Below are 230686 nucleotides of genomic sequence, written 5' to 3'. Positions count from 1 at the left end.
CAGTTCATCTCCAGTGGCGAAACCAAGTGGGGTCGTCTGTGCGGCCTGACCATGCTGCTGCCGCACGGTTACGAAGGTCAGGGGCCTGAGCACAGCTCGGCGCGTCTGGAGCGCTATCTGCAACTGTGCGCTGAGCACAACATGCAGGTTTGTGTGCCGACCACCCCGGCCCAGGTCTACCACATGCTGCGCCGCCAGGTGATTCGTCCGCTGCGTAAACCGTTGGTGGTGTTGACGCCCAAGTCCTTGCTGCGTCACAAGCTGGCTATCTCGACGCTGGAAGAACTGGCTGAAGGCTCCTTCCAGACCGTGATCGGCGAAATCGATTCGCTGGATCCGAAGAAGGTCGAGCGCATGGTGCTGTGCAGCGGCAAGGTTTACTACGACCTGCTGGAGAAGCGCCGCGCCGAAGGCCGCGAAGACATCGCCATCGTGCGTATCGAGCAGCTCTATCCGTTCCCGGAAGAGGACCTGACCGAAGCGTTGGCCCCGTACAAGAACCTCAAGCACGTGGTTTGGTGCCAGGAAGAGCCGATGAACCAGGGTGCCTGGTATTGCAGCCAGCACCACATGCGTCGTGTCACCTCTGCGCACAAGAAGACTTTGTTCCTCGAGTACGCCGGTCGTGATGCTTCGGCAGCTCCTGCTTGCGGTTACGCGTCGATGCACGCCGAGCAACAGGAAAAACTCCTGCAGGACGCTTTCACTGTTTAATGCCTTCATCCCTGAGGTCGCATAAGCCACCTCAGGGTTAAACCGAATTTAAGGAAACGCACACAATGGCTATCGAGATCAAAGCCCCAACCTTCCCGGAATCGGTCGCTGATGGCACCGTTGCTACCTGGCACAAGAAGCCGGGCGAAGCGGTCAAGCGCGACGAACTGATCGTCGATATCGAAACCGACAAGGTCGTTATCGAAGTTCTGGCCGAGGCTGACGGCGTACTGGGCGAGATCCACAAGAACGAGGGTGACACTGTCCTCTCCAACGAGCTGCTGGGCACGCTGACCGAAGGTGGCGCTGGCGCTGCTGCTCCGGCTGCTGCACCTGCTGCTGCCCCGGCCCAATCCGCTGCTCCGGCTGCTGCCGCTGGCGACGACGCCATCCTCTCGCCGGCTGCTCGCAAGCTGGCCGAAGAAAATGGCATCGACCCGAACAGCATCGCCGGCACTGGTAAAGGCGGTCGCGTTACCAAGGAAGACGTAGTCGCTGCCGTAGACGCCAAGAAGAATGCTCCGGCTGCTGCTGCCAAGCCTGCCGCTGCTCCGGCTGCCGCCGCTGTCGTGGCGACTGGCGACCGCACCGAGAAGCGCGTGCCGATGACCCGTCTGCGTGCCAAGATCGCCGAGCGTCTGGTCGAGGCTCAGTCCTCCATGGCCATGCTGACTACCTTCAACGAAGTGGACATGACCGAAGTCATGGCCCTGCGTTCGAAGTACAAGGACCTGTTCGAGAAGTCCCATAACGGCGTGCGCCTGGGCTTCATGTCCTTCTTCGTCAAGGCTTGCACCGAGGCGCTCAAGCGCTTCCCGGCGGTCAACGCTTCGATTGATGGCAATGACATCGTTTACCACGGTTATGCCGATGTTGGCGTGGCTGTTTCCAGCGACCGTGGCCTGGTGGTTCCGGTACTGCGCAACGCCGAGCTGATGAGCCTGGCCGAGATCGAAAACGGCATCGCCACCTTCGGTAAGAAGGCGCGTGACGGCAAGCTGTCCATCGAGGAAATGACCGGCGGCACCTTCACCATCACCAATGGTGGTACCTTCGGCTCGATGATGTCGACCCCGATCGTCAACCCGCCGCAAGCGGCCATTCTGGGCATGCACAACATCATTCAGCGCCCGATGGCCATTAACGGCCAAGTCGTGATCCGCCCGATGATGTACCTGGCGCTGTCTTACGATCACCGCCTGATCGATGGTAAGGAAGCCGTGACTTTCCTAGTGACCATCAAGAACCTGCTCGAAGATCCGGCTCGCCTGCTGCTGGACATCTAAAAATCAGCGGTGAGCTGCAATATCGGGGCGGCACAATAAGCATGTCCCGATTCGCAGCTTGCCGTTTGAAGCTTTAAGGCTTAGGAGAAAGTTATGACCCAGAAATTCGACGTGGTAGTCATTGGTGCCGGCCCAGGTGGCTATGTTGCCGCTATCAAAGCAGCGCAACTTGGCCTCAAGACCGCCTGCATCGAGAAGTACCAGGGCAAGGACGGCAAGATCGCGCTCGGCGGTACTTGCCTGAACGTCGGCTGCATTCCGTCCAAGGCGCTGCTGGACAGCTCCTGGAAGTACCACGAGGCGAAGGAAGGTTTCGCTGTTCATGGCATCGAGGCCAAAGGCGTCACTATCGACGTACCGGCCATGGTGGCGCGTAAGAACACCATCATCAAAAACCTCACTGGCGGCGTTTCCGGCCTGTTCAAGGCCAATGGCGTGACCCTGCTCGAAGGCCACGGCAAGCTGCTGGCTGGCAAACAGGTTGAGGTTACTGGTCTCGACGGCAAGACCGAGGTGGTTGAAGCCGCTCACGTGATCATCGCCTCGGGCTCCAAGCCGGTAGAAATCCCGCCGGCCCCGGTTGATCAGGACGTCATCGTCGATTCCACTGGTGCCCTGGAATTTTCCAGCACGCCGAAAAAACTGGGCGTTATCGGCGCAGGCGTAATTGGCCTGGAGCTGGGCTCGGTATGGGCTCGCCTGGGCGCCGAAGTGACCGTGCTGGAAGCCATGGATAAATTCCTTGCCGCTGCCGACGAGCAGATCGCCAAGGAAGCCCAGAAGACCCTGACCAAGCAGGGCCTGGACATCCGCCTGGGTGCTCGCGTTACCGCTACCGAAGTCAAGAAAAAGCAAGTGACTGTCACCTTCACTGACGCCAATGGCGAGCAGAAGATGGTATTCGACAAGCTGATCGTGGCTGTCGGCCGTCGCCCGGTGACCACCGACCTGCTGGCCGCCGACAGTGGCGTGACCATGGACGAGCGTGGCTACATCTACGTCAACGATCAGTGCGAAACCAGCGTGCCGGGCGTTTACGCAATCGGTGACGTGGTTCGTGGCGCCATGCTCGCGCACAAAGCCTCGGAAGAGGGCGTGATGGTCGCCGAGCGCATCGCTGGCCACAAGGCACAGATGAACTACGACCTGATCCCGTCGGTCATCTACACCCACCCGGAAATTGCATGGGTCGGCAAGACCGAGCAGCAACTGAAGGCTGAAGGCATTGCCGTTAACGTCGGTACTTTCCCGTTCGCTGCCAGTGGTCGCGCCATGGCGGCCAACGATACCGGTGGTTTGGTCAAGGTCATCGCTGATGCCAACACCGACCGCGTATTGGGTGTCCACGTGATTGGCCCGAGCGCCGCCGAGCTGGTACAGCAAGGCGCGATCGGCATGGAGTTCGGCACCAGCGCCGAAGATCTGGGCATGATGGTCTTCTCGCACCCGACCCTGTCCGAGGCGTTGCACGAAGCAGCCCTGGCAGTGAATGGCGGCGCCATTCACATCGCCAACCGCAAGAAGCGCTAAGTGTCACAGTGGCCGATAGTTTCGGTCACTTCGAGTTTCGTGCAGGGCCAGTCCGGTAGATGAGGCGTCGCGTAATCGCTTCTTCGCCTAGCTAGCCCTGTAATGCAGAACCACGTCGGGATGCCCGCGTCGAGCTCGACTCGCGGCGGAACGCCCGGCGGACTGCTCAGGCAGTCACAGGTGGCGCGGTATCACAAGTACAGCGCCGAATGCGCAATACCTAAACGAAGACGGTAGACAAGCATGAATCTTCACGAGTATCAGGGTAAGCAGCTGTTCGCTGAATACGGCCTGCCCGTATCCAAGGGCTTCGCGGTAGACACCCCGGAAGAAGCCGCAGAAGCCTGCGAAAAAATCGGTGGCAGCGAGTGGGTTGTCAAGGCTCAGGTCCACGCTGGTGGCCGCGGCAAAGCCGGTGGCGTAAAGCTGGTCAAGAGCAAAGAAGACGCCAAGGCCTTCGCCGCCAACTGGCTGGGCAAGCGTCTGGTAACCTACCAGACTGACGCCAATGGTCAGCCGGTCAGCAAAATCCTGGTCGAATCCTGCACCGACATCGCCAAGGAACTGTACCTGGGCGCAGTCGTAGACCGCTCCAGCCGTCGCATCGTGTTCATGGCTTCCACCGAAGGTGGCGTGGACATCGAGAAAGTGGCTCACGAAACCCCTGAGAAAATCCTCAAGGCGACTGTCGATCCGCTGGTTGGCGCGCAGCCGTACCAAGGTCGCGAGCTGGCTTTCCAGTTGGGCCTGGAAGGTGATCAGATCAAGCAGTTCACCCACATCTTCGTTGGCCTGGCCAAGCTGTTCCAGGACTACGACCTGGCGCTGCTGGAAGTGAACCCGCTGGTGATCAAGGCCGACGGCAACCTGCACTGCCTGGACGCCAAAATCAACATCGACTCCAACGCTATGTACCGTCAGCCCAAGCTGCGCGCCATGCACGACCCGTCCCAGGACGACGCTCGTGAAGCCCATGCGCAGAAGTGGGAGCTGAACTACGTTGCGCTGGAAGGCAACATCGGCTGCATGGTCAACGGCGCTGGCCTGGCCATGGGCACCATGGACATCGTTAACCTGCACGGCGGCAAGCCGGCCAACTTCCTCGACGTTGGCGGCGGTGCGACCAAAGAGCGCGTGACCGAAGCGTTCAAGATCATCCTGTCCGACAGCAACGTCGCTGCCGTTCTGGTGAACATCTTCGGCGGCATCGTTCGTTGCGACATGATTGCCGAAGGCATCATCGGCGCCGTGAAAGAAGTCGGCGTGAAAGTCCCGGTCGTCGTCCGTCTGGAAGGCAACAACGCTGAGCTGGGCGCCAAGGTCCTGGCCGAAAGCGGTCTGAACATCATCGCGGCAACCAGCCTGACCGACGCTGCCCAGCAGGTCGTCAAGGCCGCGGAGGGTAAGTAATGAGCATCCTGATCAATAAAGACACCAAGGTCATCTGCCAGGGCTTCACCGGCTCGCAGGGCACCTTCCACAGCGAACAAGCCATCGCTTACGGCACCAAGATGGTCGGCGGCGTGACTCCGGGCAAGGGTGGCAGCACTCACCTGGGCCTGCCGGTGTTCAACACCGTCAAGGAAGCTGTAGAAGCCACTGGCGCTGAAGCGTCGGTCATCTACGTTCCGGCTCCGTTCTGCAAGGACTCGATCCTGGAAGCAGCCAACGGCGGCATCAAGCTGATCGTCTGCATCACCGAAGGCATTCCGACCATCGACATGCTGGAAGCCAAGGTCAAATGTGACGAGCTGGGCGTACGCCTGATCGGCCCGAACTGCCCGGGCGTGATCACTCCCGGTGAGTGCAAAATCGGCATCATGCCGGGTCACATCCACCTGCCAGGCAAAGTTGGCATCGTGTCTCGTTCGGGCACCCTGACCTATGAAGCCGTGAAGCAGACCACCGACGCCGGTTTCGGCCAGTCTACCTGCGTGGGCATCGGCGGCGACCCCATTCCGGGCTCCAACTTCATCGACATCCTGAAGCTGTTCCAGGAAGACCCGAAAACCGAAGCTATCGTCATGATCGGTGAAATCGGTGGTTCGGCTGAAGAAGAAGCGGCAGCCTTCATCAAGGCTAACGTCACCAAGCCTGTAGTTTCCTACATCGCTGGTGTGACCGCTCCGCCCGGCAAGCGCATGGGCCACGCTGGCGCCATCATTTCCGGCGGCAAAGGCACTGCAGACGAGAAATTCGCTGCCCTGCAAGACGCCGGTGTGAAAACCGTGCGTTCCCTGGCTGATATCGGCAAGGCCCTGGCTGAGCTGACCGGTTGGGAAGCCAAGAACGCCTAAGCGTTCTTAGCGGATCGAGAAAGGCCACCTTCGGGTGGCCTTTCTCGTTTGTGTGTGCATGTCTGATCAATGAGTGAAGCCCGGCGCTTGTAACAGGGAAACTATCAGGCATGCGACAGTCATGTGCGCTGATTCGACAGCATTGCCGACCATTACGCGGAAGTGTTGTGGTTTTGGGTAACATTGTCGGCTAACGCGTCCATGGTGTCACAAGCACTAAGAGGCGCGCTCAGTGGTCTGAGCCAAACGCTCGGACGACGTTTCCCTGACCCTGAAGGAAACCCTCGCGATTTCTTGATTTTCTGCCTGTTGTGGTACTTCCCTTTATGACTCGTTTGCAAGGCTCGGATCTCCTGGCCCTCGGTTTTATGACATTTGCGCTGTTTCTTGGCGCTGGCAATATCATCTTCCCACCTAGCGCGGGTTTGGCTGCAGGGTCGAATCTTCTGCCTGCGGCGTTCGGTTTCCTCCTCACGGGTGTGGGTTTGCCGCTGCTGACAGTGGTGGCGCTGGCTCGCGTTGGTGGTGGTATGGACAACCTGACCGCTCCGCTGGGCAAGGTCGCCGGTACAGCCCTGGCGGTGGCCGTCTACCTGGCTATTGGCCCGCTGTTCGCTACGCCGCGTACGGCTGTGGTTTCCTTCGAAATGGGCATCGCGCCATTTAGCGGCGATGAGCCGCTACCGCTGATGCTCTACACCATTGCCTATTTCGCCGTGGTGCTGTTTCTGTCGCTGAATCCGGGTCGCCTGGTCGACCGCATCGGTAAATTCATCACCCCGGTTCTGTTGGCCGCGCTCCTCGTGCTTGGCGGGGCGGTGCTGTTCGCGCCGGCGGGCGGCCTGGGCGTGGTGCAAGACAGCTATCGCGAGGCGCCGCTGGTGCAGGGTTTCCTGCAGGGTTACCTGACCATGGATACCCTCGGAGCGTTGGTGTTCGGTATCGTCATCGCGAGTGCTATTCGCGAGCGAGGTGTCAGTGACGCCAGGCTGGTGACGCGTTATTCGGTGATTGCAGGGCTTATCGCTGCTACTGGTCTGTCGCTGGTGTATCTGACGCTGTTCTATCTCGGCGCTACTAGCCAGGGTATTGCGGCGGATGCGCAAAATGGAGTGCAGGTACTGACCACTTATGTGCAGCATACCTTTGGCACCATTGGTAGCCTTTTGCTGGCTGTGGTCATCACACTGGCCTGCTTGACCACCGCTGTTGGTTTGCTGACGGCCTGTGGTGAATTCTTCAGCAAACTGTTGCCGGTTTCTTACCGCGTTGTGGTGAGCGTTTTCGGGCTGTTCAGCCTGGTCGTGGCCAATCAGGGGCTAACTCAACTGATCAGCTTTTCCGTTCCTGTGCTGGTTGGCTTGTATCCTCTGGCCATTGTGCTGATTGCCTTGAGCCTGGCCAGTAGCCTCTGGCGCTCGTCGTCGCTGGTGTTTGTACCTGTGATGGCGGTGACGCTGATCTTCGGCGTTGCCGACGGTTTGGCTGCATCTGCCTACAGCGCCATTGTGCCAAGCTGGTTTGCGCAATTGCCCTTGGCCGATCAGAGCCTGGGCTGGTTGGTGCCGGTGTTGATTGCCCTGGCAGTGGTTGCTTTGCTTGATCGTTGTATTGGTGATCGGCAGCCTAAGCCTGCTTGAGTGTCGGGGGCTCACAAGGCTCCGCCAGACCCTGTTCAGCGCCGCGTTTTCGCGGCGTTTTCATTTGTTTTTGTCGAACAAGGACGTCTTTGCTCTGGCTATAATTTGCGCCAGTCCTACAAGGAGTTGGCATGCCCATCAGTAATACGCTTTTGCCTCACCTGCTCGCCGCGCTTTGGTTTGTTCTGTGTTGGGGCGGTTATACCCGCTATGCGTCTTGGAAAGGCCGCTCCACACCGTGCCTGGCGAGCGTTCTGCATCTTTATCGTGAGGATTGGATGCGCCGCATGCTGCTGCGTGAAAACCGCATCGCCGATGCCAATGTAATCGGTAACTTGGAGCGTAACGCCTCATTCTTTGCCTCCAGCACGTTGATCATTTTGGCCGGTATCCTCACGGTGCTGGGGGCTTCTGACCGAGCACTATCGCTATTGGCGGACATTCCGTTCGTGCAACCGGCCAGTCGCGGCTTGTCCGAGATCAAGTTGCTGTGCCTGGGCATTATTTTTGTCTACGCCTTCTTTACCTTCAGTTGGTGCATGCGCCAATACAACTTCGCTGCCGTTTTGGTCGGCTCGGCACCTATGGTGGGCGAGCGCCATGTCACCGAGCAGGAGCGTCGCGCTTTCGCCGAGCGTGCTGCGCGGGTGATTTCCATGGCGGCCAACCAGTTCAACTTCGGGCTGCGGGCTTATTATTTCGGCATGGCGACTTTGGCGTGGTTTATTAACCCCTGGTTCTTCATGCTGGTCACCACGGGTGTCGTATTGGTGTTGTATCGTCGTGAATTCCATTCCGATGTTCTGGAGGTAATGGTCTACACCCCGACACCGGCTGCTGAAGCGAGCAAGGAAAAGATCGAGTGAGTTTGCCGTTCTGGTGCATCTTCATCAGCGCCTTGTTGATCTTCATTGCCAAGGTGCCGGTAGCCAAGGCCATGGCTGAGGAGGGTGGTGGGCGTTATGACAATCACTACCCGCGTAATCAGCAGACGCGTTTGAATGGTTTGGGGGCTCGTGCGCTGGCTGCGCATTTGAACAGCTTCGAAGCCTTCCCATTATTTGCTGTAGGCGTGCTGATGGCTCATGTCACGCAGACCAGCGGTTTTCTGGTCGATGGGTTGGCGCTCACCTTTGTTGTCAGCCGGGTGCTGTACCTGCTGTTCTACTGGTTCGATCTGCACTGGCAGCGCAGTCTGGTATGGAGCGTTGGCTTTGCTTGCAGTATGTTGCTGATGCTGAGCCCGGCGCTTAAATGAAGAAGGCCCGCCTCGCAGACCTTGTGAAAACGTAGCGAGCGAAGGTCAGGCAAGGCAAAAAACGGCGAGAAAGCGCAGTTTACGAGCTGTAAATGAGCATTTTGAGCCGTTTTTTAACGCAGCATGGCCGAGCGCAGTAGTTTTCACACAGTCTGGTCGGGCGGGCCTTTTTGTTTGGGCTGGCAGGCTTACTGGCCGTCAACCGCATCTTTGGCTTTGTCGCCAGCATCTTCGATGGCATCGGCGGTGTCGCTGGCCGCGTCTTCAATCTTCTCGCCTGTAGTGGGCTCTTTGCCCAGGGCTTCATTGGTTTTCTGTTCGATGGCATCGCCAGTGTCTTTGGCTGCATCACCCAGGTTGTCCATAGCTTCGGAGACTGACTCTTTGGCCGACTCCATCTTGTCTTCCGGAGTTTTATCGCAGGCAGCGAGACCCAGAGCAGTGGCAAGTAGCAGGGCATAAGTCAGAGGTTTATTCACGTTAGCACTCCATGTCTGAGAGTTATGAGCGTGGGCCTGAGCCCGTACGCAGTGTTTGGAGGCGCATGAAGGTGATGAAGTTCCCGAGTCGATGCTGTGACGACTGCAGGCGTCATCATGCGAGGCCCTAGCTCGCGTGATTCGGGGAGCGCAATGGCTGCAAGTCACAAGGCGATCTTGTCGTTTTTACCTCACCGACTTTCGCAGAATTGCCGAAAATCATCGACCTATCGATGGATTGGTGGCGCGTTGGTCACTATCGTGACACCTGCTGCGTTGGGCATGCTCTGCGCATGAGCTTATCTTTGATGATAAGCGACTCTGATAAACGACAAGGAACTCGTGGATGGATGCATTGCTGATAATCGGTGGCCTGCTGTTGATGCTGGCGGGTTTGGTCTGGTTGGTGATGCGAGCCTTTTCCACCAGTCTGTTGTGGGGCTGGGGCAGCCTGATTCCGCCTTTCACGCTGTTTTATGTCGTTCGGCACTGGGGGCGGGCGCGGAGTGCCGTCATGCTGTTGGGGCTTGGGGTGATTCCCTTGGTGGTCGGCCTGACCTTGCTGGCCAATAAGGACTCCGAGCGCCTGGCAGCGATATTGCGCCTGGACTGGCTCAAGGCCGAGCAGCAAGCTCCCGCCGAGTTGGCCATGGATTTGCGCGGTGAACTCAACGGCGCTCCTTTCCAGCCTCAACAGGGTGAGCTGATCGACGGGGTACTGAGCCTACGTGAGGGCAGCGATTTTTTCGCCGTGCGTGAGCTCACCATCCGCCTTGTGCACAAGCCCGGTGATGAGGTTCGTGTCGACGTACTGCCGCAGGACAGCGGCAATCTGCCCGAAATTGAGCTGAGCTGGTTGTCGCCAGAGCAGGATTTACCCGAGGCCCGACGTCTGAGCAGGGGGTATACCTTGCACCTGGATCTGCGGCCTGAAGCGCCTAATCGTTTGGTCGGTGACTTCCATCTGGTGCTGCCGCCATATTTCAAGACCAGCCTCAGTGGTCGCGTGGAGTTGTACCGCAATCGTCTGCGCTACCTCGATGGTCGTGTCAATCGCAGTTTCGATTCCACCGACACCATTGCCTATGTGCTTGAGGATTACCTGCAGCGGCGCTTCGCAACTGCGCAGGTCGACTCGCTCAAGTTGCCGGTGTTTCAGTTCGCAGGCGACGAGTTGACGCTGCAGATCGAGGCGCGCATCGATCAGCGTGTTGAGCAATTGCCGGTACGTCTGACCAAACGTGCCGGGCAAGGCTGGACGGTTGAAGGCGATCATTTTGCCGCGCTGCCGAAGCCGAGTGTGACGCTGGCCAAAGATGACAACGCCAACGACGAGCAAGCCACGCCCAGTCGCACCCTGGATCGGCGCGAGCGTTTCAGCCTGGCTCGCCTGCAGCGTAGCCCTGACCAATACCGCAACCTGAACATGCGTCTGAGCCGAACCACTGGCGGTACGGTGGAAGGGCGTTTTGCCGGTCTCGATGCCGACGGCAGCGTGCGCCTCAATCAGCAACTCGGCAGTGGTGGAGGTCAGGCCAGTTTCAGCTTCAAACCAGAAGAGATTGCTCGCCTGCAATTGCTGGAACCTTGAAATCTTTCCAGGCGACCCCATCTGCAGGACATCCGCCGCTCACGCGGCATAGTCCTGCCGATGGAGTTAGAGACCATGAGTGTGGAAACTCAAAAAGAAACCCTGGGCTTCCAGACCGAGGTGAAGCAACTGCTGCACCTGATGATCCATTCCCTGTACTCGAACAAGGAAATCTTCCTGCGCGAGTTGATCTCCAACGCTTCCGATGCGGCTGACAAGCTGCGTTTCGAGGCGCTGGCCAAGCCCGAGCTACTCGAAGGTGGCGCAGAGCTGAAAATTCGCCTGTCCTTCGACAAAGACGCCAAGACCGTCACTCTCGAAGACAACGGCATCGGCATGAGCCGAGATGAGGTTATCGCTCATCTGGGCACCATCGCCAAGTCCGGCACCGCCGATTTCCTCAAGAACCTCTCCGGCGACCAGAAGAAGGATTCGAACCTGATCGGTCAGTTCGGTGTTGGCTTCTATTCGGCCTTCATCGTTGCCGACAAGGTCGAGGTGTTCACCCGTCGCGCCGGCCTGTCCGCTACCGAAGGCGTGCACTGGTCGTCTCAAGGCGAGGGCGAGTTCGATATCGCCACCATCGACAAAGCCGAACGCGGTACGCGCATCGTCCTGCACCTGAAAAGTGGCGAAGAAGAGTTCGCCGATGGCTGGCGTCTGCGCAATGTCGTCAAGAAATACTCCGACCATATCGCTCTGCCTATCGAGCTGCCGAAAGAGCATCACGGCGAAGACAAGCCTGAGCAAACCGAGTGGGAAACCGTCAACCGTGCCAGCGCGCTGTGGACTCGCCCGCGTACCGAGTTGAAGGACGAGGAGTATCAGGAGTTCTACAAGCACATCGGTCATGATTTCGAGAACCCGCTGTCTTGGAGTCACAACAAGGTCGAGGGCAAGCTGGAGTACACCTCGCTGCTCTACGTGCCGGGCCGTGCGCCATTCGACCTGTACCAGCGCGAGGCGCCGAAGGGCCTCAAGCTCTATGTGCAGCGTGTGTTCATCATGGATCAGGCCGACCAGTTCCTGCCGCTGTACCTGCGCTTCATCAAGGGTGTGGTTGATTCCAATGACCTGTCGTTGAACGTCTCGCGTGAAATTCTGCAGTCGGGCCCGGTCATCGATTCGATGAAAACGGCCCTGACCAAGCGCGTACTGGACATGCTGGAGAAGCTGGCCAAGGACAAACCGCAAGACTACACAACCTTCTGGAAAGCCTTTGGCCAAGTGCTCAAGGAAGGCCCGGCAGAAGACTTCGCCAACAAGGAGAAGATTGCCGGTTTGCTGCGTTTTGCATCGACCTCGGGCGAGGGCGACGAGCAGTCTGTGTCGCTGGCCGAATACCTGGCTCGCGCCAAGGAAGGTCAGGACAAGATTTATTACCTCACCGGCGAGAGCTACGCACAGGTCAAGAGCAGCCCGCACCTGGAGGTCTTCCGCAAAAAGGGCATCGAAGTGCTGCTGCTTACCGACCGCATCGATGAGTGGCTGATGAGCTACCTGACCGAGTTCGACGGCAAGCAGTTTGTCGACGTGGCGCGTGGCGACCTGGATCTGGGCAAGCTGGACTCGGAAGAGGACAAGAAGGCCCAGGAAGAAGTCGCCAAAGCCAAAGAAGGGCTGGTCGAGCGTCTCAAGGGTGCGCTGGGTGAGCAAGTCGCTGAAGTGCGTGTATCGCACCGTCTGACTGACTCGCCGGCGATTCTCGCCATCGGCGAGCAGGATCTGGGTTTGCAGATGCGCCAGATCCTCGAAGCCAGCGGGCAGAAGGTGCCGGATTCCAAGCCGATCTTCGAGTTCAATCCAGGCCATCCACTGATCGAGCGCCTGGACGCCGAGCCTGATGAGGAGCGCTTCGCCGACCTGTCGCACATCTTGTTCGACCAGGCCGCGCTAGCCGCCGGTGACAGCCTGAAGGATCCTGCCGCTTACGTGCAGCGCCTGAACAAGCTGCTGGTGGAATTGTCCGCCTAAGCGACTAAGCTCATGAAAAGCCCGCATTAGCGGGCTTTTTTATGGGTGTCGTGGCAATGCACCAATTGACAGGCACCGTTGTGACGGTTGAGATGCTGGCACCTGGCTAGCCTGTTCGTTGGGGTTGTATGTCTATCTTCGAGTTGTTGTTCATCATTGGGGGCGATCCCAGTGTTCTCGTGCTCAGCAGCTACGACCCTGTGCTGGTGTTGCTGTCACTCGCCATTGCCGTTTTCTCGGCGGGCATGGCATTGCAACTGGCGGGTGAGGCGCGCGACAGCAGCCAACCGCTGGCACGGCATATCACCATTCTGACCGGCTCGCTGGCCCTGGGGGGCGGCATCTGGGCCATGCATTTTCTTGGCATGCTGGCGTTCGAGCTCTGTGCCGTCGTGCGTTTCGATCTGGGCGTCACGTTGTTATCGATGGTGCCGAGCCTGGCTGCTTCCTGGGTTGCGCTGAGCCTTTTGGCGCGGCGTGATCTGAGCTTGATGCAGTTGTGCACCGGGGGTGTGCTAGTCGGTGCCGGTATCGGTGCCATGCACTACAGCGGCATGCAGGCTATGCAGATGGCTCCATTGCTGCGTTATGACCCCTGGATGTTCGCCTTGTCGATCATTGTGGCCATTGCCTTGGCAATCCTCGCGCTGTGGGTTCGCTTCGGCCTGCAAGGCCGTTTGCCGGCGCTGTGGGCTTTGCTGATCAGTGCGCTGGTCATGGGGCTGGCAATCAGTGGCATGCACTACACCGGCATGGCTGCTGCGCGCTTCGTCGGTATTGCAGAAAGCGATACGCCGCTGGCGATTGTCGACAGTGGCTACATCGCAGGGGCGATCAGTCTGATGACGGTAGCGCTCACCGTATTCGTTGTCGCGGTCAATACCTTGCTGCGTTATCGCCGCATGAGTCTGCAGCTCAAGGCGAGTGAACAACACCTGCGCTCGATCTTCGATACCGCTCTGGATGGCATTGTCACCCTTGACTATCAGGGCGTCGTGCGTTCGGCTAATCGTGCTGTCACGCGCCTGTTCGGTTGGGATCCTGAAACACTGGTGGGGATGCATATGAGTGCTCTGGTGCCTCGGCGTTTGGCTGGTGACATCGAAGGATTGCTCGCCGATTACCTGCGTACCGGGCAACTGGCCATGAGCAATGGCGAGCGGGAGCTGATCTGTCTGACCCGCGACGGAGAAGAGAAACCGGTGCGGATCAGTGTTGGGATTGCTCAGGCCGATGGCCGCCCGATTTTCGTCGTTTTCGTGGCTGATATCAGCGAGCGGCAGAGCATGGAGAAGGCACTGCGCGAGAGTGAACAGCAATATCGCTCGTTGATTGGCAATATTCCGGGCGTCTCTTTTCGCTGCTTGCTTGATCACGACTGGACGATGCTGTTCATCAGCGACGCGGTGCAGACGCTAACCGGTTGGAGCGCCGAAGATTTCATTAGCCGCCGCCGCTCTATCGCTGACCTTTATCACCCTGACGATTACCAACCGGTTGCCGACCAGGTGGTTGCCGCTATCGAGCAGGGGCGCAATTACACGGTCGAGTATCGCCTGTTCGACCGAGATGGCCGTGAACACTGGGTCTGGGAGAGTGGCAGTGCCGTTTGCGACGAGGGTGGCATTCCCAAGTGGATCGATGGCGTACTGCTCGATCAGAGCGAAACCAAGCGGCGCAACGCCGAGTACGAAGGCAAGGTCACGGCGATCAGCAAGGCCATGGCCCTGATCGAGTTCGACCTGGGCGGCAATATTCTGGATATCAACGAAAATGCCCTGGCGCTGTTCGGCTACTCGCGTGACGAGGTGGTCGGGCATCACCATGCGATGTTCTGTGACCCGGCGCAGGTGGCCAGCGATGAATACCGGCAAAGTTGGGAAGAACTGCGCGCCGGGCATTTCCGTACGGGGGAATACCGTCGTATCGGTAAGGACGGGCGCGAAGTATGGATTCAGGCGAGTTACAACCCGATTCTCGATACCGACGGCAAGCCCTTCAAGGTGGTCAAATTGGCCACCGACCTGACACTGCGGCGTGTGATGGAGCAGGAGCTGCGAGCCGCAAGGGATCGTGCCGAGGCCGCCGCAGCGGCGCGCAGCAGCTTTCTGGCCAACATGAGCCATGAAATTCGCACACCGATGAACGCCATCATCGGCTTCACCGAATTGCTGCTCGATACGCCGCTGTCTAGCGAGCAGTACCGCCACCTGAGTACCGTGCAGCACTCGTCACGATCGCTGTTGGGGCTGCTCAATGGCATCCTCGACACGGCCAAGCTTGATCGCGGAGCGATCGAACTGGAGCACCTGGATTTCTCCCTGCGAGAGTTATGCGAGCAGGTCTGTGCCAGTCAGCGGCTGGCCGCGCAGAGCAAGGGGCTGAGTTTGTATCTGGAGTACCCGTCGGATGTCGACGAGTATTTCTGTGGCGACCAATTGCGTTTGCAACAGGTGCTCAGCAACCTGCTTGGCAATGCCGTCAAGTTCACCTTGCATGGCGAAGTGCGTTTACGGGTTTCCGGCAAGGCTGGTGCCATGCGCTTGGCCGTGATCGATACCGGTATCGGGATCGCGAGCGACCGTCTGGACAAGATTTTCGAGCCCTTTGCACAGGCCGATGCCTCCATGAGCCGACGTTTCGGCGGTACGGGGCTGGGCACGACGATTTCGCGCCAGTTGGTCGAGTTGATGGGCGGGCGCCTGCGGGTTGAAAGCCGCCTCGGCGAAGGCAGTTGTTTCAGTGTCGAGCTGCCCCTGCAGGCTGGTGAGCATATCGCGCCGCAGCCGGTTATCGCGTTGCCGAGCCTGGGATCATTGAACATTCTGGCCGCCGATGATGTGCCGCAGAATCTGGAACTGCTGGAAATCAACATGCAGCGCCTGGGCCATCGCGTGCGTGGGGTTACGGATGGTGAGCGGGCGCTTGCTGCATTCGCCGAGGAAAGCTTTGACCTGATCCTGATGGATGTGCAGATGCCCGGTATCGATGGCCTGGAGGCGTCGCGCCGCATTCGTGCCCTGGAGGCCGCCGAGGGTCGTGCCCCGGTGCCGATCATCGCCCTGACCGCCAGCGTACTCGACCAGGACCGACAGGCCGCGCTGGATGCCGGTATGAATGCCTTTGCCTCCAAACCCTTGGAGCTCAACACGCTGCTTTGGGAAATCGCGCGTTTGCGTGGGTTAACGGACATACCTGGCGCGGTGGCTGGCAGCGTACGTGCCGAAGGTTTGTTCGATTGGGTGCAAGGCAGTCGTCTGTGGGGCGGGCCGCTGCGCATGGCCGAGGCCATCGGCACCTTCATTCATGAACAGCGCGATCTGGTTCGGAGCCTGAGCCAACTGGTCAGTGCTCGCGACTGGGCGGCTGGGCGTGCTCAGGCGCATCGCCTGCATGGCGCCGCTGGCAACTTGGCATTGACCAGTCTCAGCGCCCTGGGGCAGTCACTGCAACAGGCGTTCGAAGCACAGGACGAGAATCGCCTGAGAGAGCTGCTAGGTCGGCTCGAACAGACGTTACAGGCGGTGGCCGAGGTGGTACCGCTGATGCCGCACAAGAGCGCCGTTGTGCCGACGCTCGCCCCCAGTGCCGTGCGAGAGGCATGCCTGCAATTACGGGCTGCACTGCAACGCGGCAGCCTGGACGACGAAGCGATGGCTTTGCTCGAACAGTCTGGGGTGGATAGGGGCGCATTATTGACCATTCGCCAGTCGCTCGATGACTTCGACTTCGACCAGGCACTCGATGCATTGGATCAGCTATTGCTGCACATACAGGGTGAGGAAACCCAGACCACATGACTCAAGCCAATGAGGCGCGACCACTGCTGTTGCTGGTCGACGACGAACCCACCAATCTTCAGGTTCTGCGCCATATCCTGCAGGATGACTACCGCTTGCTATTTGCCAAGGAGGGCGCACGTGCCCTGGAAATGGCGGCGCGTGAACGGCCTGATCTGATCTTGCTCGATGTGATGATGCCGGGGATGACCGGCTACGAGGTCTGCCAGACGCTCAAGGCCAACCCGCTTTTGGCGTCGATTCCGGTGATATTCGTCACCGCCCTGAGTAACGTGGATGACGAGGCTCGCGGTTTTGAAGTGGGCGCGGTGGACTACATCACCAAACCCGTGAGCCCGCCGATTGTCAGAGCTCGGGTGCGTACGCACCTGTCGCTTGTACGCCTCGACGAGTTGAAGCAGACGCGTCTGGAAATCGTCCAGCGGCTGGGTATGGCCGCCGAATACAAGGACAACGAAACCGGGTTGCATGTCATCCGCATGAGCCATTTTTCCAAGGTGCTGGCCCTGGCCGCAGGCTTCAGCGAGAGCGCTGCTGAGGAACTGCTCAATGCTGCGCCTATGCATGATGTGGGCAAAATCGGCATACCCGATGCGGTACTGCGCAAACCCGGCAAACTCGATGATCAGGAGTGGCAGGTGATGCGCCAGCATGTGGAAATCGGTGCACGCATTATTGGTGAGCATAGCGGTGGCTTGCTGCGTACCGCGCAGCGCATTGCGCTGTCGCACCATGAAAAGTGGGATGGCAGCGGTTATCCCAATGGTTTGACGGGTGAAGATATCCCCCTGGAGGGGCGGATTGTCGCGATTGCCGATGTATTCGATGCGCTGACCAGTGTGCGCCCGTACAAGCAGGCCTGGCCGGTGGAGCAAGCGGTCGACTTCCTGCGTGAGCAGAGTGGCCGACACTTCGACCCGCGCCTAGTCGAGCTGTTTATCGACTGCCTGCCGCAAATCCTGGAGATCAAGGAACGCTGGGCCGAACACACTGCCTGAGTCTTTGCTCAACAGTTGCTCAGCGGCTCGTCGCTCACCCATTCATGACTGAGGAAGCTTACCCATGCAGAAGAAAACCCTGGCTCCGCTCCTGTGCGCCACCTTTGCTGGTTTGGCTGAGGCTGCCGTTGTGGCCAAGCCTGTGCCTTATGAAATCGACGGCCAAGCCTTCGAGGGCGTACTGGTCTATGACGACTCGGTCACGACGCCACGCCCAGGCCTGCTGGCCGTGCCCAACTGGATGGGCGTCAACGAGGATACGGTGAAGAAGGCCGCGCGCGCCGCGGGTGACAAGTACGTGGTGTTTCTCGCCGATATGTACGGCAAGTCCATTCGCCCGAGCAATGCCGAGCAAGCCAAAGTGGCTGCCACAGCGGTGCGCAGCGATCGCGCTTTGATGCGCAAGCGTGCTCAGGCGGCGGTCGAGGTGCTCAAGGCACAGAGCCGCGAGGTGGCACTGGATGTCAGCAAGCTCGGCGCCATCGGTTTCTGTTTTGGTGGCGGCACCGTATTGGAGCTGGCCCGTTCGGGGGCGCCGCTGAAAGGCTTCGTCTCCTTCCATGGCAATCTGGACACCCCCAATCCCGCCGATGCCAAGAACATCAAGGCGCCGGTACTGGTGCTGCATGGTGCGGATGACCCGGCGGTGCCGCAGGCGCAGGTCGATGGCTTCATCGCCGAGATGAAGGCGGCCAAGACCGATTGGCAATTAGTGAGCTATGGCGGTGCGGTGCACTCGTTCACCAACCCCAAGGCCAACGTACCGGGGAGCAATGAATACCACCCGGTCGTGGCTGCGCGCGCGTTCAAGGCGATGAACAATCTGTTCGATGAAGTCTTCGCCGAGCAGTGACGGCTCGTTCGATCACGCATTGAAGGCAAGGCTACGCCCATTGGCGCAGCCTTTTTCAGCTTACTTGGTTGGCAGTACGGCGATATCGATGATGCCGTCGGGCAGGCCTGCCACGTCACCTAGCGTTGTAGGTTTACCACTGGCTAGATCCAGTTGGTGCAGAGTTTTGCCGGTCAGTACATAGGCTGTGTTGCCGCCTTGACCGTCGCTGAGGATATCCAGAGAGGCCGCCTGGAGGCCATCGGCGACCTTGCCGACCAGTTGCTGCACACCGTCGTTTGGCGGGTTCTGCAGCATCAGGCTGCTGCTGGCTTGGTCGAAGGTGTACAGCGCCGTGGCTTTCGTTCCTGCGTATGAATTGGTGTAAGCACCGGCGACGATCTGCGGTTGCTTACCGGCATGCGGGCCGTCTGCCGCATAGGCAAGCTTGCCGTCCACGGCGGCTTCACCGGTTTCGACATTGACCCGCAGGTTGGTGCCATCCGGGCTCATCAGGCGCAGACGGTCGGCGACTGGGTTGAAGTCGACCACGGCCTGGCCGCTGCCAGGGAGCGCGGTTTTCAGCATGCTGGCGGCGCTCGCCTTACCGCTGGCGGCATCCAGCGTGTAGAGCTGATCAGTGCCGCCGAGTGCGTAAAGCTGACCATTGGCCGGGCGTACGTCCAGGCCGCGCAGACCGCTGGCGCCGCTGACGGCCATGCTACCGGTGACCTTGAGGCTGGTGACATCCACTTTGAACAGCTTGCCATCAGCGCTTAGGGCGAGCAGTTCGGTCGCGCTGGCAACGCCTGCGCTCAGGGTCAGCAGGCTGGCGGTGCAGAGGGTAGTGATGCGTTTCATGGTTGTGTTCCTCATGGAAGGTTTCAGCATCGAGACGAAGCCGTAAGCTCGACTTCGCAGGTGCCTCGACGAAACACCTGTGAGCAATACCCGCGAGGAAGTGGGTTGGATGTCGACGGATGAAAATATTTTTTGAAGTGCTTTGAGCGGGGAGCGCTGCCGACCACAGGGGCGGCAGCCTGCTCAGTTGACGCTGGCCAGTACCGCGCGCCCAATGTATTGAACTGGCCCGCTGGGGCGGTTGTAGGGTGAACCGCCGGCTGGCTCCAGGGTCAGCTCGAACAACTGACCGGCTTGCACCGCGCCGATCTGCTCGGCGGGCAGACGCAGCGGCTGGCCAGCTTCGACCAAGCCCAACGAGCGCGGGCCATCGGCTGGGTTGATCAATGTCCAGAACTGTAAGGTGCGGCCTTCAGGTATCTGGTCGGCAATCAGCGGATCGAGCAGCAAGGCGCCATCGCTGCTGATCTGGATGACCCAGCCTGGCTTGGCCGCTTCGCCCGGTTGCTGCAGCACCACGGTGTAGCGCTCGGTGGTGATTTGCGGTGTACGCAGCAGTGGCAGCAGCACGGCGACCAGCAGCGCCAAGGCCAGTGCGGCGGTGCTCAGGCGCCAGGTCAGCAGGCTGTTCCACCAGCCGCTGAGCACCTTGGCGCTTGGCGCATCGTCCAGGCCCAGGCTCTGGCGGATACGTGCCCAGGTTGCGGGTGAGGGCGTTTGTGCCGGTAAGCGGTCACTCAGGTCGAGGAAATGCCGCTCCCAGTCCAGCGCCATGCGGGCAGCGTCCTGATCCTCTTCGATCAAGCGGCGTACTTCGGCTGCCTCTGGCTCGTCGAGCAGGCCTAACAGGTATTCGCCGATCAGGGCGCGGCGTTCTTCGGGATCATGCGGAATCATGCTTGCAGACACTCCTGCAGCGCGCGCAGGCCGGCGCGGATACGGCCTTTGATGGTGCCCAATGGTGTGCTCAGGCGGCTGGCGATCTGTTCGTGGGTCAGGCCGCGATAGAACGCCAGCAGAATCGGGTGACGACGTGGCCGCTCCAGGCGTTGCAGGCAATGGCGCAATAGCCGCTGTTGCGACTGCTGCAGGGCCTGGGCTTCGGCCTGCGGTGTTTCATCGAGCACGCGCTCGATGAAGTCATCGTCCACATCCACATGGCGAACGCCGCTGCGCAGGGCGTTGAGCACGCGGTAGCGCAGGATGCTATGCACCCAGGCGCGACCGCTGCCCAGCTCGCGCTGGTAGCGTGCAGCGTGCTGCCAAATGCGTACGAAAGCATCGTGCAGGCAGTCCTCGGCGATATCGCGGCGGCCCAACATGCTGATGGCCAGGCCGAGCATTGGCCCGGCCTCTTGCCGATAGAGCGCTTGAAAGGCGCGCTCATCACCACGCGCGCAGGCTTGCAGAGTGCTTTCGTAATCGAAGTCGCTAGCCGTCATGGGTCATCCGTTGGCCTGAGACACCTTATGCAACCTATACCCGCGAGCCCAGGCTTTGGATCACGGCGTTGCAAGAAAAATCGTCCGCACGCAGCAAGGCATCAGCGTGGCAGTTCGATCCGTGTGGTTTCACCCGCAACGTGCGGCCAGTCGCCGACGGCCCAGCGTTGGCGCGCTTGGTCGATCAACTCCGGGGTGCTGGCGACGAAATTCCAGTTCATTCGCCGTGGGCCGATGGGTTCGCCGCCGATCAGGGCCAGGCGGCACCCGCCACAGGCGCTGAGCAGTGGCGTCTCACCGGCTGGAATCACCGCCATGGCCTGAGCCGGTAGGGGTTCACCGTCCAACTCGGCCTCGCCTTCGATCAGATAGAGCGCGCGTTCGCTGTATTCGGCCGGGATCAGCAGGCTGGCGCCAGCGGCCAGTTGCAGGTCGGCGTAGAGCGTTGGTGAGCGCACCGGTACGGGCGATTGCAGGCAGAAGCCGCTGCCCGCGATCAGGGTGATGCGAACTCCCATGGTTTCGCTGCTGGGCAATGTGTGTGCCGGGTGATGGCTGTAAGCGGGCTCGCAGCCTTCCTCGGCTTGCGGCAGCGCCAGCCAGACTTGCAAGCCATGCAGGCGCTTGTCCTGCGTCCACTGCTCAGGCGGTGTGCGCTCGACATGCGCAACACCGCGCCCGGCGGTCATCCAACTGACGTCGCCGGGGGCAACCAACTGATCCGAACCGAGGCTGTCTTTGTGCTGCAACTGGCCTTCGAACAGGTAAGTCAGGGTGGACAGGCCGATATGCGGGTGCTGGGCGATGTCCATGCCACTACCAGCCGGGTAGGCCTGCGCCAGCATATGGTCGAAGAACACGAAGGGGCCAATGCTGCGAAAACGTGCCGAGGGCAGTGGGCGCAGAATCGGCTGGCCGACGATGTCTTCGGCGCGTGCGCGGATCAGTTGCAGCTCGCTCATGCCGACGTCTCGCCAAGGCGGGTTTGCACCTGGACATCGGTACTGGTCATCAGCTTGTGAATCGGGCATTTGTCGGCAATACGCAGCAGTTGCTGGCGCTGCGCGTCATCCAGCGGGCCTTGCAGGTCGAGGGTGACGATCAGGCGATAGTTACCTTCGCGCTCCTCGCTGTCGTCACGTTCGACGCTGACATCGACGCCTTCGAGCGGCAGGCCTTTCTGATGTGCGTAAAGCAACAGGGTCATGGCCTTGCAAGTGCCGAGCGAGGCATCGAACAAGTCATGAGGATCTGGCCCCGCGTTATCACCGCCCAGTGCAGCGGACACATCGCCAAGGAGGCGATGTTCACCAATTTGAATCTGCTGCTGCAGCCCCTTGCTGTTATGAATGCGGATCATGAGATTCTCGGATATGGCCGACGGATATTCAGCAGCCTAGCCCAGCCATTGATCTGCGCACCAGTGTTGCATGTGCTATGTCCGCTTTGGCTGGTGAACGATGAGATGATCGCTGACGTGGCAGAACTTGCCTGTCAGGTGCGCGGTCTATGCTGCTCGTACCGTCAGGAGGACTCGCTTTGCTCAATTATCGAAGGATGCCGCTGGCGCTGGTTTTTTCCACGCTGCTGGCTGGCGCTGCCGAAGCGCGTGAATATCGCTACAGCGATGCCCATTTGCATTACGTCGACTTTTTTCAGGAAAGCGCCGGCATGGATGAGTTGCTGGAGAAAATGGCGGAAAACAACGTCGATCACGTGATGTTCTCGGGTATCCCGGTGGCCAAGAAATGGGATGAAGATGAGCCCAAACGGCCACGCTATTACGCCGGGGACGATGCCAGCGCCTACTGGTACAGCGCAACCGATGTGTTTATCGCGGACGCTTACAAGCGCTTGCCTGCCGAACAGCGGCGACGCTTTCACCCGTTTCTCTCGGGCTTTAACCCCAATGACAAGAACGCCGACGCGCATATTCGCCGTATGCTGGAGCTCGATCCAGGCTTGTGGCAGGGCATTGGAGAGATATTCACCCGCCACGACGACCTCACCGCGCTGATACATGGCAGTGCACCACGGGCCGACAACGAAGCGCTGACACGGGTGTATCACCTGGCGGCCGAATACGACCTGCCGGTGATGCTGCATTCCAACATCACCTCGCAACGCGAGCGTAACCCGCTGTATCTCTCGGAGATTGAGACGCCGCTGCGTAACCACCCGCATGTGCGCTTCATCTGGGCCCATGCAGGCACCAGTGCGGAAATCCACCGGCACCAGAAGAAACTCGATTTTCTCCTGCCGACTCTGGAGCGCATGCTTGGCCAGTACCCGAACCTGTACATCGACCTGTCATGGACCATGCTGCGGCCTTATTTGCTGGATGCCGACGGCAAGCCTGACGAGGACTGGGTGCACCTGGTCAGCAGCTACCCAGAGCGCTTTATGATCGGTTCGGACGTGGTCGGGCGCTTTGGCAGTCTGGGCGAATACATGCAAGGCTTCGACCGCTTCCTCGACGCCCTGCCCGAGGACGTGGCGCACAAAGTGGCGCGCGACAACTTCCTCGCCGTACTGCCGCGCAAGGTGCAGGCCGAGCTGCCGCAGTAGAAGCTGCCGACCGTTGTTTGGTTAATGCTGAAAATCACGTCGACCAGCTCGCGGGATTTGCGTTCATGTCGCGGGTAGCGACATGTGCGTCCATCGTGTTCTCGAAATGCGCTTTTGGCGACGGGTCAGAGCATGGCCCGGCGCACGGTGAGCCGTGTTTGGCTGTGGCTGGCTCAATGCGGCATCGATCTGGCGCCGGGTATTACCATGTAGTTCATCAATCTGTCATTTACACGTCATAGGCTCGCGCTCATCTCAACGAGGAGCGCGTCATGCAGCACATTCGAATGACTCTGATGGCTGGTCTGTTTGCTGGCACTGCCCTGGCCCAGGCCGAAGTGCGTGTCGAAGGGCCGGTGGAATACGGCGTCTTCAGTAGCCAGTATCAGAACTTCCAGCCCGGTGAGCGCGTGCTCGCGCGCAGCAATCAGGACATCCAGAGCACCACGCAGATTCCCGCCAAGCTCGGCACCAAGTTCGGTATGCGCTACAGCTTGGCGGGCAAGCGTGAGGGGGATACGCCGCTGACGCTGCTGTACCTGACACCAGGCGTTACCACCCCGGACGGCAAGCGCCACGACAAGTTCGAGGTGGTGCAGAAGTTGGTGCCGGGTGCTGCGCAGGATGTGATGGCGTTCGAGTTCACCGAAAACCATGAGGTGGTGCCTGGCGAGTGGCATTTCATCGTTTATCAAGGTGACCGCAAGCTGGCTGAACAGCGCTTCGAGGTGCGCTGATCAAAGCAGGATCAGCGCCCAGGTAAGGCCGACCATTAGCAGTGCCAGCAGTTGTGCGGCGCTGCCCATGTCCTTGGCTTGCTTGGACAGTGGGTGCAGGCTCAGTGAGATGCGATCGACCACCGCTTCGATGGCCGAGTTGAGCAGTTCCACTGCGAGTGCCAGCAAGGGGGTCAGCATCAACAACGCCCGTTCGATGCGAGTGACGTCCAGCAGGCAGGCGATAGGCAATAGCGTCAGGTTCAGCCACAACAGTTGGCGGAAGGCCGCTTCGCCCTGGTAGGCGGCGCGTAGCCCGGCCAGCGAGTAGCCGGTGGCATTGAGGATGCGTGTTGCCCCCCCTTTGCTTTTGAGCGACAGCGCGTCCAGATCCGGTGTCTCGCTCATGGTTGCAGCACTCCCCATGGGTTGTGCAGGGCGTGTTGGTAGGCTTGCAGCAGGTGGTGCATGTCGCTCTCCGGCATGTTGCCTCGGTGGCGTTGCAACTGGCTGAGGTCGTGCTGCGATGCCTGCTGGGTGCGCCAGCGGCGACGACTCTTCTCCAGATCCAGTAAGGCGATTTCGATATCGCCCGCGCTCTGTGCGCGAACGAAAATGTGCTTGGCGTAGCAGCAGCCATGCTGCCAACCGCCCAGGTGCATGCGCGCCAGGGTTATGGCCAGGTGGTTCAGCATGGCTTGTGTGTGTGCCTGGGGCATCGTTTGGGCGTACCACTGTTCCAGGCTGATGAAGCCTTGCAGGGCTTCGGTCACCAGCAAGGCTTGCCATTGCCCGGCTTCGCGGCGGGCGGCGCAGTAGACGATATTCGGTGTACGAATACCCAGGCGTGCCAGGCCGCGATAGGCCTCCAGTTCACGCAAGATGGTGGGGCGGCCAAGAGGATGACGCCACGAGCGGTGGGTGTGCCCGCTCTGACGCTTGCAATACAGCGGCGGGCGCTTGTCATCCCAGCTTTGTAGCAGGCGTACGCCGCTCTCACCGCCGCGTCGCTGGTTGGCTTCTTCGACCCATTCGCCGGGGCTGTGCCACCAGCGTTCGAATTCGGTCGAGGGCAGGGCGGCAAGGGCTTTTTCGCTGAGGATACCCATGCTCAGGCCTCCTTCTTGCGCAGCACGTAGGTGCGCCACATGGCATAGCCAGGCAGGAAATCCAGGTGGCCGATGATGTCGAAGCCCGCTTGATGAAATTCCTGCTCGATCACTGCGCGCGGTATCACGAAGCGATTCTGGTTTTGCGTGTCGCGGCCTTCGGCGGCGCGGCGTGCTTCCAGGCGTTGGCGCTTCCAGGCTTTGTAGTTGCCGTCGACCCACAGCGACAGGACGACCGTGTCGCGGCTGACGCGGTGAAATTCACGCAGGATGGCCAGGCGATGTTCGCTCGACTCGATGTGGTGCAGCAGACGGATGCAGAAGATGCAGTCCACCGCGTTATCGCCCAAGTCGATATCGAAAGCTGAGGTGCGGAAGCTGTTGACCCGCGCGACCACTTCGGCAGGCTGCGCGTAGCGGGCGGTGGCGATCATGTCGGCAGAGTTGTCGGCGGCGAAGATCACGCGGTTCGGCTGCTCGCAGAGCATGGGCCAAAAACGCCCGGCGCCGCAGGGCAGGTCGAGTACCAGGTTGGGCTGCTCGGCCATCTTCAGGGCATTGCGCGCCACCTGGATGTCACGCCAGTGCGAGAGGCGCCTGGTTAGGCCATCCTGATGCTTGTGTAGGTACTGCTGGGCGTGGTCGCGGTCGTACTTGCGGGAAAAATCCAGCTCGATGAGGTTTGGCCTGGGCATGGCGAACGTCCTGCAATGGATGTGTTCGCCAGCCTAGGGAGTAAGGCATCAAGGTCACGTCAAAGGGGTGTGAAAATTTCGTCAAGACGCGGCGCCCAGTTCGACGCGAAAGCACGTACCGCCGCTCTCTGGGCTGTGCAGGCTGACATTCCAGCCTTGTTTGGCGCAGATTCTCTTGACCAATGACAGCCCCAGGCCAAGCCCCTCGCCACGGGCCTGGGGGCCGCGTACGAAAGGTTGGAAAATGTGTTCGTGCTGCTCGGCGGGAATCCCCGCGCCACTGTCTTCGATGCGAAACGCGCCGTGCTCAAGGACCAGACGCACACTGCCGCGCTCGGTGTAATGCAGCGCATTGCGCAGCAGGTTGGCCATCACCGTGGCGAGAAAGGTGGCGTTGTAGTGACCTGTATCCTGGTCTTCGACAAGCATCTGGAAGTCCAAGCCCTTTTCTTGCATCAGCGTGCCCCAGCGGCCAGCCTGCTCTTCGGCGATGCTGGCCAGCGTGCGGTTACCGATGAACACTGCTTCGTTGCTCTTGTCGCGCGCCAGTTGCAGGAAGGTCTGCACCAGCTCGCGCATTTCTTCGCTGGCTCGGGCGATACGGGCTAGTTGTTCTTTCTCGCGCGGCGCGAGTGGCGCCTCGGCGAGTAGTTCGCAGGAGGAGGCAATGATCATCAGAGGCGTGCGTAACTCATGGCTGACATCGCTGGTGAACAAGCGCTCACGCTCTAGCGACTGGCGCACCTGGCCGAGGGTGCTGTCGAAGGCCGCCGCCAATTGGCCGATCTCGTCGTCCGGGTAGTCCGGTGCCAGGGGCGGCGCCAGTGGGTGTAGCTGGTCGCGGTGGCGCACCTGCTGCGCCAGGCGGGTGATCGGGGCCATGACCTTGCGGGCGGTGATCAGCCCCAGGCCCCAGGCCGCCAGCACGGTGAGCAGAAAACCTGCCAGCACCACATTGAACAGGGCATTCTCGCGGGCTTCAAACTCTTCTTGTTCCTGCACCAGCATGTAGGTCTGGCCGCTGATCTCCCGTACATAGACGTAGTAAGCCTGATCCCCGCTGACCACTTCGTTGAAGCCGTCTTGCAGCCCCTTGTACTCGCCAGGAATGGCGTATTCGGTGCGGTCTGAGGAGAAGAAGCGGGTGCTGCTGTCCAGACGTGGCGCGCGGCCTTGGCTGATGTCTTCTCTGAGGGTTTCATCCAGCTCGCGGCTCATCTCCTGTGACACCAGGTGTTCTTCGATGAAGTGCACCACGGCGACGATACTCAGGGAAAACAGGCCGCTGACCACCACGGTCATCAGCACGAAGGCGATCAGGATGCGCCGCTCGAAAGGTTGTTTAGCCAGCATGTTCGGCCTCTGCCAGGCGGTAACCGACGCCGTGAATGGTATGCAGCAAAGGCGTCGGGAACGGTTTGTCGAGCACCTGGCGCAACTGGTGAACATGGCTGCGCAGGCTGTCGCTGTCCGGGCAATCGTCGCCCCACAGCGCTTCCTCCAGCGCCTCGCGGCGCACGACGGCCGGGCTGCGTTGCATGAGGATGGCCAGCAGCTTGAGGCCCAGCGGATTGAGCTTGAGCGCTTGGCCGGCGCGGCTGACGTGCAGGGTGTCGAGGTCGTAAATCAGGTCGGCGATCTGCAACTGGCGTTTGCGACTGCCACGACTGCGCCGCAGGATCGCCTCGATGCGCGCCACCAGTTCGGACAGGGCGAAGGGCTTGATCAGGTAGTCATCGGCGCCGGCGTTCAGGCCTTGCAGGCGATCATCGAGGGCGTCGCGAGCGGTGAGCATGAGGATCGGCACCTCGCTGCGGCCGTCCTCACGCAGGCGCTTGCACACCTGATAACCGTCGATACCCGGCAGCATGATGTCCAGCACGATCAGGTCGTAATGGCCGGTGCTGGCCAGATGTAGGCCGCTTAGGCCGTCCTGGGCGCAGTCCACGGTGAAGCCCTTGAGCTGCAGGTAGTCGAGCACGTTGGCGAGGATGTCTCGATTGTCTTCGATGACCAGAATACGCATTGGCGGTGAGCCCCGGATTTGACGATTTTTTCACACGGCTTTGACGAAGGCCTCACGACGCGGGGAGCAGACTCCGGCTCGTTCATCCTTGAAGGATCATACGATGCCTCGGCTCCAATACGCGCAACTTCGTTATCTATCGATCATTCTGCTGGTTTGGCTGGCGGTTTTCTTCCTCACGCGCAGTGTGCTGCTGATCAGTCACTTGAGTGATGCGGGAATCACACCAGCCAACCTGCTCGGTCTGTACGGTGTCGGCCTGGTTTATGACCTGAGCTTTCTGCTCTATGCCGCCGCTCCCATGACGTTTTACTTACTGCTGTGCCCCGCCTGGCTGTGGCAGCGGCGTTGGCACCAGCGGTTACTGCTCGGTGTGGCTGCCGTGAGCATCTTCGTGATGCTCTTTACCGCTGTGGCGGAGTGGCTGTTCTGGGATGAGTTCGGCGTGCGCTTCAACTTCATCGCCGTGGATTACCTGGTGTACTCCAAGGAGGTGGTGGACAACATCCTTGAGTCCTATCCGATTTATCCGCTGCTGGCGTTGTTGGCGGCTCTGGCGATTGGCCTCACTTTCGCCCTGCGCCGCGTTCTACGCGCTGCGTTGCAGGCGCCGCGTTTGCCATTCAAGCGCGCAGTCGTTGGCGTCGGGATGCTGGCTGTGCTGCTTGCTTTGTGCCTGAGCCTGGTTGGCCAGGACGCACCGCGCGGGCTCGGTGGCAATACCTATCAGCGCGAGCTGGCGAGCAACGGGCCGTATCAGTTCTTCGCCGCCTTCCGTAACAACGAGCTGGATTATCGGCAGTTTTACGCGACCCTGCCGGATCAGGCCGTGGCCAGCCTGCTGCGCGAGGAAGTGGCCGAGCCCAACGCGCGCTTCAGCGGCCGTGATCCGCAGGATATCCGCCGGGTCATCGACAATCCGGGCAAGCCCAAGCCGCTCAACGTGGTGCTGGTGACCATCGAAAGCCTCAGTGCCAAATACCTGGGCAGCTTCGGTGATACTCGCGCTCTGACGCCGAACCTCGATGAGCTGCGCAAGCACAGTCTGGTGTTCACCCACTTCTATGCTACCGGCACCCGCACTGACCGTGGCTTGGAGGCTATCACCCTGTCCATGCCGCCAACGCCGGGGCGCTCCATCGTCAAACGTATTGGCCGTGAAGCGGGTTACGCCAGCCTGGGCCAGCAGTTGGGCGCCAAGGGCTATGACAGCGTGTTCATCTACGGCGGGCGCGGTTACTTCGACAATATGAACGCCTTTTTCGGTGGCAATGGTTATCGCATCGTCGACCAGAGCAGCGTCGCTGACGCCGACATGAGCTTTCAGAACGCCTGGGGCATGGCTGACGAGGATCTCTACCGTCAGGCGCTGAAAGTGGCGGATGCCGATAATGCCGACGGCAAGCGCTTCTTCCTGCAATTGATGACCACCTCCAACCATCGTCCCTACACCTATCCTGATGGCCGTATCGACATCAAATCGGGTGATGGGCGCGAGGGGGCAGTCAAATACACCGACTATGCCATCGGCCAGTTCCTTGCCGAGGCGCGCAAAAAGCCCTGGTTCGACGACACCTTGTTCGTCTTCGTTGCCGACCACACCGCCGGCAGCGCCGGGCGCGAAGACCTGCCGGTGGCCAACTACCACATTCCGCTGTTCATCTATTCGCCCAAGCACGTCAAACCGGTCGAATACGCTGACGTGGCCAGCCAGATCGACGTCGCTCCGACGCTGATGGGGCTGCTGAATCTGGACTACGTGTCGACCTTCTTTGGCCGCAACGTGCTGCGTGAGGATCATGCGCCGGGGCGTGCACTGCTGGGTAATTACCAGTACCTGGGGCTGTTCGATGGTCATGACCTGGCGATTCTCAGCCCACGTCAGGGCATGCGCCGCCACGAGGATGCCCTGGGGCGTAGCCGCGAGGCGCGGGTGGGCAATGACGACCCGCTGATGCGTCGCGATATCGCCTACTACCAAGGCGCTAGCCATGCCTTTGGCAAACGCCTGATCGCCTGGCATCCAGACGAACAAACCGATCAACGCATGAGCCTGCGCTGAGGAGCCGAAGATGACATCACGTGATTTCAACTTCCGTCTCGGCCTGGGCATCCCCTTGCTGTTGATGGCCTTGATGCTGGTGGTTGACCCGAGCCCTGTGGATTTTGCCCTGGCGCATCTGTTCTACCTGCCGGGAGAGGGGTTCATTGGGCGCCACAGCTTTTGGCTGGAAGACATCCTGCATGATCGCGCCAAACAGGCCGTCATCGTTGTGGGCGTGCTGGCCATTGCAGGTTTTCTTCTCAGCCTGCTGCCGACGCGCATGCGTCAGTGGCGCCGCCCGCTGGGTTACCTGGTGCTGGCGTTGGGGCTTTCCACCTCGGTGGTCACGCCGCTGAAAACGCTGACCGGCATGCATTGCCCCTGGAGCTTGAGCGAATTCGGTGGCCAGGAGCAGTTCACCCCTTTGCTGGCTGAGCGTGCGCCCACCGCTAATCCGGGGCGCTGTTGGCCGGGTGGGCATGCCTCGGCTGGCTTCTCGCTGATTGCATTGTTTTTCGTTCTGCGTGACCGCAAGCCACGCGCGGCACGCATCGCTCTGGTATGCGCGCTCGGCCTGGGCGCGGTGTTCTCGCTAGGGCGTATGGCGCAGGGCGCGCATTTTCTATCACACAACCTATGGACGCTGCTGATCGACTGGGTCATCTGCCTGGCGACTTACCGTTTGGTGCTCTATCGCGCGAGCGCCGCCCAGGCGCAGCAGGGGCAATTGGCATGGGGAGAGCAGGGCCAATGAACAGTTTGATGCAGTTACTGCGCCTAACGATTGCGGCGACGGTTTTCCTCGGTGCTCTGTTGGCGCTGCCCTTGAGCATGGCCTTGGGCGCCACTAATCCCAGTGCGCCTGAATTGGAGGTGCGCCCGCAGAGCTGGGCGCAGCCACTGAACAAACACATCAACCTTTACCGCATGGCGCCTGGCCTCTACCGCAGCGCTATGCCCAAATCGCAGGACTGGCCTCAGTTGGAGACTCTGGGGGTTACTACGGTGATCAACTTCTATCAGCAGGACGATGGGCAATGGCTGCGTGATCCACGAGTGCGGCAGATTCATCTACCGCTGCATACCGACCGTATCGACGACGCCGATGTCATCGAGGTCATGCGCAGTATCCGTCAGGCGCAGGCTCAGGGCCCGGTACTGATTCACTGCAAGCATGGGCAGAATCGCACTGGGCTGATCGCGGCCATGTACCGGGTGATCTATCAGGACTGGAGCAAAGAACAAGCCCTGGCTGAAATGCGTGGCGGCGGTTTTGGTGGTGAGGCACGCATGGGCGATGCCGAGCGCTACCTGCGCAATGCTGACATCGGTGCCTTGCGTATCGCCTTGGAGAGCGGCGCTTGCAGTACCAGTCCTTGGGCTTTGTGCCAACTCAAGGCCATGCTCTCCGACTGGGGCGACGGTGCCTGAAAATGAGTGCTGCGCAGAGGCTGTTGATGGGCGTGTTGCTGGCCACTGTTGTGGGCTGCCAGAGTTTGCGCCAGAGCATGCTGGCTGCTGATTATCCGCCCGCATTCGTCGATGGTTTTGAGGCCGGTTGTAACAGCGGGCGGGCGGCAGCGGGCCCGTTGGGCGGATTCGAGAAGGCGGTTACCCGTTATCAGGCAGAGCCTCTATATGCACAAGGCTGGGACGACGGCTTTCGCCAGTGTGAACAGGCTCAGCATGTCGACCAATGGCAGGTGCGGCGCGATGACGACAGGCGTGACCGCGAGTGGCGCCATCATGTCGATCAGGCCATGGCCAAGGCGTTGAATCGTTGATGTCTTGCCTGGGGGCGTCTAAGGAGTATCTGCGTTTGATGACGCTCCCGTGGCTGCATCAGCGCCAGTATTTTGCGCTGTATTGCTAGAGGCTATTGACGTTTCGTGCACGGCCGCGACGGCGCCTGTTTTTGCGTGGAGCTAGGCGCGAGACGCGACGTTTGGTCGTCCCATTGAGTCATTGTTGGGGATTTGGCAGGGGAACGATCATGACCTGCCCCCTGCGGTTCGAGCCGAAACGTCAGGGCACTATAAAAGACAACGGCGCCCGTAGGCGCCGTTGTCTTTATTGCCGTAACGCTAGATCACTGACCAGCCCAGCGCTTGAGCACCAGAGTGGCGTTGGTGCCACCGAAGCCGAAGCTGTTGCTCATCACGGTGTCGATTTTTGCGTTCTCTTCGGTCTTGCGCACGATCGGCAAGTCGGCCACTTCTGGGTCGAGCTCGTCAATATTGGCTGAGCCGGCGATGAAGTTGTTTTCCAGCATCAGCATGCAGTAGATCGCTTCCTGTACGCCAGCAGCGCCCAGACTGTGACCGGAGAGGCTCTTGGTGGAGCTGATCTTCGGTGCCTTGCCAGCGAATACCTCGCGCACACCGCGCATTTCCGCGACATCACCAACCGGGGTCGAGGTGCCGTGGGTGTTGAGGTAGTCGATCGGGGTGTCGACAGTGGCCAGGGCTTGCTGCATGCAGCGCACCGCACCTTCACCGCTCGGTGCGACCATGTCGTAACCGTCGCTGGTGGCACCGTAGCCGACGATTTCAGCGTAGATCTTGGCGCCACGGGCCAGAGCGTGTTCCAGCTCTTCGACCACGACCATGCCGCCGCCGCCAGCAATGACGAAACCGTCACGCTTGGCGTCGTAAGCACGCGAGGCCTTCTCCGGGGTTTCGTTGTACTGGGTGGAGAGGGCGCCCATGGCGTCGAACAGGCAGCTCTGGCTCCAGTGCTCCTCTTCACCGCCGCCAGCGAAGACGATGTCCTGCTTGCCCAGTTGGATCTGCTCCATGGCCTGGCCGATGCAATGCGCGCTGGTGGCGCAGGCCGAGGAAATGGAGAAGTTCACGCCCTTGATCTGGAACGGCGTGGCCAGGCAGGCGGAAACGGTGCTGCCCATGGTGCGGGTGACGCGGTATGGGCCGATGCGCTTAACGCCTTTCTCGCGCAGGGTGTCGATGGCTTCCATCTGGTTGAAGGTGGAAGCGCCGCCACTGCCTGCGATCAGGCCGGTACGCGGGTTGGAAACCTGCTCCGGGGTCAGGCCAGAATCCTTGATCGCCTGTTCCATGGACAGGTAGGCAAAAGCGGCAGCATCACCCATGAAGCGCATGATCTTGCGGTCGATCAGCTCTTCCAGGTTCAGATTGACCGAGCCGGAGACATGGCTGCGCAGACCCATTTCAGCGTAGGCCGGGTTGAAGCGGATACCTGATTTGCTTTCGCGCAGGTTGTTGGCCACGGTTTCTTTGTCATTGCCCAGGCAGGAAACGATGCCCAGACCGGTAATCACGACACGACGCATGTGCAAGTCCTTCAGAAACTGTCGGTAGAGGTGAACAGGCCGACACGCAGGCCTTCGGCACTGTAGATCTCGCGGCCATCGACGGCGACGCTGCCGTCGGCGATGCCGAGGATCAGCGAGCGGTTGATGGTGCGTTTGATATGAATGTTGTAGGTGACTTTCTTGGCGGTCGGCAGAACCTGACCGAAGAATTTGACTTCACCGCTGCCCAGAGCACGACCTTTGCCAGGGTTGCCTTGCCAGCCTAGGTAAAAGCCGACCAACTGCCACATGGCGTCGAGGCCCAGGCAGCCTGGCATGACCGGGTCGCCTTCGAAGTGGCAGGCGAAGAACCACAGATCCGGGTTGATATCGAGCTCAGCGACAATTTCGCCCTTACCGTACTTGCCGCCGGTTTCACTGATATGAACGATGCGATCGATCATCAGCATGTTCGGGGCGGGCAGTTGCGCGTTCCCTGGGCCGAACAGTTCGCCGCGGCTGCAAGCGAGCAGATCTTCCTGGGAATAGGCGTTTGGTTTTGTCATGCGAGCTCCTCAATTGTCCCCATGCTTCTAAGGCTGGGCGAATCGTCCTGGCCGGCGGTAACGCTTGGGTGTCTGCCGGTAGCCTAGTCATAGACTGTTGCGCTGTGGTGAAAGTCACAGTGCTGCGAGTACAGTTGTACTGCGTGTGCACGTCACATGCCACAACCGCGCTAACGCAGGGTGTAACCGTACAGGTAGGCACGGTCATCTGCGAGTGTTAAATGGCCTATGCCCGCGATGTTAACCAGCGCTGCAGCAGGCGTTGCAGCTCGGCACGCTTAAAGGGCTTGGCCAGGTAGTCATTCATGCCTGCTGCCAAGCAATTCTCGCGATCACCCTGTAGGGCATTGGCGGTCAAGGCGATGATCGGCAACTGTGCGTGCTGCGGCAACTGACGAATCCGGCGTGTGGCCTCGTAGCCGTCCATTAGCGGTAGCCGACAATCCATGAGAATCAAGGCGTAGTCACTCTGCTCAACCTGTTGCAGGGCTTGTTGGCCGTCACTTACCAATGTCACCTGATAGCCCAGGCTGCGCAGCATGGCTTCTATTACCGTCTGATTGACTGGGTTGTCTTCGACCAGGAGCACGTGTTGGCCATCACCATCGACTAGGTTGTGACCGTCTTGCTCTGTCTGACGTTCCATCTGGGGGCGGAATGGCAGGGGGATTTCCAGGGTGAATACTGAGCCACTGCCCACTTCGCTTTGTGCGTTCAACGTGCCACCCATGCGCTCGGCGAGGGTTCGCGCAATGGGCAGGCCGAGGCCAGTGCCGCCGTAGCGGCGAGAAATTGAATTGTCGGCTTGGGCGAAGGCGTCGAACATGCGCCCAAGTTGCTCGGCGTCAATGCCAATGCCGCTATCGCGCACGGTGCAGGTAAACCAGAGTACCTGGTCGTCCAGCGGCTGCCATGAACTCTGTATTTCGATACCACCCTCTTCAGTGAACTTCAGCGCATTGCCGATCAAGTTGACCAGAATTTGCCGAATTCGCGTGGGGTCGCCACTGACTTCCAAGTGCTCCAGGCCTGCTTGGTGTGACTGCGAGAGCGATAGGCCGTGCTGCTGGGCGCTGTGCTGGAAAACCTGAATCGAGCCTTGCAGCAGTTCCAGCAGGTTGAAGGGGATGCTCTCCAATTCCAGTGCACCGCGCTCAATACGGGAGAAATCGAGAATGTCGTTGATCACCTTGAGTAGGTGCTCGGTGGATTCGGCGGCGAGAGCGGCGTATTCAGCCTGCTCGTCATTGAGTTGGGTGGTTTCCAGCAGTTGCAGCATGCCTAGAACGCCATTCATTGGCGTGCGCAGTTCGTGGCTCATCATGGCCAGAAAGTCGGATTTTGCACGGTTGGCTTGTTCGGACTCCTCGCGCGCCTGGATCAGTTCAGCAATGGCCTGTTGCTGTTCGCGAGCACTGCTGTCCAGCGTGGCTGCAAGGTTATTGATATGACGTGCCAGGTCGGTCAGTTCGTCGTTGCCCCGTGCCCGCAGAGGCTGGCTATAGTCGCCATTTTGAATGCGCTCAAGGGCTTGCCCCATAGCGCTGATGGGTTGAGCAAGGCGCCTGGCCAGGCGTCTTGCCAGCACAAAGGTTAGGAGCAAGGCGAGCAGGGACAGCACCGCAGCCTTTAACAGAATCTCCTGTTGGCGCGCATTGAAGGTGTCGTTGGACATCGCCACGACAACACGCCCCAGGTGACCGCTTCCGAGTTTCTGGTCGTCGGGCTGCAGACGCTGCAAGCGGATAGGTGCCTGGAACACTTCGACATGCCCGGTGGCTTGGTCTTGTGCTTTGGGCCGTTCCAGATAAACCAGAATGTCGTCGTTGTAACCGCGCACCTCGGCGAAACGTACGTCAGGTGTCTCCAGTGTGGCCAGCAGTAGGCGTTCGAGCGCAGGGCGATCGTCATTGAGCACCGCCTGCTCGGTGGCAGGTGCCAGTTGATTGGCGATCAGTTGGCCTGTGTGGTTGATCTCCTGACGCAGATCCTGCAGCCGGGTGAAGGTGAGAAAACTGGTTAGTAGCAGTGTCAATAAAAGGGCGGGGCCGACGCTGATCAGTTGCGTGCGGGTATGAATGTTCCAGCCGCGACGCTGACTCATGGCTGAAGATTCCCAGCGTGAGGGGGGCACGAACGCGTGAGTGCGATGTAAGGGGGCAGAGCACGACCAGCAGGCACGAATCCGTCCTTGGCGAAAAACGTCAAGCGGGCATGTTAACCGACCCGTATAGCTTTGCCAGCGTCCTCTGCTTAGGAGTGGAGGCATTTCTCGTTTATTGCCGGTTGCGCGGTGTGTGCACTGAACTTTTGCCCTGGCCGGTAACTCTCGGCTCCGTATAATGCCTGCATATCGCCAGTCTGGCTGGCCCTATTCGGATGTTTTATGACTGAGTCACTCCCTATCGCCGTACTCGGTGGCGGCAGCTTCGGTACCGCCCTGGCCAACCTGCTTGCAGAGAATGGTCAGCGTGTTCTGCAGTGGATGCGCGATCCCGAGCAGGCCGAGCAAATGCGTAACAATGGTGAGAACCCACGCTATCTCAAGGGCGTGAAGCTGCATCCTGGCATCGAACCGACCAGTGATATGCCCATGGCATTGGCGCGCGCCGAACTGGTACTGGTGGCGCTGCCTTCCAGCGCTCTGCGTGATGCCCTGCAGCCGGTCGCTGCACAGTTGGCAGGCAAGATGCTGATTAGCACGACCAAGGGCATCGAGGCCAAAACCTTCAAGCTGATGAGTCAGATCCTTGAGGACATCGCTCCCGACGCTCGCATTGGTGTGCTGTCCGGGCCGAACCTGGCCAAGGAAGTGGCTGATCACGCGCTGACTGCCACCGTCATCGCCAGTGAGGACGAAGCGCTGTGTTCGTGCGTTCAGGAGGCTCTGCATGGTCGCACGTTCCGTGTCTACGCCAGTGCCGACCGCTTCGGTGTGGAACTGGGCGGCGCGCTGAAAAACGTCTATGCCATCATGTCGGGGATGGCGGCTGCGTTGGGCATGGGGGAGAACACCAAGAGCATGCTGATTACCCGGGCCTTGGCCGAGATGACTCGCTTTGCGGTCAAGCTCGGCGCCAACCCCATGACCTTTATGGGGCTGGCGGGTGTTGGTGATCTGATCGTCACCTGTTCCTCGCCCAAGAGCCGTAATTATCAGGTGGGCTTCGCCTTGGGCGAGGGGCTCAGCCTCGAAGAAGCCGTCGAGCGCTTGGGCGAGGTCGCCGAGGGCGTCAACACGCTGCGCGTACTCAAGGCCCGAGCAGAGGAGCTGGAGGTTTACATGCCCTTGGTCGCAGGCCTGTATGCGATTCTTTTCGAAGGGCGCACCCTGGCTCAAGTCATCGAGCTGCTGATGACGGCTGAGCCGAAAACCGATGTCGATTTCATCCCTACTGCGGGTTTCTAAGGAGAGCACCATATGAGCGACGAAAAACGGGATCTGGAGCGCGAGTCAATTCTACTGCGCATGCTGTGGATGGTGATTTTCGTCATTGTCTGGCAACTGGCCGAGCTGGTGCTGGGCGCTGTGGTGTTGTTGCAATTGGGCTATCGCCTGTTCTACGGGGCGCCGAACGCCAGCCTGCTGGGCTTTGGCGACAGCCTCAGTCAGTACCTGGCGCAGATTGGCCGCTTTGGTACCTTCAACACTGACGAGAAGCCCTGGCCCTTCGCCGATTGGCCGACGCCGCGAGCGCCTGATGGTGAAGCAGCACACAGCGTGCCGCCTGCAGCCCATCCTGCGCGTGATGAGGAGCCCAAGCTGTGACGTTATGGTTGCTGCGTCATGGGCAGGCTGAGGTGCATGCTGCCAGTGATGCACAGCGTGAACTGACCGATTTGGGGCGTCAGGAGGCGCTGCAAAGTGCTGCTCATCTACTTGGCCAGCCGCTGGCTGCAATTATCGTCAGCCCTTATGTGCGTGCTCAGCAAACGGCGCAGGTGGTGCGCGAGCGACTGGGTTTCGACGGCTCGATCATCACGGCGCCCTGGCTGACGCCGAGCAGTGATGTACGCGAGGCGATTCGCCAGCTTGATGCCTATTACGGGCAGAATGTGCTGTTGGTGAGTCACCAGCCGCTGATCGGCGAGTTGGGTGGTTTATTGCTCTACGGTCATCGTCAGCAGCCATTGCCCATGCGTACGGCCAGTTTGGCGCAACTGCAGGGCGAGATGATGGCAGCGGGCTCGCTGCAATTGCTGGCTTTGCATCATCCGCACTGATTGCGCAGGCCGCGCCCTGCAATTTCATCCAAGATCCATACGTTCCATGGCGCTACAGTAGGCGCCATGGAGCAGATCAATCACATCCAAAGCAGCTTGCCCGGCGTTCGCCTGATCGACGCCCAATACCGGCGCTTTGCTTTTCCCCGGCACTTTCACCTCGAATACCACGTCGGCATGTTGGTTCAGGGCCAGCATCGTTACGTGTATGGCGGTGAGCGCCGCCATGTCGGCGCGGGCGATGTCTTGCTGATGGCGCCTGAGGGTATTCATGACGGCGCTTGCCTGGATGGATCTGGCTATCGCATTCGGGTTATGGCGTTTGACCCGCATTGGCTCGATGAAGCCAGTCGCACCCTGACCGAGGGGCGCCAGGGGGCGCCCAGATTGACTACGACCAGTTTGCGCCATCCGCTTTTGCAGCAGCGCTTACAGCATTTTCATGCCGCGATGTTCGAGGGTTCGAGGTTGGCCCAGGAGAGCGCGCTCTGGCAGGCGCTGGCGCAATTGCTGGAGATGGGCTCGACATTGTGTATTCAGGAGCCACAACGCGCCTTTGACGTCCGCACCTGGCAGCAACTGCGCGATTGGCTGGAGAGTCGACTGGACGATCCGCCCTCGCTGGAGGAAATCGCCGCATTCTGCGCGATGAGCCCCTGGCAGGCGCTGCGCCGTTTCCGTCAGCACACGGGGCTGCCGCCGCATCAGTGGCTTACTCAATTGCGCCTGCAACGGGCGCTACCGCTGGTATTGGCGGGCGAGTCGCTGAGTGAGATCGCCCTGCGCCTGGGTTTCTATGATCAAGCGCACTTCTCGCGGTTGTTCCGTCGTACCTACGGGCTGCCGCCGGCGCGCCTGCGTCAAGGCTGATAACGCCTCACCCTTCGTCACACCTTCGGATCTGGAGAACACCATGCAGGAGACTTCCGTCTTGCTGTCGCTCGCTGCCGTCTTCGCGGTGGCCCTTGTCAGCCCTGGCCCGGATGTGGCCTTGGTGGTGCGTACGGCCTTGCATCAGGGGCGGCGCGCCGGTTTGCTCAGTGCGCTGGGCTTGGCTTGCGGCATTCTGCTGCACGGCACGCTGGTGCTCAGCGGCGTGGCCCTTGTGCTTAGCCGTACCGAATGGCTTTTCGATCTGATACAAGTTGCGGGTGCCTTGTATCTGGGCTGGCTGGGGATCGGTGCTGTGCGGGCCTGGCGGCAGGGCAGGGGCGGGAACCTGCGCCTGGATGACGAACTGGCGCCGTCGGCCTTCGGCCCCTGGCTGCGCGGGGTCATGACCAACCTGGGCAATCCCAAGGCGCTGGTGTTCTTCCTGGCACTGCTTAGCAGTTTGGTGCCAGCGGATATGTCGCTGCCGGGCAAGATTGCCTGCGCAGCGCTGCTGTTTGGTCTGAGCCTGTGTTGGTTCAGCGTGCTTGGGCTGCTCCTCAGTCGCCCGTTGATGCGTCAGCACTTGCTGCAGATCGCGCCGACCATCGATGTTGTCTGTGGGGTGGTGTTCTTGTTGGTAGCTGGGAGCATCTTTGTGCGGCTGCTGCTGGCGATCTGACCGGTGTGTCGTCATTGATGGCTGTTACGCTCATTGTCCGCTGATGGGGGCTGCTGGAGAATCGACGGATGTTTTCCTGCCGGAGTCGTGCATGTCGTCGCCGATCTTCTTTGCCCATGCCAACGGCTTCCCTTCGGCCACCTACAGCAAACTCTTTGCTGAGTTGGCGCCGGATTATCGGGTATTGCACCTTGAACAGCATGGCCATGACCCCGCGTTTCCGGTCGATGACAACTGGAACAATCTGGTCGATGAGTTGCTGCATCATTTGCGTGCGCTTGATGAGCCGGTCTGGGGCGTTGGCCATTCGCTCGGTGGCGTGCTGCATTATCACGCCGCACTGCGTTGCCCGGAGTTATATCGCGGCGTGGTGATGCTCGACTCGCCGGTGCTGACGTTTGCCGATCGCCTGGTCATTCGCATGGCCAAGCGCTTTGGGTTGATCGATCGCATCACCCCGGCTGGACGTACCCTCGGGCGGCGTGAGGCGTTTGTCGACCTGGCCGAGGCGCGAGAGTATTTTGCTGGCAAGTCGCTGTTTCGGCGTTTTGATCCTGACTGCCTGGAGGCATACGTGCGTCATGGCCTCAAGCCTGCGGAGCAGGGCCTGCGTCTGCGTTTCGATCCGGCAACCGAAATCAGTATCTACCGTAGCGTGCCGCACACCGCGCCAGGTGCGGTGCGTCAGCTCGTGGTGCCACTGGCCATGGTGCGCGGGCGTGATAGTCGGGTGGTATTGCCGCATCATGCGCGTGCACTGCGGCAACTGCCGCATGCGCAATACCATCAATTGCCGGGCGGGCATATGTTTCCGTTGGAGTTCCCGCAGGACACTGCAGCCCTGCTGCGTAAACTTTTTACAGGTTGGGATCGCACACAGGAGGTTTCTGCATGACAACCCAGGTCGAGGAGGTGCGCCTGCGTTTGCCGCATATCGAGCTGGCGGCGCATTTGTACGGTCCCGAGGATGGTCGCCCGGTCATCGCTTTACACGGCTGGCTGGATAACGCCGCGAGTTTTGCGCGGCTGGCGCCGCGCTTGCAGGGCGTGCGGATAGTCGCCCTGGATTTTGCCGGGCATGGGCACTCCGACCACCGTGCGCCTGGCTCGGACTACGCACTGTGGGCTTACGCCCATGACGTACTGACCGTCGCCGAGCAATTCGGCTGGCAGCGTTTCTCCCTGCTGGGGCATTCCATGGGGGCTATCACGGCCGTGCTATTGGCGGGGGCGATGCCCGAGCGTATCGAGCGACTGGCGCTGATTGACGGTCTCTTACCCTACACCGCCGAGGCTGAGCAGGCACCGAGCAAATTGGGTGAGGCGCTACGCGCCAAGCTGGCGCTGGCGAACAAACGCAAGCCGGTCTATAGCGAGATGGGGCGGGCCGTAAAGGCGCGGATGAAAGGGGTTGGGGCGGTCAGTTACGAAGCCGCACAACTGCTGGCAGCGCGTGGCTTGATGCCGGTGCCTGGTGGTTACACCTGGCGTACCGATGCGCGCCTGACCTTGCCGTCGCCTTTGCGCTTGAGCCAAGCCCAGGCACTGGCTTTCGTACAGGCACTGGCATGCCCGGTGAGCCTGGTGCTGGCCGAGCAGGGCATGCTATTGGCTCAGCCAGCGCTGAGAGAACTGCTGGAAACCCTGCCGTTTACGATTCACCGTTTGCCAGGGGGGCATCATCTACACTTGGATGACGAGGTTGGCGCGCAGCGTGTAGCGGATTGTTTCAATCCATTCCTGGGCTCGCCTTGACTTGCCTGCGCCCCTGGGGAAAGGTGTGGCCGTCTGCCATGGAGGATTGCATGATTACCCCGTTCATTCGCGCCAACTCTCACGCTCATGATGCCTTGAGCCTAGCGCTGCACGACTTGCCGATGTTGGTCCGATGAGGTGCCGCGTGCGCGGGTGCCTGTTTGTGATCGCTGCACTGAGCAGCGCTGCTGTCTTGGCTGCCGATTTGCCCGGCAGTCGTGATCTCGATGTGCTGCCGCGCGTTGCCGCGAGCAATATCGTCGCCTTTCAAGCCAGTGAAGATGCCGAGCGCATTTACCCCCAGGGAGCCGTTCGCCGTATCAGCGGGCGTTTGCGCTATGAGCGCGAGGTGCTGACGCAGGGGCGTTTCCAGGCCGTCACCTATGAACTGCCAGCCACTCACAGTGCCGACCAGGTTTTCACCGAAGCACGGCAGAGCCTGCATGCAGCGGGGGCTGAGTTGCTGTACTGGTGCCAGGGGCGTGACTGTGGTGCGAGCAGCTTGTGGGCCAACTCGGTGTTCGGTAACTCCACACTTTATGGTTCCGATAACCAGCAGGCTTATGCGCTGCTGCGTTTGGCCGAGCCACAGCATGACAGCCTGGTGGCGCTGTACAGCATCACGCGGGGTAATCGCCGTGCCTACCTGCATGCCGAGCAACTCGACGCCAAGGCCCCGCTCGGGAACTTGCTGCCAACCCCTGCGACCCTGCTTCGGCAGTTACGTGAGGACGGTCAACTGCAATTGCCGACCGACGCGCTACCGGATGCGGCTTGGCTTGAGCTTTTGGGGCGCAGCCTCAATCTCGACAGCACGCTGCGCGTCAGTTTGAGCGGCGAGGACGCCGAGACCTGGCGCGAAGGGCTGGTCGCTCAGCGCGTGCGTGAAGCACGACTGGAGCTAGGTGAAGCGGGCGATGGCGCACTGCAGGTTCGCCTGTTGCGCTGAAGTCGGGAAGTTCGCTACAAGCATTGTCCAGAGCGCCCATCTCGGGCGCTTTGTCGTTAATGAGGAGTTTCGCAGCCATGGCCACCAATGATCGGCTGCTGGTACAGATTCTATTGCTGGCGCTGTTTGCCGCCAGCTTGTGGGTGCTTGCGCCGTTCTGGTCGGCGCTGTTCTGGGCGGCGTTATTGGCGTTCGCCAGTTGGCCGCTGATGCGCTGGCTGAGTTTGCGGCTCGGGGGGCGTCTGTCACTCGCGGCGGGTATCCTCACCGGTTGCTGGGTGGTATTGGTGGCCGTGCCGCTGGTTTGGCTGGGCTTCAATCTGGCCGACCACATCAAGGATGCCAACGCACTGGTCAAGGATCTCCAAGTCGATGGTCTGCCGTCGCCACCAGCCTGGCTGGGCAGCCTGCCGTTGATAGGTGGGCGTCTGGTGGAGATATGGACCACCATCGATCAGCAGGGCGCGGCTTTTTTCGATACGTTGCGACCTTACCTCGGGCAGGTGGGTAACTGGCTGCTGGCGCGTAGCGCCCGGATCGGCGGCGGTATGGTCGAGTTGGCGCTGAGCCTGGTGCTGGTGTTTTTCTTCTATCGCGATGGGCCGCGTCTGGCGGTGTTCGTGCATAGCCTGTTGCAGCGCCTGATCGGTGGGCGTGCCGACCATTATCTGGATCTGGTGGCCGGCACGGTGCAGCGTGTGGTCAATGGCGTGATCGGTACTGCGGCGGCGCAGGCGTTGTTGGCGTATATCGGTTTCTTTATCGCGGGCGTGCCTGGAGCGTTGCTGCTGGGGGTGCTGACTTTTGGCTTTAGCCTGATCATGATTCCGCCGTTGATCTGGGGGCCTGCGGTGGCCTGGTTGATATGGCAGGGCGAGATCGGTATGGCGATTTTCCTCGGTATCTGGGGCTTCTTCGTCATCAGCGGGGTGGACAACATCCTCAAACCCTACCTGATCAGTCGCGGCGGTAACCTGCCGCTGGTCGTGGTGTTGCTCGGCGTGCTCGGCGGCATTCTGGCATTCGGTTTCATGGGGCTGTTCCTGGGGCCGACCTTGCTGGCCGTGGCCTACAACCTGCTTACCGACTGGGTGGCAGACAAGGCGCCACCTGTCGACGCAGCGCTCGACAAGCCGCTGCCTGGTGAGGAGTCGCGTGGCTGACTCAGTCGCTGGCTGGCGGGTTTCACCCGCCTTACGGTTACGGTCTAGCTGCGTTCGTGCTCGTACTTGTCCAGCGTCTCGCGGGCGATCTGACGGCCTAGCATGATCAGCTCCGGCGCCTTGTAAAACTCGAAGAAGCGGCACACCCGCTTGGGTACGTTGATCAAAATGTCCGGCGGGTAGCCTGCGATCTTGTACTGCGCCAGTGATGTCTGCATCACTTCGAAGCTCTGGTTGACCAGTTCCAGCAAGGAGGCCGGTCCGCTGAGTTCGGCCACATGCGAGCCGCTGGCCGATTTTGGTGTCGCGTCGTCGGCGTCGTCGTCGCGACTCGGCGCCGCTGCCGGGGCGATGGCATCGGCGCGTTGTTGTTCGTGCGCCAGTAGCAACATGTCATCCTCGTTCTTGCGGCGAAAACTTGGTAGCCGTGAACCCAGGTTGCTCATCAGTTGGTCGATGCGCCCTTTGAGTGCCGCCGGGCGCTCGATGACAGGGAGCTGATAGTGAGCCTGGTTGGTGGCGTTAAGATTCACTGCAACGATCAGGTCGCAGTGGCTGGAAACCACCGGCACGATCGGCAGCGGATTGAGCAAACCGCCATCGACCAGCATGCGCTTGCCCTGAATTACCGGGGTGAACAGGCTGGGAATAGCTGCCGAAGCGCGCATGGCCTGGTGCAGGCAGCCTTCCTGGAACCAGATTTCCTGCTGGTTGGTAAGGTCGGTGGCCACAGCGGTGAAGGGGATCGACAATTGTTCGATATCGATGTCGCCAACGATCTCGTGAATGCGCCCGAAGACGCGTTCGCCACGGATGGCACCGAGGCGGAAGCTGACATCGAGCAGGCGCAGCACATCCAGATAGTCCAGGCTTTCCGTCCACTGGCGGTATTCCTTGAGCTTGCCTGCTGCGAAAATCCCACCGACCACGGCGCCCATCGAGCAACCGGCGATGCAGCCGATCTCGTAGCCGCGCGCCTGTAGTTCCTCTATCACGCCGATATGGGCGTAGCCTCGGGCGCCGCCGGAGCCCAGCACCAGTGCTACTTTCTTGCTCATGCGATGACTCCCTCCAAGTTCTACACTGACCATACCTGCCGTAATGCCATGCGCCAAGGCGGCTTTTGCTAGAATCCGCCGCCAGTCGTCCCTGCGGAGCATGCTCATGAGCGAGCCCATTCGTTTGACCCAGTACAGCCATGGCGCCGGCTGTGGCTGCAAGATTTCCCCCAAAGTGCTGGAAGTGATCCTTGCGGGCAGTGGCGCGCAGAATCTTGATCCGCGTCTGTGGGTCGGCAATGCCTCGCGTGACGATGCAGCGGTCTACGCCATCGATGAGGAGCGTGGTGTGGTATCGACCACCGATTTTTTCATGCCCATTGTCGATGACCCCTTTGACTTCGGGCGCATTGCCGCCACCAACGCCATCAGCGACATCTACGCCATGGGGGGCGATCCATTGATGGCCATTGCCATTCTCGGCTGGCCCGTCAATGTGCTGGCCCCGGAAGTGGCGCGCGAGGTGATTCGCGGTGGCCGCGCCGTGTGTGACGAAGCAGGCATCCCCTTGGCTGGCGGGCATTCGATCGATGCGCCGGAACCGATTTTCGGGCTGGCCGTTACCGGCATGGTGGAAAAGCGTTATATGAAGCGCAATGACACCGCCACGCTTGGCTGCAAGTTGTACCTAACCAAACCACTGGGGATCGGCATTCTCACCACCGCAGAGAAAAAGGCCAAATTGCGTGATGAAGATGTAGGGTTGGCGCGTGACTGGATGTGCACCCTGAACAAGCCCGGCAGTCGTTTCGGCAAGCTCGACGGGGTGCGGGCCATGACCGATGTGACGGGCTTTGGCTTGCTCGGTCACCTGGTGGAAATGGCCGACGGTAGTGGTTTGAGTGCTCGTGTCGAGTTCGCCCGTGTGCCACGTCTGGCCAGTGTCGAGCACTACCTGATGCAAGGCTGTGTGCCGGGCGGTACGTTGCGCAACTTCGACAGCTACGGCGAGCGCATCGCGCCGCTGCCCGAGTTGGCCAAGCTGCTGTTGTGCGACCCGCAAACCAGTGGCGGTTTGCTGATCGCGGTAGAGCCGCAGGGCGAGGCCGAGTTTCTCCGCGTGGCTGCCGAGCTTGGTCTGCAACTAAGCCCCATCGGCGAACTGGCCGAGCGACAGCGTTACGCGGTCGAGGTGTGCTAATGCGCGAGAACTGCACCGATTTTAGCGATCTGTTTCTGCACGACCGGCCCATGATGGATACCCGAGCACCGGTGGAGTTCGTCAAAGGCGCTTTCCCTGGCGTGGTCAATTTGCCGTTGATGACCGATATCGAACGGCAGAAGGTTGGCACCTGTTACAAACAGCAAGGCCAACAGGCAGCCATCGAACTTGGTCATCAATTGGTCAGCGGCATCACCAAGGCTGAGCGCATCGAAGCCTGGGCCGCTTTCGCCAGGGCCAATCCTGACGGCTATCTGTACTGTTTTCGCGGTGGCCTGCGCTCGCAAATCGTCCAGCAGTGGCTCAAAAGCGAGGCTGGCATCGACTATCCGCGTGTTGCCGGTGGTTACAAGGCCATGCGCAACTTCCTGCTGCATACCACTGATCAAGCGGTGCAGGAGTGTGAGTTCGTACTGGTGGGCGGTATGACCGGTACCGGTAAGACCGAGGTGATCAGTCAGCTCGGTAACGCGCTGGATCTGGAGAACCATGCCAATCACCGGGGCTCTAGCTTCGGCAAACACGCCAGCGCGCAACCGGCGCAGATCGATTTTGAGAATGCCCTGGCCATTGATCTGCTCAAGCGCCGCGCCCGTGGTCAGCAGCAGTTCGTGCTGGAAGACGAAGCGCGCCTGATTGGCCGTTGTTCGCTACCTTTGCCACTGTATCAGGGCATGCAGCAGTACCCCTTGGTGTGGCTTGAAGACAGTGTGGAAAATCGCGTAAGCCGCATCTTGCAGGCTTATGTGGTCGATCTGTGCGCCGAGTTTGTCGCACTGCAAGGCGAACAGGCCGGTTTCGAGACATTCGCCGCGCGCTTGCGTGAGAGCCTGGCCAACATTACTCGTCGGCTGGGTGGCGAACGCTACCAACGCCTTGCCGCGATCATGGATCAGGCGCTGGCCGAGCAGGCGCATGACGGTCAGGTCGAGACACATCGTGGCTGGATCGAAGCCTTGCTGGTTGAGTACTACGATCCTATGTATGTGTTCCAGCGCGAGAGCAAGGCCAGTCGTATTGAGTTTGCTGGTGAGCAGGAGGCGGTGGTGGCGTACCTGAGTCAGCGAAACGCTTCGTGAGTCGGGCACTTTCGCCGGGGTGTAGCGTCTTAAAGTGGGCCAAATCCGTAGTCATATCCGTTCGAGGAGTGTGGTCGATGAAACATTGGATCTGTTTGCCGCTGCTGGCGGTCGCACTGACCGGCTGTGCCGGTAAAACCGTTTATCGTGATACCTGTGCCAACCAACTGGATGCGGCCTGGAAGGAACTGAGCATCGCCGAAGCCGAAGGTTTTGCCGGCACAGTGAGCTACTCCAAGGCCCTGTCGCTTTTGACCGCCGCCAAGACGCAGCAGCAGTTCGAGGCCTACGAGGGTTGCACCAGCAAGTCGGAACGTGCACGGTTTTACATCCGTGAATCGCGGGCGGGGCGCTGATGAAGCTTGATTTCTCTGCTTTGAGCCCGCTGGAGGCCTACCGTTGGCTGGCTTCTAGCGTTACCCCGCGTCCTATCGCCTGGGTTTCTACGCGCTCGCCTGAGGGCGTGGCCAATCTCGCTCCGTTTAGTTTTTTTCAAGTCATCAGCGATAACCCGCCAACCCTGCTGATCAACGTCAATACCCGTGATGACGGTAGCCTCAAGGACAGTTTGCGTAATGCTCAGGCCAGCGGTGAGCTGGTGGTGCAATTGGTCAGCTATGCCCAGGTCGAGGCGATGAATGCCAGCGCTGCGGTATTGCCTCCCGAGGTTAGCGAGTTTGCCCAGTGCGCAATCGCGAGTCAGCCATGCGAACTCGTACAGGTGCCGAGGGTGGTTGGGGCGCCAGTGGCTTTCGAGTGCCGCGTGGCGCAAATCCAGCCCTATCCGGCGCAGCGCCCCAACTGCCATCTCATCTTCGCCGAGGTTCTACTGGCGCATATCGATGATGCTGTGCTCAATGAACAGGGGCGTATTGATCCAGAGAAGCTCGACTTGGTCGGGCGCTTGGGCGGCAGCGCCTATTGCCGCACCACCGAGCGGTTCCAATTGCAACGTCCCTGACGGCGGTGTGCTAAAAACGACATCGTTTTAGCTATTAAGGTCAAACTTTTGCCTAATGGCTTGTCGCCAGTAGCTCAAGACTCCTAATGTCAGCCTTTGGCCGTTCAGGGGAGTGGAGGCGATGGCAGCGTCGTTGAGCAGTCGCGTGGCCAGTTTGAGCACTGTCAGCAAGCTGATGCTGGGTTTTGCCCTTGTGCTGGCGCTCACAGCGTTGGTGGCATTGGCGGGGCTGCTGGCGTTACGCGAAGTTAATGCAGGTGCTGAACGCTTGGAGCGCATGAGTGCACTGAGCGATCAGGTGCTGCGTATGCGCGTTATTGAACAGGGCTTCGCGCTGAGTGGCGACAAGCAGCAGGCTGAGCGCCTTGAGCAGCAGGCTGAGCGTATCGTAGAAAACAGCCAGGCTTTGCGCCAAGAGTTGGACGCCGCCAGTGCTGAGGCCTTGGTGCAGTTAGATCCGTTACTGACGCAGTACCGCGCGGTGTTCAAGCACTACGTGGCGCAGACCGATGGCATGCAGCTATCGCTCGATGCTGCAGGCTGGCTGGTGGTGAGCGCTTCGAACAGCCTTGACTTGCTGCAGGAGGGGCTGACCGAAGACGGTATCGATCTGCTCAAGTCGAGCCAGACTCAGCCGGGTGAGCTATCGGTACAGCAGGCCGTGGAGGTGGGCAAGGTTCATCAGCTCTTGCTGAAGGCACTGGAACAGGCACGACAGCGCTTGGAGAACAGTCGCCGCAGTGGCGAGGTCGCCGCGGAGCAGATCGCCGAGGCTGCCCAGGCACAGCAGCTTGCGAGCAGTTTGCGCGATGCCTTGGAAGACCCCGGCTACTCGTCGATTTTGGGCGACGTGGTGGTTAACGTCGATTCCTTCAATGAGCGCCTGAAGGAATATTCCGACCTGCTGCAGCAACAGAAGCAAGATTACCGACAGATGCTGGAAAGCGCCGAGGCCATGCTGGCTCAGCTTGAGCGAGCGCAAAGTATTCAACGCGAAGTGATGCATGGTGAGCAGCGCACCAGCAGTGGGTTGATCGTATTGGTCGCGGCACTGGCCTTGCTGCTGGGCCTATGTGCGGCGCTCCTTATCAGCAAGTTGATCGTGAGTCCCTTGCGACAGGTGATCGCTCAGGCTGAGCGTATTGCCGCGGGCGATCTGAGTGTGCAACTAGACGTGACGCGTAGCGATGAGGTGGGCCAGTTATTGGCGGCGATGCAAGTCATGGCCAGCAACCTGCGCGATATGGTCGGCCGTCTGCAAGGCGGGGTACAGCGTATATCCGCCTCAGCTGAAGCGCTCTCAGCCATCACCGAGCAGACGCGCCAGGGTGTTAACGGGCAGAAATCGGAAACCGACCAGGTCGCCACGGCCATGAGCCAGATGGCGGCTACGGTGCATGAGGTCGCGCGTAACGCCGAGGTGGCGGCCATGGCCACGCGTAATGCCGAGGCGCGTGTAAGCGATGGCAGTGAGGTGGTCGGGCAGACGCGCCTGCGTGTCGATCAACTGGCCAGTGCCATGGAGGCGACGACAGCGAGCATTGCCAGCTTGAGTCAGGATGCACAACGTATTGAGGCGGTGCTCGACGTGATCAAAAGTGTTGCCGAGCAGACCAATCTACTGGCGCTCAATGCTGCGATTGAAGCAGCGCGAGCCGGCGAGCAGGGCCGTGGCTTTGCCGTGGTCGCTGATGAGGTGCGAGCGTTGGCGCGGCGCACACAGCAATCGACCGCCGAGATTGAGGCGCTGATCGTCACGCTGCGCGAGGGCACTCAGCGCGCCGTGCAAGACATGCAGCAAAGCGCCAGCCTGGTGACTCACACCGTGACCGATGCGAACCAGACCGAGAGTGCTTTGAACGCCATTTCCACAGCGGTGGCGCAGATATTCGAGATGAATCAGCAGATCGCCGCTGCCGCCGAGCAACAAACCGCTGTGGCTGAGGAAATCGATCGTAGCGTGACCTCCATTCGTGACATCGCTGATCAGTCGGCGTTAGCGATGGACGAAACGGCGCAGGCCAGTACGCAGCTAGCCGATCTAGGGCGTGAGTTGCAGGGCCTGGCTGGGCAATTCAGGTTCTGAATACAGCGCGCTGCGCGGCTGAAAGAGCGCTGCCATCACAGTTTCGTCAGCAAAGATTACGTGGCGCTTTGCCAGGTTCGCCCAGCCCAGTAGCATCGGTAGTCTGGATCTGGGGAGCCGATGATGCGAACTAAACTCGATGCCTGTCTCGATGCGGTCAACCATGTGCTGCTGGGCAAGGAGGGGCAGGTACGTCTGGCTCTGGCCTGCTTGCTGGCGCGGGGGCATTTGTTGATCGAAGATTTGCCCGGCATGGGCAAAACCACACTCAGCCACGCGCTGGCCCGTGTACTGGGGCTGAGCTTTCAGCGTATCCAGTTCACTTCAGATCTGTTGCCGGGCGATATTCTCGGTACTTCGGTGTTCGACAAGGACAGCGGACAGTTCGTTTTTCATCCAGGGCCGATTTTCGCCGAGCTGATCTTGGCCGATGAGATCAACCGCGCCACCCCGAAAAGTCAGAGTGCTCTGCTCGAAGCCATGGAAGAAGGGCAGGTGACCATCGAGGGCGCCACGCGCCTTTTGCCGGAGCCTTTCTTTGTGATCGCCACTCAGAACCCGGTGAGCAGTGGCGGCACCTATGCGCTGCCCGAGTCGCAGCTCGATCGTTTTCTTATGCGTCTGTCGCTGGGATATCCGGCGCAGGCGGCTGAGCGGGCGCTGCTTCTGGGGGATGCGCGACGTGATCTGCTGCCGCGTCTCGAACCCATACTCGATCATGCCGAACTGGCGCGCCTGCAGGCTGAGGTGCCCAAGGTTCGAGCCAGTGATGCGTTGGTGGACTACGTGCTGCGCCTGGTCGAAGCAACCCGCAGCCAGCCGCAGTTTGCCTGGGGCCTGTCGCCCCGTGCCAGCCTGGCCTTGTTGGCAGCGGCGCGGGCTTGGGCATTGCTGGCCGAGCGCGACTATGTGATCCCCGAGGATGTGCAGGCCGTATTGCCCTCGGTGGCAGGCCATCGTCTGCGCGAGCGCGCCGACCCGACCGGTCACGGCGGTGGTGCCTTGGTGCAGTGGCTGCTGCGTGAGGTTCCGGCGCTCTGATGCTGGCCTCGCTCAAGCCTTATTGGCGCCGCTGGCTGGCCCGGCGCATGCCGGCTGCAGCCAGCGTACGTCTCAATCAGCGGCGCATCTTCATCGTGCCGTCTGGGGTGGGTGTGGCATTCGGCCTGGTGTTGCTCTTGATGCTTTTGGTGGCGATCAACTATCAGAACAGTCTGGCGTATGCGCTGACCTTCCTGCTGGCCGCGATATTCGTGGTGGCCATTTTGCATACCTATCGCAACCTGGCTTCTTTGGTGCTCAAGGCTGGAGGTGGGCGCGCGGTTTTCATGGGGGAGCAGGCCATGTTCCGTGTGCGCCTGGAGAGTCTGGGGCGTGAACACCAGGCTGTGGCGCTGGGCTGGCCGCCGGCGCAATTACAACAGGTCGACGTAGCCGCCAATGGGGTGAGCGAAGTGCAACTGAGCCTGAGCGCCGAGCGGCGTGGCTGGTTGCGGGCACCACGTCTATGCGTTGAGAGCCGTTTCCCGTTGGGGTTGCTGGTTGCCTGGAGCTGGGTCGACTTGGATCAGTCGGTGTTGGTCTATCCGCGTCCGCTTGCCGGTGAGTTACCGCTGGCTGCTGGTGCCAGCGAAGACGAAGAGCAAGGCCTGCAGGCGCGAGGCCAGGGCGCGGACGACTTTCAGGGCTTGCGCGGCTATCAGCCCGGCGATTCCAAGCGGCGCCTGGCATGGAAGGCATACTCGCGTGGCCACGGTTTGCAGGTAAAAGACTTTGCCTCTCTGGCAGGGCGTGATCTGTGGCTGGACTTCGACAGCTTGGTGGGTGATGTCGAAACGCGTTTGTCGCTGCTCAGTCATTGGGTGGTGCAACTTGCCGAACGCCAGCAGCCATTTGGCCTGCGCCTGCCGAGGGTAACGATGGAGCCTGATCAAGGTGACGCGCATCGCGAGGCTTGTTTGCGTGCACTGGCTCTGTTCGGTGAGGTAGCGGCATGAGCGCGGCATTGATTCCGCGCATTGCCCTGATCTGGCTGCTGGTGGCCCAGGTATTGGTGATTCTGCCGCATTTGCTGCATTTGCCGCTCTGGGTGGTCGGGCTGTGGCTGCTGGCTGCCGTTTGGCGTATCCAGATTTTCCGTATGCGCCTGCGCTACCCCGGCGGCTTGGCCAAGGGGGCGCTTTTGCTGGCCGTGCTAGCAGGCATCCTGCTGTCACGCGGTACGCTGATCGGGCTCGATGCCGCCGTGGTGCTGTTGATCAGTACATTCATCCTCAAACTGGTGGAAATGCAGACGCGGCGTGACGCCTTGGTGTTGATCTTTCTCGGCTTCTTCTGTGTGGTCACGGCTTATCTGTTCGATGACGGCATCGTTGCGGCGCTTTATAGCCTGTTGCCGACCTTGGCTCTATTAGCGGCGCTGGTTGGCTTGCAGCAGAGCGCCTTTGCTGCAAGGCCCTGGGCAACACTGCGGCTGGCCGCGAGCCTAATGTTGCAAGCGGTGCCGCTGATGCTGCTGTTGTTCCTGTTCTTTCCCCGGTTGGGGCCGTTGTGGAGCTTGCCTATGCCAAGCGACAAGGGCGTCACCGGGCTTTCCGACAGTATGGAGCCTGCGGAAATTGCCGAGCTCAGCCGCTCGCCTGAGTTGGTGTTTCGGGCCAGTTTTACGGGGGCGATTCCTCCCCGTGAGCAGCTCTACTGGCGTGCGCTTACGTTGGAGCGTTTCGATGGCAGGCGCTGGTCGCAGTCCGGTTATGCAGCTATCCCGCGGGCGCCTGAGTGGCAGCAACGCGGTGAGGCGATCGATTACAGCATCATCATGCAGGCCAGCGGCAAGCCTTGGCTGTTGACCCTCGATGTTGCCGAGGCCGGTGCTGAAAATAGCCGCATGATGAGCGACTTTCGCTGGCAACGTGTGCGCCCGGTCGATCGCCCGTTGCTATACCAGGCACGCTCATGGCCGCAAGCACTGCGTGAGCCGCAGGCCGACGCCGCGATGCTGCGCCGAGCGCTGCAGTTGCCAGCCGAGGGCGACCCGCGCAGTCGCCAATGGGCAGCAGAGCTGCGCCGCGAGTATGCCGATGATCAAGCGCTGGTGACGGCGCTACTGAGCCATTTCAACCGCGAACCCTATGTCTATACCCTGCGCCCACAACCGTTGGGGCGTGACAGCATCGATGAATTTCTCTTCGACACACGCCGCGGCTTTTGTGCTCACTATGCCGGGGCGATGACCTTCGTGCTGCGCGCGGCAGGGGTTCCGGCGCGCGTGGTAACTGGCTATCAAGGCGGTGAGCCGAACCCCGACGGCAACTATGTGCAGGTGCGTCAGTTCGATGCTCATGCCTGGGTCGAGTACTGGGTGCAGGGGCAGGGCTGGCGCAGCGTTGACCCCACCTTTCAAGTCGCGCCGCAGCGTATCGAGCAGGGCCTGGCTGAAGCGCTCGGTGCCGACGAGCGTTTTCTCGATGATCAGCCCTTCTCACCGTTGCGCTACCGTGAACTGGCCTGGCTCAACGAACTGCGTCTGCAATGGGACAGTCTCAACTATGGCTGGCAGCGCTGGGTGCTTGGCTATCAGGGCGAGCAGCAGGTGCAGTTGCTCCAGAGCTGGCTGGGCAACCTTGACTGGCAACGCCTGGCGCTGGCACTGCTGAGCATCGGTGGGCTGCTATTGGGGGCACTGGCACTGTGGCTGCTCAAACCCTGGCAACAGCGGCGTGACCCCATGCAGGCGCTGTTTGGACGCTTCGAGCGCTTGCTCTATCGGCAGGGGTTACGTCGGGCGCCCGGCGAGGGCGCGCGCGCCTTCTCCGAGCGCGCGGCAGGTGCCTTGCCGGAACAGGCTGCGGCGATCCGCCATTTCGCCAACTGTTTCGAACGTCAGCAGTATGCCGAGACGAGCAGCGCACCGGGTGAGCTTCGCGAGGCGCTACGTGCGCTACGTCGAGCCATGCCTTGGCGGGCCGCGCGCAGGCATTTGGGAGAACCGCGATGACAAGTACCGTAGAGCGGGACATTGCTCGCATCCTTAGTGTGCAGGTGCGCCTGTATGCCTGTCGCGAGCGATTGCTGGCGGTGACCGATGATGAGGCTTTGCATGATCTGCGCATTGCATTGCGCCGTTTGCGCAGCATTCTCCGGCCATTACGCGGGTTGCCCGGCGTGGCACTGCTGGAGCAGACGGCGGGTGCCTTGGGGCGACTGAGTGGCCCGGTGCGTGACCGCGAGGTGCTTCTGAACCAATTGCAGCAACTTGGGTATGCGCAGCAGGCCCAGGCGATGGCCGGCATGCGCCAGAGTCACTATCGCGTGATCGCCGAGTCGTCTGAATTACGTGAACTGCTGGCGCTGCTTGACGCCTGGCCTGGCCGCTGGCGTCAGGCTGAGCGAGAGGGGCAGCTCAATGGCCTGAACAAGCGCATCCGGCGCCAACTGCATAAACAGCAAGGGCGATTGGCGCGGGCCCTGCGTGAGCCGCAGCAGGATCGTCATGAGTTGCGGTTGTTGATCAAGCGGGTGCGTTATGGCGCTGAGGCCTATGTTCGACAAAGTGCTATCAATGCTGCTGCGCTGAAGCGTTTGAGGTCGGCGCAGAGCGCTCTGGGTGATTGGCATGATCGCCTGCAATGGCTGGCTCTGGCCGAGAGCGAGCCAGGCTTGCACGCATGTCAGCCACTGTGGCGCGAGGCGCTGGCGGTTAAGGCCGAGCAGGCCGACGTGGCGCTGCTGAGGTTGCTGGGCGATTTCCCGCTGGATGAATAAGCGACATTCTCGCCGAAAATTTGCCCGATATGCCGTGCCAGCCGATGGACCTCTTCATTTAAGATCAGGGGCATTTTTATGAATCGAGGTCGTCATGACGTTCAGTGAGTTGCTTCAAGCAGTGCGTACACAACCCGATGCAGTGGTCATTCCCGCTAGCTGGGCACAGGGACGCGCCGGTTTCGGCGGGTTGGTCGTGGCGCTAGCCTATGAGGCGATGCGTGCTCAAGTGCCTGAAGGACGTCCAGTACGTTCGCTGGCAATTACTTTCGTCGGGCCTGTTGCACCAGAAGCACCGGTAAGCTTTGTGGCTGAGGTCTTGCGTGAGGGTAAGGCGGTCAGTCAGATGGCCTTGCGGGTTTTGCAAGACGGTCAGGTGGTGACATTGGTGCAGGGTAGCTTTGGCGCATCGCGCGCCTCGGTCGTGGATGTCGCGCCGTTGCCTGCGCCGCAGATCGAACCTGCTGAGCGCTGCCAGGAGTTGCCTTACATTCCCAGCGTGACCCCCGAATTTACCCGCCACCTGGCAATACGTTGGGGCATTGGCGGAGTACCTTTCAGCAACACCAAGTCCCGGCAGATGGGGGGGTGGGTACGCCTGCGAGAGGAAACACTGACGCAGCCAGAGGCGCTGAGTGAGGCTCATCTACTGGCTTTGGTCGATGCCTGGCCTCCTGCTGTGCTGCCTCATTTGCAGGCTCCAGCACCGGGTAGTTCGTTGACCTGGACGATCGAGTTTGTGCAGCCTCTGCCAGAGCTGGTGAGTACAGACTGGTGCCTGTACCGCGCAGAGATCGAACATGCGCGTGACGGTTACGGCCATGTCGCCGCCGCGTTGTGGGGGCCAACGGGCGAGTTGATTGCCCTGAGTCGGCAAACAGTCACGGTGTTTGCCTGAGCCCGGCAGCGCGTTCAGGTGTGGCGCCGCAAAACCACGGCTGCGCGCCAACTGAGCAGACTCAAGGCAATGGGCAGCGTACTGAGCGTCCCTATGCCGGTGAGTAGCAAGGCTGCAGCGAGTACCAGAAATAGCCCAGCCAACACCTGCGAAGCGTAGCGCTCTGGTTGGCTCCGGGGTATGTATCTGTCGTGTGTTATGTGCATGTCGCATTCCTCCATAACATGCAGCGAGTCTAGGCCGCTGCGTGTTAATGGACGAATGAGTCCTGCCTATGGCTGGCATAGCCTTTTGGCTTTTAGCGCAGGCGTGCAGGCCTCATGCTGTCAAAGCTTGAGCTGACGAATCGCCTGGTTGAGCTGCCCGGCGAGTTCAGCCAGTTGCTGGCTGGTTGCGGCTGATTCCAGCGTCTGACCGACTGTCTGCTCGGTGACATCGCGAATGCCGACGACCGAGCGGCTCATTTCTTCGGCGACCTGGCTCTGCTGGTTCGCGGCCACGGCAATCTGCGTATTACTGTCGCGCATCAGGGCTACCGCAGCAGTGATGGCCGCCAGTGATTCTCCGGCTTCATGCGCCAGTTGCACGCAGTGATTGGCGTTTTCCGAGCTTTCGCGCATGAACTCCACCGCGTCGCGCGTGCCGCCCTGGAGATTGCCGATCATCTGCGTGATTTCATCGGTGGAATCTTGGACGCGTTTGGCCAGATTGCGAACTTCATCGGCGACCACGGCAAAGCCACGGCCCATTTCGCCCGCACGCGCGGCCTCGATGGCAGCATTGAGCGCCAGCAGGTTGGTTTGCTCGGCAATGCCGTGGATGACGCCAACCACACGGCTGATGTGCTGGCTGTCCTCAGCCAGGCGTTCGATGCTGCCGGCACTCTGACGTACGCCCTGAGATAAAGCGGCAATGGACTGTTCGACGCGTTCGACGACGTTTTGCCCGGCGCGGGCCAAGTGATCGGCATTGAGCGACTGATCGCGGGTAGTGCCGGCATGATCGGCAATATGCTGCACCGTCGCTGACATCTCGTTGATTGCCGTGGCGGCCTGATCGGTCTCGCTCTGCTGGGCGAGCATGCCCTGGCGCACACGAACCATACGATTTGCCAGGCTGCTGGTGCCGCTATCGAGATCGGCGGCGACCTTGCCCACGGTACCCACTACACGTTGATAGCCAGCTTGCATGGCGTTGAAGGCAGCAGACATCTGGCCGACTTCGTCACGGCTGTCGAGCGGCACGCGCAGAGATAGATCGCCGCTGCGTTCGGCTTGCAGCATCACATCCTTGAGCATGTTGAGATGGCTGAGCAGAAAGCGGATGAGCAGTTGCGATGCGCCTAGCAGCAGCAACATCAGCAGCGCCACTGCCATCGCGTAGGCCCCTGCATGCTCGGCGAGCAACTGCAGCAGGCTAGGTACGCGGGCTAGCACCGAGGCTGCATGGCCATCGCGCAGAGTGATGCGCTGTACGCCAATGGCAGGATTCTCGGCGAACCAGTTGTCGTATTCGAGCGGCGCCCAACCAGCGCTCTTGCCTGTACTAGCGGCATCAATCTGGACGTCAGCAAGGCTCGGCAGGGGCGTCTGCTCAGGCCATTGCTGCAGCAAGCGTGCTTGTTGCAAGGCCGCTTGGCGAGCATCTGCCGCGCGTGCCGACTGCTCGGTGTGCAAGGCAAACAGCACCAGCAGCAGGGTGATGGCGAACACGACGGCATTCACCGCCCAGAACTTGTATTTGAGGGAGAGATTGCTGATCCAGGCGCGCATGTTGTCGTCCGTTTCGGTGCGGTCTTTATTGGCTATATGCCAGCATTGTGAGCGCCGCGGCGTGACGAAGTCTTGACGTCAATCAAGACTCTTGTGCGTTGGTCACGCTGATAACAGGTAAGCCGAAAAAGGCGCGGGCGCAGGCCGTCGTCTGCGTCGCCAGTTGCTCAGGTGTCTGGCTGCGGTGCCTGGCGACCTCATGGAGAATTTCCGGCAGAAAGGCCGGCTCATTGCGTCCGTTCTTGGGCTTGGGGCGAAGGCTGCGCGGCAGCAGGAAGGGTGAGTCGGTTTCCAGCATCAGGCGCTTTCCGGGGATGTCTTTGAGCAGAGGATGCAGATGAGTGCCGCGGCGTTCGTCGCAGACCCAGCCGGTGATGCCGATATGCAGATCAAGGTCGAGGTAGGCATAGAGCGCCTGGCGTTCACCGGTGAAGCAGTGTACGACGGCGGCTGGCAGGTGAGCGCGAAAGTCCTGCAGAATTTCCAGTAGGCGCTGACTGGCGCTACGTTCATGAAGGAAAACCGGCATGCGTAGCTCTGCGGCCAGTGCCAGTTGTTCCTCCAGGGCTTTTTCCTGCAGTGGCCTGGGTGAGAAGTCGCGGTCGAAGTCCAACCCGCATTCACCCACGGCGCGTACTTGCGCCTCGCCCAGCAGGGCTTTGAGGGCCGCGCGCGAGGCACTATTCCAACTGCTGGCATCATGTGGGTGAACGCCGGCCGTGCTAAACAGGCGTGAGCCTTCGCTATCGAATTGTCGGCACATTGCCAAGCTGGCTTCACTTTCGGCGACACTGGTGCCCGTCAATACCAACTGACAAACCCCGGCAGCCTGAGCCCGTTCGAGCAAGGCTTCGGCATGCGCTGCAAGGCTGGGGTGGGTGAGATTGACGCCGATATCGATGAGTTGCATGGTGCCACCTGGTCGTTGTCTGCGGCGAGCATAGCAGATGCTCGGCTTTCTCTATAAAAGGCATGAAATACAAAGGCTTGGCGTTTTCCCTAACACGCTGTCGAATAGATGAGGTGGCGCCTGTTCGCGAGCTGTGCGAATCTCCGCAACCCCTTGCGCCTGGCAGCCGGTTTATTGCTGCCAGGTTCGACCTCCCGGAGATCCATATTGCGTCTACTGCTGACCCTGTGCCTGCTGGTGCTGCTGCCGTTTTCGGCAAGCGCGCGCTTGGCCGGGCCGCAGGAGGTTGGTAGTCAGCCAAGTGTTGTGCGCGACTTGCCGGTGATCCGCAGTAGTGGCGAGTTACGCGTGCTGGTGAACCAGAGCCGCAACAGCTCTGGGTCGGTCAAGGGGCAGAGCATTGGTGTGGAATATCACCGTCTGCGTGCCTTCGAGCAGTATCTCAATCGCAATGCCCGTGATGGCCGTAGCCTGACCTTGAAGATCATTCCCAAGGCCAAGGATCAGTTATTGGGCGCTCTGCAGCGCGGCGAGGGCGATCTGGTCGCGCCCGGTGAATTGCTCGACGTGCGAACTGGACATGCGGTTAGTTCCAGCAAGGCCATCCGGCGCGAGGTCGCCCTGGTGTTGGTCTCACGTCAGGGCAATCGACAATATCGCAGTCTCGAACAATTAGCCGGGCGCAGCCTTTCTCTGCCCGCTGGCAGTGCTGTTGGCGATGCCTTGCGGCGAATCAATCAGCAATTGGCTGAGCGTAAGCTGCCACCTATTGTCGTGGAGTGGGTTGATCCCACCCTCGCGGTGGAGGACGTGCTGGAAATGGTTCAGGCCGGCATTTTCGAACGCACCGCGGTGGAGCTGCCAATTGCCGAGCGTTGGGCCAAGGTGATGCCGAAGTTGCGTGTCGACCGTCATCTGGTGTTCGCACGCGACGGTGAAATGAAGTGGTTTGTGCGCCCTGACTCGCCGATGCTGCGTGCCAGCATCGACAAGTTCCTCGACGGCTACCACGCGCCAGCCGATCAGGATGCGACTTTCCGGCGAGTTTATCGGCGTCTGTACAAAGTGCATTCGCCATTCGGGCGTACCGAGCGTCAGCGTTTGGAGAAGGTGCGAGCGGTTTTGCAGCAGCATGCCCAGCAAAATGATCTCGATTGGCTGATGCTTGCCGCGTTGGCCTTTAAGGAGTCCACGCTCAACCCTCGCGCACGTGGTGCCAGTGGCGCTATCGGTCTGATGCAGGTTACCCCGGCGGCGGCGCGCAGTGTCGGGGTGGGCAATATTCAGAATGTCGATGGCAACGTCCAGGCAAGTAGCAAGTACCTGGCCAAGATCCGTCGTGGCTTTTTCAACAGTGCCCAGCTCAATGAGCGCGAGCGTATGGCCTTCGTTCTGGCAGCCTACAATCTGGGCCCGCAACGGGTGCAGAGCATGCGGGCCGAGGCCCGTCGGCGCGGCCTTAATCCCAATCAATGGTTCTTCCAGGTAGAGCGGGTGGCCATGGAACAGATGGGGATGGGTGTGGTGAGTTATGTCAATGCAGTCAACAAGTATTACCTGGCTTATGACCGCGAGCGTTACTTGCTAGAGCCGCAGGGGCGGCGAGCGATGGCTAAATAGACATCTATTTTTTTGATAAAGATTAGCGATATTTTTCGATTTTAGGATCGAAAAATTAGGTTAATCTCTGCGCCATCAACTCAACACATACAAGGAACTCTCGCAATGAACGCTCTGATCAAACGCATTTCCGTCACTCAAGCAGGCTTCGGTATCACTGTTTTGCGCATCGTCGCTGGTATTACCTTCGCGGCTCATGGTTCGCAGAAGCTGTTTGGTTGGTTCGGTGGCTACGGTTTGGCGGGCGTCGCCCAGTGGATGGAGAGCATCGGTCTGGCGCCGGGCTACCTGATGGCGCTGATGGCCGGTAGTGCCGAGTTCTTCGGTGGTTTGGCGCTGATCCTCGGTCTGCTGGTCCGCCCGGCTGCGGCGGTGCTGGCGGTAACCATGCTGGTGGCGATCTTCACTGTGCACTTGGCCAATGGTTTCTTTATGAGCAACAACGGTTATGAGTTTGCCCTGGCGCTGCTGGCCGTGAGTGTGGCACTGCTGATCGAAGGCGCAGGCAAAGCCTCGCTGGATGGCAAGATCGCTCGCTGATCGCGTTCCGTTGCAAGCAAGAAGGCCCGCAATCATTGCGGGCCTTCTTGCGTCTGGGCGTCCCCTGATCAGTCCGCTGCGGCCTGTTCGGCTTTTTTCTCCTGGGCTATGACCTGCTGCGCCAGCTCGATCATCTGTTCGCGCATCCAGCGGTTGGCTGGGTCCTGGTCAGTGCTTTCGTGCCAGTAGAGGTGGGTTTCCAGTGTGGGTACGTCACCGACCGGCAGGTGTACATGGTGTAGATTATGGCGGCGGGCGAAACGCTCCGGCACGGTCATCACCATGTCGGTCTGCTGCATCACACTGCTGGCCATCAGGTAGTGCTGCGAGCGTAGGGCAATCTTGCGCTGAATACCCATCTTGCCTAAGGCCAGATCTACATAGCCCAAGCCACTGCGGCGGCTGGAGATGTGGATGTGGGTCAACGACAGGTATTCGTCCAGGCCGATCTTTTCCTTGGCCAGAGGGTGGCCCTGGCGCATGGCGCAGACGTAGCGGTCGTCGAGCAGTTTGACGTGGCGCACCTGGGGGTCGGTGTTGAGCGGTGCGTCGACGGCAAAGTCCAGGCGGCCAGCGGCCAGTTCTTTGGTGGTCTCGCGGCGTTTGGCCAAAAAACTCTCGATGCACACGCTCGGCGCCAAGCGTCGCAGCCGCTGAAACAGCGGTGGCAGGAGAATCTGCTCGGAGAGGTCGGTCATGCTGATGCGGTAGGTCTTGCCGGCCTGCTGCGGGTTGAAGGTGCGGCTTTCCTGCACGGACACGCGTAGCAATTGCAGGGCATTGCGCACCGGGCCGATGATGTTCTGCGCCATGGGCGTCGGCACCATGCCTTGGGCCGTACGCACGAACAGCGGATCGTTGAAGGTTTCGCGCAGGCGGGCGAGGGCGTTGGATACGGCGGGCTGGGTAATGCCGACGATCTGCCCGGCACGGGTCAGGTTGGCTTCGGTGTAGATGGCGTCGAAGACGATGAAGAGGTTCAGATCCACCTTGCTCAGGTTCATGCCGGAGGTGCTCCAGGGCTATTGTTATGAGTCGATCATATATCGGTTATGAATGTTCATACACGCTGAAAATAGGTTCGATAAATCTTAATCGCTGCTCTAGGATCCTTTCCACATCCCCACACCCCTTGTTGCAAATCGCCTCCTGGAAGGTATGCCTATGAATTTCGCTTACTCCCCTAAGGTTCAAGAACTGCGTGAACGTGTCACTGCATTCATGGAGGCGCATGTTTACCCGGCTGAGGCCGTGTTCGAGCAGCAAGTGGCCGAAGGTGATCGCTGGCAGCCGACTGCGATCATTGAAGAACTCAAGAACAAGGCCAAGGCCGAAGGCCTGTGGAATCTGTTTCTACCGGAGTCCGACTACGGCGCCGGCCTGACCAACACCGAATACGCACCGCTGGCCGAGATCATGGGGCGTTCGCTGATCGGCCCGGAGCCGTTCAACTGCGCCGCGCCGGACACCGGCAACATGGAAGTGCTGGTGCGCTACGGCAACGAGGCACAGAAGCAACAATGGCTGGAGCCGCTATTGGCTGGCGAGATTCGCTCTGCCTTTGCCATGACCGAGCCGGATGTGGCGTCGTCCGACGCCACCAACATGCAGGCCAACGCCCGTCGCGAAGGTGACGAGTGGGTCATCAATGGGCGTAAGTGGTGGACCTCCGGTGCCTGCGACCCGCGCTGCAAGGTGATGATTTTCATGGGCCTGACCAACCCGGATGCGCCACGCCACCAGCAGCACTCGATGATTCTGGTGCCGATGGATGCAGCGGGCGTCACCGTGCTGCGCCCGCTGCCGGTGTTCGGCTATGACGATGCGCCCCATGGTCACGCCGAAGTGCTGTTCGAGAACGTGCGCGTGCCCTACGAGAACGTGCTGCTGGGTGAAGGACGCGGCTTCGAGATCGCCCAGGGCCGCCTCGGGCCGGGCCGTATCCACCACTGCATGCGCTCGATTGGTATGGCCGAACGGGCTCTGGAATTGATGTGCAAACGCGCCGTAGGGCGCACCGCCTTCGGCAAGCCGTTGGCGCGTCTGGGCGGCAATATCGACCACATCGCCAATTCGCGCATGGAGATCAACCAGGCGCGCCTGCTGACGCTCAACGCGGCTTACATGATGGACACGGTGGGCAACAAGATTGCCGCCAGCGAGATTGCCCAGATCAAGGTCGTGGCGCCGAATGTCGCGCTGAAAGTGATCGACCGTGCCATCCAGATACACGGTGGAGCGGGCGTATCCAACGACTTCCCGTTGGCTTACTGGTACGCCATGCAGCGTACTCTGCGCCTGGCTGACGGCCCGGATGAAGTGCACCGCGCCGCTATCGGCAAGTATGAAATCGGTAAGTATGTGCCGCGCGAGATGATGAAGAGCATCCGCTGAGCTGTAACACGATAAGGCCCGCAAATCAGCTTGTGCGAAATGCGGGCCGGGTCATTTATGCGTGTCTTCGCCGGGCTGTCGGGGGGGATTGAGGCGCATATGCAACTGGGCGGCAAAGGTTCGTGCCGCCAGTTCTTCGTGAAAGGTCAGGGTGCGGCGACCAAGGCTGACCTGCCAAATGGCGCTGCCCCGACGCTCTAAGCGCTCTATGCAAACCTCTGACATCGCCACTCCTCACTGGGCTGAGCCAGCAACATGCTGGCCAGAGTACGCCAAGTCAGGGTGGGACGGGAGGCTTATCAGTAGACCCAGACCTCGACGCGGCGATTGCGCAGGCGGCCGCTGTCTTCGCTGTTGGTTGCGACCGGAAGCTCCTCGCCAAGCCCGGTGATATCGCGAAATACCACGCCCTGGCGCGCCAGCTCGCGGCGCACGGCCATGGCGCGCAGTTTGGACAGTAACTCGGCGCGCGCCGGATCGCTCTTGGCATCGCCAAAACCGACCAGCACCACCTTGTCATGCAGCTTGTCATGGCTGCGCAGATAGTCGAGAACACGGCTCAGATCCCGCTGCGCCTTGTTGTCCAGGCTGGCGCTGCCTTCCTGGAAGCGGAAGTTCACCGACAGCCGCTGCGCCTGCTCGGCCAGTTGCCGGTAGTCAGTCGGCATCTGCGGCTGTGGCGTGACCTTGATTGCCTGCACGGTCTGCGCGATGAAACCGTTGTCGGCGACGATCTGCTGCCCGGCGGCGCTGTGCGTGAAGTCGATCAGTGCGCGTACCCAGGGGTTGCTCGATTGCGCCGGGTTATAGAAGAACAGTCGGCGGGCCAGCGGGTAGTCTTCGGCGGCGATCAGTGTGGCGCTGGGCAGCATGGGCTGCGAATCACCCGAGGCTATCGCCACGGCCTTGGCCTGGCGGATGTAGGGCAGGCCGATGAAACCGATGCCGTTCGGGTCGCGGCTGACCTCATCGGACAGCTCGGTGCTGGACTCGAAGCGCTTGGCGCTGGCCGCCAGGCTGTGTCCGTCTGGGCTAAGCACCAGCTCCTTGAACGTGTCATAGGTGCCGGAGTTGTCATCGCGCGCGTAGAGTGTCACGGCGCCCGGGCGCCCGCCCAGTTCGCTCCAGTCGTGAATTTCACCGGCGAACAGGCGCGCCAGTTGCTCGACGTTGAGGCTGCCGATGGGATTGGCAGCGTTGACGATCACGGCCAGGCCGTCGATGGCGATGACTTGCTCGGATTGCGCAGCATGCATGTTGCCCAGTGGCGCCAGCTCACTGGCTTCGGCGGGCTTGATCGGGCGTGACGAGGCGGCCAGATCGGCGCTGCCGTTTTTCAACGCGACGAATCCAGTGCCTGAGCCATGGGCGGCGACTTCGGCAATCACCAGGCGACCATCTGCCTGGCGGGCGAGGATGCGCTGCTCGTTCTCGGCCTTGCCTGCTTCGCTGCGAATATCGCGCAGGCCCTGTGCGGCGAAGAGCGCTTTGATCAGCGCCGGGCCGAGCTGGGCGCCGATGGTGTTGGAGCCCTGGATGCGCAGAACGGGGGCGCCATTCGGCGCAGTAGGCAGGGCGGCGAATACCGAGAGGGGCAGGGCGTAGCAGATAAAGCCCAGGAGCAGCAGCGACAGCGTGCGGCTCCACAGGTCGTAGTCTTGGCTGGACTGGTCGCGCGACATGCGGCGGACACCTTGTAAGATTGGCAATGTCGCGCAGATTAAGTCAGCCAGGTTGCAGGGATGTTACCGCTCGCCGCTCAGTTCAGTTCCAACCAGATCGGTGCATGATCGGAGGGTTTTTCCATGCCGCGCAGTTCGTAATCGATACCTGCCTGCTTGAGCCGCCCTTGCAGGGCCAGGCTGGCGAGGATCACGTCGATACGCAGGCCGCGCTTGGGCTCGTCCTCGAAACCACGGCTGCGGTAGTCGAACCAACTGAAGCGGTCATTCACCTCGGGGTGAAGCTGGCGGAAGCTGTCGATCAGGCCCCAGTTCTTCAGGGTCGCCAGCCACTCGCGTTCTTCCGGCAGGAAGCTGCACTTGCCGGTTTTCAGCCAGCGCAGGCGATTGGGTTCGCCGATGCCGATGTCGCAATCTTGCGGGCTGATATTGATATCGCCCATCACGATCAGTGGCTGTTGTGGATCGAAACGCTCGACCAGCAATTGCTGCAGGTCGGCGTAGAAACGCTGTTTGGCCGGGAATTTCAGCGGGTGGTCGCGGCTTTCGCCTTGGGGGAAGTAGCCGTTCATCACGGTAACGGGGTTGCCCTGGGCGTCGGCGAAGGTGCCGTAGATGAAGCGGCGCTGAGCGTCTTCTGCGTCACCGGGAAACCCTTTGTGCAGGCTCAGCGGCTCCTGGCGTGAGAGCAGGGCAACGCCGTAGTGGCCTTTCTGTCCGTGATAGTGCACGTGGTAGCCGAGCTGACGAATCTCGCTTTCCGGGAACTGCTCGTCGGCCACTTTGGTTTCCTGCAGGCCGATGACATCCGGCTGATGCTTGTCGATCAGCGCCTGCAGTTGGTGAGGTCGGGCGCGTAGGCCATTGATGTTGAAAGAAACAATTTTCATCGGAGGCGATCTTTGCAAGTAAAAGGCGATGCTAGCCGATCCGTGAAGCCTGCGGCCAGCGCCTGGCAGCCGCGCCTCGACACTGCTAGGTTGCCTGCTAAGAGCCCATCGCAGAGGTCAGCCATGTCCGAACAATATGCTGCCGAGGTTCGCATGCTTGATGCCGGTTATTGCCGGGAGGTGCGTTCGCTTCTTTATCAGGCCTACCGTCACGAGCCGACTTTCGCTTATCTGTTCGAGGCGCAGCGCCCCGGCTTCGATCAACGCGTGCGCGCCACGGTGCGCGAATTGGTCAACCAGCACTTTGTCGAGCAACTGCCGGCGATCGGCCTGCTGCTCAATGACCGTCTGATCGGCGCGGCGTTGATCGCGCCGCCACAACGGCGCCTGGATATCACCGAAAGTTGGCGCTGGCGTCTGGGCATGTTGTTCAGCACCGGTGTGCGCTGCACCCAGCGTTACCTCGACTATCACAATGCGGTGCTCACCGCTCTGCCGCCAGGGCCTTACCATGTGCTGCCGCTGATCGGTATTCACCCTGAGTTCCAGGGGCAGCGGCATGGCGAGCAACTGCATGCCGCGTTGCATGCCTGGTGCGCCGAGGATGGCGGCTCGCAGGGCGTGGTGCTCGATACTGGCAATGCCCGCTACCTGGACTTCTATCGGCGCCAGGGATACGAGGAACTGGATGAGTTGGCTATCGGCCCGGTGGTGGAACACATTCTTTTCCATCCCAATGTGCAGTCGTTGGTGGCCGACAAGGGCTGATGCGGTGCGCTCGGGCGCAGCGCTGCAACGTGGTAGCATCGCGCGCCATGAGCATCCATGGACAGGTTCGGCGTGCTCTGTTGCTCCTGTTGTTCAGCACCACAGCCATAGCCGCTGATGGGCTGGAGGTACAGATCACGCCAGCCAATTCGGCCCTGAAGGCCAATATCGAAAGTTATGTCGGCACCCTGCAGGGGCGCGACCGTCAGGCCTTGCGCCGGGTTCGCCGCATTGTCGTGGGTGAGGCACAGCAGGCGGCGCAGGCGCTGGGGTATTACCAGGCGCGTATCCGCAGCCGCGTTGCAGACGGCCAGCCACCTCGGCTGATCCTTGAGGTCGAGCCCGGTGAGCGTGTGCGCTTGCGCAAGGTCGACATCCGTATCGAAGGCCCGGCCAGTGAACTGGCGGCGTTTCGCGTACCGACCAGCAAGCGCCTGCAACCGGGCGCCACGCTGCACCATGGCCGTTATGAAGATGCCAAGCGGCTGATTCAGAACCAGGCTGCGCGCTATGGTTTCTTTGATGGCAAGTTCACCCGCCAGCATCTTTCCATCGACCCTGCCGCGGGTGTCGCCGATATCGAGTTGGTCTACCAGAGCGGCCCGCGTTATCGCCTGGGCGATATCGCGTTCACCGGCGACTTCCCATTCGATGACGAGCTGCTGCGGCGCATGGTGCCGTTCAAGGCCGACACGCCCTATGACTCCGAGCTGATCGCCGAGCTGTACCAGGCGCTGCAGTCCAGCGGCTACTTCGAGTCGGTGCGGGTCGATGCCATGCCCTCCCAAGCCGAGCAGTTGCGCATTCCGGTCAGCGTCGCCTTGCAGGCCCGCGAGCCGCGCACCTTGGGCCTGGGGCTGGGCTTTTCCACGGATGTTGGGCCGCGTTTGCGCGGTAGCTGGACGCGCCACTGGCGCAACCCGCAGGGGCACAGCTATGGCGTGGAGATGGAGCTGTCGGCGCCACGGCAGAATGTCGGCCTGTGGTACGACATACCTGGCGATCCACCGTTGACCGACAAGCTGCGCATTGCCGGTGGCTATCAATACGAAGAGTTGGCCAGTAACGACAGCCTCAGCCGCCTGCTCACCTTCGGCCCGGAATGGCACAGCCAGCGCCCAGGCGGCTGGCAACGGGTGCTGTCGGTGAAGGCGCAGCGCGAGGAATATCGTTTGGGCGACGATGCCGGTCTGAGCACGTTGCTGATGCCGGGGGTGAGCTATTCCCTGTTACACAGCGATAACCGGCTCGACCCGAATCAGGGCTATCGCCTGCAGTTCGACCTGGCCGGTGCCGCCGATGGCGTGTTCTCCGATGCCAATGTGGTGCACGGCAACGTCATGCTCAAGGGCCTGACCACCGTATTCGACAACCACCGCTTGCTGGCTCGCGTGCAGTTCGGCGGCACCGAAACCAATGGTTTCTCGGCGGTGCCACCGTCACTGCGCTTCTTTGCCGGTGGTGATCAGAGCGTGCGTGGCTACGATTACCAAAGCCTGTCACCGGAGAACGACCGTGGCGACAAGATCGGCGGCCGCTATCTGTTCGCTGCCAGTGCCGAATACCAGTACAGCTTCACCGATAAATGGCGCCTGGCGACCTTTATCGATCAGGGCAATGCCTTCAATTCGCTGGAATTTCCCACGCTGAAAACGGGTGTCGGCTTCGGCATCCGTTGGGTCTCGCCCGTCGGCCCGCTGCGCCTGGATCTGGCTCACGCGTTGGATGATGACGGCGGCATTCGTCTGCATTTCTCCATGGGGCCGGAGCTGTGAAGCGCTGGTTGAAATACTCGCTCGGCGGCCTGTTGGCCGTGCTGCTGGTGTTGGCTGTGGCGCTTGGAGCATTGCTCGGCAGCGCGGCTGGCAGTCGCTGGTTGCTGGCGCACGTGCCTGGGCTTCAGGTGCAAGGTTTCGACGGGCGCCTGGGCGGCACCTGGCAGGCCGATGAACTGCTCTGGCAACAGGACGGAATACGGCTTGAACTGCACGATCTGGACATGGCTTGGTCGCCGCTGTGCCTGCTGCGCCTGACCCTGTGCCTAGACCGTCTGCATGTGGCGCGAGCCTCGGTGGATTGGCCGACTGCCGCGTCGGCTGACAACGGCGCTGTGCATTTGCCGGATATTGCCCTGCCGCTGCGCGTGCAACTGGGGGATATCCGCCTCGCGGAACTGCGACTGGCCGGGCAGGCGCCGCTCAGCGATCTAAGCCTGGTCGCCAATTGGGACGAAGGTGGTGTGCACCTGCAGCGCCTGACCGCGCAGCGCGATGACTTCAGCCTGGAACTCAGCGGTGAGCTGGCCCCCAGTGCCGGCTGGCCGCTGACGCTGAGCGGGCGCGCCCAGTTACCCGCTGTCGATGGCCAGCCCTGGGCCCTGGCGTTGCAGGTCGAAGGCGAGCTGCAGCGCAGCCTGAAGGTGCGAGCCGACAGTAGCGGCTATCTCAAGGCGAGCCTGGTCGGTCAGGTGCAGGCGCTGGCTGAGCATCTACCGGCCCAATTGCACCTGAGCAGCGAGGCTTTCAGTGCCAGCGCCGATTTGCCATCTGGGTTGCAACTGCAGGCGCTGGATCTGCGCGTTCAGGGTGATCTTGCCGCCGGTTACACGGTCGAGGGCAGCGCCAGCTTGCCCGCCGAACAGGCGCCCATGAGCGTGCGGTTGACGGGGCGTGTCAACGCACAGGGCGCGGATATCGAGACGCTGCGCGTCCAGGCCGATGAACAGCAGTATCTGCAGGTGCAGGGCAAATTGGACTGGCAGCAGGCGTTTGCCGTCGACGCTACGCTGGCCTGGCAGGACTTGCCCTGGCAGCGCCTGTATCCGCGGGACGAGCCGTTGCCGGTGAGCCTGCAGCAGGCGCAGGCCGAGTTGAGTTACAGCGCGGGTAATTACCTGGGTAATTTCTCCGCGCAGTTGCGGGGCCCGGCCGGTGCCTTCAGCCTGAGTGCGCCATTTAGCGGCGATCTGCAACAGGTGGCGCTGCCACAGTTGCAGCTCGTAGCCGGTCAGGGCCGCGCCGAGGGGGTGGTCAAACTGGGTTTTGCCCAGGGCATCGATTGGTCGGCGATGCTGCAACTGAGTGAGCTGGACCCCGGTTACTGGCTGGCGCAGATGCCGGGCAATCTGGCAGGCCCGCTCAACACCTCGGGACATTTCGCGGCAGGCAAACTGCGCGCGCAGGCCGACGTTGACCTGAATGGCCGCCTGCGTGGCCAGCCTGCGCAGTTGCTGCTCAAAGGTGCTGGCGCCGAGCAGCAGTGGCAACTGCAACGCCTTTTGCTGTGCCTGGGTGACAACCGTATCAGTGGCCAGGGGGAAGTGGATCAGCGTCTGCAGGGGCAGCTTGAGCTGGCCTTGCCGCGCCTGGGGCAAGTGTGGCCGGGCCTGCAAGGGCAACTGCAGGGGCAATTGAGCCTGGGCGGCACACTGCAGGCGCCACAGGGCCAGGTGCAACTGACAGGCGAACGCCTGGCCTTGGGCGATCCCAGCCTGCGCCGTCTGCAACTACAGGCCAACTTGGATGCTCGCCAGCACGCGCAAGTGGCCTTCAACCTGCGCGGCATCCGCCTGGGTGACACCTTGCTCGGGCGTCTTGAGGGCCAGGGGCAGGGCGATCTACAGCGCCAGTCTCTGCAACTCGACCTGCAAGGGCCGCGCATGCATCTGCAACTGGCTGCCGACGGCAGCTTGAGCGAGCAGGGCGCCTGGCGCGGACGTATCGCCAGCGGGTGGCTGCGCAGCGGCGGGCAGGACTGGCAACTGCAACAGTCGGCCAGCCTGGAACGCCTGGCTAGCGGGCGCCTGACCCTGGGCGCGCATTGCTGGCGCGCCGGTGTCGCCAGCCTGTGTGGTGGCGAGCAGCGCCTGGCGCCGCAGCCGAGTCTGGACTGGACGCTGGGGAACTTCCCGCTGGCCAGCCTGCAGCCGTGGCTGCCGGAGGATTTTGCCTGGCAAGGGCAGCTCAATGGCCAACTCAAGGTTGAATTGCCCGACAGCGGCCCGAACGGGCGCATTCGCCTCGACGCCGGAGTCGGCACCTTGCGGATTCGTCAGGTGGAGCGCGACGAGTGGCTGGACTTCCCCTACGAGGCGCTGAGCCTTGAGGCGCTGCTGCAACCTCAGCATGTCGATACCCGGCTAAATCTGCGCAGCGCGAGCCTCGGTGAGCTGGCGCTCGATGCCCGTATCGATCCACGTCCGGCGAGCAAATCGCTGACGGGCGAGTTTCATCTCAGCGGTTTCGATCTGGCCGTGTTGCGCCCCTTCGTGCCCATGGCCGAGCGCCTGCAAGGCCGCTTATTGGGCAGCGGCAAGCTTGGCGGGCACCTGCTGGCACCGCAGATCAATGGTCAACTGCGCCTGGAAAATGGCGAGATGTCCGGCAGCGAGTTGCCGGTCAGCCTGGAGGATCTACAAGTGCAGGCGCTGATTGCCGGTGAGCGTATGCAGCTCGATGGCACCTGGCGCAGTGGCGAGGCTGGGCGTGGCAATGTGCAGGGCGACGTGAGCTGGCAAGATGGCGTGAGTGCTGATCTGGCGCTGCACGGCCAGCGCTTGCCTCTGACCGTGGAGCCCTACGCGAAAATGGAGGTGGAGCCGGATTTGCGCCTGCAGTTGCGCCAACAGCATCTGGCCGTCAGCGGCAAGGTCGGCGTTCCACGTGGTGACATTCGCGTACGCGAGCTGCCAGCCTCGACGGTCAGGGTTTCCAGCGATGCTCAGGTACTTGGCCAGGCGCCGAGCAGCGCTGAGCCTGCGTTGGGTATCGCCATGGATGTGGATGTCGAGGTCGGCCAGGACAAACTGACTTTCAACGGCTTCGGTCTCAATGCCGATCTACGTGGGCGTGTGCATATCGCCGATGACCTCGATACGCGCGGCGAGCTGGAGCTGGTCAATGGCCGTTACCGTGCCTACGGCCAACGCCTGAACATTCGTCGCGCGCGTCTGTTGTTTGCCGGGCCAATCGATCAGCCGTTCCTCGATGTCGAGGCTATTCGCCGGGTCGACAACGTCGTGGCCGGTTTGCGCCTTGCCGGTAATGCCGAGCAGCCCAGTACCACGATCTTTTCCGAACCCGCCATGGGCCAGGAGCAGGCGCTGTCCTACCTGGTGCTGGGGCGGCCCATGGGGCAGAGCAGCGGCGACAACAATATGCTGGGGCAAGCTGCGTTGGCGCTGGGCCTGGCCGGAAGCTCATCGCTGACCTCCAGCCTGGCCAGCAACCTCGGCATTCAGGATTTTCAGCTCGACACCGAGGGCAGCGGCGCCAGCACCAGCGTGGTGGCCAGCGGCAACATCACCGACCGCCTCAGCTTGCGCTATGGCGTGGGCGTATTCGAGCCGGCCAATACCATCGCGCTGCGCTACGCGCTGACGCGCAAGCTCTACCTGGAGGCCGCCAGCGGTTTGGCCAGCTCGCTGGATCTGTTCTACAGGCGCGATTTCTAAATCCCTACACGGCCTACGGTGTATCGGTCGCGCTTCTGCGCTAGGCTGGCGCGACTACCGGGTCGTGACCTGCTATTGTCCGCCGCAAGACGGCCATGCAGCACGGCCCTTCAACACCCCTCCAGCAAAAGGAAAAGTCTCCATGGCGCAAGTCACCCTCAAAGGCAACCCCGTTCAAGTCGAAGGCCAACTGCCGCAGGCAGGCCAACAAGCCCCGGCGTTCAGCCTGGTTGGCGGCGACCTGAGCGATGTCACCCTGGCTAGCCTGGCGGGCAAGCGCAAGGTGTTGAACATCTTCCCGAGCGTGGACACTCCGACCTGCGCCACTTCCGTGCGCAAGTTCAATGCTGAAGCCAGCCAACTGGCCAACACTGTCGTGCTGTGCATCTCTGCCGACCTGCCGTTCGCTCAGGCGCGCTTCTGCGGTGCCGAAGGCCTGGACAGCGTAGTTAACCTGTCCACCCTGCGTGGTGCCGAGTTCCTCAAGGACTACGGTGTGGCCATCGCCAGCGGCCCGCTGACCGGCCTGGCCGCGCGTGCTGTGGTGGTGCTCGATGAGCAAGACAACGTGCTGCACAGCGAACTGGTGGCTGAGATCGCCAACGAGCCGGATTACGCGCCCGCTCTGGCTGCCCTGAAGTAAGCCTCGCCAAACCTCGGAAACGGCCTGCCTTGCAGGCCGTTTTCGTTTGTACCTCAAACAGTTAGTAACGTAAGCGCTGCGTAAAAAGCGGGTAAATAGGCTTTGCTTGCCTTGGCGCTGTGCTTATCGTTGCGACTTCCGCCTGTATCGACCCTGTGACCATGCCCGATATCCGTTCTTCTTCATTTTCGCGCAGCCTTCCCCGTCAGTGGCTGATTGGCCTTGTCTTGCTCGCCGTGCTGGCGTTGTTGCTCTGGTGGTTCTGGCCGAGCGCAGCGACGTCGCAGCAGATGGGGCGTGGCCCTTTTGGCGACATGGGGCCGGTGCCGGTGCGTTTGGCCACGGTGGAGCAGGGTGACTTCGCCATCACGCTCAAGGCGTTGGGTACGGTGACGGCTTACAACACGGTCAACGTGCGCTCGCGGGTCGATGGCGAGTTGGTCAAGGTGTTGTTCCAAGAGGGGCAGCAGGTCAAGGCCGGTGATTTGCTCGCGGTAATCGACCCACGCCCGTATCAAGTGGCCTTGCAGCAGGCTCAGGGCGCGCTGCAGGAAAACCAGGCGCAGTTGCAGAATGCCGAGCTGGATCTGGCCCGTTACAAAGGGCTATACGCCCAGGACAGCATCGCCAAGCAAACCCTCGATACCCAGCAGGCGCTGGTCAATCAGTACCGTGGCAGTCTGCAGCGCAACCAGGCCGATGTCGCCACGGCCAAGCTGAATCTCGATTTCACCCAGATTCGCGCACCTATCGCCGGGCGGCTTGGCTTGCGTCAGTTGGATGTCGGTAACCTGGTCAGCAGCGGCGATACCACGCCGCTGGTGGTGATTACCCAGGCCGATCCGATTTCGGTGATTTTCACCATTGCCGAAGGCGACCTGCCTGCGGTGTTGCAACGCCGCCGTACGGGCGCCAGCCTGGCCGTAGAGGCCTGGGACCGTGGGGAAATCCTCAAGCTGGCCACCGGTACGCTGGAAAGCCTGGACAACCAGATCGACACCACCACCGGCACGGTGAGACTCAAGGCGCGCTTCGACAACGCCGAGCAGATGCTCTTCCCCAACCAGTTCGTCAACGTGCGCCTGCGCGTGGATAACCGGGCAGACGCGACCATCGTGCCGTCGGCTGCGGTGCAGTTCGGCAATCAGGGCACGTTCGTCTACGTGGTCGATACCCAGAACACCGTGAGCATCAGGCCGCTGAGCATTGTCGCCAGCGATGCCGAGCGTAGTCTGGTCGGCAGTGGCGTCGAGCCGGGTGAACGGGTGGTGCTGGAGGGCACAGACCGCTTGCGCGACGGCGGCAAGGTGCAGGTGATCGAGCGCAGCACCTTACCGGCTGACGAAGACAGCTCGGCGCCGTCCGACGCGAACACTAATGCTCAGCACCGTCCGCTGCGCAACGACGCATGAATATCTCCCGCCCCTTTATCCTGAGACCGGTCGCGACCACGCTGTTGATGGTGGCGATTTTTCTCGGCGGCTTGATCGCCTATCGCCTGCTGCCGGTATCGGCGTTGCCGGAGGTGGATTACCCCACCATCCGCGTGCTGACGCTCTATCCCGGTGCCAGCCCGGATGTGATGACCAGCGCCGTGACCGCACCGCTGGAACGTCAGTTCGGCCAGATGGCCGGGCTCAAGCAGATGTCCTCTACCAGCTCTGGCGGCGCTTCGGTCATCACCTTGCGCTTCAATCTGGATGTTTCCCTTGCGGTAGCCGAGCAGGAAGTACAAGCGGCGATCAATGCCGCGAGCAATCTGCTGCCCAATGATTTGCCGGCACCACCGGTCTACAACAAGGTCAACCCGGCCGATACGCCGGTGCTGACCCTGGCGGTGACGTCCAAGGCCTTGCCGCTGCCCGAGGTCAACGACCTGGTCGATACCCGCCTGGCGCAAAAACTCGCGCAAACCAGTGGCGTTGGTCTGGTCACCCTGGCTGGCGGGCAGCGTCCGGCGGTGCGGATACGCGTCAACCCAGAGGCGCTGGCCGCCTACGACCTGAGCCTGGCCGACGTACGCAGCCTGATCACCAGCAGCAACGTCAACCAACCCAAGGGCAACTTCGACGGCCCGACCCGTGTTTCGCAACTCGATGCCAATGACCAGCTCAAGTCGGTGGACGAATACCGCGACTTGATCCTCACCTACCAGAACGGCGCGGCGCTGCGCCTGAAGGACGTCGCGCAGATCGAGGATGGCGCCGAGAACGAGCGTCTGGCGGCCTGGGCCGACCGCAACCAGGCGGTGCTGATCAATGTGCAGCGTCAGCCGGGGGCCAACGTCATCGAGGTGGTCGACCGCATTCAAACGCTGCTTCCGCAACTGACCAGCACCTTGCCCGCCAGCATCGAGGTGCAGGTGCTCACCGACCGCACCCAGACCATCCGCGCTGCCGTGCGCGACGTGCAGCACGAGCTGTTGCTGGCCATCGTCCTGGTGGTGATGGTGACGTTCCTGTTCCTGCGTAAATTGTCGGCCACGCTGATTCCGTCGATCGTGGTGCCGTTGTCGCTGATCGGCACCTTCGCCGTGATGTACCTGGCCGGTTTTACCATCAACAACCTGACGCTGATGGCGCTGACCATTGCCACCGGCTTCGTGGTCGACGATGCCATCGTCATGTTGGAGAACATCGCCCGTCACCTGGAGGAGGGCGAGACGCCGCTCAATGCCGCGCTCAAGGGCGCCAAGCAGATCGGCTTCACCCTGGTGTCGCTGACCCTGTCACTGATCGCCGTGCTGATTCCGCTGCTGTTCATGGCCGATGTGGTCGGGCGATTGTTCCGCGAGTTCGCCATCACCCTGGCGGTGGCCATCCTGATTTCCCTGGTGGTGTCGCTGAGCCTGACGCCGATGATGTGCGCGCGCCTGCTCAAGGTCGAACGGCCCGATGAGGAGGGGCGTTTTCATCAGGCGGCCGGGCGCTTCATCGACGGCATGATCGAGCGCTACGGCGTTGGCCTGCAGTGGGTGCTCAGGCATCAACCGCTGACGCTGCTGGTGGCCGTGGCCACCATGGGGCTGACCGTGGTGCTGTACCTGGCCGTGCCCAAGGGCTTCTTCCCGGTGCAGGACACTGGGGTGATCCAGGGTATTTCCGAGGCGCCGCAGTCGATTTCCTTCAGCGCCATGAGCGAGCGGCAGCAGCGTCTGAGCGAGGTGATCCTGCGTGATCCGGCAGTGGCCAGCCTGTCTTCCTACATCGGCGTCGATGGTGACAACCCGACGCTCAACAGCGGGCGCCTGCTGATCAACCTCAAGCCCCATGCCGAGCGTGACGTCACCGCCAGTGAAGTGATCGAGCGCCTGCGTCCCGAATTGGCCAAGGTGCCGGGTATCGAGCTGTTCATGCAGCCGGTGCAGGATTTGACCATCGAGGATCGCATCAGCCGCACCCAGTTCCAGTTCAGCCTGGAGTCGCCAGATGGCGCTTTGCTGGACACCTGGACGCCACGCCTGGTCGAGGCGCTGCGCCAGCAGCCGCAGCTCACCGATGTGGCCAGCGATCTGCAAAACCGTGGTCTGCAGGTGTACCTGAACATCGACCGTGATGCCGCTGCACGCCTGGGCATCAACGTCGGCGATATCGATGACGCGCTCTATGACGCCTTCGGCCAACGCCAGATCAGCACCATCTACACCCAGTCCAGCCAGTACCGTGTGGTGCTGGAGAGTCGCGACGGTGGGCGCATCGGCCCAGCGGCGCTGCGCCAGATCCATGTCGCTACCGCTGATGGTCAGCAGGTACAGCTATCTTCGCTGGCGCGTATCGATGAGCGCCCGGCCAGCCTCTTGGTCAACCATATCGGTCAGTTCCCGGCGGTAACCCTGTCGTTCAACCTGGCGCCCGGTGTGTCGCTGGGCGAGGCGGTGGCGGTGATCGAACAGGTGCAGCAGGATATCGGCCTGCCCGCTGCTATCAGCAGCGAGTTCCAGGGCGCTGCCGAGGCGTTTCGCGCCTCGTTGTCGTCCACGCTGCTACTGATTCTGGCAGCCATCGTCACCATGTACATCGTGCTCGGCGTGCTTTACGAGAGCTACATCCACCCGGTGACCATCCTCTCCACGCTGCCTTCGGCGGGTGTCGGCGCCTTGCTGGCGCTGCTGCTGACTGGCAATGATCTGGGCCTGATCGCCATTATCGGCATCATCCTGCTCATCGGCATCGTCAAGAAAAACGCCATCATGATGATCGACTTCGCCCTGGAGGCTGAGCGCAATCAGGGTATGACGCCCGAGGCGGCGATCTACCAGGCGGCGCTGCTGCGTTTTCGACCGATCCTGATGACCACCCTGGCCGCGCTGTTCGGCGCCGTACCCTTGATGCTCGCCTCTGGCTCCGGTGCCGAGCTGCGCCAGCCGTTGGGGCTGGTGATGGTTGGCGGCCTGCTGGTCAGCCAGGTGCTGACGCTGTTCACCACGCCGGTGATTTACCTGTACTTCGATCGCCTGTCGCGCCGTATCAGCGGGCGCAGTGCCGCCGGAGTCGCGGTATGACCCCCCGTCGTAGGAGCGGCTTCAGTCGCGAACAGGTCGCTGCAGGGGTATCGCGGCTGAAGCGGAATGCCGCCCAGCCGCTCCTACAGGGTGGGCGAAGCCTTGAGGCAAAGCGCGCATGAACCTGTCCGCGCCCTTTATCCGCCGACCGGTGGCAACGCTGCTGTTGAGCCTGGCGATCATGCTCCTCGGTGGGGTCAGCTTCGGCCTGTTGCCGGTGGCGCCGTTGCCGCAGATGGACTTTCCCACCATCACCGTGCAGGCCAGCTTGCCCGGCGCCAGTCCGCAGATCATGGCGGCCACTGTGGCCACGCCGCTGGAGCGTTCGCTCGGCGCCATTTCCGGCGTCAGCCAGATGAACAGCCGCAGCAGCCAGGGCAGCACGCGGATCATGATTCAGTTCGATCTGGATAAGGACATCAACACCGCCGCGCGTGAGGTGCAGGCGGCGATCAATGCGGCGCGCGATCTTCTGCCCAGCGGCATGCGAAGCATGCCCAGCTACCGCAAGATCAACCCGTCGCAGGCGCCGATCATGGTGCTGTCGCTGACCAGCCCGACGCTGAACAAGGGCCAACTGTACGACGTGGCTTCGACCATCCTGGCGCAGAAGCTGGCCCAGGTCGGTGGCGTGGGCGAAGTGCAGGTCGGTGGCAGCTCGCTACCTGCGGTGCGAGTAGCGCTGGAACCGCGCCTGCTCGACCACTACGGCATCGCTCTGGACGATGTGCGCGAAGCCATCACCCAGAGCAATGCGCTGCGGCCCAAGGGTGCGGTCGAGGATGCTCAGCGCCATTGGCAGGTGCAGGCCAGCGATCAACTGGCCAAGGCCGCTGACTATGTGCCGATGATCATTCGCTACCAGGATGGTGCCGCCGTGCGCCTGGGCGATGTGGCTACCGTCACTGACGGTGTGGAGGATCGCTACAACAGCGGTTTCTACAACGACAAGGAGTCGGTGCTGCTGGTGATCAACCGCCAGAGCGGGGCGAATATCCTGCAGACCATCGATGACATCCGTGCCGAGTTGCCGGCCTTGCGTGAAGTGATCCCGGCCAGCGTCGAGCTGGAGGTGGCAATGGATCGCTCGCCGGTGATTCGCGCCACTCTGCACGAGGCCGAGCAGACGCTGCTGATTGCCGTGGCCTTGGTGATCCTGGTGGTGCTGGCCTTCCTCGGGCGCTGGCGTGCGGCGTTGATCCCGGCGCTGGCTGTGCCGGTGTCGCTGATCGGCAGCTTTGCCGCCATGTACCTGCTGGACTTTTCGTTGAACAACCTGTCGCTGATGGCGTTGATCATCGCCACCGGTCTGGTGGTCGATGACGCCATCGTGGTGCTGGAGAACATCGCCCGTCACATCCACAACGGCGAAACACCGATGGCGGCAGCGTTCAAGGGCACCCGCGAAGTGGGCTTCACGTTGTTGTCGATGAACCTGTCGCTGGTGGCGGTATTCGTCTCCATCCTGTTCATGGGCGGCATCGTCGAGCGGCTGTTCCGCGAGTTCTCGCTGACGCTGGCGGTATCGATCGTGATTTCCCTGCTGGTGTCGCTGACGCTGACACCGATGCTCTGCGCGCGCTGGCTACGTGCCGAGGATGAAGCAGGCAGCAATGCCTGGCAGCGTTGGGGCGAGCGCGTGCAGGAACGCGTGCTGAGTTTTTACGGTCGCACGCTGGATTGGGCGCTGCGCCATTCGCTGCTGATGCTGCTGAGCCTGCTGGCGACCATTGCGCTGAACGTCTATTTGTTCGTCAGCGTACCCAAGACCTTCATGCCGCAGCAGGACACCGGCCAGTTGATCGGTTTTATTCGGGGCGATGACGGCCTGTCGTTCCAGGTCATGCAGCCGAAGATGGAAGCCTTCCGCAAGGCCGTACTGGCCGACCCCATGGTGCAAAGCGTGGCGGGCTTCATCGGAGGTTCCAGCGGTATCAACAACGCCTTCATGATCGTACGCCTCAAGCCCATCGCCGAACGTGAGCTATCGGCCCAGGAGGTGATCAACCGCCTGCGCAAGGAAGTGCCCAAGGTGCCGGGTGGGCGCATGTTCCTTATGCCTGACCAGGATCTGCAGTTCGGCGGGCGCGAAGGGCGCAGTTCGGAGAACGAGTACCTGCTGCTTTCCGATGATCTCGACGCCTTGCGCCAATGGCTGCCCCGTGTGCGCGAGGCTCTGCGCGCGTTGCCCGAGCTGACCGATATCGACGCCAAGGAAAATGAAGGCGCCCAGCAGATTCGGCTGGTGGTTAACCGTGAAACCGCACAGCGTCTCGGCGTGGACATGAGCATGATCACCGCCGTGCTCAATAACGCCTTCAGCCAGCGCCAGGTGTCGACCATCTATGAGGCGCTCAACCAGTACAACGTGGTCATGGAGATCAACCCGCAGTACGCCCAGTACCCCGAGGCGCTCAATCAGATCCAGGTGGTCACCGCCGACGGTGCGCGCGTACCGCTGTCGACCTTCGCTCACTGGGAGCGCAGCCTGGAAGAGGATCGCGTGCAGCACCAGGGCCAGTTTGCCGCTGAGAGCATCGGCTTCTCCCTGGCCGAAGACGTTAGCCTGGATCAAGCCAGCCTGGCTATCGACCGCGCGGTAGCCAGGCTCAATCTGCCCACGCAGGTGCAAGGCATGATGGGGGGGACTAGCGCTGCCTTCCAGCAGACCCAGGACAACCAGCCGCTGATGATTCTGCTGGCGCTGGTGGTGGTCTATATCGTTCTGGGTGTGCTCTATGAAAGTTACGTGCATCCGCTGACCATCCTTTCCACGTTGCCTTCGGCGGGAGTTGGCGCCTTATTGGCGCTGGAGCTGGTGGGCATGGAGTTCAGTCTGATTTCGCTGTTGGGGCTGTTCTTGCTTATCGGCATCGTCAAGAAGAACGCCATCCTGATGGTCGACCTGGCGTTGCAGCTTGAACGCGGTGAGCGCCTGAGCCCGCAGGAGTCGATTCGCCAGGCCTGCCTGTTGCGCTTCAGGCCGATCCTGATGACCACGCTGGCGGCGATTCTCGGCGCGCTGCCGTTGATGCTGGGCAGCGCCGAGGGCTCGGAAATGCGCCAACCGCTGGGCGTGACCATCGTTGGTGGCCTGCTGCTCAGCCAACTGCTGACCCTCTACACCACCCCGGTGATCTACCTCTATTTCGATCGCTTGCGGCACCGCGTCAATCGTTGGCGTGGCGTGCGCAGCGATGCTTCGCTGGAAAATCCGCTATGAAACCCGCCGCATCCATAGGCGCGAGCTCTGCTCGCGAAGCTGTTAATTGCACCCTGCTCGCGAACAGGGCGCGCTCCTACACCTTGATCATGCTGCTTGGCGTGCTTACCGGCTGCGCCCTTGGCCCGGACTACCAGCGCCCGGAATTGGCAGTGCCCGTGCAGTTCAAGCAAGTCGAAGGCTGGACGCCCGCCAGCCCTGCCGATGCTCTGGAGCGTGGTGCCTGGTGGGAGCTGTATGGTGATGCCGAACTCAATGCACTGGTCGAACGCCTGCAACTGTCCAACCAGAACCTGGCCGCATCCGAGGCCCAGTACCGGCAGGCGCGGGCGTTGGTGCGTGGTGCGCGGGCGAGTTTCATGCCGACGCTGTCCGGCAGCACCGGCGTGACACGCAGCGGGCAGGGCGGTGGTAGCACTTCCGGTAGCAATCTGAATGGTTCAGGGGTTTCCAAAAGCTATGACCTGAGCCTGAGTGCGGCTTGGGAGCTGGATCTGTGGGGGAGGCTGCGGCGCAACCTGGAAGCCAATCAGGCCAGCTACGAGGCCAGCGCTGCCGATCTGGCCGCGCTGAGTCTGAGCCTGCAGAGCGAGCTGGTGCAGAACTACCTGCAATTGCGCGTGCTCGATGAACAGAAGCGTCTGCTCGATGCCACGGTTGCAGCCTATGCACGCTCGCTACGGCTGACCGAAAACCAGTACAACGCGGGCATCGTGCCGCGATCCGATGTCACTCAGGCGCTGACTCAACTTAGAAGTACCGAGGCGCAAGCCATCGATCTGAACTGGCAGCGCGCCCAGCTCGAACACGCTATCGCCGTGCTGGTCGGGGTTAGCCCGACTGAGCTGAGCATCGCCACACGCGACCGTTTGCCGATGCTGCCAACGCTACCAGTGATGTTGCCCTCGCAACTGCTCGAACGTCGGCCTGATGTCGCTGCCGCCGAGCGTCGGGTCATGGCCGCCAACGCGCAGATAGGTGTGGCCGAGGCCGCGTGGTTCCCGGATCTGAGCATCAGCGCTAGCGGTGGTTATCGCGGCAGCAGCTTTGCCGACTGGATCGATGCGCCCAACCGCTTCTGGTCACTCGGCCCGCAACTGGCCCTGACCCTGTTCGATGGTGGTGCGCGCAGCGCCGAGTTGCAGCGCACCGAGGCGGTGTACGAGCAGACCGTGGCACAGTATCGCCAGGCGGTGCTGGATAGCTTGCGTGAAGTCGAGGATTACCTGGTGCAGTTGCGCGTGCTGGAGCAGGAGAGCGGCGTGCAGCAACAGGCGCTGGAGGCTGCACGCGAGTCGCTACGACTGATCGAGAACCAGTACCAGGCCGGTACCGTCGACTACAGCAGCGTGGTCAACGTGCAGGCCACAGCGCTGAACAACGAGCGCACCAATTTGACGCTACTGGGCAACCGTCTGCTGGCCAGCGTGCAATTGATTGCCGCTTTGGGCGGTGGCTGGCAGATCGAGCAGTTGCAGGACTCAGCGGCTGAGTGACAGTCGGCATGGTGAAAGTCGCCATGCCGACCTCGTGGTTATTCGCGGTGCTTGCGGTTGACCGTCTGCGCTGCCTTGAGCACGTCCTTGCCGATTTGCTCCTCGAACTGCGCCCAGACCGGTTGCATGGCGTCGCGCCAAGCCTGGCGCTGTTCTGGCGTCAGGCTGATGATCTGGCTGCGCCCGGAATCGATGATGTGCTGGCGATCCGCCTGGTTATCAGCCTCGGCCTGCTTGTTCACCGCGTAGGTCACCTCGTCGATGATGCCTTCCAACTCCGTGCGGATGTGGTGCGGAATGCTGTACCAGAAGCGCGAATTGCTCACCAGCATGTAGTCCAGCACGCCGTGATTGGTTTCGCTGATAAAGGGCTGCACTTCATGCAGCTTCTTACTGTAGATGTTTGACCACGGGTTCTCGGCGCCCTGCACCTGACCGCTCTTCAGTGCGTTGAATACCTCTGAGAAGGGCAACTTCTGAGTGCTTGCACCGACTTGACTGAACTGCGCCTCCAGCACCGTTGACGGCTGGATACGGAAACTCAAGCCCTTGGCATCGCCAGGCACGCGCAACGCGCGGGTAGCCGAGAGCTGCTTCATGCCGTTGTGCCAATAACCGAGACCGACGATGTTATGGTCTTCCATCGAGCGCAGCAGTTGGCGGCCTTTGGCGCGTTTTTGAAAGCGATTTACCGCCTCCAGATCATCGAATAGGAAGGGCAGGTCGAATACCTGCAATTGCTTGGTGTACTGCTCGAATTTGGCCAGCGAGGGTGCCAGCATTTGTACGTCGTTATTACGCAGCGCATCGAGCTCGTTGGCATCGCCATAGAGGGTAGCGCTGGGATAGACCTCAACCTTGACCTTGCCTTCAAGACGTTGCTCGACCAACTGCTTGAACAGCAGAGCGCCTTGGCCCTTGGGCGTATTGTCGGCGACCACGTGGGAAAACTTGATCACGATGGGTTCATCAGCGTGCGCGCTGAGGGCGGCGCAGAAAGTTAAGCCCAGCGTGCAAAAAAACAGAGCACGGACGGATTTGAGCATGAATGCTTCCTTTTTCTTATCGCGTTGTGAGCATCTGTCACGGTGGCGCTATGCCTTGGTCGATACGGCTTTCGTAGGCTTCCGTGAGGGTGCGCCATTGTGGGGAATTTCCGCGTGCGCGTGGCTCTGGCTCAACAAGGGATGTGACAGGATTCACGGCATGCAATGGCTGATGGCCATTTTTACGAAGTGTAGCAGCAGAAAAAAATTGAGCCGTACGTGCTCTGGCATGGGTTCTAGACAGCATTAGTAGGGCATTGAAAATGCTACTTTGCCTACATGTTCCAACGGCCTGTTAGGAGGTGAGTGATGGGATGGTCTGCTCAGCAATATTCGTTATTCGAGCGCCAACGAACCCGGCCAGTGTGCGACCTATTGGCAGCGGTGCCGAGCGATGGAATCGAATGTGCTGTGGATTTGGGTTGCGGGCCTGGCAACTCCACTGAGGTATTGCACAGGCATGTACCAGGCGCGCAGGTTAGCGCTATCGATAGCAGCGAAGACATGCTGCGCGCTGCGCGTCAGAGGCTGCCACAAGTGAGCTTCCAACTGGCCGATATCCAGCACTGGCAGGCGGATGCGGTACCGCAACTGATCCTGGCCAACGCTTCGCTGCAATGGTTGCCGGATCACGCCCAGTTATACCCGAAACTGCTCGCGCAACTGGCTCCCGGTGGCTGGTTGGCGATCCAGACGCCGGACAATCTGCAGGAGCCAGCGCACCGCCTGGCCCGTGAAGTGGCGGCCAATGGGCCGTGGTCGGCGTGTATCGGTGAGGTGCGTCATAACCCGAGGTACAACGCGCAAACCTATTACGACATCCTCAGCTCTCATGCTGGCGAACTGGATATCTGGCGTACCACCTACTTCCATGTACTGGACAATGCCGCCGCAATCGTGGAGTGGTTCAAGTCCACGGCCTTATTGCCGTTCCTACAGCCGCTGGATGCTGAACAGCAGGCCGCTTTTCTCGCGAATTACCAGAAGTTAGTCGCCGATGCCTACCCGCCACAAGCCGATGGCCGTGTGCTGCTGCCATTCCCCCGACTTTTCATCGTGGCGCGGCGTTAGGCCGCTTACGCTTGATGATGCGCCTGCGCTGGGAATTTTTTACTCAAAACTGCGCATGCCAGATCTCTTTTGGGCGTAATCGACCACTGCTATATCTGCCCTTGGCAGGTCTTCATCGCTCGGTTTCGCAGCGGTGCGGGTTGGTGGTGCGAAGGCATGGGGCATTTGCACTAAGCTGGGGCGCTTCTGGCTGATTACTCAGGTGTTTAACGGAAACTAAGCTCAGAGCCAGATAAATCGAGGGTTCGGCGGCTTTTCGCGTTTTCGTTTTAGCTGCAGCGGGAAAGTCTTTCAAAAAAATACGCTCTTTTATCGTCATGCTCCTGACTTTTTCGTTCTGCCTTTGCGTTTTTTGACTGGCATAAGCCTTGCTGTCTCAGGTGGCCAACCTAAAACCATCAGGAGCACTCCATGTCGCAGAAGATTTACAGAAAAGGTTTTCTGGCCTTAGCGGTTAGTGCCGCAATGGGCTCATCTTCCCTGGCTCTGGCCGATGTCGTGATCGGTGTCGCCGGCCCGCATACTGGCGCCAATGCCTCGTATGGCGAGCAATACTGGCGCGGTGCGACCCAGGCCGCCGAGGACATCAACGCCGCTGGTGGCATCAACGGCGAGAAGATCACCCTGGTCAAGGCCGATGACGCCTGTGAACCGAAGCAGGCTGTAGCTGTGGCCAACCGCCTGGTGGATTCGGACAAGGCGGTGGGTGTGGTCGGCCACTTCTGCTCGTCCTCGACCATGCCGGCGTCGGAGGTGTACGACGAAGCAGGCATCATCGCCATCACCCCCGGCTCGACCAACCCGCAGATTACCGAGCGCGGCCTGACCGGCATGTTCCGCATGTGCGGGCGTGACGATCAGCAGGGCATCGTTGCGGGTGATTACCTGGTCGACAAGCTCAAGGCGAAGAAGGTCGCGGTGATCCACGACAAGGACACCTACGGCCAGGGGCTGGCCGATGCGACCAAGGCGCAACTGGCCAAGCGTGGCATCGAGCCGGTGCTGTACGAAGGCCTGACCCGTGGCGAGAAGGACTTCAACGCGCTGGTGACCAAGATTCGCGCGGCTGGTGCCGACGTCGTCTACTTCGGCGGCTGCCACCCGGAAGCCGGCCCACTGGTACGGCAGATGCGTGAGCAGGGCGTCAACGCTACCTTCGTTTCCGGCGACTGCGTGGTGACCGATGAGCTGGTGACCACCGCTGGTGGCCCGCAATACACCAAGGGTGTGCTGATGACCTTCGGCGCCGATCCGCGGCAGATCCCGGAAGGCAAGGCGGTGATCGAGAAGTTCCGCGCCAACGGCTTCGAGCCGGAAGGCTACACCCTGTATTCCTACGCGTCGGTACAGACCCTGGCGGCGGCCTTCAATGCGGTGGGCAGCACCGATGGTGCCAAGGCCAGCGAATGGCTGAAGGGCCACAGCGTGGACACCGTGATGGGCAAGAAAGCCTTTACCGAGAAGGGCGACCTGCAAGTCTCCGACTACGTGATGTACGAGTGGGACGACAAGGGCAAGTATCACCAACTGCCCTGATCCAGCCTGCGCACACCGGCCATGTCGGCCAGTGTGCGCCTCTCTCCGGCATCCCCGGCTGTGCCGGGTCGATGCTCGTATTCCCATGCCTGTGAGAGTTTCTTCATGGACGGCATCTTTCTGCAGCAATTGATCAATGGCGTGACGCTGGGTTCGGTCTATGGCTTGATCGCCATTGGCTACACCATGGTTTACGGCATCATCGGCATGATCAACTTCGCCCATGGCGACGTGTACATGATCAGCGCCTACCTGGCCGCCATCGGCCTGGCCGTGCTGGCCTTCTTTGGTGTCGACTCATTCCCCTTTCTGATTCTCGGCACGCTGGTGTTCAGCATCGTCATTACCGGCGTTTATGGCTGGACCATCGAGCGCATCGCCTACAAGCCGCTGCGCAATTCGACGCGCCTCGCGCCGCTGATCAGCGCCATCGGCATGTCGTTGATCCTGCAGAACTTCGTCCAGCTCAGCCAGGGCGCGCGGCAGCAGGGCGTGCCGACCTTGCTCGATGGGGTAATCAAGTTCCACATCGGCGAAGGCTATGTGCAACTGACCTACACCAAGCTGTTCATCATCGTCGCCTCGCTGATCGGCATGGCGATCCTGCATTACGTGATCCAGCACACCAAGCTTGGCCGCATGTGCCGCGCGACTCAGCAGGATCGCAAGATGGCCTCGATCCTCGGCATCAACACCGACCGGGTGATTTCCTACGTGTTCGTCATCGGCGCGTCGATGGCGGCGTTGGCCGGAGTGCTGATCACCATGAATTACGGCACCTTCGATTTCTATGCCGGCTTCATCATCGGCATCAAGGCCTTCACCGCGGCCGTGCTCGGCGGTATCGGCTCGCTGCCTGGGGCGATGCTCGGCGGGCTGATTCTCGGGGTGTCCGAGGCGCAGTTCGCGGGCATGGTCAACTCCGACTACAAGGACGTGTTCAGCTTCTCGCTGCTGGTTCTGGTGCTGATCTTTCGCCCGCAGGGGCTGCTCGGCAAACCGCAAGTGACCAAGGTGTAACGGCATGACAGAGACATTCGACTTCAAGGCGGTGCTGCGTGACACCGCGCTGGCCGGTCTGCTCGCGCTGCTGGTGTTCGGCCCCATCGTCGGCATCGTGCTCGACGGCTATGACTTCAATCTGCAGCCGCAGCGTGTGGCGCTGCTGGTGGCCATCGTCATGGCCGGGCGTTTTTTGCTCAGCGCCTTCGGCCAGACGGCCAGGGGGCGCAAGTGGTTCGCCGTGTTTCGCCGCAACGACGGCGGCGTGCATGTCTTGCCGGCCGATCACAAATCCAGCCTGCGCTTCATCCTGCCGCTGATCATCGTGCTGGCGATCGCCTTCCCGTTCCTGGCCAGCAAGTACTGGCTGACGGTGGTGATCCTCTGCCTGATCTATGTACTGTTGGGTCTGGGCCTGAATATCGTGGTCGGCCTGGCCGGGCTGCTCGATCTGGGTTATGTCGGTTTCTACGCCATCGGTGCCTATGGCTTGGCGCTGGGATATCAGTACCTGGATCTGGGCTTCTGGAGCATGTTGCCGATTGCGGCGGTGATGGCGGCGCTGGCCGGGGCGATTCTGGGCTTTCCAGTGTTGCGTATGCACGGCGACTATCTGGCCATCGTCACCCTCGGGTTTGGCGAGATCATCCGTCTGGTGCTGAATAACTGGATGGAGTTCACCAACGGCCCCAACGGTGTTTCCGCACCGGGGATCACCTTCTTCGGCATCGAGTTTGGCCGTCGCGCCAAGGACGGTGGCACGCCTCTGCACGAGTTGCTGGGCATCAGTTACAACCCCAGCATGTCGATGATCGTGGTCTACAGCGTACTGTTTCTGGTAGTGCTGGCCGTGCTCTATATCAAGCACCGGCTGACGCGCATGCCGATTGGCCGGGCCTGGGAGGCGCTGCGCGAAGATGAAATCGCCTGCCGTGCGATGGGCCTGAACCATGTGATGGTAAAACTCTCGGCGTTCATGATTGGCGCCTCCACTGCCGGCATTGCCGGGGTGTTCTTCGCCACTTACCAGGGCTTCATCAACCCGGCGTCGTTCAACTTTCTTGAGTCGATTCTGGTGCTGGCCATCGTCGTGCTCGGCGGGCTTGGGTCTACCCTCGGCGTGGTCATTTCGGCCTTCACCATGACGTTATTGTTCGAGTTGCTGCGCGAGTTCGGTGACGTTCGCATGCTGGTGTTCGGTGTGCTGATGGTGCTGATGATGATTTGGCGCCCACGGGGCCTCGTGCGCGTTAGCCGAACCGGCTACGCGATTCGCAAGGGAGTGGCGCCATGAAGCAGAGCGAACTGATCCTCGCGGTCGACAGCCTGATGATGCATTTCGGTGGCATCAAGGCGCTCAACGATGTGAATTTCAGCATCAAGCGCCACTCAATTTCGGCGCTGATCGGCCCCAACGGTGCGGGAAAGACCACGGTATTCAACTGCCTGACCGGCTTCTACTCGGCCAGTGGTGGCAGCATCAAGCTCAACGCGCAAAACACCACGACCAATGTGATTCAGGTACTGGGCGAGCCGTTTGCTCCCGAAGACTTCGTGCAGCCACGCTCGTTGGCCAGGCGCCTGTGGTACAAGCTGTTCGGCGGCACCCACCTGGTCAACCGCGCCGGGCTGGCGCGCACCTTCCAGAACATTCGTTTGTTCAAGGAAATGTCGGTGGTGGAGAACCTGCTGGTGGCCCAGCACATGTCCTCCAACCGCAACATGCTGGCGGGGATTCTCAACACCCCCGGCTTTCGTCGCCGCGAATCGAAGCTGCTCGATCATGCCTTCTATTGGTTGGAGGTGGTCGATCTGGTCGATTGCGCCAATCGCCTGGCCGGTGAATTGTCCTATGGCCAGCAGCGCCGTTTGGAAATCGCCCGCGCGATGTGCACGCAGCCCGAACTGATCTGCCTGGATGAACCTGCCGCCGGCCTCAACCCGGCCGAGACTCAGGCGCTGAGCCGAATCATTCGTCGCCTGCGTGATGAGCACCAGATTACCGTGCTGCTGATCGAGCATGACATGGGCATGGTGATGGACATTTCCGACCATATCGTCGTGCTCGAATACGGCAACGTGATCGCTCAGGGCACGCCAGAGCAGATCAAGAACGACCCCAAAGTGATCGCCGCCTACCTCGGCGCGGATGAAGAGGATGTGGCATGAGTTCGCCGTTACTGGAGTTCAAGAATGTCGACGTGCACTACGGGCCGATTCAGGCACTGAAGTCGGTAAGCCTGCACATCGATCAAGGCGAGACGGTGAGCCTGATTGGCGCCAACGGTGCCGGTAAATCCACGCTGCTGATGTCGATTTTCGGTCAGCCGCGCGCCAGCGGCGGGCAGATTCTCTATCAGGGCACCGATATCACCGGTAAGTCGGCGCATTATGTCGCCTCCAATGGCATCGCCCAGTCACCAGAAGGGCGGCGGGTATTCCCGGACATGAGCGTGGAGGAGAACCTGCTGATGGGTACCATTCCTATTGGCATGGGCCATGCTGACGAGGATATCCAGCGCATGTTCGAGCTGTTTCCGCGTCTGAAGGAGCGGCGCAACCAGCGTGCCATGACCATGTCGGGCGGTGAGCAACAGATGCTCGCCATCGCCCGCGCACTGATGAGTCGGCCCAAGCTGCTGTTGCTCGACGAGCCCTCGCTGGGGCTGGCACCCATCGTGGTCAAGCAGATCTTCGCAACCCTGCGCGAACTGGCGCAGACCGGCATGACCATCTTTCTGGTGGAGCAGAACGCCAACCATGCGCTGAAACTGTCGGATCGCGCCTATGTGATGGTTACCGGAGAAATCCGTCTGACCGGCACCGGTGCTGAGCTGCTGGGCAACGAAGAGGTGCGCAACGCCTATCTCGGCGGGCATTGATCAAACCGCAGCCGGTAGCCTGGGTAGAGCGCAGCGAAACCCGGGATTGGCTGACACATATAGCTGTCGCGGCTAAAGCCCCTCCCACACGTCACCATGAATCTGTGTGTGGGGCTTTAGCCGCGCCCCTTAAAAGAAAGCCCCCGCATCTGCGGGGGCTCTTCATTTGCGGGGCTTCGTTTACTGCGCCAGAGCGACCAGCCCGGCCTGCTGTACCAGTTCCAGCAGCGGTTGCGGGTATACGCCAAGGATGAAGGCGAGCAGGGCGACCAGTAGCAGCATGATGCCGCCGGCGCGCTGGCCCCAGTCGAAGGGCGCGTCGTGGCGATGCAGACTCTGCTCACGCATGAACAGGGTCACCATCACCCGCAAGTAATAGAACACGCCGATGGCGCTGCCCAACACCATGGCGCCGAGCAGCCACCACAGTTGCGCCTCGACACCGGCAGCAATCACGTAGAACTTGCCGATAAAGCCAGCAGTCAGCGGAATGCCGGCCAGCGACAGCATCATCACCGTGAGCACGGCGGTCAGGTACGGGCGGCGCCAGAACAGGCCACGGTATTCGTACAGTGCATCGGCGTCGCGACCGCTGTAGGGCGTGGACATCAGGGTAATCACGCCGAAGGCGCCGAGGCTGGTTAGCACGTAGGTAGCCAAGTACACGCCGACGGCTTCCACGGCCAGGCCCTTGCTGGCGATCAGTGCCACCAGTAGGTAGCCGAAGTGGGCGATGGAGGAATAACCCAGCAGGCGTTTGAGGTTGTTCTGCAGCAGGGCCAGCAGGTTGCCGAAGAGGATCGAGGCAATGGCGATCAGGGTCAGCAGCTCGTTCAACCAGCCACCGCTCATGGCCGGCGACACCTGATACAGGCGCAGCAGCACGGCGAACACCGCGACCTTGCTAGCGGTGGCGAGGAAGGCAGCCACTGGCGCCGGGGCGCCTTCATAGACGTCCGGCGTCCATAGGTGGAAGGGCACCAGCGACAGCTTGAAGGCCAGGCCAATGAGCATCATGCCAGTGCCGATCTGTACCAGTTGGCTGCTTTCGCGCATCAGGCTGGCGCCGATGTCGGCGAAGGCCAGGTTGCCGGACTCGGCATACAGCAGCGCCATGCCGAACAACAGGAAGGCCGAACCGGCCGCCGACAACACCATGTACTTGATGCCGGCTTCCAGCGAGCGCTTGTTGAAGAAGGCGTAAGCGATCATGCCGTAGGTCGGCACCGACAGCAGTTCCAGGCCGATGAACAGGCTGGCCAGGTGCTGCGCGCTGACCAGCACCATACCGCCAGCGGCCGAGAGCAGCACCAGCAGGTAAAGCTCCTCGCGGTTGCCGGGGTAGCCCTTGCCCGAGTCGCCGCCGAGATAGGCGTGAATCAAGGTGATGCAGGCCAGACTGGCGACCAGTACCAGCGCCATGTAGTAGCAGGCGAAGGTGTCGATCAACAGCAGCGGGGTGACCTGTTGCGGAGCTACCTCCAGTGCTGGAATCAGCGACAGCAGCGCCAGGTTCAGGCCCACCACCGAGAGAATGAAGGTCACCGTGTGATTGCGCTTGGCAGCGATGGCCAGCATCACCACGACAGCGGTGAGGCTGGTCACCAGCAGCGGCAGCAGGGCGATCAGGTGTTGCAGGGTGAAGTCGACAGCGTGATGTTCCATGAGTCTCTAATCCTTACCCTTACCGGCCCGAGGCGAGTTGATCGAGGGCGCCAGCCATCCACTGTTGCACGCCATGCATGCTGGCAGCGGAGGTATCGAGCACCGGTTGCGGGTAAACGCCAAGCAGAATCAGCAGTGCGCCGAGGCCGAGCACCATGCTCAGTTCGCGGGCTTTCAGGCCGGGTAGCGGCGCTTCTTGCTGTACCGGGCCGAAGTAGGCGCGATGGATCATCGCCAGGGCGTATACCGAGCCGAGCACCAGGCCACAGGCGGCCAGCACCACGACCCAGGGCGCGCCAGCGAAGCTGCCGATCAGGATGAGAAATTCACCGACGAAGTTACCGGTGCCCGGCAACCCCAGCGCGGCGGCGGCGAAGAACAGACTGATGGCTGGCAGCCACGGCATGCGTGCCCAAATTCCGCCCATTTGGCGCAGATCACGGGTGTGCACGCGCTCGTAGAGCTGGCCGCAGAGGATGAACAGCGCGGCGGCGGACAAACCATGCGCGACCATCTGCACCACCGCGCCTTGCAGGGCGATCTGGCTGCCGGAGTAAATGGCGATCAGCACGAAGCCCATGTGCGAGACGCTGGAGTAGGCCACCAGGCGCTTGATGTCGGTCTGCGCGAACGACAGCAGGGCGCCGTAGACGATGGCGAACACGCCGAGCCACTGAGCGATGGGCGCGAACTCCGCCGAAGCGTTGGGGAACAGCGGCAGGGCGAAGCGCAACAGGCCGTAGGCAGCGGTCTTCAGCAGGATGCCAGCCAGGTCTACCGAGCCCGCAGTCGGCGCCTGGGCGTGGGCATCAGGCAGCCAGGAATGTACCGGCACCACCGGGAACTTCACCGCGAAGGCGACGAAGAAACCGAGCATCAGCAGGTATTCGGTGCCCGGTGCCAGCTCGGTCTTCAAAAGGTCGGCGTAGTTGAAGCTGAGCACGCCGGTCTGGTTGAAGTGCACGAACACCAGGGCCAGGATCGACACCAGCATGACTAGGCCGCTGGCCTGGGTGAAGATGAAGAACTTGGTGGCGGCGGTGATGCGAGTGCGACCGTCGCTGCCGCTATGCCCCCAGAGCGCGATGAGAAAATACATCGGCACCAGCATCATTTCCCAGAAGAAGAAGAACAGAAACAGGTCGACAGCGAGGAATACGCCGACCACACCGCCGAGAATCCACATCAGGTTGAGGTGGAAGAAGCCGACGCGGTTCTGGATCTCGTTCCAAGAGCACAGCACCGAGAGCACACCGAGCAGGCCGGTGAGCGTCACCATCAGCACTGACAGACCGTCCATCGCCAGGTGAATAGTGATACCCAGACGCGGGATCCAGTCGATGACGAACTCGTGGGCCCAGCGCAGGCCGCCGTCCGGGGCCGGTGCCAGGGTGAAGTCACCGCTGAGCCACAACCACAGGCTCAGGCCGAACAGCAGGCTCATTGTAATCAGGGCGATCCAGCGCGGCAGGACGTGGCCGAAGCGCTCACCCTGCCAGCACAGCAGGCCGCCGATGAAGGGGATCAGGATTAGCCAGGGCAGAATCATCAGGCTGTTTTCCTTAACTCAAAAAGAGAATGACGGCGAGCACCAGCACGGCACCACCCACGATGGAGGTGGCGTACCAACGCACCTGGCCGGTTTCGCTGCGCACCAGCGCGGCGTTGCCGCCACGGGCGAGCAGCGGAATCAGGCCGATACTGCGGTCGATGGGGTCGTGGCGTAGCAGATGGCAGAGCAGCAGATAAGGGCGCACGAACAGCTTGTCGTACAGCCAGTCGAAGCCCCAGGCGGCAAGCCACCAGGCGCTCAGCAGGCGACCCAGCACGCTCTGCGCTACGGCGCTGGCAACGCGGCGCTTACCGAGGAAGAGCAGGGCGGCGACCACGATGCCGCTGACCGCGATCAAACCCGATAGCAGCTCCAGGCTGTGCTGGGCCTGACCACCGGCATGGCCGACACTTTCCGGCAGCACACCGGCCAGCGGCGGAGTAATCCAGGCGCCGATGAAGGTGGACAGCACGATCAGCACCATCAGCGGCAGGTTGTGGGCAATGCCATGACCGGCGTGCGCCTCGGTCTTCTGCTCGCCGTGGAAGGCAATGAAGATCAGGCGGAAGGTGTAGATCGAGGTCATGAAGGCGCCGACCAGGCCGGCGTAGAGCAAGCCGCTATGACCGCTGGCGAAGGCTTCCCAGAGAATTTCGTCCTTGGAATAGAAACCCACGGTGACCAGCGGCAGCGCAGCCAGAGCGGAACCGCCGACCACGAAGCTGGCATAGGCCAGCGGCAGCTTCTTCCACAGACCACCCATCTTGAAGATGTTCTGCTCGTGGTGGCAGGCGTGAATCACCGCACCAGAGGCGAGGAACAACAGGGCCTTGAAGAAGGCGTGGGTCATCAGGTGGAAGATCGCCGCGTCCCAGGCCTGCACGCCCAAGGCGAGGAACATGTAGCCGATCTGGCTCATGGTCGAGTAGGCGAGGATGCGTTTGATGTCGGTCTGCACCAGCGCGGCGAAACCCGCCAGCACCAGTGTCACGCCGCCAACGATCCCGACCAGTTCGAGAATCTCCGGGGTCAGCAGGAACAGACCGTGGGTGCGGGCGATCAGGTACACGCCAGCAGTCACCATGGTCGCTGCGTGGATCAGCGCCGACACCGGAGTCGGGCCCGCCATGGCGTCGGCCAGCCAGGTTTGCAGCGGCAACTGGGCGGATTTACCCACGGCGCCACCGAGCAGCATCAGCGTGGCCAGCCACAGCCAGGTATCACCCGCCACATATTTCTGCGGTGCCAGTACCATCAGCTCCTGAATGTTCAGGGTGCCGAGGTTGAGGAACAGCAGGAACAGGCCAATCATCAGGAACACGTCGCCGATACGGGTGACGATGAAGGCCTTGAGCGCCGCGTTACCGTTGGGCACGTGCTTGTAGTAGAAGCCGATCAGCAGGTACGAGCACAGACCCACACCTTCCCAGCCGAAGAACAGCACCAGCAGGTTGTCGCCGAGCACCAGCAGCAACATGCTGAAGATGAACAGGTTGGTGTAGGCGAAGAAGCGTGAGTAGCCTTCCTCGCCACGCATGTACCAACTGGCGAACAGGTGGATCAAAAAGCCCACGCCGGTGACCACACCGAGCATGGTGGCCGACAGTCCGTCCAGATGCAGGGTGAAGCTCGGCGCCAGGCCTTCGACGCTCATCCATTGCCACAGCGTCAGGCTGTAGGAGCCGCCAACCGGGACTTCGGTAATGAAACGGGCGATCACGCAAATCGCGCTGGCCGCCGCCAGGCCAATGGAGCCAACACCAATCACGGCGCTGGCGTTTTCCGAGAGACGCCCGCGCGAGAAGGCCAGTAGAAACCAGCCAAGCAGCGGGAAGAATAGAGTCAGGGCTAGAAGGTTCATCCGCGCATCTCGCTGGCAGCGTCGATATCCAGAGTGTTGAAGCGGCGATACAACTGCAGCAGGATCGCCAGGCCGATGCTGGCCTCGGCGGCTGCCAGGGTAATCACCAGAATGAACATCACCTGACCGTCAGCCGCGCCCCAGCGGGCACCGGCTACGACGAAGGCGAGCGCAGCGGCGTTCATCATCACTTCCAGGCTCATCAGGATGAACAGGATGTTGCGCCGCACCATCAGCCCGACCAGGCCGATGCAGAACAGCACGCCGGCCAGGGCCAGGCCGTGTTCGAGTGGGATGCCGGTCATACGGTTGGCTCCTTCGCGTCGTGGCGGCCCAGGTGGTAGGCGGCGACCAGTGCAGCGAGCAGCAGCATGGAGGCCAGTTCCACCGCCAGCAGGTAAGGGCCGAACAGGCTGATACCGACGGCCTTGGCCTCGACCGTGGTGTGGCCGATGTGGGCGTCGCTGGCGTGGTTGAGCAGCACATAGAGCAACTGGCTGAGCAGCAAGGTGCTGAGAATGGCTGGGCCGACCCAGATGCCGGGCGTCAGCCATCTTTGCTCCTGGTCGGCAGCCGCCGGACCGAGGTTGAGCATCATCACCACGAAGACGAACAGCACCATGATGGCGCCGGCGTAGACGATGATTTCCAGCGCGCCGGCAAAGGGCGCACCGAGGGCGAAGAACACCATCGACACCGCCAACAGCGAGACGATGAGGTAGAGCAGGGCATGCACCGGATTGGTGTTGGTGACCACCCCAAACGTCGATGCCACCGCCACACCGGCGGAGAAGTAGAACGCGAATTCCATCAGAAGCTCCTCATTGCACCCCGCTCCCGCTTGCGGGAGAGGGGCTGGGGGAGAGGGTAAGAACGAGTCATGGCAGCAGGCTCTTGACGTTGATCGGCTCGGCCTCGTTCTGCGCGGCGCCCTTGGGCTTGCCGGCGATGGCCATACCGGCAACGCGGTAGAAGTTGTAGTCCGGGTTCTTGCCGGGGCCGCTGATCAGCAGGTCTTCCTTCTCGTACACCAGATCCTGACGCTTGAACTCGCCCATCTCGAAGTCGGGAGTGAGCTGGATCGCGGTGGTCGGGCAGGCTTCCTCGCACAGGCCACAGAAGATGCAGCGCGAGAAGTTGATGCGAAAGAACTCCGGGTACCAGCGCCCGTCATCGGTCTCGGCCTTCTGCAGCGAGATGCAGCCCACCGGGCAGGCCACGGCGCACAGGTTGCAGGCCACGCAGCGTTCTTCGCCGTCGGGGTCGCGGGTCAGGACGATGCGGCCACGGTAGCGCGGCGGCAGGTAGACCGGCTCTTCCGGGTATTGCAGGGTGTCGCGCTTGCGAAAGCCATGGCTGAAGACCATGGCCAGGCTGCGCAATTGGGTGCCGGTACCAACCAGCACGCCCCATATGTATTTGAACATTCTGTGGTTCTCCTTACTGGGCCGTTGCCAGCACGAGGGCGCCGGTCACCAGCAGGTTGATCAAAGTCAGCGGCAAGCAGAACTTCCAACTGAAGGCCATGACCTGGTCATAGCGCGGGCGTGGGATGGACGCGCGCAGCAGAATGAAGATCATGATGAAGAAGGCCGTTTTCAGCGCGAACCAGAAGAACGGGATCTGCGGCAGGATGCCGAACGGGCCGTGCCAGCCACCGAAGAACAGGGTTACCAGCAGCGCCGATACGGTGACGATGGCCACGTATTCGCCAACGAAGAACATGCCCCATTTCATCCCGGCGTATTCGATGTGGTAACCATCGGCCAGCTCCTGCTCGGCTTCCGGCTGGTCGAACGGGTGACGGTGGGTCACGGCCACCGCTGCGATGAAGAAGGTACAGAAGCCGAAGAACTGCGGAATGATGAACCACAGGTTCTGCGCCTGGTAGTCGACGATATCGCGCATGTTGAACGAGCCAACCTGCGCCACCACGCCCATCAGCGCCAGGGCCAGGAACACCTCGTAGGAGATGGTCTGGGCCGAGGCACGCAGGCTGCCGAGCAGGGCGAACTTGTTGTTGCTCGACCAGCCGGCGAACAGCACGGCATAAACCGACAAACCCGCCATGGCGAAGAAGAACAGGATGCCGATGTTCAGATCCGCCACGCCCCAGTTCGGGGTGATGGGGATGATGGCGAAGGCCATCAGCATCGCGGCGAAGGCGATCATCGGCGCCAGGGTGAAGATGAACTTGTCGGCGAACGGCGGCGTCCAGTCCTCTTTGAAGAACATCTTGATCATGTCGGCGGCGATCTGGAACATGCCGAACGGCCCCACACGGTTGGGGCCGTAACGATCCTGCCACCAGCCGAGCAGACGGCGCTCGATGAAGCTCAGCAGCGCGCCGCAAACCACCACCACCAGCAGGATGACGATGGCCTTGAGTACCGCGAGGACAATCTCGATCAGTTCGGGCGTCAGCCAGCTCATTGCGCGGCCTCCTGCAGCAGGGTCACGCTGTCACCGGCGACTGCTGCCGGAATGCCCGGCAAGCCAACCGGCAGGCCGACCAGGCCGATGGCCAGATCATCACGTACTTGCAGCGGCAGGCGCAGTGCCTGACCGTTGACGCGCAGGGCCAGCAGCGCACCGTTGCTCACACCGAGGCGTGCCGCTTCCTCACGGGCCAGGGCCACGTAGGGCTCGGGCATGCGTTCCTGAATAGGCTTGGCGCGCGCGGAGTTTTCCTCGCTGCCGAACAGGTGGTGCAGCGGCGCCACCTGCCAGGTGCCGGCTGCCGGGCTGAACGCGGCGTTGACGGCGAACCAGGGCAGGGCGTTACCGGCGGCTTCGAGCAGGCGCACGCCGGGGTCGCCCGCACGCAGATGACCACCGACTTCGTCCTGAAACTTGTTCCAGGCCTGTGGCGAGTTCCAGCCCGGCGACCAGGCGAACGGGATCTGCTGCCGATCTTCCTTGCTGCCGGCGTAGCCTTCCATGGAGAAGGCAAAGGCGGAATCCTGATCCTGCGGCTGACGCGGCTCGTGCACGCTGATATTGGCGCGCATGGCGGTACGGCCGCTGTAGCGGTGCGGTTCGCGCGCGAGCTTGAGGCCCTTGATGCGGAACGAGGCGCTCGGCGCGGCGTCCTTGATCCCGGCCAGCAGCGGATTGCTGGCGGCGCAGGCTTCGGTGACCTGATCCAGTTGCGTCCAGTCCACGGCCTTGCCCAGCAAAGTGCTGTGCAGCGCATGCAGCCAGCGCCAGCCTTCACGGATTAGAATGCCCGCATCGTAGTAGCTCGGCTCATAGACCTGGAAGAAGCGCTGGGCGCGACCTTCCAGGCTGACCAGAGTGCCGTCGCCTTCGGCGAAGGAGGCGACCGGCAGCAGCAGATGAGCGCGTTCGCTGGTGGCGGTGCGCTGGTGATCGGCGACGATCACCGCTTGCGCGGCGCTAAGTGCAGCATCCACCTTGGCGGCATCGGCGCGGCGGTACAGGTCGTTTTCCAGCACGATTACGGCATCGGCCTGGCCAGCACTCAGGGCATCGAGTGCGGCATCGACGGACTCGCCGCCCAGCAGCGCCAGGCCCAGGCTGTTGGCCTCGGGCACCACCAGGCTCAGCGAGCCGTTCTTCTCGCGATTTTTCAGCGCACTGGCAATATTGGCGGCGGCTTCGATCAGGGCCTTGTCGCCCAGAGAGGCGCCAGACACGACCAGCGGGCGCTTGGCGTTGAGTAGCGCGTCGGCAATGCGCTGTACCAGCGCTTGCGCCTCGGCTTCCAGGCCGTCGACAGCCGGGGCGCTCGGGTCGATGGCGTGGGCCACGGCGAAGCCGATGCGAGCCAGATCCGCAGGTGCGGCGTGCACGCTTTCGGCAGCCACGTCGTCCAGGCGAGTTTCCGTGACGCTGGCGATAAACAGCGGGTGACGAGCGTGCTGGGCGACGTTCTGCACGGCCGCCATGTGCCAGTCCTGAATCCGTGCTCCGGCAGCGATTTCGGTGGCCTTGCCCTTGACCGCTTGACGCAGGGCCAGGGCCATGCGTGCGGCGGTCTGGGTCAGGTCTTCGCCGAGGACGAAGATGGCATCGTGCAGCTCGACGTCGCGCAGGGTCGGCGTTGGCAGCGGGCCGTTTTGCAGGATGTCGCGGATCAGGCGGATATTGGCCAATTCGCCAGCGGCGATACCGCTATAGAAATTGTCGGCACCCACCAGTTCGCGCAGGGTGAAATTGGCTTCCAGGCTGGCGCGCGGCGAGCCAATACCGATCACACGCTTGCCCTTGAGCTGCTCGGCGGCCTTGTCCAGCGCGGCGTCGATGCCGATGGCCTGGCCTGCCAGCAGCGGCTGACGCGGGCGATCTGCGTTGTTGACGTAGCCATAGCCGAAGCGGCCACGGTCACAGAGGAAGTACTGGTTCACCGAGCCGTTGAAACGGTTCTCGATGCGGCGCAGCTCGCCGTAGCGCTCGCCGGGGCTGATGTTGCAGCCGCTGGAGCAACCGTGACAGATGCTAGGGGCGAACTGCATGTCCCACTTGCGGTTGTAACGCTCGGAGTGGGTCTTGTCGGTGAATACGCCGGTCGGGCAGACCTCGACCAGATTGCCGGAGAACTCGCTTTGCAGCGTGCCGTCCTCGACGCGGCCGAAGTACACGTTGTCGTGCGCGCCATAGACGCCCAGGTCGCTGCCGCCCGCGTAGTCCTTGTAGTAGCGCACGCAGCGGTAGCAGGCAATGCAGCGGTTCATCTCGTGGGCGATGAACGGGCCGAGTTCCTGGTTTTGGTGGGTACGCTTGGTAAAGCGATAACGACGGGCGTTATGCCCGGTCATCACCGTCATGTCCTGCAGGTGGCAGTGACCGCCTTCCTCGCACACCGGGCAGTCGTGCGGGTGGTTGGTCATCAGCCATTCGACGACACTGGCGCGAAATGCCTTGGATTCCTCGTCGTCAATGCTGATCCAGGTGTTGTCGGTGGCGGGTGTCATGCAGGACATGACGATACGACCACGGGTGTCGTTCTCGTCGTTGTACTGCTTGACCGCGCACTGGCGGCACGCGCCGACGCTGCCAAGCGCCGGGTGCCAGCAGAAGTAGGGGATATCGAGTCCGAGGGACAGGCAGGCCTGCAGGAGGTTGTCTGCCCCATCGACTTCGAAATCTTTGCCGTCTACGTGGATAGTGGCCATTTCTTTAAGTCTTCGTTTACCCGCTTGCTAAGGCGGCTGGCTAAGGGAATTCGTCTGTTCAGTTCGCAGTCGTCGGTATGCGGGGCGTGGTCGCCGCCTGGGCCACACCGGCCTCGAACTCTTCACGGAAATACTTGATGGCACTGCCCAACGGCTCCACGGCACCTGGCGCATGCGCGCAGAAGGTCTTGCCGGGGCCGAGGAAGTTGACCAGGCCGAGCAGGGTCTGGATGTCTTCGGCGGTGCCTTGCTTGCGTTCCAGGGCGCGGAGAATCTTCACGCTCCACGGCAGGCCGTCGCGACACGGCGTACACCAGCCACAGGACTCGCGGGCGAAGAACTCTTCCATGTTGCGCAGCAGGGAAACCATGTTGATCGAGTCGTCGACCGCCAGCGCCAGGCCGGTGCCCATGCGCGTGCCGACTTTACCGATGCCGCCTGCGTACATCTGCGCCTCGAGATGCTCAGGCAACAGAAAGCCGGTACCGGCGCCGCCAGGCTGCCAGCACTTGAGCCTGTAGCCATCGCGCATGCCGCCGGCATAGTCCTCGAACAGTTCGCGGGCGCTGATGCCGAAAGGCAGCTCCCACAAGCCGGGGTTCTTCACCTTGCCGGAGAAGCCCATCAATTTGGTGCCGTGGTCTTCGCTGCCGGGGAGGGCGAGGCTTTTGTACCAGTCCACGCCCTGGCCAATGATGGCCGGCACGTTGCACAGGGTTTCGACGTTGTTGACGCAGGTGGGCTTGCCCCAGACGCCTACGGCCGCGGGGAAGGGCGGCTTGGCGCGCGGGTTGGCGCGGCGGCCTTCCAGCGAGTTGATCAGCGCGGTTTCTTCGCCGCAGATATAGCGACCGGCGCCGGTGTGCACGAACAGCTCGAAATCGAAGCCGCTGCCGAAGATGTTCTTGCCCAGCAGGCCGGCGGCCTTGGCTTCCTCGATGGCGCGGTTGAGGTTGGCGGCGGCGTCGACGTACTCGCCACGCAGGAAGATGTAGCCGCGATAGGCCTTGAGCGCGCGCGCGGAGATCAGCATGCCTTCCACCAGCAGGTGCGGCAGTTGCTCCATGAGCATGCGGTCTTTCCAGGTGTTGGGCTCCATTTCATCCGCGTTGCACAACAGGTAGCGGATGTTCATGGATTCGTCGGCTGGCATCAGGCCCCACTTCACGCCCGTGGGGAAGCCCGCACCGCCACGGCCCTTGAGGCCGGATTCCTTGACGGTCTGCACGATGTCGGCCTGGGCCATCTCGGTCAGCGCCTTGCGTGCGGCCGCGTAGCCGTTCTTCTGCTGGTATTCCTCCAGCCATACCGGCTGGGCGTCGTCACGCAGGCGCCAGGTCAGCGGATGAGTTTCTTCGCTGCGGGTAATGCGGTTGGCTGGGCCGATGGAGGTCAGGGTCTTCATTTGTAGTCCTCCAGCAGCTTGGCGACGCCGCCCGGTTGCACATCGCCGAAGGTGTCGTCGTCGATCATCAGCGCAGGGGCCTTGTCGCAGTTGCCCAGGCAGCACACCGGCAGCAGGGTGAAGCGCTCATCGCTGGTGGTCTGGCCGAGGCCGATGCCGAGCTGCTTCTGCATCTCACTGACCACCGACTCATGGCCGCCGATATAGCAGGTCATGCTGTCGCACACGCGAATCACGTGACGGCCGACTGGCTGACGGAAGATCTGGCTGTAGAAGGTGGCCACGCCTTCAACATCGCTGGCGGGAATGCCGAGGATCGCGCCAATGGCGTCAGCGGCACCATCCGGCACCCAGCCGCGCTGCTTCTGCACGATCTTCAGCGCCTCGATGCTGGCGGCGCGCGGGTCTTCGTAGTGGTGCATCTCGTGCTCGATGGCCGAGCGCTCGGTTTCGCTGAGGGTGAAACGGTCGGTCTGAATTAGCGTGCTCATGATCAGCGGTCCACGTCGGCCATGACGAAGTCGATACTGCCCAGGTAAGCAATCAGATCCGCCACCATGCTGCCGCGAATCACCGAGGGGATCTGCTGCAGGTGGGCGAAGCTGGGGGTGCGAATCCGGGTACGGTAGCTCATGGTGCTGCCGTCGCTCGTCAGGTAATAGCTGTTGATGCCCTTGGTCGCCTCGATCATCTGGAAGGCTTCGTTGGCCGGCATGACCGGCCCCCAGGAAACCTGCAGGAAGTGGGTGATCAGGGTTTCGATGTGCTGCAGCGTGCGTTCTTTCGGCGGCGGTGTGGTCAGCGGATGGTCCGCCTTATAGGGGCCTTCCGGCATGTTGCGCAGACACTGATCGATGATCTTGATGCTCTGGCGCATCTCCTCGACGCGCACCATGCAGCGGTCATAGGCATCGCCGTTGACGGCCAGCGGCACTTCGAACTCGAAGTGCTCGTAGCCGGAGTAGGGGCGCGCCTTGCGCAGGTCAAAGTCGCAACCAGTGGCGCGCAGACCGGCACCGGTGGTGCCCCATTCCAGCGCTTCCTTGGTGTTGTATTGCGCCACACCGATGGTACGGGCCTTGAGGATGCTGTTCTTCAGCGCGGCCTTCTCGTATTCGTCGAGGCGTTTGGGCAGCCAGTCGACGAATTCCTTGACCAGCTTGTCCCAGCCGCGCGGCAGGTCGTGGGCGACGCCGCCGATACGGTACCAGGCCGGGTGCAGGCGGAAGCCGGTGATGGCCTCGATCACCTTGTAGGCGCGCTGGCGGTCGGTGAAGGTGAAGAACACCGGCGTCATGGCGCCAACGTCCTGGATGTAGGTGCCGAGGAACAGCAGGTGGCTGGTGATGCGGAAGAACTCGGCCATCATCACGCGGATGAAGTCGACACGGGCCGGTACCTTGATGCCGGCCAGCTTCTCCACCGAGAGCACGTAGGGCAGGTTGTTCATCACCCCGCCTAGGTAGTCGATGCGGTCGGTGTAAGGGATGAAGCTGTGCCAGCTCTGCCGCTCGGCCATCTTCTCGGCGCCACGGTGGTGGTAGCCGATCTCCGGCACGCAATCGACGATTTCTTCGCCGTCGAGCTGCAGGATGATGCGGAAGGCGCCGTGGGCGGATGGGTGGTTGGGGCCGAGGTTGAGGAACATGTAGTCCTCGTGCTCGCCGCCGCGTTTCATGCCCCAATCTTCGGGGCGGAAGCGCGCAGCTTCTTCTTCTAGCTGCTGCTTGGCCAGGGTCAGGCTGAACGGATCGAATTCGGTGGCGCGCGCCGGGTAGTCCTTGCGCAGCGGGTGACCTTCCCAGGTCGGCGGCATCATGATGCGGCTCAGGTGTGGGTGGCCGGTGAAGGTGATGCCGTACAGGTCCCAGACTTCGCGCTCGTACCAATTGGCGTTGGGCCAGATGCCGGTGGCGGTGGGCAGGTTGAGGTCGCGCTCGGACAAGGCCACCTTGATCATTACGTCACTATTACGCTCCAGCGACATCAGGTGATAGAAAACCGTGAAGTCGGCATCTGGCAGGCCGCGGCGCTGGGTGCGCAGGCGCTCGTCGACGCCGTGCAGATCGTAAAGCATCACGTAGGGGCGCGGCAGGTTACGCAGGCAGGTGAGCACTTCAATAAGGCGCTCACGAGCGACCCAGAGTACCGGCATGCCGGTGCGGGTCGCTTGCAGGGTGAAACTGTCGTCGCCAAAGCGGGCGCGCAGTTCGGCGACGACGTCCTGGTCGTCAGCCTTATAAGGCGGTATGGACACAACGGTGTCTTGAGTCATGGTCTCGGTCGCTGTCGATCAACGTAGAAAGTGGGCGTGACGCTTGCTCAGGCAAGCACCGGCTCAGACTTCGTCGGGGCTACGCAGGTTGGTAACGGCGATTCGCTGCTCGCGTCGCTGTTCCTTCTGCGAAGGCATTTCGGCACGGTAGATGCCTTGATCGCCTACGACCCAGGATAGCGGGCGGCGCTCCTGGCCGATGGATTCCTGCAGCAGCATCAAGCCTTGCAGGAACGCCTCGGGGCGGGGCGGGCAGCCGGGAATGTAGACGTCCACGGGGAGGAACTTGTCCACGCCCTGAACGACCGAGTAGATGTCGTACATGCCGCCGGAATTGGCGCATGAACCCATGGAGATGACCCACTTGGGCTCCAGCATCTGCTCATAGAGACGCTGGATGACTGGCGCCATCTTGATGAAGCAGGTGCCGGCGATGACCATGAAATCGGCCTGACGCGGTGATGCACGAATGACTTCCGCGCCGAAGCGCGCCACGTCGTGCGGGGCGGTAAAGGCGGTGGTCATTTCCACATAGCAGCAGGACAGGCCGAAGTTGTACGGCCACAAGGAGTTCTTGCGCCCCCAGTTGACCGCGCCGTTAAGCACGTCCGAGAGCTTGCCCATGTAGATGTTCTTGTGAACCTGATCTTCTAGCAGCGGGTCGGAGACGACCTCCCGCTGGCCGATCGGATACGCCTCATTGGGCGCATCCGGGTCGACCCGAGTAAGTTTGTATTGCATCGCCAAAGCCTCATTGTTTTAGCTTCGCCTGTCGTTCACGACGTCCCTGCGGAGCCCAATCGAGCGCGCCGATACGCCAAAGATAGACAAGACCTGCCAACAGAATTGCTATGAAAACTGTAGCTTCGATCAGGCCCGCCCAGCCGCTTTCGCGCACTGAGACTGCCCAAGCGAAGAGATAGAGGGCTTCAACGTCGAAGATCACGAAGAGCATCGCGACCAGATAGAACTTGGCTGACAAGCGCAGACGCGCGCTGCCGGTGGGGAGCATGCCCGACTCGAACGGCTCGTTCTTGCTGCGCCCCCACGCCTTGCTGCCAAGCAGGCTGGAAACGCCGAGCATGAAGGCGATGAGCCCGCATACACCAAGCAGGAAAACAGCGAAAGCCCAGTTCTGGGACATGGTCGTTACCGCATCAGGCATGCCGGTACCCCTTGGGAAAGAGACGGCTTCTATTATTTGTAATGAGGCTGCGCACGAAGCACTAACCCTGAAAAATCCTGAAATCAATTCTATGCCCGGTTAACGGCATAAGTAAATTTCCATTTGAAAAATAAATTTCACGGCACCTCACGCAAGCAAGAGAAGGCGGCATTGATGTCGGTAGTTGCCTCTAACTGCCACTACACAGGCGCTGTATGAACCTATTGGTTCCTAGACTTTGTACGGAAATTACCTGTCGGTGATGCTGAGTTGAAATCGCCCCAGGACAGCCCGGTCAGAATGTCTATTTGCAACACGCAGCCTTGCGCCGCGTGACGAATCTTCGATAACGGCGTTGGTGTTGGTTGCGTCCACCTCAGCGGGTGATCAGGATGGTTAAAGCGCAATGAGCTTCACCTGTTGAGTGGCGTCAAATGGCTCTTTGCATTAATACGCAAGCATGCGGAAGTACAACTTCCGCATGCCTTCATTGAGGGCTCTTGATTGAGCGGATGCAGGAGAAATGAGGCGATAATATGCGCCGTCTAACTTAGCTTGGACGAGGTCGGACATATTGAATGCCGTGACTGTTTTCCAGGCTCTGGACGAAAAGCGCCTGCGCTCGATGATGCTTAGTTAAAACGGGCTGGAGCGTCAGTCCGGGCAAATGCTCATTTACCGTACCTGACCTTCGCTCGACGATTTTTCGTACAAAACCTAGCGATAAAAAAGCCCCGGCAAGCCGGGGCGGATTAGGCAATTGGCCGCTGCGGGTGCGTGGCCCGCAGGGGAGAACCATTCTTAGTGGAACTGGTTCATGGTGTTGTCTTTACCGCTCGCCTTCAGAGCAGCTTCGCCAGCGAAGTACTCTTTATGGTTGTCGCCGATGTCGGAGCCAGCCATGTTCTGGTGCTTGACGCAGGCGATACCCTGACGCAGTTCCTGACGCTGAACACCTTTCACGTAGGCCAGCATGCCCTGGTCGGCGAAGTAGCCTTTGGCCAGATTGTCGGTGGACAGGGCCGCAGTGTGGTAGGTCGGCAGGGTGATCAGGTGGTGGAAGATGCCGGCGTGGGCCGAACCATCGCGCTGGAAGGTACGGATCTTCTCGTCAGCCAGCTTGGCCAGTTCGGTCTCGTCGTACTCCACACTCATCAGTTTGGCGCGGTCGTAGGCCGATACGTCCTTGCCGTCGGCAGCCATGGCGTCGAACACCTGCTGGCGGAAGTTCAGCGTCCAGTTGAAGGACGGGCTGTTGTTGTACACCAGCTTGGCGTTCGGGATGACTTCGCGGATGCGGTCAACCATGGCCTTGATCTGGCCAACGTGCGGCTTCTCGGTTTCGATCCACAGCAAGTCGGCGCCATTTTGCAGGCTGGTGATGCAGTCCAGTACGCAGCGGTCTTCGCCGGTGCCCTTGCGGAACTGGAACAGATTGGACGGCAGGCGCTTGGGACGCAGAAGCTTGCCTTCGCGCTTGATGATCACGTCACCGTTACCCAACTCGCCGGCGGAGATTTCTTCGCAATCGAGGAAGGAGTTGTACAGGTCGCCCAGGTCACCCGGCTCTTTGGTCACGGCGATCTGCTTGGTCAGGCCGGCGCCCAGGGAGTCGGTACGAGCGACGATCACGCCGTTATCGATGCCCAGCTCGAGGAAGGCGTAGCGAACGGCAGCGATCTTGGCGAGGAAGTCGGCGTGAGGAACGGTCACTTTACCGTCCTGGTGGCCGCACTGCTTCTCGTCGGAAACCTGGTTTTCGATCTGGATGCAGCAGGCGCCTGCTTCGATCATGCGCTTGGCCAGTAGGTAGGTGGCCTCCGGGTTGCCGAAACCAGCATCGATGTCAGCGATGATCGGCACGATATGAGTTTCGAAATTATCGACTTGGGCCTGAATTTCGGCGGCCTTGGCGTGGTCGCCAGATTCGCGGGCTGCGTCCAGAGCGGTGAACAGCAGATCCAGTTCGCGGCTGTCAGCCTGACGCAGGAAGGTGTAGAGCTCTTCGATCAGGTCGGAAACAGCGGTTTTCTCGTGCATCGACTGATCCGGCAGCGGGCCGAAGTCAGAACGCAGGGCGGCGACCATCCAGCCGGACAGGTACAGGTACTTCTTGTTGGTGGTCTTGAGATGCTTCTTGATCGAGATTAGCTTCTGTTGGCCGATGAAGCCGTGCCAGCAACCCAGCGACTGGGTGTAGAGGGAGGAGTCGGCGTCGTACTCTTCCATGTCCTTGCGCATGATGTCGGCGGTGTACTGGGCGATTTCCAGACCGGTCTTGAAACGGTTCTGAGCGCGCATACGGGCGACTGACTCAGGGTTGATTGCGCTCCAGCTGCTACCGAATTGCTCTTTCAGCGCAGCCACAGCCTTGATGTCGTTTTGATATGCGGACATGGTCAATCCTTCAGAAATGTGTGGGTTGAGCACCGACTACCCGAGACCATGCGCAAGCGCAGGAATCTGCGGGGCTACCGCTCGACGGCGAGTTGACGGCTGGTGGACGAGGATTGACCAAAAAAGGCGGGGCAGCAGTCTGGCGTGGCAGCCAATGCTGTCGGGCTCGTGGAAACCCTTGGCGTGATGGCAAGCCGGTCGAACTGTCAGGTACATCATGCTTCCCCGTCCCTCAGGACAACTACGTTCCAGTCGTAACCTCGTCATACGGCCTTTTGGGCTGTTGGGACACGGGGCGCCTTGAAGTACTTCTCTGGCGCCTCGGAGATCCTTTTTCAGGACCCCTGGCTAGCGGGAGCGAAGTCATCATGCCTCTGGCAAAAAGCTTCGTCAAACTTTTTGTAGTGAATTTTTTTCGCTACTACATATTCTCAAGGCGACTGCTTGGTCACGTGAAAAGCCTGCTGGCCCGGGCTTTTCGGCGGTTTCAGGTTTTTTCTCGGAATGCACCACATATGACGTACGACTTAAGTAGGGGTCAGTCCAGCGCTTCGACTTTCAGGCGCAAAGACATGTCTTCGCGACCCTGGGTGGTTTGGCGTCTGAGTACGTCACGCCCATTCGAACTGGTCTGCTCGCTGACGCCGCCAAGGCTGATCCATTCGCCGAGGCGACCACTGACACGGGTATCGGTGCTTTGTACGTCGATTACGCCAGGACGTGTATTGTTGACGCGATCTCGCTGGCTGCTGATGGCGACGTGCACCAGTTCGCCGGAAAGCGTCGCTGTCACGTAAAAACCGCGCGTGACATCGCGGTACTGAGTGTCCTGATAGATCTGCCCGTAAGGGCCGGTGCTGGTCGTGGTTAATGGCACGCTTTGGCCAACCTGAATCAACGCTGGATATCCCTCGGTAGCCTGAACTTGCTGACTGCCGCCGCCACGGCTGTCGGTGCTACGGCGAATGATGCGAACTTGATCTCGACCCTCGACTTCGCCGCGCCCAACCTGAACATCGGCGCTGCCTGTACTGAAGGTGCCGTCGACACGATAGCCACGGTCGTTCTGGTAGTTGCTGTCGCTGCTTTCTACCGTGATCAGCAGGCGCCTCGCAGGGGTGTCAAGTTGCTGCAGAAGGACACGAATTTCGCCAATTTTCGCGGGTGGGGCGTTGATGATCAGTTGGTTGCCATAAGCACTGACCCGCCCCTCATTGCCCAGCATGGACTGCACGACGCCAATCAAATCATCAGCGGTGCGGTAATTCAGCGCGATGGCTTCGGTGGCTGCCTGCAGGGGCAGGCATAGGCTGAGCAGTAGAGCGGCAAGCAGCGTGCGCAAGGTCATAGCAAAAAGCTCCGCAAGTCAGGGTCGGTAATGCTGGTTTCCCAGGCCTGATCGAACTGCGCCAAGAGTCGGCGCGCGCGTGCTGGGTCATTGTAGAGAGCGTAGCCACTGTATTGTGCTGGCTCGGGGCGTACCAGCACACCACAGTTGTCTGCGAGCAGAAAAACCTGCTCATCGTGGGAGTAGTCGGGGTTGAGTTTGCGTATCTGCAGGTTGCTGGTTATGCGCCGCGACAAGGCGAGCAGGCGATGCCCCTCTTTGACCGCGCGAGAGATATCGCGCACCAAGATGCGCAAACGCGCTCGTGGACTATCTAGCAGGAGGCGGGCACATGCCTCTTGGACGCTAGCGTTGTGGTATAGCCAGGGCTCGAGATCATCGCTGTAGATGCAAAGGCTGCGTTGAGCTTGCTGTATCAATGCCAGGGCATGGGCGCGCGCCTGCGGCAGTTGATTGAAGCGCTCAAGTAAGCCGTGAGTGCCCAGAACCCAGGGAGCTGGTTCTCCTTGCGCGCTATCCGGCAAGGGTTGTTCCGGGTTGAGGATGGCAAAACGCCCCGGCGACTCGAACTCAAGCGGGGGGAGTTCAGGGCTGTCGAGCGGGGCGTCTTGTTCGTCCATTGCGATCTCTAGTTGCTGGTTCGCACCATGTCCACGTGGGGGATGCCAGCGTCTAGGTATTCCTCGCTGACAATCCGAAAGCCTAGCCTTTCATAGAATGGCGTGGCATGCACTTGGGCTGTCAGCATTTGTTGGCGCAGTCCGCGTTTCTCCGCCTCGGCGATCACCGCTTGCATCAGCTCTTCACCAACCTTCAAGCCGCGCCAGTCCTTGAGAACCGAGACGCGGCCGATGTGGCCGTCTGGTAGCAGGCGAGCGGTGCCGACGGCATAGTCGCCTTCTTCGGCAAGGAAGTGAATCGCCTCGGGGTCTTCTGCATCCCACTCCAATTCTGGCGGCACCGATTGCTCGGCAACGAATACGCTGTCGCGGATACGACGAAGCTCGGCATTGTCTCTATGCCAGTTCGCGACACGGACGGTGATCTCACTCATCGGCAAATCCCAGGCTGCCTTGCTTGACCAGTTCCCACAGCAGGGTACGCCCTTCGTCGTCGGCCAGCCAGGCGCCAAGGTTTTCGATATGCAACGCGTCGGCGCTGCAGATCAGCTTCAGTAGTTCACGCAGGCGAGCCGTGACCAGGCGGCTTTGGCCGCTGGCAAACAGCACCAGATCTTCGCCCACTTCCGACCAGGCCATACGTGCGCTGGGGTTGCGGATGACGATGGCGCCATCTTCCAGAGCGCCGAGGAAGTCCTCTTCCTCGATCTCGATGCCGGCCACCAACTCCGGATACTTGGGCTCGGTCATGAATTGGCCGAACCAGGTCATCAGCAGGCGCTCGTCACTCATGTGCTCGTTGAGCAGGGCCTTGAGGCGCTCCAGGGCATCACGCTGGATTTGGTTGGGATCCTCGCTCGGCTGGATGTCGGCATCGCTGTAACGCTCTTCATCGGGCAGGAACTGGCCGAGGAAATCGGTGAAATGGGTCAATACTTCGGCGGCGCTGGGCGCGCGGAAGCCCACGGAATAGGTCATGCAATCATCCTCGGCAATGCCGTTGTGGGCCAGGCACGGCGGCAGATAGAGCATATCGCCGGGCTCAAGCACCCACTCATCAGTTGGTTCGAATTCGGCCAGGATCTTCAGATCGGCGTGGGGGAGCAGCGGGCTGTCGCAATTGCACATCTGGCCCACTTGCCAGCGGCGATGGCCATGAGCCTGCAGCAGGAATACATCGTAGTTGTCGAAATGCGGGCCTACACCGCCACCGGGCGCGGCGAAGCTGATCATCAGATCATCAATGCGCCATTTGGGGAGAAACTTGAAGTCCTCCAGCAGTTCGGCCACTTCCGGGACGAACTGGTCGACGGCTTGCACCAGCAGCGTCCAGTCACGCTCGGGCAGTTCCTGGAAGGTGTCTTCGTTGAATGGACCGCGCTGCAACTCCCAGGGGCGCTCGCCATGCTCGATCACCAGGCGTGATTCGACTTCTTCTTCCAGCGCCAGGCCTGCCAGTTCGTCCGGGCTGATCGGGCTTTCGAAGTCGGCAACAGCCTGGCGCACCAGCAGCGGCTTCTTCTGCCAGTAGTCGCGCAGGAACTCACGGGCTGTGAGGCCACCCAGCAATTGCAGCGGAGTATCAGGATTCATCAGTAAGCCCTTGAAATAGATAAAAACCTTTAAACAAAAACGCCCGGCTCAGCCGGGCGTTATCGAGGCTGACTACCCTCAGATGCGCTTGGCCTGAGCCACGGCGTTACCGATGTAGCGCGCCGGGGTTAGTTGCTTGAGCTCTTCCTTGGCGGCGGCTGGCATGTCCAGGCCGTCAATGAAAGTTTGCAGCGCTTCGGCGCTGATGCCCTTGCCACGGGTCAACTCCTTGAGCTTCTCGTACGGATTCTCGATAGCGTAGCGGCGCATGACGGTCTGGATCGGCTCGGCGAGCACTTCCCAGCAGGCGTCCAAGTCTTCAGCAATACGTTGAACATTGAGCTCCAACTTGCTGATTCCCTTGAGGCTTGCTTCGTAGGAGATAACGCTGTGAGCGAAGCCGACACCGAGGTTGCGCAGCACGGTGGAGTCAGTCAGGTCACGCTGCCAGCGGGAGATCGGCAGCTTGCTGGCCAGGTGCTGGAAGATCGCATTGGCGATGCCCAGGTTGCCTTCAGAGTTCTCGAAGTCGATCGGATTGACCTTGTGCGGCATGGTCGAGGAGCCGATTTCGCCGGCCACAGTCTTCTGCTTGAAGTAGCCGAGGGAGATGTAGCCCCATACGTCGCGGTCGAAGTCGATCAGGATGGTGTTGAAGCGCGCGATGGCGTCGAACAGCTCGGCGATGTAGTCGTGCGGCTCGATTTGGGTGGTGTAGGGGTTCCAGGAGAGGCCCAGGTCACCTTCGATGAACTGACGGGCGTTGGCCTCCCAGTCGATGCTCGGGTAAGCCGACAGGTGGGCGTTGTAGTTGCCCACGGCGCCGTTGATCTTGCCCAGCAGGGGCACGGCGGCGACCTGAGCGATCTGGCGCTCCAGACGGTAGACGACGTTGGCCAGTTCCTTGCCCAGGGTGGTCGGCGAAGCTGGTTGGCCGTGGGTGCGCGATAGCATCGGCACGTCGGCGAACTTGACCGCCAGCTCGCGGATGGCAGCAGCTATCTGCTTCATCAGCGGCAGCAGAACGCTATCACGGCCTTCGCGCAGCATCAGGGCATGGGACAGGTTGTTGATGTCCTCGCTGGTGCAGGCGAAGTGGATGAACTCGCTGACTTGGTTCAGCTCTGGCAGCTTGGCGGCCTGCTCCTTGAGCAGGTACTCCACGGCCTTGACGTCGTGGTTGGTGGTGCGCTCGATTTCCTTGACGCGCTCGGCATGCTCGACGGCGAAGTTCTCCGCCAGTTCGTTGAGCAGGGCATTGGCTTCGGCGGAGAAGGGCGCTACTTCCGGGATGCCCTCGTGGGCAGCCAGGCGTTGCAGCCAGCGCACTTCGACCAGTACGCGGCTACGGATCAGGCCGTATTCGCTGAAGATGGGGCGCAGGGCGCTGGTTTTGCCGGCGTAGCGGCCGTCGACGGGGGAAACCGCGGTGAGCGAGGAAAGCTGCATGTGGGCGTTCTCGAGCTGTCGGGCTGAAAAGCTATCCGAGGGCCTCTGTGCGTTGTGCCTGCTTCGATGAAGCAGGCGCTCGCGCAGGTGCCTGGACAGCCTCTGACGAAAAGGGCGCACATCATACATGAAAACCGGCGCTTGGCCGCCTATGCCCTGCGTCTTGCGACCGATAACAGACTGGCGGCGAAGATAAGCCCCGCTCCGAGCAGCGACAGGCTGTCTGGCGTCTCGCCCCAGAGCAGCCAGGCGACGATCCCGGCGAAGACAATGGCTAGATAGGCAACGGGGCCGATCAGCCCTGGCGGCGCCAGGCCATAGGCGCGCGACATGATCACCTGGCTGGCGGTGGCCAGTAGGCCGATGCCCAGCAGCCAGCCAAGCTGGTTGGCGTCCAGCGGCTGCCAGCTCCAGGTCAGCGGAATGGCGGAAAACAGTGCGCTGAACAGCGAGAAGTAGAAAACGATACGGGTAGCTGGCTCGCTGTCGCTCATTTCGCGGATGGAAACGAAGGCGAAGGCTGCCAGCAGGCTGGCCGCGAGACCGATCAGTGCTGGGCCTTCGAATAGCGCAGTGCTGGGCTTGGCGACCAGCAGCACGCCGCCCAAACCGATCAGGCTACTGATCAGCATGCGTCGGGTTAGCGGCTCCTTGAGCCAGATATGCGCGATCAGCGGGGTAAACACCGGCGCCGAGTAAGTGAATAGCATGGCGTCGGCCAGCGGCAGGTGGGCGATGGCGTAGAAGAAGCAGTACATCGCCGCCAGGCCGTAGGTGGTGCGCCACAAGTGGGACTTCAGGCGCTTCGTGCGCAGCGGGCGTATACCGCGCACCAGCACCAGCGGCAGAAAGAACAGTACGCCGACCAGATTGCGGAAGAACACTACAGACTCATTGTTGACGCTGGCCGATATTTCGCGAATGCCAACGCCGGTAAAGGCGAACAAGAGCGCCGAGAGCGCCAGCAGCAATGCTCCTTGAAGAGGTTTGACGCTGCGGCTGGTGGGCTCCATGGTCAATGGCGTATCAGCTCGTAGAGCTCTTTGAGCAATTTGCCGCGACTAAACACCAGTTGCCAGCGATGTCCGCCGAGTTGACGCCACAGGCGCGCTGAGCGAATGCCTGCGAGCAGCAGGGCGCGGATCTTCGCCGCATTGTTCGGCTGCTGTAGGAAGCGCATGTCGCCATGCACCTGGATGCGCTGGCGGAAGGTGCTGATGGTGTCTTGGTACAGGCCGCCGCAAGCGGCGATGACGTTGTCGTGCACCAGGCCGAAATGCTCGACCTGCTGCTGGATCTGATCGAGTCGGCTGCCCATGATTTCGAGCATGTCACTGCGCTTGTCCAGTTGGCGTTCCAGGCCAATGAGCGCCAACGAATAACGCAGGGGTTCTCGTTGCAAGGCCGCAGGGTTGCGCTCCAAAGCGCTGATCAGGGCGCGATAGCCTTCGCGCAGATTGAGGTCGTCACCGCCGTACACGTCCAGGGTGCTCTTAGGATCGCGCGCGAGAAGGCTGCCGAGCATGCAGCCTAGTGATGCCTCACTGATCTGGCCTGTGCGAGCGAGCTTGTCTGCTAGAGAGGCCGCCTCAAAAACGGCGCCAAGCGCGACCAGTTGCTCCTGTATCGGGCTCATCGCGCGTCCTCGTACCAGGCCTCTGCATTTTCGATTACCCCACCACCGAGGCATACCTCGCCATCGTAAAACACCACGGACTGGCCGGGTGTAACGGCGCGCTGTGGCTCATCGAACACGGCGCGATAGCCGTTCTCGGTTTTCTCCAGGGTGCAGCGTTGGTCGCTCTGGCGGTAGCGTACCTTGGCGGTTAGGCGGCGCGGGCTGCTTAGGTCTACCGGATTGACCCAGTAGATGTCTGAGGCGAGCAGGGCGCGGGAGAACAACCAAGGATGTTCGTTGCCTTGGCCAACGATCAGCACGTTGCGCGTCAGATCCTTGCGCAGCACGTACCAAGGGTCATCACTGGCATCCTTGAGGCCACCAATGCCGAGGCCTTGGCGCTGGCCGATGGTGTGGTACATCAGGCCATGATGGCGGCCGATGACCTGGCCTTCTGTGGTTTCGATATCCCCGGGCTGCGCCGGCAGGTACTGCTTGAGAAAGTCGCTGAAGCGACGCTCACCGATGAAGCAGATGCCGGTGGAGTCCTTCTTCTTCGCCGTGGCCAGCTCGTATTTCTCGGCAATGGCGCGTACCTGCGGCTTTTCCAGTTCGCCGACCGGGAACAGGGTCTTGGCGATCTGCTCGCCGCCGACGGCATGCAGGAAGTAGCTCTGATCCTTGTTCGGATCCAGGCCCTTGAGCAGTTCGGTGCGACCATCGATATCGCGGCGGCGCACATAGTGGCCGGTGGCAATCAGGTCGGCACCGAGGCTCAGGGCGTAGTCAAGGAAGGCCTTGAACTTGATTTCGCGGTTGCACAGGATGTCCGGGTTCGGCGTACGGCCAGCCTTGTATTCGGCCAGGAAGTGCTCGAACACGTTGTCCCAGTATTCGGCGGCGAAGTTGGCGGTGTGCAGCTTGATGCCGATGCGATCGCATACGGCCTGGGCGTCGGCCAGGTCATCCATGGCGGTGCAGTATTCGGTGCCGTCGTCTTCGTCCCAGTTCTTCATGAACAGGCCTTCGACCTGATAGCCCTGTTCCATCAGCAGCAGGGCGGAAACAGACGAATCGACGCCGCCGGACATGCCGACGATCACGCGTTGGGTGCTGGGTGCTTGCATGGGAGTCTGCGAGTGAAGCCTGAAAAGTTGCCGAGTTTACCAGAAAGCCTGCGAGCGTAGCCTGGATGAAATCCGGGGAGAGCGTGGCAGGCCCCGAACTTCATCCGGGCCATCTACTATGGTGTGCGCAGCGCCCCCTAAGAAAGACATGCGCTCGCGATCAGTCGCGCAGTAGTTCCAGCGGACCGCTGATACCCGCCAGGTAATCGTCCACGCAGCGCAGTACCAGCTCGCTGCGCCAGCGCTCGGGCTGGGCGGCCAGCTCGTCGCGCGTCAACCAGGTGATGCCTGTGATATCGCTGTCCAGCTCGCGCTCCGGGTTGTGATTCAAGGGGCGGGCGCTGAAGCAAACGCGCTGGTAGGTGACCCCATTGCTTGGTGCGGTGTAGAGATAAATGCCGAGCAGGGCGGTGAGTTCCACGTCCCAGCCAGTTTCTTCGAGGGTTTCGCGCAGCGCAGCATCGCGTAGCGACTCGTTGGCTTCCAGGTGTCCGGCCGGTTGGTTGAGTACCAGGCGCCCAGCCTTGAGCTCTTCGACGAAGAGGAAGTGGCTCTGGTCTTCGATGACCGTAGCCACGGTGATATGCGGTTGCCAGTCCATTTCGGTGCTCCAAAGATTGTCCAGATCCGTAAATAAAGAACCCCGGCACGGGGCCGGGGTTCATTTGACACTCAAGCCTTATCAGGCATTCAGTGCGGACAGAGCAGCATTAAAGGTGGCGCTCGGACGCATCACCTTGCTCGTCAGTTCGGGGTTGGAGCGGTAGTAGCCACCAATTTCAGCCGGCTTGCCTTGCACGGCGGCCAGTTCGGCAACGATGGTTGCTTCCTGCTCGGTCAGTTGCTTGGCCAGCGGGGCGAAGTGAGCCTTCAGCTCGGCATCGTCATTCTGCTCGGCCAGTGCCTGTGCCCAGTACAGCGCCAGGTAGAAGTGGCTGCCGCGGTTGTCGATTTCGCCGACTTTGCGCGCCGGGGACTTGTTGTTGTCCAGCAGCTTGCCGGTGGCTTGATCCAGGGTTTTACCCAATACCTTGGCCTTGGCGTTGTTGGTCTTGATGCCGGTTTCTTCCAGCGACACAGCAAGAGCCAGGAACTCACCCAGGGAATCCCAGCGCAGGTAGTTCTCTTCGACCAGTTGCTGAACGTGCTTCGGAGCCGAACCGCCAGCACCGGTTTCGTACATGCCGCCGCCTGCCATCAGTGGAACGATGGACAGCATCTTGGCTGAGGTGCCCAGTTCCATGATCGGGAATAGGTCGGTCAGGTAGTCACGCAGTACGTTACCGGTCACCGAGATGGTGTCCTGGCCACGAATCATGCGCTCCATGGACACACGAATAGCTTCGTTGTAGCCCATCATGCGGATGTCCAGGCCGGTCAGGTCGTGATCCTTGAGGTACAACTCGACCTTTTTCTGCAGCTCGCGGTCGTGAGCGCGCTCCGGGTCCAGCCAGAAGATGGCCGGGGTGTTGGACTGGCGGGCGCGGGTAACGGCCAGCTTGACCCAATCGCGGATCGGCGCGTCCTTGGTCTGGCAGGCACGCCAGATGTCACCAGCTTCAACTTCGTGCTGCATCAGCACGGTGCCGTCGGCAGCAACAACGCGCATGGTGCCGTCGGCAGTCATTTCGAAGGTCTTGTCGTGGGAGCCGTATTCTTCGGCCTTCTGCGCCATCAGGCCGACGTTCGGCACGGTGCCCATGGTGGTCGGATCGAACGCACCGTTGGTTTTGCAGAAGTTGATCATTTCCTGGTAGATGCGCGCGTAGGTGCTCTCCGGCATGACCGCCTTGGTGTCTTTCTGCTTGCCATCTTTGCCCCACATCTGACCCGAGTTGCGGATCATGGCCGGCATCGAGGCGTCAACGATGACGTCGCTCGGGATGTGCAGGTTGGTGATGCCCTTGACCGAGTCAACCATGGCCATTTCCGGACGATGGCTGTAGACCTCGTGGATGTCGTGCAGGATTTCTTCCTGCTGCGAGGCCGGCAGCGACTTGATTTTGTCATAGACGCTGCTGATGCCGTTGTTCGGATTTACGCCCAATTGCTTGAACAGATCGCCGTACTTGTCGAACACGTCTTTGTAGTAAACGCTGACGGCGTGGCCGAAGACGATAGGGTGAGAGACCTTCATCATGGTTGCCTTGACGTGCAGGGACCACATCACGCCGGTATCCTTGCAGTCCTGCAGGGTCTTCTCGAAGAAGGCGCGCAGCTTGTTGCAGCTCATGAACATGCTGTCCAGAACTTCGCCGTCCTGCAGCTTCAGGCTCTTCTTGACGTCGACTTTGCCGTCTTTGCCAACGAATTCGATACGGACTTCACCAGCTTTGTCCATGGTGATGGACTGCTCGCTGGAGAAGAAATCGCCACCGCGCATGTAGTCCGCGTGGGACTGCGAAGCCATGCTCCACTTGCCCATGCTGTGCGGGTGCTTGCGTGCGTAGGCTTTTACTGCAGCCGGGGCACGACGGTCAGAGTTGCCTTCGCGCAGCACTGGGTTAACGGCGCTGCCCAGAATCTTGGCATAGCGCGCACGCGCTTCTTTGTCTTCTTCGCTCTGCGGGTTTTCCGGGAAGTCCGGGATGTTGTAGCCCTGAGCCTGCAATTCGGCGATGGCTGCCTTGAGCTGCGGTACGGAGGCGCTGATGTTCGGAAGCTTGATGATGTTGGCATCGGCCTGCAAGGTCAGTTCTGCCAATTTGGCCAGGTCGTCGTCGACGCGCTTGTCGGCATCAAGACGGTCGGCAAAGCTTGCCAGGATTCGTCCAGCAAGAGAGATGTCACGGGTTTCAACGGAGATGTCGGCCGATGCGGCGAAGGCTTCCACGATGGGCAGAAGCGAATAGGTGGCAAGGGCTGGAGCTTCGTCGGTGAAGGTGTAAATGATCTTCGAAGGGGTGGACATTTAGCGTTAACTCTCTTCTTTGCTGAGCGCGCATAGAAACTCGACCTGCGCGGGTGGCGCGAACCCCGGGGTATGGGGAGGGTCGAGGACTCGCCGCGGTGATGTTGGATGCACCCGTAGAGTGTCGAACGTTTCGAGCCAGTGGAAATGGTCTGGATCCGCTGATCTCAAGAGGCTGATGCTCAGTTCCGAGCGGGCCGCCCCTTATGACTCGTTAGTCACCTAAGCAGTATACCACTGCGGCACCGCGTCACAGAATGCCCCATTGCATAAGACCTTTGCAGATATGTTTGTGGTCTGAAGTTTGCGCTACGCTCGAGAGTGCACACTGTCTAATCACAAGATGGAGTCCAGCAATGGGATACCAAAAGATCCAGGTGCCAGCCAGCGGTGACAAAATCACCGTCAACGCCGATATGTCGCTGAGCGTTCCAGACAATCCGATCATTCCGTTTATCGAGGGGGATGGTATCGGCGCCGATATTTCCCCTGTGATGATCAAAGTGGTCGACGCTGCCGTCGAGAAAGCCTATGGAGGCGCTCGCAAGATCTCTTGGATGGAGGTCTATGCCGGTGAAAAAGCAACTCAGGTTTACGATCAGGACACCTGGCTGCCGAAAGAAACCCTAGAAGCCGTTCGTGACTATGTCGTTTCTATCAAGGGCCCGCTAACCACCCCTGTAGGTGGAGGCATTCGCTCTCTGAATGTCGCCCTGCGCCAGGAGCTTGATCTTTATGTCTGCCTGCGCCCCGTGCGCTGGTTCGAAGGTGTGCCGAGCCCGGTGAAAAAGCCAGGTGACGTGGATATGGTGATCTTTCGTGAAAACTCTGAAGACATCTATGCCGGTGTCGAGTGGAAGGCCGGCAGCCCAGAGGCTGAGAAAGTCATCAAGTTCCTGACTGAGGAGATGGGGGTCAAGAAGATCCGTTTTACCGACATGTGCGGTATTGGCATCAAGCCGGTTTCCGAAGCTGGTACAAAACGCCTGGTGCGCAAGGCTCTACAGTATGCTGTCGATAACGACCGCAGCTCGGTGACCCTTGTGCATAAAGGCAACATCATGAAGTTCACTGAAGGTGCTTTCAAAGAATGGGGGTACGAGATCGCTCGCGAAGAATTTGGCGCCGAACTCCTCGATGGCGGTCCCTGGATGCAATTCAAAAATCCGCATACCGGCAAGAGCATAGTCGTCAAAGACGTGATCGCTGATGCCATGTTGCAGCAGATACTGTTACGGCCTGCTGAGTACGATGTGATCGCCACCCTCAATCTTAATGGTGATTACCTCTCCGATGCCTTGGCAGCAGAGGTGGGTGGCATCGGTATTGCGCCGGGCGCCAATCTTTCGGACACGGTAGCCATGTTTGAGGCTACTCATGGTACGGCGCCAAAGTATGCTGGCCAAGACAAGGTCAATCCAGGCTCGGTCATCCTTTCCGCCGAAATGATGTTGCGGCACATGGGCTGGACTGAGGCGGCTGACCTGATTATCAAAGGTACCAATGGCGCTATTGCTGCGAAAACCGTGACCTATGATTTCGAGCGCCTGATGGAGGGAGCAAAATTACTTTCCTGCTCCGCGTTTGGTGATGCAATGATTGCGCAAATGTAGCCATCCATACCCAACATTGCGCATAAAAAAAGGCCGGTCATAAGACTGGCCTTTTTCATGGCAATTGCCAGAAGTGGTCAGGCCTCTACCGCGCTTGCGGCAACTTGCACCTGCGGCGTGGACGTTGGAGCTTCCTGCGTCGTAGTGACGGCGCTGATGTTGACGGCATGCAATCCCTTGGGCCCCTGCACGATTTCGAAGCGAACCGGCTGGCCTGCCTTGAGCGTCTTGTAACCTTCCATTTGGATGGCCGAGTAGTGGGCGAACAGGTCCTCATCTCGGCCTTCAGCCAGGATGAATCCATAGCCTTTGGCGTTGTTGAACCACTTGACCTTACCACTGAGCATGCTGATATCCCTCTGCAAAGAACTCCATCTCTGGAGTATCATCCACCTCAATTCCGCGCAATAACCGATCTGGCTGGGCGAAGGCGTGGAATCCCTATACCCATGAATAGGGTATATATTGTTTGTAACACCCTTTTGCCGATAGTCAAGGCTATGCGGCGGATGGCTGAGAACTCAGTCAAAATCCCTCTAGCATCCCCGTTCGTCCAGCCCTGAAAGCCAGATCCAGCATGCATGCAAGTAGCCAGATTCGACTAACATTCAATCAGGATCACCCGGCGGAGCATGATGATGACTCTTCCGGTGTTGCTGTCCAAGAATCCAAACCTGCACTCAAGGCACCACCAATGTATAAGGTGGTCTTATTCAATGACGATTACACACCGATGGATTTCGTTGTCGAAGTGCTCGAAACCTTTTTCGGTATGAACCGTGAGCTGGCCACCAAAATCATGCTGGCCGTTCATACAGAGGGGCGTGCGGTATGTGGTGTTTACACGCGCGATATTGCGGAGACCAAGGCGATGCAGGTCAACCAGTACGCACGAGAAAGCCAGCATCCGCTACTCTGTGAAATAGAGAAGGACGGTTAACGCCGGCCACTTGGGTATGAGGTGAAGCTATGTTGAACCGAGAGCTCGAAGTCACCCTCAATCTAGCCTTCAAGGAGGCGCGCGCCAAACGTCATGAATTCATGACGGTCGAGCACCTGCTGCTTGCCTTGTTGGATAATGAGGCGGCTGCCAGCGTGCTGCGTGCCTGTGGAGCTAATCTCGACAAGCTACGCCATGATTTACAGGAGTTCATCGACTCCACCACGCCGCTGATTCCACAGCATGACGAAGACCGTGAAACCCAGCCTACCCTGGGCTTTCAGCGTGTACTGCAACGTGCGGTATTCCATGTGCAAAGCTCTGGCAAGCGTGAAGTCACCGGCGCCAATGTGCTGGTTGCCATCTTCAGCGAGCAGGAAAGTCAGGCGGTTTTCCTGCTGAAGCAGCAAAGCGTTGCACGTATAGATGTAGTCAATTACATCGCTCATGGTATCTCCAAGGTGCCAGGGCATGGTGATCAGCACGAGCATGAGCAGGACATGCAAGATGAGGAGGGTGGGGAATCGTCCTCATCTGCGAACCCGCTCGATGCCTACGCTAGCAATCTGAATGAGCAAGCGCGCCAGGGCCGCATTGACCCGCTGGTCGGTCGTGAAAACGAGGTCGAACGCGTTGCGCAAATTCTGGCTCGTCGCCGGAAGAATAATCCGCTACTGGTCGGTGAGGCCGGTGTCGGGAAGACAGCTATCGCAGAAGGTCTGGCCAAGCGTATCGTTGATGAGCAGGTTCCAGATCTACTGGCTGACAGCGTGGTTTATTCGCTTGATCTGGGCGCGCTGCTAGCGGGCACCAAGTATCGCGGGGATTTCGAGAAGCGCTTCAAGGCGCTGCTCAATGAGCTGCGTAAGCGACCTCAGGCCATTCTATTTATCGACGAAATTCACACGATCATCGGTGCAGGGGCTGCGTCGGGTGGGGTTATGGATGCCTCTAACCTACTCAAGCCTCTGCTTTCTTCTGGTGAGATTCGCTGCATTGGCTCCACGACCTTCCAGGAATTCCGAGGCATCTTCGAGAAGGATCGTGCGTTGGCGCGCCGCTTCCAAAAAGTCGATGTGGTCGAGCCTTCGGTGGATGATACTTACGGCATCCTCAAGGGTCTAAAAGCTCGCTTCGAACAGCATCACCATATCGAATACAGCGATGAGGCTTTGCGTGCAGCGGCTGAACTGGCTGCGCGCTATATCAATGACCGGCATATGCCGGACAAGGCCATCGATGTTATTGATGAGGCGGGCGCCTATCAGCGTCTGCAGCCGGAAGATAAGCGTGTAGCGCGTATTGATGTTGCTCAGGTCGAGGATATCGTTGCCAAAATTGCCCGCATTCCGCCTAAGCATGTCTCCAGCTCTGACAAGGAGTTGCTGCGCAATCTTGAGCGCGACCTCAAACTCACGGTATTTGGTCAGGATGCTGCAATCGACTCACTGTCCACGGCCATCAAGCTCTCTCGTGCAGGGCTTAAAGCGCCAGACAAGCCAGTCGGTTCGTTCCTCTTTGCCGGGCCGACAGGCGTGGGCAAGACCGAGGCTGCTCGTCAGCTCGCAAAGGCGTTGGGTATCGAGTTGGTGCGATTCGATATGTCCGAGTACATGGAGCGACATACCGTTTCGCGTCTGATTGGTGCGCCGCCCGGCTATGTCGGCTTCGATCAAGGCGGTCTGCTCACCGAGGCTATCACCAAGCAGCCGCATTGTGTGTTGTTGCTCGATGAGATAGAGAAGGCGCACCCGGAGGTCTTCAACCTGCTGCTTCAGGTCATGGATCACGGCACCCTTACCGATAACAATGGACGCAAGGCGGACTTCCGTAACGTCATTCTGATCATGACGACCAATGCTGGTGCGGAAACCGCGTCGCGTGCATCGATTGGCTTTACTCAGCAGGATCACTCCACCGATGCTATGGAAGTCATCAAGAAGAGCTTCACCCCTGAGTTCCGCAACCGTTTGGATACCATTATCCAGTTCGGTCGCCTGAGTCATGAGGTTATCAAAAGCATCGTCGATAAATTCCTCACTGAATTGCAGGCGCAGCTTGAAGACAAGCGCGTTACGCTGGAGGTTAGTGATGCGGCGCGTAGTTGGTTGGCTGAGCGCGGTTACGATGTGCAGATGGGGGCTAGGCCGATGGCTCGCCTGATTCAGGACAAGATCAAGCGTCCTTTGGCAGAAGAGATTCTGTTCGGCGAACTAGCAGAGCACGGCGGCGTGGTGCACATCGATATCAAAGATGGTGAGCCTGCGTTCGAGTTCGAGACGACAGCAGAGCTGGCCTAATGAGCAAGGCGGCGGCAGGGTAGGTTGCCTGTCGTCGCTATTTTAGGTCGAAATGAAAACGCCCGGTTTAGACCGGGCGTTTTCATTTCTGGCGCTTGGTTTAGCGGGCGCGGTAGGTGATGCGACCTTTGCTCAAGTCGTACGGCGTCAGTTCGACGCGCACTTTGTCACCAGTCAGAATGCGGATGTAATTCTTGCGCATCTTTCCGGAGATGTGCGCGGTAACGACGTGCCCATTTTCCAACTCCACGCGGAACATGGTGTTAGGCAGGGTGTCGACGACAGTGCCTTCCATTTCGAAGCTGTCTTCTTTCGACATGCAGTAAAGCCCTCGGTATCCAGGAAATGGCCCGGCGCGACTGGCCCCAGGCAAAAGCGGCGTGCATTGTGCCCGAAAATAGTGGTCTGCGCCAAGTGGCTTGGTTTTCCTGTCCGTTCGCAGTGTTGTGGACGGGTTAGGTCAGAAGGGTCCAGCGCTGATTGACGAAGAGCTCGATTGGGCGGTACTGGGTTTTGTAGTTCATCTTGCGACAATTCTTGATCCAGTAACCCAAGTAGACGGCGTCCAGGCCAAGACGTTCGGTTTCTTCTATCTGCCAGAGGATGGCAAAGCGCCCAAGGCTACGGCGCTCTTCATCGGGATCATAAAAGGTGTATACAGCCGATAGGCCATTAGGTAAGGCATCGGTGACGGCGATCGCTACTAGCCTGTCTTGAAGGCGAAATTCGTAGAATCGCGAAAATGCTAGATCACGCACCAGAAAGGTCGAGAACTGATCGCGGCTGGGTGGGTACATGTCGCCATCGGCATGGCGCTGCTCGATGTAACGGGCATAAAGCTGGTAATACTCTTCGCGAAATGCAGGTCGCACTGGACGTACGGTAATGTCCTGATTTCGTTTGAGGATGCGTCGTTGCTGGCGGTTGGGGGTAAACAGCGCAGCGGGTATACGTGCAGGAATGCAGGCTGTGCACTGTTGGCAGTGCGGTCGGTAGAGGTGTTCGCCGCTACGCCGGAACCCCATGTCGGAAAGGTCAGCGTATACCTGAGCATCCATGGGCAGGTTGGGGTCGAGGAACAGGGTGGTCGCCTGTTCTTCGGGCAGATAGCTGCATGGATGAGGCTGAGTCGCATAGAACTTCAGGCGGGCGAGCTCGGTCATGGCTGTGTCTCGATAAGGCCTGATAATCAGTGTATGCCAGGGTTGCTCGATCGACTAGGTAAGCCAGTTCGCCAGGTTGGGTTGATCCAGGTAGCGTTGCAAGTATTCGGCAAAACTGGCGCGTGATATCGCCCGGGCGCCGAAGCTGTGCAGGTGCTGGGTCGGCATCTGGCAGTCGATGAGCGTGAAGCCCCATTCCTGCAGCTTGCTAACGAGTGTCACGAAGCCAACCTTGGAGGCGTTGTCGGCGCGGCTGAACATCGACTCGCCAAAGAATAGTCGGCCCATCGCCAGGCCGTAGAGCCCTCCGACCAATTCATCGCCTTGCCAGACCTCGACGGAGTGGGCGATGCCCTGTTCGTGCAGTTCGATGTAGGCGCTCTGCATGGGCGTGGTAATCCAGGTGCCGTCGGTGTAGCTACGAGGTGCGGCACAGGCGCGGATGACGGCGGCGAAGTCCTGGTCGAAGGTGACGCGATAATGTTGCTGGCGCAGCACTTTGCCAAGGCTGCGTGATACGTGCAGCTCGTCGGGAAAAAGCACGGTGCGGGGATCCGGCGACCACCAGAGAATTGGCTGGCCGTCCTGAAACCAGGGAAAGCAGCCGTGGCGGTAGGCTTTTACGAGGCGCGCCGCACTGAGGTCGCCGCCGGCAGCGAGCAGGCCATTGGGCTCACGCATGGCCTTGGCCAGGGGCGGGAAATCCAGTGAATCGCGTTGCAGCCAGGTCAGCATGCGTCAGGGCCCGGAGGAGGGGAGGGCGGACGGTGTCCGCCCTGGGGTGTCAAAGATCTTCGAGGAATTTCTCGACATCCAGTGCGGCCATGCAGCCAGCACCAGCCGAGGTGATGGCTTGGCGATAGACGTGGTCGGCCACGTCACCAGCGGCGAACACGCCTTCGAGGCTGGTGGCCGTGGCATTGCCTTCGCTGCCGCCTTTGATCTTCAGGTAGCCGTCATGCATGTCCAGTTGGCCAACGAACAGCTCTGTATTGGGTTTGTGGCCAATGGCGATGAAGACGCCTGCCAGCGGCAGCTCCTGAGTGCTGCCGTCCGTGGTGCTCTTCAGGCGTACGCCCGTCACGCCGCTTTGGTCGCCAAGCACTTCGTCGAGGGTCTGGTTCCAGTGCAGGCGGACGTTGCCGTTGGCGGCCTTGTCGAACAGCTTGTCCTGCAGAATCTTCTCCGAGCGCAGCTTGTCGCGGCGGTGCACGAGGTGCACTTCCTTGGCGATGTTCGATAGGTACAGAGCTTCTTCCACGGCTGTGTTGCCGCCGCCAATGACGGCGACCACCTGGTTGCGATAGAAGAAACCGTCACAGGTGGCGCAAGCCGAGACACCCTTGCCGGCGAAGGCTTCTTCGGACGGCAGGCCCAGGTATTGGGCGCTGGCGCCGGTGGCGATGATCAGCGCGTCGCAGCTGTAAGTGCCGCTATCGCCTTTGAGCACGAAGGGGCGAGTCTGCAACTCGGCGGTGTGAATGTGGTCGTAGATGATCTCGGTGTCGAAGCGTTCTGCGTGCTTCTGCATGCGCTCCATCAAGGCCGGGCCGGTCAGGCCTTCGACGTCACCTGGCCAGTTGTCCACTTCTGTGGTGGTGGTGAGCTGACCGCCGGGCTGGATGCCGGTGATGATCACGGGCTTGAGATTGGCGCGGGCTGCATAAACGGCAGCGCTATAACCGGCAGGGCCGGAGCCCAGGATAATCAGGCGGGAATGCTTGACGTCGCTCATAAAAAAACCCCATAAGCCTTTGTCACAAAAGAGAATGCATGCTCCAATTGAGCCGCATGGAAACTGCTGGCGGCTATGCTACACCGAAGGAGTGCGGCTGCGGGAGCGCCGCAGCATGTCGATAACGGTGCCAGTTCTGGCCGCACGCGGGCAAACCCGTACAATATCCGCTCTTTGCGGTAACCATCGATGGACGCGCCAAGGGCGCAGGATACGGCTGTTTTGAAGAATTCCACCTCCCAGAATCCGGATTGGCGCCTGAAACTTCAGTACCGACTGAAGGAGGGCGCCCTGATCGCCCTGGCGGCGTTGTGTCTGTACGTGCTGATGACGTTGGTGACTTATAGCGTCTCGGATCCTGCATGGGACAACAGCGTGCAAGTCGAGCGCATCCTCAATGCGGGTGGGAGCATTGGCGCCTGGCTATCTAGCGCCCTGTTCGGGGCATTGGGCTATTTCGCCTATATCTTCCCGCTGTTGCTGGCCGCCAAGACCTGGCAGGTTTTTCGTACGCGCAATCAACCCTGGCATTGGAACGGCTGGCTTTTCTCCTGGCACAGCATCGGTCTGGTTTTCCTGATTTTGTCCGGCGCGGTACTGGCCCATATCCACTTTGATGCCGCCCCCGGAATGCAAGGTTCAGGTGGCGGCATGTTGGGCGCGAGCCTGGGTCAGCTATCGAAAGAGGCCCTCAATGTCGAAGGCAGTACATTGCTGTTTCTGGCTCTGTTCCTGTTTGGCTTGACCGTGTTCACCGATCTGTCGTGGTTCCGTGTGATGGACCTTACCGGCAAAATCACTCTGGATCTGATCGAACTGGTACACGGCATGATCAGCGGCTGGTGGAGTTCTCGCAGTGAGCGCAAGCAGATGGTGGCGCAACTGCGCGAACTGGATGAGCGTGTGATCGAGGTCGCGGCGCCGGTCATCGCTGATCGACGCGAGCAGGCCAAGGTCAAGGAGCGGCTGCTTGAGCGTGAAGAGTCGCTGAGCAAGCATATGAGCGAGCGCGAGAAGCGTCCGGCTCCGGTAATTACGCCGCCAGCCCCGGCTAAACCTGCAGAACCAAGCAAGCGTGTGCTCAAGGAGAAGCAGGCGCCTTTGTTCGTCGACACCGCTGTAGAGGGGAGTCTGCCCCCCATCTCCATCCTTGATGCTGCCGAGAAGAAGCAGAAGCAGTTCTCTCCCGAGTCGCTTGAAGCCATGTCACGGTTGCTGGAAATCAAACTCAAGGAGTTCGGCGTCGAGGTCGTGGTTGAGTCGGTGCATCCTGGCCCGGTGATTACCCGTTTCGAGATTCAGCCCGCTGCGGGGGTCAAGGTCAGCCGTATCTCTAACCTGGCCAAGGATCTCGCGCGCTCTATGGCCATGGTCAGCGTGCGGGTGGTCGAGGTGATTCCAGGCAAGACTACCGTGGGTATCGAGGTACCCAACGAAGACCGGCAGATCGTACGGTTTTCCGAGGTCTTGTCGTCAAATGAATACGACGATGCCAAGTCACCTGTCACCCTCGCGCTGGGGCATGACATCGGTGGTCGTCCGGTGATTGCCGATCTGGCCAAGATGCCGCATTTGCTGGTTGCCGGTACTACCGGCTCGGGTAAGTCGGTAGGTGTTAACGCGATGATTTTATCGGTCCTGTTCAAGTCCACGCCGGAAGAGGCGCGGATGATCATGATTGACCCGAAGATGCTGGAATTGTCTATTTATGAAGGCATTCCACACCTGCTCTGCCCAGTCGTTACCGACATGAAAGAAGCGGCCAACGCGCTGCGCTGGTCGGTCGCTGAAATGGAGCGTCGCTACAAGCTGATGGCGGCCATGGGCGTGCGTAACCTGGCAGGCTTCAACCGCAAGGTTAAGGATGCCATCGAAGCAGGCACGCCGCTGTACGACCCGCTGTATAAGCGTGAGTCGATGGACGACGAGCCACCGCACCTGAAGACCCTGCCAACTATCGTCGTCGTCGTCGATGAATTTGCCGACATGATGATGATTGTCGGTAAGAAGGTCGAAGAGCTGATCGCTCGTATTGCCCAGAAGGCCCGTGCTGCTGGTATTCACCTTATCCTGGCGACTCAGCGCCCGTCGGTGGACGTCATCACCGGCTTGATCAAGGCCAATATTCCAACGCGCATGGCCTTCCAGGTTTCAAGCAAAATCGATTCGCGCACCATTCTCGACCAGGGGGGCGCTGAACAACTGCTTGGCCATGGTGACATGCTCTATCTGCCACCCGGCACCGGTCTGCCGATTCGTGTGCATGGCGCTTTTGTTTCCGATGACGAAGTGCATCGCGTGGTCGAGGCTTGGAAGCAGCGCGGCGCACCGGACTACATCGAAGATATTCTGGCGGGCGTCGAGGAGAGCGGCAGCGGCTTCGAGGGCGGCGGTGGCGGCGAAGGCGGGGAAAGTGACGAAGATGATCCGCTTTACGACGAGGCGGTCAATTTCGTACTGGAGAGTCGCCGAGCGTCCATTTCCGCGGTGCAGCGTAAGCTCAAGATCGGCTACAACCGTGCCGCGCGAATGATCGAGGCCATGGAAATGGCTGGAGTGGTAACCCCGATGAACACCAATGGCTCGCGTGAAGTAATCGCGCCTGGGCCGTCCCGCGATTGATCCTCATACGGACTGACGAGGTTTTTTATATGCGATTTATCCGCCTGCTCATGCTGGCTGCTCTGAGCTTCACCCTGATGACGGCTCAAGCCGATGACGATGCCGCGACCAAGCGCCTGACCGAATTGCTCAATCAGGCGCAGACCATTAGTGCCCGTTTCTCTCAACTGACACTCGATGCCAGCGGCACGCAACTGCAGGAAACAGCCGGTCAGCTCGTGCTCAAGCGCCCTGGGCTGTTCCGTTGGCATACCGACCAGCCGATGGAGCAATTGCTGGTTTCCAATGGCCAGAAGGTTTGGCTGTACGACCCGGATCTGCAACAGGTCACTATCCAGAAACTCGATCAGCGTTTGACTCACACCCCGGCGCTGCTGCTGTCCGGCGATATCTCGCAGATTCGCGAGAACTTCGATATCGAGTACAAGGAAGGCGGCAGCGTGGTCGACTTTATCCTCAAGCCCAAGGCCAAGGACAGCCTGTTCGACAGCCTGCGCCTGTCGTTCCGCAACCGCGTGCTCAATGACATGCAGTTGATCGACAGCATCGGCCAGCGCACCAATATCCTGTTCCTCAACGTGAAGATGAACGAGCCGGTCGACGATCACTTGTTCAGCTTCGATATTCCCGAGGGCGCAGACGTCATTCAGGAGTAAGGCGTGGATCTGTTCGGCCGCCAACCCGTCGCGCAGCCTCTGGCTGCGCGTTTGCGCGCCACAAGCCTGGATGAATACGTTGGCCAGGAGCATGTGCTGGGTCCGGGTAAGCCTCTGCGTGAAGCCCTGGAGCAGGGTGCTCTGCACTCGATGATCTTCTGGGGACCTCCAGGCGTGGGCAAGACCACGCTGGCACGTTTGCTGGCCAAGGTCACGGATGCTCACTTCGAGACCATTTCCGCTGTCCTGTCGGGCGTGAAAGAGATCCGCCAGGCCGTCGAGATTGCCCAGCAACACGCCGCTCAGTACGGTCGTCGCACCATTCTCTTCGTCGACGAGGTGCATCGCTTCAACAAGAGTCAGCAGGACGCCTTTCTGCCTTATGTGGAAGATGGCACGCTGATCTTTATTGGTGCCACCACCGAGAACCCCTCGTTCGAGCTGAACAACGCACTGCTGTCGCGTGCCCGTGTCTATGTGCTCAAGAGCCTGGACGAGGCAGCCATGCGCAAGCTGGTCGATCGTGCCCTGAGCGATCCGAAGGGCCTGGGCGAGCGCCATCTCAGCCTGCCGGATGAGGCTTTCCAGATTCTTCTGGCCGCCGCCGATGGCGATGGTCGGCGTCTACTCAACTTTCTAGAGAACGCTGCCGACCTGGCCGAGGATGGCGGTGAGATCGGCGCAGCGTCGCTGCAAAACTTGCTGGGCGATAGCCGTCGCCGTTTCGACAAGGGCGGCGAAGCCTTCTACGACCAGATCAGTGCGCTGCACAAGTCTGTGCGCGGCTCCAACCCCGATGGTGCGCTGTACTGGCTGGCACGCATGCTCGACGGTGGCTGCGACCCGGCCTATATCTGCCGACGTATCGTCGCTATGGCCAGCGAGGATATCGGTAATGCTGACCCACGCGCGTTACCGCTGTGCCTGGCAGCCTGGGATGCGGTCAAACGCCTGGGCAGCCCAGAGGGCGATCTGGCGCTGGCTCAGGCGGTGACCTACCTCGCCTGCGCAGCCAAGAGTAATGCCGTCTACCTGGGCATCAAGGCTGCCAAGCAGGATGTCGCCGAGTTCGGCTCGCTGGAGGTACCACTGCATCTGCGCAATGCGCCGACCAAGCTGATGCGGCAGCTCGGCTATGGCGAGCAATACCGCTACGCCCACGATGAACCCAATGCCTATGCTGCTGGTGAAGTGTATTTCCCCGATGAAATGGAGCCGCGTGAGTATTATCAACCGGTACCGCGAGGCTTGGAGTCGAAGATTCGCGAGAAGCTCAAACACCTGCGCAGCCTAGATGCCAGCAGCCCAAAACAAAGGAGAAAGCCATGATTCGCGTCGCTCTCGCCGTAGCCGCTGGCGGCGCTTTCGGTTCCGTACTGCGCTTTCTGGTCGCTAGCTGGGTCGCGGCCAATTGGCCGCGTCATTTCTACCTTGGCACCTTGGCCGTGAATATTCTCGGCTGCCTGTTGATCGGCCTACTCTCCGGCTTGTTTCTGACGCGTACCGATCTGCCGCTGGAGCTGCGCACCGGGTTGATCACCGGCGTGCTGGGCGGCTTCACCACCTTTTCGTCGTTCAGCCTGGAAATCATGAAACTGCTGGAGGGCGGTCGCGCCCCGGAGGCCATCGGCTACCTGGCATTCAGCATTCTGGGCGGTCTGCTGGCTGCCTGGGCTGGTTTGAGTCTGGCTCGATTGGCGTCCTGACCCGCTAAGGCTTTACACTCCACCACCCGCGCCACCTGGCTGGCCGCACTCTTTTTCGCCGATGTATTGAGACCCGAACATGCTCGATTCCAAACTCGTCCGCACACAACTCACCGAAATTGCCGAGCGCCTTGCCACGCGCGGCTTCGCCCTCGATATCGCCCGCTTCGAGGCGCTTGAGAGTCAGCGCAAGTCGGTGCAGGTACGCACCGAGCAGTTGCAGGCCGAGCGTAACAGTCGCTCTAAATCCATCGGCCAGGCCAAAGCACGCGGTGAGGACATCGCGCCGTTATTGGCCGACGTCGACCGCATGGGCAACGAGCTGGACGAGGCCAAGCGCGAGCTAGACGGTATCCAGGCCGAGCTTGATCACCTGATGCTGACTATCCCCAACCTGCCGCACGAATCGGTGCCGGTAGGTGCGGACGAAGACGGTAACGTCGAAATACGTCGCTGGGGCACCCCGCGCAGCTTCGATTTCGAGATCAAGGATCACGTCGCGCTGGGTGAACAGCATGGCTGGCTGGATTTCGAAACAGCCGCCAAGCTATCTGGCGCCCGCTTCGCCTTGCTGCGTGGCCCGATCGCTCGTCTGCACCGTGCCCTGGCGCAGTTCATGATCAACCTGCACACTGCCGAACACGGCTACGAAGAGGCCTACACGCCTTATCTGGTGCAGGCTCCGGCGCTGCAGGGCACCGGTCAGTTGCCGAAGTTCGAGGAAGACCTGTTCAAGATCACTCGCGAAGGCGAGGCCGACTTCTACCTGATCCCGACCGCCGAAGTGTCGCTGACCAATATCGTGGCCGGTGAGATCCTCGACGCCAAGCAACTGCCGCTCAAGTTCGTTGCGCACACCCCTTGCTTCCGCAGTGAGGCGGGCGCCTCCGGGCGCGACACCCGCGGCATGATCCGTCAGCATCAGTTCGACAAGGTCGAGATGGTGCAGATCGTCGAGCCGAGCAAGTCCTATGAAGCGCTGGAAAGCTTGACTGCCAACGCCGAGCGCGTGCTGCAAGCGCTTGAGCTGCCGTACCGCGTACTAGCCCTGTGCACTGGCGACATGGGTTTCGGCGCGACCAAGACCTACGACCTGGAAGTCTGGGTGCCGAGCCAGGACAAGTACCGCGAGATTTCCTCCTGCTCCAACTGTGGCGACTTCCAGGCGCGCCGCATGCAGGCACGTTACCGCAACCCGGAAACCGGCAAGACTGAATTGGTGCACACCCTCAATGGTTCCGGTCTGGCGGTTGGCCGTACTCTGGTGGCGGTTCTGGAAAACTATCAGCAGGCTGACGGCAGCATTCGTGTGCCTGAAGTGCTCAAGCCCTACATGGGCGGTATCGACGTCATCTAACCAGCGCCGCAAGCTGCAAGCCCAAGCTGCAAGACGCGCTTGAAGTTTGTCGCTTGCAGCTTGAGGCTGCTTCATGGAATTTCTTCCGCTTTTTCACAAACTCAAAGAGCGCCCGGTGTTGGTCGTGGGCGGCGGCGAGGTGGCGCTGCGCAAGGCGCGCCTGTTGGCCGAGGCGGGCGCGCAACTGCGCGTCGTGGCGCCGGACATTCGCAGCGAGCTGCAGACCATGGCGGGCGAGCAGGGCGTCTTTCTGCGCGGCTACCAGTCTGATGATTTGCAGGGCGTTGGCCTGGTGATCGCCGCGACCGACGACGAACCGCTCAATGCGCGCATTTCCGCCGAGGCGCAGGCGCTGGGCATTCCCGTCAACGTGGTGGATGCGCCGACGCTGTGCAGCGTGATCTTTCCGGCCATCGTCGACCGCTCGCCGCTGATCGTCGCGGTCAGCAGTGGTGGCGATGCACCGGTACTGGCGCGCCTGATTCGCGCCAAGATCGAAACCTGGATTCCAGCCACCTATGGTCAGTTGGCTAACCTAGGCAAGCGCTTCCGCGAGCGAGTCAAGCTGATGTTTCCTGATGTGCAGCAGCGTCGCGTGTTCTGGGAGGATGTCTTTCAGGGGCCGATTGCTGAAAGCGTGTTCGCTGGCAAACCCGTTGAGGGCGAGCGCTTGTTGGAGGAGCGCCTTGCTGGTGCTGCGCCACGTGCGCTGGGTGAGGTTTATTTGGTAGGCGCCGGCCCCGGTGATCCCGACCTGCTGACCTTCCGCGCACTGCGTCTGATGCAGCAAGCCGATGTGGTGCTTTACGACCGTCTCGTGGCGGCGCCAATCATTGATCTGTGCCGCCGAGATGCAGAGCGTATCTATGTCGGTAAGCGCCGAGCCGAGCACGCCGTACCGCAGGAGCAGATTAACCAGCTACTGATCGATCTGGCCCGCAAAGGCAAGCGTGTGTTGCGCCTCAAGGGCGGCGATCCGTTCATCTTCGGCCGTGGCGGGGAAGAGATCGAGCAGTTGACCGCCGAAGGCATTCCTTTCCAGGTTGTGCCAGGTATTACCGCTGCCTCTGGCTGTGCCGCCTACGCCGGTATTCCGCTGACGCACCGCGATCATGCTCAGTCGGTGCGTTTCGTCACCGGCCACCTCAAGGACGGCAGCAGTAATCTGCCGTGGAAGGATCTGGTAGCGCCAGGGCAGACGCTGGTGTTCTACATGGGGCTGGTCGGCTTGCCGGACATTTGTGCGCAGTTGGTGGCCCACGGCCGTGACGCGACAACACCGGCAGCGCTGGTGCAGCAAGGCACCACGCAGAATCAGCGCGTGTTCACCGGCACACTGGCGTCACTGCCAGCGCTGGTGTCCGAGCATGAAGTGCATGCACCCACACTGGTGATTGTCGGTGAGGTGGTGACTTTGCGCGACAAGCTTGCCTGGTTCGAAGGCGCGCAAGCCGACGCTTGAATCGTGCGCGCCGATGGATGAGAGGCTCGTCCATCGGCGCGGCGCTTATGCCTGATAAACGCCTTTGCCCGGTAGCCGCTGGCGATCATGCGGGCGGTTATAGTCCAGTTTCGGCCCTTTGGGCACGATGCCCGTTGGGTTGATGGTGGCGTGGCTGGCGTAGTAGTGGCCTTTGATGTGGGTGAAGTCCACGGTTTCAGCGATACCTGGCCACTGATACAGCTCGCGTAGCCAGTTGGCGAGATTGGCGTAGTCCTCAAGGTGGCGTAGGTTGCACTTGAAGTGTCCGTGATAGACGGCATCGAAGCGAATCAGCGTGTTGAACAGGCGGATGTCGGCCTCAGTCAGGTATTCACCAGCCAGATAGCGCTGATCGCCGAGCAGGGCATCGAGTTCGTCTAGGGCAAGAAACAGCTCGTCGAATGCTTCCTCATAAGCGGCCTGAGTCGTAGCGAAGCCCGCACGGTAAACTCCGTTGTTCACCGCCGGGTAGATCCGCTCGTTGAGTTGCTCGATGCGCTTATGCAAGGGCTCTGGATAAAAGTCCAGATCGTTACCGGTTAAGCCATCGAACGCCGAGTTGAACATGCGGATGATCTCCGCGGACTCGTTGCTGACGATGCGTTGTTGCTGCTTGTCCCACAACAGCGGCACGGTTACCCGGCCGGTGTACTGGGCGTCGTCTGCGGTATAGCGCTGGTGCAGGTAGTCGAAGCCATCCAGGGCGTCGCCGCTGGAGCCATGAGCTGGGTCGAATGTCCAGCCGTGCTCGCGCATCAGCCAGCTCACCACGGAGACGTCGATCAGGCCTTCCAGGCCTTTGAGTTTGCGCAGGATCAGCGTTCGGTGCGCCCAAGGGCAGGCGAGGGAAACGTACAGGTGGTAGCGGTCGGCTTCTGCCTTGAAGCCTGCTTCACCGCTGGGCCCGGCTGCGCCATCGGCGGTGATCCAGTTGCGGCGCTGGGCATTTTCCCGCTGGAAACGACCGCTCTTACCCGTGTCATACCACTGGTCACGCCACTGTCCATCGATCAGCAGGCCCATTTCGCGTACCTCGCTCTAGCAAATGAGCCTGCAGTCTATCGTGAGCGTTTCGATGGAAAGGTGGAAAAAGCCGTAGTAAATGAATCGTTATTTCGATTTATTGCGTTCGCTCCAGCGTTTTTCCGCTTCGGCAAAGGCCTGTTCTCTCGGCAGCCCCAGGCTGCGCAAGGCCAGAGCTATGGTTGCGAGAATAGCCAGGTGACCATAAGCGTCTTCCTCCTCGCCACGCCACACGGCCAGCAGCCGAGCAGGGCGTAGACTGTCCGGTTTGACGTGACGCTGTGGCGACAGGGCTGGCCATTCCTCGTCCCAGGCAACGCCATCCTGGGTGCCAAAGAGCTGTGTCGCGCTATCCGGGTTAACCTCGATCTCGCCACCTTCACCCTTGATGACGATGGCGTGATCGCCCAGCAGTCGGCTAGCCTCGCGGTGCACGGCCTGGTAGCCGGGATGAAAGATGCTCTGCAAACCACAACGCGCAGAGAGCGGGTTGATTACGCGAGCTAGAGAATGGATTGGCGAACGTAAGCCGAGGGTGTTGCGCAGGTCGATCATGCGCTGCAGTGGCGGCAGCCAGTCACCCAAATAGGCAAACACCAAATTGTGCTGGTCGAGTGCAGTCGAGACCGCTGGCCAGTCGCGGGCGCGGACGATGCCCAGCGTATCGAGCATTTGTTCGGTATAAAGTCGGCCCGCTGTGTGGGCACCGCCACCATGCATGAATATGCGTATACCGCTATCGGCTAGTGCTTTAGCGGCTAACAAATACCAGGGCAGATGGCGTTTTTTGCCTGCATAGCTTGGCCAGTCCAGATCGACGGCAATGGCGGGCGCCGCGAGATGCGCGCGGATAGCGTCAGTAAAGCCTGCCAGTTCCTCGGCACTTTCCTCCTTGTGCCGCAACAGCATGAGGAAGGCGCCGAGCTGAGTGTCTTCGACCTTGCCTGCAAGTAGGTGCTGCATGGCCTCACGTGCCTCCTCGCGAGTCAGGCCGCGTGCTCCGCGCTTGCCTTTGCCAAGAATGCGGACGAACTGGGCGAAAGGGTGTTCTGCGGGCGTGATCAGGTTCATAGGCAATTGGTCGGTTTCGGCAAGCCGGCGAGCTTGGCAGCAAGCTTGGCTGGGGTGCCCTTGAATAGGCGGTTGAGGTGCAAGCTGTTGCCTTTTTCCGGGCCGAGCTTGAGCGCCACGTACTTGATCAGCGGGCGGTTGGCCGGGGAGAGCTGGAACTCGTCATAGAAGGCACGCAATAAATCCAGCACCTCCCAGTGTGCGCTTTCCAGCGACAATGATTCGCGGCTTGCCAAGGCTTCGGCAACTGGGCGCGACCAGTCTTGCAGGTTCACTAGGTAACCATCGCTATCGAGCGGTATTTCGCGGCCATCGACATTGAGTACGCTCATAACCAGCTATTGACCTTGCTGTAGCGAGTGCAGATCTCGACGAAGGCTGGATAGTCTAGGGGCGTTACGCGTTCAGGCGCTTCGATAGCTCGCGCCTGCAGGTCCTCGTCTAACGCATACAGGCCAACGCTCGCAGGCATTAGTAGCAGTGCCTGGCAGCTATCTGTAGCAGGCTGCAGCGCATAGACCGCATCGCCCGTCAGTACAATGGCATCCTGCTCGCCCAGCAAGCGCAGGCAGCTAGCCAGGCGGTTATCGGCGAAAGGAGAATGAGAAAGCATGTGCAAGGTGGCCATTAGAGAGTGATCACCTGATCGTAACGCTCAATGAGCTGAGTTAGTGCCTGATCATCCAGGCATTCAACGCTGGGTTGCAGGTGTGCGAGCTCAAGTCCGCGTACCTGCAGGCTCTGCTTGCAGGCGTAAAGTGCATCCACACCAAACAGCGGCAAGGCTTTTAGATTCGCGCCCAAGTCCTTCTGCTGTAAGGATGCGGGGCTTTGGTCGCTAGCCAGTTGGAATACGCCATCATCAAGCAGCAGCAGGGCGATAGGTAGATCGAAAGCGCCGCCAGCCAGAGCGATATCCAGCGCTTCACGTGCACTAGGGCCACTCCAGGGCGCCTGACGGCTGATGATTAGCAGGGATTTGGGCATGCTCATTGTCCCCCGAAGCAAACTAGGCGATCAGCTTGCTGCGCAGCTTCATGCAACTGGCCAAGGCCGGACAGCTCCCAGGGCGCATGCAGATTAGCCCCAGGTCGTCCGTAGCGCTGCGCCTCTTGGTCATTGAGCAGCCCCCGGCGCAAGGCGGCAGCAATGCAAACGACGGCATCGAGCTGGTTTGCGTTAATGAAGTTGCGCCAGGCGAGCGGTAGATCAAGCTCATCCTGTGGCGTCACCACATTACTGGCCGCACTGTGTACGCCATCCTGATAAAAGAACAGGCGGACAATTTCGTGACCGCCAGCAATGGTGGCCTCAGCAAAGCGCAGCGCGCGCCGAGCAGCAGGCGCGTGAGGAGGGGCGAACAGGGCAATGGCGAACTTCATGACGGATCCGCAGCAGAAAACCGGCCCATAATAAGCCTGTTCTGCCGCTTGAGAAAAATTGCGCGCGTAAAAAAGCCCGCCGAGGCGGGCTCCAGGACATCGAGGTCCAATCAATCATCGCCACTCATGATGCCGAAGATCTGCAGCAAGCTGACGAACAGGTTGTAGATGGAAACGTACAGGCTGATGGTGGCCATGATGTAGTTACGCTCACCGCCATGGATGATGGCGCTGGTCTGAAACAGGATGCACACCGAAGAGAACAGCACAAAGCCTGCGCTAATTGCCAGTTGCAGGCCGCTGATCTGGAAGAAGAAACTGGCTGCCACTGCGCCGAGCAGAACGAAGAAACCTGCGGTGATGAAACCACTCAGGAAGCTCATGTCCTTACGAGTGGTGAGCACATAGGCAGAGAGGCCGAAGAACACTAGCGCAGTCATCGAAAATGCTGAGCTGATGATTTCTGCACCGTTGGCCATGCCCAGGTAGCGGTTGAGGATCGGGCCAAGGGTGTAACCCATGAAGCCGGTGAGGGCGAGTGTGGAAACCAGCCCCCAGGCCGAGTCACGCAGCTTGTAGGTCAGGAAGAACAGGCCGTAGAAACCGGCCAGCAAAACGATAATGTTCGGGTAGGGGGCGTTCGCGCGCTGGCTGAGGAAAGCAACCAGGCCGCTGAACGCAAGGGTGATGGCCAGCAAGCCATAGGTGTTGCGCAACACCTTGCTGACCTCCAGTTGCTGGGTCTGCGAATGGTTCAGTGCATAGTCTTGCTCTTGCATGGCGACGCTCCTGTGGCAAAAAAGGGATGCCGTTTCTAAACAAACGCCCCGGATCATAGCAGAGAGACTCAAACTGCCAACCGAGAGAGTTTGACAGCGTGTTGCGTTCCGGTAAGATTGCCGCCCGCACTGCAGCGGAGGTGTGGCCGAGTGGTTTAAGGCAACGGTCTTGAAAACCGTCGATGGGCAACTATCCGTGAGTTCGAATCTCACCGCCTCCGCCAATTCTTCTCATATTCAAACAGCAGACCAAATTCTGGCGTTTGCTTTTTGACTGTTATGCGCCAAGCTAGGTTCGGTCCCGAGTTATTTGCTAAGGTGGCCAACAGGTTGTCGCTACTGGCTTTCAGTGGCTGAAATGGTGCGCGAGGTGACCGATTGATTAGGGTGCTGGTGGTCGATGACCACGATCTGGTTCGCACAGGCATTTCACGAATGCTTGCCGACATCGACGGCTTGCAGGTGGTCGGCGAGGCGTGCACGGGCGAGGAAGCACTACTCAAAGTGCGCGAGCTCAAGCCTGACGTGGTGCTGATGGACGTCAAAATGCCTGGCATCGGCGGTCTTGAAGCCACCCGCAAGATGATGCGCAGCCATCCCGATATCAAGGTTGTTGCGGTCACTGTTTGCGAGGAAGATCCGTTTCCCACTCGATTGTTGCAGGCTGGCGCCGCAGGCTATCTCACCAAAGGTGCAGCGCTCGAAGAAATGGTGCAAGCCATTCGCCTGGTCTTTGCCGGTCAGCGCTATATCGATCCGCAGATCGCCCAGCAGTTGGCGCTGAAATCCTTTCAGCCACAAAGCGGTAGCTCGCCCTTCGATCAGCTTTCCGAGCGCGAAATCCAGATTGCTCTGATGATCGCCAACTGCCACAAGGTGCAGAACATCTCGGACAAACTGTGCCTGTCGCCGAAAACGGTTAACACCTACCGTTACCGCATCTTCGAGAAGCTCTCGATCAGCAGCGACGTCGAATTGGCATTGCTTGCCGTACGTCACGGCATGGTCGACGCCGTCACCTGAGATGTTCGCTTTTGACTCTAGCGCTTTCCTGGCGACCTGCAGCGGCCGTCCCGGCGTCTATCGCATGTTCGATGCCGAGGCCAAGCTGCTTTACGTGGGCAAGGCCAAGAACCTCAAGAAGCGTCTTTCCAGCTATTTCCGCAAGACCGGCCAGGCGCCGAAGACGGCTGCTCTGGTCGCGCGTATCGCGCAGATCGAAACCACCATCACCGCCAATGAGACCGAGGCGCTGCTGCTGGAGCAGACGCTAATCAAGCAATGGCGTCCGCCTTACAACATTTTGCTGCGCGACGATAAGTCCTATCCCTACGTCTTTCTCTCCGATGGGGATTTCCCGCGTCTTGGCATCCACCGTGGCGCGAAAAAGGCCAAGGGCCGCTATTTCGGCCCTTACCCGAGCGCGCTGGCGATTCGTGAAAGCCTCAGCCTGCTGCAGAAGACCTTCCTCGTACGCCAATGCGAAGACAGCTACTACCGCAATCGCACCCGTCCTTGTCTGCAGTATCAGATCAAGCGCTGCAAAGGCCCTTGTGTTGGCCTCGTCTCTGCCGAGGAGTACGCGCAGGACGTTCGCCACTCCGTGATGTTTCTCGAAGGCCGCAGTAATGCCTTGAGCCAAGAACTCTCGACCAGCATGGAAGAGGCGGCAATGGCCCTGGAGTTCGAACGCGCGGCAGAGCTGCGCGACCAAATCTCCCTGCTGCGTCGCGTGCAGGACCAGCAGAGCATGGAGGGCGGTACAGGGGACGTTGATGTCGCTGCAGTTATGCTCACGCCAGGTGGTGCCTGCGTACACCTGATCAGTGTGCGTGGCGGGCGCGTACTGGGCAGCAAGAATTTCTTCCCGCAAGTGGCGATCGAGGAGGAGGGCGCCGATGTGCTCATGGCCTTCCTGGCACAGTACTATCTGGGCAATGTCGAGCGCGACCTGCCGGGTGAGTTGATCGTCAATGTCATGCACGATGATTTCCCAACCCTGATTGAGGCGGTGGAATCGCTACGCGGCCGGAGCTTGAGCATCAGCCATCGCGTGCGTGGCACTCGCGCGCGCTGGCAGCAACTGGCAGTAACCAATGCAGAGCAGGCTCTAAGTGCCCGATTGGCCAATCGACAACATATCACCGAGCGCTTCGAGGCTCTGGCCGTCGTTCTGCAATTGGATGAGCCGCCGCAGCGCATGGAGTGTTTCGATATCAGCCACTCCAGCGGCGAAGCAACCGTCGCCTCCTGCGTCGTATTCGGCCCTGAAGGGCCGCTGAAATCCGACTACAGGCGCTTCAATATCGAAGGCGTCACCGCTGGCGACGACTATGCCGCCATGCACCAAGCGCTAACGCGCCGATTCAGCAAAGTGCGCGATGGCGAAGGCAAACTGCCCGACGTTCTGCTGGTTGATGGTGGTAAAGGGCAACTGGCTATGGCGCGTGAAGTGCTGCAGGAATTGACCGTGCCAGACCTGACCCTGCTGGGTGTGGCCAAGGGCACGACCCGCAAGCCAGGTCTAGAAGTGCTCTATCTCAACGATGCCGAGCATGAATTTACCCTGCCGGGTAATTCCCCTGCATTGCACCTGATCCAGCAGATTCGTGACGAATCTCACCGCTTTGCCATCACCGGGCATCGGGCTCGACGCGGTAAGGCCCGCCGGACATCCAGCCTGGAAGATGTGGCGGGCGTTGGGCCTAAACGGCGACGTGAACTGCTCAAACACTTCGGCGGCCTGCAGGAGCTGTCACGTGCAAGTATCGATGAGATCGCCAAGGCGCCGGGAATCAGTAAAAAGCTCGCAGAGTCGATTTATGCCACCTTGCACAGCGAGTAGAATGCCGAATCACCTCACCGCCCAGTTGTGCCGATGAATATCCCCAACCTGCTTACCGTGCTCCGGGTTCTACTGATTCCCGTCTTCATCCTGCTGTTCTACATGCCGTTCTCTTGGCACTACTGGGCCGCCAGCATTGTCTTCGCAATTGCAGCGGCGACTGACTGGCTGGATGGTTACCTGGCCCGCCGCTGGGAGCAGAGCACACCCTTCGGCGCCTTTCTCGACCCGGTAGCAGACAAGCTCATGGTGGCAGTTGCCCTCGTCTTATTGACGGCTGAGCACGCCAACCTGTGGTTGACCCTCGCTGCGGTCGTGATTATCGGTCGTGAGATCGTGGTCTCAGCGCTGCGCGAGTGGATGGCAGAGCTGGGGGCTAGAGCTCATGTCGCCGTATCCAATCTTGGCAAGTGGAAAACGGCGGCGCAGATGCTCGCGCTGGTCATCCTGCTCGGCAACCCTCCGGTATTTACCTTCTGGGTTGTACTTGGATACATCCTACTGGTGGTAGCAGCGGTGCTCACATTGTGGTCGATGCTGCAGTACCTACTCGCGGCCTGGCCTCACCTGAGCAGCACCACTGAAAAGAAATAAGTATTTTTGAATCAAAGGGTTGACGGCAGATTTCGAATCTATAGAATGGCGCCCGTCGACAAGACAAGCGGGAATAGCTCAGTTGGTAGAGCACGACCTTGCCAAGGTCGGGGTCGCGAGTTCGAGTCTCGTTTCCCGCTCCAGTTTAAAACGCATCGCCACGGCGGTTCGTAAGTTCAAAGGCTGAGTTGCAGAGTGGTTATGCACCGGATTGCAAATCCGTGAACGCCGGTTCGATTCCGACCTCAGCCTCCAATAAAAAAGCCTCGTAGATCAGTGATTTACGGGGCTTTTTCATTACAGGCATGTGCTTTTGCATGTCTTGCGAGGAGGCGAGCGGCTGTATATAGTCCGCCCTTCGCAAAGCGCTACCGCCCGAATGGCGAAATCGGTAGACGCAGGAGACTTAAAATCTCTCGCCAGTAATGGCGTGCCGGTTCGAGTCCGGCTTCGGGCACCACTCATCTGTTTCTTGCTGTCTCTACAAATTTGCGGAATCCATCTAAACCGGCACTCTTGGCCGGTTTTTTGTTTAATGAGCGGCGCGAAGTGCTCGTGACGGTAAAAAGAAGAGATAAGCGGGCCATCTGTGTGCTGGACAGACCTAGGAGGTGGTCGACCGGTTGCCAGAAATCTCAGCACTCACAAGTAGATCAACTGAAATTCACCCGGTGAGCCTGAGCCAGTGCACACCTGGCTCGTACTGATTACTGCCCCATCAAAACCGCCTCCAAGATAAATAAGCGTTCGCAGTGGAGGATGGCAGTAAGCTATCATCTTTACGCTTCCTATGAGGCTCACCAGAAGCTCACCCTCCCGCTCAGACCTAAGATCGATTGTTCAGTCTTCGGCAGATGAATGCCTGGTAGCCGCCAGCCTGTTTGGAGACACGGATGTTCATTCGCCTGCGCGCTATCTACCATCGGGCATTAGCCGCCTATACCGGTTATTGCAACGAGACCCGTCGCAAGATAGCCACGCTGAATCGCTACCCGCGTGCAGCCGTCAGCGCCTATAAGGCCGCACGTGCGTTTCTAGCCGCGCCCACTCATGAAAACCTGTTTGAGCCGCTAACTCCCGTACTGATTGAGCCGGGGAAAATCAATCGGTATGAGCGCGAGTTACTAAACGGCCTCAGGAACGATCAGGTCAGGAACATCGCGCTCACTGGCGAGTACGGGGCAGGCAAGAGCAGCGTGCTTCGAACCTTTGTCCACCGTCACCCAGAATTTGTCTATGCATTCGTTTCGTTGGCCACGTTCGGGAAGGACAACGAAATCTCTGGAGCCTATGAACTCGGGACTGAGGCCGGCGCGGCCGGGGAGGGAACAGCGCCCTCCGAACCCAGACGGCCTCCGGTGCCACCCACCAAGGCAGGGCAGGAGTCAAAAGCTGAGCCTGATCTCGTCGCACGGATCGAGGAGACCATCGTCCAGCAACTGCTGTATTCCGTTCCTGCAAAGACACTCCCCAAGACCCGTCTCAAGCGGATCGACCAGGCCTCTGGCTTCAAGATCTGGTGGAAAACGCTCTGCTATGGCCTCCTCATCCTGGCAGGGTTGAGACTGTACGTCCCGGTCGCGGAGAAACTGCCGAAAATAGAGCCTACCTGGCTTCTGGAGTGGCTGCTATTGATCCCAGGCTCACTCGCCGTGGGGATCGCCGCACTCGGGTGCGTGCTCCTGTTACACAGGGGGCTGAAACTCCTTTCATTGTTCAGCATTGACGGGCTGACACTCAAAGGCGGAAAGCTGGAGAGCACCCACCATGACTCCGTACTGCACAAGAATATTGACGAAATCATCTACTGCTTTGAGCGCAGCAGCATTGATGTGGTGATCATTGAGGATCTTGACCGGTTCGGCATACACGACGTGTTCACTCGGTTGCGAGAGATCAATTTCATCATCAAACAGTCGCCCCAGGTGAAACGCCCGGTCTACTTCGTCTATGCGCTACGCGACGAGATGTTCGTGGTCGGCGAGAAAACGAAGTTTTTTGACCTTATCGTCCCCGTGATCCCTGTGATCAACTCAGAAAACTCCCAAGAAAAAATGATGGAGCTTCTGAACCTTCGAACCTTCAAATCGAAACCGTTGGGGGAGTTCCTCGATCGTCGGCTAGTGGAGACAGTCTGCTATTACATCGATGACCTTCGCCTAGTGAAGAACATCGTCAATGAATTCGATATGTTCTCGAATATCCTTGCCAGCAGCTTACAACTTGAACCAGACAAGCTTTTCGCCATCGTCGTGATTCGTAACCTCCACCCGGCAGCTTATGCTGACCTGGTCAAGCGAAGGGGGGCGATTTATGGCGTCATCAAGGGCCTGGACGCCTGGAAGGCACAGCAGAAGAGCGCGTATGCCACGCAGATAGACGAGCTGCGGCGCGAGCGTGACGATCGAACGTCAGAGATGGCCAGCAATGGGGATGAACTGCGAGCGTACGTCTGGTTCACGATTCTTCGGTTGACCGGCGTTGAAACAGCAACTCATGTAAAAATCAGTAATTCATATTACTCGGCACAGCAATTTGTAACCGAGGAGGTTTTCAACTCACTGAGAAATCAGGGCACGCAGGTGTCAGCCGTTACCTTGAATCAATACAACCAGACGGTTAACCACTCATCTGGCACTGTTGCCATGGCTGAGGTACTCAGAGCGACGTCTTATCAGCGGCGCCATGCATTGCTTGGGCGGCGGCTCACTACGATTGCGGATGAGATCGCGGCCGCGCAGCGGCAATCTGATCAGATCAACAGGATGTCCTTCAAGTCCGCTGTAAAAAAAGGCTACGGAGAGGTTGTGAGGAACAATCTCCCGGGGTTGGACGTGGTGAGCTATCTGATGCAGCATGGCTTTCTCGATGCTGACTACACCGACTACCTGGGTTACTTCTATGAGGGATCGCTGACGCCTGATGATAAAGAGCTGATCTTGTCGCTACGGCGTGGTGTGCTGCCTGAGGTATCCAGATCAGTAGACAACCCGAACAACGTACTTGAGAAGCTCAAAAGTGATGAGTTGGACGAGGGCAGGGGCATCGTCGTCGATCTGATTGCCTGTTTGTCCGACCGACCAACCTCACACTCACGCACAGAAGCAGACGACCAATTAGGGCACGTGCTGAGAAGCGGTTTAAGCGAGCACACCGCGCGAATGGCCCTGGCAGTTCAAGAGCTTTTGAGCCGGCCAGAACTCGCTGGTTTTATCCAGGCGGTTTACCGCCTGGAGCCAAAGCTGTTTCTACGGCTTTTCGAAGCGAGCGACATCGCAGATGCAGGCGGTGTTTTTGAAGGAAGCGAGGCCCGTCAGAAACTAGTCAACGCCATCGTCGACAACCTGTCGAAAACCAATTTCAAGACCTTGGCGGATGACGCGCTGACCGATCTGGTGCCGACGATTGAGCGCTTGGAAGATGTATCTCGACTGATGCCAGGACTTGAAAGCAATCAGGAAGCCTGGGCATGGCTCAGAGCGTACCCGATCGAGTTCGCCTCGCTGGGCAATGCAATGACTCTCGCGGAGCTCGAAAAACTGATCGACTGGCGCTGCATCAAGATCAACCTGCCAATGCTGACGCTGGTATGCGCAAAGTCAGAACCTGGGAGCGACTCCAAAGGCGACGCGGCTGAACCTGCGAGTGTGGGAATCATATCTCTGCGCAGGCTGCAGGCGCTGGGCATCAATGGGCTAGGTGATTATCTGCTATCGCACGCTGACGAGCTTGCCACCGCGTTGCTGGATCAGCCCGCTGTGCTAGACGAATCCAGCGAGTCCTTGGCGAGTCTACTGGCGGAGCTGGATGGAAATGATGACCTGGCAGAAAGGCTCTTCGATGCCACAACATGCGACCTACAAGCGCTCACCGATGTTCCGAGACATCTGTGGGCAAAGGCATTTGAAAGCGACCGCCTGACGGCGAAAGCTGAGGCCGTGTGGATTTTCTTTGAGAAGGTCATTGCGTCCGACGGCCACGTTTCGGTCGATGAGAGCGGATCGGAAACCGCAGCGGCATTCACCGCATTCATTGCTCGAAACGCATCGACTCTCAAAGGGCAACTGTGGCGTTCAACGAACGCAGACTTGGCGCTGCAGCAGTATCTTCTGAGCTCCGAAAGTATCAGTAACGACGAGCTCAAAGCATTGCTCGGCGGCGTCGTGCTTCAAAACCTATCAGTGATCACAGCAGCGATACCTGCTGGACGCTGGCCGATGCTGGTCACCTCATCGTTTCTGCCTTACAGCTCGGAAGTCAGGGACATCGTAATGATTAAATGTCCACATCTTGAAGGCCGGTACCTGGTGGAGCGGTGGCCTCAAGCCAAAGCTGAGATCGATATTGGCTCTCTCCAGTTCGACTCGATGCTAACGCTGAGCAAAAGCAGTGTATTGCCACTCACTCAGAAGATTCAGATGTGGTCAGGGCGTAGCCTGGAGACGATTGAAAGTAAACCCGAGGCAGTGTCAGAACTAGGCCGCGTGTCTAAGCTGGCCAACCAAGCAGGCGAGAGGTTTGCTGATTCGCTAATCCCAGTGCTGCAACACCTGGTTCGGGCTGCAAGCCTCACCCCGGAGCATCGTTCTGAAATGCTGACGCAATGCCTTCCAGGGATGAAGTGGCCTGACGTTTCCGCAGCGTTAGCGTCGCTCGACGACGAAGGCTTCAAAGCCCTGAGCGGCAAGGTCAAGAAGATCAAGGTAAAGAATACGGAGTCAAACCAACGGTTGGTTGCCGTGTTGAAGGCTGAGGGCTACTTGGCAAAAGTGACTCAGATGGACGACGAAATCGTTGCGACTACCAAGCCCTCATCCATGCCAGAGGAAAGCGGATGACTACCATCCGCCTTTCAATTGAGTGGTTCTGGCTCTAAAACTGATGCTTTTGATGCGCTAGACAAGCAAGCGGAGCGCACAGGTGTGAGGATGGAAGCCCGCAGGGTCAAGACGACCGCACCGCGAGAGGCTTGATTCACGACAACCTGGCTTAGAGAGGAACTTCTTATACCTCTTCGGTGTGCAGATCGAAGGTCTCAATGAGCATCTGAAGTAGCCCTAGATTTCCGCGTTGGCTTCGCTGGCCAGAGGTAAGCCTTACCCATGAGTGAGTTATCTATCAGCTCCCGCAGCTTTTGGCTGCGTAATATGTATGGCTCAAAATCCATATTATTTAACATAATATACATTATGCGAAACTATGGGTTTGGCTCGTAGCGACGGTCTACCGCTCTTCGTGTTATGTACGACTCGCCTTTGCAATCAGTCGATAAACAGTTCAAAGCCTCCGCTCTTGGGTATGAGCGGCATCTCTACCAAGGCGTGATTAAATGCTGAAATCTCATGCTTTTCTGTGCAGCATCAGCAGTATTAATTGGAGTCAGCTTCACCAATGGGAGCCGCAATGCATTCATCTGAACGGTTCAAAGGACTCGACGTGTTTGTGGCCGTTGCCGACTGCGGTAGCTTCAAAGCGGCTGCCGAGCGGCTAAGTCTGACCGGTTCCGCCGTCAGCAAAAGCATATCGCGTCTTGAGGAACGCCTTGGGACGCGGCTTTTCAAGCGTACGACGCGAACACTGGCGCTGACGGAAGCCGGTACCGAGTTCTATCGCACCTGTGCATCAGTCATAGCTGACTTGGAAGAAGCACAGCATGCCATCCTGGCAACGCAAGATGAGCCGCACGGCCGAGTCAGGATAGATCTCCCCGCTTCTTACGGTCGTCTGCATGTCTTGCCGCTCATACTGGATTTTATTCAGCAGCATCCGATGCTTCAGCCACACATATCTTTCACGGATCGTTTTGTCGATCCTGTTTATGAAGGCATCGATATTGTGGTGCGTATTGGTGGCGCTGATACATGGCCAGCTAGTTTGGGGCATCGTTATTTCGGCTCTCAGCGCCTGATTTTTTGCGCTTCGCCCGCATACATTGCACGCCATGGCTCACCCGAAACAGAAAGCGATTTGGATAACCATCAGTGCGTGGTCTACGTGCAGAATGACGGGCTGATCAGCCCCTGGTTCTTCAAGGGGCGCCAGCCAGGTGAAATGGAGCGCCGTACACTGCATGCACGTATCGCCGTGGGCGATGGTGAAGGCGAGTTGGCAGCGGTGTTGGCAGGCTACGGTATCGGTCAGTTGCCGACCTGGCTCACTCAGCAGCACATCGACGCCGGTACGCTCGTCGAAGTGCTGCCAGAGCTGGCCACCGATGGCCTGTCAATGAACCTGGTCTGGCTGAAAAGCCGTGAAGGCCTCCCGAAGGTTCGCGCACTACTGGACTACTTGTTGCCAAGGCTAAGCGCGCACGGCACGTGCTGAGGCGCTTCAGCGCACCGGCGCGAGTCGACTGACCAGCGGAATCATGAGCAGTGCCAGCAGGGATACTGCAGCGGCGACATACCCCAGGTAGTCGGTGCCGAGCCACGGAATCGTCATTCCGCCGATGATCGCGCCCAGGCCAATACCTGCGTTTGCTGCCGACACATTGGTGGTGCCAGCAAGCGCCTGCGCTTGGGATACAGAACTCATCACGCGGACCTGGCAAACCGGGTAAAGAGCTGTATTGGCGATGCCCCAGAGTGCCAATGCGGCGATGAACAGCGAGCCTGTGTCCGCCAATGGAACGATGGCAGCCATGCCGATGGCGAGCAGAATCAGGAACAGTGCCGTAGCCTTGATCGGCGATTTGTCGACAGCATGCCCGCCGATCCAGTTACCGAGCAGGCCTACAGCGCCGAAACCCATCAACCACCAGCCGACATGCGCAGGCGCTACATCGGCTACGCGCTCAAGGATGTCGGCCAAGTAGGTGTAGGCGGTGAACATCGCGGTGAAAACGACTACCGAAAGCAGCACATTGGCGAGAAAGTAACCCTGCTTGAAAATCTGCGCCTGCTTTAAGAAGTTGACTCGGGCTGTACGCGCAACAGCAGGCATGAAGCGCCACACGGCTACAGCCATGCTCAGCGACAAGCCTGCCAGTAGCCAGAACGCGCCGCGCCAACCGATCTCGTTCGCGGCCACAGTGCCCAGTGGAATCCCCAGCAGCATAGCGGCTGAAATGCCCAGATAGACCTGGGCGACCGCTTTACCTGCACGCTGCGGGCCAGCTAGCTGAGCAGCCGTTTCGCTGGCAGTGCCCCAAAATACAGGCAGCGCCATGGCTGGGATCAGGCGCGCAATAGCCAGCAACCAGAAGCTATTGGCTGCTGCGGCCAGTGCGTTGGCTGCGGCAAAAATCAGCAAGATCACGATGAACAGCTTCTTGCGATCAAGGTGAGACAGGGCAGCCGTCAGGGGTGGGCCGCAGAACATGACGGTGAAGGCAAACAGCGTAACCAACTGCCCAGCGGCTGAAATGGATATACCCAGATCACGGGCCAGCGCAGGCAACAAGCCAACGATCAAGAATTCGGTGGTGACGATCAGAAAGGCCGAAAAGGCCAGGATCGCCACGCTGATAGCAGCATGTTTCGTGGCGGGCGGGCGCTCAACGGAAGACTCGTAGGCAGACATGAATAGGCAGTCCTATTGGGTGGCCCATCAGTCTATTGATTATTTTTCCGCGAATTTTTGGATTTATTTCACTTAATTGATGAATCCGGGTCATCAATTAAATTCGCCATTGCCCCCCTCGGCCAGGCATTGCTCCCCTGCTCTGCCATATGCTCAATGATCTTGCTGCGCAACCAACGCTCGGCCGGATCGTTGTCGGTCACGCCGCTCCACACCATCGACAGATCGGAGTTCTGCAGTTCGAATGGTGGATCGTCTGCGCGCAACTGAGTGCCTTCAATCAAGGCTTCAGCGGCGTAGTCAGGCACGGTTGCCAGCATTTGCGTACCAGCGATGATCGAGCGCAGCCCGCTGAACTGCGGCACGGCTAGAACCACGCGGCGGGTACGGTCCAGGCGTGCCAGGTCGTTATCGATATTGCCGCACAGATCACCCGAGAATGACACCAACGCATGGGGCCGCGAGCAATACTCATCCAGCGTCAACACACCTGGCTGATCATCGCCGCGTAGTACCTTGACCTTCATCTCGCGCAGTTTGCGCCGCTTGGCGTTGGCTGGCAGTTCGGTGGTATAGCTGACGCCGACGGAAATCTCGCCCGATGCCAACATTGGCGACATCAGCAGGAAGTTGACTCGGCGAACGACAACAACCACTTCCGGGGCTTCCTCGCGGATCTGATTGAGTAGCGCCGGGAACAAACCAAATTCTGCATCATCCGACAGGCCGATACGGAACGTGTCCCGGTTGGTCGCCGGGTTGAACTCACGTGCTCGGCTGACCGCACCGGAGATGGTGTCCATGGCGGGCTGCAGTTCCTTGAGAATCGCCAGCGCTCGCGCCGTGGGCTCGAAGGTACGGCCATTACGCACCAGCAGCGGGTCATCGAACAAATCGCGCAAACGAGCCAGTGCAGCGCTCACCGCAGGCTGACCGAGAAACAGTTTCTCCGCCGCCCGTGTGAGATTTTTCTCGAACATCAGGGTTTCGAAGATCACTAACAAGTTGAGGTCGACACGGCGCAGGTCGTTGCGATTCATCCAGAAATCCTTGATTTGCGGCGCGTACCCGTCGGCACGCATGACGGAGCAACCTTATACTGGCGCCAGTGTGTGCAAGCGGAGAGCGCATGACAACTACCTCACTGCCCTGCCCCGTGGCAGCCCTAGTTCTGGCGGCGGGTTACAGCCGTCGTTTCGGCAGCGATAAGCGCAAGTCGCATTGGACACCTGAGTGCTCGTTACTCAACGCCAGCCTGGCTTTGCCGCGCGCGCTATTGAGCGAAGTTTGGGTGGTGCTCAGGCCTGACGAGCAGCGCAGCGATCTGGCCCTGCCTGATGATGTCCACATTGTGCAGGATGAACAGACCATACAGGGCATGGGCCACAGCATCGCAGCAGGCGTGCTCCATCTGCAGCAATGCAGCGCGGCCCATGCGCTGGCGATTTTCCTGGCTGACATGCCTGTAATCCAGGCTTCGACCTTGCATGAGTTGCTTACCGAGGCCGCGCCTGGGCGAATCGTCCTGCCAATCTATGAAGATCAGCCTGGGCATCCTGTGATCTTTGGCCGAGAGTTCTGGCCGCAGTTGACCGAGCTGTCTGGCGATTCTGGTGCCAGGGCGATCCTGCAGCGCAATCCGGCGGCAATCAGCCGCATCACGGTGCAGGATGCTGGGGTGTTGCGCGATGTCGACAAACCCGAAGATCTGCCGCTTCAGGGTTTGTCCAATAGGTGAAAGCGTGGCAGCGCCAGGTGCCAGTGAATCGCCGCCAGGCGTGCAGCCAGCACCACCAGCATGGCCGCTGCGGTATCGAGCCAATGTGGCGTACCCAGTTCGCGCAGAACGATGAAAGTCAGCGCCCCGGCGATGCACGCTGTGGCATAGATTTCTTTCTGAAAAATCAATGGAATCTCGTTGCACAGCACGTCGCGGATTACGCCGCCAACCACGCCAGTCATTACCCCCATGATGACCGCCGTACTGATCGGTGTGTTGTGCTGCAACGCCAGCTCGGTGCCGTACACGGTGAATACCGCAAGGCCGAAGGCGTCGGCGATCAATAGCCCGCGTTCGTGAATAGGCCGCGTCATACGCACCCAGGCTACGGTTGCCAATGCCCCCAGCGAGGCGACAAGGATGTAGGTGTCGTCACGAATCCAGCTAACCGGGTGGTTATCCAAAATCAGATCGCGCAAGGTGCCGCCACCTAGCGCGGTGACGATAGCCATGACCAGCACACCGAACAGATCCATGGATTTGCGCCCGGCCATTAGCGCGCCAGTGATGGCGAATACCGCAACGCCGAACAGGTCGGCGAAATAGAAAAGCTGCTGCATGATCGATGATTACCTGACCGCCGTGCGCAAAGTGACGAATTCCTCGGCTGCACTGGGGTGCACACCGATGGTTTCATCGAAAATCTGCTTGGTTGCACCCGCCTTGAGGGCCACTGCCAAGCCCTGCACGATTTCTCCGGCCTCTGGGCCGACCATGTGGCAACCCAGCACGCGATCAGTCTTGGCATCGACCACCAGCTTCATCAGGGTGCGCTCCTGATTGTCGGTCAGGGTGAGTTTCATCGGGCGGAAGCGACTTTCGAAGATACGCACCTGATACCCCTGTTCGATCGCCTGCTCCTCGCTAAGGCCCACGGTGCCGATGTTCGGCAGGCTGAATACGGCAGTTGGGATCGTACGGTAATCCACCGGGCGATATTCCTCTGGCTTGAACAGATAGCGTGCTACGGCCATGCCTTCGGCCAGTGCCACTGGCGTTAGCTGTACCCGTCCAATCACGTCGCCGATGGCCAGGATCGATGGCGTGCTGCTCTGGTAGAGGTCATCCACCGCGATGAAGCCCCGCTCATCGAGCTTGACCTCGACATTCTCCAGGCCAAGGTTGTCCAGCATCGGGCGGCGTCCGGTGGCATAGAACACGCAATCGGTTTGCAGTTCGCGGCCATCTTTGAGCGTCGCAATCAGGCTGCCATCGGCTTGACGCTCGATGCGAGCGATGTCGGCATTGAATTGCAGATCGACACCTTTCTTGCTCAGCTCGTCACGTAGGTGTTCACGTACGGCGCCGTCAAAACCGCGCAGGAACAGGTCGCCGCGATACAACAGGGAGGTCTGCGCATCCATGCCGTTGAAGATCGACGCGAACTCCACGGCGATATAGCCACCGCCGACGACCAGCACGCGCTTGGGCATTTCAGGCAGGAAGAAGGCCTCATTCGAGCTGATGGCCAGCTCACGGCCAGGGATATCGGGGATCTGTGGCCAGCCGCCGACAGCGATAAGGATGCGCTCGCAACTGTGCCGCTGCCCATTCACCTCGACGCTATGGGCATCGATGATACGGGCATGGCCTTCGAACAGACTGACGCCGCTGTTGGTCAACAGATTGCGGTAGATACCGTTCAGGCGCTGGATCTCGCGGTTCTTGTTGCTGATCAGGGTGGCCCAGTCGAAGCTGGCTTCGCCCAGCGACCAGCCGTAGGCACCGGCCTGTTCGATGTCTTCGGCGTAGTGTGCGCCGTAAACCAGTAGCTTCTTCGGCACGCAACCGACGTTGACGCAGGTGCCGCCCAGGTAGCGGCTCTCAGCCACCGCCACACGGGCACCATAACCGGCAGCGAAGCGCGCCGCACGTACACCGCCGGAACCGGCGCCGATCACGAAAAGGTCGAAGTCGTAACTCATGGGGTATCTCCTTGGCAGGCGAGGAGCATACCGCAAAGCCCATCACTAAGTTCAGAGACGGAGGACACGCCCATGCGCCCTACCCTGACCCATATCGCCCTGCACGTTCCCGATCTCGATGCTTGCATCGCCTTCTACCAGCGCTTCTGCGGCATGCAAGTCATCCACGAGCGCCCCGGCAAAGGCACCCGTATCGTCTGGATGGCCGAGCCAGGCAAGGAGCACCAGTTCATCTTCGTCATCATGCCCGGCGGGCAAGACAGGAATCTGGCCGCCAACGACTACAGCCACTTCGGCTTCGCCCTCGAAAGCCGTGAGGCTGTCGAGCGTATCGCGACCCTGGCCGAGGAGGACGGCTGCCTGATCTGGCCACCGTGCGATGAGCCCTACCCGGTTGGCTATTACTGCGGCCTGCGCGATCCGGCTGGCAACTACGTGGAGTTCAGTTACGGCCAGCCACTCGGGCCTGGCTCGGAGGCGATGCCCATTGCCTGAAATGCAAAACGCCACCCGAAGGTGGCGTTCTGTTGACTGGTCGACGTATCAGAACGCCTTGCCGGTCTTGTACAGGTTCTCGAAGCAGAAGTTGGTCGCGTCGATGTAACCTTCGGCGCTGCCGCAGTCGAAACGCTGGCCCTTGAACTTGTAAGCCATGACGCAGCCCTGCTGGGCTTGGCGCATCAGCGCGTCGGTAATCTGGATCTCGCCCCCCTTGCCTGGCGGCGTGCTGCGGATCAGGTCGAAGATGTCCGGGGTCAGGATGTAGCGACCGATGATCGCCAGGTTCGATGGAGCATCTTCCGGTTTGGGTTTTTCCACCATGTTGCTGACGCGGTAGATGTCGTCGCGAATCATCTCGCCGTCGATCACGCCGTACTTGGAGGTTTCGTCCTTCGGCACTTCCTGGATCGCCACGATGGAGCAGCGGAACTGGTTGTAAAGTTTGACCATTTGCGCCAGTACGCTGTCACCTTCCAGGTTCATGCACAGGTCGTCTGCCAGCACTACGGCGAAAGGCTCGTCGCCAATCAGCGGTTGACCGCAGAGAATCGCGTGACCCAGACCTTTCATCTCGACCTGGCGGGTGTATGCGAAGGAGCACTCGTCGATCAGGCGGCGGATGCCGACCAGGTATTTCTCCTTGTCAGTGCCCTTGATCTGGTGTTCGAGCTCGTAGCTCACATCGAAATGGTCTTCCAGGGAGCGCTTGCCGCGACCGGTAACGATGGCAATTTCGTTGAGGCCGGCCTCCAGAGCCTCTTCAACCCCATACTGGATCAGTGGCTTGTTCACCACCGGCAGCATTTCCTTGGGCATTGCCTTTGTCGCAGGCAAAAAGCGGGTGCCGTAACCGGCAGCGGGGAACAGGCATTTCTTGATCATGGGACTCCCTGATGGAGGGTGGTTAGGTTGCGCCGCCCAGTCTATCAAGCCGCGCTAGCCTTACAACTACCGACTACTGGCCGACCGATGCCACGATACAGAAAACCCTGCTCCGCCAATTGGCTGGCGTCGTAGATGTTGCGCCCGTCGAACAGCACAGGCATACGCATGGCTCCACGAATCCGTGCAAAGTCGGGCTGGCGGTACTGCTTCCATTCGGTTACCAGCACAACTGCATCGGCGCCCTGGCAGGCCGTGTAAGGCGAATCACTCAACGACAACTGCCCGGCTTCTACGGCACGCGCATAGCGCTTGGCGACACCGTCGATGGCCGCTGGATCACAGGCCTGCACCCGTGCTCCAGCATTGAGCAGTGCATCGAGCAACACCAGACTTGGCGCTTCACGCAGATCATCGGTGCCAGGCTTGAAGGCCAGCCCCCAAAGGGCGACGACACGGCCCTGTAAGTGACCGTTGAAATGCTCACGGATCGCCTGGAACAACAGCGTCTTCTGTAACGCATTACGGGCTTCGACCGCACGTAGAATGCCCGGTTCAATGCCTTCGTGTTCAGCCGTGCGGATCAGTGCGCGCACATCCTTGGGAAAACAGGAGCCGCCATAGCCGCAACCGGCGTAGATAAAGTGAGTACCGATGCGCTTGTCACTGCCGATGCCCCGGCGCACATCTTCAATGTCGACACCCAGACGCGCACAGATGCCTGCCATCTCGTTGATGAAGGAAATCTTCGTGGCCAGGAAGGCATTAGCGGCATATTTGCTGAATTCCGCCGCGCGCAGCCCCATGCACAGCAGGCGGTCGTGATTGCGCAGAAAAGGCGCGTACAGACGCTTCAGTAGTTGCTGACCGTATTCTTCGTCGCAGCCAACGATCACCCGGTCCGGGCGCATGAAGTCCTCGACGGCAGAGCCTTCTTTGAGAAACTCCGGGTTACTCGCCAGCACCACGCGCGCACGCTGTTGGCGGCGTGCCAGCGCCGTATTGATGCGCCGTGCAACCTGCTCGCCAGTGCCCACCGGCACGGTGGACTTATTCACCACCAGACAGTCGTGATCGAGCCGCTCGCCCAGCTCATCGGCCACCGCCAGTACATGGCTCAGGTCTGCCGAGCCATCCTCGCCACTGGGCGTGCCTACGGCGATGAAGATGATCTGCGCCTGGTTGATACCAACGGCCAGATCGCTGCTGAAGCTGAGCTGATCATTAGCTATTTGTGCCTTGAGACTGACATCCAGACCAGGTTCATAGATGGGTACCTCGCCTCGGCTCAGGCGTGCCACGCGAAATGGATCGCGCTCCACGCACACCACACGATTGCCCATCTCGGCGAAACACACCGCACTCACCAAGCCAACATACCCCGCACCGATCACACAGATTCGCATGGCAGTTCCTCCGCTTTTGCTGCGATTGCAACGAAAACCGGTGGCAGTGATATGGCAGTTCGATGACGACCTTGTGACGCCTGCGCCAGGGCTTGAACCTGTTTATTTGCGGGGCCCCGCGCGGAGTCATAGGCATAAAGGCGCGGCAATTTGACATTAACTATTGATAATCGTTCTCATTATAATTAATAATTCTTAACTCCATCCTCCCACGGCAATTCGCAAGAATCGTCGGCTACACCTCCATTAGAGGCTCTACTATGCGTGTACTGGTCGTAGAAGACGACCTTTCCGTCAGTCACTGGCTGGGCAGCAAGCTCCATGCTTGCGGCCACAACTGCCGCCTGATCGACAATGGGGAAGGCGCCTTGCGCATGATTCGCGACGAGGCCTTCGACGTGGTCATCCTCGACCGTATGCTGCCGCGCATGGACGGCATCGAGGTGCTCACCCACCTCAATGGTCAGCCGCGCCCACCGATTCTGGTTCTTTCGGCCAACGATCAGGTTTCTGATCGAGTCGAGGGGCTGCGCGCCGGTGCTGACGATTATCTGGGCAAGCCTTTTGACTTCACCGAACTGCTGCTACGCCTGGAAATCCTGGCAAAACGACGCCAGCAGACCTCCTATGACGAGCGGCAGCAGATCGAAGATCTGAGCATTGATTTGAGTCGGCGCGAGGTTGTGCGTGCCGGACGGCGCATCGATCTGACCGACAAGGAATTCAAGCTACTGCAAGTGCTGGCCGAGCATCAGGGGCAGACCGTAACGCGCGGCATGCTGCTGGAGAAAGTTTGGGGCTACCACTTCGATCCGCAGACCAACCTGATCGATGTTCACCTGTCCAAACTGCGCAACAAGATCGACAAAGGTTTTGCCCGGCAACTGATCCGCACCATACGCGCGATAGGTTACGTGCTTGGTTAACGTGTTCAGCCTCAGGCAGCTCTTTAGCACCAGCAATTTCCAGCAAGCGTGCACCATTGCCTTCATCAGCCTGCTTATCGCCTTGGCATCGATCATTTTCAGCAACCATCTGCTGGAAATGATCATGCGCAGCCACGTGCGCGACATGATTCTCAACGATGTGCGCTCACAGCAAATGCACGGGCGCCTGTTGCGAACCGAGGACGTGGTGAAAGCCTTGCAGTACCGCGAGCCGTTCGAGAACCGCAAGGAGCGCCACGCAATCGTCGTCGATCACCAGGGCCAGGCCCTATACGGCAATGCACAGTTACTGCCCGGCCTGGCCTGCCAGGACGTCTGCACCAGCAATTGGCGCCATGCCACCCTCAACAGTAGCGACGGCAGCGAACTGGACATTCTCGGTCTGCTCGTACCGCTGGCCGATGGCGGTCGCTATTTCAGTGCCTATGATCTGCGCCCAATGCTGGAACGCACGCGCATCATCCCATTGATGGCTGGGGCCGGCCTGCTGCTGGTGCTGCTGCTGATTTTGCTGATCAGTTTGCCGTTCAGCCGCCGCAACCTCGCGCGCATCAACCACATACGTGACGCCCTCTCCCGCTACGCCAGCGGCGATCACAGCGCTCGCGCGCCCAGCGCCCGTGACGGCGATGAGTTCGATCAGCTAGGTGGCGAGATCAACCAGAGCCTGCAGCGGATCGACCGGTTGATGGAGGAAGTGAGGACGGTCACCAGTCATATCGCCCACGAATTGCGCACCCCGCTGACACGTCTGCAAAGTCGCTTGCTCAGTGTCAGCGAGCGCCTTGAAGGCGAGTCGCGCGAGGAGTTGCTACGCGCAGTGCAAGACAGCGAGCGCATTCAAAGCCTGTTCCGCGCGGTGATGCGGGTCGGTGAGGTGGAAACCGGGCGCTGCGCCCACCAATTTGCAAGCATCAGCGCAAGTGAGCTGCTGGAAGATGTGCGCGAGTATTACCAGCCTCTGGCCGAGGAGCGTGATTGCCCGCTGCAAATCGACTGCCCAGCAGAACTAAGCCTCTATGGTGATCGCGCACTGCTGTTCCAGGCGCTGGCCAATTTGCTCGACAACGCGCTGAAGTATGCGCCGATTGGCACTCCTATCGTGCTAACAGCCAGCGATCTTGTCGGGCGCCAGGCATTGAGCGTGGCTGACCGCGGCCCAGGTATCCCGCATGAACTCAATGCCAAGGCCGTGGAGCGTTTCAGTCGCCTCGATACCAGCGGCAACGTGCCCGGTAACGGCTTGGGGTTGACCCTCACCCGCGCCATTTGCGACCTGCACGGCGGTCGCCTGCTACTGGCCGACAACCAGCCAGGGTTAATCGCGACTCTGGAACTCAAACCAGTACCAACAGGGCTTTGAGGGTTTTTCCTTAAGCATTCTTAATGAAAGCGCACTTGCCTCGCATTTGAGAACAACTCTTAATAGCGCCTCCTAGAAACACGCATTCGCCCTTAGCTGACGGAGCTGTCATGTCCAATCGCATCAAGCAATTCCTCGCCGACGAAAGCGGCGTCACCGCCATCGAATACGGCATTCTGGCCGCAGCCATGGCCGCTGCCATCGGCATCATTTTCGGCTCCGACGGCGTGTTCGTCACCGCCCTCAAGGAGCGCTTCTCCTCGATCGCCGACCAGATCACCAACACCAACAACCCAGGCGCTACCAAGTAAGCGGGCCGAGTGCTGGAGAGCGGCATGGACAATCTGTTCATCATCATCGTCCTGCTGCCGGCGCTGCTGTTCGTGGTCGGCTCCGACCTGCTCTACCGGCGCATCCATAACCTGCTGATCCTGCTGCTGTTGGCGCTTTGGCTGGTTCTGCCGATTAGCGCCGTACTTGGCTTCGGGCCCTGGGGCGTGATGAGCAGCGCCGAGCTGTTCGATCAGGTTGCCTACGGCCTACTGGGCGCTGTGCTGGTGCTGGTCATTGGCTTCGGCCTGTTCTGCCTTGGGCGGGTCGGTGCTGGCGACATCAAACTGGTGGCGGTAGTGAGCTTATGGATGAGTCAAACGGATCAGATGGCCTTTCTCATCGTCACCGCCCTGGCGGGTGGTCTGCTCGCGCTGGGGCTGCCTTTGCTCAACCTGATCGAACAGGCGCTGGCCTTACGCTGGCAACGCCTGGCGCTCGCCTACCCGCGGCTGAAGATTGCGCCTCCCGTGGCGCTCAGTGAACAGCCTCCACAAGGCATTCCCTACGGCGTGGCCATCGCCATTGGTGCGCTCTACACACTGTTCGTCCCCATTCATTCCTAGACACGGTTCACGCCATGAAAACCCCTTCCGTCCTTCTTGTGGCCGGCACGCTGCTGGTTGCCGGCAGTGCAGCCTTATTGGCTCGCGTGCTGCTGACTCCACCGCCACCACCACCGCCAGTGGTCGAGAAACCCGTTATCGAAAAGCCCAAGCCAACTTATCCGGCGGTGCTGGTTGCCAGCCGTGATCTGCGTCCGGGGGAATTCATCGATGCCGGTGCCGTGGAGTGGAAAGCAAGCGATAGCCAAGTCGATGAGCGCCTGTATTACACACGAGGCAGTGAAGCCGCGAGCCAGTTGACCGGGGCCAGCGTGCGCCATGCGATAACCGCTGGAACGCCGCTGACCAATGGCATCGTGGTACGTCCTAATGAGCCCGGCTTCATCGCCACCGTAATCACGCCCGGCATGCGCGCCATTACCGTGCCAACCAACCAGACGGCCAGTCAGCACAGCATGCTCACTTCCGGTGATCGGGTGGATGTGATGCTCAACCTTGAGCGTGATGAACAAGGTAGCGCCGAGGCTGGCAATGCGCCTCGCCTGGCCGCGCAGACACTGCTGCAAAACGTGCGCGTACTGTCGCTCGACAACCAAACCCGCAGCCCTCTGCAACAGCGTCCCAGCGAGCCTGCCAACGGCAAGAAAAACGCGGATGCCTACCCCAGCCGTTCGGCCCAGACCGTGACACTGGAAGTACCGCCCGTCTACGCCGAGCGACTGGCCCTGGCCAGCCAAGTCGGCACCTTGAATCTGATTTTGCGCAGCAGCCAGGAAGTCGGTGATGGCCAAGTCAAGGTCGGTAGCGGTCGTGTCACCACCCTGGCGCAGACCACCAGCGTGTACCGCGTCGCCGCCCCCTCGGGCCAGCGCGCGCCCGTCAAGACCTTTCACGGCGACGCCAGTAACACGGTGCAGTTCGGTACCCCTTGAAGCGCCTAACGCTCAGCCCCTTCTGCCAACAGAGAATTTGATAGATGAAGTTCGCGCTCAAACACTTGGCCTTGCCGCTGGCCTGCCTGCTCACTAGCCCAGGGCTGGCTCATGCTGAGACCTCGGATACCGCCGATAGCAAGACTGAGGAACCCAACGCTTACAACCCTGACCTCGACCTGGCGTTTGCCCGCGAATACTACGAGCAAAACGGCCAAGTAACCGAGCCGGCGGCACCAACGGTGCGTCAACTGCGCCGGGGGCTGAGGACCGTCGAGGAAACCGAAACCGTCAAACTTCTGCTCAACCAGGGCCGTCTGCTGCAACTGCCGCGCGAAGCCACCAACGTCATGGTGGCCAACCCGGAAGTCGCCAGCTTCCAGGTTGCTTCACCGGGCAGCGTTTTCGTATTCGCCAAGATTCCCGGCAGCACCACCCTCTACGCGCTGGACGCCAATGACGAAGTCGTTGCCGCCGTGCGCCTGGAGGCCAAACCTGATAGCGCCGCCCTCACCCGCCTGAGCGAGCAGATTGCCAATGAAATCCCCGGTGCCAAGGTGGAGTTCATACCGTCCGGCAGCAGCCTGATCGTGCGCGGCAGCGTGCGTACGCCGCAGCAAGCCAAGCAGGTTATGGATAGTGTCGAAGCCAACCTCGGCGCCAGTTCCAGCCAGGGCGGCGGTGGCGGCGCTCGTCCGCAACCGCAAGGCGGCGGCCAAGGTGCACCGCGAGTGATCAACCAGCTCAAGGTGGAACTGTCTGCCCAGGTCAATATCAGCGTGCGAATCGTCGAGGTGTCGCGCAGCCTGACCTCTTCGCTGGGTATGAACTGGGATGTCGCCCTCAAGGATGGCAACTACTTCATGCGCAACGGTGCCTCGCTGTTCGACGCAGGCACAGGCGCCTTCAGCGGTGGCACGGTAACCAATGCCGTGGCTGGCGGTTTCCACCGCAATGGTTCAGTCACCGTGGGCGGCCTGCTGACCGCGCTGTCCGATGATGGCTTGGCGACCATCCTGGCCGAGCCGAATTTGACCGCCATGTCCGGTGAAACCGCCGGTTTCGCTGCCGGTGGCGAGGTGCCCATCGTCACCTTCGTCAACAACAGCGTGAACATCGACTTCAAGCAGTACGGCGTGATCATGCGGATGACCCCGACCCTGCTGTCGCCCAACCGCATCAGCCTGCACGTGGCCCCGGAAGTCAGCGACCTGTCCGACGAAGGCGCCGTGACCCTGGACGGCTTCACCATCCCGGCGTTCAAGGTGCGCCGCGCCGATACCACGGTGGAGCTGGCCAGCGGGCAGAGCTTCGCCTTGGCCGGCATGCTGCGCAGCAGCATCAACCAGCAGGTCATCGGCGTGCCGGGCCTCAAGAGCCTGCCGCTGCTTGGCCGCCTGTTCGAGACCGAGACCAGCGAGCAGAGCGACAGTGAACTGGTGATCATCGCCACCGCCTACGTGGTCGAGCCAACGGCCGCTGGCACGCTGCAATCGCCAGGGCGCGGTATCCGCGCACTGGACACCATGATTCCGCCCCAGGCCACCGCCGGCTACCTGTACTGAGGACCCCGCCATGCCCGTCCGTCCCCTGCTCTCCCTACTGGCACTCGCCCTGCTGCTGAGCGGATGCGACCGCCACGTGAATCAGCTACGTGAGCAGCGCTTCGCGCCGTTCAGCGAGATTGAACCCGTCAAAGTTGCGCCCTCAGCGCTGGTCGCCTCGCTCAAGGCCAATGGCAGCGGCAGCTTCACCGCCGAGTCGCTGGCCAACCTCAACACGCTGTTGCGCGCTCAAGGTCGGCTGCGCCAACAAACCCTCACCCTGCAGCCGTACACGCCGTCTGGCGAGCGCCTGGCACAGCGCCTGGCTGATGTGCTGCGCGCCCAGGGTGCGGTTAGCGAGCAGGTGATCGTCATGCCGTCGCGGCTTGAAGCTCCGCAAGCCGGCGAATGGGATCTGCAGGTGGTCTCCGAGGCATTGGTGGTCAAGGTGCCGGACTGCAGCATCGCCAACCCCGACGCCTGGACGGTCAAGCCCTATCAGGCCATTGGTACGTTGGGTTGCGCCAACCGCGCCAATATCGCTGCCATGGTGTCCGACCCGCGCGACCTGGTGCGTCCGCAAGCGCTCGATGGTGGCGATGGCATCGGCGCGGTGAACGCCGTGGGCCGCTACCACGACGACGACGTCCGCGAACTGCTCGACATCGACTTCCAGGACTGAACAGCCATATCCGCGTCAGCCGTTGCACACCCTGACCGAACACGCGGATATAGCCCCGAAGCAAAGAGACTCGTGACATGAACGACACTACGCAAACGCTCAACAACGACTCGTCCAACCTGATGCTATTCGCCGCCACCAGCGAGGAAGCCGGGCGCTTCGGCGAGCAACTGCAGCGTCTCGGCCAGGATGCCAGCCTGGCGTGCGCCGGCGGCATCGCTGCCGCCATTGCCTGGAGCCGCAACAACCCGCCGCCACAGGTGCTGCTCGTCGACATCGATGGCGATGCCATGCCGCTGCAGTCGCTGGCCGAGTTGGGCGCGGTCTGCGATCCGGCCTGTCACATCGTCGCCATCGGCAGCAAGCAGGACGTTGACCTGTACCGCAACCTACTGCACAGCGGCGTGTTCGATTACCTGGCCAAACCCGTGACGCTGGATCTGCTGGCGGCGACCCTGGGCCGTGCCCGCGCGGGCCAAGCCACCAGCCATGGCGCGCGCAGTGGCCGCACCATCGCCGTCAGCGGCGCCTCTGGTGGCTGCGGTGTGAGCACTGTGGTGGCCGGCCTGGCGCAGATTCTCTCGCTGGATCGGCATATGGCCAGCGCCGTGGTCGATTTCGACCGCCATAACGGTGACCAGAGCCTGCTGCTGGGCTACGAAGGCGATGCGGGCCTGGCTGGCGCGCTGAGCAGCGGCGAGATCGACAGCCGCTTGCTGCAACGCGCCATGGGTCAGATCAACGAGCGCCTGCACCTGCTGGCTCAAGCGCCGACACTGCGTCCTGAGCAGAACTTCAGCGCCGAGCACCTGCTGTTTCTTGGCGCCAACCTCTGCCATATGTTCAATCAGGTGATCTGGGATCTGCCGGCCGGTCGCCCGCACGGCACCCTCGACGTGCTGGCCCACGCACAGACGCGGATTCTACTCACCGACCTGACCGTGCAGGATGCGCGCAATCTGCACCGTTTGCTTCGCGAGATCGGTGATGAAAGCGACGGTCAGCACCTGTTGGTGGTGGCCAACGCTGCCCGTGGCAACCAAGCAGGTGTGGTCGAGCGCAGCCAGTTCGAAGACTTCATCGAACGCCGTATCGATCTGCAATTGCCGCACGCAGGATCGGCCCTGGCGGGCAGCCTGCTCACTGGCTCGCTGAACCTCAATGGCGCGCCGGCGCTGCAACTGGCCCTGCAGGATCTGGCTGACCTGGCCACCGGACACACCCCCAAACGCACCACGGTCGCTACCAGCAACCTGCTCTCGCGCCTCAAGCGCGTGCTCAACCGCCAAGCGGCCTGAGAGGACTTCGCGCATGCTTATCCGTCATCCGCAAAAGAATCGCGAACTGCGCCAACAGGCGCAAAGCGAGCCGCAGCCCGCGCAGCAGGAGGTGCGTGCCACCAGCGTGCAGCGTGGCGCCTCAGCCAAGCCGGTAGACAACGCCAGCACACAGAACCGCAAGCTGATCCGTGGCTATCTGTACGACCAGATCGACCCACTCAAGGCCGCCGCCATGGGGCGCGACAAGCTGCGCGTGCAGATCGAATCGCTGATCCGGCGCATCTGCGATGACAACCGCCTGCAACTGTCACGGCAGGAAGAGGAAGCCATTGCCGAGGAAATGCTCAACGAGATGATCGGCATTGGCCCGATTCAGCCGTTGCTGCACGACGACTCGGTCAACGACATCCTGGTCAATGGTGCCGGGCAAGTGTTCGTCGAGCGCTACGGCAAGCTGGAGCTGTCGCCGATCACCTTCGTTGACGAAGAACACGTACTCAACACCGCGCAGCGTATTGCCGCCGCCGTGGGCCGCCGTATCGACGAAAGCCACCCGATGGTCGACGCGCGCCTGGCCGACGGCAGCCGGGTCAACGTCATCACTTACCCGCTGGCCATCGACGGCACCAGCATCTCGATCCGTAAGTTCATGCGCCGCAACATGTCGCTGGAAATTCTCGCCGAACGCGGCGCGCTGTCGGGCGAGATGGTCGAGGTGCTGCGCCGCGCCATGATCGCGCGTCTCAACATCATCGTTTCTGGCGGTACGGGTGCGGGTAAAACCACCCTGCTCAACGCCCTGTCGCAGAACATCAGCAACGACGACCGGGTCATCACCATCGAAGACGCGGCCGAACTGCAACTGCAACAGATTCACGTGGTGCGCCTGGAAACCCGCCCGGTCAGCGCCGAGGGCACCGGCAAGGTCGACCAGCGCGACCTGGTGCGCAACGCCCTGCGTATGCGCCCCGATCGCATCATCCTCGGCGAGGTACGCGGTGGCGAGTGCTTCGACATGCTTCAGGCGATGAACACTGGCCACGACGGTTCACTCTGTACGGTGCACGCCAACACCCCACGCGACGCCATCATGCGTCTGGAAAACATGGTGATGATGGCCAGCATGCAATTGCCGTTGGAGGCGATCCGCCGACAAATCGCCAGCGCCGTGAACCTTATCGTGCAGGTCGAACGTCAGCGCGATGGTGGCCGCCGTATCGTCTCGATCACCGAGGTCTGTGGCATGGAGAATGACGTCATCCAGACCCAGGAGCTGTTCGCCTTCAAGACCCACAGCGTCGATGCTCAGGGGCGCCTGGTCGGCCAGTACGTGTCCAGTGGTCAGCGCCCGCACTTCTACAACGAGCATGCCCACTTGTTCGAAGGGCAGATCTGATGGACGCCGTACTCGATCTGCTGACCCTGCTGGTATTCGCGGGCGTGGTGCTCGCGGTGCTGGCAGTACGCAGCCTGCGCCGCCGCAACGTGCCAAACAAAGCCGTGCTGCAGCGCTTGGCAAAACTCAAGGGTGAGCTCGTCGGCGAGGCGATCAAACACAGCCCGCAGATGTCGGTCGACGGCATCCTGCGCGAGATGCAGCAAGCGCCCTTTGCCGATTTACCCGTGCTAGGCCCGCATATCGCTCGCATCTGGCTGGGCATCAGCGTACTCGGCTGGCGCCAGAGCCTGACCATGCGCGTGGCTCTGACCGCGCTGGCCAGCCTGATCGGCGGCGTGCTGCTGGGGCGTGAAACGCCGCTGCCGGTGTTGGCCAGCTTGCTGATGACGCTGGTGTTCTTCGCTGTGCTGGCGAGCGTGGGCTACAACAAGGGCTTGGCCAAACACCTGGCCGAGCTCAAGCAGAGCCTGCCCGAAGCCATCGACGCCATCACCCGCACCGCCCGCGCAGGGGTGCCGGTAAGCAACGCCTTTGCCCTGGTGGCGCCGAACCTGGCCGGGCCGCTGTCGGTGGAGTTTGCCCTGATCGACAACTGGTTGCGCCTGGGCGTGCCGCTGCGCCAGGCCATGCAGGATTCGGCCAAGCGTATCCCGCTCAACGAGTACCGTTTCTTCGCGGTCATTCTGATCATTAACCAGGAAGCCGGTGGCCGCCTGGGCGAAACGCTGGATCGCCTGTCGGCTACCCTGCGCGACCGTCACGAACTGCACCTGAAGATCCAGGCCAAGACCTCCGAGGCACGCGCCTCGGCGAAGATCGTCGCCTCGCTGGTGCCCTTTGCCCTCGGCTACATGTACCTCAACTCGCCGCGCGATTTTCACTTCCTGCTCGGTGACCCAACCGGCAACATGGTGCTGTTTTACGCCTTCGGCAGCGTCGCCCTGGGCCTGACCCTCACCCACCTGATGGTAAGGAGGGTGACATGAGCGCCCTGCTCGACAACCCATTGGCGGCCAGCGCACTGGCCATCCTGCTGGCCGGCAGCGGTCTGCTGCTGATCGGCCTGCACCAGCGCAGCAAGCTCGCCCCGCTGCGTCAGCGCCTGCGCCCGGATACCCCGCAAGCCAGCACGCCGCTTCGCCAGGACGACATCCTGCGCGGCCAGGGCCTGCAACTACCGCCGCGTCTGCAAGCCCTGCTGCTACCGACAGCGCGCGTCGGTGAAGGCCTAGCGGGCACCGATAACGACCGGCAGAAACTGCGCCGTCTGCTGAGCATGGCCGGTTTTCGCAGCCAGCAAGCGCTTGGCCTTTTGATGGTCGGCAAGTATGCGCTCGGTCTGTTGCTGGCCTTGGTGGTGCTGTTCGGCGTGCTCGAACCCGGCTCGCGCCTGGGCATGAATGGCTTGGCCGGTGGGCTGATGGCGCTGTTCGCCGGTACGACCGCGCCTGAGCTGTGGTTGAAAGCACGCAGCGCCAAACGCGGCGAGCGCCTGTCACGCAGCCTGCCGGACGGTCTTGACCTGATGGTAATTTGCGCCGAGGCGGGCCTGCCGCTGGGCCGCGTGCTGCAAGTGGTGTCCAAGGAACTGGCCCTGTCGGCACCAGAACTGGCCGACGAGCTGCGCTACACCTATGCCGAGCTGCAGATTCTCAGCGACCGCCCGCGCGCCCTGCTCAACCTGGCCGAGCGTACCGGCGTCAGCGGCATCGAAAGCATGGTCGCCACCCTGATCCAGGCCGAACGCTACGGCACACCCCTGTCGCAGGCGCTGCGTACCATTTCCGAGGAAAGCCGCAAGACGCTGATCCTCAACCTCGAAGAGCGCGCCGGTAAGCTGCCTGCCCAACTGAGCGTGCCCCTGATGACCCTGATCCTGCCGCCTATCGTGGCGATGATGGGCGCACCGGCGATGGTGCGCGTCATCCGCCTGCTCAGCCAATGATGCGAGACCTCTTCATGCCTGCCTACCGCACCGCCCTACTGCCCCTGCTGCTGACCCTGACGTTAAGCGGCTGCGCCAGCCTTGCGCCGCTGACCCAACCGAAACTGGATCAGGAAGCCGCTGAAGCCTTGCGCCTAGCTCACACCCTACGCGACAACCAGCGCTTTCAAGCGGCCTACGAGGTCTATGCGCGCATGGACGAGCGCGGCCAGCTAAAGAACAGCTACATGCTGGAATACGCCAGTGTCGCCGCAGCCGTGCGCCCAGCTCAGGAAGTGTTGCCACTGTACCAGCGTGCCCGTGACGCACTCGGCGGTAACATCCAGGCCCTGCCGGATGCACAGCGCGTGGCGCTGTGCGCAGGCCTGGGCCGCGCGCGCCTGGCCCTCGGTCAGGCTGGCCTCGCTGAGCGTGATTTCCAGTGCGCCATCGATGCCGAGCCAGACAATCTGCAGGCGCTCAACGGCCTGGGCGTGGCCTACAACCTGCAAAGTCGCGATGCCGATGCTCGCCAGCAGTTCGAGAAAGCCCTGGCAATCAACCCCGGCTACGCCCCAGCGCTGAACAACCTGGCGCTGGCCTGGTTGGCCAGCGGCGACAACGCCAAGGCCATCGGCCTGCTCAACCAGGCGCGCGGCCAGGGTGACATTTCCCTGCAACTGAACCTGGCGCTGGCCTATGTCTTCGCCGGTCACGACGACACCGCTCAAGCCGTGCTACTGGAAAGCCTGGAAGCCGAATACGCCGAGCGTATCATCGGGCAATTTCGCACTGCCCGCGCACGGGTCAATGCCGGTGCGCCACTGGCCAGCGAACTGCTAGCGGCGAGCCAGCAGCCGCTAGCCCTGAGCGAGCAAAACTGAGCCATGGCCCCGTTCACCTGGCGCCGCTTGCTGCGCGAGCAAGCCGGCGTAACAGCGGTGGAAACCGCATTGATTCTGCCGGTGTTGCTGTTCGGCGTGATGATGCTGTTCGAGCTGGCGCGCATCAGCCTGATGATCGGCGTCGGCAACCTCGCGCTGGAGCGCGCCCTGCAGGACTTTCGCCAGGAGCGTGACTTCTACGAACAAACGCCAGAGGTGCTGCAGGCGGCCATCGAGCAGCGGCTGATCGACTCGTCCTACGGTTTTCTCACCGAAAACAACTTCGAGGTCGACGTGCTGGCTTTCGACAACCTGCGCCGTCTGGGCGGTGCCGAAGCCGATGAAGAAAACGATAGCGACGACCGCTCGCCGCCGGTACTTAGCGTCACCGTGGATCTGACCCAGACCTTCATGACGCCCTTGCCGGCCTTGTTTGGCCTTGGCGATGCCTTCCAGTACCAGTACCGCCAGTTGCTCGGCAACCTCACCAGCGAGAGCGATGACGAGGAGCAAGACGATGCTTGATCTGCAACGCAAACAACGCGGCAACGCCCTGGTCGAGAGCGCGCTGACCCTGCCGCTGCTGATCGGTGGCGCACTGCTGATTGCCGATCTCTACAACATCAACCTAGCGCGCGCCTATATGGAACAGTCCGCCTACACGGTGGCCAGCACCCTGGCGGCGCAGAGCCGCCTGGACAAGGATGGTTTGCAGGCGCTTACCGAGCAAAGTGCGGCGCCGGGCGTACTGGGCGACTACCAAATGGTCATCAGCCGCGTGATGCTCGACCGCAGCATGCCCTGGAAACCGCTGTACCGAGGCAACACCGAAGGGCTCTGCCCGCAGCTCTTCAGCGGTGACCGTTACACCGGTGAGTTGCCTGAGCCACTGCCGGAAAACAACGCCGATGATGAAGAACAGGCGCCATCGAGCACCTCGATCATGGTCGTGCAGCTTTGCCGTAACAGCGATAATCTGGCGCTCAGTGGCGCCCTGTTGGCGAGCAAGGATATTCAGACCATATCCTTCGTCCGCATGAGCTACCGCGACATCGAACTGGACGAAGCCTTAACGCTGGAAGCTGGGCTGCAGGACGAGGACGACAGCTAAAGTCACGAAAGAATGAAGGCCTCTTAACTTGTCCTGAACCCAGCTAGGCTTTCTACTGACTCACGTTCACGTCACCCGCCGATAAGTCATTAGGCTTGCTCGTTCGAGTGGTTTCGTCACGGATCAATCCGTTTTCATCGGTTGCAACGACTCATGCTCACACCCGCCACCAGCCGCGCCAAACGACTTTGCTACCTGGCACTGGCTTACTTGAGCCTAGGCTGCGCCATTCTTGGCGCCATCCTGCCGGGGCTGCCCACCACCGAATTCGTGCTGCTGGCGGCTTGGGCTTCAAGCAAGAGTTCACCGCGCCTCAATCGCTGGCTGCACGAGCACCGGCTGTTTGGCCCGATGCTCAACAACTGGGCCCAGGGCGGTGTGATCGCTCGCCGCCACAAGCTCTACGCCAGCCTCAGCATGCTGGCCTGCTTAGCCCTGCTGCTGTGGCACGAACCACCGCTGTGGCTCTTGCTCACGGCAGGCGGCGGCATGTTCTGCGGCGCCTGCTGGATCTGGTCGAGGCCTGAGTCCTTGCCGACGGAGCGCTCGGTAGCCTGAGCCCTGCTCCCGTTGGAAGCGCTTTAGCCGCGACAGCCATGAGCAATGATTCGCCGCTCAAGCGCCTCCTACAAACCATTCGCGAACGGCCTTGATTGGCGTATCTACGCGCCGCGCACCGATCACACGCCGCCTGTTGATTGATTACCAGGCTTCTCCCTTAAGCATTCTTAATGAAACGAGCATTGCTTGCGCTTGGGAATAATTCTTATCTTTGCCGCTCCTAGCCCACTGCTATCGGTCGGGCGTCAAAGAAAAAGGCAAGATACCCGATGCGCGCATGGCTACACCTCCCCCTCCGGCACGCCGTAACCCGGCCTGGAGCCAGGCAGCAACGTGGCAGTGTCGCACCCTTCATGGCACTGGCGATGGGCGGCGCTCTGCTGGCTACGGCTTACGCCATCGATACCAGCCGCATGACCAACAGCGCCGCGCAGCTCAAGCGGGCTACAGATGCAGCCGCTCTGGCCATCGGCCAGGAGCGTGTAACCAGCGGCGAAAAAAGTGAGCAAGCGCTCAAGAAACTGGCCTATGGCTATATCGCCAACAACCTGGGCCTCGACAGCACGCTAGCCGAACAGATCAATCCAGACAGCCTGCTACTCAGCCAGCAAGAGGATGACCAGGGCCGCACCCGTTATCGGGTCGAAGTCACCTTCCAGGCCAGCCCGGAATTTCTCGGCGGCGAGCCGCGCGACATCAGCGTCCACTCCACCGTCGAGGTGCAGCCCAGCGCGCTGGAAGTGGCGCTGACGCTGCCCAACAGCGGCTCGGAGAACGCCGCCAACCTGGCTGTACTGCGCCGCCTGGGCAAGCGCTTCGCCGAAAACCTCGTGCAAGATCGTGACGATGCCTGGCTGGCCCTGGTGCCTTATAGCCAGTCGGTCAACGTATCACCCGATTACACCAACCCCGAATCCCGCGCACCTCAAGGCCCTAGTGCAGCGCATGCACAACGCTTGAGTAGCTGGGCCATGGCAGCGGCATTACGCCCTGTCGAGCTGACGACGTTATTCCGCAGTGGCTACAGAGGCCTGGATGATCGCCGCATACCGGATCGCCGCGCCAATCTGCTGTGCATGTACCGTGGCTTGAACCGGGGCGAGAACTACTTCTGGGATCGGGCTCCTGGCGGCCAGTTCCGCATTTACTACCGTCACGACCTGCGCGAGAACGGCAGCCCCGGTGCCGACCCGATTAGCTGGATTGGCCCGGTGCCCCTCGATGGGCAAGCCACAGGCGTCAACGACACGCGCTGGATGGTCGCCGACCGTGGCTGCCCATCGGCCCCCCTGCTGCCCCTGACCAATGACTTGGACAAGATCGAGGAGCGCCTTGATCAAATGTCCACGCGTTTCAACACCAACTACGCCATCGCCATGGGCTGGAGCGCCATGGCGCTTGCCCCGGCATTCCGTGGCAACAGTGGCTGGAACCTGCCGGATGACCTGCCCAAGGACTTCAAGGACGATGGCGGCGACAGCTACAAAGCCATCGTCATGTTGGTCAACACGACAGATCAGCGCTGGTTCGACACCGATTTGTACAACAGCCCGGTTGGGCAAAACATCAGAGAGATTGGCGGCGAGCAAACCATTACGCGACGTTTCGCCGACCTCTGCGAGAGTTTCCGAGAACGCGACCTGCGCTTTTTCATGATTGCCGTCGGCGAGGACGAAATTGCCAATGACGACTTAGGCGCTGAAGGCACAGTCAACGGTGCCTCGATTTTCAGGAACATTGCAGGGCCTGGCTTGGCCCGCTGCGCCGAGAAGGCAGGCGACATCACCTACCTGCAAGGTTTCGACTTCGTTGCCGCCGAGGGCCGCCTCGAAGAGCGCCTAGATCAGATCCTCGAAGATATCCGGCAGCAGGGTTCCTACGTTCGCCTGGTCGAATAACCCGCCCTGCCACGACCGCTATTTATTTCTACTCTTATGTCCCGGAAGACTGCCATGACCCCACGCAAGCCATCGTCACGCTATTTCCGCGCCCTGGCCCTGGAGCCGCGCATCCTGCTCGATGCTGCGGCGGTTACCACCGCGGCGGAAGTGGCGGCGCAAGTCGATACACCGGCGAGCGCCGATGCTCCTGGGGTCAAGGCGACACCGCAGAACAGCGTTATCACCATCACCGACAGCACTGACAGCTTTCCGCCAATCGATCTGTTCGCGGATGTCGACGTCACGCTGGCCAACGACGCTGAAGAACTGAGCGCTCTGGTCATCCGCATCGAAGGCAATGGCGCCAATCAGGCGTTGAACATCGACGGCCAGTCGGTCGCGCTGGTCAATGGTGCATCCGGCATGACCGCTGCTACCGGTTACAGCTACAGCATCAACGTCAGTGGTGACGTCACAACGGTCAATCTGAGCTTTGACACGACCGAATTTGCTCCAACAGCAGAAAGTGTCGAAGCACTGATCGACGGCCTGCAGTATCAGGTGCAGAGCACGGCCGTCGAAAGCGGCCCGGTGCGTTTCACCCTCGACAGCCTGAGCGATGAAGGCGACACCGTTGATTTGAATATCAGCGCAACCGTCAGCGTGGACAACCGAATCAATGTGGCGCCGCAGATTGTCAGCGATGGTTCACTCGACTCGCGAGAAAGCTTCCGCCCCGAAGACCTGGGCATCAGTAGCGGCGCCGAAGTGGTTTACTCCGCCGATGGCGACTATGCCTACGTGGCAGGCAACGGTGCTGTTACCGCGTTTTCGGTAGATGCTGCGGGGCGTCTTACGCAGCTCGACACGCTGCTCATCGAGGGCATGAACACCGCCACCGAAATGGTCATTAGCCCAGATGGTCGCTCGATCTATCTGATCGATACGCTAGGTGCCGAGCAACAAAGCTATAACCCCGACGCCATCTACGTGCTTAGCGTCGACAACGGCCAACTCAGCCACACGGCAACGGTCGATAGCGGCAATGGCGGTATAACCGGCGGCATGGCCCTGTCGGACGACGGTGCCTACCTCTACATCGGCACAGCCAGCAACGACGTTGCAATCTTCAGCCGCGACGCCAGCACCGGTGCGCTGACTTTCCTGGCGCGCACAGTCGGGGAAGGCAACAGCAACAGCCGCAATGGCTCGATTGCCGTGTCGGGTAACAATGTCTATGTGATCTATTCCGGCACTAACCATGTGCTGATCAGCTATGAGCGCAACAGCGATGGCACCCTGAGCAAACTGTCCAGCCTCAACACCAGCGCCGCGGGTTTCGGCGCTGTCGCGTACAGCATGACGGTCTCTCAGGACGGTCAGTACCTCTATGTCGCCCATCCGGGAGATGGAACCCTCGCTACCTACTCGGTCAGCGGCACCGAACTGGCCCTGGTGGAAAGCCTCAACCTCAACGGCGTCACCAGCATTGCCTTGAGTGAAGACGGGCGCCTGTTGTACGCCAGCACCGCGCAAGGTGCGATCAATGTCTACAGCCTCGCCAGCGGTGGTGGCCTGGCATTGCTTGGCAGTAGCGACAGCGGTTCGCCCATCAGTGACATCGCTGTGGCCAGCGACGGCATGTCGCTGCTCGTTTCCGGCAATAGCCAAGTGACCCGCCTCAGCAATGTTCAGGCACTGAATATTGGCCAACCACTCACCTTCGCCAACGGCCTCACGCTCAGCGATAGCAACTTCGATGCACTGGCCGCTGGCGTCGGCAATTACAACGGTGGGGGCTTCAGTATCAGCGCGGATGCAAGCGGAGGCAGCTTCGCCTTTGCCAGCGGCAATAACCTTGCACGCTCTGGAAACTCAATCACGCTAGGCAACACCCCTATCGCCAGTTTCGTGGTTGATGCCAGTGGTGCGCTAAACGTGCGCTTCACGGCTGATACCAGTACAGCGGTGGCCAACCAGGTCCTGCAGCAGATTACCTACACCAGCGCTAGCGGCACCCAGCCAAGCAGCATCGTGACACTTTCGGTACAAGCCAATGACGGTCTGCTCGACGGCAACAGTGTGTCGATACTGCTGCGCAGCAACGAAGCGCCGCAGGCCAATACAGCGGTGTCTGCCGCCCTGGCGCCTGCGACGAGTGAAACGGCCTACCGCTTCGACCTCCCCAGCAATCTCTTCACGGATCGTGACAACGACGCACTGACCTGGACACTCAGCGGCCTTCCGCAGGGACTGACCTTCAACCCGGCCACACGCACCATTGCCGGCACCACCACTGAAACAGGTACGTTTCGACTGAGCGTCACTGTGACCGATACCGCCGGTCTGAGCGCCACGCGCGAAGTCGACCTTGTCGTTGAGCAAATCGCGAACCGGTCTCCTGAAGTAAGCACGAACGCTCCCGGCAGCCTGCCTTTGGTGGTGGTTGGCACGAACGCCTACAGTCAGGTACTGCCTGCTGACATGTTCCAGGATGCAGACGCCCAATACAGCGACAGCACGCTGACCTGGAGCGCGAGCGGCTTGCCAGCCGGGGTGAGTTTCGATGCAGCGACACGTACCTTGAGCGGTACGCCAACGGTCATTGGCGACTACAGCATCGCCATAACCGTCACCGACGAGCATGGTGCTACGGCCGAGCAAACGGTGACATTGCGCGTAATCAGTCAGGCTGAGGCCGATAACACGGTGCCGTCCATCTCTGCCGACGGCAGCGCACTGATCTACACCGCCGATGGCCGCATTAACGGCTATAGCTCAGCCGTCTACAGCATCGAGATATCCGACGACGGCCGCACCGTGATCGTACTGGGTAATGACTCGACCCAACATGCGCTGAACCCTACGGGCAACAGCACCCTCACCGTTTACAGCCGTGACCCGGCCACTGGCGTACTCACCGAACTACAGCGTTTCATTCAGGGGGTTAGCAACGACAACAACGATGCCAATGGCATCGAGGTAGACGGTCTAGTGGTCGCTGCATCGGCCGCCTACTCGGCGGACGGGAAATTCCTTTACCTGACCGGTCAGAATGCGGGCAGCAGCAACTATGTGCTGAGCACGTTCGCCGTGAATGCCGACGGCACGCTCAGCGCAACCGGGCAAAGCGTCACGCTGGGCAGCACAGCCGTCAAATATATCGCCACGTCTGCCGACGGCCATGTCTACGCCGTCGCCGGTAACACACTGTATGCCTACTCTATCGGCACAGATGGCGCACTGGATTCGGCGCAGACCTTTGTTGATCAGGAATACAACGGCACAGGCTATGCCATCGCCATCGATGCCGAGAGCCGCGTTTTCGTAACCGGCACCAACTACCTGGCCGTTTACGAGCGTGATAGCGATGGGCAATTGCTCAGAGTTGCCAGCCACACCGGCAATATCGGCAACTTCGTGCGTACCATTGCCGTATCGGCTGACGGCTATGTCTATATCTCGACAGGTTCTCCCGGCAGCATCCTGACCTTCCACTACGACGAGGCGCAAAAGACGCTCAGCACGCCTAGCTCTCTGTCTGCAAGTCAGGTCTGGGGGCTGCAACTGTCCGCAGATGGAAAAACCCTCTTCGCCGGAAACAGTACCGGTGCGCTGCATGTTTACAACATTGCAGAGGATGGCCAGCCCAGCTTCGTGAAAACCGTGGGCTACAACGGCGACAGTGGTGATTATCGAGCCTTGCGCATTGCCGTATCCCCTGATGGCTCGTCCTTGTACGTGGGCTCGTTCTACAACTTCGCAGGCCTGGGGCACATCGACGTTGAAAATGCGATCACCGCTTCCTACACCGAAGGCCAAACTATCACCCCCGCTGCCGGGCTGACGCTCTCCGACGCAGACTACGACAACCTGGCCAACGGCACCGGCAACTACAACGGCGCCACGCTCACCCTGCAACGCGAAGGCACCGCCAACACAGACGACCGTTTCGGCCTCAGTGAGGCTAACGACCTAACCCTGGTTGACGGTAACGCAATCCATCTCAACGGCAGCAAGATAGCCGACTTCAGCAGTGAAGGCGGCACACTGACTGTCCGTTTCACGGCGGATGTTTCCACCGCCACAGCCAATGCCGTGCTGCAGCAGCTCACTTACAGCAACGCCTCGCAGGATCCTGCCGCCAGTATCCGATTGCTTCTATCGGTGCAGGATCAGTACCTCAGTGGCACCGATAGCATCGCCCTGGAGCTTGCCGTTACCCCCATCAACGATGCACCGAACGTAACGGCAACTGCTATTGCCAATGCCGTTCAGGATGCTGGTGGCGCAGGCGCGCGCCTGTTCAGCGGCGTTGATATTTCCACGGTCGAAAACGAGCAACTGATCAACAGCCTGAGCCTCACCGTTACGGGGCTCAGTGATGGCGCTAGCGAGACATTGCGCATCGACGGCACGCGCATTGAGCTGGTAGAAGGCAGCGGCACCACCAGCAATGGCTATAGTTGGCGCGTCGAGGCAGCGAGTGATGGCACTGCGGCCACGCTCACCCTGTCCAGCACATCGGGCTTTACGGGTGAGATCGCCAGCGCACTGATCGAAAACCTCACCTACGCCAACACTGACCGCGCAACAGGCACGACCGGCGAGCGCATCGTCACCCTGGCAGCCGTTCAGGACAATGGCGGCAGCGCCAACGAAGGCCAGGACACAGCGACCCCCGAGATCAGCAGCCAAGTGACCGTGACCGTTGGCCAGAGCCCCACCCTGGCTGCCGAGATCGGCGCCGCCGATCTCGCCGAACTGATCACCTCCGCCGAATACCCAAGCCCCTACGACGGCCTCAACGGTGTGGTTCTAGCAGGTGACCTGGTGTACGCCGTACGCACAGGGGTGGGGACGGATCCAGACACCTTCAGCGATGTGCCAGTCAGCACCCTGTATATCTTCCAGCGTGGCCAGGACGGCACGTTGAGCCTGCTCAGCAGCATCGAATCGAACACGGAAAACGGTCTGCTCAGTGCCAGCGCGCTGGGCATCTCGGCTGATGGCACTACGCTGTATGCCATCACCGACAGCGGTGTCGCACTGTTTGGCCGTGACGCCGCCAGCGGTGAACTGACCGCGCTTGGCCTGATCGCCAGCGATCTCGGGTTTGTCAACGATGTGCAGATCAATGGTGATGTGGCCTACATCAGCAGCTTCGACGGCATCACCCTGTTCAACCGCAGCGTAAATGGCTGGAGCAGCGGCGCAACGGTCACTGCCCCCGGCGACAGCGCCTTCACCGATCTGCAACTCTCCAGCGACAACCGCTACCTGTACGCGGCCACCACCGGTGGCACCACCTTGCTCAGCGCCTTCTCGATCAACCCTGACGGCTCGTTGGGTGCATCGACATCCATCACTGGCGGGCAATCGGAACATTTTGCCGATCGCCTGGCGCTTTCCGCCGACGGCACATCGCTCTATGTCATCGATGGCAATAACCTCTACACCTTGGCCGTGGGTGCCGATGGCACGCCGCAAATCGTCGGTGATGCGCTGGTGCTAGAAGACTCAGGCAAACAACTGCTGATCAATGACGAAGGATCGCTGCTGATCGTCGTCAGCGAAAACAGCATTGTCCTGTTTGGCCGTGCGCTGGACGGCTCGCTCAGCGAGCGCGCGCAGATTCGCGGCGCCGGTGAAATCGATGAGTGGGGCTCCCAACAGGCCAGCTTCGATGTGCTGCGCGGCGCCACCTTGAGTGAAGATGGCAGCCAGCTCTACCTGAGCGGAACCTTCACCTGGAATGATGGCCTGCTGGTGCTGGATCTCAAACCGGCGTCCGCCACCTTCACCGAAGGCGCTGAGGCCGTCGCCCTGCTGCCAGGCGGCACTCTGGCCGACCCGCAGCTCGATGCCCTGGAAAACGACAGCGGCAACTACAATGGCGCGAGTATCGTCGTCAGCCGTGAAGATGCGGCAAATAGCGATGACGTATTTAGCTTCCTCGAAGGCTCGGGCGTAGAGCTGAGCGCCGACACGCTCGTGCTCGACGGCGTGAGCATCGCCTCGGTGAGCAATGACGGGGGCGTGCTGAGCATCACCTTTACCGCCAACGTCAGCCGTGCCGATGCCCAGCGAGTGCTGCGCAGCATCGCCTACAGCAATGCCAGCGAAGACCCGACAGCGCAGGGCAGCAAGGCTACGTTCTCGATCACGCTGAACGATGGCGACGGCTTTAACGATCAGCAACTGGTTGACGTCAATCTGATCGGAGTCAACGACCCGGCCATCGTCGAAACCACCGTGCTCAGCCCGACGTTCACCGCAGAGGGCGAGCGGGTCAAGCTGTTCGAGAACACCCGTATCGACACGGTGGAAGCCGGTCAGGCCATCTGGTACGTGGCCATCACCATCGACAATGTTCGCCCCGGCGACGTGCTCGGCGTCGGCAACGGCCGTATTGCGCTGGATGCCGAGCCCGGCAGCCGCACCACGGAAACGGGGCAGCAATACAACATCCTGCCGCGCAATGCCGATGGCTCCACCACGGTCTGGATCTACACCACTCAGTTGCCCGTCAACGAGGTGGCCACCCTGATCGACAGCATCACCTATGGCCACACCGGCTCCGACACCAGCGGTCAACGCACGGTGACGCTGGCCATCGAGGAGGACTTGCCATACGACCCTAGCGGCCAGGCTGTCAGCGGCACCACGTTGGCGGAGTCTTCCGTGGTGACCCTCGTTGCGGCGACGACGCCCAATACCGCCCCAACCGTGGATGGTTTGCAAAGCAATGTGCCGTATACCGAGCAAGGCGCACCTGTACTACTGGCACCCGCCGCGAACGTGGCCGACAGCGGCCTGGACGCCTTCAACGACAATGCGGGCAACTACGACGGCGCCACACTCACCATCACCCTTGGCGAGGGCAGCACTGCGGCGGACAGCCTAGGTTTGCAGACCGGTAACGGACTGACCCTCGATGGCAGCAATTTGCAGAAGGATGGCGTGACCATCGGCCAGGTAACCATGGCCAACGGCACGCTGAGCATCACCTTCAGCGATGCCGCAGGTACTCGCCCAACTACCGCCGATGTGCAGAACACGCTGCGCCAGATCACCTACGCCAACAGCAGCGACGCCCCTGTCGCCAGCGTCGCAGTCAGCATCACCCTGACCGACCAGCGCGGCCTGGCGTCGGCCGCGCAATCGCTCACTATCGATATCACCGCGATCAACGATGCCCCGGTAATCAACGAAAACCCGATCCTGGCTCTCGGCGATCTGCAGAACCTGCAAAGTCTGAGCGACATTGCCGGGCTTGGCGCGCCGACGTACAGCGCTGTTTCGAGCGATGGTGCTCACGTCTATGTGGCCGATGCTCAGGGCAACATCGCCCACTTCAGCCGCGATGCCCTTAGCGGTGAGCTGACCTACCTCACCACCCTGCCCGGCCAGATGAGCCTGGTGCAAATGCTCGTAACGCCCGACGACAGTGCGCTTTACGTGTTACACACCGAGGGCAGTAACGGCCTGATTACCCGCTTCGCACTGGATGATAACGGTAGCTTGCAGCAGCAAGAGACAACCACCGGACCATTCATGCCCGCCGCACTGGCACTCTCGAATGATGGCCGGAACCTGTATGTGATCGACCAGAACACGCCAGCCCTCACCATCTATTCCGTCGATGGCAGCAACGGTGCGCTGACCAGCCAGACCGTGATCGAAGGTGTATCGGGTAGCCCACCGTACCTCTGGCGCCCCGAAGAAATCGTCGTGCGTGGTGAGCAGGTGTTCGTCGCCACGCAAAGTGGCCTGATCGTCTATCAGCGCACCGCCAATGGCGACCTGACAACGCTGGCTTTCATTCGCTCGGGCGACACCGATGCCAATGGTAATACCGTGGATCTAAGCAACATCCAACACCTCGCGGTGAGCGCCGATGGGCGCACCATTTTCATCGCCAACGGCTGGACCACCCGCACCGAAGGCGGCGGCTGGACGTCTGAACCGCTAGTCACCATCCGCGAAAACAACCCGCAGCGGATCGACGCCTTTACCCTTGACACCAGCACCGGCGCATTTACCCATGCCGGAACCATTACTGACGTGCCAGCCGTGGAAAGCATCGCCCTGTCGGAGGATGGCAAAGCCCTGTTCGTGAGCCGCCACGATGGCTCGCTGGCCTATTACTCGGCCATCGCCCTGGAAAAGATGGACACCTCGCAGAGCGGCCTGACGGGCGCTAACCACATCTCGCTCGCCGCCGACGGCGCGGTGATTGTCAGCGGCAACAGCCTGTACGTGCTCAATGCCCCGGCAATCCCCAACCCCACCACCATGGTCGGTGGCGACGCCGTGGCGCTGGTGCCGGCCTTGACCCTGAACGACGCCGAGTTGGACATCGCGAACAACTACCAGGGCGCCAGTGTGACCATCAACGGCCAGGCTGGTGATCGCTTCGGCCTGCTCGACAACACCAGTTACAGCCTCGATGGCCAGCGCATCCTGCGTGACGGCAGCGAAGTGGCGACCCTGGTACAAACCGGCGACAGCGCCGTGCTGCGCTTCACCGCCGCCATCAGCCAGAGCGATGCCAGCGCCCTGCTGCGCCTGATCAGCTACTCCAGCGACTCGGGCACGGCAGGCGAGCACAGGATCGACCTGATACTCAACGACGGCGAGCTAAACAGCCAGACCCGCAGTGTCGAGGTCACCCTACAAGCGCCCAACCAGGCGCCTATCGTGGGCCTTGTCGACTACCGCCTGAGCGAGGCCAAAGCAGGTCAGCCCTACAGCCTCACATTGCCTGCCGAGTTGTTCAGTGACCCGGAAGGCGACGCTTTAAGCTGGACGGTCAGCGGCTTGCCTGAAGGTTTGACCTTCAACCCGGCTACCCGCGTCATTACTGGCAACACCAGCGCCATGGGCGAATACCGCGTACAGATCACGGCGAGCGATCCGAGCGGCGCCAGCGTTGAGCTGGAACTGACGCTAAGCGTCAGCAACTCCGCCCCGGTCATCGGCAGCCCGTATAGCCTGAGCGGCGCCACGCCAGGCGCCGACTACAACGTCACGCTGCCGGCAAACCTGTTCACCGACGCCAACGACAGCACCCTGACCTGGAGTGCCACAGACCTCCCTGATTGGCTGAGTTTCGACCCGAGCACCCGCACTCTGTCCGGTATCGCACCGCAGGTGGGCAGCCACAGCATCACCATCACCGCCACCGACCCACAGGGCGCAGCGGTTTCGCGCACCTTGACCCTTAACGTAGCGCAGCCTGTCGTCGATAGCGTGCTGCCGGTATTGAACAACAGCGCGCCACAAGCGATCAGCCTGGCCTCGACAACGACCTTCGGCGCCCCGGCTTTCGACGCACCGCTGTTCGAGCCCAATACCGGCGCTACCGCACAAGAAGCCCCGGCGCAGCCAGCGCCAACCACTCAGAATCTGCTACGCAGCAGCACCGGCAGCGGCCTTGCCGATGGCCGTGGCACGCTCAGCGAACAACTGGCTAATGCCGACAGCGTACTCACCGACAGCGGCCAGCAGGTATCGCCCAGCCGCTTCAATTTCGACGGTGGCACCCTGCGCAGCGATGTTGACCTCAACCAGAACACGGGTAGCGACAGCGTCGAACTGCAGTTGCCTGTGGAGTCGGCCGACGGCAGCACAGCGCAACGGGTCACCCTGGCCAACGGCCTGCCGCTGCCGAGCTGGGCCAGCTTCGATGCCCGTACCGGCGAGCTGCGTATCGACCGCGAGCGTTTGCAGCGCGATGGCCAATTGCGTCTGACGCTGATCAGCCGCGATGGCGAAGGCCGCGAACAACGTACTCCAGTGGAGATTCGCGCCACGCAAGCACCGACCAATGCTGAGCGTGAAGCCCCAGCAGAGCCCACAGTACAGCTCGAATCGCTGCCGCAGCGCCTGCGCCAGGACACCTCCAGCGCGCTGCTCGATGACGCCCTCGACCTGCTCGATCAGTTGAGCGAACTGGCCGACGAGCCGCTCGCCACCACCCGACACATTGCCTGAACACTGCCAAGGATTTTTCAACGATGAACCGCACCCTATTTAGCCGCAGCCCTCTGCGCCTGGCCATCGCCTGCGCCGCACTGGGTCTGTCCGCCTGCGCTGTAACGCCAGAGGCGCTCACCCCCGAGCAGCAATTGGCCGAGGCGCAGAGCGATCGCCGCGCCATGTTCGAGGCGCAGGAGCCAGTCACCCGCGCCATTAGCCTGGAAGAAGCCATGGCCCGCGCCGTGAAGTACAACCTGCAACAGCGCCTGGGCCTGATGCAGCGCGCGCTGGAAGACAACACCCTGAGCGTCAGCAACCTCAACCTGCTGCCGCAACTGGCTGCCAACGCGGGCTGGAAAGGCCGCGATAATGTTGCCGGCTCCTCCAGCGAATCGGTTACCACGGGCCGCGAATCCCTCGAACCGTCCACCAGCAGCGATCGCTCCAGCCGCGACGCCAACCTGCGTCTGTCGTGGAACGTACTCGATTTCGGCGTCAGCTACTTCAGCGCCAAAGCCCAGGCCAACAAGGTGCTGGCCGCCGAGGAGGCGCGGCGCAAAGTGGTCGCAGATGTTATCCAGCAGGTGCGTGAAGCCTATTGGCAGGCCGCCAGCGCCGAACGCCTGCAGCCGGAAGTGCTGCGCGCCCTGGCCGATGCTAGAGGCGCACTGGAACAGGCCCGCCAGACCGAGCGCCAGCGCCTGGTCGCGCCGCTGGAGTCGCTGCGCTACCAGAAGAGCCTGCTGGAGATGATCCGCCAACTGGAAGTGGTCGAAGGCGAACTGGCGGTGTCCAAGGCGCGCCTGGCCAGCCTGATGAACCTGCCACCGGCCAGCGAGTACAGCCTGGTACTGCCCAGCGACGCCAGCTATAGCCAGCCGCAATTGGCCTATAACCTGGCCGACCTGGAAGTCACCGCCATGACCCAGCGCCCGGAAATCCGCAGTGAAAGCTACCAGGCGCGCAACGCCGTGCTGGAAACCCGCGCCGCCATGCTCAAGCTGCTGCCGGGCGCCAACCTGTTCGTCGGCGCCAATTACGACAGCAACAGCTATCTGGTCAACGACAACTGGGCCGACGCCGGCATGCAAGTGAGCTGGAACCTGTTCAACGTGCTGGCTTACCCGGCGGTGAAGAAATCCGGCGAAGCCCGCCAGCAAGTCGCCGAGCTGCGCCGCCAGGCCATGCGTATGGCCGTGCTCACCCAAGTCAACGTGGCCTGGCGCGAGTTCGCCCGCTCCAGCCAGGTCTTCGCGCGTTCCAATGAATTGCAGACCGTGCAGCGCGGCATTCTGCGCCAGAGCGAAAGCGCCTACTCCAGCCAGGCGCAAAGCCGTCTGGAACGCGTACGCACCGCCACCGAAACCGTACTGGCCACGCGCACCCGTGACCGCGCCTTTGCCGAATTGCAGGTTGCCCACGGCGCCGTTTACCAGGCAGCGGGCCTCGACCCGCTGCCCGAGAAAATCGCCGGCAGCAGCGTCGATGAGCTAACCCGCGCCATCGTCGGCAATGCTCAGCGCCTGGACCAGGGCCAAGGCGTGGTGCCCGCCGGTATCGCCGCTGCTGAGCGTCTGCCTTATGGCACCTCGCTTGCGAGCAGCGCGCCAACCCCAGCGCTGATCGCCAAGCGCGACACGCCATCAGTGCAGACACTGCGCCTGGATATGTGGGAAAGCCTGGGCTCGCTACGCGGCGCCGAGCTGGTGCCCGTGGAGAGCATCCGTGACCGTTAAGCCAAAGTTGGGCAGTCGCATGAAGGTTTTTTGTAGGAGCGGATTTATCCGCGAAAAGGGCAGTTTCCACGCGCACTTTTTCGCGGCTGAAGCCGCTCCTACAGCCACGACCACAGCCATGCCTTTGCCCCGCTACTGGCCGTCGATACTGGCGTTTCTGATCGCCACCGCCGCGAACATGGCCCACGCCGAAGACCTGGGCGAGCTGCGCGTGCAGCTCAGCCCGATCCGCCAGACCGTGCTGTCCAGCGAACTGGCTGGCAAACTCACCGAACTGACAGTCAAAGAAGGTGAAGCGTTCAAGCAAGGCCAGCGCCTGGCCGGTTTCGACTGTTCGGTACAGCGCGCCCAACTGACCCGCAGCGAAGCCGCGCAAAGTGGTGCGCAGAAGAAGCTCAGCGTGGCCAAGCGCCTCGACGCGCTGGAGTCCATCAGCCAGGCCGAGGTTGCACAGGCTCAGGCCGACCTGGCCGTGGCCCAAGCAGAAAGCGCCGTGGGCCGCGCCATGCTCAAACGCTGCAATTTGGAGGCGCCCTTTGCCGGGCGCGTCTCGCAGCGCATGGTGCAGCGCTTCCAGCATGTCGCCGAAGGCACCGAGTTGCTGGCCATCTACGACGACAGCGCTTACCAGTTGGAACTGATCGTGCCCTCGGGTTGGCTCACCTGGCTCAAGCCTGGCGTTGATTTTCAAGTGCGTCTGGATGAAACCGGCCAGGACTATCCCGCGCAGATCGAACGCCTCGGCGCGGCCATCGACCCGCTAAGCCAATCGCTGAAGGTCTTCGCCCGCATCACCGGCGACACCGCTGGCTTGCTCCCCGGCATGAGCGGTGTCGCGCGTCTGCAACCACCGGAGAGCGGTTCGTGAATGCCAGCGTGACGCCTCTGCGCGACAAGCGTGCCGAACGCCTGGCCGTACTCCTGCAACTCGAACGCCGTGCCCGCGCCGAAGCCGACCTGCTCGGCCTCGGCTTTCTGATGGTCAACGACAGCCGCCAGTTGCTCGACTACCACGAGGCGTTGCTCTGGCACCACGATGAGGGGCGCATCAGCGCCTGCTCGGGCCTGGCGCAACTGGAAGCCAACGCGCCGTTCATGCTGTTTCTGCGCCGTCACTGCCAGCACTGGCAAGCGCAGCCCTGGGCAGCAGAGCTGCGTGAGCTGAGCGCCGCGGACGCCGACGCGCACAGCCGCGATGAATGGTCTGAATACCTCAGCCAGTACCTGTTGTGGGTGCCGCTGCGTCGCCGCGACGGCCAGTTGCTTGGCTGCCTGCTGCTCAGCCGCGAACAACCGCTGGCACGCCCCGAGCGGGCGATGCTGGAACTGCTGCAAGATGCCTACGCCCATGCCTGGGCAAGCCTGGCTCACAGTCAACGCAGGCATAGTCTGGGTTGGCTGCGCAAACGCCCACGCCGCGCGCTGATGATCGGCTTGGCTGCCCTGCTAGCCCTCGCCTTGTTGCCTGTGCGGCAAACGGTGCTGGCACCAGCAGAAATCGTTGCGCGTGAGCCTGCCGTGTTGCGCGCCCCGCTCCAGGCCGTGGTCGAAGGCATGCTGGTACAACCCAATCAACCGGTAAAGGCCGGTGATGCATTGGTGCAATTGGATAAGCGCGAGCTGGAGAATCGTCTGGAATCGGCCCGCCAAAGCCTGGCCGCCGCCGATGCGCAACTGCGCCAGACACGCCAGCAGGCGCTGTTCGATGAGCGTGCCAAAGCCGCCCTGGCCGAACTGATCACCCGTCGCGACCAGGCCCGCGCCGATGTTGACTACCTGCAAAGCAACCTCGAACGCTCGCTGATCCTTGCCCCGCGCGATGGCGTGGCGATCTTCGATGACCCCAGCGACTGGATCGGTCGTCCGGTGTCGCTCGGTGAACGCATCCTGCAAGTCGCCGACCCGCACGATGCGCGTCTGGATATCCACCTGCCGGTGGCTGACGCCATCGCTCTGGAGCCTGGCGCCGAGGTGCTGCTGTTTCTCAACAGCCAGCCCGGCAGCCCGCTACAGGCCAGCCTGCAACGCTACGGCTACCGCGCCTCGCCAGCCGCCGACGGCAGCATGGCCTATCGCCTGGATGCTAACTTTGCCGAGCAGGATCCGCGCATCCGCGTCGGCCTCAAGGGCACCGCCAAGCTCTACGGGCATAGCACCCTGTTGTTCAACTACGTGCTACGCCGCCCGTTGGCCGCCCTGCGCGTGTATCTCGGCTGGTAGCGGCATGCTGAACGAACGCGCCAACATTTCGCGGCTGAAGCCGCTCCTACGAGCGCAGCGAATCCCAAGCCGTAGGAGCGGCTTTAGCCGCGAGCACCTGCAACCTCGAATCTCGGCGAGCACCCACCCATGACCCTCGCCGCCACCCTGCCCAGCCAATCTCGCCCGCAACCGCTGCCAGTGCTGCGCCGCACCCTGCGCCTGCACCCTGGCCCGCGCTCGCGCGATGGTTCGCCAACCTGGACGCTGGAAGACCAGGCGCGCGGGCGCTTCTACCGCATTGGTTGGGCCGAGGCGGAAATCCTCGCGCGCTGGGCGCTGGGCAACGCCGAGGCGGTGGCCAGCGCCATACGCCAGGAAACGACGCTGCACCTGAGCACCGAAGATGTAGGCGGATTCGTGCAGTTTCTGCGTAACGTGCAACTGGTGGAAACCAGTGGCGAGCAAGCAATGGCCGATCTGCGCCGCCGCGCCGAGGCAGGCAAAGGCGGCAGTTGGGCATCCTGGCTGCTCGGCAACTACCTGTCGATCCGCATTCCGCTGCTGCGCCCGGACGCCTTCCTGACACGCACTTATCCGCGTGTGGCACCGCTGTTCAGCCGTGGCTTCGTCATCACCACAGCACTGGCTGCCCTGCTTGGCCTGTACCTGGCGGCGCGCCAGTGGGACAGCTTCGTGCATACCTTCCTGCATTTCTTCAGCCTCGAAGGCGCCGCTCTGGCCGCACTTACCCTGAGCCTGACCAAGGTGTTGCACGAGTTCGGCCACGCCTACACCTGCAAACGCTACGGTTGCCGTGTGCCAACCATGGGCGTGGCCTTTCTGGTGCTGTGGCCGGTGCTCTACACCGACGCCAGTGGCGCCTGGCGCCTGACCAAACGCCACCAACGCTTGGCCATCGGCGCTGCCGGCATGGGGGGGGAGTTGTGCCTGGCAGCCTGGGCCACGCTGGCCTGGAGTTTTCTGCCCGACGGCATGCTGCGTAGCGCCGCCTTCATGCTCGCCAGCACCACCTGGATCCTGACCCTGGCGGTGAACCTCAACCCGCTGATGCGCTTCGACGGCTACTTCCTGTTCTCCGACCTGATCGACGTGCCCAACCTGCAGGAACGTGCCTTCGAACTGGCGCGTTGGCGCCTGCGTGAGACCCTGTTCGGCTTCGGCGATCCGCAACCGGAACACTTCCAGCCCTGGCTGCAGCGCGTGCTGCTGGGCTACGCCTTCGCCACCTGGATCTACCGCTTCTTCCTGTTCCTCGGCATCGCCCTGCTGGTCTATCACTTCGCCTTCAAACTGCTGGGGCTGTTGCTGTTTGCCGTGGAGATCGTTCACTTCATCCTGCGCCCGATTTACAACGAATTGCGCCACTGGCACCAACGCCGCAAGGACTACCGCATGAACCGCAATACCCTGATCAGCGGCGCCGCGCTGCTGATCCTGCTGCTGGCCGCCGCCCTGCCCTGGCGCAGCCATGTCGAAGCACCTGCGCTGCTGCGCGCCGAGCAACAAGCGATCCTCTTGGCGCCGCTTGGCGCTCATCTGCAAGGTATCGAGGTCGCACCGGGGCAGACGGTCAGCGCTGGGCAAACCCTGTTTCGCCTGCAAGCACCGGATGTCGAGCACGAGTTGGCTAGCCTGGAGCGTGAAATCGAGCTGCTGCGTCAGCAAAGCAGCTTCCAGCTACGCGCCGCCGAGCAGGCGGCACGCCAAAGCGTGGCGCTTCAGGAGCTTAACGTGGCCCTGGAGCGCCGCGCCGCCCTGCTTCAGCGTCTTGAGCAGTTAGAGGTGCGCGCGCCGTTCGCAGGCGAACTGGTCGACATGGCGCAACCGTTACAGGTTGGTGAATGGCTGCCGCCCGGAGAATGGCTGGGTACCTTGATCGGGGCAAAGCACGAGCGAATCGAGGCCTTTGTCGCGGAGGCTGATCGTGAGCGCCTGCAAATCGGCGCGCAGGCCTGGTTTCTGCCGGAAGATCCCGGCCAGCCACGTCGCCCCTTGATCATCGAAGACATCGGCCAAACGGCCGTGCGCAAGCTGACCTCAGCACCGGAGCTGGCCTCGGTGTACCAGGGCAGTATCGCCAGCCAGTTCGACGACCAGCGCGTGCCCGTGCCCGAGCGCGCCTTGTACCGCGTGCTACTGCGCCCTCTGGATGAGGGCAAAATCCAGCCTTACACCCTGCGCGGCAGCGCCAGTATCAGTGCACAACCGCGCAGCCCACTGCTGCAGGCTTGGCGCTGGGTGATGGCGGTGCTGATTCGCGAATCCGCGTTCTAAGTCGCGCTGAGGGCGTGGCTGCAGCCACGCCTGCACACCTGCAACGGCAGCCCGAGCCTTAAGCATTCTTAATGATCTGAGAATTGTTCTTAACTGCACTGACGCCCATCATCAATCGGTCACTTTTCACCCCTTCCGGTACTTGCATGAACGCCATCGTCCAGAACATTCCCGAACTGCCCCTGAGCAAACGTCTGAAAGCAGACACCAGCGGCAACCATGACAGCGTCGACAATCTGGTGATGGGCGCGCGTCCATTCGAAAGTCACGAGCGCTATGCCTACTTCCTGCGCCTGCAGCATCGCTTCCACGGGGTGATCAACGGGCTGTATCACGACGAAGCGCTCAATCAACTTCTGCCGGGCCTGCACGAGCTGCCGCGCTTCGATGCCGTCTGCGCGGATCTGAGCGACCTTGGCCTGCCGCTACCTGAGCAGCCTCAAGCCATCCAACCCGCCAGCAGCTACGCCGCGCTCGGCTGGCTGTATTGCGCCGAAGGCTCGAACCTTGGTGCGGCCTTCCTGTTCAAGCAAACCCAGAAAATCGGCCTCGATGGCGAAAACGGTGCACGCCACCTAGCAGCCCACCCCGACGGCCGCGCCCTGCACTGGCGTCAGTTCGTCGCTCTGCTCGATGGCCTGGAACTGAGCGACGCACAGCGCGATGAAGCCATTCAGGGCGCCATCGACGCCTTCGATTTCTACCGCAACACCCTGCGCGAAATCTTCCCGGCATAAGCCCCTATTTCGCCGCGCGGCCAGGTGCTCATGGCGCCTCCAGCTCTGCGAGCAGCCAGCGGCGAAACACCTCCAGTGATGGCAGCACCGCATTGCGCGGCGGGTAGACCAGGCAATAGGTACGTTGGCTGGGCACGGCTTGGCCAACACTGAGCAACAGGCCCTGGCGCAGCTCATCGTCCACCAGCATGCGCGGCACCAGGCCGACACCGATACCGGCTCGCACTGCCTGAATCAAATGCGAGGTGAGTTCGAAGTTCGGCCCACTGCGCATACGCTCAAGCGGCAATTCATGACGCGCGAACCACTCGGCCCATAACGGCGGATGGCTGGCCACCTGCAGCAATGGTTGCTCAGCGATAGCCGCCGGGCTCAGCTCATGCTCGGTGACGAGCGCAGGGCTGGCGATCACCAGCATGGTTTCCTCAAGCAGGCGATGTACCACCAGATCACCCCAATCGCCGCGCCCCACGGTGATAGCGGCATCGATTTCCCCGGCATCGAAGTCCACCGCCTGAATACGTGAATGAATGTGCATCTGCACGCCCGGATGCGCCGCGTAGAAACGATTGAGCCGTGGCAGCAGCCAGGTCGAACCGAAGGTCGGCAACAACGCCAGGCGTAACGTCCCGGTGCCCGAGCCGTAGGCCACCGCCTGCAAGGTGGCGTTGCGAATCTGCGCCAGCGCCCCACCCAACTCACGCAGATACAGGCGGCCCACTTCGCTAAGCACAATGCGGCGGCCCTCACGGCGAAACAGGGTGACCCCCAATTGTTCCTCCAGCGCCTGAACCTGGCGGCTGACCGCACTCTGAGTCAGCGACAGCTCACTGGCCGCACGGGTATAGCTTTCATGCCGGGCGGAGGCCTCGAAGGCCAGTAATAACGACATCGAAGGTGTTAGGCGTCGATAATTCATTCATAAAACTCATGAATCGGCTGCGAAAAATACCCTTGTAGCATGCGCCAGGCGCCCGGAAAATGCCCATCACAACTAGAGTTTGCTTAATACGATAGGTTCGCAATACGAACCTATCGAGCCCGATGAGATCAGCCGCCATGATTGCCCGCCTCGTTCCCCAAACCGCGCCAGCCGCGCCCTACCTCGCCTTCCTTGACGCTCTGCGCGCGGCGGGCTTTCGCGGCGAGATCGCCCAGGATCATGCCAGCCGTACCGTTCTGGCCACCGACAACTCCATCTACCAACGCTTCGCACAGTCGGCGGTCTTTCCACGCGATGCCGATGATGTGCAAACCCTCGCCCGCATTGCTGCGCAACCGGCGCATCAGAGCATCAAACTGACGCCACGCGGCGGTGGTACCGGCACCAATGGCCAGTCGCTGACCGACGGCGTCGTGGTCGATCTGTCGCGGCACATGAATGGCATTCTCGAAATCAACGTCGAAGAGCGTTGGGTACGGGTACAGAGCGGCGTGGTCAAGGATCAGCTCAACGCTGCGCTCAAGCCACACGGCCTCTTCTTCGCCCCGGAGTTGTCGACCTCCAACCGCGCCACCATTGGCGGCATGATCAATACCGATGCCAGCGGCCAGGGCAGTTGCGCCTATGGCAAGACCCGCGACCACGTTCTGGCACTCGATTGCGTGCTGCTCGGCGGCGAACACTTCAGCAGCGCCGCGCTGGAACAGCCTCTACTGGAGCAGGCGCTGGCGCGGCAGGATCGGGTCGGCGAAGTCTACCGCTGTGCCGAGCGCATCCAGCGCGAGCAGGCGCAATTGATCGAAGCGCGCTTTCCCAAACTCAACCGCTGCCTAACTGGCTACGACCTGGCGCACCTGCGCGAGGCCGACGGCCGCTTTAACCTCAACAGCGTATTGTGCGGCGCCGAAGGCTCGCTGGGCTTCATCGTAGAAGCCAAGCTCAAGGTGCTGCCGATTCCGCAGTATTCGGTGCTGGTGAACGTGCGTTACGCCGGCTTCATGGATGCCCTGCGTGACGCTCGGGCACTGGTCGAGCACAAGCCGCTGTCGATCGAAACGGTCGACTCCAAGGTGTTGCTGCTGGCCATGCAGGACATCGTCTGGCATGGCGTGGCGCAATACTTCCCGGAAGATGCGCAGACGCCGACGCTGGGCATCAACCTCATCGAATTCAGCGGCGATGAGCCGCAAGAAGTCGACGCGCGCGTTGCCGCTTTCGTCGAGTACCTGCAACGCGACACCAGCGTGCAGCGCCTGGGCCACACCCTGGCCGTTGGCCGGGCAGCGGTTACCCGTGTCTACGGCATGCGCAAACGCGCGGTTGGCCTGCTCGGCAATGTCGAAGGCGAAGTACGCCCACAGCCGTTTGTCGAAGACACCGCCGTACCGCCGGAAAACCTGGCCGATTTCATCGCCGAATTTCGCGCGCTGCTCGACAGCTACGGCCTGGCCTACGGCATGTTCGGCCATGTCGATGCCGGCGTGCTGCACGTGCGCCCGGCCCTGGACATGAAAGACCCAGCACAGGCCGCACTGGTGCGGCCCATCTCCGATGCCGTCGCCGCCCTCACACAGCGCTACGGCGGCTTGCTCTGGGGCGAGCACGGTAAAGGCGTGCGCTCGGAATACGCGCCCGCCTTCTTCGGCGAGCTATACCCGGCATTGCAGACGCTTAAAGGCGCCTTCGACCCACACAACCAGCTCAACCCTGGCAAGATCGCTACGCCGCTGCACAGCCCTGAGGCCCTGCTCAAGGTCGATGAAGTGACCATGCGCGGCGACTTGGATCGACAGATCGACGAACGCGTCTGGCAGAGCTATGGCACGGCGATGCACTGCAACGGCAACGGCGCCTGCTACAACTTCGACCCGGATGACGCCATGTGCCCGTCATGGAAGGCCACCCGCGAGCGCGTGCATTCGCCCAAGGGCCGCGCCTCGCTGATCCGCGAATGGTTGCGTCTACAAGGCCATGCCGGTGCCGATGTGCTCGCCCCGGTTGCCGCTGGGCCGCTGAACTTCCTGCGCAAGCTGCCCGAGCGCTGGCGCAATAGCCGTAATCGCGACGAAGATTTCTCCCATGAGGTCTACGACGCCATGGCTGGCTGCCTGGCGTGTAAATCGTGCTCGGGGCAATGCCCGGTCAAGGTCAGCGTGCCCGAATTCCGCTCGCGCTTTCTGGAGTTGTACCACCGCCGTTATCTGCGCCCGGTGCGCGATTATCTGATCGGCTCGCTGGAGTTCAGCCTGCCGCTATTTGCGCAAGTGCCATGGCTGTACAACGCAGTTATGGGTTCAAGCGCAATCGACAAACTGCTGGTCGAACGCATTGGCATGGTCGACAGTCCGCTGCTCAGCCGTTTCGACTTCAAGGCCACTTGCCGCCGCTGGGACGTACCGGTGGCAACGCCTAAGTTGCTTGCCGAACTGGATGAAACACTGCGCAGCAAAAGCCTGATTCTGGTGCAGGATGCCTTCACCCGCTATTTCGAAACGCCGTTGCTGGCGGCCTTTATCGAACTGGCCAGCCGCCTGGGCTACCGCGTCTACCTGGCGCCCTACTCTGCCAATGGCAAGCCGCTGCATGTACAAGGTTTTCTCGGCGCCTTCGCCCGCACGGCACGGCGCACGGCCAAACGTCTGCAGGCACTGGCGCGTTTCGGCATTCCGCTGGTAGGCCTCGATCCAGCCATGACGCTGGTGTACCGCCAGGAATACGCCAAGATCGACGGTCTGCAATGCCCACCTGTGCTGCTGCCCCAGGAGTGGTTGGCAGATGCTTTACCCGCCACGGCGGCGCAACCTGCAACAGCCACCCACTATCGGCTACTGGCGCACTGCACGGAAAAGACCAACGCGACCGCAGCCACCGCGCTGTGGAGCAAGGTCTTCACTCAAGCCGGGCTCACGCTGGAAACCCAGGCCACCGGATGCTGCGGCATGTCCGGCACCTACGGCCACGAAGCGCGCAACTTGGAAACGTCGAAGACCATCTTCGCCCAATCCTGGGCCCCCGCTCTGGCCCAGGAGAACGGCGCCGAGCCACTGGCGACAGGCTATTCCTGCCGCAGCCAAACCAAGCGCCTGCAGGAACAGACGCTACGCCACCCGATTGAAGCCCTGCTGGCGCACTACCGCCGTTAACTTTCATCAAGCGGCGCCTCGCCCATGCCGAGCGCGCCGCCGTCCTGCCCCTTATCGCTGTTTGCACGCCTCATGTCCTGCGGTTGTCCGCCGCTCGTCTAGACTGATCGCTGTATCACTTCAGGATCAGGTTCGACTCATGAAGATTCGACACAAGATGATCGCCTGCGGTGTTGTCAGCATCCTCACTGCCGCCTTGCTCGGCGGAGTCGGTTTTTGGGGTGTGACACGCCTGGCAGCGGCCATGGCAGACAACGAGCTGAGCGTCAGCGCGCTACGCAATCACCTCGAAGGCGACATGATGCATGACGCCCTGCGTGCCGATGTACTTGCCGCATTCACCACCGACCCGAACGACAGCGCTGCCGTACAGCAGGTACGAGACGACCTCGCCGAGCACAGCGCATGGTTCCAGAGGGCTATGGATGCCAACGCCAAGCTGCCGTTGCCGACAACGATTCGCCAAGCCATCGACGCCTCACAGCCGGCCCTGACGGCCTATATCGACCAGGCCAGAAGCATCGTCGACAAAGCCTTGCGCGAGCCTCGCACCGCGCAGGCCGACATGCCGGCCTTTCGCAGCAGCTTCACGGCTTTGGAAGACAAGAACGAAGCACTTAGCAGTCTGATTGAGGCGCATACCAGTAACGCTCGTGAGGCCAGTCAGGCGGCAGTCAGCCAGGCGGCGGCGATCTTGATGCTGGGCATTGGCCTGACGTGCGCCCTGCTAGGCCTGATCACCTGGCGCTTAATGCGCAGTGTTTTACCCCCGCTGGAAAAATCTGTGGCCGCAGCCAAAGCCATCGCTCAGGGCAACCTGCGCGAACACATCGATATCGACAGCGATGACGAGAGCGGTCAGCTACAACAAGCTCTGGCCGAGATGCAGAGCAATCTGCGCCAGATGATCGACAGCATCCGCCAGCAAAGCCAGCATCTGCAGCAGACCGTCGATGGTCTGGGGGCCACATCGCAAAGCATTCTGCATGCCGCCACCGAGCAATCAGAGGGAGCGACCAGCATCGCCGCCGCAATGGAGCAGATGATCCAGAACATCGCGCAGATCGCCCACCACAGCCGCGATGCACAGAGCATTTGCGCCCAGTCCGAAGAGCTGGCTGGCAACGGCGGCCAGGTGATTCTCGACGTTGTCGAGGGCATGAATCACATCGCTGCAGCGGTCAATGAATCCTCAACGAGCATAACCGCTCTCGGACAGTCCTCAGAGCAGATCAACTCAATCATCCAGGTCATCAAAAGCATCGCCGAACAGACCAACCTGCTCGCACTCAACGCAGCCATCGAGGCCGCCCGCGCTGGAGAAGCAGGTCGTGGGTTTGCCGTGGTCGCAGACGAAGTGCGTAATCTGGCAGCCCGGACGGCCCAGTCAACCCAGGAAATCACCGCGATGATCGAGCTCATCCGCAGCAGTACGAGTACAGCGGTGGCTAGCATGCAAAGCGGCGTGACCAGCGTTGGCCAAGGTGTTTCCCTGGCACGTCAGGCGGGAGAGTCGATCAGTTCGATTCGCAACGGCACTCAGCGTGCTGCTCATGTGGTGCAAGAGATTTCGCACAACATCGACGAGCAGAGCAAGGCCAGCCATGAAGTTGCCCAGCGCGTGGAACAAATCGCACAGATGTCTCAGCGCAATACGCAGACAGTCGGCGAACTGACCACGGCAGCACACGCCCTGAGCGAGGTGGCGCAGGCCATGCAGGGTTCGGTGCAGCGCTTTCGTACCTGATCTGCGGCCATAAAAAAGGCCGCATGGCGTAAACCATGCGGCCGAAGTCATAACCAAAGGAGAGATGAAGCGGAGCTAGAGCAGCAGCACCGGGAGGAATCGAGCGGCTGCCCAAGAAACTTCATCGGGGGCAAGCCTAACGCCATGGCTGCTATTAGCCTCATCGAAAGGATCGATAGTGCTCATCGATCCGCGTGAGTGGCGAAGAAACGCAGAGCACCTGGATGCAGGTCATCGTGCTTATTACAGCCGTCATGAACAAAGCGCATGCAAGTTCAAGTGAAGTCTCATCCAGCATGAAAATGCAGTGATAAGTATTTGATTATTAAGAAATATTACTCATAAAGCCAGGCGCTGCAGTCGGCAGCAAAACACTGCTGCCCGCTACTGAGGCTTGCTCAGCGCTCGCTCATCTTGCGGAAGGCTTCCAGCGTCGCGTGGGTCAGATCCACAGCAGAGAACTTGGTCAACACCGCGTTGGCACCTACAGCACGAGCCCTCTCGGTATTCATGGTGCTATCCAGAGAGGTATGCAGCAAAACATAGGTATCGCGAATGTCATTGCTGCTGCGGATCTCCTGCACAAGGCTATAACCATCGAGCTCAGGCATCTCGATGTCGGAAACCAGCAACTCGAACGGCATACCGGCTTCATGATAGTCATGCAGTTGCTGTAAGGCCGCCTGAGCACTGCGCACGGTCGAGCAATCGAGCCCGAGCTGTCGTAACACATTCACGGTCTGCTGCAGAGCAACCTGAGAATCATCGACGATCAGTACGCGACGGCCTTGCAGCAGCCGCTCATCTTGTGTCTCCAGCAATTGATCGACCGGAGCCACCTCCATTGCTGGTGCGATGTCGTGCATGACTTTCTCGATATCGAGAATCTGCACGATGGTATCGTCAATCTGTGTAACGCCGGTAATGAAGGCACGACTACCAGACCCCGGTGGTGGCGGGCGCACATCACGGGTCGAACACTGCACGATACGCTCGACGCTCTTAACATGCAGGCCCTGCCGTGAGCGACTGAGCTCGGTAACGATCAGGCAGCCATCATCCTCGCTGTTGCCGCCACGCTCACCAATAGCGCTGGCCAAATCAATCACCGTAACAGCCGCCCCTCGCAACATGGCGATGCCACGAACATTAGGATGACGACTAGGCAGCTTGGTCAAAGCCGGGCAATCGATGATCTCGTTGATCTTGAGCAGGTTGATCCCGAGCAGCCTGCCGCTATGCAGACGAAACAACAATAGCGACAGGGCTTCACCGGTGGCGAGACTCATTAAAAATTCCTTGAACTAACGTTGGCTCTACGGGCTATAGCGACCGCTTGGCCACGTACTTTAATCGACAGCCAACGTCAGGGCGACCCGCCCACGACTCGGGCAAGTTTCCATATAGCGATGCGCGGCAACAAAATCCTCGAAGTCGAAGACCTTGTCGATCAAGGGGGTTAGCAGGCGATCTGCCGTCATCTGATTGATGTGCGTGAGCGCGCGCTGAACGGCCTCAGCATTGGGCTCGATGCCCAGTTCCGGGCAGCCCGTGAAGTCCAGTACGCAATGACGAAAGAACTGCAGGTGCTTCTTGAAGGCGGCACAAGCAGGAAACGCAGTGTCATTTCCGCCGTTGTTTCCGTAAAGGATCAACTTGCCACGCTGTGCCGCGATGTCACCTAGCAGCTTCATCTGCGGGCCTGCGCATTGATCGAGAATCACCTCGGCGCCCTTGCCTTCGGTATAACGCTCGACCTCAAGAACCAGATCCTGCTCTTCGGTAACGATCACCTTATCCGCACCCAGCGTGCGCAGGAACTCGCGATCATCGGCGGACTCCGTGGATGCGATGACATGCGCCCCCAGAGCCTTGGCCAGTTGCACATTCTGTGGCGCCAGGCAATGCGTGGCATGGGTGATCAGCACATGCTGGCCCGGCTTGAGCTGAGCAAGCTCCACCATTGCCAGATAGCCGGACAACAGTGCGCTGTAATGCACGCTGGCTTCTGCCGAGCTGAGCACATCCGGGTAGCGGGTCAGGCCATGAACAGGCATCAACACCAGATCGCCCCAGGTCGGATAGCGACTAGGGGTACTGCTCGGGAAGCCTGCCACGGCCATGCCGATATCCAGCCCCTCGACACCCTCGCCCAGCGCAGCCACAGTTCCCGCCAACTCGTTACCGATACCAGCAGGCAGCCTGGCCTGCTCGGCAGCGAGATTCTGTCGCCATAGCACGTCCTTCCAACCCAGTCCGACGGCCTGCACACGTACCAGCACTTCATTAGGGCCGGGTACGGGCGTCGGAACCTCTTCGTACTGGAGCACGTCGGCAGCGCCGAACTTATGAAAACGGATCATGCGGGACATCGCTCACCTCGGGCTTGATCGCGGATTAACACTTCAATGACTGTGGACTCTATCCGCTGTGCGGCGGTGGCACTATCCGACTCTATCGATAGTCGTCATGCCTGTCAGTGATTCGGCGCCTTTCAATACGCCTCGCACTGCCCGTACTATTGCTGGGGCAAAGGCTCTCATTTGCACCGCCGTGCTGACAAGGCCCGTTTTCCTCGGATGGTATCTGGATGAATCGCAACGACCTGCGTCGCCTCGATCTGAACCTGCTGATCGTCTTCGAGACGTTGATGCACGAACGCAGCGTAACCCGGGCCGCAGAGAAGCTCTTTCTCGGTCAGCCTGCGATCAGCGCTGCGCTTGCACGCCTGCGCACCCTGTTCGATGACCCGCTGTTCGTCCGCACCGGCCGCAGCATGGAACCGACCCCGCGCGCGCAGGAGATCTTCGCCCTGCTCTCGCCGGCACTCGACTCAATCTCCACGGCGGTCAGCCGCGCTGCCGACTTCGATCCGGCCACCAGCACGGCAGTGTTTCGTATAGGCCTGTCCGACGACGTGGAGTTCGCCCTCCTTCCCGCCTTGCTACGCCGCCTGCGAGCCGAAGCGCCTGGCGTAGTGCTGGTGATTCGACGAACCAACTACCTGACGATACCCGGCATGCTGACTTCTGGCGAAATCTCTGTCGGGGTCTCCTATACCGATGAATTGCCTGCCAATGCCAAACGCAAGGTGCTGCGCCGCAGCAAGCCCAAATTGCTGCGTGCCGATTCGATTCCCGGCGCACTGAGTCTGGACGACTACTGCGCGCGGCCACATGCACTGGTGTCTTTCGCTGGTGACCTTACCGGTTTCATCGACGACGAGTTGGCCAAGCTCGGGCGCAAACGCCACGTAGTGCTGGCCGTGCCCCAGTTCAACGGCCTCGGCACACTGCTGGCGGAGACCGACATCGTCGCCAGCGTACCCGATTACACGGCAGCCGCACTGACTGCCTCGGGCGGCCTGCGCGCCGAAGATTTGCCCCTGGAACCGCAAAGCTTCGAGCTACACATGGCCTGGCGCGGCGCTCAGGACAACGACCCTGCCGAGCGCTGGCTACGCTCACGTATTCAGATGTTCTGCGGTGATCCAGACAGCCTCTGAACCGCCCCGCCACACCGCGCACAGTTAGTGAGCACAATGGAACTTTCGAGCACCATCATTAATCACAACTAATTAACTTCTGCGTTTTATCATTCCCAATGATATTCATGTTCATGGCGTTCGATTCGTAGCTTTCCAGCGCGCCCTGCAGACTCCGCCAATCCAAAAAACCGACTGGCGGAGTCACCTATGGAACAGTTTCACAAGCGCATCTGGATATTCCCTCTGGCCCTTGTCGGCACCCTATTGCTCAATGGCTGCGAGCAAGCCCCGCAAGCCCAGGCCCAAATGACCGCACCCAAGGTCAGCGTGGCCGAGGTGATCGAACAGCCGGTCAACGAGTGGGATGAGTTCACAGGTCGCCTGGAAGCCCCGCAATCGGTAGAAATCCGCCCGCGTGTTTCCGGCTATATCGACCGCGTCGCTTTCGAGGAAGGCAGTCTGGTGAAAAAAGGCCAGTTGCTGTTCCAAATTGATCCCCGCCCGTTCCAGGCCGAAGTCAAACGTCTGGAGGCGCAACTGCAGCAGGCGCGCGCCAGTCAAGCGCGTGCAGCGAACGAGGCGCGCCGTGGCGAACGCCTGCGCCAGAGCAACGCCATTTCCGCCGAGTTGGCCGATGCCCGTGACAGCGCCGCTACAGAGGCACAAGCGCAAGTGGCAGCTATCCAGGCAGAGCTGGATAACGCTCGTCTCAATCTCGGTTTCACCCGCATCACCGCACCTATCGATGGCCGCGTTAGCCGCGCCGAAATCACCCTGGGCAACCTGGTCAATGCGGGCGAAAGTCTGCTGACTTCGGTGGTGTCCACCGACAAGGTGTATGCCTACTTCGATGCCGATGAGCGGGCCTTCCTCAAATACACTGAGCTGGCCCGTGAAGCCGGTACCGACGCCCGTGGCGCCAGCCCGGTGTATCTGGGGCTGTCCAATGAAGAGGGCAATCCACACTTAGGCCAACTGGACTTCCTCGATAACCAGGTCAACCCGAGCACCGGCACCATTCGTGGCCGGGCGGTGTTCGACAATCAGGAAAATCGCTTCACCCCTGGCCTCTACGCACGCCTGAAATTGGTAGGCAGCAAGCCTTACTCCGCCACGCTGATCAAGGATGAAGCCGTGGGCACCGACCTGGGCAAAAAATATGTGCTGGTGCTGGGGGAAAACAACACCCTGGCCTATCGCTCCATCGAACTGGGGCCAAAGCTCGAAGGCCTGCGCATCGTGCGTAGCGGCCTGAGCAAAGGCGAGAAGATCGTCGTTAACGGCTTACAACGTGTCATGCCGGGCGCCACTGTCGACCCGCAGCCCGTAGCGATGGCCGACGCCGACACCCTGGCCCAACTGGCACGCCTGCGCGAAGCCGCCAACGCTGACGCATCGCCCCGCCTAGCCGCTGAACGTACTGCTACCCGCTCGCCGCGCGGCTAATCACGCTCGCGCACAGAGGACCGATTCATGAATTTCTCGCAATTCTTCATTCAGCGGCCCATTTTTGCCGCTGTGTTATCGCTGCTGATCCTGATTAGTGGCGCCATCTCACTGTTCCAACTGCCGATCAGCGAATACCCAGAAGTGGTGCCGCCAACCGTAGTGGTGCGCGCCAACTTCCCTGGCGCCAACCCCAAGGTCATCGGTGAAACCGTCGCCTCGCCGCTGGAGCAGGCCATCGTCGGCGTGGAAGGCATGCTCTATATGTCGTCGCAGTCGACCAACGACGGCAAGCTGACCCTGACTGTCACCTTCGCCCTCGGCACCGATCTGGACAACGCCCAGGTGCAGGTACAGAACCGTGTCACCCGCACCATGCCGACGCTCCCCACCGAAGTGCAGCGTCTTGGCGTGACCGTGGACAAGGCCTCCCCCGACCTGACCATGGTGGTACACCTGACCTCGCCGGATAACCGCTACGACATGCTCTACCTGTCCAACTACGCCGCGCTCAACGTCAAGGACGAGCTGGCGCGTCTGGACGGTGTGGGCGATGTGCAGTTGTTTGGCATGGGCAATTACTCCCTGCGCGTCTGGCTGGATCCGAACAAGGTCGCGTCACGCGGGCTGACTGCCAATGACGTGGTCGAAGCCATTCGCGAGCAAAACCGTCAGGTTGCCGCTGGTGCCCTGGGCGCGCCGCCTGCCGATGCGGGTAACAGCTTCCAGTTGTCGATCAATACCCAAGGCCGCCTGGTCACCGAGGAAGAGTTCGAGAACATCATCATTCGTGCGGGCGAAAACGGCGAAATTACCCGCCTGCGCGACATCGCGCGGGTCGAGCTGGGCTCAAGTCAGTACGCCCTGCGCTCGCTACTGAACAACAAGCCGGCCGTGGCCATTCCGGTGTTCCAGCGCCCTGGCTCCAACGCCATCGCCATCTCCGATGCGGTGCGCGCACGTATGGCTGAGCTCAAGCAGAGCTTCCCGCAGGGCATGGACTACGAGATCGTCTACGACCCGACCATCTTCGTTCGTGGCTCCATCGAGGCGGTGGTGCACACCCTGCTCGAAGCCATCGTGCTGGTGGTGCTGGTGGTAATCCTGTTCCTGCAGACCTGGCGTGCCTCGATCATCCCGCTGGCCGCCGTGCCGGTGTCGTTGATCGGCACCTTCGCGGTGATGCACCTGTTCGGCTTTTCGCTCAACGCCCTGTCGCTGTTCGGCCTGGTGCTGGCCATCGGTATCGTGGTGGACGACGCCATCGTCGTGGTGGAGAACGTCGAGCGTAACATCGCCCTGGGCAAGTCGCCTGTGGAGGCAACCCGCCAGGCCATGAAGGAAGTGACCGGCCCTATCGTTGCCACGGCTCTGGTGCTGTGCGCCGTGTTCGTGCCGACTGCCTTCATCTCCGGCCTCACCGGGCAGTTCTACCAGCAGTTCGCGCTGACCATCGCCATCTCCACGGTGATTTCGGCAATCAACTCGCTGACCCTGTCGCCCGCGTTGGCGGCCGTGCTGCTCAAGGAGCATCACGCGCCCAAGGATGGCTTCTCGCGCCTGCTCGACAAACTGTTCGGCCGCTGGTTGTTCGGCCCGTTCAACCGCGTATTCGAGCGCGCCAGCCATGGCTATGTCGCCACCGTACGCCGCGTATTGCGCGGCAGCAGCATCGCCATGCTGGTCTACGGCGGCCTACTGGTGCTCGGCTACCTGGGTTTTTCCAGCACACCGGCTGGCTTCGTACCGCAGCAGGACAAACAGTACCTGGTGGCCTTCGCCCAGCTCCCGGATGCGGCCACCCTCGACCGTACCGAGGCGGTGATCAAGCGCATGAGCGAGATCGCGGCCAAACATCCGGGCGTGGAGAACACCGTGGCTTTCCCCGGCCTGTCGATCAATGGCTTCACCAACAGCCCGAACAGCGGCATCGTCTTCGTCACGCTGAAGGACTTCGACCAGCGCAAGGATCCTTCACTAAACGCCGGCGCCATTGCCGCCGAACTCAATGGCCAGTTCGCGAGCATCCAGGAAGCCTATCTGGCGATCTTCCCGCCACCACCGGTTCAGGGCCTCGGCACCATCGGCGGCTTCCGCCTGCAGATTCAGGATCGCGGCAACCTGGGCTATGAGGAGCTGTACACGCAGACGCAGAACATCTTGGGCAAGGCCCGTCAGTTGCCGGAGCTGAACCCGATGTCGGTGTTCACCAGCTATCAGGTCAACGTGCCGCAAGTCGATGCCGATATCGACCGCGAGAAGGCCAAGACCCATGGCGTGGCCATCAGCGATATTTTCGACACGCTGCAGGTGTACCTGGGCTCGCTGTATGCCAACGACTTCAACCGTTTTGGCCGCACTTATCAGGTCAACGTCCAGGCCGACCAGCAATTTCGCCTGGAGCCAGAGCAGATTGGCCAGCTCAAGGTGCGCAACAACCGTGGTGAAATGGTGCCGCTGTCCACTTTCGTCAAGGTGAGTGATAGCTCTGGCCCTGATCGAGTGATGCACTACAACGGCTTCCTCACCGCCGAGATCAACGGCGCCGCCGCACCGGGTTACAGCTCCGGCCAGGCTGAGGCCGCCATCGCCAAGCTGCTGGAAGAGGAACTGCCCAACGGCATGACTTACGAATGGACGGATCTGACCTACCAGCAGATTCTCGCTGGCAATACCGCCGTGTTCATCTTCCCGCTCTGCGTGCTGCTGGCTTTCCTGGTGCTGGCTGCTCAGTACGAGAGCTGGAGCCTGCCGCTGGCGGTCATTCTGATCGTGCCGACCGTGCTGCTGTCGGCCATCACCGGGGTGATCCTGGCCGGTAGCGACAACAACATCTTTACCCAAATCGGCTTGATCGTGCTGGTGGGCCTGGCCTGCAAGAACGCTATCCTCATCGTCGAGTTCGCCAAGGAGAAACAGGAAGAAGGCCTCGACCGCGTCGCCGCCGTGCTGGAAGCCTGCCGCCTGCGTCTACGCCCAATTCTGATGACCTCCATCGCCTTCATCATGGGCGTGGTGCCACTGGTACTGAGTTCCGGGGCCGGCGCCGAAATGCGCCATGCCATGGGCGTGGCGGTGTTCTCCGGGATGATCGGTGTGACCTTCTTCGGTCTGCTGCTGACGCCGGTGTTTTATGTGCTGATCCGCGCCTTTGTCGAAAAACGCCAAGCGCGTAAAGCGGCTCGTCTGCAAGAGGTACATGTATGAAGGCCTTTACCCCCGCCCTGCTCGCTCTGGCGCTGTCGGCCTGCGCCGTAGGCCCGGACTACCGGACACCCGAAACCGACCCGGCGCGCATTGCCGCGCTGGAGTCCGGCGACTACGACCGCACGCGCTTCGATGCCGCCTGGTGGCAACAGTTCGAAGACCCGACACTGAATCAACTGGTACAGCGCTCGCTTGCGGACAACCGCGAGCTGCGCGTGGCCTTCAGCCGTCTGCGTGCAGCACGAGCCATACGTGATGACGTGGCCAACGACAGCCTGCCCACTGTCACCAGCCGCGCCAGCGGCGAGTTTGGCAAGGCCCAGCAGCCACCTACCACGGAGGAGCGCATTCGCCAGGAGCGTTACGACCTGGGCCTGGACACCGCCTGGGAGCTCGATCTGTTCGGCCGCATCCAGCGCCAGCTCGAAGCCAGCGAAGCGCGCATCGAAGTGGCCGAGGCCGACTACTACCAGATTCAGGTCAGTCTGATTGCCGAGCTGGTGGATGCCTACGGCACGCTGCGCGGTGCGCAGTTGCGTGAACATATCGCCCTGGAAAACCTGAAGAACCAGCAGGAATCGCGCGCCATCACCGAACAACTGCGCGATGCCGGCATCGGCAGCGAGCTGGACGTGCTGCGCGCCGATGCCCGCCTGGCGGCGGTGGAAGCCAGCGTGCCGCAGTTGCAGGCGCAGCAGGTGCGTGCGCGCAACCGCATCGCTACCCTGCTCGGCCAGCGCCCGGAGCAACTGGAGGTGGATCTGGCGCCCAAGCCGCTACCGGCCATCGCCAAGGCGCTGCCGATTGGCAACCCGGCTGAGCTGTTGCGCCGCCGCCCGGACGTGCAAGCGGCCGAGCGACAACTGGCGGCGGCCACGGCCGAAGTCGGTGTAGCCACGGCTGACCTGTTCCCGCGCGTCAGTCTGTCGGGCTTTCTCGGCTTCACCGCCGGACGTGGCTCGCAACTGGGCGCCTCAGCCGCACGCGCCTGGGCCGTGTCACCAACCATGAGTTGGGCTGCCTTCGACCTGGGCAGCGTGCGCGCTCGCTTGCGCGGCGCCGAAGCCGAGGCCGACGGTGCCCTGGCGCAGTATGAGCAACAGATACTGCTAGCCCTGGAGGAATCGGAAAACGCCTTCAGCGACTACAGCAAACGTCAGCAACGCCTGATCGCCCTGGTGCGCCAAGCCGAAGCCAGTCGTGCGGCGGCGCAGCAGGCGGCGATTCGCTACCGCGAAGGTACGGTGGACTTCCTCGTACTGCTCGACGCCGAGCGTGAACGCCTCGCTGCGGAAGATGCCCAAGCTTCAGCCGAAGTCGAGCTGTATAGCGGCATCGTGGCGATCTATAAGGCGCTGGGTGGCGGCTGGCAGCCGCAGGCCTGATGCGTTACATGGCAGGGTCGCACTCGATGCAGTTACGCCCTGCCAGCTTGGCACGGTACAGCGCGCTATCGGCCTGCTGTATCAGTGCTTGCGGCTGCATGCCGGGCGTCACCACTGTCGAGGCGACACCAATGCTCAGCGTTACTCGGTCCAAAGGCGAACCTTCGTGACGCAAATTCAGCGCCGCGACGACTTCGGCGAGCTTTTCGGCCATGAGGTAACCACCCGCCAGATCAGTCATGGGTGCGAGCAAGACAAACTCCTCACCGCCATAGCGCGCCACTGTATCCGTGGAACGACTGACGGCCGCCTGCAATGCCTGAGCGATCTGACGTAAGCAAGCATCACCTGCCGGGTGTCCATACAAATCGTTGTACGGCTTGAACCAGTCGACATCCATCACCGCCAAGGTCAAAGGCGCAGAGCAACGCTGTGCATGCAACCATTGGCGCTGCAGAGCCTCATCGAACATTCGACGATTGGCAATGCCGGTAAGGGCGTCCGTCATGCTCAAAGTTTCCAGGCGCTGGTTAAGCACCTGCAGCTCTTCAGTGCGCTGAGTGACCCGCTGCTCCAGCTCACGTTCTGAGTGCTGCAGATTTTCCACCAATTGTTCCTGAGCCTGCAGCAACTGCGTTTTGGTCTGTAACTGCTGCTTGCGCATCACATTGATGCGATCAGCCAACGCGAAGGCCAACAAGAGCATCTCCAGCGACGAACCGAGCAACAAGCCATCTTCGGTGAATGCATTGGTGGGCAACAAGCCCATGGCTCGCAGAGTGGTGCTCGCGCCACCGAGCATCAGCAAGCCGAATGCCGCTAGAAAGAAATAAGCACTGCGCTGGCGCTTCAATGCGCAAGCCAGACCCACCGCGAATATTGCGATAGGCGCAAATAAAAAGAAGAAAATGGCAAAACGCGCAACTTGTGGCAGCGCGACCAGATAGAGGCAGGGGCTGATCAAGTAGAACAGGAACATGCCTTGCAACAAGCGATCTGCCGCAGGCAATAACCGATCTGTCTGAAGCATTCTGCGCATGAACAGCACCAGCGCACTCAACGCCCAAGAAGCACTGACGTAGTAGGCCACATTGGACTGCAGCGACACGCCGAACAGCAACCAGTCCGGCGCCATACCAACCTTGATGGCCAGGCTACACACCACGCACGACGCGAAAACCACGTATAGCAAGTAGATACGATCGCCAAGCGCGATAAACAGCATCAGGTTGAACAAGATCATCGCAACGGCAATGCCCATGTAACTGCTGCGCGCCATGTAGTCGGCACGCTCATGGGCATGAAAGCCCTCCACCGACCACAGCCGCAATGGCACCAGCAAAGCGATGTTCGATTGCACGCGCAGATAAACCACCCGCTGCGAACGTGCAGGCAATTCAATGGGGAAAACGAAATTGCGATTGTCGTAGGCCTTACCACTCATTGGCCTGTCAGCACCTGTCAGCCAGCGCCGATAGCCCCCCTGACCATCCGCGACATAAGCATCTACGAGGGAAATCCGCGGATTATCCACCTCCAGCAAGCGCTTGAGGGGCTGATCGGCAGAGTTGCCAAGAACCAAACGAAACCAGTATGCCGAACGGGTAAAACCCAGCGCGAAAGAGGCGCTAGGCGATTGTTCATAATCGAAATGTTCAGCCATCTCTGGCGCGTCAATGGCCTCCAGGGTCAGCGCCTGCGTGGCATCCTCCACGACACCAACATGGCTCGTCAGAGACAACGGCGACTGAGCGGTTGACGAAACGTCAACGACTCGACTGTCGGCATAGATCGACAAGGGCAGCAGTAACCCCAACAACAGCCAGGCAAAGCGCAAATGAAGAGCAATGTTCATAAGGTGGGGCGACGTGAAATATGAATCAAATGTTACAGTTTATGAGCCAAGCAGACGGCACCTATAAGACAAGCGCGCAGAAATCAGCGAATCGACTGTAAAGACTGGCTCTCAGAGCAATTAGCGCCTAATGTCATGCGCTGCCTTATGAGTTCACACTAGCTGCTTTTTCATGACTCCCGAGCAAATCGCCACCTTCTGCCTCAACCTGCCTGGCGCCCGTGAAGACCTCAAATGGGGCAATAACCGGGTTTTCTCTATCGCGGGCAACAAGATGTTCGCCATCCTCGACTTTCTCGGTGAGGATCTGGCCTTCAAGGTCGACAACGACCTGTTCCTGGGTTACGTGGATCGCCCCGGCATCCGTCCCGCGCCCTGATCAGCATGAGCGCCCATCGATTGCCGCTAAGCGCGGAGGAGCTGTGCGAGCTGCTGACACGCTCGCATCAGTTGGTAGCGCGGCGCTTGCCCAAGCGTCTGCAACCTGGGCTGCTATTGGATCAATAAAGGCACGTGCCGAGCGATAAAGGCACCGTCGAACCAGAGTAGATCGAGCCAGAACGCCTGATGCGCGGCGACGATCAACCAGAACACGCCTTGATAAGACGCCTTGCGCGTCTTGTGGCGAAAGGTCTGCTGGGCGATCAGCGCTCCCGGCCAGCCACCGATCAGCTCGACCAGATGCAAGCTGTTCTCCGGCGTGCGCCGCATGCCCTGCTGCGCACTGCGCTTGTCCATCCAGTACTGAAGAAAACTGGCCAGGCTGGCGGCGAAGTACAGTGGTAGCGCCCACCACAAGGCACTGCGCAGTTGCAACATGGCCCCTGTCAACGGCAAACCACAGAGCAGCACGAACAGCAGTGTCTTGGCGCCGAAGTGCTGGATAGGCCCTTCACGATTCGCTCGCTGCCCCCTGTGTGCCACCTTACATGGTGCAGAGGCTTTGGAGGTTTGCTTGGGCGCCGGTTTACGGCGAATCGCCTGGCGATCGAGGCTCAGTTCGCCTGCCAGACGCATGTGCTCGGCACGCGGCCTGCCCTGCGCATCACGCCCTGCGACATAGAGCACCTCATCGCCGACCTGTGGGCGCCGCTCGCCACGCATCACCGAGATATGGGCGAATAGTTCGGCGCCACCACCTTGCGGCTGGATGAAGCCAAAACCCTTGTCGTCGTTCCAGCTTTTCAGTCTTCCCTGGCGCTCCTGGCTAATCACGGCTGAGCAGTGCTCCAGTCGATCAGGTGCAATTGCCAGGTCGCCAGAATCACCAGGCCGAAAGCAATGCGATACCAGGCGAACACTGCATAGCTGTGATTGGCAATGAACCTCAGCAGCACACGTACGGTGATCATCGCCACGATAAAGGTGGTCACGAAACCGATAGCGAAGATCGGCAAATCCGAGAGCTGCAGGATGTCGCGGTACTTGAACAGCGAATATACGGTCGCCGCGACCATGGTTGGCATCGCCAGGAAAAAGGAAAACTCGGTGGCAGCCTTGCGCGACAAGCCAAACAGCAGGCCACCGATGATCGTCGCACCGGAGCGCGAGGTGCCGGGAATCAGCGCCAGGCATTGCGCAAAACCGACCTTCAAGGCCAGGCTCCACGTCATGTCGTCAACCGTCTCTGCTTTGATCGGCTGCTCACGCTTCTCGGCCCAAAGCATGATCACACCGCCGATGATGAGCGCAGTGGCGACGGTAATAGGGTTGAACAGCCAGTGCTCGATCAGGCTGGCGAAGGCCAGGCCAAACACCACCGCCGGAATGAACGCCAGTATCAGATTGACTGTGAAGCGCTGAGCTTTACGCTCGCGTGGCAGGCCTAGCACGACACCCAGAACACGAGCGCGAAACTCCCACATCACGGCCAGGATGGCGCCGAGTTGAATGATGATTTTGAACGCTGTAGCGGTTTCGCCATTAAAACCCAGCAGGTCTCCGACCACGATCAGATGCCCGGTACTGGAGATTGGCAAAAACTCGGTCAAGCCCTCCACAATGCCCAGAATCAAGGCTTGAAAGGCTACCCAAATATCCATCATTCCCCCAAAGAGTCGCGCTAAAGCGCGGAAAAGTTGTAGACGCATTGTCCCGGCGCTGGGACAGAGGCACACCGGCGAGGTTCCTTATTCTGGGCTGCCGCAATAAAAATTCAGCTTCCCCAGCAGGATGCCGAAATGCTATCAGATGAGTGAGATAAAAGAGCGCCCTTGACGTGGCGCCCTGACAATCGCCCAGCATAACGACAATAAACGGGGAATTATCTATGAATAGCTTACGCAGTATCCCCATCAGCCGCCGTCTCTGGCTGATCCTTGCGCTTGCCATTTTCATGTTGGTGCTACTCGGTAGCCTAATGCTGCAGCAGATCAACACTGACCTCTACGCAGGCAAGTTGGAGAAAACCGAACATGTGGTGCAGACCGCAGCCAGTATTCTCAAGCAATACCAGAAGCTGGAGGTAGCAGGTTCGCTGAGCCGTGATGAAGCACAAAGGCAGGCCATGGCCTTGATCCGTGAGCTGCGCTATGACGGCCAGGAGTATTTCTGGATCAATGATCAGCAGCCCGTGATGATCATGCACCCAACCAACCCCAAACTCGAAGGCCAGAACCTGTCGGGCTTCAAAGACCCGGACGGCAAGGCGCTGTTCAACGAGATGGTGGCCATATCCCGCAGCCAAGGTGCCGGCCACGTCGAGTACCGTTGGCCCAAAGCAGGGGCAGACGAGCCTGTACCGAAGATTTCCTACGTCGAACTGTTTCAACCTTGGGGTTGGATCATTGGCTCTGGCGTTTATGTCAACGACGTTCAGGCCGAATTTCGCGCCCAAGCGCTCAAGGCATCGGCCGTGGGGCTGCTGATCGCCCTGCTACTGGCCGCTCTGGTTCTGCTGATCTCGCGCAGCATCTCGCGTCCGCTACAAGATGCGGTCAACGCCATGGCCAATATCGCCAGTGGCGAGGGTGACCTGACACACAACCTCGATCACCATGGGCACGATGAGCTGACCGCGCTCGCCGGGCACTTCAATGCCTTTACCGACAAGGTGCGCGGGGTCATTCGCCAATCGCTCGACTCCTCCGGCTCACTGGATCAGGCAGCGCGCAGCCTGGGTGATATTTCCAGTGAAGCGCAACAGCACAGCCAGCAGCAAGCGCAACAAATGGAGTTGGTGGCCACGGCAATCAACCAGGTGACCTACGGTGTGCAGGAGGTGGCAAAAAACGCCGAGCAAGCCTCCAGTGAAGTGCACACAGCCGAAGAACTGACTGGCCAGGGGCAACAGAGCATCAACGCCAGCCTGCAGCAGATCGAACAACTGTCGAGCACCATTGCCAAGGCGGTCGAAGTGATTCAGTCACTGGCCACCGAGAGCACGCAGATAGGCGGTGTGCTGGAAGTGATTCGTTCGATTGCCGAGCAGACCAATCTGCTTGCGCTTAACGCGGCCATTGAGGCCGCCCGTGCAGGCGAGCAAGGCCGAGGCTTCGCCGTTGTGGCCGACGAGGTGCGTCTGTTAGCCCAGCGCACGCAGCAATCGACCGCAGAGATCCAGGGCATGATCGAGCGCCTGCAGAGTAATTCCGAGGCGGCGGTCAAGGTCATCAATGACAGTAACCAGGCCTCGCAGCAAACCATCGAGCAGGCCGGGCTGGCCCGCCAAAGCCTGGAGCAAATAACCCACTCACTGCGCAATCTCACGGGCCTCAATGCGTCGATTGCCAGTGCTACGCTGCAGCAAACGCATGTCGTCGACGATATCAACCGCAACATCACCCAGGCCGCGAGCCTCGCCCATAACACGGCAGAAGCCGCCGACCAGTCCAGTGCGGCCAGTCAGCACCTCCGGCAGCTAGCCGAGCAACTCCATCGGCTGCTTGGCCAGTTTCGCGTTTGAGGGCGCCATGAGCATGATGGAACACCAGGAAGTCGACTTCAGCAGCCCCCAGAACCAGGATCTGGTCTGGGATCTCGACAATATGGCGCGCCGTGAACTGGCGGAACGCTTCATCAAATTGTTCGAGAACCGTCTGTGCGTTTACTCCGAATCGGTGGGCCAGCTCTACACCAACTACAGCCTGCACTTTCCCAGCGACCTGGGCCGTAAGATGGTCGTCCTGCCCAACCCGTACGCCTTCCATGACACCTTGCATGGCATCGACGCCCAGGCCATTCGTAAAACCGGCCTGTGCGTGCTGCCAGGTAAGGTGCAGGGTAAGCCGGGCCTTTTGCTGAGCACACAGATCAGGGGCGAAGGCCCGGCGCCCAAGAGCATGCCATTCAAACCTGCACTGGCGCAGATCATCAGCAACCAGAAGAAGGTGGGCGATCTGTTTCTGCCATTGCTGGTGAAGGGCGACTTGCGCGAATTCAACCAACAAATGCCCTATCTGCACCTGCATAGGCTACAAGTGGCACGCCTGACACGGCTGTCCAGCTTCGAGCGCGACGATATCCAGCACACCATCACACGCAAATTGCTGCTTCTTTACCGCCTCGCCGATGGATTGGTGTGTTGAGCTGGGCATCCCGTTACAATCGCGCCCCGCCTTTGTCATGAGGATGCCGGATGTCCTGGCTCGAACTCGTTGCTGCCGGTCTCGGCATCATCTCGGTATGGTTGACCGTGCGCCAAAATCCCTGGTGCTGGCCCATCGGCCTGATCATGGTCTTGCTCTATACCTGGCTGTTCTACGACTGGCGCCTGTACTCCAATCTCCTGTTGCAGGTGTTGTTCGCTGCCCTACAAATTTATGGGTGGTGGCAGTGGACACGCGGCGGTGAGCGCCACGATGGCCGCCAGGTCAGCCTGCTACCTGCTGCGGGTATTACGCGGGATCTTGCCGCAGGCACCCTCGGTGCGCTTGTACTCGGTTATCTGATGGCCAGCTTCACCGATGCCAGCTCGCCCTGGCTGGATGCAGCGCTGACCGCCTTCAGCCTGGTGGCGCAGTGGTGGATGGCACAGAAACGTCTGCAGTGCTGGGCATTGTGGACGCTGGTAGACCTCTGTTACGTGGCTTTCTTCATCGCTACTGAGCTGTATCTAACTGCCGGGCTCTACGCGGCCTTTACCCTGCTGGCCATCAGCGGCTGGATCGGCTGGCGCAAAGATCCAGCACTGCGTGACGCGGCATGAAGGTCGTCGTTCTGACCGGGCCGGAGTCCGCCGGGAAAAGCTGGCTATCCGGCCTAATAGCCGAGCGTTTTGACGGCAGGGTGGTCGGCGAGTACGTCCGCTACTTCATCGAACAGGAACAACGTGATACCTGCTATGCCGACATACCCGTCATCGCCCGAGGGCAGTTGGCCTGGGAAGATCAGGCTCGCGCGCAAAAGCCTGCCCTGCTGATTCTGGATACGCATTTGCTCAGCAATATTATCTGGAGCCGCAGCCTGTTCGGTGCCACGCCGGATTGGCTGGAGCACGAACTGCTCTCACGCCATTACGACCTGCACCTGCTCCTTGACCCACGCGGCGTGCCCTGGGTGCAGGACGGGCAACGCTGCCAACCTGTGCTCGCTGACCGGCAGCTATTTCACGATGCCTGTCAGCAATGGTTGCAGCGCACTGGACAGCGCTTCAGCGCCATCGACGGCAACTGGCAACAGCGTCGACAGCAGGCTCTGCAGCAAGTCGAAACCCTGCTGTCCTCGTAACTTACCAAGCGCCCTACCCCTGCTGCGCAGCAAGAGCTTTGCGGCGACTCAGCGATTTGCATGATGGCACCTTGCCAAGCGGTCATGAGATTGGCATAACGATGTCACTTATCAGACGCCACAGGAAGTCCTCGATGCGAACGCTCCGCCGTATCCTCAAGCTTATCCTGATGGTGGCGCTGATCCTCCTGGGCGTAGTGCTCTACTACATCGCCTACCCCAACCTACCGCTCTATAAAAAGCCCGAGCAACTGCATTACCTCGACCAGTGGAGCGACTCCCAGCGTCAGACCTACTACTACACACCGCAAGGCACTCAGGTTAAAGGCCTGCGCTACGAGTGGTTCACCGCGCTGGAGATGCCCTTCGGCTCGGACAAGTTCGCCCGCCCCGAATACCTGGCGCGTTTCGGCTTTCTGATCGACCCGCAGCAACAGCCCACAGCGCTGAACCCCGGTAATCTGCCAGTCGGTTTCACCGGTCACCAGGATGCTGAAAGCGGCGTGCGCTTTCTCGACATCAGTTGCGCCGCCTGCCATACCGGCGAACTGCACTATCGCGGTCAAGCCATACGCATCGACGGCGGTGCCGCCCTGCACTCGCTGGCCTCGACTGTACCGACCCTGCGCGGTGGCGGTTTCGGCCAAGCGCTGGGCATGAGCATGGCATTCACCTATTACAACCCGCTGAAATTCCGCCGCTTCGCCCGTGAGGTGCTGGGCGAGCAGTATCCGCAAGGTCGCGAGCAGTTGCGCGAAGACTTCAAGCAAGTGCTCGACACCTTGCTGGCAACCGCCGCCAACGACTGGCATCGCGGGCTTTACCCCACCGAAGAAGGCTTTGGCCGCACCGATGCCTTCGGCCGCATCGCCAACACCGTGTTCGGTGACGCCATCGATGAAGCCAACTACCGCGTTGCCGACGGCCCGGTCAGCTACCCGCAGCTCTGGGATATCTGGAAATTCGACTGGGTGCAGTGGAACGGTTCCGCCATGCAACCGATGGCCCGTAACGTGGGCGAGTCCCTCGGCGTCGGCGCCACCTTGCAGTTGCTCGACAACCACGGCCAGCCCATTGCCGAGGCCGATCGTTATGCCTCCAGCGTGCGCCTGCGCGATCTCTACACCCTCGAAGAAACCCTCAAACAGCTCAAACCACCGCACTGGCCGGAGGCGGTACTGGGCAAGATAGACCTGGCCCAGGCCAGCCGTGGTAAAGCCCTGTTCAAGGAAAACTGCGCCCACTGCCACGCGCCAGACCCGAAGCCAAGAGATCAGCGCCTGGCCCCCTCGCGCGATCCAGAATGGCGCATGCATATAGTGCCCACCAGCGTCATCGGCACCGATCCGACCACCGCCGACAACATCGCCGATCACCGCTTCGACATCAGCCGCCTGGGCTGGAGCAAGGTCGAGCTGAGCCGACTCGACGTCAAGCTGTTCGGTGCCAACCTCGATAATGTCGACTTCAAGAGCATCTCCAGCGCCAAGGGGCTGGCTTACATCACCGCCTATGTCGAGAACCGCGCCTATCAGGACGCAGGTATTAAGCCGCCGCAGCGCAGTGAAATGGACGGCTACGGTCTGCCTATTGGCGTGCAAGAGCTACGTGGCTACAAGGCACGCCCGCTGGATGGCATCTGGGCGACGCCACCCTTCCTGCATAACGGCTCGGTACCGACGCTGTTCCAGTTGCTCTCACCAATCTACGAGCGGCAGAGCAGCTTTTGGGTCGGCAACTTCGAGTTCGACCCCAAGTTCGTTGGCTTCCAGACGGAGAAATTCCCTGGCGGTTTCTTCTTCGATACCCGCGTGACCGGCAACGGCAACGGTGGTCATGAGTTCCGCGATGGCTGCCGCCAGCAAGGCGTGATTGGCCGCGCGCTGTCGCCGGACGAACGCCTGGCGCTGATCGAATACCTCAAGGTGCTGGGCAACGAACGCCTGGAAACGCAATTGAGCGAGGTGCCCGCTCGCCCTTGGACACCCGGCCCGAGCTGTGAAGGCTGACACTCGCGACAACCGACAAGAAGGAATGCCCGCATGTTGAAACGTCTCTGGCTGTGGCTCGGTCGCCTGCTCGGCAAGCTTGTGCTCGTTCTCGCAGTCGTCGGCCTGGTCGGCTGGGGGGCTGGTGAGGCCTATTACGCCTGGAAATTCTCCGGCCCAGTATCAAGCGAGGAGCAGATTCCAAGCGCCGAGGCGGCGCTAACCCGCGCGATCATTGAAGACGCCGTGCGCGTGGTCGAACAACACCGCGACAACACCCGCGTGCTGCGCGACGCCCATGCCAAAGCCCACGGCTGCGTAAAAGGTGATGTGCAAGTGCTCGATGGCTTGGACAGCGATCTGCGCCAGGGCGTACTCGCCGAACCGGGGAAAACCTGGCAAGCCTGGATACGCTTTTCCAACGGCAATGCCTATCCGCAGTTCGACAGTGCGCGCGACGCACGCGGCATGGCCGTCAAATTGCTCGACGTGCCGGGCGAAAAACTAATGCCAGGCGCAGCTCATGCAGGGGAACAGGACTTCGTGATGTTCAATCACCCGACCTTCTTCGTCAGCGACGTAGCCGAGTACCGCAATAATTTTGCGGCTCAGGCCGATGGCAAGAAGGTGCTGGCGTTCTTCCCGAGCTGGGATCCACGCACCTGGGAAATCCGCCATTTGATCATCGCCCTGAAGACCCTGGCTCCCGCGCCAGAAAGCCCAGTCTCGACCACCTACAATTCCATCGCGCCTTATAAGCTCGGCCCGCTCAACATCAAGTATCGAGTCGTACCGGCGCCGCAAAACTGCCCGACCTACGCATTACCGCAAGCCAATACCGACCTGCCGAATTTCCTGCGTAGCGCTCTTTACCAGCAACTGTCGCTCGACCGGATCCCAGCCTGCTTTGAACTGCAAGTGCAAAAGCAAAATGCACAGCACTACATGCCCATCGAAGACACCAGCGTGCAATGGAGCGAGACGATTTCTCCATTTCAAAGCGTGGCGCGCATCACAATTGCGGCGCAGGACTTCGATAGTCGCGAACAGAACCAGTTCTGCGACAACTTGTCCTTCAACCCCTGGCATGCACTGGAAGCACACCGCCCCATTGGTGGCATAAATCGTTTACGCAAAGCGGTATATGAAGCCGTGAGCGCTTATCGCCACGAGCGCAACGCTTCAGCTCAGGCGCAAGCCCCCGAAGGTTCTGGCCTGTAGCCGACGGTGCGAGTGCCGCCCAGGGAACTTTTGATAGGAAAAGTTGCCATTCACGGCGCCTCTAAGTTGCTCGGTGCGGCACTTTTACGCAGTGTTAAAACTTTTTCCGAAAGCATGTGACTTAATGCTTGAGTCAGCTCATCAACAGAACTGACAGGTCAGCTAATTAATGCTCGACCACCCCTCAAGTTATTGAGAATGAATCGGAGAAACTGCCCCCATGAATACACCGCTGCGATTTAATGATGCCTTGCTGATTGCTGATCGCGCCTTTCAACCGTTCCAATGCGTAGCCTGGTCCCCCCAAGACGGCACTGGCGTGGTCAGCATCAGCGTCATCGACCGCACCAACACTCGCCTGCTCGGCCGCACCCAGCTTTCCAGCGCGACCTATAGTGATCCGCAGCAGTTGGCCAATGCCCTGACCCGTTCCCGTGAAGAACTGCGCAGCCAAGGCTTCGAACTGGCGCCTTGGAGCATGCCCGAGTAATCGCAGACGGGGCGCCTTCTGGCGCCCCCAAAGAGACTGGCAATATCTGTGGGCTTAATGTCCTTGTTGCCACCCCCCGCCCAGCGCACACTGCCTCCAACCACCCCGGAGGTCGCTCATGGAAGCGCTCAAAACTATCGCCTGCCTGATCTACCCCGACGTCATGAGCCTGGACGTTACGGGGCCGCTGCAGGTCTTCGCCTCTGCCAACGTAGAACGCCAACGTCAGGGACTGCCACCCTACTACCGCCTACAACTGCTCGCCGAAGAAGTGGGTCCTATCGCCACGTCCGCTGGCTTCCAGCTCGTCGCCGATAACAGTTGGCGCACTGTTGATAGCGCCTCGCTAGATACCCTGCTGATCCCAGGAGGGCCGGGCGAAGCGCAGCAATGCCGCAACGCCGAACTCCTGCGCTGGTTACACGCGAGTGAGCCACACGTACGTCGGCTCGGTTCGGTCTGCTCGGGCGCCCTGGTTATGGCATCCGCCGGTCTGCTCGATGGCCACCGTGCCACCACTCACTGGGCAGATGCCGAACAACTGGCGCAGAAAAACCCGAAAGTCATCGTGCAGGCCGACTGTCTGCACACCTTCGATGCTAACGATGAGCTGCATTCGCATATTTTCACTTCAGCAGGCGTAACGGCAGGTATCGACCTGGCCCTCGCACTTTTGGAAGCGGATTTAGGTCGTCCGATGGCGCTGACAGTCGCTCGCCGCCTGGTACTGTTCCTGCGCAGGCCTGGGGATCAAGCTCAATTCAGTCAACTGCTGAGCCCAGAGCCCAGCCGCACCCCCAAATTGGCTGCCCTGCTGGACTGGATTCCCGCCAATCTGGCAGCGGACCTATCACTGCCACGCCTGGCCGAACAAGCCTGTATGGCACCGCGCAGCCTGTCACGCGCCTTCGTCAACGAACTGGGCATGGGCCCAGGACGTTACGTCGAGCGCGTAAGACTGGAAGCCGCGCGCCAGCTCCTGCATGACGCCCAGGCTTCGATCAGCACGGTGGCACGCCTGACAGGCTTCGGCCACGCCGAGAATCTACGCCGCTGCTTCCACAAACACCTGGCCATCAGCCCTCAGGAATACCTGCAACGCTTCGGTCAACGCCACTAGGAAACCACTCATGCTCGAACTGCGCCCCAACTGCGAATGCTGTGATCGCGACCTGCCCCCCGAAAGCCTGGACGCGCGCATCTGCTCGTTCGAGTGCACCTATTGCAGCGACTGCGCCGAACAGCGGCTTGACCAGCACTGCCCCAACTGTGGCGGAGAGCTGGTGCGTCGCCCGATCCGCCCGCCGAACAAACTGGCTAACAACCCCGCCTCGACCACGCGCGTCAGGAGTGCCACGCCATGCTGAAGTTCCTCGGCAAACTGAAAGGTGACGGCGCTGCGCTGCCGCCCCTGGCATCGGCCCGCCAGATCGCCCTGGCCTGGCTCGGTGGCTTTCTCGCAATCAGCAGCATCGCCCTCAGCGCCGATCTGCTGTCGGCCAGCTTGCTGCTGGGTTCCTTCGGTGCCTCGTGCGTGTTGGTGTTCGGTTTCCCTGACCTGCCCTTCTCACAGCCACGCAACGTACTGTTGGGGCACCTGCTGAGCAGTTTGGTCGGTCTGCTCTGCCTGCATCTGCTGGGACCAGGGGTGTGGTCGCTGGCCATCGCAGTGGGCAGCGCCATCGCCCTGATGATGCTGACCCGCAGCGTGCACCCGCCAGCAGGCTCGAACCCGGTGATCATCTTCCTGACGCAACCCGGCTGGAGCTTCCTGCTGTTTCCTACCTTGAGTGGTGCGCTGATCCTGGTGCTGGTAGCACTGCTCTACAACAACGCCACGCGCGCAGGGCGCTATCCCAAGTACTGGTGAGCGTAGGTACAACGAAAAAGGCGACCCGCAGGTCGCCTTTTTTGTACACGCAAGACATCAGTAGTAGGCGTTCTCGCGATTGCTGTGGTCGGTCACGTCACGCACACCCTTGAGTTCCGGGATGCGCTCAAGGAGGGTCTTTTCGATGCCTTCCTTGAGGGTGAAATCAGCCTGACCGCAGCCCTGGCAGCCGCCGCCGAAGCGCAGAACGGCGATGCCCTCTTCCACCACGTCGACCAGCGACACCTGGCCGCCATGGCTGGCCAGGCCCGGATTGATCTCGGTCTGCAGGTAGTAGTTGATGCGCTCGTTGAGCGGGCTGTCTTCGTTGACCATCGGCACCTTGGCGTTCGGCGCCTTGATGGTCAGTTGGCCGCCCATGCGGTCGGTGGCGTAGTCGACCACGGCATCTTCGAGGAAGGGCTCGCTCAGGGCGTCGATCCAGGCCGTGAAGCTGGCCAGACTGTGCGGGGTATCCTCCGGCTTCTGCTCGCCCGGCTTGCAGTAGGCGATGCAGGTTTCCGCGTAAGGCGTACCCGGCTGGGTGATGAAGATACGAATGCCGATACCCGGAGTGTCCTGCTTGCTCAGCAGGTCAGCCAGGTAGTCATGGGCGGCATCGGTAATGGTAATAGTGCTCATGGCAGCTCCTCACGGTCATGCCGCGCAGTGTACGCCAAGTGAGGCGTTGAACATAGTCCTACTAATTTACTCAGGATAAAGGCCGCAGCCTTTGCTCAGCGCTTCGCTCATCGATCCAGGCTTTGGCGCGGACGAAGAAACGCCGCTCGATCAGCTCGTAACTGCCCCAGGCTGCTACAGCAATCAGCGGTATGCAGGCGGCGATGACCAGCGCAGGTGAGAGATTCAAACTGGCCTGCAAATACCAGCCCAGCGACAGGATGATCACGTGCAGCAAGTAAACCGAGTACGAGCAGTCGCCCATTCGGCTCAACAGTCGATTGTCCTTGAGCCATGGCTCCAGAGCGATGCAGGCGGCAACGATCAAGGCGCTCGGCACGCCCCAATGCAGCAGGCGCAGGGAATTGTCGAAGTGGTAGATAGTCAGCAGCGAGCCTGCAATGACCAACAGTGGCCAGCCTAATCCCTGACGAATCCAGCCACGCGTGTAGGCAACGCCCAGAAGCATGCCGAAAACGAACTCATAGACGATGCTGTTGCGGTAGAAATCGCTCATCCATGGCTGAGTCGTCGCCAGTAAGCCGAAGACCATCAAGGCGACGATCACGAACACCAAACGCAGACGCTCGCTGAGCATGAACGTCAAGGCGAACAACAGGTAGAAGAACATCTCGTAGTTCAGCGTCCAGCCAACATTGAGCGTGGGATAGAGGCCGAAGCCGCCTGGGTTCTCGGCAGGAATAAACAATAGAGAAAGTAGCAGATGGTGCAGGTCGAACTCCTGCACCGGCATCACCGGATTGGCGAAGGCGATGATCGAGGCCGCGATCAGTGAGTACAGCCAGTAGGCCGGGACGATGCGTAACACCCGATTGAGCATGAAACGCCAGGGGGTGATGTCCTTACCTTGAGTGGAGAGATAGATCACCAGCCCGCTGATGACGAAGAAGATGTCGACGCCAACCGCGCCTCTTTCAGCAAACAGCCGCCCGATAAAACTGTCGGCCTGAAAATTGAAGAACACCTGCATGACATGATGAAAAACCACGACCCAGGCCGCCAACGCCCGTAAAGCTTGTACAGAAACCAGCATGGAAACGCCTTTCCCCTCTCTTCGCGATCGATACGGGCCGCCTGGCTTGGCAGCCACTGCGTCCGACCGCAGTAGCGGGAGAAAGGTCGCTATAAAGGTTCCGCGCCCTGACAGGCGGACAATCTCCGCCTGCCAGGGTACGGTTCAAAGGTTCTCGTAGCGGTTCATGTCCAGCACGCCGGCTTCGATGGGCTGGGTTTCACGAATGCGCGCGTCCAGGTCATGGAAGTAGAACCAGAACTGCGGATGACTACGGCGAATGCCCCAGTGCTGCGTGATGGCTTCGAAGCCCTTGGCGTCGCTCACCTGCTGCATCTGGCCAACGAAATCCTCGACCTCGCTCGCCTTGAGGTTGAAGAGGAAGTTGGGGTAGCTGCTCAGCACCTCCGGGTAGAGCGTCAGGGTGTCCAGGCCCGGCTGATAACGCAGTTCCTCACCCAGCATGAAGGCCACGTTGCTGTGCGCGCGGTTGCGCAGCAGGCTGTAGACCTCGCGCGAGCCATCGGCGAACTCGACCCGCACCATCGTCGCCTCGGGCATCTGTTCGATCACCTTGAGCCCCGCTGCCGGGCGACTGGCCAGGCGGCTGAGGCGCTGCTCGACATCGCGCTGCTCAGCCTTGAGCCCTTCACGGTAGCAGCGACCATTGCTGCAGCGGTTGATCGGATCAGGCCGCGCATCGAGGCTGGCATAGCGGCTGAGCAATTGCCCGGCGAAGCTGCGTTTGGCATCAGGGCCGGGCAGATACAGAGCGCTCGGGGTGCGGTGGTCGACGTGAGTGTAGTCCAGCCACATCTTCAGCTTGCCGCTGTCCTGGTACCAATCGTCCAGGTAGGCCTGGCGCGATTCGGCGGGCAGCAGGCGGAGGAAGTTGACCTCGGCGCCATTACGGATCAGGTCGAAGTACAAGCGTGTCTGCGCCTGATGGGAGACGTTGCCGAACACGTCGAAGTTGACCACCAGTTGATAATAGGTGCGCTCCAGCAAGGGGTAATCCAGTAACCAGATGGTCTGCGGAATCTCGCCCAGCAGGCCTTTGCGCACCGAGGCGCTGTCGTGCTGGCGGAAGATCGACAACAGCGCATTGTCGTTGCCCGTCCAGATCGTCGACCAGCCCGGCAGCGGTGCAGCGGCATAGGTGTCGCGGCGCAGGTCTTCGTATTCGTTGCGCTTGTCGCGGTAGTTGCGCCACAGCCCCAGCAGATCGCCGATGTCGTCGAACTGCCCAGGCATGGCCAACAGCGGCGTAGCCTGCTCGCGATACTCGGCATTGGTGATGTAGAGGTCGTGGGCCGGATCCTGGAACAGTGCCCAGAAGTTGTCGCGAATCACGTCAGTGGCGATCTGACCACGGCACACGGGGCCACGGATGAAGGTACGCACGAAGTACTCGGCGTTATCCAGCATGAACTGGTAACGCGCCTGCGCCGGGATGGCCGCGAAGGTCTCGAACGGATTGGCGCGGCGCTGGGCGCCGTAACCCGGCACGGCATCGACCGTCCAGTCGCTGGCGAAGAACAGCTGGCGTACGCGTTCGAGCTGCTTGCTGCCAATCGGATAGGTGATGTGGGTCTTGTGCACGATCACGCCCTGGATCGGCCACAGGCGGTAATAGAAGGTCGTGCCTGGATCGTCATTGGGGCGGCGCGTGGCGATGGGGTCGATGGGCTGACCACTGGGCGTGCGCGAACGCACCATCTGGAAGAAATGACGCTGATCCCCGCCCTCGATATACAGATGCGCGAGGAACAGGTGCTCGTAGATCCAGCGCGACACCAGGTTCTCGCGCGCACCCGGTGCATTGAGGAAACGCTCCCACGCCTCCACCTGGCTGAGTTCGGCAGCCGTTGGCGTAAGGGCCTGCTCTTGTACAGGAGCGCCCTGCTGCAGCCATTGGGTCAGGGTGGCGTATTCGCCATCGGTGAGCCCGGTCACGGCGAACGGCATGCCGCCGTGCGGGTTCTTGCTGGCGTACTCGGCGAACTCCCCCGGCAGCGGGCAGGTGTTGCTGCGGGTGATGGCAATATCCAGATCCTCCGGCAGCTTGGCGTTGGCCGGTAACGGATTGCTCCGCCCCAACTCCAACATGCGCGCGATCAGCGCGGCCTGGCCGCCCTGCGCATCGAGTACGGAATGGAAATCCCGCCGGCGCCAGGCTGCCTCGCCGTGCGCGTCATAGTAAAGGCGAGTGGTCGCCTGCGCCTCGGTACGCGTGCCGTCATACACCAGTTGCTTGCTGGCGCCACGCAGTGCGCCTTCACCACTGCCCAGGTTGAGCTGGCAGGGTGCGTCGTAGCAGGTATGGCAGGCCACGCACTTCTGCGTGAGGATCGGCTGCACCTCATCGACATAGGAAATGGCAGCGGCGCGCACGCCCAGAGAAGCCAACAGCAACGCGAAGGCGAGCAACAAGCGGGTGGGCATGGAATGGCATCCGGAATCGATGAGAGCGCAGATTCTACCGGTAACGACGTTCATTGATAGCGCGATACGCGCCACCCAGCCCTGAAAGACATTCACGCATCAGCCGGATTCAGCGACTACCCAGACTGCACACCGCCTGCCACAGCCCTGCAATCCAGCACCCTGGCGGCCTGCCCTGCGCGCAACATGAATGAAATTCATGGAAAACCGGTATGCGTCCGAAAGCCCTGCATCCTTGCTATGATTTGCGCCCTTTTTATCCGGCCAGACAGGTTGCCCATGTCCACGCTCATCGATCGCAGCGCCCGGCTGCAAGCCCTCCAGCAAGCCCTCAAGGAACGCATCCTGATCCTCGACGGCGGCATGGGCACCATGATCCAGAGCTACAAGCTGGACGAAGCCGATTACCGTGGCGCGCGCTTCGCCGACTGGCCGAGCGACGTCAAGGGCAACAACGACCTGCTGCTGCTGACCCAACCGACGATCATCGCCGAGATCGAGAAGGCCTACCTGGATGCCGGCGCCGACATTCTGGAAACCAACACCTTCAACGCCACCCGCGTGTCGCAGGCCGACTACGACATGGAGGAACTGGTCTACGAGCTGAATGTCGCTGGTGCTCGCGTAGCCCGTGAAGTGGCGGATGCCAAGACCCTGGAAACCCCGGATCGCCCGCGTTTCGTCGCAGGCGTTCTCGGCCCAACCAGCCGCACCTGCTCGATCTCACCGGACGTCAACGACCCCGGCTACCGCAACGTCACCTTCGACGAGCTGGTGGAGAACTACACCGAAGCCACCCGCGGCCTGATCGAGGGCGGCGCCGACCTGATCCTGATTGAAACCATCTTCGACACCCTCAACGCCAAGGCGGCGATCTTCGCTGTGCAGCAGGTGTTCGAGGAAGATGGTGTCACGCTTCCGATCATGATTTCCGGCACCATCACCGACGCCTCTGGCCGCACCCTGTCCGGGCAGACCACCGAAGCCTTCTGGAACTCAGTGCGCCACGCCAAGCCCATCTCGGTCGGCCTGAACTGCGCCCTCGGCGCCAAGGATCTGCGCCCGTATCTGGAAGAGCTGTCGAACAAGGCTGACACCCACGTCTCCGCCCACCCTAACGCGGGCCTGCCCAACGCCTTCGGTGAGTACGACGAGTCGCCCGCCGAGATGGCTGCCGTAGTGGAAGAGTTCGCCGCCAGCGGATTCCTCAACATCATCGGCGGCTGCTGCGGCACCACCCCGGCGCATATCCAGGCCATCGCCGAGGCCGTCAGCAAGTACAAGCCGCGCGTGATTCCAGATATCCCCAAGGCTTGCCGCCTGTCGGGTCTGGAGCCGTTCACCATCGACCGCAGCTCGCTGTTCGTCAACGTCGGTGAGCGCACCAATATCACCGGTAGCGCCAAGTTCGCCCGCCTGATCCGCGAGGAAAACTACACCGAAGCCCTGGAAGTCGCCCTGCAGCAGGTGGAAGCCGGCGCGCAGGTCATCGACATCAACATGGACGAAGGGATGCTCGACTCCAAGGCGGCCATGGTCAGGTTCCTCAACCTGATCGCCGGTGAGCCGGACATCTCCCGCGTGCCCATCATGATCGACTCCTCCAAGTGGGACGTGATCGAAGCCGGCCTCAAATGCATCCAGGGCAAGGGCATCGTCAACTCGATCTCGATGAAGGAAGGCGTCGAGCAGTTCAAGCACCACGCCCGTCTGTGCAAACGCTACGGCGCCGCCGTGGTGGTGATGGCCTTCGACGAAGTGGGCCAGGCCGACACCGCCGCGCGCAAGAAGGAAATCTGCCAGCGCAGCTACGACATTCTGGTGAACGAAGTGGGCTTCCCGCCGGAAGACATCATCTTCGACCCGAACATCTTCGCCGTGGCCACCGGCATCGAGGAACACAACAACTACGCGGTGGACTTCATCGAAGCCTGCGCCTATATCCGCGACAACCTGCCGTTCGCCCTGTCCAGCGGCGGCGTGTCCAACGTGTCGTTCTCCTTCCGTGGCAACAACCCGGTGCGCGAAGCGATCCACTCGGTGTTCCTCTACTACGCGATCAAGAACGGCCTGACCATGGGCATCGTCAACGCCGGCCAGTTGGAAATCTACGACGAGATTCCCAAGGAGCTGCGCGACGCGGTCGAGGACGTGGTGCTCAACCGTAACGACAGCGCCACCGAAGCGCTGCTGACCATCGCCGACAAGTACAAGGGCGACGGCGCCGCCAAGGAAGTCGAGAACGAAGAGTGGCGTTCGCTGCCGGTCGACAAGCGCCTGGAACACGCGCTGGTCAAGGGCATCACCGCCTTTATCGTCGAGGATACCGAAGAGTGCCGCCAGCAATGCGCGCGCCCCATCGAGGTCATCGAAGGCCCGCTGATGAGCGGCATGAACGTGGTCGGCGACCTGTTCGGCTCGGGCAAGATGTTCCTGCCCCAGGTGGTCAAGTCCGCTCGCGTGATGAAACAGGCCGTGGCGCACCTGATCCCCTTCATCGAAGCCGAGAAAGGCGACAAGCCGGAAGCCAAGGGCAAGATCCTCATGGCCACTGTGAAAGGCGACGTGCACGACATCGGCAAGAACATCGTCGGCGTGGTGCTGGGCTGTAACGGCTACGACATCGTCGACCTGGGCGTGATGGTGCCGGCGGAGAAGATTCTGCAGACCGCCATCGCCGAGAAGTGCGACATCATCGGCCTGTCCGGGCTGATCACCCCGTCGCTGGACGAGATGGTCCACGTCGCCAAGGAAATGCAGCGCCAGGGCTTCCACCTGCCGCTGATGATCGGCGGCGCCACCACCTCCAAGGCGCACACGGCGGTGAAGATCGAACCGCAGTACCAGAACGATGCCGTGGTTTACGTCACCGACGCCTCGCGCGCCGTGGGCGTGGCCACCCAGTTGCTATCGAAAGAGCTGAAAGCCGACTTCGTGCAGAAGACCCGCGACGACTACGTGGTGGTACGCGAGCGCACCGCCGCCCGCGCGACCCGCACCGAGCGCCTGAGCTACGAAAGCGCCATCGCCAACAAACCGGCCTTCGACTGGAACGGCTACGTTGCGCCCAAGCCGAGCTTCATCGGCGCCAAGGTGCTGGACGATATCGACCTCAACGTGCTGGCCGAGTACATCGACTGGACGCCGTTCTTCATTTCCTGGGATCTGGCCGGCAAATACCCACGCATCCTCACCGATGAAATCGTCGGCGAGGCGGCCACCAGCCTGTTCAACGACGCCCAGGCGATGCTGCGCAAGCTGATCGACGAGAAACTGATCAAGGCCCGCGCCGTATTCGGCTTCTGGCCGGCCAATCAGGTGCGTGACGACGATATCGAAGTCTACGGTAACAACGGCGAACAGCTCGCCACCCTGCACCACCTGCGCCAGCAGACCATCAAGCCGGACGGCAAGCCGAACCTGTCGCTAGCCGACTTCGTTGCGCCGAAGGCCAGCGGCGTGACCGACTACGTCGGCGGCTTCATCACCACCGCCGGCATCGGCGCAGAGGAAGTGGCCAAGGCCTACGAGGCCAAGGGCGACGACTACAACTCGATCATGGTCAAGGCCCTGGCCGACCGCCTGGCCGAAGCCTGCGCCGAGTGGCTGCACGAGCGCGTGCGCAAGGAATACTGGGGTTACGCGGCGGACGAGCAACTGGACAACGAGGCGCTGATCCGCGAGCAGTACAAGGGCATCCGCCCTGCCCCAGGCTACCCGGCCTGCCCGGATCACACCGAGAAAGGCACGCTGTTCAAACTGCTCGACCCGGAAGCGGACTACAACAAGGCGGGCTGCAGCGGCGTGTTCCTCACCGAGCACTACGCCATGTTCCCGGCGGCAGCGGTATCCGGCTGGTACTTCGCCCACCCCGAGGCGCAATATTTCGCCGTGGGCAAGGTCGACAAGGATCAGATCGAAAGCTACACCGCGCGCAAGGGCCAGGACATCGCCGTCAGCGAGCGCTGGCTGGCGCCGAACCTCGGCTACGACGATTGATACCCGTGCGGGCGCACACCCGCACCACCTTCCTGCCGATATCGCAGCGCCCCCAGGCGCTGCCAGGCTCGACCAAGCACTGCGGTCGCGTGTCGAACTCGCCGGAGATTAATGGCGACGCGCTACGCCGACTGCTCTATAGGTATACCTGCCACCACAAAAAATCAGATAACGATTGACTTGGGCAGGCCCTCTGCCTCTATCCTGCACCGCCCACGCCACTTGCGAACACCGCTAAAAACTACCTGCGTGCCATCACTGCGTTAAAACAGGCTCAAAATGCTCATTTACAGCTCGTAAACTTCGCTTTTTCGCCTATTTTCACCTTGTGCTGGCTGCCTCGCCTACGTTTTTAGAAGTGTCCTTGCGGGCACCGCCCCCATTGCGAGCCGAAAGGCTAATCGTATCTGTCCGCACAACACGGATGCCGCTTGGAAGCACGCTGTAGAGCCGCATAACTCACAATAACTAAAAGTTAGCGCCATACCATAACGCTCTATCTGCCCCTATATCTAAGGAAAGAACATGCTACGAAAACTTAGCCTTGCTTCAAGATCCGCCCTGTGTTTTGGCAGCCTTCTTTTAATCATAATAATTGTTAGCCTTATTGCCTTGCGCCAATCTCGCGCCCTGAGCGAGGCCGAGAAATTCGTAGAAGAAAACGTCCTGCCCTCAGTCCGACTGCTAGGCAATATAAAATACGAGCTAAGTACCATCAAAGCGAACAATGTTCGCCTGCGCAACCCACTGGACACCGCCGAACGAAAAGCCAAAGCCATTTCCGATATTGCCAACTCAAAAAACAGCATCAATACGCAGCTTCAAGCATTCAAGAAGCTCGTCGTCACTGATCACGGCAGCGAGCAACTCAATACACTGATAGAGAGCATCACCCACTACAACGCAGTGCACGATAAATATGTCGGATACACGCAAAGTGGCGACATAGAATCCGCAAGCCAACTCTCTAAAACTGACATGACGGTCGCAGCCGAAAAGGTCGACAGTACCCTGGAAGCGTTCATCTCTTTCAATGAAGAGAAAGCGATCAAATCGGGAGATGTCGCCGACAAGGTCTATGCAGATACGAAAATAATCGTCGCACTGAGCTCGGCCATCGCTATTTTTGCGACCGTACTGATCGCGTTCTTTTTCACGCGCAGCCTTAGTCTTCCAATTGCACAATCGTTAAGCATTGCCGAGCGAATCGCGGCAAAAAATCTGAGTACAAACATCGATCACAATGGCACGGACGAAGTGGGGCGACTCATCAAAGCACTCGCCGTCATGCAAACCAACTTGCGCAGCGCCATGGTTATGATAGGTGATTCATCCAACCAGCTAGCCTCGACCGCTGAAGAGATGCATACGGTTACCGAAGGGGCTGCGCGCATCGTCCAGCAGCAGGGTCACGAAATTGAAATGGCCGCAACAGCCGTCAATGAGATGACGGCCGCAGTTGAAGAGGTTGCAAGCAACGCGGTTTCGACATCCCAACTGACATCGCAGTCAAGTTCATCGGCTATCGCAGGGCGCGCTCAAGTAGATGAAACAGTCACCGCGATAGTTCAACTGGCCTCGAATGTTCAGTCCACTTCGAACGAAGTTCAAGAACTCGCGCTCATGTCAGCCGATATCAGCAAAGTTCTTGATGTGATCCGGGGCATTGCAGAACAAACCAACCTTCTGGCGTTGAATGCAGCAATCGAAGCCGCCAGAGCGGGCGAGGCAGGTCGCGGATTTGCTGTCGTAGCGGATGAAGTCAGAGCGCTGGCACATCGTACGCAACAGTCGACCCAGGAAATTGAGGGCATGATTACATCCATAGAGTCGGGCACGTCCAACGCGGTTTCTTCCATGAAGAAAAGCAGCCTGCAAGCTGAAAAAACACTGGAAATGGCACAAGGCTCTGGAAAAGTACTGGCCACGATAACGGATGCACTGAACCAAATTAATGACAGGAACATCATGGTCGCCACGGCCTCCGAGGAACAAGCTCAGGTTGCACGTGAAGTTGATCGAAACCTTGTCCGCATTCGCGATCTGTCTAGTGAAACATCCGAAGGATCGAGCCAGACCAGCACAGCCACTCAAGAACTAACCAAGTTGGCCCACGATTTGAACCGCCTGACCAAGCAGTTTCAAATTTAAAACCAACCGTTACGACAGAGCCCGCAATAGCGGGCTCTGTTCATTTTGCGGCGATGAAAAGGACTAAGGCTTCAAACACCCTCACGGCGCTGGCGCTTGATGGTGATGCTGTAGTCGAGCTGCGGCTTGCGCGTCATGCTCACGGCCTTACGGCTCACCGTGTCGATGGTGATATTCCAGAAGCCGCTGGAAGGCACGCTGATCTTCGCCGGGAACTTGATGAAGGCGCCGCCGTGGTAGCTGTGGCGGCCACGGTTTTTGAAGGCGCGGAAGTTGGCGTCGTTCATCAGGCGGATATTGCAGGGCTGCGAGCACTGGATGACCACCAGATCGCCCTCTTCCAGTTGCTCGCGTTGATGGATGAATTTCATCGATTCGGACTCGGTGGTGAAACGGGGGCGCAATAGTGCCGTAAGCAGCGCGGCATCGCCAGCCCAGTCGACGAGCCGCTTGCACGACGCGCCCAGCCTGCCTAGCATGCGCGCCCTACTCACCTTCGCCTGATTGTCCATGAAAGCCCTGCTCGCCAAGATCCCTACCCTACTCGCCTGGATTCGTCGCTACCCCGGCCTGATCGCCGCATTTGGTTTCTGCTCTGGGCTCGCCAGCTTCCTGCTGGTGGATCGCCAGGCACACCTGGCCAAAGTGCTGGGGCTGGTACTGCTGTTGAGCTGGATCTGGTTGATTCTGGAAAACCTGCTGCGCGAACGCATCGCCCGACGCTTTGGCTTCGAGCTGCCATTGCCGCTGCTGCGCTACGCTACTCAGGTGATTCATCAGGAAAGCCTGTTCTTCGTCCTGCCGTTCTTCTTCATCACCACAACCTGGAACAGCGGACAATTGCTGTTCAGCGGCCTGCTAGGCGGTGCAGCATTGGTGTCGATCACCGACCCGCTGTATTACCGCTGGCTGGCACCGCGCCGCTGGCTGCTACTGATCTTCCATAGCCTGACGCTGTTTGCGGTGATGCTCACCGCGCTGCCAATCATCTTCCATCTGAGCACCCCCCAGAGTTATGGCATCTCACTGGCCTTGGCCACTCTGCTGTCGCTGCCCAGCCTAGCGGGCGTAATAGGTTTCAGCGGTTGGCGCCGCGTGCTTACCTTCACCCTGCTGCCACTGTTATTGGCAGGCGGTGGCTGGATGGCGCGCGTTTGGGTGCCGCCGGCCACCCTATGGCTGACCGATGTGGCGATTAGTGATCGCTTCGACGGCCAATTACGCACACCGGGCGAACAACTGGAGAGCGTGACCCTGGCACAACTGCAGGATGACGGGTTGTATGCCTACACAGCGATCAACGCGCCGCGCGGCCTAAACGAGCGCATTTACCACGTTTGGCGGCACAATGGCCGCGAAGTCGACCGTATCGCCCTGGATATCCACGGCGGGCGCAAGCAAGGCTACCGCGCCTGGACACACAAACTGCGCTTCCCCGGCGATGCCGCTGGCAAATGGCAGGTACAGGTTGTGACCGAAGCCGGGCAGATGATCGGCGTGCTGCGCTTCGACGTACTCGACGCACCGGCCAAGTGATAGCATCCGCGCCCATGCAGCTCTCCGACATCACCCAACGCCTCGCCGACCTTGGCGCCAAACCCCAGCACATCGGGCGCATTACCCGTGCCTGGCTGCAGGGTAAGCCGCTGGACACCGGCACCAAGCACCAGAAGACCGAAAATTTCCTGCCGCTAACGGTGCGCGAAGCGCTGCCAGCCTTGGCGGCGGATCTCGACGGCCTTGCCCGTCTACGCTCAGAGCATCCCGGCGCCGACGGCTCGGCACGCCTGCTGGTAGAGCTGGCCGACAAGCAGATGGTGGAAAGTGTGCTGTTGCCACGCGACGGCCTGTGCATCTCCAGCCAGGTTGGTTGCGCCGTCGGTTGCGTGTTCTGCATGACCGGCAAGAGCGGCCTGCTGCGCCAGCTCAGCAGCGCCGAGATGGTCGCCCAGGTCGCGCTTGGCCGACGCTTTCGCCCGGTCAAGAAAGTCGTATTCATGGGCATGGGCGAGCCCGCGCACAACCTCGACAACGTGCTGGAGGCCATCGACCTGCTCGGCACCGAGGGTGGTATCGGCCAACGCAACCTGGTGTTCTCCACGGTGGGCGATCCGCGCGTTTTCGAGCGTTTGCCACAGCAGCGTGTACGCCCAGCCCTGGCCCTGTCGCTGCATACCACCGATGCCGAGCTGCGCCAGCGGCTGCTGCCCAAAGCGCCGCGCATCGACCCCGAGGAATTGATGGAACTGGGCGAGGCCTATGCCCGCACCATCGACTACCCCATCCAGTACCAGTGGACGCTGCTCAAGGGCATCAACGACAGCCAGGAGGAAATGGACAACATCCTGCGCCTGTTCAAGGGCAAGTTCGCTGTGCTCAACCTGATTCCCTACAACAGCCTGGAAGCCGACGACTACCAGCGCCCGGATGGCGAGCGCATCGTCGAGATAGTGCGTTACTTGCATAGTCGTGGCGTGCTAACCAAGGTGCGCAACTCGGCTGGCCAGGACGTTGACGGCGGCTGCGGACAACTACGCGCCCGTGCCACCGACTTGATCAAGGTGCGTAACCTCGATCGCAAATTGCCCGGTCGCCTGGCCCCTTAAAATCGCCCTCAATCGCTCAAGTCCGGCGGTTTGAAGCCGATAGCACTGAAAAGAAAATCTCAGCAGATGCCACACATCTGCGTGAAAAATGCTGAACGGACGCGTGCATAGTGCCGCAGGAGATCCCATGAAAATTGCCCATAAGGCTGGCATAGCCGCAGCCTGCGTACTGGTTTTGACCATCAGCCTGCTATCCATGCTGCAAGTCAATCAACTGCATAAGACATTGCGCAGCCAGGTCGAGTCGAGCATCTCCGAAACCAGCAACTCACTGGCCCGGCAGATCGAAAACTGGCTGAACGCCAAACTGCGCCTGATGGATCTGCTCGCCGCCACCATCGACAGCGAGTACACCCCCGAAGCCAACCAACGAATATTCGATCTGCCGCTACTCAAGAGCGAGTTCCTCCTGATATTTGGCGCACTGGATGCCACCGGCCAGACGCTCAAGAACAGTGATAGCTGGAATCCGCGCCCCGACTATGACGGCCGTGTGCGCCCCTGGTACGCAACCGGCAAGGCGGCGAACCAGGCTGTATTGACCGAACCCTATGTCGACTCCACCACTGGCGAAACACTCATCTCAGCCGTCGCCAAGATCAGTGACAAGGGTAAATTCCTCGGTGTATTCGGCGGCGATATTCGTCTCAATAGTGTTGCCGACGCAATCAACACGCTGGACTTCAACGGCGCCGGCTATGCCTTCTTGCTCAGTCACTCGGGCAACATCATTTCCCATCCGCAGGCCGAGCATAACGGCAAACCGATCAGCGAACTCTTCGGCAACCAGAAACTCTCGCTGGACAAAGAACTGCGTGAAATCGATATCGACGGCAAACGCCTGCTGCTGTCTTTCACGCCACTGCCCAACCTGCGCGGCATGGACTGGTATATCGGCGTGGTACTGGATGAAAGCATCGTCATGGCCGAAGCCAATCACCTTACCTGGCTGGCCGTAATCGGTACTGTTACCGGTGTCGCCATCAGCCTCCTGGCGCTGGGTTTGTTGATGCGCCATCTGCTCAAACCACTCGCCCTGCTCAGCACGTCTCTGCGCGAAATCAATAGCGGCGAAGGCGATCTGACCTATCGTCTGCCCATCCATAGCAAGGACGAAATTGGCGAGCTGTCGCAGGAATTCAACCGTTTCCTGCAGACCCTGCAGAACCTGATCGGCAACGTAATGGGCAGCGCGCACCAGGTGCGTGAGAGCACCGCGCTGACCTCCAACGAATCGGAGCAGGCCGCCCGCCGCCTGCAGGTGCAGTTGCAGGAGCTGGATCAACTGGCCACCGCAATGCAGGAAATGGCGTCTACCGCCGAGGAAGTGGCACGCAACGCACAAAGCGCCGCACATGCTGCGCAAGCCGCCAACGAAGAGACGGAGAACGGCGTACGCGTGGTATCCAAGTCCAGCTCGGCGATCCGCCATCTAGCCGACGAGATGGACGAAACCAGCCAGGCGATCAATGAGTTGGCCAAGCTCAGCCAAAACATCGAGTCGATCCTGCAAGTCATCACCAGCATTGCCGAACAGACCAACCTGCTGGCACTCAATGCGGCCATCGAAGCCGCACGGGCAGGCGAGTCAGGGCGAGGTTTTGCCGTGGTGGCCGACGAAGTCCGCTCACTGGCTTCTCGTACACAACAGGCAACGCAAGAAATCCGCCAAATGATCGATCAGTTGCAAGGCGGCGTACGCCAGGCCGAGAGCCGTATGCAGCAAAATCGTGACACGGCCAGCAAGACGGCCGAAGAAGCCAGCGCGGCCAACGATATGCTCGGTCGCATTCGCGAAGCGATCACCCGCATCAATGATATGAACCTGCAAATCGCCACAGCCGCTGAAGAGCAAAGCGCCACGACCGAAGAGATCAACCGCAACACCACCAATATCCGTGACATCAGTCAGGAGCTGGCAGGTGGCGCTGAGCAGCAAGTAAGCCAGTGTGCATCGATGGTTGAGCAAGTGAGCCAGCAGGATCGCTTGCTGGGACGTTTCAAGGTCTGAGCCAAGACGCTGAGCCTGGCGGCGGCCAACTCGCCGCCATCTCGCTCAGCACATCAGGCGCTCCAGGCGTGCCGCCAATGCTTGCGCCAGGCGCCGACGCCAGACTGCACTACGCGGGTTGGCGAGCACCGCATCCTCATGCACGAAGCTGCGAATGATCGCGTTGTACCCCAGCCAACGGCAGGGTTCGGGCTCCCAGCGACTCAAACGAGCAACTGGACTGTCACTCAACACCCAGGGCTGGCGCAGCAGTTCGCTGTCACGCCCAAGGATAAGATCCGCAAGGGTACGGCCACCTAGGTTGCTGGCGCCGACACCTTCGCCACCATAACCACCAGACAGCGCAATGCGATTTCCCCTATCACGCAGCATGTGTGGCTTGAAACGCCTTGCCATTCCCAGATTGCCGCCCCATGAATGGGTGAAACGCACATTGCGCAGTTGCGGGAATATCTCCCCAATCAAGTAGCGGCGTAGCGCGAGCTCGCCATCTGTCAAATTGAAGTCACTGCGCAGTCCACCACCAAAGCGGTAGCCGCCCCGCGCACCGAAAATCAATCGATCATCAAGGCTGCGCTGGCCATAGGTGACCTGCCTGCTGAACTCGCTGAAGGCCTGACCGCGTGCAAGGCCGATACCTGCCCAGGTATCCGCCGACAACGGCTCGCTGGCAACGATCAGGCTCTGTACCGGTAGCTGGTGATTGCCAAACGGCGGCAGGGTCGTGGCGTAGCCTTCGATGGCCGGCACCACCCAATCGGCTGTGACAT

General features: G+C 60.7%; 190 protein-coding genes, 4 tRNA genes and 4 pseudogenes (2 of these 198 cut by a window edge). 123 read left to right on the top strand and 75 right to left on the bottom strand.

The genetic code is table 11. The features are described 5' to 3' along the window. From AERO9A_RS07845 to AERO9A_RS07810, 8 genes are all read left to right on the top strand, one after another. Positions 1-714, top strand: the 3' portion of a protein-coding gene (locus AERO9A_RS07845; protein ID WP_159971344.1) for a 2-oxoglutarate dehydrogenase E1 component. It extends 2118 nt beyond the left edge of the window; only the last 714 of its 2832 coding nucleotides appear in the window; its start codon lies off the left edge, out of view; the stop codon is at positions 712-714. A gap of 65 nt (positions 715-779) precedes the next feature. Further along, entirely contained in the window at positions 780-2000 is a 1221-nt protein-coding gene (gene odhB, locus AERO9A_RS07840) for a 2-oxoglutarate dehydrogenase complex dihydrolipoyllysine-residue succinyltransferase (protein ID WP_159971343.1), read from the top strand. Positions 2001-2093: 93 nt separating this feature from the next. Beyond that, the gene (lpdA, locus tag AERO9A_RS07835) at positions 2094-3530 is read left to right on the top strand and encodes a dihydrolipoyl dehydrogenase (RefSeq protein WP_159971342.1); all 1437 of its coding nucleotides are present in this window, start codon (positions 2094-2096) and stop codon (positions 3528-3530) included. 243 nt (positions 3531-3773) lie between these two features. Continuing rightward, positions 3774-4940, top strand: a complete 1167-nt coding sequence (gene sucC / locus AERO9A_RS07830; RefSeq protein WP_159971341.1) for an ADP-forming succinate--CoA ligase subunit beta — start codon at positions 3774-3776, stop codon at positions 4938-4940. Next, on the top strand, positions 4940-5827 hold the full coding sequence (gene sucD, locus AERO9A_RS07825; protein ID WP_159971340.1) for a succinate--CoA ligase subunit alpha: 888 nt from the start codon (positions 4940-4942) through the stop codon (positions 5825-5827). Before sucC ends, sucD begins: the two co-directional genes overlap by 1 nt. A gap of 326 nt (positions 5828-6153) precedes the next feature. Continuing rightward, positions 6154-7467, top strand: coding sequence for a branched-chain amino acid transport system II carrier protein (gene brnQ / locus AERO9A_RS07820; RefSeq protein WP_159971339.1), 1314 nt, complete (start codon positions 6154-6156; stop codon positions 7465-7467). Between the two features lie 131 nt (positions 7468-7598). Then, on the top strand, positions 7599-8333 hold the full coding sequence (locus AERO9A_RS07815) for a DUF599 domain-containing protein (RefSeq protein ID WP_159971338.1): 735 nt from the start codon (positions 7599-7601) through the stop codon (positions 8331-8333). After that, complete coding sequence (locus AERO9A_RS07810) at positions 8330-8725, top strand: MAPEG family protein (RefSeq protein WP_159971337.1); 396 nt, start codon at positions 8330-8332, stop codon at positions 8723-8725. Before AERO9A_RS07815 ends, AERO9A_RS07810 begins: the two co-directional genes overlap by 4 nt. Before the next feature lie 188 nt (positions 8726-8913). Here the strand turns inward: AERO9A_RS07810 and AERO9A_RS07805 are convergent, their stop codons facing one another. Then, positions 8914-9204, bottom strand: coding sequence for a hypothetical protein (locus tag AERO9A_RS07805; protein ID WP_159971336.1), 291 nt, complete (start codon positions 9202-9204; stop codon positions 8914-8916). A 346-nt stretch (positions 9205-9550) separates the two neighbouring features. On the opposite strand from AERO9A_RS07805, the gene AERO9A_RS07800 reads away from it, so the two are divergent. The 5 genes from AERO9A_RS07800 (at position 9551) to AERO9A_RS07780 (ending at position 18420) form a co-directional block, all read left to right on the top strand. Next, entirely contained in the window at positions 9551-10795 is a 1245-nt protein-coding gene (locus tag AERO9A_RS07800; protein ID WP_159971335.1) for an MFS transporter, read from the top strand. A gap of 75 nt (positions 10796-10870) precedes the next feature. Further along, positions 10871-12769 carry a molecular chaperone HtpG gene (gene htpG / locus AERO9A_RS07795; protein WP_159971334.1) on the top strand — a complete coding sequence of 633 codons (1899 nt, stop codon included), beginning with the start codon at positions 10871-10873 and terminating at the stop codon, positions 12767-12769. 128 nt (positions 12770-12897) lie between these two features. Next, positions 12898-16569: a PAS domain S-box protein gene (locus AERO9A_RS07790; protein ID WP_159971333.1), complete on the top strand. Its 3672-nt coding sequence runs from the start codon at positions 12898-12900 to the stop codon at positions 16567-16569. Continuing rightward, a complete protein-coding gene (locus AERO9A_RS07785; protein ID WP_159971332.1) occupies positions 16566-17567 on the top strand; it encodes a two-component system response regulator in 1002 nt (333 codons plus the stop codon). Before AERO9A_RS07790 ends, AERO9A_RS07785 begins: the two co-directional genes overlap by 4 nt. 64 nt (positions 17568-17631) lie before the next feature. Beyond that, entirely contained in the window at positions 17632-18420 is a 789-nt protein-coding gene (locus AERO9A_RS07780) for a dienelactone hydrolase family protein (RefSeq protein ID WP_159971331.1), read from the top strand. Between the two features lie 60 nt (positions 18421-18480). On the opposite strand, the gene AERO9A_RS07775 is transcribed toward AERO9A_RS07780, so the two are convergent. The 5 genes from AERO9A_RS07775 to AERO9A_RS07755 all read right to left on the bottom strand — a co-directional run bounded on the left by AERO9A_RS07775 (position 18481) and on the right by AERO9A_RS07755 (position 22062). Further along, entirely contained in the window at positions 18481-19260 is a 780-nt protein-coding gene (locus AERO9A_RS07775; protein WP_159971330.1) for a DUF4394 domain-containing protein, read from the bottom strand. 183 nt (positions 19261-19443) lie between these two features. Then, positions 19444-20157 (bottom strand): anti-sigma factor domain-containing protein, encoded by a 714-nt coding sequence (locus AERO9A_RS07770; RefSeq protein WP_159971329.1) that lies wholly within the window; start codon positions 20155-20157, stop codon positions 19444-19446. Then, on the bottom strand, positions 20154-20702 hold the full coding sequence (locus AERO9A_RS07765; RefSeq protein WP_159971328.1) for a sigma-70 family RNA polymerase sigma factor: 549 nt from the start codon (positions 20700-20702) through the stop codon (positions 20154-20156). The genes AERO9A_RS07770 and AERO9A_RS07765 overlap by 4 nt, the downstream gene beginning before the upstream one ends. Positions 20703-20803: 101 nt before the next feature. Then, positions 20804-21664 carry a pirin family protein gene (locus tag AERO9A_RS07760; protein WP_159971327.1) on the bottom strand — a complete coding sequence of 287 codons (861 nt, stop codon included), beginning with the start codon at positions 21662-21664 and terminating at the stop codon, positions 20804-20806. Then, positions 21661-22062, bottom strand: coding sequence for an OsmC family protein (locus AERO9A_RS07755; RefSeq protein WP_159971326.1), 402 nt, complete (start codon positions 22060-22062; stop codon positions 21661-21663). Before AERO9A_RS07755 ends, AERO9A_RS07760 begins: the two co-directional genes overlap by 4 nt. A 197-nt stretch (positions 22063-22259) precedes the next feature. Between AERO9A_RS07755 and AERO9A_RS07750 the strand changes: the two genes are divergently transcribed. Beyond that, positions 22260-23270 (top strand): amidohydrolase family protein, encoded by a 1011-nt coding sequence (locus tag AERO9A_RS07750; protein ID WP_159971656.1) that lies wholly within the window; start codon positions 22260-22262, stop codon positions 23268-23270. A 272-nt stretch (positions 23271-23542) separates the two neighbouring features. Then, positions 23543-24007 (top strand): DUF3859 domain-containing protein, encoded by a 465-nt coding sequence (locus tag AERO9A_RS07745; protein ID WP_159971325.1) that lies wholly within the window; start codon positions 23543-23545, stop codon positions 24005-24007. On the opposite strand, the gene AERO9A_RS07740 is transcribed toward AERO9A_RS07745, so the two are convergent. From AERO9A_RS07740 to AERO9A_RS07720, 5 genes are all read right to left on the bottom strand, one after another. Continuing rightward, positions 24008-24394, bottom strand: a complete 387-nt coding sequence (locus tag AERO9A_RS07740) for a diacylglycerol kinase (protein ID WP_159971324.1) — start codon at positions 24392-24394, stop codon at positions 24008-24010. It lies immediately after the preceding gene. Continuing rightward, positions 24391-25095, bottom strand: a complete 705-nt coding sequence (locus tag AERO9A_RS07735; RefSeq protein WP_159971323.1) for a lipopolysaccharide kinase InaA family protein — start codon at positions 25093-25095, stop codon at positions 24391-24393. The genes AERO9A_RS07740 and AERO9A_RS07735 overlap by 4 nt, the downstream gene beginning before the upstream one ends. A gap of 2 nt (positions 25096-25097) precedes the next feature. After that, complete coding sequence (locus AERO9A_RS07730) at positions 25098-25790, bottom strand: class I SAM-dependent methyltransferase (protein ID WP_159971322.1); 693 nt, start codon at positions 25788-25790, stop codon at positions 25098-25100. A gap of 81 nt (positions 25791-25871) precedes the next feature. Continuing rightward, a complete protein-coding gene (locus AERO9A_RS07725) occupies positions 25872-27143 on the bottom strand; it encodes a HAMP domain-containing sensor histidine kinase (RefSeq protein WP_159971321.1) in 1272 nt (423 codons plus the stop codon). Continuing rightward, the gene (locus tag AERO9A_RS07720; protein ID WP_159971320.1) at positions 27133-27816 is read right to left on the bottom strand and encodes a response regulator transcription factor; all 684 of its coding nucleotides are present in this window, start codon (positions 27814-27816) and stop codon (positions 27133-27135) included. Before AERO9A_RS07720 ends, AERO9A_RS07725 begins: the two co-directional genes overlap by 11 nt. A 103-nt stretch (positions 27817-27919) precedes the next feature. Between AERO9A_RS07720 and AERO9A_RS07715 the strand changes: the two genes are divergently transcribed. The 4 genes from AERO9A_RS07715 to AERO9A_RS07700 are packed head-to-tail and all read left to right on the top strand — an operon-like array spanning position 27920 to position 31644. Then, entirely contained in the window at positions 27920-29878 is a 1959-nt protein-coding gene (locus AERO9A_RS07715) for an LTA synthase family protein (RefSeq protein WP_159971319.1), read from the top strand. Positions 29879-29888: 10 nt separating this feature from the next. Further along, entirely contained in the window at positions 29889-30614 is a 726-nt protein-coding gene (locus AERO9A_RS07710) for a phosphatase PAP2 family protein (protein WP_159971318.1), read from the top strand. Then, the gene (locus tag AERO9A_RS07705) at positions 30611-31291 is read left to right on the top strand and encodes a dual specificity protein phosphatase family protein (protein WP_159971317.1); all 681 of its coding nucleotides are present in this window, start codon (positions 30611-30613) and stop codon (positions 31289-31291) included. The genes AERO9A_RS07710 and AERO9A_RS07705 overlap by 4 nt, the downstream gene beginning before the upstream one ends. Before the next feature lie 2 nt (positions 31292-31293). Further along, complete coding sequence (locus AERO9A_RS07700) at positions 31294-31644, top strand: hypothetical protein (RefSeq protein ID WP_159971316.1); 351 nt, start codon at positions 31294-31296, stop codon at positions 31642-31644. A gap of 305 nt (positions 31645-31949) precedes the next feature. Here AERO9A_RS07700 and fabB read toward each other — a convergent pair whose 3' ends face one another. From fabB to AERO9A_RS07685, 3 genes are all read right to left on the bottom strand, one after another. Beyond that, on the bottom strand, positions 31950-33170 hold the full coding sequence (gene fabB, locus AERO9A_RS07695) for a beta-ketoacyl-ACP synthase I (RefSeq protein WP_159971315.1): 1221 nt from the start codon (positions 33168-33170) through the stop codon (positions 31950-31952). Positions 33171-33181: 11 nt separating this feature from the next. Then, a complete protein-coding gene (fabA, locus tag AERO9A_RS07690) occupies positions 33182-33697 on the bottom strand; it encodes a 3-hydroxyacyl-[acyl-carrier-protein] dehydratase FabA (protein WP_159971314.1) in 516 nt (171 codons plus the stop codon). A gap of 226 nt (positions 33698-33923) precedes the next feature. Then, complete coding sequence (locus AERO9A_RS07685; protein WP_159971313.1) at positions 33924-35801, bottom strand: response regulator; 1878 nt, start codon at positions 35799-35801, stop codon at positions 33924-33926. 282 nt (positions 35802-36083) lie between these two features. Here AERO9A_RS07685 and AERO9A_RS07680 point away from each other — a divergent pair, with 282 nt between their 5' ends. The 9 genes from AERO9A_RS07680 to AERO9A_RS07640 all read left to right on the top strand — a co-directional run bounded on the left by AERO9A_RS07680 (position 36084) and on the right by AERO9A_RS07640 (position 43340). After that, the gene (locus tag AERO9A_RS07680) at positions 36084-37106 is read left to right on the top strand and encodes an NAD(P)H-dependent glycerol-3-phosphate dehydrogenase (protein ID WP_159971312.1); all 1023 of its coding nucleotides are present in this window, start codon (positions 36084-36086) and stop codon (positions 37104-37106) included. A gap of 12 nt (positions 37107-37118) precedes the next feature. Then, positions 37119-37466, top strand: coding sequence for a DUF4389 domain-containing protein (locus AERO9A_RS07675; RefSeq protein WP_159971311.1), 348 nt, complete (start codon positions 37119-37121; stop codon positions 37464-37466). Continuing rightward, entirely contained in the window at positions 37463-37921 is a 459-nt protein-coding gene (sixA, locus tag AERO9A_RS07670; RefSeq protein ID WP_159971310.1) for a phosphohistidine phosphatase SixA, read from the top strand. Before AERO9A_RS07675 ends, sixA begins: the two co-directional genes overlap by 4 nt. A 66-nt stretch (positions 37922-37987) precedes the next feature. After that, complete coding sequence (locus AERO9A_RS07665) at positions 37988-38791, top strand: AraC family transcriptional regulator (RefSeq protein ID WP_159971309.1); 804 nt, start codon at positions 37988-37990, stop codon at positions 38789-38791. A gap of 43 nt (positions 38792-38834) precedes the next feature. After that, the gene (locus AERO9A_RS07660; RefSeq protein WP_159971308.1) at positions 38835-39473 is read left to right on the top strand and encodes a LysE family translocator; all 639 of its coding nucleotides are present in this window, start codon (positions 38835-38837) and stop codon (positions 39471-39473) included. Positions 39474-39564: 91 nt separating this feature from the next. Then, positions 39565-40368 (top strand): alpha/beta fold hydrolase, encoded by an 804-nt coding sequence (locus tag AERO9A_RS07655; protein WP_159971307.1) that lies wholly within the window; start codon positions 39565-39567, stop codon positions 40366-40368. Beyond that, positions 40365-41228 (top strand): alpha/beta hydrolase, encoded by an 864-nt coding sequence (locus AERO9A_RS07650; RefSeq protein ID WP_159971306.1) that lies wholly within the window; start codon positions 40365-40367, stop codon positions 41226-41228. The genes AERO9A_RS07655 and AERO9A_RS07650 overlap by 4 nt, the downstream gene beginning before the upstream one ends. 133 nt (positions 41229-41361) lie before the next feature. Continuing rightward, a complete protein-coding gene (locus AERO9A_RS07645; RefSeq protein ID WP_159971305.1) occupies positions 41362-42177 on the top strand; it encodes a DUF4892 domain-containing protein in 816 nt (271 codons plus the stop codon). 77 nt (positions 42178-42254) lie between these two features. Further along, positions 42255-43340 carry an AI-2E family transporter gene (locus AERO9A_RS07640; protein ID WP_159971304.1) on the top strand — a complete coding sequence of 362 codons (1086 nt, stop codon included), beginning with the start codon at positions 42255-42257 and terminating at the stop codon, positions 43338-43340. Between the two features lie 44 nt (positions 43341-43384). Here AERO9A_RS07640 and AERO9A_RS07635 read toward each other — a convergent pair whose 3' ends face one another. Next, positions 43385-44398 (bottom strand): patatin-like phospholipase family protein, encoded by a 1014-nt coding sequence (locus tag AERO9A_RS07635; protein WP_159971303.1) that lies wholly within the window; start codon positions 44396-44398, stop codon positions 43385-43387. A gap of 106 nt (positions 44399-44504) precedes the next feature. Here AERO9A_RS07635 and selD point away from each other — a divergent pair, with 106 nt between their 5' ends. The 11 genes and pseudogenes from selD (at position 44505) to AERO9A_RS07585 (ending at position 55348) form a co-directional block, all read left to right on the top strand. Next, positions 44505-45539, top strand: coding sequence for a selenide, water dikinase SelD (selD, locus tag AERO9A_RS07630; protein WP_159971302.1), 1035 nt, complete (start codon positions 44505-44507; stop codon positions 45537-45539). Next, on the top strand, positions 45539-46639 hold the full coding sequence (gene mnmH / locus AERO9A_RS07625; RefSeq protein WP_159971301.1) for a tRNA 2-selenouridine(34) synthase MnmH: 1101 nt from the start codon (positions 45539-45541) through the stop codon (positions 46637-46639). Before selD ends, mnmH begins: the two co-directional genes overlap by 1 nt. A gap of 77 nt (positions 46640-46716) precedes the next feature. Further along, a complete protein-coding gene (locus AERO9A_RS07620) occupies positions 46717-46995 on the top strand; it encodes a hypothetical protein (protein WP_159971300.1) in 279 nt (92 codons plus the stop codon). Beyond that, a complete protein-coding gene (locus AERO9A_RS07615; protein ID WP_159971299.1) occupies positions 46995-47600 on the top strand; it encodes a flavin reductase family protein in 606 nt (201 codons plus the stop codon). Before AERO9A_RS07620 ends, AERO9A_RS07615 begins: the two co-directional genes overlap by 1 nt. A 121-nt stretch (positions 47601-47721) precedes the next feature. Beyond that, a pseudogene (locus AERO9A_RS22760) lies at positions 47722-48831 on the top strand (HAMP domain-containing protein); the annotation flags it as partial. Further along, on the top strand, positions 48814-49686 hold the full coding sequence (locus AERO9A_RS22755) for a methyl-accepting chemotaxis protein (RefSeq protein WP_372239655.1): 873 nt from the start codon (positions 48814-48816) through the stop codon (positions 49684-49686). The pseudogene AERO9A_RS22760 and the gene AERO9A_RS22755, both read left to right, overlap by 18 nt. Positions 49687-49809: 123 nt before the next feature. After that, positions 49810-50727, top strand: coding sequence for a MoxR family ATPase (locus AERO9A_RS07605; RefSeq protein ID WP_159971297.1), 918 nt, complete (start codon positions 49810-49812; stop codon positions 50725-50727). Continuing rightward, complete coding sequence (locus tag AERO9A_RS07600; protein ID WP_159971296.1) at positions 50727-51683, top strand: DUF58 domain-containing protein; 957 nt, start codon at positions 50727-50729, stop codon at positions 51681-51683. The genes AERO9A_RS07605 and AERO9A_RS07600 overlap by 1 nt, the downstream gene beginning before the upstream one ends. Next, complete coding sequence (locus AERO9A_RS07595) at positions 51680-53683, top strand: DUF3488 and transglutaminase-like domain-containing protein (protein ID WP_159971295.1); 2004 nt, start codon at positions 51680-51682, stop codon at positions 53681-53683. Before AERO9A_RS07600 ends, AERO9A_RS07595 begins: the two co-directional genes overlap by 4 nt. Continuing rightward, entirely contained in the window at positions 53680-54450 is a 771-nt protein-coding gene (locus tag AERO9A_RS07590; RefSeq protein ID WP_159971294.1) for a CHAD domain-containing protein, read from the top strand. The genes AERO9A_RS07595 and AERO9A_RS07590 overlap by 4 nt, the downstream gene beginning before the upstream one ends. Positions 54451-54544: 94 nt before the next feature. Then, a complete protein-coding gene (locus AERO9A_RS07585; RefSeq protein WP_159971293.1) occupies positions 54545-55348 on the top strand; it encodes an acyl-CoA thioesterase II in 804 nt (267 codons plus the stop codon). A 326-nt stretch (positions 55349-55674) separates the two neighbouring features. Here the strand turns inward: AERO9A_RS07585 and AERO9A_RS07580 are convergent, their stop codons facing one another. After that, positions 55675-57120: a methyl-accepting chemotaxis protein gene (locus AERO9A_RS07580; RefSeq protein WP_159971292.1), complete on the bottom strand. Its 1446-nt coding sequence runs from the start codon at positions 57118-57120 to the stop codon at positions 55675-55677. Between the two features lie 82 nt (positions 57121-57202). Then, a complete protein-coding gene (locus tag AERO9A_RS07575; protein ID WP_159971291.1) occupies positions 57203-58030 on the bottom strand; it encodes a TatD family hydrolase in 828 nt (275 codons plus the stop codon). Positions 58031-58234: 204 nt separating this feature from the next. On the opposite strand from AERO9A_RS07575, the gene AERO9A_RS07570 reads away from it, so the two are divergent. Continuing rightward, on the top strand, positions 58235-59650 hold the full coding sequence (locus AERO9A_RS07570; protein ID WP_159971654.1) for a transglycosylase SLT domain-containing protein: 1416 nt from the start codon (positions 58235-58237) through the stop codon (positions 59648-59650). A 105-nt stretch (positions 59651-59755) separates the two neighbouring features. Then, entirely contained in the window at positions 59756-60190 is a 435-nt protein-coding gene (locus AERO9A_RS07565) for a DoxX family protein (RefSeq protein WP_159971290.1), read from the top strand. 68 nt (positions 60191-60258) lie between these two features. Here AERO9A_RS07565 and AERO9A_RS07560 read toward each other — a convergent pair whose 3' ends face one another. Next, the gene (locus tag AERO9A_RS07560) at positions 60259-61194 is read right to left on the bottom strand and encodes a LysR family transcriptional regulator (RefSeq protein ID WP_159971289.1); all 936 of its coding nucleotides are present in this window, start codon (positions 61192-61194) and stop codon (positions 60259-60261) included. A 160-nt stretch (positions 61195-61354) separates the two neighbouring features. Here AERO9A_RS07560 and AERO9A_RS07555 point away from each other — a divergent pair, with 160 nt between their 5' ends. Both AERO9A_RS07555 and AERO9A_RS07550 read left to right on the top strand, forming a co-directional pair. Further along, entirely contained in the window at positions 61355-62584 is a 1230-nt protein-coding gene (locus AERO9A_RS07555; protein WP_159971288.1) for an acyl-CoA dehydrogenase, read from the top strand. Positions 62585-62641: 57 nt separating this feature from the next. After that, positions 62642-62785 carry a hypothetical protein gene (locus AERO9A_RS07550; RefSeq protein WP_159971287.1) on the top strand — a complete coding sequence of 48 codons (144 nt, stop codon included), beginning with the start codon at positions 62642-62644 and terminating at the stop codon, positions 62783-62785. Positions 62786-62883: 98 nt separating this feature from the next. Here the strand turns inward: AERO9A_RS07550 and AERO9A_RS07545 are convergent, their stop codons facing one another. Together AERO9A_RS07545 and xthA are read right to left on the bottom strand one after the other, a co-directional pair. Then, on the bottom strand, positions 62884-64266 hold the full coding sequence (locus tag AERO9A_RS07545; protein ID WP_159971286.1) for a substrate-binding domain-containing protein: 1383 nt from the start codon (positions 64264-64266) through the stop codon (positions 62884-62886). A gap of 77 nt (positions 64267-64343) precedes the next feature. Next, positions 64344-65156: an exodeoxyribonuclease III gene (gene xthA / locus AERO9A_RS07540; protein ID WP_159971285.1), complete on the bottom strand. Its 813-nt coding sequence runs from the start codon at positions 65154-65156 to the stop codon at positions 64344-64346. Positions 65157-65279: 123 nt separating this feature from the next. On the opposite strand from xthA, the gene AERO9A_RS07535 reads away from it, so the two are divergent. From AERO9A_RS07535 to AERO9A_RS07500, 8 genes are all read left to right on the top strand, one after another. Then, positions 65280-65924, top strand: a complete 645-nt coding sequence (locus tag AERO9A_RS07535) for an N-acetyltransferase (RefSeq protein ID WP_159971284.1) — start codon at positions 65280-65282, stop codon at positions 65922-65924. A gap of 47 nt (positions 65925-65971) precedes the next feature. After that, the gene (locus AERO9A_RS07530) at positions 65972-67699 is read left to right on the top strand and encodes an autotransporter assembly complex family protein (RefSeq protein WP_159971283.1); all 1728 of its coding nucleotides are present in this window, start codon (positions 65972-65974) and stop codon (positions 67697-67699) included. Beyond that, a complete protein-coding gene (locus tag AERO9A_RS07525) occupies positions 67696-71376 on the top strand; it encodes a translocation/assembly module TamB domain-containing protein (protein WP_159971282.1) in 3681 nt (1226 codons plus the stop codon). The genes AERO9A_RS07530 and AERO9A_RS07525 overlap by 4 nt, the downstream gene beginning before the upstream one ends. 142 nt (positions 71377-71518) lie before the next feature. Continuing rightward, positions 71519-72019: a thiol peroxidase gene (tpx, locus tag AERO9A_RS07520; RefSeq protein WP_159971281.1), complete on the top strand. Its 501-nt coding sequence runs from the start codon at positions 71519-71521 to the stop codon at positions 72017-72019. A gap of 161 nt (positions 72020-72180) precedes the next feature. Next, the gene (locus AERO9A_RS07515; RefSeq protein WP_159971280.1) at positions 72181-73431 is read left to right on the top strand and encodes an MdtA/MuxA family multidrug efflux RND transporter periplasmic adaptor subunit; all 1251 of its coding nucleotides are present in this window, start codon (positions 72181-72183) and stop codon (positions 73429-73431) included. After that, the gene (locus AERO9A_RS07510; RefSeq protein WP_159971279.1) at positions 73428-76520 is read left to right on the top strand and encodes an MdtB/MuxB family multidrug efflux RND transporter permease subunit; all 3093 of its coding nucleotides are present in this window, start codon (positions 73428-73430) and stop codon (positions 76518-76520) included. Before AERO9A_RS07515 ends, AERO9A_RS07510 begins: the two co-directional genes overlap by 4 nt. A gap of 118 nt (positions 76521-76638) precedes the next feature. Next, positions 76639-79743 (top strand): multidrug efflux RND transporter permease subunit, encoded by a 3105-nt coding sequence (locus AERO9A_RS07505; RefSeq protein WP_159971278.1) that lies wholly within the window; start codon positions 76639-76641, stop codon positions 79741-79743. A gap of 89 nt (positions 79744-79832) precedes the next feature. Then, entirely contained in the window at positions 79833-81239 is a 1407-nt protein-coding gene (locus AERO9A_RS07500) for an efflux transporter outer membrane subunit (RefSeq protein WP_256665895.1), read from the top strand. 38 nt (positions 81240-81277) lie between these two features. On the opposite strand, the gene AERO9A_RS07495 is transcribed toward AERO9A_RS07500, so the two are convergent. Further along, complete coding sequence (locus tag AERO9A_RS07495; RefSeq protein WP_159971276.1) at positions 81278-82285, bottom strand: TRAP transporter substrate-binding protein; 1008 nt, start codon at positions 82283-82285, stop codon at positions 81278-81280. Positions 82286-82594: 309 nt separating this feature from the next. On the opposite strand from AERO9A_RS07495, the gene tam reads away from it, so the two are divergent. Both tam and AERO9A_RS07485 read left to right on the top strand, forming a co-directional pair. Further along, positions 82595-83356: a trans-aconitate 2-methyltransferase gene (tam, locus tag AERO9A_RS07490; RefSeq protein WP_159971275.1), complete on the top strand. Its 762-nt coding sequence runs from the start codon at positions 82595-82597 to the stop codon at positions 83354-83356. 411 nt (positions 83357-83767) lie between these two features. After that, positions 83768-84892 carry a branched-chain amino acid ABC transporter substrate-binding protein gene (locus tag AERO9A_RS07485; RefSeq protein WP_159971274.1) on the top strand — a complete coding sequence of 375 codons (1125 nt, stop codon included), beginning with the start codon at positions 83768-83770 and terminating at the stop codon, positions 84890-84892. On the opposite strand, the gene AERO9A_RS22445 is transcribed toward AERO9A_RS07485, so the two are convergent. Next, on the bottom strand, positions 84877-84999 hold the full coding sequence (locus AERO9A_RS22445; protein ID WP_256665876.1) for a hypothetical protein: 123 nt from the start codon (positions 84997-84999) through the stop codon (positions 84877-84879). The genes AERO9A_RS07485 and AERO9A_RS22445 overlap by 16 nt on opposite strands. Here AERO9A_RS22445 and AERO9A_RS07480 point away from each other — a divergent pair. From AERO9A_RS07480 to AERO9A_RS07465, 4 genes are read left to right on the top strand one after another with little or no spacing between them, the layout of a single operon-like run. Then, positions 84998-85912 (top strand): branched-chain amino acid ABC transporter permease LivH, encoded by a 915-nt coding sequence (locus tag AERO9A_RS07480; protein ID WP_159971273.1) that lies wholly within the window; start codon positions 84998-85000, stop codon positions 85910-85912. The two genes, AERO9A_RS22445 and AERO9A_RS07480, sit on opposite strands and share 2 nt — an antisense overlap. 4 nt (positions 85913-85916) lie before the next feature. Then, positions 85917-87188, top strand: coding sequence for a high-affinity branched-chain amino acid ABC transporter permease LivM (livM, locus tag AERO9A_RS07475; protein WP_159971272.1), 1272 nt, complete (start codon positions 85917-85919; stop codon positions 87186-87188). Continuing rightward, positions 87185-88063, top strand: coding sequence for an ABC transporter ATP-binding protein (locus tag AERO9A_RS07470; RefSeq protein ID WP_159971271.1), 879 nt, complete (start codon positions 87185-87187; stop codon positions 88061-88063). Before livM ends, AERO9A_RS07470 begins: the two co-directional genes overlap by 4 nt. Continuing rightward, positions 88060-88776 carry an ABC transporter ATP-binding protein gene (locus AERO9A_RS07465; RefSeq protein ID WP_159971270.1) on the top strand — a complete coding sequence of 239 codons (717 nt, stop codon included), beginning with the start codon at positions 88060-88062 and terminating at the stop codon, positions 88774-88776. The genes AERO9A_RS07470 and AERO9A_RS07465 overlap by 4 nt, the downstream gene beginning before the upstream one ends. Before the next feature lie 180 nt (positions 88777-88956). On the opposite strand, the gene nuoN is transcribed toward AERO9A_RS07465, so the two are convergent. The 24 genes from nuoN to AERO9A_RS07345 all read right to left on the bottom strand — a co-directional run bounded on the left by nuoN (position 88957) and on the right by AERO9A_RS07345 (position 116900). Beyond that, positions 88957-90441 (bottom strand): NADH-quinone oxidoreductase subunit NuoN, encoded by a 1485-nt coding sequence (nuoN, locus tag AERO9A_RS07460; RefSeq protein WP_159971269.1) that lies wholly within the window; start codon positions 90439-90441, stop codon positions 88957-88959. Between the two features lie 19 nt (positions 90442-90460). Then, a complete protein-coding gene (gene nuoM / locus AERO9A_RS07455) occupies positions 90461-91990 on the bottom strand; it encodes an NADH-quinone oxidoreductase subunit M (protein WP_159971268.1) in 1530 nt (509 codons plus the stop codon). Between the two features lie 13 nt (positions 91991-92003). Beyond that, a complete protein-coding gene (gene nuoL / locus AERO9A_RS07450) occupies positions 92004-93854 on the bottom strand; it encodes an NADH-quinone oxidoreductase subunit L (protein WP_159971267.1) in 1851 nt (616 codons plus the stop codon). Then, positions 93851-94159: an NADH-quinone oxidoreductase subunit NuoK gene (gene nuoK / locus AERO9A_RS07445; protein WP_003460477.1), complete on the bottom strand. Its 309-nt coding sequence runs from the start codon at positions 94157-94159 to the stop codon at positions 93851-93853. The genes nuoL and nuoK overlap by 4 nt, the downstream gene beginning before the upstream one ends. Continuing rightward, positions 94156-94665, bottom strand: coding sequence for an NADH-quinone oxidoreductase subunit J (gene nuoJ / locus AERO9A_RS07440; protein ID WP_159971266.1), 510 nt, complete (start codon positions 94663-94665; stop codon positions 94156-94158). Before nuoJ ends, nuoK begins: the two co-directional genes overlap by 4 nt. A 67-nt stretch (positions 94666-94732) precedes the next feature. Further along, on the bottom strand, positions 94733-95281 hold the full coding sequence (gene nuoI / locus AERO9A_RS07435; RefSeq protein ID WP_159971265.1) for an NADH-quinone oxidoreductase subunit NuoI: 549 nt from the start codon (positions 95279-95281) through the stop codon (positions 94733-94735). Between the two features lie 13 nt (positions 95282-95294). Beyond that, on the bottom strand, positions 95295-96287 hold the full coding sequence (nuoH, locus tag AERO9A_RS07430) for an NADH-quinone oxidoreductase subunit NuoH (RefSeq protein WP_159971264.1): 993 nt from the start codon (positions 96285-96287) through the stop codon (positions 95295-95297). Beyond that, on the bottom strand, positions 96284-98992 hold the full coding sequence (nuoG, locus tag AERO9A_RS07425; protein ID WP_159971263.1) for an NADH-quinone oxidoreductase subunit NuoG: 2709 nt from the start codon (positions 98990-98992) through the stop codon (positions 96284-96286). Before nuoG ends, nuoH begins: the two co-directional genes overlap by 4 nt. Before the next feature lie 58 nt (positions 98993-99050). Beyond that, the gene (gene nuoF / locus AERO9A_RS07420; RefSeq protein ID WP_159971262.1) at positions 99051-100397 is read right to left on the bottom strand and encodes an NADH-quinone oxidoreductase subunit NuoF; all 1347 of its coding nucleotides are present in this window, start codon (positions 100395-100397) and stop codon (positions 99051-99053) included. Further along, a complete protein-coding gene (gene nuoE / locus AERO9A_RS07415; RefSeq protein WP_159971653.1) occupies positions 100394-100894 on the bottom strand; it encodes an NADH-quinone oxidoreductase subunit NuoE in 501 nt (166 codons plus the stop codon). The genes nuoF and nuoE overlap by 4 nt, the downstream gene beginning before the upstream one ends. Beyond that, complete coding sequence (gene nuoC, locus AERO9A_RS07410; protein WP_159971261.1) at positions 100891-102672, bottom strand: NADH-quinone oxidoreductase subunit C/D; 1782 nt, start codon at positions 102670-102672, stop codon at positions 100891-100893. The genes nuoE and nuoC overlap by 4 nt, the downstream gene beginning before the upstream one ends. Positions 102673-102735: 63 nt before the next feature. Beyond that, the gene (locus AERO9A_RS07405) at positions 102736-103413 is read right to left on the bottom strand and encodes an NADH-quinone oxidoreductase subunit B family protein (protein WP_037055875.1); all 678 of its coding nucleotides are present in this window, start codon (positions 103411-103413) and stop codon (positions 102736-102738) included. Positions 103414-103423: 10 nt separating this feature from the next. After that, entirely contained in the window at positions 103424-103837 is a 414-nt protein-coding gene (locus AERO9A_RS07400) for an NADH-quinone oxidoreductase subunit A (RefSeq protein WP_037055877.1), read from the bottom strand. 801 nt (positions 103838-104638) lie between these two features. Further along, positions 104639-106234, bottom strand: a complete 1596-nt coding sequence (locus AERO9A_RS07395) for an isocitrate lyase (RefSeq protein ID WP_159971260.1) — start codon at positions 106232-106234, stop codon at positions 104639-104641. A 538-nt stretch (positions 106235-106772) separates the two neighbouring features. Then, the gene (locus AERO9A_RS07390; protein WP_159971259.1) at positions 106773-107582 is read right to left on the bottom strand and encodes a secretin N-terminal domain-containing protein; all 810 of its coding nucleotides are present in this window, start codon (positions 107580-107582) and stop codon (positions 106773-106775) included. Continuing rightward, the gene (locus AERO9A_RS07385) at positions 107579-108202 is read right to left on the bottom strand and encodes a histone acetyltransferase HPA2 (RefSeq protein WP_159971258.1); all 624 of its coding nucleotides are present in this window, start codon (positions 108200-108202) and stop codon (positions 107579-107581) included. Before AERO9A_RS07385 ends, AERO9A_RS07390 begins: the two co-directional genes overlap by 4 nt. Positions 108203-108210: 8 nt before the next feature. Next, positions 108211-108636, bottom strand: a complete 426-nt coding sequence (locus AERO9A_RS07380) for a GNAT family N-acetyltransferase (protein ID WP_159971257.1) — start codon at positions 108634-108636, stop codon at positions 108211-108213. Then, complete coding sequence (locus tag AERO9A_RS07375; RefSeq protein ID WP_159971256.1) at positions 108629-109795, bottom strand: cupin domain-containing protein; 1167 nt, start codon at positions 109793-109795, stop codon at positions 108629-108631. Before AERO9A_RS07375 ends, AERO9A_RS07380 begins: the two co-directional genes overlap by 8 nt. 78 nt (positions 109796-109873) lie before the next feature. Continuing rightward, the gene (gene purB, locus AERO9A_RS07370; RefSeq protein WP_159971255.1) at positions 109874-111244 is read right to left on the bottom strand and encodes an adenylosuccinate lyase; all 1371 of its coding nucleotides are present in this window, start codon (positions 111242-111244) and stop codon (positions 109874-109876) included. A gap of 149 nt (positions 111245-111393) precedes the next feature. Beyond that, positions 111394-112257 carry a DMT family transporter gene (locus AERO9A_RS07365; protein ID WP_159971254.1) on the bottom strand — a complete coding sequence of 288 codons (864 nt, stop codon included), beginning with the start codon at positions 112255-112257 and terminating at the stop codon, positions 111394-111396. Positions 112258-112259: 2 nt separating this feature from the next. Further along, entirely contained in the window at positions 112260-112880 is a 621-nt protein-coding gene (gene hflD / locus AERO9A_RS07360) for a high frequency lysogenization protein HflD (protein ID WP_159971253.1), read from the bottom strand. After that, on the bottom strand, positions 112877-113989 hold the full coding sequence (gene mnmA / locus AERO9A_RS07355; protein WP_159971252.1) for a tRNA 2-thiouridine(34) synthase MnmA: 1113 nt from the start codon (positions 113987-113989) through the stop codon (positions 112877-112879). The genes hflD and mnmA overlap by 4 nt, the downstream gene beginning before the upstream one ends. Before the next feature lie 160 nt (positions 113990-114149). Beyond that, a complete protein-coding gene (locus AERO9A_RS07350; protein ID WP_159971251.1) occupies positions 114150-114590 on the bottom strand; it encodes an NUDIX hydrolase in 441 nt (146 codons plus the stop codon). Positions 114591-114671: 81 nt separating this feature from the next. After that, a complete protein-coding gene (locus AERO9A_RS07345) occupies positions 114672-116900 on the bottom strand; it encodes an NADP-dependent isocitrate dehydrogenase (protein WP_159971250.1) in 2229 nt (742 codons plus the stop codon). A 356-nt stretch (positions 116901-117256) separates the two neighbouring features. Between AERO9A_RS07345 and icd the strand changes: the two genes are divergently transcribed. Next, the gene (icd, locus tag AERO9A_RS07340; protein WP_159971249.1) at positions 117257-118513 is read left to right on the top strand and encodes an NADP-dependent isocitrate dehydrogenase; all 1257 of its coding nucleotides are present in this window, start codon (positions 117257-117259) and stop codon (positions 118511-118513) included. A gap of 77 nt (positions 118514-118590) precedes the next feature. Here the strand turns inward: icd and cspD are convergent, their stop codons facing one another. Further along, a complete protein-coding gene (cspD, locus tag AERO9A_RS07335; RefSeq protein WP_159971248.1) occupies positions 118591-118860 on the bottom strand; it encodes a cold shock domain-containing protein CspD in 270 nt (89 codons plus the stop codon). Positions 118861-119090: 230 nt separating this feature from the next. Here cspD and clpS point away from each other — a divergent pair, with 230 nt between their 5' ends. Beyond that, positions 119091-119453: an ATP-dependent Clp protease adapter ClpS gene (gene clpS, locus AERO9A_RS07330; protein WP_159971247.1), complete on the top strand. Its 363-nt coding sequence runs from the start codon at positions 119091-119093 to the stop codon at positions 119451-119453. Between the two features lie 29 nt (positions 119454-119482). Next, positions 119483-121753: an ATP-dependent Clp protease ATP-binding subunit ClpA gene (gene clpA / locus AERO9A_RS07325; protein ID WP_159971246.1), complete on the top strand. Its 2271-nt coding sequence runs from the start codon at positions 119483-119485 to the stop codon at positions 121751-121753. 100 nt (positions 121754-121853) lie between these two features. On the opposite strand, the gene infA is transcribed toward clpA, so the two are convergent. The 4 genes from infA to trxB all read right to left on the bottom strand — a co-directional run bounded on the left by infA (position 121854) and on the right by trxB (position 124651). After that, on the bottom strand, positions 121854-122072 hold the full coding sequence (infA, locus tag AERO9A_RS07320; protein WP_002553999.1) for a translation initiation factor IF-1: 219 nt from the start codon (positions 122070-122072) through the stop codon (positions 121854-121856). Between the two features lie 136 nt (positions 122073-122208). Then, the gene (locus AERO9A_RS07315; protein ID WP_159971245.1) at positions 122209-122916 is read right to left on the bottom strand and encodes an arginyltransferase; all 708 of its coding nucleotides are present in this window, start codon (positions 122914-122916) and stop codon (positions 122209-122211) included. A 54-nt stretch (positions 122917-122970) separates the two neighbouring features. Continuing rightward, entirely contained in the window at positions 122971-123651 is a 681-nt protein-coding gene (aat, locus tag AERO9A_RS07310) for a leucyl/phenylalanyl-tRNA--protein transferase (RefSeq protein ID WP_159971244.1), read from the bottom strand. 49 nt (positions 123652-123700) lie between these two features. Then, positions 123701-124651 carry a thioredoxin-disulfide reductase gene (gene trxB, locus AERO9A_RS07305; protein ID WP_159971243.1) on the bottom strand — a complete coding sequence of 317 codons (951 nt, stop codon included), beginning with the start codon at positions 124649-124651 and terminating at the stop codon, positions 123701-123703. 189 nt (positions 124652-124840) lie between these two features. Here trxB and ftsK point away from each other — a divergent pair, with 189 nt between their 5' ends. From ftsK to cysG, 6 genes are all read left to right on the top strand, one after another. Further along, positions 124841-127273: a DNA translocase FtsK gene (gene ftsK / locus AERO9A_RS07300; protein ID WP_159971242.1), complete on the top strand. Its 2433-nt coding sequence runs from the start codon at positions 124841-124843 to the stop codon at positions 127271-127273. Positions 127274-127302: 29 nt separating this feature from the next. After that, positions 127303-127929 (top strand): outer membrane lipoprotein chaperone LolA, encoded by a 627-nt coding sequence (gene lolA / locus AERO9A_RS07295; protein WP_159971241.1) that lies wholly within the window; start codon positions 127303-127305, stop codon positions 127927-127929. 3 nt (positions 127930-127932) lie between these two features. Then, positions 127933-129258 (top strand): replication-associated recombination protein A, encoded by a 1326-nt coding sequence (locus tag AERO9A_RS07290; RefSeq protein ID WP_159971240.1) that lies wholly within the window; start codon positions 127933-127935, stop codon positions 129256-129258. Further along, positions 129255-129635, top strand: a complete 381-nt coding sequence (crcB, locus tag AERO9A_RS07285) for a fluoride efflux transporter CrcB (RefSeq protein ID WP_159971239.1) — start codon at positions 129255-129257, stop codon at positions 129633-129635. The genes AERO9A_RS07290 and crcB overlap by 4 nt, the downstream gene beginning before the upstream one ends. Before the next feature lie 79 nt (positions 129636-129714). Continuing rightward, a complete protein-coding gene (gene serS / locus AERO9A_RS07280) occupies positions 129715-130992 on the top strand; it encodes a serine--tRNA ligase (protein ID WP_159971238.1) in 1278 nt (425 codons plus the stop codon). A 73-nt stretch (positions 130993-131065) separates the two neighbouring features. Then, positions 131066-132454: a siroheme synthase CysG gene (cysG, locus tag AERO9A_RS07275; protein ID WP_159971237.1), complete on the top strand. Its 1389-nt coding sequence runs from the start codon at positions 131066-131068 to the stop codon at positions 132452-132454. A 45-nt stretch (positions 132455-132499) separates the two neighbouring features. Here cysG and AERO9A_RS07270 read toward each other — a convergent pair whose 3' ends face one another. From AERO9A_RS07270 to AERO9A_RS07240, 7 genes are all read right to left on the bottom strand, one after another. Continuing rightward, positions 132500-133498, bottom strand: coding sequence for a glutathione S-transferase family protein (locus AERO9A_RS07270; RefSeq protein ID WP_159971236.1), 999 nt, complete (start codon positions 133496-133498; stop codon positions 132500-132502). 87 nt (positions 133499-133585) lie between these two features. Next, positions 133586-134569 carry a glycosyl transferase family protein gene (locus AERO9A_RS07265; RefSeq protein ID WP_159971235.1) on the bottom strand — a complete coding sequence of 328 codons (984 nt, stop codon included), beginning with the start codon at positions 134567-134569 and terminating at the stop codon, positions 133586-133588. Further along, on the bottom strand, positions 134566-134901 hold the full coding sequence (locus tag AERO9A_RS07260) for a TusE/DsrC/DsvC family sulfur relay protein (protein ID WP_159971234.1): 336 nt from the start codon (positions 134899-134901) through the stop codon (positions 134566-134568). Before AERO9A_RS07260 ends, AERO9A_RS07265 begins: the two co-directional genes overlap by 4 nt. Further along, on the bottom strand, positions 134898-135197 hold the full coding sequence (gene tusB, locus AERO9A_RS07255) for a sulfurtransferase complex subunit TusB (RefSeq protein ID WP_159971233.1): 300 nt from the start codon (positions 135195-135197) through the stop codon (positions 134898-134900). The genes AERO9A_RS07260 and tusB overlap by 4 nt, the downstream gene beginning before the upstream one ends. After that, positions 135197-135556 carry a sulfurtransferase complex subunit TusC gene (gene tusC, locus AERO9A_RS07250; protein WP_159971232.1) on the bottom strand — a complete coding sequence of 120 codons (360 nt, stop codon included), beginning with the start codon at positions 135554-135556 and terminating at the stop codon, positions 135197-135199. The genes tusB and tusC overlap by 1 nt, the downstream gene beginning before the upstream one ends. A gap of 2 nt (positions 135557-135558) precedes the next feature. Further along, positions 135559-135951: a sulfurtransferase complex subunit TusD gene (tusD, locus tag AERO9A_RS07245; protein ID WP_159971231.1), complete on the bottom strand. Its 393-nt coding sequence runs from the start codon at positions 135949-135951 to the stop codon at positions 135559-135561. A 110-nt stretch (positions 135952-136061) separates the two neighbouring features. Next, on the bottom strand, positions 136062-136730 hold the full coding sequence (locus AERO9A_RS07240; RefSeq protein WP_159971230.1) for a Bax inhibitor-1/YccA family protein: 669 nt from the start codon (positions 136728-136730) through the stop codon (positions 136062-136064). 136 nt (positions 136731-136866) lie between these two features. Between AERO9A_RS07240 and AERO9A_RS07235 the strand changes: the two genes are divergently transcribed. From AERO9A_RS07235 to AERO9A_RS07195, 9 genes are all read left to right on the top strand, one after another. Then, positions 136867-136954 (top strand) — tRNA-Ser (locus tag AERO9A_RS07235). Between the two features lie 154 nt (positions 136955-137108). Next, positions 137109-137753, top strand: coding sequence for a UvrY/SirA/GacA family response regulator transcription factor (gene uvrY, locus AERO9A_RS07230; RefSeq protein ID WP_159971229.1), 645 nt, complete (start codon positions 137109-137111; stop codon positions 137751-137753). A gap of 1 nt (position 137754) precedes the next feature. Continuing rightward, positions 137755-139575, top strand: coding sequence for an excinuclease ABC subunit UvrC (gene uvrC / locus AERO9A_RS07225; RefSeq protein ID WP_159971228.1), 1821 nt, complete (start codon positions 137755-137757; stop codon positions 139573-139575). Positions 139576-139608: 33 nt separating this feature from the next. Beyond that, entirely contained in the window at positions 139609-140169 is a 561-nt protein-coding gene (gene pgsA, locus AERO9A_RS07220) for a CDP-diacylglycerol--glycerol-3-phosphate 3-phosphatidyltransferase (protein WP_159971227.1), read from the top strand. A gap of 67 nt (positions 140170-140236) precedes the next feature. Then, a tRNA-Gly gene (locus tag AERO9A_RS07215) sits at positions 140237-140312 on the top strand. Positions 140313-140350: 38 nt separating this feature from the next. Then, a tRNA-Cys gene (locus AERO9A_RS07210) sits at positions 140351-140424 on the top strand. 118 nt (positions 140425-140542) lie between these two features. Then, positions 140543-140629 (top strand) — tRNA-Leu (locus AERO9A_RS07205). Positions 140630-141062: 433 nt separating this feature from the next. Then, positions 141063-145007, top strand: a complete 3945-nt coding sequence (locus tag AERO9A_RS07200) for a hypothetical protein (protein WP_159971226.1) — start codon at positions 141063-141065, stop codon at positions 145005-145007. A gap of 565 nt (positions 145008-145572) precedes the next feature. Further along, entirely contained in the window at positions 145573-146493 is a 921-nt protein-coding gene (locus AERO9A_RS07195; RefSeq protein WP_159971225.1) for a LysR substrate-binding domain-containing protein, read from the top strand. A 6-nt stretch (positions 146494-146499) separates the two neighbouring features. Here the strand turns inward: AERO9A_RS07195 and AERO9A_RS07190 are convergent, their stop codons facing one another. Together AERO9A_RS07190 and AERO9A_RS07185 are read right to left on the bottom strand one after the other, a co-directional pair. Next, on the bottom strand, positions 146500-147690 hold the full coding sequence (locus AERO9A_RS07190; RefSeq protein WP_159971224.1) for an MFS transporter: 1191 nt from the start codon (positions 147688-147690) through the stop codon (positions 146500-146502). Positions 147691-147758: 68 nt separating this feature from the next. Beyond that, positions 147759-148730 (bottom strand): LysR family transcriptional regulator, encoded by a 972-nt coding sequence (locus AERO9A_RS07185; RefSeq protein ID WP_256665894.1) that lies wholly within the window; start codon positions 148728-148730, stop codon positions 147759-147761. Positions 148731-148819: 89 nt separating this feature from the next. On the opposite strand from AERO9A_RS07185, the gene AERO9A_RS07180 reads away from it, so the two are divergent. Further along, positions 148820-149428, top strand: a complete 609-nt coding sequence (locus AERO9A_RS07180) for a nucleotidyltransferase family protein (protein WP_159971223.1) — start codon at positions 148820-148822, stop codon at positions 149426-149428. Here the strand turns inward: AERO9A_RS07180 and AERO9A_RS07175 are convergent. Together AERO9A_RS07175 and gorA are read right to left on the bottom strand one after the other, a co-directional pair. Further along, entirely contained in the window at positions 149407-150030 is a 624-nt protein-coding gene (locus tag AERO9A_RS07175; protein WP_159971222.1) for a trimeric intracellular cation channel family protein, read from the bottom strand. The genes AERO9A_RS07180 and AERO9A_RS07175 overlap by 22 nt on opposite strands. A gap of 9 nt (positions 150031-150039) precedes the next feature. Beyond that, entirely contained in the window at positions 150040-151395 is a 1356-nt protein-coding gene (gene gorA / locus AERO9A_RS07170) for a glutathione-disulfide reductase (protein WP_159971221.1), read from the bottom strand. Between the two features lie 72 nt (positions 151396-151467). Between gorA and AERO9A_RS07165 the strand changes: the two genes are divergently transcribed. Then, a complete protein-coding gene (locus tag AERO9A_RS07165; protein ID WP_159971220.1) occupies positions 151468-151890 on the top strand; it encodes a VOC family protein in 423 nt (140 codons plus the stop codon). 48 nt (positions 151891-151938) lie between these two features. On the opposite strand, the gene galU is transcribed toward AERO9A_RS07165, so the two are convergent. Together galU and AERO9A_RS07155 are read right to left on the bottom strand one after the other, a co-directional pair. Then, positions 151939-152778 (bottom strand): UTP--glucose-1-phosphate uridylyltransferase GalU, encoded by an 840-nt coding sequence (gene galU, locus AERO9A_RS07160; protein ID WP_159971219.1) that lies wholly within the window; start codon positions 152776-152778, stop codon positions 151939-151941. A 44-nt stretch (positions 152779-152822) separates the two neighbouring features. Then, positions 152823-154184 carry a UDP-glucose/GDP-mannose dehydrogenase family protein gene (locus AERO9A_RS07155; protein WP_159971218.1) on the bottom strand — a complete coding sequence of 454 codons (1362 nt, stop codon included), beginning with the start codon at positions 154182-154184 and terminating at the stop codon, positions 152823-152825. Positions 154185-154444: 260 nt separating this feature from the next. Between AERO9A_RS07155 and AERO9A_RS07150 the strand changes: the two genes are divergently transcribed. From AERO9A_RS07150 to AERO9A_RS07045, 22 genes are all read left to right on the top strand, one after another. Beyond that, a complete protein-coding gene (locus AERO9A_RS07150; protein WP_159971217.1) occupies positions 154445-155110 on the top strand; it encodes a response regulator transcription factor in 666 nt (221 codons plus the stop codon). 1 nt (position 155111) lies between these two features. Beyond that, complete coding sequence (locus AERO9A_RS07145; RefSeq protein WP_159971216.1) at positions 155112-156494, top strand: HAMP domain-containing sensor histidine kinase; 1383 nt, start codon at positions 155112-155114, stop codon at positions 156492-156494. A gap of 110 nt (positions 156495-156604) precedes the next feature. Further along, positions 156605-156805, top strand: coding sequence for a Flp family type IVb pilin (locus AERO9A_RS07140; protein WP_159971215.1), 201 nt, complete (start codon positions 156605-156607; stop codon positions 156803-156805). A gap of 24 nt (positions 156806-156829) precedes the next feature. Further along, positions 156830-157390 (top strand): prepilin peptidase, encoded by a 561-nt coding sequence (locus AERO9A_RS07135; protein WP_159971214.1) that lies wholly within the window; start codon positions 156830-156832, stop codon positions 157388-157390. 14 nt (positions 157391-157404) lie between these two features. Beyond that, positions 157405-158322, top strand: a complete 918-nt coding sequence (gene cpaB / locus AERO9A_RS07130) for a Flp pilus assembly protein CpaB (RefSeq protein WP_159971213.1) — start codon at positions 157405-157407, stop codon at positions 158320-158322. A 44-nt stretch (positions 158323-158366) separates the two neighbouring features. Beyond that, on the top strand, positions 158367-159887 hold the full coding sequence (locus AERO9A_RS07125; protein WP_159971212.1) for a type II and III secretion system protein family protein: 1521 nt from the start codon (positions 158367-158369) through the stop codon (positions 159885-159887). A 10-nt stretch (positions 159888-159897) separates the two neighbouring features. Then, positions 159898-160548, top strand: a complete 651-nt coding sequence (locus AERO9A_RS07120; protein WP_159971211.1) for a CpaD family pilus assembly lipoprotein — start codon at positions 159898-159900, stop codon at positions 160546-160548. 77 nt (positions 160549-160625) lie between these two features. Next, positions 160626-161846, top strand: coding sequence for a histidine kinase (locus AERO9A_RS07115; RefSeq protein ID WP_159971210.1), 1221 nt, complete (start codon positions 160626-160628; stop codon positions 161844-161846). Positions 161847-161859: 13 nt separating this feature from the next. Next, the gene (locus AERO9A_RS07110; protein ID WP_159971209.1) at positions 161860-163224 is read left to right on the top strand and encodes a CpaF family protein; all 1365 of its coding nucleotides are present in this window, start codon (positions 161860-161862) and stop codon (positions 163222-163224) included. Further along, a complete protein-coding gene (locus tag AERO9A_RS07105) occupies positions 163224-164213 on the top strand; it encodes a type II secretion system F family protein (protein WP_218580133.1) in 990 nt (329 codons plus the stop codon). The genes AERO9A_RS07110 and AERO9A_RS07105 overlap by 1 nt, the downstream gene beginning before the upstream one ends. Then, the gene (locus tag AERO9A_RS07100) at positions 164210-165172 is read left to right on the top strand and encodes a type II secretion system F family protein (RefSeq protein ID WP_159971208.1); all 963 of its coding nucleotides are present in this window, start codon (positions 164210-164212) and stop codon (positions 165170-165172) included. The genes AERO9A_RS07105 and AERO9A_RS07100 overlap by 4 nt, the downstream gene beginning before the upstream one ends. Before the next feature lie 14 nt (positions 165173-165186). Then, positions 165187-166035: a tetratricopeptide repeat protein gene (locus AERO9A_RS07095; RefSeq protein WP_159971207.1), complete on the top strand. Its 849-nt coding sequence runs from the start codon at positions 165187-165189 to the stop codon at positions 166033-166035. A 3-nt stretch (positions 166036-166038) separates the two neighbouring features. Continuing rightward, complete coding sequence (locus tag AERO9A_RS07090; RefSeq protein ID WP_159971206.1) at positions 166039-166560, top strand: TadE/TadG family type IV pilus assembly protein; 522 nt, start codon at positions 166039-166041, stop codon at positions 166558-166560. Then, positions 166553-167146: a TadE/TadG family type IV pilus assembly protein gene (locus AERO9A_RS07085; RefSeq protein ID WP_159971205.1), complete on the top strand. Its 594-nt coding sequence runs from the start codon at positions 166553-166555 to the stop codon at positions 167144-167146. The genes AERO9A_RS07090 and AERO9A_RS07085 overlap by 8 nt, the downstream gene beginning before the upstream one ends. A gap of 153 nt (positions 167147-167299) precedes the next feature. Beyond that, positions 167300-167704, top strand: coding sequence for a YbaN family protein (locus AERO9A_RS07080; protein WP_159971204.1), 405 nt, complete (start codon positions 167300-167302; stop codon positions 167702-167704). 272 nt (positions 167705-167976) lie between these two features. Beyond that, complete coding sequence (locus AERO9A_RS07075) at positions 167977-169605, top strand: TadE/TadG family type IV pilus assembly protein (RefSeq protein WP_159971203.1); 1629 nt, start codon at positions 167977-167979, stop codon at positions 169603-169605. A gap of 54 nt (positions 169606-169659) precedes the next feature. Beyond that, a complete protein-coding gene (locus tag AERO9A_RS07070) occupies positions 169660-179586 on the top strand; it encodes a putative Ig domain-containing protein (RefSeq protein WP_159971202.1) in 9927 nt (3308 codons plus the stop codon). 23 nt (positions 179587-179609) lie between these two features. Next, entirely contained in the window at positions 179610-181307 is a 1698-nt protein-coding gene (locus AERO9A_RS07065; protein ID WP_159971201.1) for a TolC family protein, read from the top strand. Positions 181308-181425: 118 nt separating this feature from the next. Then, entirely contained in the window at positions 181426-182175 is a 750-nt protein-coding gene (locus AERO9A_RS07060; RefSeq protein ID WP_218580131.1) for an efflux RND transporter periplasmic adaptor subunit, read from the top strand. Then, positions 182172-183527 carry an efflux RND transporter periplasmic adaptor subunit gene (locus AERO9A_RS07055; RefSeq protein ID WP_218580130.1) on the top strand — a complete coding sequence of 452 codons (1356 nt, stop codon included), beginning with the start codon at positions 182172-182174 and terminating at the stop codon, positions 183525-183527. The genes AERO9A_RS07060 and AERO9A_RS07055 overlap by 4 nt, the downstream gene beginning before the upstream one ends. A 129-nt stretch (positions 183528-183656) precedes the next feature. Beyond that, positions 183657-185804, top strand: a complete 2148-nt coding sequence (locus AERO9A_RS07050; protein WP_159971200.1) for an HlyD family efflux transporter periplasmic adaptor subunit — start codon at positions 183657-183659, stop codon at positions 185802-185804. 146 nt (positions 185805-185950) lie between these two features. After that, positions 185951-186541: a biliverdin-producing heme oxygenase gene (locus AERO9A_RS07045; RefSeq protein ID WP_159971199.1), complete on the top strand. Its 591-nt coding sequence runs from the start codon at positions 185951-185953 to the stop codon at positions 186539-186541. A 28-nt stretch (positions 186542-186569) separates the two neighbouring features. Here the strand turns inward: AERO9A_RS07045 and AERO9A_RS07040 are convergent, their stop codons facing one another. Next, positions 186570-187460 carry a LysR substrate-binding domain-containing protein gene (locus AERO9A_RS07040; protein ID WP_159971198.1) on the bottom strand — a complete coding sequence of 297 codons (891 nt, stop codon included), beginning with the start codon at positions 187458-187460 and terminating at the stop codon, positions 186570-186572. A 140-nt stretch (positions 187461-187600) separates the two neighbouring features. Here AERO9A_RS07040 and AERO9A_RS07035 point away from each other — a divergent pair, with 140 nt between their 5' ends. Both AERO9A_RS07035 and AERO9A_RS07030 read left to right on the top strand, forming a co-directional pair. Next, positions 187601-190627, top strand: a complete 3027-nt coding sequence (locus tag AERO9A_RS07035; protein WP_159971197.1) for an FAD-binding and (Fe-S)-binding domain-containing protein — start codon at positions 187601-187603, stop codon at positions 190625-190627. A gap of 139 nt (positions 190628-190766) precedes the next feature. After that, positions 190767-192374, top strand: a complete 1608-nt coding sequence (locus AERO9A_RS07030; protein ID WP_159971196.1) for a methyl-accepting chemotaxis protein — start codon at positions 190767-190769, stop codon at positions 192372-192374. Between the two features lie 398 nt (positions 192375-192772). Here the strand turns inward: AERO9A_RS07030 and AERO9A_RS07025 are convergent, their stop codons facing one another. After that, entirely contained in the window at positions 192773-193663 is an 891-nt protein-coding gene (locus AERO9A_RS07025; RefSeq protein WP_159971195.1) for a chemotaxis protein CheV, read from the bottom strand. Positions 193664-193723: 60 nt separating this feature from the next. Beyond that, the gene (locus AERO9A_RS07020) at positions 193724-194746 is read right to left on the bottom strand and encodes a zinc-dependent alcohol dehydrogenase family protein (protein WP_159971194.1); all 1023 of its coding nucleotides are present in this window, start codon (positions 194744-194746) and stop codon (positions 193724-193726) included. A gap of 218 nt (positions 194747-194964) precedes the next feature. On the opposite strand from AERO9A_RS07020, the gene AERO9A_RS07015 reads away from it, so the two are divergent. The 4 genes from AERO9A_RS07015 to AERO9A_RS07000 all read left to right on the top strand — a co-directional run bounded on the left by AERO9A_RS07015 (position 194965) and on the right by AERO9A_RS07000 (position 201899). Further along, positions 194965-195879, top strand: coding sequence for a LysR family transcriptional regulator (locus tag AERO9A_RS07015; protein WP_159971193.1), 915 nt, complete (start codon positions 194965-194967; stop codon positions 195877-195879). A 189-nt stretch (positions 195880-196068) separates the two neighbouring features. Next, the gene (mexE, locus tag AERO9A_RS07010; RefSeq protein ID WP_159971192.1) at positions 196069-197307 is read left to right on the top strand and encodes a multidrug efflux RND transporter periplasmic adaptor subunit MexE; all 1239 of its coding nucleotides are present in this window, start codon (positions 196069-196071) and stop codon (positions 197305-197307) included. 27 nt (positions 197308-197334) lie between these two features. Beyond that, positions 197335-200514 carry an efflux RND transporter permease subunit gene (locus AERO9A_RS07005; RefSeq protein ID WP_159971191.1) on the top strand — a complete coding sequence of 1060 codons (3180 nt, stop codon included), beginning with the start codon at positions 197335-197337 and terminating at the stop codon, positions 200512-200514. Further along, complete coding sequence (locus AERO9A_RS07000) at positions 200511-201899, top strand: efflux transporter outer membrane subunit (RefSeq protein ID WP_159971190.1); 1389 nt, start codon at positions 200511-200513, stop codon at positions 201897-201899. Before AERO9A_RS07005 ends, AERO9A_RS07000 begins: the two co-directional genes overlap by 4 nt. 4 nt (positions 201900-201903) lie before the next feature. On the opposite strand, the gene AERO9A_RS06995 is transcribed toward AERO9A_RS07000, so the two are convergent. Continuing rightward, positions 201904-203754 (bottom strand): diguanylate cyclase, encoded by a 1851-nt coding sequence (locus AERO9A_RS06995; RefSeq protein WP_159971189.1) that lies wholly within the window; start codon positions 203752-203754, stop codon positions 201904-201906. Between the two features lie 172 nt (positions 203755-203926). Between AERO9A_RS06995 and AERO9A_RS06990 the strand changes: the two are divergent. Further along, positions 203927-204261 (top strand): annotated as a pseudogene (locus AERO9A_RS06990) (MmcQ/YjbR family DNA-binding protein). Here AERO9A_RS06990 and AERO9A_RS06985 read toward each other — a convergent pair. After that, positions 204247-204969, bottom strand: coding sequence for a DUF1294 domain-containing protein (locus tag AERO9A_RS06985; RefSeq protein ID WP_159971188.1), 723 nt, complete (start codon positions 204967-204969; stop codon positions 204247-204249). The pseudogene AERO9A_RS06990 and the gene AERO9A_RS06985 overlap by 15 nt on opposite strands. Then, entirely contained in the window at positions 204966-205796 is an 831-nt protein-coding gene (locus AERO9A_RS06980) for an undecaprenyl-diphosphate phosphatase (protein ID WP_159971187.1), read from the bottom strand. The genes AERO9A_RS06985 and AERO9A_RS06980 overlap by 4 nt, the downstream gene beginning before the upstream one ends. A gap of 227 nt (positions 205797-206023) precedes the next feature. On the opposite strand from AERO9A_RS06980, the gene AERO9A_RS06975 reads away from it, so the two are divergent. From AERO9A_RS06975 to AERO9A_RS06930, 10 genes are all read left to right on the top strand, one after another. Next, on the top strand, positions 206024-207658 hold the full coding sequence (locus AERO9A_RS06975) for a methyl-accepting chemotaxis protein (RefSeq protein WP_159971186.1): 1635 nt from the start codon (positions 206024-206026) through the stop codon (positions 207656-207658). Positions 207659-207665: 7 nt separating this feature from the next. Further along, positions 207666-208280 carry a hypothetical protein gene (locus AERO9A_RS06970; RefSeq protein WP_159971185.1) on the top strand — a complete coding sequence of 205 codons (615 nt, stop codon included), beginning with the start codon at positions 207666-207668 and terminating at the stop codon, positions 208278-208280. Positions 208281-208330: 50 nt separating this feature from the next. Continuing rightward, positions 208331-208900: a nicotinamide riboside transporter PnuC gene (pnuC, locus tag AERO9A_RS06965; RefSeq protein ID WP_159971184.1), complete on the top strand. Its 570-nt coding sequence runs from the start codon at positions 208331-208333 to the stop codon at positions 208898-208900. Then, entirely contained in the window at positions 208897-209421 is a 525-nt protein-coding gene (locus tag AERO9A_RS06960) for an AAA family ATPase (RefSeq protein ID WP_159971183.1), read from the top strand. Before pnuC ends, AERO9A_RS06960 begins: the two co-directional genes overlap by 4 nt. A gap of 134 nt (positions 209422-209555) precedes the next feature. Next, positions 209556-211430 (top strand): di-heme-cytochrome C peroxidase, encoded by a 1875-nt coding sequence (locus tag AERO9A_RS06955; protein ID WP_159971182.1) that lies wholly within the window; start codon positions 209556-209558, stop codon positions 211428-211430. Between the two features lie 33 nt (positions 211431-211463). Beyond that, positions 211464-212630, top strand: coding sequence for a catalase family protein (locus tag AERO9A_RS06950; protein WP_159971181.1), 1167 nt, complete (start codon positions 211464-211466; stop codon positions 212628-212630). A 220-nt stretch (positions 212631-212850) separates the two neighbouring features. Continuing rightward, positions 212851-213120, top strand: coding sequence for a hypothetical protein (locus tag AERO9A_RS06945; protein WP_159971180.1), 270 nt, complete (start codon positions 212851-212853; stop codon positions 213118-213120). 118 nt (positions 213121-213238) lie between these two features. Beyond that, positions 213239-214240, top strand: a complete 1002-nt coding sequence (locus AERO9A_RS06940; protein WP_159971179.1) for a GlxA family transcriptional regulator — start codon at positions 213239-213241, stop codon at positions 214238-214240. A 10-nt stretch (positions 214241-214250) separates the two neighbouring features. After that, positions 214251-214487: a DUF1272 domain-containing protein gene (locus tag AERO9A_RS06935; RefSeq protein WP_159971178.1), complete on the top strand. Its 237-nt coding sequence runs from the start codon at positions 214251-214253 to the stop codon at positions 214485-214487. After that, the gene (locus AERO9A_RS06930; protein WP_159971177.1) at positions 214481-214990 is read left to right on the top strand and encodes an HPP family protein; all 510 of its coding nucleotides are present in this window, start codon (positions 214481-214483) and stop codon (positions 214988-214990) included. The genes AERO9A_RS06935 and AERO9A_RS06930 overlap by 7 nt, the downstream gene beginning before the upstream one ends. A 57-nt stretch (positions 214991-215047) precedes the next feature. On the opposite strand, the gene nfuA is transcribed toward AERO9A_RS06930, so the two are convergent. The 3 genes from nfuA to AERO9A_RS06915 all read right to left on the bottom strand — a co-directional run bounded on the left by nfuA (position 215048) and on the right by AERO9A_RS06915 (position 219149). After that, complete coding sequence (gene nfuA / locus AERO9A_RS06925) at positions 215048-215632, bottom strand: Fe-S biogenesis protein NfuA (protein ID WP_159971176.1); 585 nt, start codon at positions 215630-215632, stop codon at positions 215048-215050. A gap of 70 nt (positions 215633-215702) precedes the next feature. Then, positions 215703-216725: an acyltransferase gene (locus AERO9A_RS06920; protein ID WP_159971175.1), complete on the bottom strand. Its 1023-nt coding sequence runs from the start codon at positions 216723-216725 to the stop codon at positions 215703-215705. A gap of 144 nt (positions 216726-216869) precedes the next feature. Beyond that, the gene (locus tag AERO9A_RS06915; RefSeq protein WP_159971174.1) at positions 216870-219149 is read right to left on the bottom strand and encodes a fatty acid cis/trans isomerase; all 2280 of its coding nucleotides are present in this window, start codon (positions 219147-219149) and stop codon (positions 216870-216872) included. A 279-nt stretch (positions 219150-219428) separates the two neighbouring features. On the opposite strand from AERO9A_RS06915, the gene metH reads away from it, so the two are divergent. The 3 genes and pseudogenes from metH (at position 219429) to AERO9A_RS22745 (ending at position 225299) form a co-directional block, all read left to right on the top strand. After that, positions 219429-223148 (top strand): methionine synthase, encoded by a 3720-nt coding sequence (metH, locus tag AERO9A_RS06910; protein ID WP_159971173.1) that lies wholly within the window; start codon positions 219429-219431, stop codon positions 223146-223148. 525 nt (positions 223149-223673) lie between these two features. Then, a pseudogene (locus AERO9A_RS22750) lies at positions 223674-224441 on the top strand (MCP four helix bundle domain-containing protein); the annotation flags it as partial. After that, positions 224436-225299, top strand: a complete 864-nt coding sequence (locus AERO9A_RS22745; protein WP_372239654.1) for a methyl-accepting chemotaxis protein — start codon at positions 224436-224438, stop codon at positions 225297-225299. The pseudogene AERO9A_RS22750 and the gene AERO9A_RS22745, both read left to right, overlap by 6 nt. 71 nt (positions 225300-225370) lie before the next feature. Here the strand turns inward: AERO9A_RS22745 and AERO9A_RS06900 are convergent, their stop codons facing one another. Beyond that, positions 225371-225670: a DUF1883 domain-containing protein gene (locus tag AERO9A_RS06900; protein WP_159971171.1), complete on the bottom strand. Its 300-nt coding sequence runs from the start codon at positions 225668-225670 to the stop codon at positions 225371-225373. A 139-nt stretch (positions 225671-225809) separates the two neighbouring features. Here AERO9A_RS06900 and AERO9A_RS06895 point away from each other — a divergent pair, with 139 nt between their 5' ends. From AERO9A_RS06895 to AERO9A_RS22735, 4 genes and pseudogenes are all read left to right on the top strand, one after another. Then, on the top strand, positions 225810-226835 hold the full coding sequence (locus AERO9A_RS06895) for a DUF5924 family protein (RefSeq protein ID WP_159971170.1): 1026 nt from the start codon (positions 225810-225812) through the stop codon (positions 226833-226835). 14 nt (positions 226836-226849) lie between these two features. Further along, the gene (locus tag AERO9A_RS06890; RefSeq protein ID WP_159971169.1) at positions 226850-227905 is read left to right on the top strand and encodes an RNA methyltransferase; all 1056 of its coding nucleotides are present in this window, start codon (positions 226850-226852) and stop codon (positions 227903-227905) included. Between the two features lie 88 nt (positions 227906-227993). Beyond that, positions 227994-229058 (top strand): annotated as a pseudogene (locus tag AERO9A_RS22740) (cache domain-containing protein); the annotation flags it as partial. Between the two features lie 30 nt (positions 229059-229088). After that, positions 229089-229916 (top strand): methyl-accepting chemotaxis protein, encoded by an 828-nt coding sequence (locus tag AERO9A_RS22735; RefSeq protein WP_372239653.1) that lies wholly within the window; start codon positions 229089-229091, stop codon positions 229914-229916. A 45-nt stretch (positions 229917-229961) separates the two neighbouring features. Here AERO9A_RS22735 and AERO9A_RS06880 read toward each other — a convergent pair whose 3' ends face one another. Further along, a protein-coding gene (locus tag AERO9A_RS06880; protein ID WP_159971167.1) for an FAD-binding oxidoreductase crosses the window boundary here: on the bottom strand, positions 229962-230686 show its 3' portion. The gene runs 682 nt beyond the window's last position; 725 of the gene's 1407 nt are visible here — the last part of the coding sequence; the start codon falls outside the window, past its right edge; it ends in the stop codon at positions 229962-229964.

Source organism: Pseudomonas sp. 8Z, from assembly GCF_902506535.1.
GTDB lineage: Bacteria > Pseudomonadota > Gammaproteobacteria > Pseudomonadales > Pseudomonadaceae > Aquipseudomonas.
Note: the sequence above shows the minus strand (reverse complement) of the source record. Positions and strands in the feature narration are given on the sequence as shown.

What these genes read in the sequence shown, in the direction of transcription:
- odhB (WP_159971343.1), top strand. Translation starts at nt 780, where the DNA reads ATGGCTATCGAGATCAAAGCCCCAACCTTCCCGGAATCGGTCGCTGAT.
- lpdA (WP_159971342.1), top strand. Translation starts at nt 2,094, where the DNA reads ATGACCCAGAAATTCGACGTGGTAGTCATTGGTGCCGGCCCAGGTGGC.
- sucC (WP_159971341.1), top strand. Translation starts at nt 3,774, where the DNA reads ATGAATCTTCACGAGTATCAGGGTAAGCAGCTGTTCGCTGAATACGGC.
- sucD (WP_159971340.1), top strand. Translation starts at nt 4,940, where the DNA reads ATGAGCATCCTGATCAATAAAGACACCAAGGTCATCTGCCAGGGCTTC.
- brnQ (WP_159971339.1), top strand. Translation starts at nt 6,154, where the DNA reads ATGACTCGTTTGCAAGGCTCGGATCTCCTGGCCCTCGGTTTTATGACA.
- AERO9A_RS07815 (WP_159971338.1), top strand. Translation starts at nt 7,599, where the DNA reads ATGCCCATCAGTAATACGCTTTTGCCTCACCTGCTCGCCGCGCTTTGG.
- AERO9A_RS07800 (WP_159971335.1), top strand. Translation starts at nt 9,551, where the DNA reads ATGGATGCATTGCTGATAATCGGTGGCCTGCTGTTGATGCTGGCGGGT.
- htpG (WP_159971334.1), top strand. Translation starts at nt 10,871, where the DNA reads ATGAGTGTGGAAACTCAAAAAGAAACCCTGGGCTTCCAGACCGAGGTG.
- AERO9A_RS07790 (WP_159971333.1), top strand. Translation starts at nt 12,898, where the DNA reads ATGTCTATCTTCGAGTTGTTGTTCATCATTGGGGGCGATCCCAGTGTT.
- AERO9A_RS07785 (WP_159971332.1), top strand. Translation starts at nt 16,566, where the DNA reads ATGACTCAAGCCAATGAGGCGCGACCACTGCTGTTGCTGGTCGACGAC.
- AERO9A_RS07780 (WP_159971331.1), top strand. Translation starts at nt 17,632, where the DNA reads ATGCAGAAGAAAACCCTGGCTCCGCTCCTGTGCGCCACCTTTGCTGGT.
- AERO9A_RS07775 (WP_159971330.1), bottom strand. Translation starts at nt 19,260, where the DNA reads ATGAAACGCATCACTACCCTCTGCACCGCCAGCCTGCTGACCCTGAGC.
- AERO9A_RS07770 (WP_159971329.1), bottom strand. Translation starts at nt 20,157, where the DNA reads ATGATTCCGCATGATCCCGAAGAACGCCGCGCCCTGATCGGCGAATAC.
- AERO9A_RS07765 (WP_159971328.1), bottom strand. Translation starts at nt 20,702, where the DNA reads ATGACGGCTAGCGACTTCGATTACGAAAGCACTCTGCAAGCCTGCGCG.
- AERO9A_RS07760 (WP_159971327.1), bottom strand. Translation starts at nt 21,664, where the DNA reads ATGAGCGAGCTGCAACTGATCCGCGCACGCGCCGAAGACATCGTCGGC.
- AERO9A_RS07755 (WP_159971326.1), bottom strand. Translation starts at nt 22,062, where the DNA reads ATGATCCGCATTCATAACAGCAAGGGGCTGCAGCAGCAGATTCAAATT.
- AERO9A_RS07750 (WP_159971656.1), top strand. Translation starts at nt 22,260, where the DNA reads ATGCCGCTGGCGCTGGTTTTTTCCACGCTGCTGGCTGGCGCTGCCGAA.
- AERO9A_RS07745 (WP_159971325.1), top strand. Translation starts at nt 23,543, where the DNA reads ATGCAGCACATTCGAATGACTCTGATGGCTGGTCTGTTTGCTGGCACT.
- AERO9A_RS07740 (WP_159971324.1), bottom strand. Translation starts at nt 24,394, where the DNA reads ATGAGCGAGACACCGGATCTGGACGCGCTGTCGCTCAAAAGCAAAGGG.
- AERO9A_RS07735 (WP_159971323.1), bottom strand. Translation starts at nt 25,095, where the DNA reads ATGGGTATCCTCAGCGAAAAAGCCCTTGCCGCCCTGCCCTCGACCGAA.
- AERO9A_RS07730 (WP_159971322.1), bottom strand. Translation starts at nt 25,790, where the DNA reads ATGCCCAGGCCAAACCTCATCGAGCTGGATTTTTCCCGCAAGTACGAC.
- AERO9A_RS07725 (WP_159971321.1), bottom strand. Translation starts at nt 27,143, where the DNA reads ATGCTGGCTAAACAACCTTTCGAGCGGCGCATCCTGATCGCCTTCGTG.
- AERO9A_RS07720 (WP_159971320.1), bottom strand. Translation starts at nt 27,816, where the DNA reads ATGCGTATTCTGGTCATCGAAGACAATCGAGACATCCTCGCCAACGTG.
- AERO9A_RS07715 (WP_159971319.1), top strand. Translation starts at nt 27,920, where the DNA reads ATGCCTCGGCTCCAATACGCGCAACTTCGTTATCTATCGATCATTCTG.
- AERO9A_RS07710 (WP_159971318.1), top strand. Translation starts at nt 29,889, where the DNA reads ATGACATCACGTGATTTCAACTTCCGTCTCGGCCTGGGCATCCCCTTG.
- AERO9A_RS07705 (WP_159971317.1), top strand. Translation starts at nt 30,611, where the DNA reads ATGAACAGTTTGATGCAGTTACTGCGCCTAACGATTGCGGCGACGGTT.
- AERO9A_RS07700 (WP_159971316.1), top strand. Translation starts at nt 31,294, where the DNA reads ATGAGTGCTGCGCAGAGGCTGTTGATGGGCGTGTTGCTGGCCACTGTT.
- fabB (WP_159971315.1), bottom strand. Translation starts at nt 33,170, where the DNA reads ATGCGTCGTGTCGTGATTACCGGTCTGGGCATCGTTTCCTGCCTGGGC.
- fabA (WP_159971314.1), bottom strand. Translation starts at nt 33,697, where the DNA reads ATGACAAAACCAAACGCCTATTCCCAGGAAGATCTGCTCGCTTGCAGC.
- AERO9A_RS07685 (WP_159971313.1), bottom strand. Translation starts at nt 35,801, where the DNA reads ATGAGTCAGCGTCGCGGCTGGAACATTCATACCCGCACGCAACTGATC.
- AERO9A_RS07680 (WP_159971312.1), top strand. Translation starts at nt 36,084, where the DNA reads ATGACTGAGTCACTCCCTATCGCCGTACTCGGTGGCGGCAGCTTCGGT.
- AERO9A_RS07675 (WP_159971311.1), top strand. Translation starts at nt 37,119, where the DNA reads ATGAGCGACGAAAAACGGGATCTGGAGCGCGAGTCAATTCTACTGCGC.
- AERO9A_RS07665 (WP_159971309.1), top strand. Translation starts at nt 37,988, where the DNA reads ATGGAGCAGATCAATCACATCCAAAGCAGCTTGCCCGGCGTTCGCCTG.
- AERO9A_RS07660 (WP_159971308.1), top strand. Translation starts at nt 38,835, where the DNA reads ATGCAGGAGACTTCCGTCTTGCTGTCGCTCGCTGCCGTCTTCGCGGTG.
- AERO9A_RS07655 (WP_159971307.1), top strand. Translation starts at nt 39,565, where the DNA reads ATGTCGTCGCCGATCTTCTTTGCCCATGCCAACGGCTTCCCTTCGGCC.
- AERO9A_RS07650 (WP_159971306.1), top strand. Translation starts at nt 40,365, where the DNA reads ATGACAACCCAGGTCGAGGAGGTGCGCCTGCGTTTGCCGCATATCGAG.
- AERO9A_RS07645 (WP_159971305.1), top strand. Translation starts at nt 41,362, where the DNA reads ATGAGGTGCCGCGTGCGCGGGTGCCTGTTTGTGATCGCTGCACTGAGC.
- AERO9A_RS07640 (WP_159971304.1), top strand. Translation starts at nt 42,255, where the DNA reads ATGGCCACCAATGATCGGCTGCTGGTACAGATTCTATTGCTGGCGCTG.
- AERO9A_RS07635 (WP_159971303.1), bottom strand. Translation starts at nt 44,398, where the DNA reads ATGAGCAAGAAAGTAGCACTGGTGCTGGGCTCCGGCGGCGCCCGAGGC.
- selD (WP_159971302.1), top strand. Translation starts at nt 44,505, where the DNA reads ATGAGCGAGCCCATTCGTTTGACCCAGTACAGCCATGGCGCCGGCTGT.
- mnmH (WP_159971301.1), top strand. Translation starts at nt 45,539, where the DNA reads ATGCGCGAGAACTGCACCGATTTTAGCGATCTGTTTCTGCACGACCGG.
- AERO9A_RS07620 (WP_159971300.1), top strand. Translation starts at nt 46,717, where the DNA reads ATGAAACATTGGATCTGTTTGCCGCTGCTGGCGGTCGCACTGACCGGC.
- AERO9A_RS07615 (WP_159971299.1), top strand. Translation starts at nt 46,995, where the DNA reads ATGAAGCTTGATTTCTCTGCTTTGAGCCCGCTGGAGGCCTACCGTTGG.
- AERO9A_RS22755 (WP_372239655.1), top strand. Translation starts at nt 48,814, where the DNA reads ATGCAAGTCATGGCCAGCAACCTGCGCGATATGGTCGGCCGTCTGCAA.
- AERO9A_RS07605 (WP_159971297.1), top strand. Translation starts at nt 49,810, where the DNA reads ATGCGAACTAAACTCGATGCCTGTCTCGATGCGGTCAACCATGTGCTG.
- AERO9A_RS07600 (WP_159971296.1), top strand. Translation starts at nt 50,727, where the DNA reads ATGCTGGCCTCGCTCAAGCCTTATTGGCGCCGCTGGCTGGCCCGGCGC.
- AERO9A_RS07595 (WP_159971295.1), top strand. Translation starts at nt 51,680, where the DNA reads ATGAGCGCGGCATTGATTCCGCGCATTGCCCTGATCTGGCTGCTGGTG.
- AERO9A_RS07590 (WP_159971294.1), top strand. Translation starts at nt 53,680, where the DNA reads ATGACAAGTACCGTAGAGCGGGACATTGCTCGCATCCTTAGTGTGCAG.
- AERO9A_RS07585 (WP_159971293.1), top strand. Translation starts at nt 54,545, where the DNA reads ATGACGTTCAGTGAGTTGCTTCAAGCAGTGCGTACACAACCCGATGCA.
- AERO9A_RS07580 (WP_159971292.1), bottom strand. Translation starts at nt 57,120, where the DNA reads ATGCGCGCCTGGATCAGCAATCTCTCCCTCAAATACAAGTTCTGGGCG.
- AERO9A_RS07575 (WP_159971291.1), bottom strand. Translation starts at nt 58,030, where the DNA reads ATGCAACTCATCGATATCGGCGTCAATCTCACCCACCCCAGCCTTGCA.
- AERO9A_RS07565 (WP_159971290.1), top strand. Translation starts at nt 59,756, where the DNA reads ATGAACGCTCTGATCAAACGCATTTCCGTCACTCAAGCAGGCTTCGGT.
- AERO9A_RS07560 (WP_159971289.1), bottom strand. Translation starts at nt 61,194, where the DNA reads ATGAACCTGAGCAAGGTGGATCTGAACCTCTTCATCGTCTTCGACGCC.
- AERO9A_RS07555 (WP_159971288.1), top strand. Translation starts at nt 61,355, where the DNA reads ATGAATTTCGCTTACTCCCCTAAGGTTCAAGAACTGCGTGAACGTGTC.
- AERO9A_RS07550 (WP_159971287.1), top strand. Translation starts at nt 62,642, where the DNA reads ATGCGTGTCTTCGCCGGGCTGTCGGGGGGGATTGAGGCGCATATGCAA.
- AERO9A_RS07545 (WP_159971286.1), bottom strand. Translation starts at nt 64,266, where the DNA reads ATGTCGCGCGACCAGTCCAGCCAAGACTACGACCTGTGGAGCCGCACG.
- xthA (WP_159971285.1), bottom strand. Translation starts at nt 65,156, where the DNA reads ATGAAAATTGTTTCTTTCAACATCAATGGCCTACGCGCCCGACCTCAC.
- AERO9A_RS07535 (WP_159971284.1), top strand. Translation starts at nt 65,280, where the DNA reads ATGTCCGAACAATATGCTGCCGAGGTTCGCATGCTTGATGCCGGTTAT.
- AERO9A_RS07530 (WP_159971283.1), top strand. Translation starts at nt 65,972, where the DNA reads ATGAGCATCCATGGACAGGTTCGGCGTGCTCTGTTGCTCCTGTTGTTC.
- tpx (WP_159971281.1), top strand. Translation starts at nt 71,519, where the DNA reads ATGGCGCAAGTCACCCTCAAAGGCAACCCCGTTCAAGTCGAAGGCCAA.
- AERO9A_RS07515 (WP_159971280.1), top strand. Translation starts at nt 72,181, where the DNA reads ATGCCCGATATCCGTTCTTCTTCATTTTCGCGCAGCCTTCCCCGTCAG.
- AERO9A_RS07510 (WP_159971279.1), top strand. Translation starts at nt 73,428, where the DNA reads ATGAATATCTCCCGCCCCTTTATCCTGAGACCGGTCGCGACCACGCTG.
- AERO9A_RS07505 (WP_159971278.1), top strand. Translation starts at nt 76,639, where the DNA reads ATGAACCTGTCCGCGCCCTTTATCCGCCGACCGGTGGCAACGCTGCTG.
- AERO9A_RS07500 (WP_256665895.1), top strand. Translation starts at nt 79,833, where the DNA reads ATGCTGCTTGGCGTGCTTACCGGCTGCGCCCTTGGCCCGGACTACCAG.
- AERO9A_RS07495 (WP_159971276.1), bottom strand. Translation starts at nt 82,285, where the DNA reads ATGCTCAAATCCGTCCGTGCTCTGTTTTTTTGCACGCTGGGCTTAACT.
- tam (WP_159971275.1), top strand. Translation starts at nt 82,595, where the DNA reads ATGGGATGGTCTGCTCAGCAATATTCGTTATTCGAGCGCCAACGAACC.
- AERO9A_RS07485 (WP_159971274.1), top strand. Translation starts at nt 83,768, where the DNA reads ATGTCGCAGAAGATTTACAGAAAAGGTTTTCTGGCCTTAGCGGTTAGT.
- AERO9A_RS07480 (WP_159971273.1), top strand. Translation starts at nt 84,998, where the DNA reads ATGGACGGCATCTTTCTGCAGCAATTGATCAATGGCGTGACGCTGGGT.
- AERO9A_RS22445 (WP_256665876.1), bottom strand. Translation starts at nt 84,999, where the DNA reads ATGAAGAAACTCTCACAGGCATGGGAATACGAGCATCGACCCGGCACA.
- livM (WP_159971272.1), top strand. Translation starts at nt 85,917, where the DNA reads ATGACAGAGACATTCGACTTCAAGGCGGTGCTGCGTGACACCGCGCTG.
- AERO9A_RS07470 (WP_159971271.1), top strand. Translation starts at nt 87,185, where the DNA reads ATGAAGCAGAGCGAACTGATCCTCGCGGTCGACAGCCTGATGATGCAT.
- AERO9A_RS07465 (WP_159971270.1), top strand. Translation starts at nt 88,060, where the DNA reads ATGAGTTCGCCGTTACTGGAGTTCAAGAATGTCGACGTGCACTACGGG.
- nuoN (WP_159971269.1), bottom strand. Translation starts at nt 90,441, where the DNA reads ATGGAACATCACGCTGTCGACTTCACCCTGCAACACCTGATCGCCCTG.
- nuoM (WP_159971268.1), bottom strand. Translation starts at nt 91,990, where the DNA reads ATGATTCTGCCCTGGCTAATCCTGATCCCCTTCATCGGCGGCCTGCTG.
- nuoL (WP_159971267.1), bottom strand. Translation starts at nt 93,854, where the DNA reads ATGAACCTTCTAGCCCTGACTCTATTCTTCCCGCTGCTTGGCTGGTTT.
- nuoK (WP_003460477.1), bottom strand. Translation starts at nt 94,159, where the DNA reads ATGACCGGCATCCCACTCGAACACGGCCTGGCCCTGGCCGGCGTGCTG.
- nuoJ (WP_159971266.1), bottom strand. Translation starts at nt 94,665, where the DNA reads ATGGAATTCGCGTTCTACTTCTCCGCCGGTGTGGCGGTGGCATCGACG.
- nuoI (WP_159971265.1), bottom strand. Translation starts at nt 95,281, where the DNA reads ATGTTCAAATACATATGGGGCGTGCTGGTTGGTACCGGCACCCAATTG.
- nuoH (WP_159971264.1), bottom strand. Translation starts at nt 96,287, where the DNA reads ATGAGCTGGCTGACGCCCGAACTGATCGAGATTGTCCTCGCGGTACTC.
- nuoG (WP_159971263.1), bottom strand. Translation starts at nt 98,992, where the DNA reads ATGGCCACTATCCACGTAGACGGCAAAGATTTCGAAGTCGATGGGGCA.
- nuoF (WP_159971262.1), bottom strand. Translation starts at nt 100,397, where the DNA reads ATGAAGACCCTGACCTCCATCGGCCCAGCCAACCGCATTACCCGCAGC.
- nuoC (WP_159971261.1), bottom strand. Translation starts at nt 102,672, where the DNA reads ATGACTCAAGACACCGTTGTGTCCATACCGCCTTATAAGGCTGACGAC.
- AERO9A_RS07405 (WP_037055875.1), bottom strand. Translation starts at nt 103,413, where the DNA reads ATGCAATACAAACTTACTCGGGTCGACCCGGATGCGCCCAATGAGGCG.
- AERO9A_RS07400 (WP_037055877.1), bottom strand. Translation starts at nt 103,837, where the DNA reads ATGCCTGATGCGGTAACGACCATGTCCCAGAACTGGGCTTTCGCTGTT.
- AERO9A_RS07395 (WP_159971260.1), bottom strand. Translation starts at nt 106,234, where the DNA reads ATGTCCGCATATCAAAACGACATCAAGGCTGTGGCTGCGCTGAAAGAG.
- AERO9A_RS07390 (WP_159971259.1), bottom strand. Translation starts at nt 107,582, where the DNA reads ATGACCTTGCGCACGCTGCTTGCCGCTCTACTGCTCAGCCTATGCCTG.
- AERO9A_RS07385 (WP_159971258.1), bottom strand. Translation starts at nt 108,202, where the DNA reads ATGGACGAACAAGACGCCCCGCTCGACAGCCCTGAACTCCCCCCGCTT.
- AERO9A_RS07380 (WP_159971257.1), bottom strand. Translation starts at nt 108,636, where the DNA reads ATGAGTGAGATCACCGTCCGTGTCGCGAACTGGCATAGAGACAATGCC.
- AERO9A_RS07375 (WP_159971256.1), bottom strand. Translation starts at nt 109,795, where the DNA reads ATGAATCCTGATACTCCGCTGCAATTGCTGGGTGGCCTCACAGCCCGT.
- purB (WP_159971255.1), bottom strand. Translation starts at nt 111,244, where the DNA reads ATGCAGCTTTCCTCGCTCACCGCGGTTTCCCCCGTCGACGGCCGCTAC.
- AERO9A_RS07365 (WP_159971254.1), bottom strand. Translation starts at nt 112,257, where the DNA reads ATGGAGCCCACCAGCCGCAGCGTCAAACCTCTTCAAGGAGCATTGCTG.
- hflD (WP_159971253.1), bottom strand. Translation starts at nt 112,880, where the DNA reads ATGAGCCCGATACAGGAGCAACTGGTCGCGCTTGGCGCCGTTTTTGAG.
- mnmA (WP_159971252.1), bottom strand. Translation starts at nt 113,989, where the DNA reads ATGCAAGCACCCAGCACCCAACGCGTGATCGTCGGCATGTCCGGCGGC.
- AERO9A_RS07350 (WP_159971251.1), bottom strand. Translation starts at nt 114,590, where the DNA reads ATGGACTGGCAACCGCATATCACCGTGGCTACGGTCATCGAAGACCAG.
- AERO9A_RS07345 (WP_159971250.1), bottom strand. Translation starts at nt 116,900, where the DNA reads ATGTCCACCCCTTCGAAGATCATTTACACCTTCACCGACGAAGCTCCA.
- icd (WP_159971249.1), top strand. Translation starts at nt 117,257, where the DNA reads ATGGGATACCAAAAGATCCAGGTGCCAGCCAGCGGTGACAAAATCACC.
- cspD (WP_159971248.1), bottom strand. Translation starts at nt 118,860, where the DNA reads ATGCTCAGTGGTAAGGTCAAGTGGTTCAACAACGCCAAAGGCTATGGA.
- clpS (WP_159971247.1), top strand. Translation starts at nt 119,091, where the DNA reads ATGCATGCAAGTAGCCAGATTCGACTAACATTCAATCAGGATCACCCG.
- clpA (WP_159971246.1), top strand. Translation starts at nt 119,483, where the DNA reads ATGTTGAACCGAGAGCTCGAAGTCACCCTCAATCTAGCCTTCAAGGAG.
- infA (WP_002553999.1), bottom strand. Translation starts at nt 122,072, where the DNA reads ATGTCGAAAGAAGACAGCTTCGAAATGGAAGGCACTGTCGTCGACACC.
- AERO9A_RS07315 (WP_159971245.1), bottom strand. Translation starts at nt 122,916, where the DNA reads ATGACCGAGCTCGCCCGCCTGAAGTTCTATGCGACTCAGCCTCATCCA.
- aat (WP_159971244.1), bottom strand. Translation starts at nt 123,651, where the DNA reads ATGCTGACCTGGCTGCAACGCGATTCACTGGATTTCCCGCCCCTGGCC.
- trxB (WP_159971243.1), bottom strand. Translation starts at nt 124,651, where the DNA reads ATGAGCGACGTCAAGCATTCCCGCCTGATTATCCTGGGCTCCGGCCCT.
- ftsK (WP_159971242.1), top strand. Translation starts at nt 124,841, where the DNA reads ATGGACGCGCCAAGGGCGCAGGATACGGCTGTTTTGAAGAATTCCACC.
- lolA (WP_159971241.1), top strand. Translation starts at nt 127,303, where the DNA reads ATGCGATTTATCCGCCTGCTCATGCTGGCTGCTCTGAGCTTCACCCTG.
- crcB (WP_159971239.1), top strand. Translation starts at nt 129,255, where the DNA reads ATGATTCGCGTCGCTCTCGCCGTAGCCGCTGGCGGCGCTTTCGGTTCC.
- serS (WP_159971238.1), top strand. Translation starts at nt 129,715, where the DNA reads ATGCTCGATTCCAAACTCGTCCGCACACAACTCACCGAAATTGCCGAG.
- cysG (WP_159971237.1), top strand. Translation starts at nt 131,066, where the DNA reads ATGGAATTTCTTCCGCTTTTTCACAAACTCAAAGAGCGCCCGGTGTTG.
- AERO9A_RS07270 (WP_159971236.1), bottom strand. Translation starts at nt 133,498, where the DNA reads ATGGGCCTGCTGATCGATGGACAGTGGCGTGACCAGTGGTATGACACG.
- AERO9A_RS07265 (WP_159971235.1), bottom strand. Translation starts at nt 134,569, where the DNA reads ATGAACCTGATCACGCCCGCAGAACACCCTTTCGCCCAGTTCGTCCGC.
- AERO9A_RS07260 (WP_159971234.1), bottom strand. Translation starts at nt 134,901, where the DNA reads ATGAGCGTACTCAATGTCGATGGCCGCGAAATACCGCTCGATAGCGAT.
- tusB (WP_159971233.1), bottom strand. Translation starts at nt 135,197, where the DNA reads ATGGCCACCTTGCACATGCTTTCTCATTCTCCTTTCGCCGATAACCGC.
- tusC (WP_159971232.1), bottom strand. Translation starts at nt 135,556, where the DNA reads ATGCCCAAATCCCTGCTAATCATCAGCCGTCAGGCGCCCTGGAGTGGC.
- tusD (WP_159971231.1), bottom strand. Translation starts at nt 135,951, where the DNA reads ATGAAGTTCGCCATTGCCCTGTTCGCCCCTCCTCACGCGCCTGCTGCT.
- AERO9A_RS07240 (WP_159971230.1), bottom strand. Translation starts at nt 136,730, where the DNA reads ATGCAAGAGCAAGACTATGCACTGAACCATTCGCAGACCCAGCAACTG.
- uvrC (WP_159971228.1), top strand. Translation starts at nt 137,755, where the DNA reads ATGTTCGCTTTTGACTCTAGCGCTTTCCTGGCGACCTGCAGCGGCCGT.
- pgsA (WP_159971227.1), top strand. Translation starts at nt 139,609, where the DNA reads ATGAATATCCCCAACCTGCTTACCGTGCTCCGGGTTCTACTGATTCCC.
- AERO9A_RS07200 (WP_159971226.1), top strand. Translation starts at nt 141,063, where the DNA reads ATGTTCATTCGCCTGCGCGCTATCTACCATCGGGCATTAGCCGCCTAT.
- AERO9A_RS07195 (WP_159971225.1), top strand. Translation starts at nt 145,573, where the DNA reads ATGCATTCATCTGAACGGTTCAAAGGACTCGACGTGTTTGTGGCCGTT.
- AERO9A_RS07190 (WP_159971224.1), bottom strand. Translation starts at nt 147,690, where the DNA reads ATGTCTGCCTACGAGTCTTCCGTTGAGCGCCCGCCCGCCACGAAACAT.
- AERO9A_RS07185 (WP_256665894.1), bottom strand. Translation starts at nt 148,730, where the DNA reads ATGAATCGCAACGACCTGCGCCGTGTCGACCTCAACTTGTTAGTGATC.
- AERO9A_RS07180 (WP_159971223.1), top strand. Translation starts at nt 148,820, where the DNA reads ATGACAACTACCTCACTGCCCTGCCCCGTGGCAGCCCTAGTTCTGGCG.
- AERO9A_RS07175 (WP_159971222.1), bottom strand. Translation starts at nt 150,030, where the DNA reads ATGCAGCAGCTTTTCTATTTCGCCGACCTGTTCGGCGTTGCGGTATTC.
- gorA (WP_159971221.1), bottom strand. Translation starts at nt 151,395, where the DNA reads ATGAGTTACGACTTCGACCTTTTCGTGATCGGCGCCGGTTCCGGCGGT.
- AERO9A_RS07165 (WP_159971220.1), top strand. Translation starts at nt 151,468, where the DNA reads ATGCGCCCTACCCTGACCCATATCGCCCTGCACGTTCCCGATCTCGAT.
- galU (WP_159971219.1), bottom strand. Translation starts at nt 152,778, where the DNA reads ATGATCAAGAAATGCCTGTTCCCCGCTGCCGGTTACGGCACCCGCTTT.
- AERO9A_RS07155 (WP_159971218.1), bottom strand. Translation starts at nt 154,184, where the DNA reads ATGCGAATCTGTGTGATCGGTGCGGGGTATGTTGGCTTGGTGAGTGCG.
- AERO9A_RS07150 (WP_159971217.1), top strand. Translation starts at nt 154,445, where the DNA reads ATGCGTGTACTGGTCGTAGAAGACGACCTTTCCGTCAGTCACTGGCTG.
- AERO9A_RS07140 (WP_159971215.1), top strand. Translation starts at nt 156,605, where the DNA reads ATGTCCAATCGCATCAAGCAATTCCTCGCCGACGAAAGCGGCGTCACC.
- AERO9A_RS07135 (WP_159971214.1), top strand. Translation starts at nt 156,830, where the DNA reads ATGGACAATCTGTTCATCATCATCGTCCTGCTGCCGGCGCTGCTGTTC.
- cpaB (WP_159971213.1), top strand. Translation starts at nt 157,405, where the DNA reads ATGAAAACCCCTTCCGTCCTTCTTGTGGCCGGCACGCTGCTGGTTGCC.
- AERO9A_RS07125 (WP_159971212.1), top strand. Translation starts at nt 158,367, where the DNA reads ATGAAGTTCGCGCTCAAACACTTGGCCTTGCCGCTGGCCTGCCTGCTC.
- AERO9A_RS07120 (WP_159971211.1), top strand. Translation starts at nt 159,898, where the DNA reads ATGCCCGTCCGTCCCCTGCTCTCCCTACTGGCACTCGCCCTGCTGCTG.
- AERO9A_RS07115 (WP_159971210.1), top strand. Translation starts at nt 160,626, where the DNA reads ATGAACGACACTACGCAAACGCTCAACAACGACTCGTCCAACCTGATG.
- AERO9A_RS07110 (WP_159971209.1), top strand. Translation starts at nt 161,860, where the DNA reads ATGCTTATCCGTCATCCGCAAAAGAATCGCGAACTGCGCCAACAGGCG.
- AERO9A_RS07105 (WP_218580133.1), top strand. Translation starts at nt 163,224, where the DNA reads ATGGACGCCGTACTCGATCTGCTGACCCTGCTGGTATTCGCGGGCGTG.
- AERO9A_RS07100 (WP_159971208.1), top strand. Translation starts at nt 164,210, where the DNA reads ATGAGCGCCCTGCTCGACAACCCATTGGCGGCCAGCGCACTGGCCATC.
- AERO9A_RS07095 (WP_159971207.1), top strand. Translation starts at nt 165,187, where the DNA reads ATGCCTGCCTACCGCACCGCCCTACTGCCCCTGCTGCTGACCCTGACG.
- AERO9A_RS07090 (WP_159971206.1), top strand. Translation starts at nt 166,039, where the DNA reads ATGGCCCCGTTCACCTGGCGCCGCTTGCTGCGCGAGCAAGCCGGCGTA.
- AERO9A_RS07085 (WP_159971205.1), top strand. Translation starts at nt 166,553, where the DNA reads ATGCTTGATCTGCAACGCAAACAACGCGGCAACGCCCTGGTCGAGAGC.
- AERO9A_RS07080 (WP_159971204.1), top strand. Translation starts at nt 167,300, where the DNA reads ATGCTCACACCCGCCACCAGCCGCGCCAAACGACTTTGCTACCTGGCA.
- AERO9A_RS07075 (WP_159971203.1), top strand. Translation starts at nt 167,977, where the DNA reads ATGCGCGCATGGCTACACCTCCCCCTCCGGCACGCCGTAACCCGGCCT.
- AERO9A_RS07070 (WP_159971202.1), top strand. Translation starts at nt 169,660, where the DNA reads ATGACCCCACGCAAGCCATCGTCACGCTATTTCCGCGCCCTGGCCCTG.
- AERO9A_RS07065 (WP_159971201.1), top strand. Translation starts at nt 179,610, where the DNA reads ATGAACCGCACCCTATTTAGCCGCAGCCCTCTGCGCCTGGCCATCGCC.
- AERO9A_RS07060 (WP_218580131.1), top strand. Translation starts at nt 181,426, where the DNA reads ATGCCTTTGCCCCGCTACTGGCCGTCGATACTGGCGTTTCTGATCGCC.
- AERO9A_RS07050 (WP_159971200.1), top strand. Translation starts at nt 183,657, where the DNA reads ATGACCCTCGCCGCCACCCTGCCCAGCCAATCTCGCCCGCAACCGCTG.
- AERO9A_RS07045 (WP_159971199.1), top strand. Translation starts at nt 185,951, where the DNA reads ATGAACGCCATCGTCCAGAACATTCCCGAACTGCCCCTGAGCAAACGT.
- AERO9A_RS07040 (WP_159971198.1), bottom strand. Translation starts at nt 187,460, where the DNA reads ATGAATTATCGACGCCTAACACCTTCGATGTCGTTATTACTGGCCTTC.
- AERO9A_RS07035 (WP_159971197.1), top strand. Translation starts at nt 187,601, where the DNA reads ATGATTGCCCGCCTCGTTCCCCAAACCGCGCCAGCCGCGCCCTACCTC.
- AERO9A_RS07030 (WP_159971196.1), top strand. Translation starts at nt 190,767, where the DNA reads ATGAAGATTCGACACAAGATGATCGCCTGCGGTGTTGTCAGCATCCTC.
- AERO9A_RS07025 (WP_159971195.1), bottom strand. Translation starts at nt 193,663, where the DNA reads ATGAGTCTCGCCACCGGTGAAGCCCTGTCGCTATTGTTGTTTCGTCTG.
- AERO9A_RS07020 (WP_159971194.1), bottom strand. Translation starts at nt 194,746, where the DNA reads ATGTCCCGCATGATCCGTTTTCATAAGTTCGGCGCTGCCGACGTGCTC.
- AERO9A_RS07015 (WP_159971193.1), top strand. Translation starts at nt 194,965, where the DNA reads ATGAATCGCAACGACCTGCGTCGCCTCGATCTGAACCTGCTGATCGTC.
- mexE (WP_159971192.1), top strand. Translation starts at nt 196,069, where the DNA reads ATGGAACAGTTTCACAAGCGCATCTGGATATTCCCTCTGGCCCTTGTC.
- AERO9A_RS07005 (WP_159971191.1), top strand. Translation starts at nt 197,335, where the DNA reads ATGAATTTCTCGCAATTCTTCATTCAGCGGCCCATTTTTGCCGCTGTG.
- AERO9A_RS07000 (WP_159971190.1), top strand. Translation starts at nt 200,511, where the DNA reads ATGAAGGCCTTTACCCCCGCCCTGCTCGCTCTGGCGCTGTCGGCCTGC.
- AERO9A_RS06995 (WP_159971189.1), bottom strand. Translation starts at nt 203,754, where the DNA reads ATGAACATTGCTCTTCATTTGCGCTTTGCCTGGCTGTTGTTGGGGTTA.
- AERO9A_RS06980 (WP_159971187.1), bottom strand. Translation starts at nt 205,796, where the DNA reads ATGGATATTTGGGTAGCCTTTCAAGCCTTGATTCTGGGCATTGTGGAG.
- AERO9A_RS06975 (WP_159971186.1), top strand. Translation starts at nt 206,024, where the DNA reads ATGAATAGCTTACGCAGTATCCCCATCAGCCGCCGTCTCTGGCTGATC.
- AERO9A_RS06970 (WP_159971185.1), top strand. Translation starts at nt 207,666, where the DNA reads ATGAGCATGATGGAACACCAGGAAGTCGACTTCAGCAGCCCCCAGAAC.
- pnuC (WP_159971184.1), top strand. Translation starts at nt 208,331, where the DNA reads ATGTCCTGGCTCGAACTCGTTGCTGCCGGTCTCGGCATCATCTCGGTA.
- AERO9A_RS06960 (WP_159971183.1), top strand. Translation starts at nt 208,897, where the DNA reads ATGAAGGTCGTCGTTCTGACCGGGCCGGAGTCCGCCGGGAAAAGCTGG.
- AERO9A_RS06955 (WP_159971182.1), top strand. Translation starts at nt 209,556, where the DNA reads ATGCGAACGCTCCGCCGTATCCTCAAGCTTATCCTGATGGTGGCGCTG.
- AERO9A_RS06950 (WP_159971181.1), top strand. Translation starts at nt 211,464, where the DNA reads ATGTTGAAACGTCTCTGGCTGTGGCTCGGTCGCCTGCTCGGCAAGCTT.
- AERO9A_RS06945 (WP_159971180.1), top strand. Translation starts at nt 212,851, where the DNA reads ATGAATACACCGCTGCGATTTAATGATGCCTTGCTGATTGCTGATCGC.
- AERO9A_RS06940 (WP_159971179.1), top strand. Translation starts at nt 213,239, where the DNA reads ATGGAAGCGCTCAAAACTATCGCCTGCCTGATCTACCCCGACGTCATG.
- AERO9A_RS06935 (WP_159971178.1), top strand. Translation starts at nt 214,251, where the DNA reads ATGCTCGAACTGCGCCCCAACTGCGAATGCTGTGATCGCGACCTGCCC.
- AERO9A_RS06930 (WP_159971177.1), top strand. Translation starts at nt 214,481, where the DNA reads ATGCTGAAGTTCCTCGGCAAACTGAAAGGTGACGGCGCTGCGCTGCCG.
- nfuA (WP_159971176.1), bottom strand. Translation starts at nt 215,632, where the DNA reads ATGAGCACTATTACCATTACCGATGCCGCCCATGACTACCTGGCTGAC.
- AERO9A_RS06920 (WP_159971175.1), bottom strand. Translation starts at nt 216,725, where the DNA reads ATGCTGGTTTCTGTACAAGCTTTACGGGCGTTGGCGGCCTGGGTCGTG.
- AERO9A_RS06915 (WP_159971174.1), bottom strand. Translation starts at nt 219,149, where the DNA reads ATGCCCACCCGCTTGTTGCTCGCCTTCGCGTTGCTGTTGGCTTCTCTG.
- metH (WP_159971173.1), top strand. Translation starts at nt 219,429, where the DNA reads ATGTCCACGCTCATCGATCGCAGCGCCCGGCTGCAAGCCCTCCAGCAA.
- AERO9A_RS22745 (WP_372239654.1), top strand. Translation starts at nt 224,436, where the DNA reads ATGCAAACCAACTTGCGCAGCGCCATGGTTATGATAGGTGATTCATCC.
- AERO9A_RS06900 (WP_159971171.1), bottom strand. Translation starts at nt 225,670, where the DNA reads ATGAAATTCATCCATCAACGCGAGCAACTGGAAGAGGGCGATCTGGTG.
- AERO9A_RS06895 (WP_159971170.1), top strand. Translation starts at nt 225,810, where the DNA reads ATGAAAGCCCTGCTCGCCAAGATCCCTACCCTACTCGCCTGGATTCGT.
- AERO9A_RS06890 (WP_159971169.1), top strand. Translation starts at nt 226,850, where the DNA reads ATGCAGCTCTCCGACATCACCCAACGCCTCGCCGACCTTGGCGCCAAA.
- AERO9A_RS22735 (WP_372239653.1), top strand. Translation starts at nt 229,089, where the DNA reads ATGGGCAGCGCGCACCAGGTGCGTGAGAGCACCGCGCTGACCTCCAAC.